Annotated in this window: 185 protein-coding genes, 1 tRNA gene and 9 pseudogenes; 111 read left to right on the top strand and 84 right to left on the bottom strand. The window is 63.0% G+C overall.

Features of this window, described 5'->3' with window-relative positions:
* Positions 1-375 precede the first annotated feature (375 nt).
* Both ABIB00_RS24440 and ABIB00_RS24435 read right to left on the bottom strand, forming a co-directional pair.
* Positions 376-1,482: an acyltransferase family protein gene (locus ABIB00_RS24440; RefSeq protein WP_354106123.1), complete on the bottom strand. Its 1,107-nt coding sequence runs from the start codon at positions 1,480-1,482 to the stop codon at positions 376-378.
* A gap of 322 nt (positions 1,483-1,804) precedes the next feature.
* Positions 1,805-3,295 carry a hypothetical protein gene (locus ABIB00_RS24435; protein ID WP_354106122.1) on the bottom strand — a complete coding sequence of 497 codons (1,491 nt, stop codon included), beginning with the start codon at positions 3,293-3,295 and terminating at the stop codon, positions 1,805-1,807.
* Positions 3,296-3,675: 380 nt separating this feature from the next.
* Here ABIB00_RS24435 and ABIB00_RS24430 point away from each other — a divergent pair, with 380 nt between their 5' ends.
* Positions 3,676-3,840, top strand: a complete 165-nt coding sequence (locus ABIB00_RS24430) for a Flp family type IVb pilin (RefSeq protein WP_247343049.1) — start codon at positions 3,676-3,678, stop codon at positions 3,838-3,840.
* Between the two features lie 232 nt (positions 3,841-4,072).
* On the opposite strand, the gene ABIB00_RS24425 is transcribed toward ABIB00_RS24430, so the two are convergent.
* Both ABIB00_RS24425 and ABIB00_RS24420 read right to left on the bottom strand, forming a co-directional pair.
* Positions 4,073-5,056, bottom strand: a complete 984-nt coding sequence (locus tag ABIB00_RS24425) for a phosphatase PAP2 family protein (protein ID WP_247447495.1) — start codon at positions 5,054-5,056, stop codon at positions 4,073-4,075.
* Positions 5,011-5,328 (bottom strand): hypothetical protein, encoded by a 318-nt coding sequence (locus ABIB00_RS24420; protein ID WP_354106121.1) that lies wholly within the window; start codon positions 5,326-5,328, stop codon positions 5,011-5,013. Before ABIB00_RS24420 ends, ABIB00_RS24425 begins: the two co-directional genes overlap by 46 nt.
* On the opposite strand from ABIB00_RS24420, the gene ABIB00_RS24415 reads away from it, so the two are divergent.
* On the top strand, positions 5,327-6,007 hold the full coding sequence (locus tag ABIB00_RS24415) for a TetR family transcriptional regulator (RefSeq protein WP_354106120.1): 681 nt from the start codon (positions 5,327-5,329) through the stop codon (positions 6,005-6,007). The genes ABIB00_RS24420 and ABIB00_RS24415 overlap by 2 nt on opposite strands.
* 151 nt (positions 6,008-6,158) lie before the next feature.
* Here the strand turns inward: ABIB00_RS24415 and pyk are convergent, their stop codons facing one another.
* Together pyk and ABIB00_RS24405 are read right to left on the bottom strand one after the other, a co-directional pair.
* Positions 6,159-7,595 carry a pyruvate kinase gene (gene pyk, locus ABIB00_RS24410; protein WP_354106119.1) on the bottom strand — a complete coding sequence of 479 codons (1,437 nt, stop codon included), beginning with the start codon at positions 7,593-7,595 and terminating at the stop codon, positions 6,159-6,161.
* Complete coding sequence (locus tag ABIB00_RS24405; RefSeq protein ID WP_354106118.1) at positions 7,592-8,185, bottom strand: DUF1036 domain-containing protein; 594 nt, start codon at positions 8,183-8,185, stop codon at positions 7,592-7,594. The genes pyk and ABIB00_RS24405 overlap by 4 nt, the downstream gene beginning before the upstream one ends.
* A gap of 179 nt (positions 8,186-8,364) precedes the next feature.
* On the opposite strand from ABIB00_RS24405, the gene ABIB00_RS24400 reads away from it, so the two are divergent.
* The 4 genes from ABIB00_RS24400 (at position 8,365) to ABIB00_RS24385 (ending at position 11,507) form a co-directional block, all read left to right on the top strand.
* Positions 8,365-8,670: a DUF1244 domain-containing protein gene (locus tag ABIB00_RS24400; protein ID WP_354106117.1), complete on the top strand. Its 306-nt coding sequence runs from the start codon at positions 8,365-8,367 to the stop codon at positions 8,668-8,670.
* 211 nt (positions 8,671-8,881) lie between these two features.
* A complete protein-coding gene (locus tag ABIB00_RS24395; RefSeq protein ID WP_247343070.1) occupies positions 8,882-9,154 on the top strand; it encodes a DUF2312 domain-containing protein in 273 nt (90 codons plus the stop codon).
* Between the two features lie 116 nt (positions 9,155-9,270).
* Positions 9,271-11,034, top strand: a complete 1,764-nt coding sequence (locus ABIB00_RS24390) for an adenylate/guanylate cyclase domain-containing protein (protein ID WP_247343074.1) — start codon at positions 9,271-9,273, stop codon at positions 11,032-11,034.
* Positions 11,035-11,081: 47 nt separating this feature from the next.
* A complete protein-coding gene (locus ABIB00_RS24385; RefSeq protein WP_354106116.1) occupies positions 11,082-11,507 on the top strand; it encodes a DUF1801 domain-containing protein in 426 nt (141 codons plus the stop codon).
* Between the two features lie 473 nt (positions 11,508-11,980).
* Here the strand turns inward: ABIB00_RS24385 and mepK are convergent, their stop codons facing one another.
* The 3 genes from mepK to ABIB00_RS24370 form a co-directional block, all read right to left on the bottom strand.
* Entirely contained in the window at positions 11,981-13,603 is a 1,623-nt protein-coding gene (gene mepK, locus ABIB00_RS24380) for a peptidoglycan L,D-endopeptidase MepK (protein ID WP_247343079.1), read from the bottom strand.
* A 288-nt stretch (positions 13,604-13,891) separates the two neighbouring features.
* On the bottom strand, positions 13,892-16,090 hold the full coding sequence (locus ABIB00_RS24375; RefSeq protein ID WP_354106115.1) for a L,D-transpeptidase family protein: 2,199 nt from the start codon (positions 16,088-16,090) through the stop codon (positions 13,892-13,894).
* A gap of 347 nt (positions 16,091-16,437) precedes the next feature.
* Positions 16,438-17,934: a sigma-54-dependent transcriptional regulator gene (locus ABIB00_RS24370; protein ID WP_354106114.1), complete on the bottom strand. Its 1,497-nt coding sequence runs from the start codon at positions 17,932-17,934 to the stop codon at positions 16,438-16,440.
* 127 nt (positions 17,935-18,061) lie between these two features.
* On the opposite strand from ABIB00_RS24370, the gene ABIB00_RS24365 reads away from it, so the two are divergent.
* The 10 genes from ABIB00_RS24365 to ABIB00_RS24320 all read left to right on the top strand — a co-directional run bounded on the left by ABIB00_RS24365 (position 18,062) and on the right by ABIB00_RS24320 (position 28,466).
* The gene (locus ABIB00_RS24365) at positions 18,062-19,999 is read left to right on the top strand and encodes a M3 family oligoendopeptidase (protein WP_354106113.1); all 1,938 of its coding nucleotides are present in this window, start codon (positions 18,062-18,064) and stop codon (positions 19,997-19,999) included.
* Positions 20,000-20,237: 238 nt separating this feature from the next.
* Positions 20,238-20,390 (top strand): aa3-type cytochrome c oxidase subunit IV, encoded by a 153-nt coding sequence (locus tag ABIB00_RS24360; RefSeq protein WP_247343096.1) that lies wholly within the window; start codon positions 20,238-20,240, stop codon positions 20,388-20,390.
* Between the two features lie 137 nt (positions 20,391-20,527).
* Positions 20,528-21,655, top strand: coding sequence for a Re/Si-specific NAD(P)(+) transhydrogenase subunit alpha (locus ABIB00_RS24355; protein WP_354106112.1), 1,128 nt, complete (start codon positions 20,528-20,530; stop codon positions 21,653-21,655).
* Between the two features lie 11 nt (positions 21,656-21,666).
* Positions 21,667-21,984 carry a proton-translocating transhydrogenase family protein gene (locus ABIB00_RS24350; protein WP_247447502.1) on the top strand — a complete coding sequence of 106 codons (318 nt, stop codon included), beginning with the start codon at positions 21,667-21,669 and terminating at the stop codon, positions 21,982-21,984.
* A gap of 39 nt (positions 21,985-22,023) precedes the next feature.
* Positions 22,024-23,421 carry an NAD(P)(+) transhydrogenase (Re/Si-specific) subunit beta gene (locus tag ABIB00_RS24345; protein ID WP_354106111.1) on the top strand — a complete coding sequence of 466 codons (1,398 nt, stop codon included), beginning with the start codon at positions 22,024-22,026 and terminating at the stop codon, positions 23,419-23,421.
* 173 nt (positions 23,422-23,594) lie between these two features.
* Positions 23,595-24,392, top strand: a complete 798-nt coding sequence (locus ABIB00_RS24340) for an alpha/beta hydrolase (protein WP_354106110.1) — start codon at positions 23,595-23,597, stop codon at positions 24,390-24,392.
* Positions 24,346-25,827 (top strand): sodium:proton antiporter, encoded by a 1,482-nt coding sequence (locus ABIB00_RS24335; RefSeq protein WP_354106109.1) that lies wholly within the window; start codon positions 24,346-24,348, stop codon positions 25,825-25,827. Before ABIB00_RS24340 ends, ABIB00_RS24335 begins: the two co-directional genes overlap by 47 nt.
* Positions 25,828-25,966: 139 nt before the next feature.
* The gene (locus ABIB00_RS24330) at positions 25,967-27,064 is read left to right on the top strand and encodes a calcium:cation antiporter (RefSeq protein WP_354106108.1); all 1,098 of its coding nucleotides are present in this window, start codon (positions 25,967-25,969) and stop codon (positions 27,062-27,064) included.
* Between the two features lie 35 nt (positions 27,065-27,099).
* Entirely contained in the window at positions 27,100-27,384 is a 285-nt protein-coding gene (locus ABIB00_RS24325) for a cupin domain-containing protein (RefSeq protein WP_247447506.1), read from the top strand.
* A gap of 92 nt (positions 27,385-27,476) precedes the next feature.
* The gene (locus tag ABIB00_RS24320) at positions 27,477-28,466 is read left to right on the top strand and encodes a hypothetical protein (RefSeq protein ID WP_354106107.1); all 990 of its coding nucleotides are present in this window, start codon (positions 27,477-27,479) and stop codon (positions 28,464-28,466) included.
* Between the two features lie 27 nt (positions 28,467-28,493).
* On the opposite strand, the gene ABIB00_RS24315 is transcribed toward ABIB00_RS24320, so the two are convergent.
* The gene (locus ABIB00_RS24315; RefSeq protein WP_354106106.1) at positions 28,494-29,144 is read right to left on the bottom strand and encodes a tetratricopeptide repeat protein; all 651 of its coding nucleotides are present in this window, start codon (positions 29,142-29,144) and stop codon (positions 28,494-28,496) included.
* 126 nt (positions 29,145-29,270) lie between these two features.
* Entirely contained in the window at positions 29,271-29,585 is a 315-nt protein-coding gene (gene rpsU, locus ABIB00_RS24310; protein WP_007614218.1) for a 30S ribosomal protein S21, read from the bottom strand.
* A 259-nt stretch (positions 29,586-29,844) separates the two neighbouring features.
* Between rpsU and aqpZ the strand changes: the two genes are divergently transcribed.
* Positions 29,845-30,567: an aquaporin Z gene (gene aqpZ, locus ABIB00_RS24305; protein WP_354106105.1), complete on the top strand. Its 723-nt coding sequence runs from the start codon at positions 29,845-29,847 to the stop codon at positions 30,565-30,567.
* Between the two features lie 36 nt (positions 30,568-30,603).
* Here aqpZ and ABIB00_RS24300 read toward each other — a convergent pair whose 3' ends face one another.
* Positions 30,604-31,710 (bottom strand): 5-(carboxyamino)imidazole ribonucleotide synthase, encoded by a 1,107-nt coding sequence (locus ABIB00_RS24300; protein WP_354106104.1) that lies wholly within the window; start codon positions 31,708-31,710, stop codon positions 30,604-30,606.
* The gene (gene purE / locus ABIB00_RS24295; protein ID WP_247343133.1) at positions 31,707-32,195 is read right to left on the bottom strand and encodes a 5-(carboxyamino)imidazole ribonucleotide mutase; all 489 of its coding nucleotides are present in this window, start codon (positions 32,193-32,195) and stop codon (positions 31,707-31,709) included. The genes ABIB00_RS24300 and purE overlap by 4 nt, the downstream gene beginning before the upstream one ends.
* 141 nt (positions 32,196-32,336) lie before the next feature.
* On the opposite strand from purE, the gene ABIB00_RS24290 reads away from it, so the two are divergent.
* Positions 32,337-33,074, top strand: a complete 738-nt coding sequence (locus ABIB00_RS24290) for a GGDEF domain-containing protein (protein WP_247447511.1) — start codon at positions 32,337-32,339, stop codon at positions 33,072-33,074.
* Positions 33,075-33,076: 2 nt separating this feature from the next.
* On the opposite strand, the gene ABIB00_RS24285 is transcribed toward ABIB00_RS24290, so the two are convergent.
* The 3 genes from ABIB00_RS24285 to ABIB00_RS24275 form a co-directional block, all read right to left on the bottom strand.
* Positions 33,077-33,328: a hypothetical protein gene (locus ABIB00_RS24285; protein ID WP_247343141.1), complete on the bottom strand. Its 252-nt coding sequence runs from the start codon at positions 33,326-33,328 to the stop codon at positions 33,077-33,079.
* A 23-nt stretch (positions 33,329-33,351) separates the two neighbouring features.
* On the bottom strand, positions 33,352-33,570 hold the full coding sequence (locus ABIB00_RS24280) for a hypothetical protein (RefSeq protein WP_247343144.1): 219 nt from the start codon (positions 33,568-33,570) through the stop codon (positions 33,352-33,354).
* A gap of 116 nt (positions 33,571-33,686) precedes the next feature.
* Positions 33,687-33,893: a YdcH family protein gene (locus tag ABIB00_RS24275; RefSeq protein ID WP_247343148.1), complete on the bottom strand. Its 207-nt coding sequence runs from the start codon at positions 33,891-33,893 to the stop codon at positions 33,687-33,689.
* A gap of 334 nt (positions 33,894-34,227) precedes the next feature.
* Here ABIB00_RS24275 and ABIB00_RS24270 point away from each other — a divergent pair, with 334 nt between their 5' ends.
* Entirely contained in the window at positions 34,228-34,407 is a 180-nt protein-coding gene (locus ABIB00_RS24270; protein WP_247343151.1) for a YdcH family protein, read from the top strand.
* A 92-nt stretch (positions 34,408-34,499) separates the two neighbouring features.
* On the opposite strand, the gene ABIB00_RS24265 is transcribed toward ABIB00_RS24270, so the two are convergent.
* On the bottom strand, positions 34,500-35,615 hold the full coding sequence (locus ABIB00_RS24265; RefSeq protein ID WP_247343154.1) for an NAD(P)/FAD-dependent oxidoreductase: 1,116 nt from the start codon (positions 35,613-35,615) through the stop codon (positions 34,500-34,502).
* Positions 35,616-35,817: 202 nt separating this feature from the next.
* Here ABIB00_RS24265 and ABIB00_RS24260 point away from each other — a divergent pair, with 202 nt between their 5' ends.
* Positions 35,818-38,505 carry a sensor domain-containing protein gene (locus ABIB00_RS24260; RefSeq protein ID WP_354106103.1) on the top strand — a complete coding sequence of 896 codons (2,688 nt, stop codon included), beginning with the start codon at positions 35,818-35,820 and terminating at the stop codon, positions 38,503-38,505.
* A 35-nt stretch (positions 38,506-38,540) separates the two neighbouring features.
* Entirely contained in the window at positions 38,541-40,001 is a 1,461-nt protein-coding gene (locus tag ABIB00_RS24255) for a glycerol-3-phosphate dehydrogenase (RefSeq protein ID WP_354106129.1), read from the top strand.
* Here ABIB00_RS24255 and ABIB00_RS24250 read toward each other — a convergent pair.
* A complete protein-coding gene (locus tag ABIB00_RS24250; protein WP_354106102.1) occupies positions 39,998-40,300 on the bottom strand; it encodes a type II toxin-antitoxin system RelE/ParE family toxin in 303 nt (100 codons plus the stop codon). The genes ABIB00_RS24255 and ABIB00_RS24250 overlap by 4 nt on opposite strands.
* Positions 40,297-40,527 (bottom strand): hypothetical protein, encoded by a 231-nt coding sequence (locus ABIB00_RS24245; RefSeq protein ID WP_247343162.1) that lies wholly within the window; start codon positions 40,525-40,527, stop codon positions 40,297-40,299. Before ABIB00_RS24245 ends, ABIB00_RS24250 begins: the two co-directional genes overlap by 4 nt.
* 123 nt (positions 40,528-40,650) lie before the next feature.
* On the opposite strand from ABIB00_RS24245, the gene ABIB00_RS24240 reads away from it, so the two are divergent.
* The 3 genes from ABIB00_RS24240 to ABIB00_RS24230 are packed head-to-tail and all read left to right on the top strand — an operon-like array spanning position 40,651 to position 43,551.
* On the top strand, positions 40,651-41,823 hold the full coding sequence (locus ABIB00_RS24240; protein ID WP_354106101.1) for an ABC transporter ATP-binding protein: 1,173 nt from the start codon (positions 40,651-40,653) through the stop codon (positions 41,821-41,823).
* Positions 41,820-42,734, top strand: coding sequence for an ABC transporter permease (locus tag ABIB00_RS24235; protein ID WP_354106100.1), 915 nt, complete (start codon positions 41,820-41,822; stop codon positions 42,732-42,734). The genes ABIB00_RS24240 and ABIB00_RS24235 overlap by 4 nt, the downstream gene beginning before the upstream one ends.
* A gap of 4 nt (positions 42,735-42,738) precedes the next feature.
* Entirely contained in the window at positions 42,739-43,551 is an 813-nt protein-coding gene (locus ABIB00_RS24230) for an ABC transporter permease (RefSeq protein WP_354106128.1), read from the top strand.
* A 303-nt stretch (positions 43,552-43,854) separates the two neighbouring features.
* Here the strand turns inward: ABIB00_RS24230 and ABIB00_RS24225 are convergent, their stop codons facing one another.
* The 4 genes from ABIB00_RS24225 to ABIB00_RS24210 all read right to left on the bottom strand — a co-directional run bounded on the left by ABIB00_RS24225 (position 43,855) and on the right by ABIB00_RS24210 (position 49,192).
* Entirely contained in the window at positions 43,855-44,706 is an 852-nt protein-coding gene (locus ABIB00_RS24225) for a carbohydrate ABC transporter permease (protein ID WP_247343175.1), read from the bottom strand.
* Positions 44,703-45,575 (bottom strand): carbohydrate ABC transporter permease, encoded by an 873-nt coding sequence (locus ABIB00_RS24220; RefSeq protein ID WP_247343177.1) that lies wholly within the window; start codon positions 45,573-45,575, stop codon positions 44,703-44,705. Before ABIB00_RS24220 ends, ABIB00_RS24225 begins: the two co-directional genes overlap by 4 nt.
* A 95-nt stretch (positions 45,576-45,670) precedes the next feature.
* Complete coding sequence (locus ABIB00_RS24215) at positions 45,671-47,056, bottom strand: ABC transporter substrate-binding protein (RefSeq protein WP_247447518.1); 1,386 nt, start codon at positions 47,054-47,056, stop codon at positions 45,671-45,673.
* A gap of 207 nt (positions 47,057-47,263) precedes the next feature.
* Entirely contained in the window at positions 47,264-49,192 is a 1,929-nt protein-coding gene (locus ABIB00_RS24210) for an AsmA family protein (RefSeq protein ID WP_354106099.1), read from the bottom strand.
* Positions 49,193-49,464: 272 nt separating this feature from the next.
* Between ABIB00_RS24210 and ABIB00_RS24205 the strand changes: the two genes are divergently transcribed.
* The 3 genes from ABIB00_RS24205 to ABIB00_RS24195 are packed head-to-tail and all read left to right on the top strand — an operon-like array spanning position 49,465 to position 51,500.
* Positions 49,465-50,172 carry a CoA transferase subunit A gene (locus tag ABIB00_RS24205; RefSeq protein ID WP_247343184.1) on the top strand — a complete coding sequence of 236 codons (708 nt, stop codon included), beginning with the start codon at positions 49,465-49,467 and terminating at the stop codon, positions 50,170-50,172.
* Positions 50,173-50,190: 18 nt separating this feature from the next.
* A complete protein-coding gene (locus ABIB00_RS24200) occupies positions 50,191-50,841 on the top strand; it encodes a CoA transferase subunit B (RefSeq protein ID WP_247343187.1) in 651 nt (216 codons plus the stop codon).
* Positions 50,842-50,864: 23 nt separating this feature from the next.
* Positions 50,865-51,500 (top strand): GNAT family N-acetyltransferase, encoded by a 636-nt coding sequence (locus tag ABIB00_RS24195; protein ID WP_247447522.1) that lies wholly within the window; start codon positions 50,865-50,867, stop codon positions 51,498-51,500.
* A 13-nt stretch (positions 51,501-51,513) separates the two neighbouring features.
* On the opposite strand, the gene ABIB00_RS24190 is transcribed toward ABIB00_RS24195, so the two are convergent.
* The gene (locus tag ABIB00_RS24190) at positions 51,514-52,530 is read right to left on the bottom strand and encodes an AraC family transcriptional regulator (protein ID WP_247447523.1); all 1,017 of its coding nucleotides are present in this window, start codon (positions 52,528-52,530) and stop codon (positions 51,514-51,516) included.
* A 200-nt stretch (positions 52,531-52,730) separates the two neighbouring features.
* Between ABIB00_RS24190 and ABIB00_RS24185 the strand changes: the two genes are divergently transcribed.
* Positions 52,731-53,351 (top strand): response regulator transcription factor, encoded by a 621-nt coding sequence (locus ABIB00_RS24185; protein ID WP_354106098.1) that lies wholly within the window; start codon positions 52,731-52,733, stop codon positions 53,349-53,351.
* 179 nt (positions 53,352-53,530) lie between these two features.
* Positions 53,531-55,213 carry a mucoidy inhibitor MuiA family protein gene (locus ABIB00_RS24180; RefSeq protein WP_354106097.1) on the top strand — a complete coding sequence of 561 codons (1,683 nt, stop codon included), beginning with the start codon at positions 53,531-53,533 and terminating at the stop codon, positions 55,211-55,213.
* Positions 55,214-55,465: 252 nt separating this feature from the next.
* Here ABIB00_RS24180 and ABIB00_RS24175 read toward each other — a convergent pair whose 3' ends face one another.
* The 4 genes from ABIB00_RS24175 to ABIB00_RS24160 all read right to left on the bottom strand — a co-directional run bounded on the left by ABIB00_RS24175 (position 55,466) and on the right by ABIB00_RS24160 (position 59,927).
* A complete protein-coding gene (locus ABIB00_RS24175) occupies positions 55,466-56,365 on the bottom strand; it encodes a carbohydrate ABC transporter permease (protein WP_456648463.1) in 900 nt (299 codons plus the stop codon).
* Positions 56,358-57,314, bottom strand: coding sequence for a carbohydrate ABC transporter permease (locus tag ABIB00_RS24170; RefSeq protein ID WP_247343201.1), 957 nt, complete (start codon positions 57,312-57,314; stop codon positions 56,358-56,360). The genes ABIB00_RS24175 and ABIB00_RS24170 overlap by 8 nt, the downstream gene beginning before the upstream one ends.
* A 139-nt stretch (positions 57,315-57,453) precedes the next feature.
* Complete coding sequence (locus tag ABIB00_RS24165; protein WP_247447526.1) at positions 57,454-58,797, bottom strand: ABC transporter substrate-binding protein; 1,344 nt, start codon at positions 58,795-58,797, stop codon at positions 57,454-57,456.
* Positions 58,798-58,883: 86 nt separating this feature from the next.
* Positions 58,884-59,927 (bottom strand): C-terminal binding protein, encoded by a 1,044-nt coding sequence (locus tag ABIB00_RS24160; RefSeq protein ID WP_354106096.1) that lies wholly within the window; start codon positions 59,925-59,927, stop codon positions 58,884-58,886.
* Between the two features lie 251 nt (positions 59,928-60,178).
* On the opposite strand from ABIB00_RS24160, the gene ABIB00_RS24155 reads away from it, so the two are divergent.
* Positions 60,179-61,864, top strand: coding sequence for a methyl-accepting chemotaxis protein (locus ABIB00_RS24155; RefSeq protein WP_247343211.1), 1,686 nt, complete (start codon positions 60,179-60,181; stop codon positions 61,862-61,864).
* Positions 61,865-62,006: 142 nt separating this feature from the next.
* On the opposite strand, the gene ABIB00_RS24150 is transcribed toward ABIB00_RS24155, so the two are convergent.
* The gene (locus tag ABIB00_RS24150; protein WP_354106095.1) at positions 62,007-62,984 is read right to left on the bottom strand and encodes a Bug family tripartite tricarboxylate transporter substrate binding protein; all 978 of its coding nucleotides are present in this window, start codon (positions 62,982-62,984) and stop codon (positions 62,007-62,009) included.
* Positions 62,985-63,082: 98 nt separating this feature from the next.
* Complete coding sequence (locus tag ABIB00_RS24145) at positions 63,083-64,018, bottom strand: DMT family transporter (protein WP_354106094.1); 936 nt, start codon at positions 64,016-64,018, stop codon at positions 63,083-63,085.
* Positions 64,019-64,123: 105 nt separating this feature from the next.
* Between ABIB00_RS24145 and ABIB00_RS24140 the strand changes: the two genes are divergently transcribed.
* Positions 64,124-64,513 (top strand): DUF1330 domain-containing protein, encoded by a 390-nt coding sequence (locus ABIB00_RS24140; RefSeq protein ID WP_354106093.1) that lies wholly within the window; start codon positions 64,124-64,126, stop codon positions 64,511-64,513.
* A 13-nt stretch (positions 64,514-64,526) separates the two neighbouring features.
* On the opposite strand, the gene ABIB00_RS24135 is transcribed toward ABIB00_RS24140, so the two are convergent.
* The gene (locus ABIB00_RS24135) at positions 64,527-65,459 is read right to left on the bottom strand and encodes a DMT family transporter (protein ID WP_354106092.1); all 933 of its coding nucleotides are present in this window, start codon (positions 65,457-65,459) and stop codon (positions 64,527-64,529) included.
* 426 nt (positions 65,460-65,885) lie between these two features.
* Between ABIB00_RS24135 and ABIB00_RS24130 the strand changes: the two genes are divergently transcribed.
* Positions 65,886-67,178, top strand: a complete 1,293-nt coding sequence (locus ABIB00_RS24130) for an adenylosuccinate synthase (RefSeq protein ID WP_247343225.1) — start codon at positions 65,886-65,888, stop codon at positions 67,176-67,178.
* Positions 67,179-67,214: 36 nt separating this feature from the next.
* On the top strand, positions 67,215-68,840 hold the full coding sequence (locus ABIB00_RS24125; protein ID WP_354106091.1) for a hypothetical protein: 1,626 nt from the start codon (positions 67,215-67,217) through the stop codon (positions 68,838-68,840).
* 81 nt (positions 68,841-68,921) lie between these two features.
* Here ABIB00_RS24125 and ABIB00_RS24120 read toward each other — a convergent pair whose 3' ends face one another.
* From ABIB00_RS24120 to ABIB00_RS24110, 3 genes are all read right to left on the bottom strand, one after another.
* A complete protein-coding gene (locus ABIB00_RS24120; RefSeq protein ID WP_354106090.1) occupies positions 68,922-69,197 on the bottom strand; it encodes a hypothetical protein in 276 nt (91 codons plus the stop codon).
* Positions 69,198-69,457: 260 nt separating this feature from the next.
* The gene (locus tag ABIB00_RS24115; protein WP_247447535.1) at positions 69,458-69,688 is read right to left on the bottom strand and encodes a hypothetical protein; all 231 of its coding nucleotides are present in this window, start codon (positions 69,686-69,688) and stop codon (positions 69,458-69,460) included.
* A 36-nt stretch (positions 69,689-69,724) separates the two neighbouring features.
* Positions 69,725-69,970 carry a hypothetical protein gene (locus ABIB00_RS24110; protein WP_354106089.1) on the bottom strand — a complete coding sequence of 82 codons (246 nt, stop codon included), beginning with the start codon at positions 69,968-69,970 and terminating at the stop codon, positions 69,725-69,727.
* Positions 69,971-70,113: 143 nt separating this feature from the next.
* On the opposite strand from ABIB00_RS24110, the gene ABIB00_RS24105 reads away from it, so the two are divergent.
* Together ABIB00_RS24105 and ABIB00_RS24100 are read left to right on the top strand one after the other, a co-directional pair.
* Positions 70,114-70,539 carry a DUF5413 family protein gene (locus ABIB00_RS24105; RefSeq protein WP_247447536.1) on the top strand — a complete coding sequence of 142 codons (426 nt, stop codon included), beginning with the start codon at positions 70,114-70,116 and terminating at the stop codon, positions 70,537-70,539.
* A gap of 63 nt (positions 70,540-70,602) precedes the next feature.
* Positions 70,603-71,160 carry a DUF4112 domain-containing protein gene (locus ABIB00_RS24100; RefSeq protein ID WP_354106088.1) on the top strand — a complete coding sequence of 186 codons (558 nt, stop codon included), beginning with the start codon at positions 70,603-70,605 and terminating at the stop codon, positions 71,158-71,160.
* 111 nt (positions 71,161-71,271) lie between these two features.
* Here the strand turns inward: ABIB00_RS24100 and ABIB00_RS24095 are convergent, their stop codons facing one another.
* The 4 genes from ABIB00_RS24095 to msrA all read right to left on the bottom strand — a co-directional run bounded on the left by ABIB00_RS24095 (position 71,272) and on the right by msrA (position 73,207).
* On the bottom strand, positions 71,272-71,565 hold the full coding sequence (locus ABIB00_RS24095; protein WP_247343240.1) for a hypothetical protein: 294 nt from the start codon (positions 71,563-71,565) through the stop codon (positions 71,272-71,274).
* 213 nt (positions 71,566-71,778) lie between these two features.
* A complete protein-coding gene (locus tag ABIB00_RS24090; protein WP_211394774.1) occupies positions 71,779-71,943 on the bottom strand; it encodes a DUF3309 family protein in 165 nt (54 codons plus the stop codon).
* Between the two features lie 108 nt (positions 71,944-72,051).
* Positions 72,052-72,471, bottom strand: a complete 420-nt coding sequence (gene msrB, locus ABIB00_RS24085) for a peptide-methionine (R)-S-oxide reductase MsrB (protein ID WP_247343242.1) — start codon at positions 72,469-72,471, stop codon at positions 72,052-72,054.
* A 31-nt stretch (positions 72,472-72,502) separates the two neighbouring features.
* Positions 72,503-73,207: a peptide-methionine (S)-S-oxide reductase MsrA gene (gene msrA, locus ABIB00_RS24080; RefSeq protein WP_247343245.1), complete on the bottom strand. Its 705-nt coding sequence runs from the start codon at positions 73,205-73,207 to the stop codon at positions 72,503-72,505.
* 244 nt (positions 73,208-73,451) lie between these two features.
* Here msrA and ABIB00_RS24075 point away from each other — a divergent pair, with 244 nt between their 5' ends.
* A complete protein-coding gene (locus ABIB00_RS24075; protein WP_354106087.1) occupies positions 73,452-75,137 on the top strand; it encodes a caspase family protein in 1,686 nt (561 codons plus the stop codon).
* A gap of 132 nt (positions 75,138-75,269) precedes the next feature.
* On the opposite strand, the gene ABIB00_RS24070 is transcribed toward ABIB00_RS24075, so the two are convergent.
* Positions 75,270-76,385, bottom strand: coding sequence for an ATP-dependent DNA helicase (locus ABIB00_RS24070; RefSeq protein WP_354106086.1), 1,116 nt, complete (start codon positions 76,383-76,385; stop codon positions 75,270-75,272).
* A 419-nt stretch (positions 76,386-76,804) separates the two neighbouring features.
* On the opposite strand from ABIB00_RS24070, the gene ABIB00_RS24065 reads away from it, so the two are divergent.
* The 11 genes from ABIB00_RS24065 to ABIB00_RS24015 all read left to right on the top strand — a co-directional run bounded on the left by ABIB00_RS24065 (position 76,805) and on the right by ABIB00_RS24015 (position 87,128).
* On the top strand, positions 76,805-78,010 hold the full coding sequence (locus tag ABIB00_RS24065; RefSeq protein ID WP_354106085.1) for an LLM class flavin-dependent oxidoreductase: 1,206 nt from the start codon (positions 76,805-76,807) through the stop codon (positions 78,008-78,010).
* Positions 78,011-78,072: 62 nt separating this feature from the next.
* Complete coding sequence (locus tag ABIB00_RS24060) at positions 78,073-78,864, top strand: helix-turn-helix transcriptional regulator (protein WP_247447541.1); 792 nt, start codon at positions 78,073-78,075, stop codon at positions 78,862-78,864.
* A 127-nt stretch (positions 78,865-78,991) separates the two neighbouring features.
* Positions 78,992-79,852 (top strand): L,D-transpeptidase, encoded by an 861-nt coding sequence (locus tag ABIB00_RS24055; protein ID WP_247447542.1) that lies wholly within the window; start codon positions 78,992-78,994, stop codon positions 79,850-79,852.
* Positions 79,853-79,947: 95 nt separating this feature from the next.
* Positions 79,948-81,117, top strand: a complete 1,170-nt coding sequence (locus ABIB00_RS24050; RefSeq protein ID WP_354106084.1) for a cytochrome P450 — start codon at positions 79,948-79,950, stop codon at positions 81,115-81,117.
* Positions 81,118-81,487: 370 nt separating this feature from the next.
* Entirely contained in the window at positions 81,488-82,450 is a 963-nt protein-coding gene (locus ABIB00_RS24045) for a sulfonate ABC transporter substrate-binding protein (protein ID WP_247343266.1), read from the top strand.
* Positions 82,451-82,488: 38 nt separating this feature from the next.
* Complete coding sequence (locus tag ABIB00_RS24040; RefSeq protein ID WP_354106083.1) at positions 82,489-83,442, top strand: sulfonate ABC transporter substrate-binding protein; 954 nt, start codon at positions 82,489-82,491, stop codon at positions 83,440-83,442.
* An 8-nt stretch (positions 83,443-83,450) separates the two neighbouring features.
* Positions 83,451-84,617: an FMNH2-dependent alkanesulfonate monooxygenase gene (gene ssuD / locus ABIB00_RS24035; protein WP_354106082.1), complete on the top strand. Its 1,167-nt coding sequence runs from the start codon at positions 83,451-83,453 to the stop codon at positions 84,615-84,617.
* Positions 84,614-85,420, top strand: coding sequence for an aliphatic sulfonate ABC transporter permease SsuC (gene ssuC / locus ABIB00_RS24030; RefSeq protein ID WP_354106081.1), 807 nt, complete (start codon positions 84,614-84,616; stop codon positions 85,418-85,420). Before ssuD ends, ssuC begins: the two co-directional genes overlap by 4 nt.
* Positions 85,421-85,427: 7 nt before the next feature.
* Positions 85,428-86,264: an ATP-binding cassette domain-containing protein gene (locus ABIB00_RS24025; protein ID WP_354106080.1), complete on the top strand. Its 837-nt coding sequence runs from the start codon at positions 85,428-85,430 to the stop codon at positions 86,262-86,264.
* A 31-nt stretch (positions 86,265-86,295) separates the two neighbouring features.
* Positions 86,296-86,877: a flavin reductase family protein gene (locus ABIB00_RS24020; protein WP_354106079.1), complete on the top strand. Its 582-nt coding sequence runs from the start codon at positions 86,296-86,298 to the stop codon at positions 86,875-86,877.
* 92 nt (positions 86,878-86,969) lie between these two features.
* On the top strand, positions 86,970-87,128 hold the full coding sequence (locus ABIB00_RS24015; protein WP_354106130.1) for a hypothetical protein: 159 nt from the start codon (positions 86,970-86,972) through the stop codon (positions 87,126-87,128).
* Positions 87,129-87,238: 110 nt separating this feature from the next.
* On the opposite strand, the gene ABIB00_RS24010 is transcribed toward ABIB00_RS24015, so the two are convergent.
* The 9 genes from ABIB00_RS24010 to ABIB00_RS23970 all read right to left on the bottom strand — a co-directional run bounded on the left by ABIB00_RS24010 (position 87,239) and on the right by ABIB00_RS23970 (position 96,808).
* Positions 87,239-88,387 (bottom strand): M20 family metallopeptidase, encoded by a 1,149-nt coding sequence (locus ABIB00_RS24010; protein WP_354106078.1) that lies wholly within the window; start codon positions 88,385-88,387, stop codon positions 87,239-87,241.
* A 268-nt stretch (positions 88,388-88,655) separates the two neighbouring features.
* Complete coding sequence (gene flbD / locus ABIB00_RS24005) at positions 88,656-90,041, bottom strand: sigma-54-dependent transcriptional regulator FlbD (RefSeq protein ID WP_247343288.1); 1,386 nt, start codon at positions 90,039-90,041, stop codon at positions 88,656-88,658.
* Positions 90,042-90,085: 44 nt separating this feature from the next.
* Complete coding sequence (gene fliN, locus ABIB00_RS24000; protein WP_247499922.1) at positions 90,086-90,436, bottom strand: flagellar motor switch protein FliN; 351 nt, start codon at positions 90,434-90,436, stop codon at positions 90,086-90,088.
* Between the two features lie 3 nt (positions 90,437-90,439).
* On the bottom strand, positions 90,440-91,060 hold the full coding sequence (locus tag ABIB00_RS23995; RefSeq protein ID WP_247343294.1) for a FliH/SctL family protein: 621 nt from the start codon (positions 91,058-91,060) through the stop codon (positions 90,440-90,442).
* A complete protein-coding gene (gene fliG, locus ABIB00_RS23990) occupies positions 91,060-92,151 on the bottom strand; it encodes a flagellar motor switch protein FliG (RefSeq protein ID WP_106942059.1) in 1,092 nt (363 codons plus the stop codon). Before fliG ends, ABIB00_RS23995 begins: the two co-directional genes overlap by 1 nt.
* A gap of 32 nt (positions 92,152-92,183) precedes the next feature.
* Entirely contained in the window at positions 92,184-93,794 is a 1,611-nt protein-coding gene (fliF, locus tag ABIB00_RS23985; protein ID WP_247343301.1) for a flagellar basal-body MS-ring/collar protein FliF, read from the bottom strand.
* Between the two features lie 182 nt (positions 93,795-93,976).
* Positions 93,977-94,252: a CtrA inhibitor SciP gene (gene sciP / locus ABIB00_RS23980; protein WP_002714638.1), complete on the bottom strand. Its 276-nt coding sequence runs from the start codon at positions 94,250-94,252 to the stop codon at positions 93,977-93,979.
* Positions 94,253-94,488: 236 nt separating this feature from the next.
* Positions 94,489-95,199 carry a flagellar hook assembly protein FlgD gene (locus ABIB00_RS23975; RefSeq protein ID WP_247343304.1) on the bottom strand — a complete coding sequence of 237 codons (711 nt, stop codon included), beginning with the start codon at positions 95,197-95,199 and terminating at the stop codon, positions 94,489-94,491.
* 13 nt (positions 95,200-95,212) lie between these two features.
* On the bottom strand, positions 95,213-96,808 hold the full coding sequence (locus tag ABIB00_RS23970; protein WP_354106077.1) for a flagellar hook-length control protein FliK: 1,596 nt from the start codon (positions 96,806-96,808) through the stop codon (positions 95,213-95,215).
* 343 nt (positions 96,809-97,151) lie between these two features.
* Between ABIB00_RS23970 and mnmA the strand changes: the two genes are divergently transcribed.
* The 5 genes from mnmA (at position 97,152) to ABIB00_RS23945 (ending at position 100,508) form a co-directional block, all read left to right on the top strand.
* Positions 97,152-98,333, top strand: coding sequence for a tRNA 2-thiouridine(34) synthase MnmA (gene mnmA / locus ABIB00_RS23965; RefSeq protein WP_354045032.1), 1,182 nt, complete (start codon positions 97,152-97,154; stop codon positions 98,331-98,333).
* Between the two features lie 238 nt (positions 98,334-98,571).
* The gene (locus ABIB00_RS23960) at positions 98,572-99,210 is read left to right on the top strand and encodes a class I SAM-dependent methyltransferase (RefSeq protein WP_354106076.1); all 639 of its coding nucleotides are present in this window, start codon (positions 98,572-98,574) and stop codon (positions 99,208-99,210) included.
* A 45-nt stretch (positions 99,211-99,255) separates the two neighbouring features.
* The gene (locus ABIB00_RS23955; protein ID WP_354106075.1) at positions 99,256-99,612 is read left to right on the top strand and encodes a hypothetical protein; all 357 of its coding nucleotides are present in this window, start codon (positions 99,256-99,258) and stop codon (positions 99,610-99,612) included.
* 239 nt (positions 99,613-99,851) lie between these two features.
* Positions 99,852-99,928, top strand: a tRNA-Met gene (locus ABIB00_RS23950).
* Between the two features lie 241 nt (positions 99,929-100,169).
* Positions 100,170-100,508, top strand: a complete 339-nt coding sequence (locus ABIB00_RS23945) for a hypothetical protein (RefSeq protein ID WP_354106074.1) — start codon at positions 100,170-100,172, stop codon at positions 100,506-100,508.
* 9 nt (positions 100,509-100,517) lie between these two features.
* Here the strand turns inward: ABIB00_RS23945 and ABIB00_RS23940 are convergent.
* Positions 100,518-101,516: pseudogene (locus tag ABIB00_RS23940) on the bottom strand (recombinase family protein); the annotation flags it as partial.
* A 368-nt stretch (positions 101,517-101,884) separates the two neighbouring features.
* Between ABIB00_RS23940 and ABIB00_RS23935 the strand changes: the two are divergent.
* From ABIB00_RS23935 to ABIB00_RS23910, 6 genes and pseudogenes are all read left to right on the top strand, one after another.
* Positions 101,885-102,187, top strand: coding sequence for a hypothetical protein (locus ABIB00_RS23935; RefSeq protein ID WP_354106073.1), 303 nt, complete (start codon positions 101,885-101,887; stop codon positions 102,185-102,187).
* 503 nt (positions 102,188-102,690) lie between these two features.
* Complete coding sequence (locus ABIB00_RS23930; protein ID WP_354106072.1) at positions 102,691-103,137, top strand: DUF2840 domain-containing protein; 447 nt, start codon at positions 102,691-102,693, stop codon at positions 103,135-103,137.
* Complete coding sequence (locus ABIB00_RS23925) at positions 103,134-103,646, top strand: S26 family signal peptidase (RefSeq protein WP_354106071.1); 513 nt, start codon at positions 103,134-103,136, stop codon at positions 103,644-103,646. Before ABIB00_RS23930 ends, ABIB00_RS23925 begins: the two co-directional genes overlap by 4 nt.
* Complete coding sequence (locus ABIB00_RS23920) at positions 103,646-104,542, top strand: lytic transglycosylase domain-containing protein (protein ID WP_354106070.1); 897 nt, start codon at positions 103,646-103,648, stop codon at positions 104,540-104,542. Before ABIB00_RS23925 ends, ABIB00_RS23920 begins: the two co-directional genes overlap by 1 nt.
* Positions 104,543-104,786: 244 nt before the next feature.
* Positions 104,787-106,022 (top strand): annotated as a pseudogene (locus tag ABIB00_RS23915) (relaxase/mobilization nuclease domain-containing protein); the annotation flags it as partial.
* Between the two features lies 1 nt (position 106,023).
* Positions 106,024-106,179 (top strand): annotated as a pseudogene (locus ABIB00_RS23910) (4-hydroxylaminobenzoate lyase); the annotation flags it as partial.
* 79 nt (positions 106,180-106,258) lie between these two features.
* On the opposite strand, the gene ABIB00_RS23905 reads toward ABIB00_RS23910, so the two are convergent.
* The 3 genes from ABIB00_RS23905 to ABIB00_RS23895 all read right to left on the bottom strand — a co-directional run bounded on the left by ABIB00_RS23905 (position 106,259) and on the right by ABIB00_RS23895 (position 107,555).
* Positions 106,259-106,507, bottom strand: a complete 249-nt coding sequence (locus ABIB00_RS23905) for an MAPEG family protein (RefSeq protein WP_354106069.1) — start codon at positions 106,505-106,507, stop codon at positions 106,259-106,261.
* Between the two features lie 254 nt (positions 106,508-106,761).
* Positions 106,762-107,247, bottom strand: coding sequence for an SRPBCC family protein (locus tag ABIB00_RS23900; protein ID WP_354106068.1), 486 nt, complete (start codon positions 107,245-107,247; stop codon positions 106,762-106,764).
* Positions 107,244-107,555 (bottom strand): ArsR/SmtB family transcription factor, encoded by a 312-nt coding sequence (locus tag ABIB00_RS23895; protein ID WP_354106067.1) that lies wholly within the window; start codon positions 107,553-107,555, stop codon positions 107,244-107,246. The genes ABIB00_RS23900 and ABIB00_RS23895 overlap by 4 nt, the downstream gene beginning before the upstream one ends.
* A gap of 382 nt (positions 107,556-107,937) precedes the next feature.
* On the opposite strand from ABIB00_RS23895, the pseudogene ABIB00_RS23890 reads away from it, so the two are divergent.
* From ABIB00_RS23890 to ABIB00_RS23855, 8 genes and pseudogenes are all read left to right on the top strand, one after another.
* Positions 107,938-108,865: pseudogene (locus ABIB00_RS23890) on the top strand (NADP-dependent oxidoreductase).
* Positions 108,866-110,032: 1,167 nt separating this feature from the next.
* A complete protein-coding gene (locus tag ABIB00_RS23885; protein ID WP_354106066.1) occupies positions 110,033-110,986 on the top strand; it encodes a LysR family transcriptional regulator in 954 nt (317 codons plus the stop codon).
* A gap of 150 nt (positions 110,987-111,136) precedes the next feature.
* Positions 111,137-112,561 (top strand): 3-isopropylmalate dehydratase large subunit, encoded by a 1,425-nt coding sequence (gene leuC / locus ABIB00_RS23880; RefSeq protein WP_354106065.1) that lies wholly within the window; start codon positions 111,137-111,139, stop codon positions 112,559-112,561.
* Positions 112,562-113,188 (top strand): 3-isopropylmalate dehydratase small subunit, encoded by a 627-nt coding sequence (gene leuD, locus ABIB00_RS23875; RefSeq protein ID WP_354106064.1) that lies wholly within the window; start codon positions 112,562-112,564, stop codon positions 113,186-113,188. It begins immediately after the preceding gene.
* A gap of 5 nt (positions 113,189-113,193) precedes the next feature.
* Positions 113,194-114,333 (top strand): 3-isopropylmalate dehydrogenase, encoded by a 1,140-nt coding sequence (gene leuB, locus ABIB00_RS23870; RefSeq protein ID WP_354106063.1) that lies wholly within the window; start codon positions 113,194-113,196, stop codon positions 114,331-114,333.
* Positions 114,333-115,382, top strand: coding sequence for an ABC transporter substrate-binding protein (locus tag ABIB00_RS23865; RefSeq protein WP_354106062.1), 1,050 nt, complete (start codon positions 114,333-114,335; stop codon positions 115,380-115,382). Before leuB ends, ABIB00_RS23865 begins: the two co-directional genes overlap by 1 nt.
* Positions 115,379-116,212, top strand: a complete 834-nt coding sequence (locus ABIB00_RS23860; RefSeq protein ID WP_354106061.1) for an ABC transporter ATP-binding protein — start codon at positions 115,379-115,381, stop codon at positions 116,210-116,212. The genes ABIB00_RS23865 and ABIB00_RS23860 overlap by 4 nt, the downstream gene beginning before the upstream one ends.
* Positions 116,209-117,084: an ABC transporter permease gene (locus ABIB00_RS23855; protein ID WP_354106060.1), complete on the top strand. Its 876-nt coding sequence runs from the start codon at positions 116,209-116,211 to the stop codon at positions 117,082-117,084. Before ABIB00_RS23860 ends, ABIB00_RS23855 begins: the two co-directional genes overlap by 4 nt.
* A 790-nt stretch (positions 117,085-117,874) precedes the next feature.
* Here the strand turns inward: ABIB00_RS23855 and ABIB00_RS39135 are convergent.
* The 3 genes and pseudogenes from ABIB00_RS39135 to ABIB00_RS23840 all read right to left on the bottom strand — a co-directional run.
* Positions 117,875-117,973, bottom strand: a pseudogene (locus ABIB00_RS39135) (biotin carboxylase N-terminal domain-containing protein); the annotation flags it as partial.
* A gap of 292 nt (positions 117,974-118,265) precedes the next feature.
* Entirely contained in the window at positions 118,266-119,333 is a 1,068-nt protein-coding gene (locus ABIB00_RS23845) for a CapA family protein (RefSeq protein WP_354106058.1), read from the bottom strand.
* Between the two features lie 51 nt (positions 119,334-119,384).
* Positions 119,385-120,773, bottom strand: a complete 1,389-nt coding sequence (locus tag ABIB00_RS23840) for an MFS transporter (protein WP_354106057.1) — start codon at positions 120,771-120,773, stop codon at positions 119,385-119,387.
* Between the two features lie 170 nt (positions 120,774-120,943).
* Here ABIB00_RS23840 and ABIB00_RS23835 point away from each other — a divergent pair.
* Both ABIB00_RS23835 and ABIB00_RS23830 read left to right on the top strand, forming a co-directional pair.
* Positions 120,944-121,132: pseudogene (locus ABIB00_RS23835) on the top strand (LysR family transcriptional regulator); the annotation flags it as partial.
* Positions 121,133-121,225: 93 nt separating this feature from the next.
* Positions 121,226-121,834, top strand: a complete 609-nt coding sequence (locus ABIB00_RS23830) for a LysR substrate-binding domain-containing protein (RefSeq protein WP_354106127.1) — start codon at positions 121,226-121,228, stop codon at positions 121,832-121,834.
* Between the two features lie 102 nt (positions 121,835-121,936).
* Here ABIB00_RS23830 and ABIB00_RS23825 read toward each other — a convergent pair whose 3' ends face one another.
* The 4 genes from ABIB00_RS23825 to ABIB00_RS23810 all read right to left on the bottom strand — a co-directional run bounded on the left by ABIB00_RS23825 (position 121,937) and on the right by ABIB00_RS23810 (position 127,705).
* Entirely contained in the window at positions 121,937-122,740 is an 804-nt protein-coding gene (locus ABIB00_RS23825) for an enoyl-CoA hydratase/isomerase family protein (RefSeq protein WP_354106056.1), read from the bottom strand.
* An 11-nt stretch (positions 122,741-122,751) separates the two neighbouring features.
* Positions 122,752-123,786 carry a LacI family DNA-binding transcriptional regulator gene (locus ABIB00_RS23820; protein WP_354106055.1) on the bottom strand — a complete coding sequence of 345 codons (1,035 nt, stop codon included), beginning with the start codon at positions 123,784-123,786 and terminating at the stop codon, positions 122,752-122,754.
* A gap of 101 nt (positions 123,787-123,887) precedes the next feature.
* Positions 123,888-125,648, bottom strand: coding sequence for a hydantoinase B/oxoprolinase family protein (locus ABIB00_RS23815; RefSeq protein WP_354106054.1), 1,761 nt, complete (start codon positions 125,646-125,648; stop codon positions 123,888-123,890).
* Positions 125,648-127,705: a hydantoinase/oxoprolinase family protein gene (locus ABIB00_RS23810; protein WP_354106053.1), complete on the bottom strand. Its 2,058-nt coding sequence runs from the start codon at positions 127,703-127,705 to the stop codon at positions 125,648-125,650. Before ABIB00_RS23810 ends, ABIB00_RS23815 begins: the two co-directional genes overlap by 1 nt.
* A 395-nt stretch (positions 127,706-128,100) precedes the next feature.
* On the opposite strand from ABIB00_RS23810, the gene ABIB00_RS23805 reads away from it, so the two are divergent.
* The 10 genes and pseudogenes from ABIB00_RS23805 to ABIB00_RS23760 all read left to right on the top strand — a co-directional run bounded on the left by ABIB00_RS23805 (position 128,101) and on the right by ABIB00_RS23760 (position 137,704).
* A complete protein-coding gene (locus tag ABIB00_RS23805; protein ID WP_354106052.1) occupies positions 128,101-129,237 on the top strand; it encodes a CaiB/BaiF CoA transferase family protein in 1,137 nt (378 codons plus the stop codon).
* The gene (locus ABIB00_RS23800; protein WP_354106051.1) at positions 129,234-130,040 is read left to right on the top strand and encodes an enoyl-CoA hydratase/isomerase family protein; all 807 of its coding nucleotides are present in this window, start codon (positions 129,234-129,236) and stop codon (positions 130,038-130,040) included. Before ABIB00_RS23805 ends, ABIB00_RS23800 begins: the two co-directional genes overlap by 4 nt.
* An 8-nt stretch (positions 130,041-130,048) precedes the next feature.
* Complete coding sequence (locus ABIB00_RS23795) at positions 130,049-131,017, top strand: hydroxymethylglutaryl-CoA lyase (protein ID WP_354106050.1); 969 nt, start codon at positions 130,049-130,051, stop codon at positions 131,015-131,017.
* A gap of 46 nt (positions 131,018-131,063) precedes the next feature.
* On the top strand, positions 131,064-132,239 hold the full coding sequence (locus tag ABIB00_RS23790; protein ID WP_354106049.1) for an ABC transporter substrate-binding protein: 1,176 nt from the start codon (positions 131,064-131,066) through the stop codon (positions 132,237-132,239).
* A 3-nt stretch (positions 132,240-132,242) separates the two neighbouring features.
* Positions 132,243-133,112 (top strand): branched-chain amino acid ABC transporter permease, encoded by an 870-nt coding sequence (locus ABIB00_RS23785; RefSeq protein WP_354106048.1) that lies wholly within the window; start codon positions 132,243-132,245, stop codon positions 133,110-133,112.
* On the top strand, positions 133,105-134,073 hold the full coding sequence (locus tag ABIB00_RS23780) for a branched-chain amino acid ABC transporter permease (RefSeq protein ID WP_354106047.1): 969 nt from the start codon (positions 133,105-133,107) through the stop codon (positions 134,071-134,073). Before ABIB00_RS23785 ends, ABIB00_RS23780 begins: the two co-directional genes overlap by 8 nt.
* Positions 134,070-134,837 (top strand): ABC transporter ATP-binding protein, encoded by a 768-nt coding sequence (locus ABIB00_RS23775; RefSeq protein ID WP_354106046.1) that lies wholly within the window; start codon positions 134,070-134,072, stop codon positions 134,835-134,837. Before ABIB00_RS23780 ends, ABIB00_RS23775 begins: the two co-directional genes overlap by 4 nt.
* The gene (locus ABIB00_RS23770) at positions 134,831-135,541 is read left to right on the top strand and encodes an ABC transporter ATP-binding protein (RefSeq protein WP_354106045.1); all 711 of its coding nucleotides are present in this window, start codon (positions 134,831-134,833) and stop codon (positions 135,539-135,541) included. Before ABIB00_RS23775 ends, ABIB00_RS23770 begins: the two co-directional genes overlap by 7 nt.
* Before the next feature lie 41 nt (positions 135,542-135,582).
* The gene (locus ABIB00_RS23765) at positions 135,583-136,479 is read left to right on the top strand and encodes an MBL fold metallo-hydrolase (protein ID WP_354106044.1); all 897 of its coding nucleotides are present in this window, start codon (positions 135,583-135,585) and stop codon (positions 136,477-136,479) included.
* 45 nt (positions 136,480-136,524) lie between these two features.
* Positions 136,525-137,704, top strand: a pseudogene (locus ABIB00_RS23760) (acyl-CoA dehydrogenase family protein).
* A 59-nt stretch (positions 137,705-137,763) separates the two neighbouring features.
* On the opposite strand, the gene ABIB00_RS23755 reads toward ABIB00_RS23760, so the two are convergent.
* Entirely contained in the window at positions 137,764-138,114 is a 351-nt protein-coding gene (locus tag ABIB00_RS23755) for an ANTAR domain-containing protein (protein ID WP_354106043.1), read from the bottom strand.
* A 430-nt stretch (positions 138,115-138,544) separates the two neighbouring features.
* On the opposite strand from ABIB00_RS23755, the gene ABIB00_RS23750 reads away from it, so the two are divergent.
* The 8 genes from ABIB00_RS23750 (at position 138,545) to ABIB00_RS23715 (ending at position 147,226) form a co-directional block, all read left to right on the top strand.
* Entirely contained in the window at positions 138,545-139,435 is an 891-nt protein-coding gene (locus ABIB00_RS23750) for a LysR family transcriptional regulator (protein WP_354106042.1), read from the top strand.
* 305 nt (positions 139,436-139,740) lie between these two features.
* Positions 139,741-140,613, top strand: a complete 873-nt coding sequence (locus ABIB00_RS23745) for a branched-chain amino acid ABC transporter permease (RefSeq protein ID WP_354106041.1) — start codon at positions 139,741-139,743, stop codon at positions 140,611-140,613.
* Positions 140,614-140,616: 3 nt separating this feature from the next.
* Positions 140,617-141,759: a branched-chain amino acid ABC transporter permease gene (locus tag ABIB00_RS23740; RefSeq protein ID WP_354106040.1), complete on the top strand. Its 1,143-nt coding sequence runs from the start codon at positions 140,617-140,619 to the stop codon at positions 141,757-141,759.
* Positions 141,756-142,514: an ABC transporter ATP-binding protein gene (locus tag ABIB00_RS23735; protein WP_354106039.1), complete on the top strand. Its 759-nt coding sequence runs from the start codon at positions 141,756-141,758 to the stop codon at positions 142,512-142,514. Before ABIB00_RS23740 ends, ABIB00_RS23735 begins: the two co-directional genes overlap by 4 nt.
* 2 nt (positions 142,515-142,516) lie before the next feature.
* Positions 142,517-143,266, top strand: a complete 750-nt coding sequence (locus ABIB00_RS23730; RefSeq protein ID WP_247407117.1) for an ABC transporter ATP-binding protein — start codon at positions 142,517-142,519, stop codon at positions 143,264-143,266.
* The gene (locus ABIB00_RS23725; RefSeq protein ID WP_354106038.1) at positions 143,253-144,944 is read left to right on the top strand and encodes an AMP-binding protein; all 1,692 of its coding nucleotides are present in this window, start codon (positions 143,253-143,255) and stop codon (positions 144,942-144,944) included. Before ABIB00_RS23730 ends, ABIB00_RS23725 begins: the two co-directional genes overlap by 14 nt.
* A 22-nt stretch (positions 144,945-144,966) precedes the next feature.
* A complete protein-coding gene (locus ABIB00_RS23720) occupies positions 144,967-146,172 on the top strand; it encodes an ABC transporter substrate-binding protein (RefSeq protein ID WP_247478678.1) in 1,206 nt (401 codons plus the stop codon).
* Between the two features lie 784 nt (positions 146,173-146,956).
* Complete coding sequence (locus ABIB00_RS23715) at positions 146,957-147,226, top strand: hypothetical protein (protein WP_354106037.1); 270 nt, start codon at positions 146,957-146,959, stop codon at positions 147,224-147,226.
* A 308-nt stretch (positions 147,227-147,534) separates the two neighbouring features.
* Here the strand turns inward: ABIB00_RS23715 and ABIB00_RS23710 are convergent, their stop codons facing one another.
* From ABIB00_RS23710 to ku, 6 genes are all read right to left on the bottom strand, one after another.
* A complete protein-coding gene (locus tag ABIB00_RS23710) occupies positions 147,535-147,723 on the bottom strand; it encodes a hypothetical protein (protein WP_354106036.1) in 189 nt (62 codons plus the stop codon).
* A 493-nt stretch (positions 147,724-148,216) separates the two neighbouring features.
* Complete coding sequence (locus tag ABIB00_RS23705) at positions 148,217-148,315, bottom strand: hypothetical protein (RefSeq protein ID WP_354106126.1); 99 nt, start codon at positions 148,313-148,315, stop codon at positions 148,217-148,219.
* Positions 148,316-148,492: 177 nt separating this feature from the next.
* Positions 148,493-149,641 (bottom strand): PAS domain-containing sensor histidine kinase, encoded by a 1,149-nt coding sequence (locus ABIB00_RS23700; RefSeq protein ID WP_354106035.1) that lies wholly within the window; start codon positions 149,639-149,641, stop codon positions 148,493-148,495.
* The gene (locus ABIB00_RS23695; RefSeq protein ID WP_354106034.1) at positions 149,642-150,430 is read right to left on the bottom strand and encodes an alpha/beta fold hydrolase; all 789 of its coding nucleotides are present in this window, start codon (positions 150,428-150,430) and stop codon (positions 149,642-149,644) included.
* Positions 150,431-150,512: 82 nt separating this feature from the next.
* Entirely contained in the window at positions 150,513-150,926 is a 414-nt protein-coding gene (locus ABIB00_RS23690) for a response regulator (protein WP_354106033.1), read from the bottom strand.
* Between the two features lie 158 nt (positions 150,927-151,084).
* On the bottom strand, positions 151,085-152,011 hold the full coding sequence (gene ku, locus ABIB00_RS23685) for a non-homologous end joining protein Ku (RefSeq protein ID WP_354106032.1): 927 nt from the start codon (positions 152,009-152,011) through the stop codon (positions 151,085-151,087).
* Positions 152,012-152,394: 383 nt separating this feature from the next.
* Here ku and ABIB00_RS23675 point away from each other — a divergent pair, with 383 nt between their 5' ends.
* The 3 genes from ABIB00_RS23675 (at position 152,395) to ABIB00_RS23665 (ending at position 153,133) form a co-directional block, all read left to right on the top strand.
* Entirely contained in the window at positions 152,395-152,643 is a 249-nt protein-coding gene (locus ABIB00_RS23675) for a hypothetical protein (RefSeq protein WP_354106031.1), read from the top strand.
* A 32-nt stretch (positions 152,644-152,675) separates the two neighbouring features.
* Positions 152,676-152,834 carry a hypothetical protein gene (locus tag ABIB00_RS23670; protein WP_247350901.1) on the top strand — a complete coding sequence of 53 codons (159 nt, stop codon included), beginning with the start codon at positions 152,676-152,678 and terminating at the stop codon, positions 152,832-152,834.
* Positions 152,835-152,923: 89 nt separating this feature from the next.
* Complete coding sequence (locus ABIB00_RS23665; RefSeq protein WP_354106124.1) at positions 152,924-153,133, top strand: hypothetical protein; 210 nt, start codon at positions 152,924-152,926, stop codon at positions 153,131-153,133.
* A 33-nt stretch (positions 153,134-153,166) separates the two neighbouring features.
* On the opposite strand, the gene ABIB00_RS23660 is transcribed toward ABIB00_RS23665, so the two are convergent.
* The 8 genes from ABIB00_RS23660 to ABIB00_RS23625 form a co-directional block, all read right to left on the bottom strand.
* Positions 153,167-153,709, bottom strand: coding sequence for a 4-hydroxylaminobenzoate lyase (locus ABIB00_RS23660; RefSeq protein WP_354106030.1), 543 nt, complete (start codon positions 153,707-153,709; stop codon positions 153,167-153,169).
* Between the two features lie 25 nt (positions 153,710-153,734).
* A complete protein-coding gene (locus ABIB00_RS23655) occupies positions 153,735-154,481 on the bottom strand; it encodes a nitroreductase (RefSeq protein ID WP_354106029.1) in 747 nt (248 codons plus the stop codon).
* Between the two features lie 29 nt (positions 154,482-154,510).
* Positions 154,511-155,152: an HD domain-containing protein gene (locus ABIB00_RS23650; RefSeq protein ID WP_247350909.1), complete on the bottom strand. Its 642-nt coding sequence runs from the start codon at positions 155,150-155,152 to the stop codon at positions 154,511-154,513.
* Positions 155,153-155,329: 177 nt separating this feature from the next.
* Positions 155,330-156,304, bottom strand: a complete 975-nt coding sequence (locus ABIB00_RS23645; RefSeq protein WP_247350910.1) for a GlxA family transcriptional regulator — start codon at positions 156,302-156,304, stop codon at positions 155,330-155,332.
* Positions 156,305-156,398: 94 nt separating this feature from the next.
* Positions 156,399-156,809, bottom strand: coding sequence for a cupin domain-containing protein (locus tag ABIB00_RS23640; RefSeq protein ID WP_247351016.1), 411 nt, complete (start codon positions 156,807-156,809; stop codon positions 156,399-156,401).
* A 104-nt stretch (positions 156,810-156,913) separates the two neighbouring features.
* Complete coding sequence (locus ABIB00_RS23635; protein ID WP_354106028.1) at positions 156,914-157,558, bottom strand: HD domain-containing protein; 645 nt, start codon at positions 157,556-157,558, stop codon at positions 156,914-156,916.
* Positions 157,559-157,635: 77 nt separating this feature from the next.
* On the bottom strand, positions 157,636-158,625 hold the full coding sequence (locus ABIB00_RS23630) for an NADP-dependent oxidoreductase (protein WP_247350914.1): 990 nt from the start codon (positions 158,623-158,625) through the stop codon (positions 157,636-157,638).
* Between the two features lie 262 nt (positions 158,626-158,887).
* Entirely contained in the window at positions 158,888-159,922 is a 1,035-nt protein-coding gene (locus ABIB00_RS23625; protein WP_354106027.1) for a site-specific integrase, read from the bottom strand.
* A gap of 29 nt (positions 159,923-159,951) precedes the next feature.
* Between ABIB00_RS23625 and ABIB00_RS39130 the strand changes: the two genes are divergently transcribed.
* A complete protein-coding gene (locus tag ABIB00_RS39130; RefSeq protein WP_502916522.1) occupies positions 159,952-160,203 on the top strand; it encodes a transposase in 252 nt (83 codons plus the stop codon).
* Here ABIB00_RS39130 and ABIB00_RS23620 read toward each other — a convergent pair.
* Positions 160,093-160,392, bottom strand: coding sequence for a helix-turn-helix domain-containing protein (locus tag ABIB00_RS23620; protein ID WP_502917875.1), 300 nt, complete (start codon positions 160,390-160,392; stop codon positions 160,093-160,095). The genes ABIB00_RS39130 and ABIB00_RS23620 overlap by 111 nt on opposite strands.
* Before the next feature lie 383 nt (positions 160,393-160,775).
* Here ABIB00_RS23620 and ABIB00_RS23615 point away from each other — a divergent pair, with 383 nt between their 5' ends.
* The 4 genes from ABIB00_RS23615 to ABIB00_RS23600 all read left to right on the top strand — a co-directional run bounded on the left by ABIB00_RS23615 (position 160,776) and on the right by ABIB00_RS23600 (position 163,999).
* The gene (locus ABIB00_RS23615; protein ID WP_247350916.1) at positions 160,776-160,967 is read left to right on the top strand and encodes a hypothetical protein; all 192 of its coding nucleotides are present in this window, start codon (positions 160,776-160,778) and stop codon (positions 160,965-160,967) included.
* A 72-nt stretch (positions 160,968-161,039) separates the two neighbouring features.
* A complete protein-coding gene (locus ABIB00_RS23610; RefSeq protein ID WP_247350917.1) occupies positions 161,040-162,128 on the top strand; it encodes an AI-2E family transporter in 1,089 nt (362 codons plus the stop codon).
* Positions 162,129-162,322: 194 nt separating this feature from the next.
* Complete coding sequence (locus tag ABIB00_RS23605) at positions 162,323-163,516, top strand: acetate kinase (RefSeq protein WP_247350918.1); 1,194 nt, start codon at positions 162,323-162,325, stop codon at positions 163,514-163,516.
* Positions 163,517-163,549: 33 nt separating this feature from the next.
* Positions 163,550-163,999 carry a potassium channel family protein gene (locus ABIB00_RS23600; RefSeq protein WP_247350919.1) on the top strand — a complete coding sequence of 150 codons (450 nt, stop codon included), beginning with the start codon at positions 163,550-163,552 and terminating at the stop codon, positions 163,997-163,999.
* Between the two features lie 113 nt (positions 164,000-164,112).
* Here ABIB00_RS23600 and ABIB00_RS23595 read toward each other — a convergent pair whose 3' ends face one another.
* Positions 164,113-164,796 carry a helix-turn-helix domain-containing protein gene (locus ABIB00_RS23595; protein WP_354106026.1) on the bottom strand — a complete coding sequence of 228 codons (684 nt, stop codon included), beginning with the start codon at positions 164,794-164,796 and terminating at the stop codon, positions 164,113-164,115.
* 310 nt (positions 164,797-165,106) lie between these two features.
* Here ABIB00_RS23595 and ABIB00_RS23590 point away from each other — a divergent pair, with 310 nt between their 5' ends.
* Both ABIB00_RS23590 and ABIB00_RS23585 read left to right on the top strand, forming a co-directional pair.
* Positions 165,107-165,730 (top strand): response regulator transcription factor, encoded by a 624-nt coding sequence (locus tag ABIB00_RS23590; protein ID WP_247350922.1) that lies wholly within the window; start codon positions 165,107-165,109, stop codon positions 165,728-165,730.
* Positions 165,731-165,917: 187 nt separating this feature from the next.
* On the top strand, positions 165,918-166,286 hold the full coding sequence (locus tag ABIB00_RS23585) for a response regulator transcription factor (RefSeq protein WP_247350923.1): 369 nt from the start codon (positions 165,918-165,920) through the stop codon (positions 166,284-166,286).
* A gap of 14 nt (positions 166,287-166,300) precedes the next feature.
* Here the strand turns inward: ABIB00_RS23585 and ABIB00_RS23580 are convergent, their stop codons facing one another.
* The 3 genes from ABIB00_RS23580 to ABIB00_RS23570 are packed head-to-tail and all read right to left on the bottom strand — an operon-like array spanning position 166,301 to position 169,496.
* The gene (locus tag ABIB00_RS23580) at positions 166,301-166,885 is read right to left on the bottom strand and encodes an invasion associated locus B family protein (RefSeq protein WP_354106025.1); all 585 of its coding nucleotides are present in this window, start codon (positions 166,883-166,885) and stop codon (positions 166,301-166,303) included.
* A gap of 22 nt (positions 166,886-166,907) precedes the next feature.
* Complete coding sequence (locus ABIB00_RS23575; RefSeq protein ID WP_247350926.1) at positions 166,908-167,795, bottom strand: alpha/beta hydrolase family protein; 888 nt, start codon at positions 167,793-167,795, stop codon at positions 166,908-166,910.
* A 12-nt stretch (positions 167,796-167,807) separates the two neighbouring features.
* Positions 167,808-169,496 (bottom strand): aspartate-alanine antiporter-like transporter, encoded by a 1,689-nt coding sequence (locus tag ABIB00_RS23570; protein ID WP_354106024.1) that lies wholly within the window; start codon positions 169,494-169,496, stop codon positions 167,808-167,810.
* A gap of 134 nt (positions 169,497-169,630) precedes the next feature.
* Between ABIB00_RS23570 and ABIB00_RS23565 the strand changes: the two genes are divergently transcribed.
* From ABIB00_RS23565 to ABIB00_RS23545, 5 genes are all read left to right on the top strand, one after another.
* Positions 169,631-170,311: a YoaK family protein gene (locus tag ABIB00_RS23565; protein WP_247350930.1), complete on the top strand. Its 681-nt coding sequence runs from the start codon at positions 169,631-169,633 to the stop codon at positions 170,309-170,311.
* A complete protein-coding gene (locus ABIB00_RS23560) occupies positions 170,308-172,008 on the top strand; it encodes a SulP family inorganic anion transporter (RefSeq protein ID WP_354106023.1) in 1,701 nt (566 codons plus the stop codon). Before ABIB00_RS23565 ends, ABIB00_RS23560 begins: the two co-directional genes overlap by 4 nt.
* A gap of 133 nt (positions 172,009-172,141) precedes the next feature.
* Entirely contained in the window at positions 172,142-174,895 is a 2,754-nt protein-coding gene (locus ABIB00_RS23555; protein ID WP_354045523.1) for a decarboxylase, read from the top strand.
* Between the two features lie 11 nt (positions 174,896-174,906).
* Entirely contained in the window at positions 174,907-176,607 is a 1,701-nt protein-coding gene (locus tag ABIB00_RS23550) for an aspartate:alanine exchanger family transporter (RefSeq protein ID WP_247350935.1), read from the top strand.
* Between the two features lie 31 nt (positions 176,608-176,638).
* Positions 176,639-177,073, top strand: a complete 435-nt coding sequence (locus ABIB00_RS23545) for a hypothetical protein (RefSeq protein ID WP_247350937.1) — start codon at positions 176,639-176,641, stop codon at positions 177,071-177,073.
* 38 nt (positions 177,074-177,111) lie between these two features.
* Here ABIB00_RS23545 and ppk2 read toward each other — a convergent pair whose 3' ends face one another.
* Complete coding sequence (gene ppk2, locus ABIB00_RS23540; RefSeq protein ID WP_247350938.1) at positions 177,112-177,912, bottom strand: polyphosphate kinase 2; 801 nt, start codon at positions 177,910-177,912, stop codon at positions 177,112-177,114.
* Between the two features lie 40 nt (positions 177,913-177,952).
* Entirely contained in the window at positions 177,953-178,408 is a 456-nt protein-coding gene (locus ABIB00_RS23535; RefSeq protein ID WP_247350941.1) for a hypothetical protein, read from the bottom strand.
* A 169-nt stretch (positions 178,409-178,577) separates the two neighbouring features.
* Here ABIB00_RS23535 and ABIB00_RS23530 point away from each other — a divergent pair.
* The 8 genes and pseudogenes from ABIB00_RS23530 (at position 178,578) to ABIB00_RS39125 (ending at position 184,913) form a co-directional block, all read left to right on the top strand.
* Positions 178,578-178,994: pseudogene (locus ABIB00_RS23530) on the top strand (hypothetical protein).
* Positions 178,987-179,129: pseudogene (locus ABIB00_RS23525) on the top strand (HlyD family secretion protein); the annotation flags it as partial. The pseudogenes ABIB00_RS23530 and ABIB00_RS23525, both read left to right, overlap by 8 nt.
* A gap of 449 nt (positions 179,130-179,578) precedes the next feature.
* Entirely contained in the window at positions 179,579-181,258 is a 1,680-nt protein-coding gene (locus ABIB00_RS23520; RefSeq protein ID WP_354106022.1) for a DUF3300 domain-containing protein, read from the top strand.
* Positions 181,255-182,169: a DUF2950 domain-containing protein gene (locus ABIB00_RS23515; RefSeq protein WP_247350944.1), complete on the top strand. Its 915-nt coding sequence runs from the start codon at positions 181,255-181,257 to the stop codon at positions 182,167-182,169. Before ABIB00_RS23520 ends, ABIB00_RS23515 begins: the two co-directional genes overlap by 4 nt.
* Positions 182,170-182,188: 19 nt before the next feature.
* Positions 182,189-182,620, top strand: a complete 432-nt coding sequence (locus ABIB00_RS23510) for a hypothetical protein (protein WP_346730992.1) — start codon at positions 182,189-182,191, stop codon at positions 182,618-182,620.
* A gap of 44 nt (positions 182,621-182,664) precedes the next feature.
* Entirely contained in the window at positions 182,665-184,275 is a 1,611-nt protein-coding gene (locus ABIB00_RS23505; protein ID WP_247350955.1) for a sensor histidine kinase, read from the top strand.
* 34 nt (positions 184,276-184,309) lie between these two features.
* Positions 184,310-184,768, top strand: coding sequence for a KilA-N domain-containing protein (locus tag ABIB00_RS23500; protein ID WP_354106021.1), 459 nt, complete (start codon positions 184,310-184,312; stop codon positions 184,766-184,768).
* Entirely contained in the window at positions 184,701-184,913 is a 213-nt protein-coding gene (locus ABIB00_RS39125; RefSeq protein WP_502917876.1) for a BstA C-terminal domain-containing protein, read from the top strand. Before ABIB00_RS23500 ends, ABIB00_RS39125 begins: the two co-directional genes overlap by 68 nt.
* Before the next feature lie 948 nt (positions 184,914-185,861).
* On the opposite strand, the gene ABIB00_RS23495 is transcribed toward ABIB00_RS39125, so the two are convergent.
* The 3 genes from ABIB00_RS23495 to ABIB00_RS23485 all read right to left on the bottom strand — a co-directional run bounded on the left by ABIB00_RS23495 (position 185,862) and on the right by ABIB00_RS23485 (position 189,402).
* Positions 185,862-186,353: a hypothetical protein gene (locus ABIB00_RS23495; protein ID WP_247350959.1), complete on the bottom strand. Its 492-nt coding sequence runs from the start codon at positions 186,351-186,353 to the stop codon at positions 185,862-185,864.
* Positions 186,354-186,890: 537 nt separating this feature from the next.
* Positions 186,891-187,427 carry a hypothetical protein gene (locus tag ABIB00_RS23490; protein WP_247350960.1) on the bottom strand — a complete coding sequence of 179 codons (537 nt, stop codon included), beginning with the start codon at positions 187,425-187,427 and terminating at the stop codon, positions 186,891-186,893.
* Between the two features lie 469 nt (positions 187,428-187,896).
* Positions 187,897-189,402, bottom strand: a complete 1,506-nt coding sequence (locus ABIB00_RS23485; protein ID WP_247350961.1) for an adenylate/guanylate cyclase domain-containing protein — start codon at positions 189,400-189,402, stop codon at positions 187,897-187,899.
* 2,426 nt (positions 189,403-191,828) lie between these two features.
* On the opposite strand from ABIB00_RS23485, the gene ABIB00_RS23480 reads away from it, so the two are divergent.
* Together ABIB00_RS23480 and ABIB00_RS23475 are read left to right on the top strand one after the other, a co-directional pair.
* Entirely contained in the window at positions 191,829-192,452 is a 624-nt protein-coding gene (locus tag ABIB00_RS23480) for a response regulator transcription factor (RefSeq protein WP_354106020.1), read from the top strand.
* A gap of 262 nt (positions 192,453-192,714) precedes the next feature.
* The coding region (locus ABIB00_RS23475) for a LuxR C-terminal-related transcriptional regulator (protein ID WP_354106019.1) at positions 192,715-193,685 on the top strand (971 nt) is incomplete at its 3' end.

The following is a 193,685-nucleotide window of genomic DNA, read 5'->3' as shown; positions in this document are numbered from 1 at the left end:
CCGAGACCCGCATAATCCACCGAACCGCCGTATACGGACCCGTACGTACGGTGGTGTGGGAGGGGCGACGCCGCGAGGCGTCCCCCTATCCCGATCTGCGACGGCACGATTGCGGGCGCTCGCAATGGCTATGTTGTCCAGCTGCGCTTGAAACTCAGCTCTCGTGTGCCGGCCGCAGCGCGTCCGGACACGAGAGGGACGCGTATCGTCACCACACTCCGTCATTGCGAGCGAGGGCGCCAAACATTGTCAGACTGCCTTGTCCTCGATCAGCAGCGGGCAATGCATGTATGCCCGGCCATGAGCGAAACAGTTCGAGTTTTAGACTAGGCAGCGCTGTCAACCTGATGCGCTACCGCCAGGCGTGGCGGCCAATTAGACCGGCCGGGGTAACCTGCGCCAAAACCCAACAATTGAAATCCGCGAAAGAACCGCCGCCTCAAATCGTTCGAGCTGGTCTCTGAGCCGAAGTGCATGTTTCTCGACGAGGTGCCAGGAAGCGACTGCGACGCCAAAGGCAATCGGCAGGCTGATCAGGACGTTCAGATACCAGCACTGAACCGATGGGCCAACCGCTGCAACGCACTGCTGGATGACAAATCCGTAGAGATACATTCCGTAAGAGTAGTCGCCGGACGACACGATCCAGCTTCGCCGCGGATTCATGAGCCCCAGATAACACGCGACATAGGCAGCGGGCACGACAAAAATCGCGTCGCCGCGTCCGCCGGCCATTCCGGCGGCGCAAAGCACAAGCGCAAACAGGCACGCCGCCCGGTTGAACGGTACCTTGTCGCGCCAGAGGTAGAAGCCAACACCTAAAAGGAAAGAGAACACAAGAAGGTGCGGGCGAAGGTGAATGAACAGTTCGTCCGAATGGTAGATATCGTAGCAGACGAGCCCGATCTGGGCGAACACCAGGAACCCGAGGTATAGCACCCTGTTGAAGCAAATCGTGGTCGCGGCAAGAAGCGCTAGCATGGCGTAGCACCACAGCTCATACGGCACCGTCCAAAGCTGAGCATTCACCAGATCGGGGGCTGGATTGTGAAGAAATACGCCCGGGAGTTCAAAGTGCATGTCGCCGACGACGTTGAGAAAATAGACATGGAATCTCGAGTCCGCAAAGTATTGGGCCAAGGGTATCGCGGTGAAGATCGGGCCGATGATGACGGCCGAGAGCGTCGTCTCGACCACGAGTGCGGGCGCAATGCGAAGCACGCGCAGGCCGATAAACGAAAGCAGGCTCTTGCACCTCAACAAGCTGGCCGTCACCAAAAACCCGCTCAAGGTGAAGAAGAGCGCAAGGATCATTGCGTTTACCGTGCGAAAATGGCCCACTATCTCCATCGCCCGACCGAGCCCAAGGGTGACGTTCGCGCTGTGCAGGCAGATAACGGCCGCCGCCAGCGCAATCCGCATGTAGTCGAAACCTGCGGGCCGATTGCGCGAAAGAGCCAGCTGATCAGCGAGGTTGAACATGATTGCGTTTCCCAGAGACACCTACGTCTCCCGAAACTATCGAATAGCGAACTAAGGCCGTGTAAACGGCGGACGTTGCAATTTCGGCGCGCCCAACGCGGGGCATCGCGCATTTCGCGCGGTACATTCCAGCCATCATCGGAAGCGCCGGTTAAGGTTATTTGTTTGATCAAACAATTCGTCGAATTTTGCCAGACGGTCAACTCCACGAGGCGACGGGCGCATGAATCGAAGCGCAGCGGTGTCAATTGGCTCGCAAGGCTGCTTCACGCTTGGAAGCTGACATCTCATTGTAATACGTACATGGCCTACCGTCCCGTCCTCACCTCGACGGCGTCGCCATTGCATCTTTCGCATCATCCCGCACGTGAATCACCGCGATATTGTCCGCATAGAGCCGCTTCCAGCCCTTGATGTGATCGAGCACTTGCGCTGCGGGCGAGTCCGCGGTCAGCAGGGTGGCGTCGATCCGGTGGTCCTCGAGCAGCCGCGTCAGATTGTCGAGCTTCTTGAGCTCCACGGCCTTGAGGAAATCCATGACGAAGGTTTCGCCGTAGAGCTCGGCGCGGCCGTCGATGAAGACCGGGATGTCGCGGGAGATCAGATAGCCGCCGAACTGGTTGGCGTTGAAGATGCGCTGGGCTTTTCGTTGCTCGAGCAGGTCAACGGCGGCAACCGGTGTCTGGTCCATCGTGAAGGTGAAGCGGTGATGCGACATGTAGAGCGACGTCGAGGTCCAGCCGGCGGCCACGATCATCAGCGCGGCCGTTGCGGTGACATAGCGGGAGGCCCAGCTCTCGCTGCCTTGCGTGCCAGGCCGCGGCAGCGCGGATCGTTCGCCGAGCGGCTTGGCCAGCACCAGCGGCACCAGGAAGGCAAAGGCCTCGATGCTCCTGGCATGGGTGAGCGCCATCCAGGTCAGGAGCAGGATCAGAACAATGCGCGGCGGCGAGAGCGTCAGGCCGCGATACAGCCCGATCGCGATCAGGCCGAACAGCGCGCCTTCGAATGCGTTGAAGGATGCGAAGCTCGCGGGCGACCATTCCGAGATGAGCGTCAGCAGCTCGCCGAGATTGAGGATGTTGGTCGCGCCGAGCAATGTACGCCAGCCGTAGGGGGTGACGCAGCTTGCAGCGAGTGCCGCAACGCCGAACAGGAACCAGCGCGACAGCAGCCTGACCTGCTTGCCGGAGTCCATGCCCCAGAGCGCCACGAAGGACATCGGGCCGATCAGCGCCAGGCCCAGCACGAAGCCGCCATGCAGGTTCGACCACAGCGACATCAGCGGCAGCCAGTACCATGACGGCACGTCCTTGCGGTCGGCCGCGGTCATCAATATGCCGACCCACGCGATCATTACGGGCAGCGCCAGCATGTGCGGCCGCGCCAGGATGTGATGTAGCGACACCACGACCGCGAACATCGCGAACAGGACCGCGCGCGGAATTTCCAGATGGGCCTCGAGCAGATCGACCAGGATTGCCGCCGACAATGCGACCGCAAGCGCGGTGAGGATCACCGGGCCGGCCCAGCCCCATTGCGCATAGGAGAGGGCGAACAGCACCTGCGACAGCCATGAGGTCGAAACCCAGGGCGTCCCCGGCCGGGTGAAGGAATAGAAATCCGTGTAGGGAAGCGCGTGGTGATCGAGGATCCATTGCCCGATCTTGATCTGCCAGAACGAGTCGGAATCCTGAAGCAGCGTGTCGCCGAAATATACGAAGAACAGATAGGTGCCCGCGCCGACGCACAGCGGCACCAGGGCCCGCGCACGACTCTGCGTCGCGATGCTGTTGGCAAAGGAAAGCGACATGCCGCCTCGTCGTCCTGTTGTTCTTGTCGAGTTGCGGGAGGAGATGAGGATGAACCGTCGCGCTTAAGGTTGTTGTTGAGCCTGATCCGGAAAACCGCTTCACAGCTTTCCGGATCATGCCCGGGCAGGCATTGGACCACGGCGGTCATAACTTCGGGTAAACCGGCGGTGCCAAGCCGGTTTCATGTCTCGATAATTTAACGGATTTTTTTGGATTTCGGTTTACCATCGGCGAATCCACGCAAACCGCTCGGTGTTTCCGCAGTCGAATTAACTGCGGCGCAATTTTTTGCCACTACGTTCGGTTCCATGGTCGGGCGGCGCTGGGAAGCCGAAAAGACCGGATCAGTTGTAGCCTCGTGTACCTTTTTGGAGCAGTCATGAAGAACCTCGTTGCGCGTTTCCTGAACGATGAATCCGGCGCCACCGCCATTGAATACGGTCTGATCGCCGCCGGCATCGCGCTGGCGATCATCACGGTCGTCAACAACCTCGGCAGCACGCTGAACACCAAATTCACCTCGATCTCGACCAGCCTCAAGTAAGGCCGGACGAACCGGGAATCTTAGAGAGCCCCGTCCTCGACGGGGCTCTTTTCATTTGGACGATGATTTTCGTCTCTTGCAGTCCGTGCAGTTGTAGGCTGGCAAGGCATCTGCCGCAGCTCGAAGAACGCAAGACGGAAGCGTGTCCGCCGTCGAGAATATCGGATACTGAGGGTTGCTGGTGGCACGGCGCTACGCGCCTTTGCGAAATCCTGCCGCAACTTGCCGCCTGTCATTCCGCGAGGCTGGTCTGCCAGACCGGCGACGGAGCAGGCGCGACAGACGTTCGCGACGCCCGGCCGTGCCATTGCAGATAGAACTTCGCCGCCCAGATCGACGCTGCGGCGACCGCGATGCCGCCGGCGACGTCGATGATGTAATGCGCGCCGATCACCGGCGTCGCTGCAATCATCAGGAGATTGAGCGCGGCCGCGATGCCGCCGAGGCCGCGCACCGGCCACAGCGCCCACATGTAGAGCACGGCCGATGCGGCGTGGAAGCTCGGAAACGAGACGATGCCGGAGAGGAAGAACAGCCGGAGTTCGTGCAGGCTGTCGTCGCGAAGTGCGAGGATGTCGCGCAACTGTCCGGCATAGACCACCGTGCTGATCTCGGGGAAATGCGCAGCGGACAGTTGCAGTCCCCAATAGGTGCCGATCGCGGGCACGACGGCGGAGATCGCGATGGTGATCGCGAGCGCGAGGCTCATCGCCAGCATGAACAACTGCAGCCGCACATAGCGCGCCGTCAGCGCCAGCACGATGGGGACGCCGAGCAGCGGCAATTTGATCAGCCCGTATCCGCGAGCGAGCACGTCCGCGAGCCAGGGATGGTCGTTGACGTATCGCGCGATCGGTTCGGGATCGAGGCCGAGCGCACGGTCGATCGCAAGCAGCGCCTGGTCCTGCAGCGGCCAGTTCAGTTTGCCCGCGACGTAGCTGAGCGGTCCGACGATGGCGCAGGTGAGAATGATCTGTCCGATCGTGCCGAGCGAAAACAGCAGCTTCGGGTCGGCAAGCTCGCCTTTGACGATGCGGTGGCCATAGGCCAGCGCGAGCAGGACCGCAGCGACCGCCAGCGTCACGCCGTAGGCGACAGGCTCGAGGCTCAGGCCGGTCAAGGGGAGGCCGAATGCCAGCAGGCTGCCCATGGCTACGATGGGAAGCCAGTTCAGGTGGAAGAGCTGCCAGGCGGTCCGGGCGTCCGTGTCGACCATGCTGCACCGAGGTGGGATCGCAGTACCGCAGCACAGTCGCGGAGCAGGTTTAAGATGGCGGTAACGTTCGTGGTTACCCCTTCGCCAAACCGGTTGGCGACGTTTTTAGCTGTTTTGAGGTTTTCGCTTTTTTCGCGCGATGCTTCATGCATTTGCACCTTGTCATGCAGTTTGAATAGTTGTTCAGTCCTTGCGGGGCGATTTGCGGCATCAGTGACGAAGCGTTCGGCCGCAGGGCGTGCGGCTGGCGTGTGGGACAGGAAGCGCGCCATGGTTTATCGGCGGACGCATCAAGTAGTGAAGCGCCTTGCGGCAAGGCGCAGTGCGATACTGGCGGCGGCGCGGGAGGCGGCGGCGGAAGGCGGGATGGCGGCGGTGCAGATTGCGCCGGTCGCGGTTCGCGCCAGCGTCGCTGCGGGTACGGTCTACCGCTACTTCCCCTCCAAGGCCGAGCTGATCTCCGAATTGATCGCCGAGGTCTCGCGCGACGAGCTCGCGGCGATCCGCCGGGCGGCCGATGCCGCGCCGGGGCCGTCCTCGGCGCTGGCCGCGGCGGTGACCACCGTGGCGGTCCATACCCTGTCGCAGCGCAGGCTGGCCTGGGGCATCCTGGCCGAACCGGTGGATGTCGATGTCAGCGCCTCGCGCCTCGCCAGCCGGCGGGAGATTGCGGGCGAGATGGCCTCGCGGATCGACGCCGCCGTGCGTGCGGGCCACCTGCCGGCGCAGGATACAGGCCTCGCCGCTACTGCGCTGCTCGGCGCGCTGCACGAGGCTCTGGTCGGACCGCTCGCGCCGGATAATCTCGAAGATCCCGCCAGGATGCGCGATGCCGTGCAGACCGTGACGTTGCTGGCGCTGCGCGCGGTCGGCGTCATGGACGCCCGCGCCAGGGGTCTCGTGGTGCAGCAGACGCTGCTACCGGCGGCGAAAGCGCTGGTTGGGGCTTAAAACGTCCGCCTGATCGCCGTGGGGACCTGATCGCGCTCAAGCCTTTGTCCCGGCACGTTTTTTCGCGGATCCCCAGCACATCAGCAGGACCGGCCGGCTTACTGTGCATGGGGTTGTTTTCGACTTTTTCGTTGGCCGTGTGCTGGCGGACCTAGATATCCGCTTCGCCCGCGGGGCCGACCGAGGCGATGCGCACCATGTTGGTGGTGCCGGGGATGCCGAGCGGCACGCCGGCGACGATGAGCACGCGCTGGCCGGCGCGGACGAAGCCGTCCCGAAACGCGATCTGGCCGGCGCGGTTCACCATGTCGTCCTGGTCGCGCGCGTCTTCCGCCACCACGCAATGCACACCCCAGACGACGGCGAGCCGGCGTCCAGCGGAAATGTTCGGCGTGATCGCCACGATCGGCGGCTTCGGCCGCTCTCGTGCCACGCGCGAAGCAGTCGAGCCTGAGCTGGTCCAGCAGATCAGCGCCGGCAGGTCGAGCGTCTCGGCGATCTGCCGCGCGGCGTCCGCGATGGCATCGCCGGCGGTGGATTCCGGAGCGGGGCGCTGTGCGGTGATGACGGAGCGATAGATCGGGTCGCGCTCGACCTCCTCGCCGATGCGGTTCATGGTCGAGACGGCCTCGACCGGGAATTTGCCGGCCGCCGACTCCGCCGACAGCATGATGGCGTCCGCGCCTTCGTAGACGGCAGTGGCGACGTCGGAGACTTCAGCGCGGGTCGGCACCGGCGACTGGATCATTGATTCCAGCATCTGGGTCGCGATCACCACCGGCTTGCCGGCGCGCCGCGCCATGCGCGTCATCTGCTTCTGCAGGCCCGGCACGCGCTCCAGCGGCAGCTCGACACCGAGGTCGCCGCGCGCCACCATCAGCGCGTCGGAGGCGTCGATGATGTCGGCGAGGCGATCGATCGCCTGCGGCTTCTCGATCTTGGCCATCACCGCGGCGCGGCCGCGGATCATTTTCTTGGCCTCGATCACGTCGTCGGCGCGCTGCACGAAGGACAGCGCGATCCAGTCGACGCCGGTGACCAACGCCGCCTCGAGGTCGGCGCGGTCCTTCGGCGTCATCGCCGAGACCGGCAGGTCGGTGTCGGGCAGGCTGACGCCCTTGCGGTCGGACATCCGGCCGCCGACCACGACGCGGGTCACCGCGTGCTCCTTCGAGGTCTCCTCGGCGATCAGCCGCACCTTGCCGTCGTCGAGCAGCAGCGCATGGCCCGGCCGCAGCGCAGCCAGGATCTCCGGATGCGGAAGCTGGACGCGGGTGGCGTCGCCCGGCGTCTTGTCGGAATCCAGCGTGAAGGTCTGGCCGTTCTGGAGCTGGACCGCGCCTTCGGCGAAGGCGCCGAGCCGAAGCTTCGGCCCCTGGAGGTCGACCAGGATGCCGATCGGCCGGCCATAGCTGCTCTCGACGTTGCGGATCGTCGCCACCAGCTCCCGCATCTTGTCATGCGGGGTGTGGCTCATGTTGATGCGGAAAAGGTCGGCGCCGGCCTCGAACAGGCGGCGGATCATCGCGAGGTCCGAAGACGCGGGTCCCAGGGTCGCGAGTATCTTGATACGGCGAAGACGCCTCATGGCTTATTTCCAGACGGGGGCGAGAGAGCTGGCGGGAGGCCAGGCGCGGCGGGGGGCGTACCACCGGGCGGCCCATTGGGCAAACCCGGAACCCCCGGGCCGACCGGCCCGGGCAGGCCGGGCACACGCTGCTGTTTTGACGGCTGCTCGTTGGTGTCGGTGAGCTGCACCGTCCAGGCGCGCTGCTCGCCGGTATCGACCTCGAAATAGCCGGTCCGGTCATAGCCGCGCGCGAGGCAATCGTCGGTGCCGCGGATGGTGAATTCCTTGTCGCGCGAGCACATGAAGGCTTGGCCCGACCATTCGCCGCCGCGGTCATAGTCGATGGCGTAGATGTAATAGAAACGGGCGACCAGCGTTCCCCGCAGCAGGGTCTCGCAGGAGCGGGACGAGATGTTCCACCAGCCTTCGGTGGTCCAGCCCTCGGCATCCTTGTAGCCCAGCGCGATGCCGACCCGGCTCGACGTGTTGTTGCAGAGCCGGAAATCGGCGAAGGCCGGGCTGGCGCAGAGGCACAGCAGGGCAACCACCAGCACCGGGACCAACCGGGCGAGCAGGTGAAGGGGGGAGCGGGGAGATTCGGCGATCATTGTCGCGGAAGCTATATCAGATCATTGACGATTTGGCGTAGGGCCCCGGGAACGGCCCGAAGCCAGCTTGGCGCCCGTTTGCTCCGCGATATGGCAAAATCTGTGACAGGGCCCACCTGATCTCGTAAGGGTGACCCCATCCGGGTCAGAGCCAATTCGCAAGCCGAGGGGATCCAGCCATGGCGGCAATCGACGACAAAACCAGAACGGAACTCGAGGCCGCCGCTTTCCGGCGCCTGGTCGATCATTTGAAGACGCGGACGGACGTCCAGAACATCGACTTGATGAATCTCGCGGGCTTCTGCCGCAACTGCCTGTCCAACTGGCTCAAGGACGCCGCCGACGCCCAAGGCGTCGCCTTGAGCAAGGACGAGAGCCGGGAAGCCGTCTACGGCATGCCCTACGAGACCTGGAAGTCGAAATACCAGGGCGGGGCCACGCCCGAGCAACTCGAGGCCATGAAGAAGGTTCATCCCGGGCACTGAACGGCCGCGTCCTCGGCCGGGCCGACACGCCGCGCCTGAGTCGCATCACACAACAGCTTTCTTCGATACGCCGCAGGAAGGTGTGGGCGCGCTGTGGACGAGCGCGATGCTGCCTTGAACGCGAGAGGTACGGACCCTAAGGGTCTAACCAGCACGCGCGGTGAGGATGCCGGCGTCACCTCGTTTTGCCAGTTCCATTTGGAGTACCAAGATGGCCACCACCGCCGCCGTCCGCGACGACGAACCCGCGACGAAATTTGCCAAGGACCAGCTCAAATCCATCATCGAGCGCATCGAGCGGCTGGAGGAAGAGAAGAAGGCGATCTCCGACGACATCCGCGACGTCTATGCCGAGAGCAAGGGCAATGGCTACGACGTCAAGGCACTGCGCGCCATCGTGCGGATGCGCAAGCAGGACCCGAACGAGCGCGCCGAGGCCGAGACGATCCTTGAGACCTACATGCAGGCGCTGGGGATGATCTGAGCCGATGAGGCCGCGGCGCCACCAGTCGGGGTACCTCGTCCCACCCCAATTCGCAGCGCACCCAGCTTGGGCAAAATCCGCTCGTCTGCTAGAGTGCTCGGCGAAGGGACCGAGCAATGGATGTGCCTGGACCTGAGCGCAGACTCGCAGCGGTCCTCGCGGCTGACATGGTCGGCTTTAGTCGGCTCATGGAGGTGGACGAGGCTGGTACGCTCGCACGCCTCAAGACCCACCGGATCGAGCTCATCGATCCGGCCATTGCCAAAAATCACGGCCGCATCATCAAAACGACGGGCGACGGCATGCTCGTCGAATTCCATAGCGTCGTCGACGCCGTGCTGTGCGCTGCTGAGATTCAGAGCCGGATGGGGCGACGCAATGCCGACGTCCCGCCGCCGCGATGGATGCAATTCCGCATCGGTATCAATCTGGGCGACGTGATCGTCGACCAGAACGACATTTTCGGCGACGGCGTCAACGTCGCGGCACGGTTGGAGGCACTGGCCGAGCCCGGAGGTATCTGCATCTCGAGCGCGGTGCGCGACCAGCTCGGCCTGCGCCTTGATGGTGTTGCATTCGAGGATATCGGCGAGCAGAACGTCAAGAACATCGTCCGTCCAATCCGCGTCTACCGGATTCGACTGGAGAGTCCGGCAAGCGCATCAGACGGCACGAAGGGCACTGCAAAGGCGACGGACAAGTCGAAGAAGCCGTCCATTGCCGTGCTGCCCTTCGCCAACATGAGTGGCGACCCGGAGCAGGAGTTCTTTGCGGATGGTCTGACCGAAGACATCATTACCGAGCTTTCACGCTTCCACGACCTGTTGGTGATCTCCCGCAACTCGACCTTCGTGTACAAGGGCAAGGCGGTCAAGGTGCAGGACGTCGGCCGCGAATTCGGCGTCGATTATGTCATCGAGGGCAGTGTGCGAAAGGCCGGAGGTCGCGTCCGCGTCACCGTGCAGCTGATCGATGCGGAAACCGACCGGCACATTTGGGCCGAACGCTACGACGGCGAGCTCATGGACATCTTCGCCATCCAGGACGAGATGACCCGGGCGATCGCCGCCACGTTGCCCGGCCGCGTCGAGGCGGCGACGCACGATCGGGCGAATCGCAAGCCCACGGACAACATGGCGGCTTATGAATGCGTGCTGGCCGCCAAGGTCTTACACCATCGCTCCAATCGCGAAGACAATGCGCGGGCGCAACTTCTGCTCGACCGGGCGCTCGAACTCGATGCAAACTATGCTCACGCACACGCGTGGAAGGCGTGCGTCCTGGGCCAGACTTGGGTCTATAGCTGGTGCGCGGATCGCGACGCCACCTTCCAACAGGTGGCTTCAGAGCTGGAGACCGCGCTGGGCCTCGACGACAATGACAGCGACGTCCACCGCATCCTCGCGGCGCTCAATCTGAACCGCGACGACCATGACAGGGCCACCTACCATCAGGAGCGGGCGCTCGCGCTCAACCCGAACTACGATCTTGTGGTGGTGCAACAGGGCGAACTGCTGACCTGGCTGGGCCGGCCTGAAGAGGGCATCGACTGGATCAAGAAAGCGATGCGGCTCAACCCGTATCACCCGGAACGCTTCTGGAGCCATCTCGGGCGCGCCTATTATTGTGCCGAGAAATACGCCGAAGCCGCCGAGGCCTTCTCACGGATCACACGCCCCGATCACACCCATCACGCGTTCCTTGCGGGGATCTTCGCGCAAATGGGCAACGCGATTGCTGCTGGCGCGCACGCGGTCGAAGTTCTCAAGCGTGAACCGGCATTTTCGGTGGCCAATCATCTCTCTACCCAGCATTATAAGCGAGACGTTGATCGTCAGCGCTATCAGGCGGGCCTTCTCCGGGCAGGCCTGCCGGCTTGATCTGGGGCACAGCGGAGACCGATTGGTGATCCATCGAGGGTGAAACTGTGACTGCTCCGACGCTGCCGCGCGAGGTGAGCCGTGCCTTCGACGCCTTCCCGGCGCCGATCAGCAAGCGGCTGCTCCAGGTGCGTGCGCTGATCTTCGCGACCGCCGCGGCGCAAGAGGAGGTCGGTCGGCTCAGCGAAACCCTCAAATGGGGGGAGCCTGCTTATCTGACCGACGAGACCGGCAGCGGCAGCACGATCCGGCTCGGGCGCATCAAGGAGTCCGAGCACGCCGCCATCTTGTTCAACTGCAAGACGACGCTGATCGATACGTTCCGCGAGCGCTTTGCCGATCAGTTCGAGTATCGGCAAACCAGGGCTTTGCTGTTGCCGGTGTCGGGCGCGCTGCCGAAGCGGCCGCTATCCGTCTGCCTGTCGCTGGCGTTGACGTATCATCTGGATCGCCGGGCCAGGAAAGCCAGATAGAAACCGCGGACTTGTAGTCCGGATGGACCCAACGGGTCGGCGCGAAGCGGCGCCCGATGACAAGCTCCGCGAAATCCGGGATCTCGCAGCGAGCGTTGCATTCCCGGATTGCGCTGGGGGCAACGCGGTTGCTGCTGGCACGCAGCCTCAATCCGCAGGATTGTCGGTCTCCGTCTCAATTGCCGCGCCTGCGTTGGGAGTCTCGTCGGGCCTGCGCCCGCTTGTTGGCCTGCGAGACTCTTCCGATTGTTTCCGGTGGGAGTTTCTTGATCCGGTGACGGCTTGGGATGGACCGCATGCCGTCATGCGAAGTTGGAGTTGTCTGCGGTCGCACAAGGCAAGCGCGAAGGCCACAATGCGCGGTTGGAATGCGCAGCGATACCGGGTGATTACCCGTTGGAAGTGGAGGAGTCCTCCTTAGTGCAGATGCGCACCAAGATTTGGAAAATCCGAACTGTGTGAGGGGAAAGATCTCAGCGCAGCGCGGCGGTGCGGACCACGAATGATGTCGTCTCGAGTTTCGCGGTCGCACTGCCCGTAAAGCTGTCGCAGGACAGGCCTTGCATCGGATCGTCGGCAAAACCCATGGCGATCACGGCCTGCGGCTTGACGAAGTAGGCGCGCATTGCGGCCATGTCGAGCTCGCCCATCAGCGTGACCGACATCGCACGGCTGGCGCTCGGCGACAGCATCACGATCTTGAGCCAGATGCTTTCGCCCTTGGCGGCGGAGAGCCGGGTCGCGGTCGCGACCATGCCATCGATGCGCTTGCCGACAACCGTGTTGATCTCGGTCGCGGGCGCTAGGTTGCGCGCCGCGGAGGCGGGACGGGCGGAGCGCGGGATCGGAGCGGAGGCGGCGACGACGTTGGCGCGGTCGACCGGCGCCGCGGACGCCGGCGCATAGGCCAGCGCCTGATAGGCGGCGTTGGAGACGCTCGCGGTCGGCTGCGGATCGGTGGCAGCGGCAAGTGCCTGGCGGGCTTTCAGCGCAGCCACTTGGGCCGGCGTTGCCTGTTGCGGCGTGGCCGGGGCGTCCCAGAAGCCGCGGGCGTTGATGATGTCGGCCGGGGTCTCGAGCTTTGCGTCGGCAGATTTGCCGGTGGCCGGCTTTTCAACCACGGGCGCGGGCTTCGGCTTGGGCGGCGCCAGGAGCTGCGCATCGGCCGAAGCGAGCTGGAACGTCGCTGCGATCGACGGCTTGGCGCGCGGCGTCGGCACCGGATCGGCCGGCTTGACTGCGGAGGCGACCACGGTCGGCGCGGCGGGCTTCGCGGCCGGGGCGGGCGCGCCCTCGTCATCCTCGTCGCTGCTCGTGGCGGCCGGGGCCGGCTTGCCCTTGAACAATGCGACAAAGAAATTCGGCTTGCTGCCGGCGTCGTCGCCGCTTCCGCGGCGCTCGATGTCGGCCTTGGCAAGCTCATAACCCTTCAGCGGCGTGCCATCGGTCGGGACATGGACGGTGCGGCCGTCCGGGAAGACGCGGGCGAGCTGGTCATGCGTCATGCGCGGCCAGTGCCGGATGCTGCCGGTGTCCAGATGCACGAAGGGCGAACCGGAGGTCGGATAGAAGCCGACGCCGCCGCGCTGAAGGCGCAGGCCGGCAAAGCGGATTTGCTCCAGCGGCACGCCCGGAATGTGGAAGTCCATCGCATGTCCCAGCATGTGCTGGCTGAAGCGCGCCACCCCGGAGGAGCGGCGGCGGAGCATGGCGTTGGTGGCGGGCGAGCGGTAGGAGGAGATGATCTGGATCGGCTGCTTGGCATCGACGTCGCGATACACTTCCCAGAGGATGTCGAAGAGGTGACGGTCCATGACCGTCTCGTCCTGGGTGCGCCAGTCGCGCAGGAAGTGGTTGAGCTGCTTCAGCGCCGCTTCGTCGTAACGCCCGTCGCGCTTGAAGGTGACGGTAAGGTCTTCGCCGGAATGGGTGTGGTGGAAGGAGAGCGTCTTGGTCTCGTTCAGCGCGGCCGCATTGTGAACTGAACCTGCGGCAGCAAGCAGCAATACGGCAGCGAGGCCGATCCGAGAGCCGGCCTTCACTCCCGCATGGGACAACGACAGCGCAGCGAATTGGCGTGCGATACCAGTCAGCACGTTAGAGCCCACCCAGTCGACCAGCGTTCAAAATGGACTCTCCCGCTAACCCCGTTAGCACGCGAAAGAGGGTGAACGCTTTCTTAAAGCGAGAAGGTTAACTTGAGGTTGACCTTCCTGCCCCCAAACCAAGTCAGACTACAATCCTAACCGGGTGAGTGTGGCAAAAAAACGCCCGCTGCCTGAGGTCGGGTGGAGAATGGTTAACGTTAAGCGACCCCATCCAGAGAATGAGGTCGCTGATTTTGTTGCTGAATTTCAGGAGTTAGGTCCCAGTCGGGGCCGGTCTCAGCGGGTGAATACCCGCTGCTGCTGCGGTCGGCGACCGACCGGAGCCGGCGGCGGAGTCGGAGCTCCGAACAGCCGCTCGAAGAAATTCAGGCCGGACGAGCCGCCATTGTTGGCTGCCAACACGCCGTTCGGCAGCGTCGTTGCCGGGCGTGAATAGCTCGGCTGGGAATGCGCGACGACGTTCTCGAGATCCTTGCCGCGGCCGTTCTTCAGGATGTTGATCATGGTCGCGTCGCGGCCATAGACGTCCTTGCGGAATTGCAGCTTGCCGCCATCGTCCACGAATGCGGTCTGGTAGGTGATGTTGACCGGGATCGGGGTCGGGAATTTCAAGTCGACTTCGCCCTTGCCGTACATGCTGCGCACCCGCTCCGGCGTGTACTTCTCGTTCGGCAGCGCGATGTTGAGCAGGATGGAGGCGTACTGATCCGGGTTCTGCACGCGCATGCAGCCATGGCTGAAGGCACGCTCGTCCCTGGCGAACAGGTTCTTGTCCGGCGTGTCGTGCTGATAGACCAGGAACTTGTTCGGGAAGTTGAAGCGGATGCGGCCGAGCGCGTTGGCTTCACCCGGCGGCTGCGAGATGTGCACCGAGCCGTCGCGGTTCTGTTCGAGCTTGAGGCCCATGCGCTGGAGCACGGTCGGGTCCTGCTGAAGCGCCGGCAAATATTCGTTGTAGACGATCGACGGCGGCACGTTCCAGGTCGGATTGACCGTGATGTACTTCATCGTCTCGGTGAGCAGCGGGGTCGCATGCGTGCCCGGCTTGCCGGTGACGACGCGGGTGGTCCAGACCTGCTGCCCGCGCTGCATCACCTTCAGCGTGTAGTCGGGGATGTTAAGGATGACATAGGCGTCGCCCAGCGCGGGAACGCCGAGGTCGCGCGGCAGCCAGCGCCAGCGCTCCATATTCACCAGCACCACGTCGATCTGCTTGTCGCGCTTCGGCGTGTTGATCGCCTTGACCGTCTTGTCATCGAGGATGCCGGTCGCCTTGATCTCGGCGCCGTTCTGGAATTTGCGCACGGCTTCGGCGACCGCAGCGTCATAGCGCGTGTCGCTGGCGTTCTCGGCGAGGCCGAGCTTGGCGCGCAGCTGCGGCACGCGCGGATCTTCAACGACGATTTCAGCCCGCTTCTTGCCGGCCGGGGTGTACTTCAGCGCCGGACCGTCGGCGATCTCGATCACCGGGCCGTTGCCCTGGCCGCGGAGCTCCGCGAGCTTCGCCTTCAGCTCCTTGTAGAGCTTCTGCGGCGGGTTATAGCTGTCGAGGGCCGCGGAGGCATCGGTCGCGGTCGTGACCTTGGCGAGCACGTCGCTCGGATCGGTCGGGTGTTCCGGATAGAGGATGTCGCCGCTGACCTGCGACCAGTGCATGCGGCCGCTCTGGGCCTGGCGCGCATAGTCGAACATGCTGGCGGTGAGCTTGAGCTCGGCATCGGCGAGTGCATCGGGCGTCGTGGCGGCGGCAAAATCCGGCAGCTGGTAATCGGCGGGATTGAGACCGTCGGACGCCGCATCCTTCAGCCGTGCGATCACGCCCTTGGCTGCAGGGGTCAGGCTGCCGCCCTGGGTCCAGACCGGCGCGAAGTCGCGTGCACCGTAAAACTTCTCGATCGCCGCGCGCTCGTTCTTGCGGTCGAAATGGCGCGAGGTCTTGGCGCCGATGATGTCCTTGAGCTTGTCGGCGACAGGCTGATCGGCGGCGGGAACGTTGCTCGCGGCCTTCACCGGCTCTGAGGCCGGGGTTGCTGCGACCGCAGGTGCCGAGGGAGCGGTCGGCGTTGCGGTTGCGGTGTCGGCCTTGACGGGTTCAGTCTTCGCGGATTCAGACTTCGCGGGTTCAGACTTGGCCGTCTCGCTCTTCGGCGCCTCTGCCGGGGGCGTGGTGGCGACATCGGAAGGCTTGCTCTCAACCTTATCCTTATCGGGGGCCGGTGCAGCTTCGGCCTTCACGGCCTCCTTGGCCGGTTCCTGAATAGCGGCGGTGGTGTCGAGCTTGATGTCGGATGCGGTCGGGGGCGGGACGTTTGCGGGTTCGGGGCGCGGGATCGCAGCTTCGATCGCAAGCTCGGCAGCGCTGCTGCGCGCCTGATCCTGCGCCAAGGCTGAGCTGGCCGATACCGTGAGGAAGGTCGCAGCGACCGTCATCAAGACACGGTCAAAGCCTGCACGGTGGTTCAAACAGTCACGCATTGTGTCGCACCCCTCGGGTGAACTGTCCCTCGTGGAACAGCTTTGTTATCGCCTAATGAGCTTCGGCTAAACCGCGCCGGCCTCTCGAAAGTTGCACGCCTGCACGCAACGATTCTTACGCAGACGATATACAGGCCCCGATTTCGCAGCCAGCGCTACCCGGGACAACTCACGACAAACTGACTTCAAGGAAGCCTTTTGGCAACGGATTGTGCGCTTCTGCCAGGCGCTTTTCCCTGTGTCTGTCACTTCCAAGTCACGGTTCACCGCGCAGTCGAATTCCGTCGTCATGCGAACGGCTTACAGTCGTCTCGCGCCGCCCGCACGAACCTCCGTTCGCGTCAGGCTCAGTGCGTCTCCTCACCGCTTTTGCCGCCATGGCCGGGAACCCCGGCTTCGTCGAGTTTGCGGTAGAGGGTGGACCGGCCGATTTTGAGGCGGCGGGCGACCTCGGACATCTGCCCGCGGTAATGGGAGATCGCGAAGCGGATGATCTCGTTCTCGATGTCCTCCAGCGGTCGGACCTCGCCGGTCGCGGTCAGCATGGAGAGGGCACCCGCCAGGGGCAGCGGCGCGATCGGTATTTCATTACCCGACACGACGGAGGGGACCGCCATCGGCTCCAGCATCAGCGGCGCGGTCGGAATGTCGGTTCCCGGATGTGACTGCGAGCCGAGCAGGGGGAAGTCGTCAAGGCCAAGCTGGTCGCCCTCGCTCATCACCACGGCGCGGTAAACCGCGTTTTCGAGCTGGCGGATGTTGCCGGGCCAATCGAGCTGGGCGAGGTGCGCAACGGCCTCGCCGCTGATGCCGGTGATGGAGCGGTTTTCCTCGGCGGCAAAGCGCGCCAGGAAATGCCTGAGCAGATGCGGGATGTCCTCGCGCCGGGAGCGCAGCGAGGGGATCGTCAGCGGCAGGACGTGAAGGCGATAGAACAAATCTTCCCGGAAGTGTCCCTGCTTGACCCGCTCCAGCAGCCTGCGGTTGGTCGCCGAGATGATGCGGACGTCGACCTTCACGGGCTTGCGGCCGCCGACCGCCTCGACAGCGCCTTCCTGGAGCGCGCGGAGCAGCTTGACCTGCGCGGTCAGCGGCAGCTCGCTGACCTCGTCCAGAAACAGCGTGCCGCCATGGGCTTCGACGAACTTGCCGGTGTGACGCTCGGTGGCGCCGGTGAAGGCACCCTTCTCGTGACCGAACAGGATGGACTCAACGAGGTTGTCGGGGATCGCGCCGCAATTGACTGCGACGAACGGTTTTGCCTTGCGCTCGCCGCTGCCATGGATGGCGCGCGCGAACATCTCCTTGCCGACGCCGGACTCGCCTTCGATCAGCACGGGGATCGAGGAGTTGGTTGCTTTCTGCGCTGCGTGCATCACGCCCGCCATCGCCTCGGCGCGGGTGATGATGTCGGAGAAGGTCAGCCGGCCCTCGCGGCTGTGACGGATGCGCTGCAATTCGCCCTTGAGCGCGGACGAATTGAGCGCGTTGCGAAGAGAGACCTGGAGCCGCTCCAGGCCGACCGGCTTGACCACGAAATCGGCCGCGCCCGCGCGCATTGCCGAGATCACGTTGTCGATGCCGCCATGGGCGGTCTGCACGATAACGGGGATGCTGAGGCCCGCTTCGCGGATTTTCGCCAGCACGCCCATGCCGTCGAGGCCGGGCATCACGAGATCGAGGATGACGCCGTCGATAACGGGCGCATCGGGGGCGGTGAGGACGGCGATCGCGGCGTCGCCGGAATCCACGACGATCGTCTCATAGCCGCATTTCTGCACCATGTTTTCGACCAGCCGGCGGGCTACAGCGTCGTCGTCGGCGATCAAAATACTGGCAGCCATGGTGTTCCCCGCACGCTACTACTATCTGTCTCGAATCGGGGCACTCTGGCCGAAGCCGATTAACGCACTCTTAAATCTTGATGCCCCCGCCCGCTGTCGCGATTGTTGAACACAGGTTTCCCACACAATGAATTCGCGCTCCAAGTTTGCAGTTAAGAAATCCGCCGCTAGCAAGCCCGCTCTCCGCAAGCCGAACACCAGGAAATCCGCAGCCAAGGTCAAGTCCTCCAAACCGTCGCTTGCCAAGCCCTCGCTCGCCAAGTCTTCACCCGCCAAGCCTGCGAGCAAGACCGGCAAGCTTCCGGAGTGGAACCTCGCCGATCTCTATACCGGGATCGATGCGCCGGAAGTGGCGCGCGATCTCGCAAAGATGGATGCCGATTGCGTCGCGTTCGAGACGGACTACAAGGGCAAGCTCGCAACAGGAACAGCAAAGGAAGATGGCGGAAAATGGCTCACTGAAGCCGTGCGACGCTATGAGGCGATCGACGACCTCGCCGGCCGTCTCGGCTCCTACGCCGGTCTCGTTCATGCAGGCGACAGCGTGGACCCTGCGATTTCAAAGTTTTACGGCGACGTTTCCGAGCGGCTGACGGCTGCATCGACGCATTTGCTGTTCTTCGCGCTCGAGCTCAATCGTGTCGATGACGATATATTGAACCGCGCGATGCAGGCCGCCGAGCTCGCGCACTACCGTCCCTGGATCGAGGATCTGCGCAAGGAGAAGCCGTACCAGCTCGACGACAAGCTCGAGCAGCTCTTTCTGGAGAAGTCGCAGACCGGCTATTCCGCCTTCAACCGGCTGTTCGACCAGACCATCTCGGGCCTGCGTTTCAAGGTCGGGACCAAGGAGCTCGCAATCGAGCCGACGCTCAATCTGCTGCAGGACCGCGACGGCGCCAAGCGCAAGACCGCGGCCGAGGCGCTCGCAAAGACCTTCAAGGCCAATGAGCGCATCTTTGCGCTGATCACCAACACGCTGGCCAAGGACAAGGACATCTCCGATAGCTGGCGCGGCTTCAAGGACGTCGCGGATTCCCGCCATTTGAACAACCGCGTCGAACGCGAAGTGGTGGATGCGCTGGTCGCCTCGGTGCGCGCGGCCTATCCAAAATTGTCGCATCGCTATTACGCGCTGAAGGCACGCTGGTTCGGCAAGAAGCGCCTGGCTTCCTGGGACCGCAATGCGCCGCTGCCTTTCGCGGCGACCGACGTCATCGGCTGGCCCGACGCGCGGAACATGGTGCTGACGGCCTATCGTGGCTTCTCGCCTGAAATGGCTGATATCGCCGAGCGCTTCTTCACCGATCGCTGGATCGACGCGCCGGTACGCCCGGGCAAGGCACCGGGCGCGTTCTCGCATCCGACCACGCCATCGGCGCACCCTTACGTACTGATGAACTACCAGGGCAAGCCGCGCGACGTGATGACGCTCGCCCATGAGCTCGGCCACGGCGTGCATCAGGTGCTGGCGGCCAGGAACGGCGCGCTGATGGCGCCGACGCCGCTGACGCTGGCGGAGACCGCAAGCGTGTTCGGCGAGATGCTGACCTTCCGGCGGCTGCTGGCGCAGACCAAGAACCCAAAGCAGCGCCAGGCGCTGCTCGCCGGCAAGGTCGAGGACATGATCAACACCGTGGTGCGGCAGATCGCGTTCTATTCGTTCGAGCGCGCGGTCCACACCGAGCGCAAGAACGGCGAGCTCACCGCGACGCGGCTCGGCGAGATCTGGCTGTCGGTGCAAGGCGAGAGCCTGGGGCCGGCAATCGAGATCAAGGCGGGCTACGAGAACTACTGGATGTACATCCCGCACTTCATCCATTCGCCGTTCTACGTCTACGCCTACGCGTTCGGCGATTGCCTCGTGAACTCGCTCTACGCCGTCTACGAGAACGCCGCCGAGGGCTTTGCCGAGCGCTATCTCGACATGCTCGCCGCCGGCGGCACCAAGCATTATTCCGAGCTGCTACGGCCGTTCGGGCTCGATGCCAAGGACCCGAAGTTCTGGGACGGCGGCCTCTCGGTCATCGCCGGCATGATCGACGAGCTGGAAGCAATGGGCTGAGGCGGGCGGACGAGTCACCTCGATACAGGGCGCCCGGTCGTGCGTGGACCGGTGACGGAGGGCGAGCGTTGTGGCGACGATGATCGATCAGGGCTGTGCGGCTCTCGCGCCGAGCTTTCGCGCCAATCGGAATTCCAAATGACCTGATTTGCCGGAAAACCGCGCCTGCCTCCCGTTGCCCTGCCCGAAAGTTTGCGGTATCCCAACGATGAATTCGACTTTCGACTGGGGACAATTGATGGCTGATCATAGCGAAGTGGCGTACAGCACCGCCGACGGCAACGACTACGTTGCCCACGAGCAGACCTACGAGGGCTTCATCAAGCTGGTGAAGTACGGCACGATCTCGGTCGCGCTCATCGTGATCCTGATGGCGATCTTCCTGACCTGACTATCGCCGGCTGCATCCGCCAGCGCCGGCGGCTGCTCATAAAATTTGCACACAATCCGGTTCCAAAACCGGTATCCAACGTTGCGGGAGTAACGCTAAGTTCGCGTGCGCGCTTTTCCCGCGTCGCCGGAGGGCCTATGAAGATCGCCGTTGCCAAGGAAATCGATCCGTCGGAGCCGCGCGTTGCCGCTTCGCCGGATACGGTGAAGAAGTTCAAGGGGTTGGGCGCCGAGATCGCCGTTGAGCCGGGCGCCGGCCTCAAGTCGGGCCTGCCGGATTCCGAATTCACCGCCGTGGGGGCCACCGTCAGCGCCGACGCGCTGAAGGACGCCGACATCATCATCAAGGTGAAGCGCCCTGAAGCCTCCGAGTTGGCGCAGTACAAGCGCGGCGCGCTCGTCATCGCCATCATGGACCCCTACGGCAATGAGGCGGCGCTGAAGACGATCGCCGATGCCGGCGTCTCTGCCTTCGCGATGGAATTGATGCCGCGCATCACGCGCGCGCAGGTAATGGACGTGTTGTCCTCGCAGGCTAATCTTGCCGGCTACCGTGCCGTGATCGAGGGCGCCGAAGCCTTCGGTCGCGCCTTCCCGATGATGATGACCGCGGCCGGCACCGTGCCTGCCGCCAAGGTGTTCGTGATGGGCGTCGGCGTCGCCGGTCTCCAGGCGATCGCGACCGCGCGCCGGCTCGGCGCCATCGTCACCGCGACCGACGTGCGGCCGGCGACCAAGGAGCAGGTGGAATCGCTCGGCGCGAAATTCCTCGCCGTCGAGGACGAGGAATTCAAGAACGCGCAGACCGCCGGCGGCTACGCCAAGGAAATGTCGAAAGAGTATCAGGCCAAGCAGGCCGCGCTGACCGCCGAGCACATCAAGAAGCAGGACATCGTGATCACGACGGCACTGATTCCGGGCCGGCCGGCGCCGAAGCTGGTCACGGCCGACATGGTCAAGTCGATGAAGCCGGGTTCGGTGCTGGTCGATCTCGCCGTCGAGCGCGGCGGCAATGTCGAGGGTGCAAGGCCGGGCGAAGTCGCCGACGTCGATGGCATCAAGATCGTCGGCTACACCAATGTCGCCGGCCGCGTCGCGGCGTCGGCCTCCAGCCTCTACGCGCGCAATTTGTTCAATTTCATCGAAACGATGTTCGACAAGACCAACAAGGCGCTGGCCGTGAATTGGGACGACGAACTCGTGAAGGCGACCGCGCTGACCAGGGACGGCGCCGTGATTCATCCGAATTTCCAGCCGAAAGCGTAAGGAGAGCCGCCATGGAGCATGTTGCACAGGTCGTTGACCCCTTCGTCTTCCGGCTGTCGATTTTCGTTCTCGCCGTCTTCGTCGGCTATTTCGTGGTGTGGTCGGTGACCCCGGCGCTGCATACGCCGCTGATGAGCGTGACCAACGCGATCTCCTCGGTGATCGTGGTCGGCGCGCTGCTGGCGGTCGGCGTCGGCATGATCTCGAGCGGCTCCGGCTGGGCGCGCGGCTTCGGTTTCGTCGCGCTCATCTTTGCCTGCGTGAACATCTTTGGCGGCTTCCTTGTCACCCAGCGCATGCTGGGGATGTACAAGAAGAAGTCGAAGTAAGCGGCCACCTCGGGCTGAAGGGATCAATGGGGACCTGAGATGAACGCCAATCTCTCTGCATTCTTGTATCTCGTGGCGGGGGTGCTGTTCATCCTGTCGCTGCGCGGGCTGTCGAGCCCGGCGTCGTCGCGCCAGGGCAATCTGTTCGGCATGATCGGCATGGGGATCGCGGTCGCAACCACGCTCGCCAGCCATCCGCCGGCGGACGGCGTCGCCTGGATCCTCGTGATATCAGGTATCGCCATTGGCGGCGCGATCGGCGCGGTGATCGCCCGCCGCGTGCCGATGACCTCGATGCCGGAACTGGTCGCCGCCTTCCACTCTCTGGTCGGCATGGCCGCGGTGCTCGTCGCTGCCGGCGCATTCTACGCGCCCGAAGCCTTCGACATCGGCACCCCCGGCAACATCCATCCACAGAGCCTGGTCGAGATGTCGCTCGGCGTCGCCATCGGCGCGCTGACCTTCACCGGTTCGGTGATCGCGTTCCTGAAGCTGTCCGCACGGATGAGCGGTGCGCCGATCATCCTGCCGTTCCGCCACATCATCAACATCGCGCTCGCGATCGCGCTCGTCGTCTTCGTCGTCGGGCTGGTGATGTCGGGCAGCGCGCTCGACTTCTGGCTGATCGTCATTATCGCGCTGGCGCTCGGTGTACTCATGATCATCCCGATCGGCGGCGCCGACATGCCGGTCGTGATCTCGATGCTGAACTCCTACTCCGGCTGGGCGGCTGCCGGCATCGGCTTCACTCTCGGCAATTCCGCACTGATCATCACCGGCGCGCTGGTCGGATCGTCGGGCGCGATCCTGTCCTACATCATGTGCCACGCGATGAACCGGTCCTTCATCTCGGTCATCCTCGGCGGATTCGGCGGCGAGACCGCTGCGGCCGGCGGTGGCGGCGGCGAGCAGAAGCCGGTCAAGCTCGGCTCGGCCGACGACGCGGCCTTCATCATGAAGAACGCTCAGAAGGTCATCATCGTGCCCGGCTACGGCATGGCAGTGGCGCAGGCCCAGCATGCGCTGCGCGAAATGGGTGACATCCTGAAGAAGGAAGGCGTCGAGGTGAAATACGCCATTCACCCGGTCGCCGGCCGCATGCCCGGCCACATGAACGTGCTGCTTGCCGAAGCCAACGTGCCCTATGACGAGGTGTTCGAGCTCGAGGACATCAACTCCGAGTTCGCGCAGGCCGACATCGCCTTCGTGATCGGCGCCAACGACGTTACCAATCCGGCAGCCGAAGACGACAAGACCTCGCCAATCTACGGCATGCCGGTGCTCCAGGTCTGGAAGGCCGGCACCGTGATGTTCATCAAGCGCTCGCTCGCTTCGGGCTATGCCGGCATCGACAATCCGCTGTTCTACCGCGACAACACCATGATGCTGCTCGGCGACGCCAAGAAGGTCACCGAAAGCATCGTCAAGTCGATGTAGCGCGGAAGGAAATGGGCCGTGGCCAAAGCGACGCGCGGGCAGCGCGTCGCTTGGCACGCCGCTCACAAGGCGACGTTACGGTTGCCGCGACGTTCCGGCGAGCCTCCAACGCGATGTCATGAAATTGCTGCGGAGTTGTCGCAAGTCCTGAACGGGGACGGGGCCGCGTCATCATGACCATCGTCAAGTGGATCGCCATCCTGTTCGCGGCCGTTTATCTCGGCGGTGTCCTCGTGCTGTATGTCAGGCAGCGCGAGATGCTGTTTCCGATCCCGCCCGTCGGTCGCACCGCGCCGGATGCCGCAGGCTTGCCCGAGGCCGAAGAGCACGTCCTGACCACCTCCGACGGCGAGAAGGTCATCGTCTGGCACGTGCCGGCGAGGCCCGGCCGCCCCGTGATCCTGTATTTCCCGGGCAATGGCGATTATCTCGCCGGTCGCGTCAGCCGCTTCAAGGCCATGACGGCGGACGGCACCGGTCTCGTCGCGCTGTCCTATCGCGGCTATGCCGGCTCGAGCGGTGCGCCGAGCGAGGAGGGCCTGCTGCAGGATGCAGCGGCCGCCTACGCCTTCACCACTGCACGCTATGCGGCGGAACGAATCGTCGGCTGGGGCTTTTCGCTCGGGACCGGCGTGGCGGTCGCGATCGCCTCGCAGCATCGGGTTGGAAAACTCATCCTGGAAGCTCCCTATACGTCGACGGTCGACATTGCTGCTTCATCATTCTGGTTCGTTCCGGTGCGCCTGCTGATGCGAGATCCATTTCATTCCGATGAGCGCATCCCGCGCGTCACTGTGCCGCTATTGGTGATGCATGGCACCAATGACCTTGCCATTTCGATCGTGTTCGGAGAGCGTCTGTTCGCGCTCGCGCATGAACCGAAGCAGTTCGTTCGCTTTGCGGGCGGCGGACACGATAATCTCGATGCTTTCGGTGCGATCGAAACGGCGAGGCGCTTCATTGCTTCCTAGACGGCTTGTTGTTCGGTGCGGGAGCGGGTTCATCGCCGCGATCCTGGTCGTGTTGTTGCCGCAGCACGCATGGGCGGCGACCGGGCTCGACGGCGCGGCGATGCGCTGGCCCTATGCGCTGCCCTTTTGCGGCCTCCTGCTGTCGATCGCGCTCGGCCCGCTGCTGTTTGCACGGTTTTGGCACCATCATTACGGCAAGATCGCCGCGGCCTGGTCGCTGCTGGCACTCGCCTCGCTCGTCATCTTGGCCGGGAGCATGGCGGCGCTGGCGGCACTCGTCCACGCCATGCTCGCCGAATATCTCGGTTTCATCGTGCTGCTGTTCTCGCTCTATGTCGTGGCCGGGGGCGTTCTCGTCACGGGCGACATCAAGGCGACGCCGGCGGCGAATGCCGGCATCCTCGCGCTCGGCACGCTGATGGCGAGCGTCGTCGGCACCACGGGGGCAGCCATGATCCTGATCCGGCCTTTGATCCGCGCCAACCGGCCGCGGCGCCACAACGTCCATGTCGTCATCTTTTTCATCATCCTGGTTGCCAATGTCGGCGGCGCGCTGAGCCCGCTCGGCGATCCCCCGCTGTTCGTCGGCTTCCTGCATGGCGTCGACTTCTTCTGGACCACGCGGACCATTTGGCTACAGACGGCGATCGTTGCCGGACTGCTGCTCGCGATCTTCGTTGCCATCGACGTCTGGCGCTTCCGCAGCGAACCCTTGCCCGGCGACGCCGGCGCCGCGAAGCCGGTCCGCATCCGCGGCCTCGTCAACCTGGTGCTGATCGCAGCCATCGTCGCGAGCCTGCTGGCCTCGGCAACGTGGAAGCCTGGCATTGCCTTCGACATTCTCGGAACCAGGCTGGAGCTGGAAGACATCGCCCGCAACGCGGCGCTGCTGGCGATAGCGGCCCTGTCGGTGTGGTTGACGCCGGACGAGCACAGGCAAGCCAACGGCTTCACTTGGGAGCCGATTCGCGAAGTCGCAAAACTGTTCGCCGGCATTTTTGTCGCGATCATCCCGGTCATCGCCATGCTCAATGCCGGCCATCACGGTGCCTTCGCCTGGCTGTTGTCGGCCGTGACGGCGCCGGACGGCACGCCGCGCGAGGTTGCCTATTTCTGGTTCACCGGCCTGATGTCGGCGTTCCTCGATAATGCGCCGACCTATCTGTTGTTCTTTGAACTCGCCGGCGGCGAGCCGCAGGTGCTGATGCATGAGCTGTCGGGCACGCTTGCGTCCATCTCCATGGGCGCGGTCTACATGGGCGCGCTCACCTATATCGGCAATGCGCCGAACTTCATGGTGAGCAGCATCGCCAGCGAGAACGGCATCGAGATGCCGAGCTTCTTCGGTTATTTCGTGCGTGCCAGCGCGGTGCTGATCCCGCTGTTCCTGCTGCTGACGCTGCTGCCGCTCGCGCCGATCCTGCACTTGCTTTGAATCTGCCGACCGATTTGCCACTGCTCGCCCAAGGTGCGATGAATATCGTCGCACCCTGGGCTTTTCGTTTGAGCATGATCCTTTCGGAAAGCCGCGATACATTTTTCCGGATCGTGCGCGAAGCAGTTGGAGCCGATAGATGAGCGCGCATAGTCCGATGCCCCGGTCGGCCTGGATCTTTCCGGCCCTGGCTGTGCTGTTGTTTGCAGCCGTCAGCGCGACGGGCTATGTGTTCACGCTGTCGTTTGGCGGGCTCTTCTTCGCCATCGTGCTCCTCGTCATCCTGTTCGGCACCGTCTTTGCCGCGGTTCATCATGCCGAAGTGATCGCCGAACGGGTCGGCGAACCCTATGGCACGCTGGTGCTGACTCTCTCGGTGACCATCATCGAGGTGGCGCTGATCACCACGATCATGCTGGGCGACAAGCCTGCCCCCGAACTGGCGCGCGACACCGTGTTCGCCGTGGTCATGATCGTCTGCAACGGCCTTGTCGGGCTCTGCATCTTCATCGGCGGCCTGCGCTATCGCGAGCAGGGCTTTCAGCTCTCCGGCGCCAACGTCTATCTCAGCGTGCTGTTCGCGCTCGCGACCATCACCCTGATCATGCCGAACTACACGACCACCACGCCGGGCCCGGTCTATTCGGCGATTCAACTCGGCTTCGTCGACGTGGTTACGCTCGCGCTGTATGGGGTGTTTCTCTACACCCAGACCGTGCTGCACAAGGATTACTTCGTTCACGAACGGGGGGATGGCAGGAGCGGCGAGGCGCATCTGTCGGGCCGGACCTTGGTGCTCAGCGTCGTGCTGCTGCTGATTGCGCTGCTGGCGGTCGTGCTGCTGTCCAAGAAATTCTCGCTGGTGGTCGACGCCGTTGCGGCCAGGATCGGTGCGCCGCCTGCCTTTGCCGGACTTCTGGTCGCGCTTTTGATCCTGCTGCCGGAAGGCGTCGCGGCCGTCTCGGCGGCGCGCAAGAACGACCTTCAGAAGAGCATCAACCTCGCGCTGGGCTCGTCGCTGGCCACCATCGGGCTGACCTTCCCGGCCGTCGGTGTCGCTACCTATGCGCTCGACAAGGAACTCAAGCTCGGTCTCAGCGCCCAGGGCAGCGTCCTTTTGCTCCTGACCTTCTTCCTGAGTATGCTGACCTTCGGTACGGGCAGGACCAATGTTCTGTTCGGGCTGGTCCATATGGTGGTATTTGCCGTCTACGTGTTCATGGTTTTCGTGCCCTGAACCAGTTTTCGGGATCATGCCCCAGGAGAGTTCCGATGCTTGCCGCCAAGTCCGAGGTTCAGGTCGACAATGAGCAGGTTCGGGTGACGGAGTGGCGGCTCGCTCCAAACAGCGCCACCGGGCATCACACCCACGGCATGGACTACGTCATTGTTCCCGTCGTCGCGGGGGAAATGACCATCGTGGCGCCCAATGGCGAGCGGTCCAAGGCGCAGCTTGCGGCTGGAAAATCCTACTTTCGCAAGGCGGGCGTCCAACACGACGTGCTTAACGAAACCGCAACCGAGATCGTGTTCCTTGAGATCGAGCTGAAGCCGTAAGTCCGGCGTACTTCTTTGCCATTGATCCGTCGCAGTTGATCCCTCACTATGCCTCAAAGTTCCCGCATCAGATCGCGCGGGGAGTGGCCGGAATGCTGAAATACGTCGCTAAAATCTCGATGGACATCTTCCCCTCGGTGCTCGCAACGATCATCGGGGCATACATCGTTAATCACTACATCAACGCCAAGCCGGCGGCGGATGCCCCTGCGGCCGTGATGGCGCCTGCCGAGGCCGGCAAGAACGGCAAGCCCGCCGATGTGGCCAACCTCCCGGCGCACGGCGTCAAAGCCAAGGGCATCTCCGAGAAGAGCGTGACGGACAAGCCGGCGGCCGAGAAGACTGCCGAGCAGCCGGGCGCTGAGCCCAAGACGACTGAGAAGGCGACTGCGGACGTAGCGCCGGCCGAGCCCGCCCCGCGCGGTAAGACGTCCGCGCGCGAGAAGGCGGTCGCCAAGTCCAACCCGGCTGTCACGGCACCCGCTCCCTCCGCCCCGGTGGTGGAGGCCAATTCGGCGCCGGCTGCTGCCGCTCCGGCTGCAACCGCCGATGCCAACGATCTTGTGCGCGCTGCGATCGAGCGCCTGCGCAAGTCGCCTGAGGGCAAAGCGATTGAGGCCAAGTCCTTCGAGACGAAGTCCTTCGAGACCAAGCCTTCCGAAACTAAATCTTCCGAGACCAAGTCTTCCGAAACCAAGTCGGTCGAGAGGACCCAGGAGCCTGTCGTGCGGGAAGCCGCCCGCACCCCGGAAGCCCCGCGTATTATCCCCATGGACCCGTCGATGGTACGGCCGTTGCCGCCCCCGATCACGGTCTCGACGACGCCCGCACCCGAGGCCTATGGCAATGGTGGCTCGTCGCAGGCGAGCCCGCCCTACACGGCCTCGGTCGGCAACGAGAACCCAAATCGGTTGACGCCGCCGGCTGATATTCCGGTCCCGATGATCGCGCCCCCGCTCGACCTGCGCGCCGATGCCGGCGCGTCCATGCCGCGGCCGAAGACCAATGTCGCCGACGACATGCTGTCGGGCGTCAAGTCCATGTTCCATTCCGTTCTACCGAAGAGCGACACCCCGGATTAAGACGGGGCCTGCGCTGCGCCAGAATCGTCAGCCGCCGACGCGGGCGAGGCCGCTGCGGGCGGCGTCGTCGCGTGGACGAAGCGAGACCGCCTTGGTGTAGGACGCCGCCGCCTTGGTCCTGTCGCCCAGCCTTTCATAGGCTTGTCCGCGTGTGCTCCAGACCTGGGCATTGTGCGGATCGGCCTCGGAGGCCTCATCCAGATCGGCCGCAGCTTCCTTGACCTTGCCGAGGGCGAGATAGCTGATGGCGCGGCCGAGCAGCGGCTCGACCTTCTGCGGGTTGAGTCCGCTCGCGGAGCTGAAATCGGCGATCGCGAAGTCGTGCTGGTTTTTGCTTTGGTAGATCAGGGCGCGGCCATAGAGCGCCTGCGCATTGTAGGGATCGAGCCCGACCGCGAGATTGAATTCATCGAGCGCGGCCGCCGTCTCGCCGGACTTTGCCAAGGCCTGGGCCTTTGCCGTATGGGCCTGGGCTTCGCTGACGTTGTTGGCGCTGACCACGTTCTCAGCCGTCGTGGCAGTCTTGGGCGCCTCCTGCGGCTTCTCCTTCTCCGGCATCAGCGATCCCAGATCGAAGGAGCAGCCGCAGAGTGCAATCCCCGTCAAGGCCAGCGCGAGCGGCTGCTGCCAGATCAGGCGGAACCGCGCCAAGCGGCGCTTGGGGAAAGGGGAGGCCATCTACGGTTCGCTCGCGCCGGTGCCGCATCGGTAGTGCCCCGTCCCAGAAAGGCACCGCTCACAAAACAATAACGCGGACCAGGGGCCCGCGTCATCGAAAACTGTAGTCTTTTCAGGTCTGGTAAATCAGCGCGGTCCGCGCGGACCAGCACTTGCACCAGCGCCAGCACCCGGGCCGCCACGACCGCCACGATCACCGCCGGGGCCAGCGCCGAACACCGGCTTCGGCTTCATCGGCAGCAGGCCTTCGCGCTGCAGCTTCTTGCGGGCCAGCTTGCGCGCGCGGCGCACGGCTTCGGCCTTTTCGCGGGCCTTCTTCTCGGAGGGCTTCTCGTAGTGACCGCGGAGCTTCATCTCGCGGAAAATACCCTCGCGCTGCATCTTCTTCTTCAGCGCCTTGAGGGCTTGATCGACATTGTTATCGCGGACGAGAACCTGCACGCGGCATCCTCTTCAGTGGATCGGATTTGAATTCTGGTAAGTCAAAGGGGATGGCGAAGACGCGCAAGCCCTTAACCTTGAGGGCGCGGATGTATCAGACAAAACTGGGGATGTCCACCGACCAACCGCGTTTTCGGGCCAAGTTCAGCCATCAAATGAGGCAAAATACCACTGTGCGGCCCTGATTTGGGAGATTTGACGCCAAGGGCGGGGCCGTTCCGGAGCTTGTTCCGGAATCCTTGAAAGCAGGGGACGACACATGGATATGAAAAAATACGCGGCCGAGGCTATCGGCACCTTTTGGCTCACATTCGCAGGTTGCGGGAGCGCGGTGATCGCAGCCGGCTTTCCGCAGGTTGGTATCGGTCTGGTCGGTGTTTCCCTCGCATTCGGGCTGAGCGTGGTCACCATGGCCTATGCGATCGGCCACGTCTCCGGCTGCCATCTCAACCCGGCTGTCACGGTCGGTCTTGCTGCCGGCGGGCGTTTTCCGGCCGGACAGATCCTGCCCTATGTGATCGCGCAGGTGGCCGGCGCGATCGTGGCCGCGTGGCTCCTCTATGTCATCGCAAGTGGAGCTCCCGGCTTCGACGTCAGCAAAGGATTCGCGTCCAACGGTTACGACGCCCATTCGCCCGGCCAGTACAGCATGATCGTGTGCTTCGTCACCGAGGTGGTGATGACCATGATGTTCCTGTTCATCATCATGGGCGCCACCCATGGCCGTGCGCCCGTGGGCTTTGCGCCGCTGGCGATCGGGCTCGCGCTGGTGATGATCCATCTCGTCAGCATCCCCGTCACCAACACCTCGGTGAACCCGGCGCGCAGCACGGGTCCCGCATTGTTCGTCGGCGGCTGGGCGACAGCGCAGCTCTGGTTGTTCTGGGTTGCGCCACTGATCGGCGGCGCGCTGGGCGGGGTGATCTATCGCTGGCTCAGCGACGAGCCCACCGGCGTCGTCGCGGGCGCGAAGACGGCGTAATTGCAAAGCGGGATCGCGGCATGCGCCGCGGTCCCGTTACTTGCCGGTCGTGGGTCGCACTTCGGTGACGTGGCCCATCTTGCGGCCGGCGCGCGGCGCGCCCTTGCCGTAGATGTGCACGGTCGCGCCTGGCACGCTCAGCCACTTGTCGTAGTCTTTGATCTCGTCGCCGATCAGATTGGTCATGGTGACGACCTCGCCGTGGCGCACGGGCTTGCCGAGGGGCCAGCCGGCAATGGCGCGGATATGCTGCTCGAACTGCGAAATTGACGCACCGTCGAGCGTCCAGTGTCCGGAATTGTGCACGCGCGGAGCGATCTCGTTGACCAGCACCTTTGTTCCGGTGCCGTTGGCGAGCACGAACATCTCGACGGCGAGCACGCCGACATAATCGAGCGCGCTCGCGATCTTGCCGGCGATGCTGCGCGCTTCCTCGGCGAGCACGTCCGGGATCCGGGCGGGCGCACGGGAAATCTTCAGGATGTGATCGCGGTGCTCGTTTTCAGTGACGTCAAAACACTCGACCTGACCTGTGGCCGAACGGGCGGTGATCACGGAAATCTCGCGCTCGTACGGCACGAAGGCTTCCAGGATCGCTGATTTGGTGGCGAGACTGGTCCACACTTTCGCGATGTCGTCGCCCTCGCGGATGATGGCTTGGCCCTTGCCGTCATAGCCGAAGCGGCGGGTCTTCAGCACCGCCGGAAGGCCGATCCTGACGATCGCCTCGCGCAACGACGAGACCGAGGTGACGTCGGCATAGGCTGCGGTGCCGATGCCGAGCCGCGTCACGAAATCCTTCTCGGCGAGCCGGTCCTGGGTGGTCTCGAGGATCTTGCGGTTGGGCAGCACGGGGCGCCGCGCATCCAGCACCATCGCGGCCGCGGACGGCACGTTCTCGAATTCATAGGTGATGACATCGACGTCGTTGGCGAACAGCTCGAGCGCTTCGACGTCGGCATATTCGGCGCAGGTCGCGTTCAGGACGACGTCGAAGGCCGGCGAGTCCGGATCGGGCGAGAACACCTGGCAGCGCAGGCCGAGCCGGGCCGCCGCCATGGCCAGCATCCGCCCCAATTGTCCGCCGCCGAGGATGCCGATGGTGTCGCCGGGCTTCAGCTTCACCTGCTTTGCGTCAGTCACGCCTTGTCCTCCGGACGCTCGGCAACCGCCTCGGTCTGCGCCTTGCGCCAGGCGGCCAAGCGATCGGCCAAGGCCGGGTCGGACAAGGCCAGCACGGCAGCCGCCAGCAGCGCCGCATTGATGGCGCCGGCCTTGCCGATGGCGAGGGTCCCGACCGGGATGCCCGCAGGCATCTGGACGATCGAATAGAGCGAATCAATGCCCCTGAGCGTCCTGGATTCGACGGGAACGCCGAACACGGGCAGTTCCGTCAGCGCCGCCGCCATGCCGGGCAGGTGCGCAGCGCCACCCGCGCCGGCGATGATGACCTTGTAACCGGCCACCTTGGCGCCCTTGGCGAACGCAAACAGCCGGTCGGGGGTGCGGTGGGCCGAAACGATGCGGGTATCGGCGGCAACGCCGAGCGCTGCAAGCGTGTCGGCGGCATGCCGCATCGTGTCCCAGTCCGACTGGCTTCCCATGATAACGGCGATCGGCGCGGTCATGACGTCAATTGTGCTCGAAAAACAGAAAGATAGGCCAGATTAACGGTTCCGGCCGGCGGCTCGCAAGGCGGTGGCAAGGAGAAGCGAATGCACTATCCTGTCTTGGTGAATCCCCGCAAGCCTTCATTGAGCAGGATGCCCATGAAGAAACCAAAAACGGCGAGCGCTGCGAAGGCTAAAAAGGGCCTGAAGACCAGCGCCAGCCGCGCCAAAGCTGCCCCCAAAAGCCCGGCCAAGCGCCCGGCCAGGCGTTCGATCAAACCGTCGGGGCGCGAAGCGTCGGCCGATGACGGAGCTAAGACGGCCATCAAGACGGCCATCCGCAACCTCCGGAGCAAGCTCAAGGGGGCGCTGCGGCGGGTCGCGGAACTCGAAGCCGCCGCCGACACCGACTTCCTGCTCGAGATTCCGAACCGGCGCGGCTTCGAGCGCGAGCTCGCGCGCGCCGTCGCCTACATGAAGCGTTACCGCGCCAGCGGCGCGCTGATCGTGCTCGACGTCGATCGGTTGAAGCCGATCAACGATTCCTTCGGCCATGCCGCCGGCGACGAGGTGCTGAAGGCGATTGCCACAACGCTGGCGCGGCAGATCCGCGCCTCGGACGTGGTCGGCCGGCTCGGCGGCGACGAGTTCGCGCTGCTGCTCTGGAATCTCAGCGAGACCGACGCCAAGGCGAAGGCCGCGGCCTTCGAGGAGGCCATCGACGAATTGTCCTTTGTGTTCCACGGTCAGCACGTGAGCGCGGGCGCCTCTGCCGGCGTCGCCCTGCTTGGCATGCAGTCCGACGCCGCGCGCGCGCTGGAGGAGGCCGATGCCGCCATGTATGTGCGCAAGGCGCACCGGCGGCATGAACCGGGCATCAGGCTCGTCAGCAGCTGATTTCAGAGCGTGCCGAGGTCTTCCGGTACATTGCCGAAGCGGCGGAGCAGTTTGGCGTCACCGAATTCGCCGGTCATGGGATTGCCGCTGCGGCTGAACGCGACCGCGCCGATGTGGCCGGCGCTGTGCGACATAATTTCGGCGCGCCGTAACGCGGCCGCCGAGGTCTGGCATTCTTCGGCCGCACCTGCGACCGGCGATCCGTCGTCGTCGGTCAGGAAGGGTAATGCTACGTAATAGGTGACATCGGACATGGTCGGCTCCGATAGCTGACAGCTCAGGCGGCGCTGCTCTTGCTCCGCATCGTGCTGCGTGAGGACTCCGGAATGCAGCCGGCGGAAATCGCCGCCCGCAATTCTTCGAGCTCGGCCTCCAGATATTCATTGGCCATGATCAGCGCCTTGATGGTGCTGCGCAGATTGCCGTCGCACATGGCGATCGCCTGATCGCAGGCTTGTTCATAATGGCTGTTGTCGAGAAGGGCGGTTGCCGTCATCTGCGTTTTCCTTGGCATTTTCCTGGGGCGCTCGGTGCCAAAATGTTCTTATTTTGTTCCTTTGGAGTCAAGCGGATTCACGTGCGGCGGGCCGCCGCAAAGCCATTCCCTGTGGATCAGGCGATGATATCCGGCGTGATCTGATCTTCGATGAACGCGATACGGTCGCGCAACAACAGCTTGCGTTTCTTCAGCCGCTGTAACCGCAACAGGTCGGGGGCGGGCGATTGATGCAGTGCATCGATCGCCGCATCGAGATCTCGGTGTTCCTGGTGCAACCGGGCGAGCTCGGATTCGAGTTCGCGCTCGTCTTCATTGGTCATGTTTGCGGTGGCCGAAAAACCGATAGGCGTGAGAGAGATTAAGGCTGTGGATGCCCTGTGGAAATTATCGTCCTTGCGCGGCGTGATCGCAAGCGATCTGCGACCGTCGCTCGCCGATCTCCCGCGACATATTTCTGCGGCTTGCGACGGCGCTGCGCAAGCACGTTGATATCATGGATTTTTCCCGCGTGGTTCCCTTGCTCACGCTTCGTTACATATGAATTTTCAAAAATGACGGTGCGACGACGGATACCCATCGACAGAACGAATCGGTGATGTAGACTTCCTTGTCCGGATCGAATCCTAAAGGTTCAAACTACCGAGGAGGTTTCGAATGACAATTCAGGCACATCTCGTTGAATTGGAGCGGAAGCACAAAGTTCTCGAAAACGAACTGCACGAAGCTCTCGTGCACCTTTCAACAGACGACCTGCAAATTGTTGAGTTGAAGCGCCGGAAGTTGATGGTCAAGGACCAGATCGAGCGTCTCAGGCACGGCGACACGCTCCACTAGTAACCCCGTAATAGCGTAAAATTGATCGTACCCTTTCACGCAGGGGTGAGAGCCTGTGCGCTCATCCTTGCGGCAAGGTGCGCGCCGCGCAATCATTGCGCGAGACCGAGCCCTGCGAGTTCGGCGACGTGATCCGCGATCGCGAGCGATGACGTCAATCCGGGCGACTCGATGCCGAACAGATTGACCAGGCCTTCGACGCCGTGATCGCGCGGGCCCTGCATCAAGAAATCCTGCGTGGCCACCGCCGGCGGCACGATCTTCGGGCGGATGCCCGAATAGCTCGGCATGAGCGCGTCGTCAGGCAGCGTCGGCCAGTATTTGCGGATCGCCGGGTAGAAGCGCTCGGCGCGTGACGGGTCGACCTCGTAGTCGATCGTCTCGATCCATTCGACGTCAGGGCCGAAGCGTGCCTGCCCTGCCATGTCCAGCGTCAGGTGCACCCCTAGCCCGCCGGGCTCGGGCACCGGATAGATCAGGCGCGAGAACGGCGCCATCGCATTGCAGCTGAAGTAGTTTCCCTTGGCGAGATAGGCCCGCGGAATCCGGTCCAGCGGCATGCCGTCGATGTTGCGCGCTACCGTGGTCGCCGAGAGCCCCGCGGCGTTGACGAGGAGGCTGCATTGCAGCGTCATCGGCGCTTCGCCGCCCGCTTCGATCTCGATGACGCCGGCGGTCGCCTTGGCGCGGATCAGCGGGGTGTGAAACGCGAAGGCCGCACCCGCGTCCTCGGCTTCACCGCGTAGCGAGAGCATGTAGGCGTGGCTGTCGATGATGCCGGTCGACGGGGACAGCAGCGCGGCATCGCAGGCAAGCGCCGGCTCCAGCGCGCATGCCGCCTCGCCCGTGAGCAGCTGCATGTCGAGCACGCCATTGGCTTCGGCATGCGCCTTGATCGATTGCAGCTTCTCGGTCTCTTTCGGATTGGTCGCGACGATCAGCTTGCCGCAATTTCTGTGCGGGATGCCGCGCTCGGAGCAGTAGCGGTAGAGCGCGTGCTTGCCGTCGACGCACATGCGCGCCATCCAGCTCCCGGCGCGGTAGTAGATGCCGGCATGGATCACCTCGCTGTTGCGCGAGGAGGTGATGGTGCCGATGGCCTCGGCTTCCTCGAGCACGATCACCTCGCGCCCGGCTTGCGCCAGCTTTCGAGCCACCGCGAGCCCGACCACGCCGGCTCCGATGACGACGCAGTCGACCCTATCCATGGCTGTGCAGGACGTCCGCTCGAAGCGAAGGAGGCCTCAGGCCTGGGGAGGACGGCGCGGGGGCGTTTTCCGTTAAGGAGGCATTTATCATGTCAGGGCAATTGCCGTATTTGGCGTCACATTTTTCCGTTGCACGTACAGGCGTTTACCCGATCCAAACCGGCGAGACCAGACAATCCGACGTTGAAATCGCGGGTGGCTGATGGCTGAGAAGAACTGGCACGTGGGCAGCACGCTTCCGATTGCGGTGCAGGCCGTCGTGTGCCTGGCCGCAGCGGTCGCGCCTGCGCGCGCCTTTGCCCTCTCCGACAGCTTCGCCCCGCCGAGCTATCTCGGCGAGCTCAATCCCAACGTGATCTGGGAAGCCTTGATCGCGGGTGTCGTCATCTGCTCGTTCCTCGCCGCGATCGCGCTGTGGATCCATTCCTCGCTGCGCCGGACCAGGCGTCTGCAGCTGCGGCGCAATGCCTTCATCTCCTCCGCCATGAACAATCTCAACCAGGGCGTGGTGATGACGGATGCGCAGCGGCGCGTCATCTTCTGCAACGATCGCTATCTCGAGATTTACGGCCTCGGCCGTTCAGAGCTCTGGTCGGGCATGACGGGACCCGACATCCTCGCGTTGCGGCGCAAGCGTGGCGTCCTCGGCGTCGCCTCCGACGACGAGTTCTACGAAAAGGCGGCAAGCACCAACGGCTTGATCACCGAACTGCCGGACGGGCGGGCCATCCTGGTAAAATATTTCGTGCTGCCCAACGGCGGCTCGGTGGCGACGCATCTGGACGTTAGCGAGCAGCGCAGGCTGTCGCGGCAGCTCGCCTCCACCAAGCAGTTCCTGGAAACGGTGCTGGACAACGTGCCGGCCTGCGTGGCCGCGAAGAGCATCGAGGATGGCCGCTACATCTTCGCCAACAGCGCCTATGAGCGCTTCTGGGGATTTTCGCGGGACCAGGTTGTCGGCAAGAGCGCGCGCGAGCTGTTCGGGCCGAATTCGGCGGCCAGCATCGAGGCGACCGATCGGGCGGCGCTCATCGCGCCCGCCGGCCAGTACCGCAACGAATTCGAGGTCGAGCGCGGCGCGACCCAGCGCATGGTGGCCTCGATCCGGATCGTGGTCCGCAACGAGAGCAACAAGCCTGAATTCCTGCTGGTGGTGTTCGAGGACATCACCGACCGCCGCTCGCTGTCGCAGGAGCTGGAGAGCACGAAGAAGTTCTTGGAGCTCGTGGTCGACAACATCCCGGTGGCGCTGATCGTCGAGCAGGTCAAGGACGGCCGCTATCTGCTCGCCAACCGCAGCGCGGAGACGATACTGAACCGCAGACGCGAGGACGCCACGGGCCTGACCGCGTCCGACATCTTCAATCCCAAGGAAGCCAAGCTGATCATCGCGCGCGACGAAGCCGCGATCAAGAAGCGCGGGATGATCACCGAAGAGCATCCGATCTCGACCAAGGACGGCCTGCGACTGTTCCTCACCCGTCGCGCCACCGTGCTGAGCGACGCCGGCGAGCCGCAATATCTGATCAAGACCCACGAGGACGTCACCGATCGCCGGCAGACCGAGTCGCGCATGGCGCACATGGCCTATCATGACGGCCTCACCGATTTGCCGAACCGTGCCGCTTTCTTGCAGGCGCTGACCCAGATGATCGAGGCCTGCGAAGGCACCGGCGAGGAGTTTGCCGTTCTGTGCGTCGACCTCGACGGTCTCAAGGAGGTCAACGACGTCTTCGGTCATGCGCACGGCGACAAGCTTCTGGTCGAGGTGGCCCAGCGGCTCCAGGACTCCGCGCGCGGCGGCGTGGTGGCACGTCTGTCCGGCGACGAGTTCGGCCTGATCATCGATGGCAAACAACCTGAGGCAGGTCTCGCGCTGGCGCAGCAGATCGGTGATGCCGTCGCCAAGGAATTCCAGATCGACGGCCGCCCGGTCCGCGCCGGTGTCACCACGGGCATGTCGATCTTCCCGCACAACGGCGCCGACGGCGCCTCGCTGCTCGCCAATGCCGGCGCGGCGCTGTTCCGCGCCAAGCAGAAGTCGCGCGGCACGATCAGCCTCTTCCAGCCGGAGATGGACCAGCAGATCCGCGATCGCCGCGTGCTGCATCAGGACCTCTCGATGGCGATCAAGAACGGCGAGCTTTCGCTGGCGTTCCAGCCGCAGGGCGCCACGGGCCACAGCGTCGCCGAGAGCGAGATCATCGGCTTCGAGGCACTGGCGCGCTGGCAGCATCCGGTGCGCGGCCAGGTCTCCCCGGCCGAATTCATCCCGATCGCGGAGGAAAGCGGCCTCATCGTCGAGATGGGCGAGTGGATCCTGCGCGAGGCCTGCCGCGAGGCAGCGTCCTGGCCGAAGCCGCTCCAGGTCGCGGTCAATCTGTCTCCGGCGCAGTTCATGCACGGCGACGTGGTCGGGCTGGTCCATTCGATCCTGATCGAGACGGGTCTCGCACCCGGCCGGCTCGAGCTCGAGATCACCGAGGGCGTGCTGATCGAGGACTTTGATCGCGGACTTGCGCTGCTGCGGCGGCTCAAAGCGCTTGGCGTACGCATTTCGATGGACGATTTCGGCAGCGGTTATTCCTCGCTGAGCTATCTCCAGGCGTTCCCGTTCGACAAGATCAAGATCGATCGCGCCTTCATCATCAATCTCGGCCGCAACCCGCAATCGGCGGCGATCGTGCGCGCGGTGATCGATCTCGGCCATGGCCTGGAAATGTCGATCGTCGCCGAGGGCGTCGAGACGCTCGAACAGCTCGCCTTTCTCGCCGAGGAAGGATGTGACGGCGTGCAGGGCTATCTGCTCGGCAAACCCCTGCCGATCGGGAAATATGCCGGCCTCGTCGGCCGCGCTGAAGTCATGGAGCTTGCGCTCAAGACCGGCTAGAGATGGCGAGCGTTTCGCTCCTTCTCGACGGCTTCATGGCGGATTACGACCTTGCGATCATCGGTGGCGGGCTGAACGGTGTCAGCCTCGCGCGCGATGCCGCCGGCCGCGGCCTGCAGGTCATCCTGTTGGAGCAGGGCGATCTGGGCCGCGCGGCATCGTCGGCAACGCCGCGGCTGATCCAGGGCGATCTGTCGGTCCTGGAACGGCGCGGCTTCCGGCGGGTGCGCCGGGCGCTCGCCGAGCGCCGGACCTGGCTCCGGATCGCGCCGCATCTGGTCCGGCCGATGCGCTTCGTAATCCCGGCGCATTCCGATGAGCGTCCACCATGGCTGCTGCGCGCCGGCCTGTTCCTCTACGACAGCCTCACGAGCCGGAGCGGCCTGCCGGCGGCGACCACGCTCGACATCACGCATCATCCGGTCGGCAACGCGCTGAAACGACCGTTCGGCACGGCCTTCGAATATTCGGACTGCGTCGTCGACGATTCCCGCCTGGTGGTGCTCACGGCCCTGGATGCGGCCGAGCGTGGCGCTGCGATCCGGACCGGGGCACGCTGCGTGCGCGCCGATCGAACCGACACATGGCGGCTCGCGGTGGTCGATCGCGGCCATCGCCGCACGATCACGGCCCGGGCGCTGGCCAACGCCACCGGCGGCTGGACCTCGATTGTCGCGGAGACCGTGCTGCGGCAGCCGCAACCCGCCATGGCGGCGATGCAGATGAGCCAGATCGTCGTCCCACGGCTGTTTGATTCCGATAAAGTCTACGTTTTCCAGAACAGCGATGGCCGGCTGATCTTCGCGAGCCCCTTCGAGCGCGACTTCACGCTGATTGGCACGATCACGCACGATTTCACCGGCGATCCCGCGATCGTCGCGATGCCGTGGGCCGACGTCGGCTATCTCTGCGAAGCGGCCAGTCGCTATTTCCGCGAGCAGGTCGCCCCGACCGACGTGGTGCGCGTGGTCTCCGGCGTCAACCTGACGCTGGCGTCCGCGCGCCGGCGTGACGGCACGACGCTGTTCCACGCGCGGCGGCGCAAGGCGCCGCTGATCACGATGTTCGGCGGCGACGTCACCACCTCGCGCCTGCGCGCGGAGCGGGCAGTGACGAAGCTGACGCCGTTCTATCCGATGTCGCCGCCCTGGACCGCAGGCGAGGCGCTGCCGGGCGGAGATTTCGCCTGGGATCGTTTCGATACCGAGGTCGATCTCGCGCGTGACCGCTGGCGTTTTCTCTCGGAGCCGCAGACCCAGCGCCTGGTGGCGGCTTATGGTTCGCGCCTATCAGCGGTGCTCGGCGGAGCGAAAAGCCGTGACGATCTCGGCCCGGCTTTCGGCCCTGAGCTGACCGGGGCCGAGGTGCGCTATCTCATGACCCACGAATGGGCGCGCTTTCCCGAGGACATCCTGTGGCGCCGCTCCAAGCTCGGCCTGACGATGCCCGTGGCGGACCGCGATGCGCTGGCGGCGTTCATGGCGAACCTGAACTAATCAGAGCCGCGCGTGCCGGGCATCCTGCCGGGATCGCGAGCACCATGGCGGATGGCGTGGATGATGATCTCCTGGCTCCGAATCTCGTAGAAAACGAGAAACGGGTAGGGCGTTGTGGTTAGCCTCCGGATATCCGGATCGTCAGTTCGCAGGCCGATCTCAGGATGCGCCAGCAGCAGGCCGACCACGTCCTGAACGCGCTTTTGGACACGTGCTGCTCCCCGCGGTGACGTCGCTGAGATGTAGGTTAGAATCGAATCGAGATCGGCCAGCGCCGGAAGCGTATAGCGGATCTTCACAGGCCGTGTTTGGCCCAGGTCGCGCGGACTTGAGCCTCGGTTGCGAATTCGCCTCGCTTTGCAGCCTCCTTGGACGCGGCAATCGCCGACCGCTCGTCATCCGAGAGGATGACGGGGGCGGCCCCTTCCGCGCCGGCGAGCTGCATCACAATTCGGGCGATGTTATCCTGCGCGTCCGCCGGCAGACTGCGCGCGATTTTCAGGGCTTGATCCAGCAGCTTTGTCATCTCTGTAACCTTACGCCATTTGGGGGCTAGCATGAAGACCAATTCGGGCCGATCCGCCCCGACCCGGTTGAGGTAGGGGTGATCGGCCGCTAGCGTGCGGCGGAATCGGGGTTGGCGGGGACCATGACTGACAAGTTGCCCAGAACGAATGCCACGGCCAAGGCGGCCCGCGGGGACGCGCACCCGGCGGCCGGCGAGCCGCTGCTGCGCATCGAGGGCGTTGCCAAGACATTCGGGACGTTCCGCGCCGTGGACGGCGTGTCGCTCGACATCAAGGCCGGCGAGTTTTTCGCGCTGCTCGGGCCCAGCGGCTGCGGCAAGACCACGCTGCTGCGCATGCTCGCCGGCTTCGAGGCCCCGGACGAAGGGCGCATCCTGCTCGGCGGCAAGGACATCGCACAGGCGCTGCCGCATGAGCGGCCGATCAACATGATGTTCCAGAACTACGCGCTGTTTCCGCATCTCACGGTGCGCGACAACATCGCCTTCGGCCTGAAGCGCGCCGGCATGGCGCGCGCCGAGATCGCCACGCGTGTGGCGGAGATGGTCGCGCTGGTGAAGCTCGAAGGGCTGGAGAAGCGCAAGCCCGATCAGCTCTCGGGCGGCCAGCGCCAGCGCGTGGCGTTGGCGCGTGCACTGGCGCGACGCCCGCAGCTCCTCCTGCTCGACGAGCCGCTCGCGGCGCTCGACAAGAAGCTGCGCGAAAACACGCAAGGCGAGCTGATGGAGCTTCAGCGTCGGCTCGGCATGACCTTCATCATCGTCACCCACGATCAGGAGGAGGCGATGACGATGGCGAGCCGGATCGGCGTGATGAGGGACGGCAAGCTCGCGCAGGTCGCGAGTCCCCGCGAGCTCTACGAGGCTCCGCACTCGCGCTGGATCGCGGAGTTCGTCGGCGACGTCAATCTGTTCGACGGTGAGTTCAAGCTGCGCGACGGTCATCGACTGGTGATCGCCACGCAAGGTGCGGGCACGCTGGTGGTCGCCGAGCCGCGGGAACGGGTGGGCGAGAGCCATTTGTCGGTGGCCATTCGCCCCGAGAAGGTGAAGCTGTCCCGCCGCGGCCCGGTGGGCGAGATCGGCCATGCGGTGGCGATCAACAGTCTGGACGGCGTGATCGCCGACATCTGCTATCTCGGCGGCACCACCACTTACAAGGTGAAGCTCGACGCCGGTGGGATGATGCAGGCTGCAGTCGCCAACAGCGCGCGCCTGGACATCGATGCCTACAGCCTGAACCAGCATGTCGTCGCCTGGTTCACGCCCGACGACTGTGTGGTGCTGCCGTCATGAGCGCGCGCCGCATTTTTGCGCGACCGGCTCGCCTTGCCGCCATCATGCCCTATGTCTGGATGGTGCTGTTCTTCCTGGTGCCGTTCGGCTTCGTGCTGAAGATCAGCCTGTCGCAGACGGCGATCGCGCAGCCGCCTTACGAGCCGGTGTTCGACCTGACGCAAGGATGGGAGGCGCTGAAGGCTGCCTTTGCCGCGCTGTCTGTCGACAATTTCAGGCTGCTCGCCTCCGACGACATCTACATGTTCGCCTATGTGCGTAGCCTCACCGTCGCCGTCACCGCGACCGCGCTGTTGCTCCTGATCGGCTATCCCATCGCCTACGGCATGGCGCGGTTGCCGACGCGCTGGCAGGCGGTGGCAATGGTGCTGGTGATCGTGCCGTTCTGGACCTCGTTCCTGATCCGGATCTATGCCTGGATCAACATCCTCCAGCATGACGGCCTGCTCAACCAGATTCTGCTGGCGCTGCATCTGGTCAGCCAGCCGGTGGTATGGCTCTCCACCGACAGCGCGATGTATATCGGCATCGTCTATTCCTACTTGCCCTTCATGATCCTGCCGCTCTACGCCACGCTCGCCAAGATGGAGCCGGTGCTGGAGGAGGCCGCCTCCGATCTCGGCGCGCCGCCCTGGCAGGTGTTCTGGCTCGTCACCTTCCCACTGTCGCTCCCTGGCATCGGTGCCGGCGTGCTGCTGTGCTTCATCCCCATCGTCGGCGAGTTCGTCATCCCTGATCTCTTGGCCGGCTCCAATTCGCTGATGATCGGCCAGACGTTGTGGCTCGAATTCTTTACCAACAAGGACTGGCCGGTCGCCTCCGCCGCAGCCATCGTGCTGCTGGTGGTGCTGCTGGCGCCGCTGCTGCTGTACGAACGGCTCCAGAAGCGGCAGCTGGAACAGGCGCGGTGAGATGATGCGCAAGATCTCCCGCCTGTCCCGTTTCAACATCGCCTCGCTCGCACTGGGTCTGGGGTTCCTCTATCTGCCGATTCTCATCCTCGTCATCTATTCCTTCAACGCCTCGCGGCTGGTGACGGTGTGGGGCGGCTGGTCGCTGCGTTGGTATCAGGAACTCTTCAACGACCGCGCCATGATCGAGGCGGCCTGGATGAGCCTGCGGGTCGCGGTCTCCTCGGCGACCATTGCGACCCTGCTCGGCACGCTCGCGGCTGTGGCGCTGTCACGCGGCGAGCGTTTTCGCGGCCGCACGCTGTTTTCCGGCATGCTCTATGCGCCGCTGGTGATGCCGGAGGTGATCGCCGGGTTGTCGCTGCTGCTGCTGTTCGTGGCGCTGAACGCCGAGCGTGGCTTCTGGACCGTGACGATCGCGCACACCACGCTGACGATGTGCTTCGTTGCCGTCGTCGTGCAGTCCCGCCTCGGCTCACTTGATCGCTCGCTGGAAGAGGCCGCCATGGATCTCGGCTGCGATCCCGTCCGCGCTTTTCTGGCGGTGACGTTGCCGCTGATCGCCCCCGCGATCGTCGCCGGCTGGATGCTGGCCTTTACGCTATCGCTGGACGATCTCGTGATCGCGAGCTTCACCACAGGGCCCGGTTCGGCGACCCTGCCGATCCGGATCTATTCCGAGGTGCGGCTTGGCGTGAAGCCCGAGATCAATGCCATCTGCACGCTGGTGATAGGCCTGATCGCGGTGGTCATCGTCATCGCCTCGCTCGCCTCGAAACTGTCGAGCTCGCAGGGCGAGAGCGCGGCGCCATTGTAGTCTCATAGGACGATGAATCGCGCGGAAGAATGGCGTCAACTTGAGGAGGCTCTCACAAATCTGGTTGGGTCGATATCATCTCAACTCTCTCGCAGAGACCGTGAGCTACTGACTGAGTTTATCGAGAATCGAGAATTTGGCGTCGCGCTGGAATGGCTGCACTCGTCAATCATAGGAAATGATCTTCGGCCCTCTTCGGGCCAGCAACTTGAAATTCAACGATTGACGGCAGCGATGAATATCGACCTGTCGTAGCCGCTGCCCACGACAGGTATTCGGGTCGATGATCGCGCGAGATCGAGATTACGACTTCACCGCGCCCGCCGTGAGCCCGCCCACCATGTAGCGGCGGAAGGCGTAGTAGATCGCGGCCGGTGGCAGCGCGTAGATGAAGCCGGTCGTCATCAACAGCTCCCACGGCGAGTCGTCGGCAGCGAGGAAGTTGCCGAGCGCGACGGGGAGGGTGATCTCGCGGTCGTTCGAGAGCAGCAGGAACGCGTAGAGGTATTCGTTCCAGGCGAGCAGCACCGCATAGGTGCCGATCGCGACCAGCGAGGGCATCATCAACGGCAAATAGACCAGGCGGAAGATCTGGAGGGTGGTCGCGCCGTCCATCACGGCGGCCTCGTCCAACTCGACCGGCAGCTTGTCGGAGGCCTGCTTGAGCACCCAAATTGCGTAGGGGCTGGCGATCGTCACCATGGCCAGGATCAGCGACCAATGATTGTTGAGCAGGCCGTAATTGCCCATGGTGCGGTACATCGGCACGGCGAGGAAGGCCGCCGGGATGAAGTAGGTGAACAGCGCGAGGTTCATCACGATGCGTCCGCCGGGCACGCGCAGGCGCGAGATCGAGAACGCTGCCGCGGTCGCGATGACCAGTGTCAGCACGCCGACGGCCGCCGCGATCACCAGCGAATTCCAGAACTGCACGTAGAAGTCGCGCAGGAAATAATGCTGCTGCTTGAACACGATTTCGAAGTTGTGCAGCGTCGGATGATCCGGCCACAGTTTGCCCGAGAACGCGTCCTCCTTCGGCGAGATCGCGAACAGGAACATGTGATAGATCGGTATCATCGTCCACAGGAAGACGGGAATGCCGATCAGGAGCAGCCGCGATTCGGTCGCGACATCGCGTAGAGAGGGAAGCTTCATCGCGACAACCGTTTCATCATGAAATACATCAGCGGGAGGACGAACGGTACCGCGCAGACGATTGAGGCCATCGCGAGCGAGAGCTGGTCGAGCCGGAGATAGCGGATGCCGAGCGTCGACAACACGTGCGTGAGGTCGGCCGGGCCGCCGCCGGTGAGCAGATAGACGCTGTTGAAGTCGCCGAGCGTCCAGATCATCGAGAGCAGTGTGCAGGTGATGTAGAGCGTCTGCAGCGACGGCCAGGTAATGTAACGGAATTTCTGCCACCAGCTCGCGCCGTCGACCTCTGCGGCCTCGAACAGATCTTGCGCGATCGCAAGGCGTCCGGTCATCAGAATCAGCGTCCAGAACGGCAGCGACTTCCAGATGTGGACGCCGATCGCCATGGTCAGCGCCACGGTCGGGTCGTTCAGCCAATTCGGGCCGTCATCGCCGGTCAAGGAGAAGATGAAGTGGTTGACCATGCCCCATTCGGGGTTGAACATGAAGCGCACCGACAGAATGGTCGGGATCGACGGCACTGCCCAGGGCAGGATGAAGATCACCGAGAGCCATTTGATCCAGGTGCGCTGCTGGGCGAAGAAGCCGGACAGGAACAGCGCGATCAGCATCTTGATGTTGATGCCGATGAGCAGGAAGATCAGCGTGTTGACGGCTGCGCGCGCGAAGATCGGGTCGTTGTAGAGCGCGACATAATTGGACGGGGCCCGCGCCAGCCATAGCCCGTAACCGACGGGGTAGACGACGAAGGCGAGGAAAACGAGCAAATAGGGTGCGAGCAGCACGATGCCCCAGATTTGCGGCGGGGTCAGCCGCGACGACAAGGGCGGTGCGGGGATCGACTGATCGCCAGAGAGCGTAATCGCCATTCTTTTCGGACTCTTCAAAGAGTTGCCGGCCGCGAAACGCGGCCGGTGTTGTTCTTATACCTTCCCACGCAGAGCGGGGAGAGGGGTGGGATGAATTAACCCGCGACCTGCTTGATGCGGACGATCAGCTCGTCGACGGCCTTGTCGACCGGCACCTTCTCGCTGACCACCCGGTTCATAGCCTTGGCCCAGACGTTCTCGTTGTTCAGAATCGTGAACTTCCAGTTCTTGGTGAAGTCGAACGGCGCGGTGCCGCCCGTGAACTGGGCATAGACCGCCCTGCGGTGCTTGTCGGCCTGCCAGAACGGGCTGGCCTGGCTTTCCTTCGTCACCGGGAACCAGCGGCCGAGCGCGCCCTCGATATAGGGGCGAACGTTCTCTTCCTGGAGCAGGAAGCTGATGAACTGCTTGGCCTCGGCCTTGTTCTTGGCCGCGGTGAAGACCAGCCCGGTCTTGACGTCGGAGCGGTAGCGAATGGTTGAACCATCCGGTGCCTTGGGGAAGGACGCCGTCACGATGTCCTGCTCGTAAGCCTTCTTGCCGGCGTCGCGCTGGTCCTGCGTGAGAGCCTGGTTCTGGGAATCTTCGTACCATTTCGCCGCGATCGAGATCGTGAAGTTGTGGGTCATCACGATGGTCTTGTTGTGGAAGGCGACGTTGTTGTCCGGATCCTTCCAGGTCGTGGAGGACGGCGGCGTGCAACCTTTGATGTAGGTGTCGGTGTAGTCCTTCAGCGCCTTGATCAGGTTCTCGCGAACCTTGGGATCGTCGACCGTGAGCTTGCCGTCGTCGTCGACCAGCTTGACGTGGTAGGCGTCCATGAAGGTGTAGAACGACTGAAAGGCGTCGGTGGATTCCACGCCCATCGGCTGGCCGACGCCATAGATGCGCTGGCCGGTGGCTTTACGGATCCCCGGTTGCACCTTGTCGCACCAGAACGTCCAGTAACCTGCCCAGTCGGTCGGGATGTCGGCGAGCTTGAAGCCGGCCTTCTCCAGCATGTCGTTCCAGATCTCGACATGCATGCTCTGCTGCTTCAGTGGGAAGCCGTAATAGGCTTTCTTCTTGGTGACGTCGTTATAGAGGATCGACGCATCCAGCGTGTTCTGCACGAACCGGCCCTTGATCGGCTCCATCACGTCCGTGAGGTCCTCGAGCTTGCCCTCATAGGCCCACTTGCCCTGCGCCTGCACGTCATAGGAATCGGAATAGGCGACATCGGGCACGGTACCGGCATCGAGCGCGGCGACCGTCTTCGGAATCATGTCCTGGATCGCGTACTGCGACAATTCGACCTTGATGCCGGTCTTGGCTTCGAACTTCTTGATCGTTTCGAGCAGCGCGTCGTCTTCGGAACGGTAGAAGCCCTTGCCCCACCAGACCGTAATCGTCTTCTGCTGCGCAAATGCGGGTGCAGCGGCTGCAAGCAGCCCGGCCGCAGCGACCGCCAATGATACTGCGCCAATAACCTTGGATTTCACGTTTATCTCCCTCAAACGGCCGGTGTTTTTAACCGGTCGTATAAAACACTAGCCCATGGCCGTCAGCCGATCTAGCGGCATCTTGTCAGACATAGGTCGTGGGTGTCGGGCGAGAGAAGATGCTTAATGTGCGCATCAATCCAATCGCCGCATCAATTCGCCCTGATCAATTCGCGCCGATCGGCTGGTGTCGCTTGATCGCTGTTCCTAGTTGGACTTCGCGCCTTGCTTGGCATTCTCCGCCGTCGGCGATTCGGCCGGTGCGGAACGTTTTCCGCTGCCGGTGATGCGCTCGATCGCGGAGCGCACCGCGTCGCCCGGCTTGCGGTCCTTGAGCAAGTCGAGCAGCGGCGCTGAAGCCGGCGAGCGACGGATCAGGCTTTCCGGATCGGGGAAGACCAGGGGATCGTCCCACGGGCCCTGCACCACGAAGGGCAATTCGAAGCCCGACGCGCTATTGAGGCTGGCCACGCCCTTCATGTCATATTCACGCGTCGGCACCGAGGCGGTGCCGGTCATCGTGATCTTCGCCGCAGGTCCTTCGACGCGGATGTCCTCGGCGGTGGCGACGCCGTCGGAGAACTTCACCGCGATGGTGAGATTGTCGTAAGGGGTGGTGCCGTTGCGGAAATTGCCGCCGCCGGACAGCGGCCGGCGCTCCAGCCGCTTCAGGAGCTGCTCGGCATTGAAGCCCGAGATCGCGCCGTCATGTCCGGTCACGGTGGCGCTGCCGTCGAGCGACTGCACGAGGCCGAACGGGCTCGAGCCGGAAGCGAGGAGCGAGACGTTGATGTTGCCGCGGCCGGACAGCTTGGTGATGCCGAACAGCTCGGAGGCGCAGGCCTGGAGGTCGACGTCGGTGAACTGGAATTGCGCCTTGATGTCGGCGACGGTGTCGGAGCGCGCGATGCCGAACGAGCCCTTGGCGATACCGCCATAGACCTGGGCCTCGCCGACCGAGAGCGCCAGCGTGCCATTGCGCAGATTCGCGCCGATCGCGGTGCGGCCGAGTTTCGACGCGCCGACCGTCAGCTTGGCTGCCGACAGGCGCATGTCGAGGTCGGTGGTCGATAGGGCGTTGAGATCGAACAGCTGCCTGTTCCAGTCGCGCGCGCCGCTCGCGAGCAGGCGGAAGGTCGAGATATAAGGTGTGAAGTCGAGCGCGTCGGCGGCGAGCGTCGCCTGCAGCGTCTGCCGGCCGTTATTGGCGTAGGTCATTACGCCCTCGGCGCTGTTGCCGTCGAGCTCGATATTGACGTTGGTGAGCGCGATCGAGGCGCCGACGACATTGGCGCGCGCCTTCAGCGCGAAGCGGCCGAAGCCGCCGCTGGCAGGCTGCGGCTGGCCGGTCCAGCGCAGCGCGTTGCGCAAGGACGGGCTGTCGATGGTGAGCGTGCCCTCCATCATCGGGCTGGTGCGGTTGGCGACGCTGCCGTCGAACGCGAGCTTGAGCGGGGCGCTCGCGATCCGCGCCTTCAACCCCGAACGGTCGCCGGAAAGGGCGGCGACGAAATCGGCGAAGCTGATCGAGCCGTCGACGCGCTCGCCGCGCCAGTCGAATTGTCCGGTCGCGGCGAAGGAGCGCGAGATCGAGGGCCACGCCAGCGACAGGTCGATGTCCTCGAACTTCTCGGTGCCGTGCGTGGCAGCGTTCTCGTAATTGAGCACGCCGTCCTGGATCCGGATTTCGGAGAACGACACCTGATTCTCGGCGCCGGGCTTCATGGTGCGCGCGATGGTCTGGATGAAGGGCGTCCAGTTGCTTTCGCCGTCCGGCTTCAGGCTGACATGGATGCGCGGCCGCAGCAGCGTCAGGTCGGCGATCTCGAACCGTTGCAGCAGCAGCGGCAGCAGCCGCAGGTTCGCGGTGAGCACGTCGACATGGAGCGCGGGATCGCTGGTGCCGCCGCCCTTCAGGCCGACGTCATGGAAGGAGATGTAGCTCGCCGGCAGCACCGAAATGTCGATTGCGCCGTTGACGCTGAGCTCGAGCCCGGTGACAACGCGGATCTGCGCTTCCACTGCCTTGCGCAGCGCGTCGCGGTTGATGAGCCAGGAAGTCGCGATCAGGGCGATCAGCGCGCCGCCGAGCAGCGCCGCGATCGGCGTCCCGAGGCGCTTTATTCCTTGGGCCATGGTCAATGGCATGTCCTGATCGGGTTGGTCGTTGGAGCCAGAAGGGCGGGCCGGTAAACCTGCGTGCCCACACCCAACCCCCGCAACTTGATGGGTTTTCTTGTCGCTTTCAAGGCCGCGGACGGTTCTGCCCACGGCGTGGGCAGCTTCTACCACCAGGCTACCGGGCGGAGAACCCCGTATCATTGACGGCTTCGGACGATTTCGCCTAATAATCGCCGCCAATAAGGCGCGACGCCTGCAAGCCGAAGGTTCACTCGAAGGTTATTTGCATGAACAAGGTCTATCCCGACGCCAGGTCGGCTCTTGAGGGCGTTCTGAAAGACGGCATGATGATCATGTCGGGCGGCTTCGGCCTCTGCGGCATTGCCGAGACGCTGTCGGACGCGATCCGCGAGTCCGGCGTCAAGGACCTGACGGTCGTCTCCAACAATGCCGGCGTCGATGGCATCGGGCTTAGCCGCCTGCTCGAAACCCGGCAGATCAAGAAGATGATCTCGTCCTATGTCGGCGAGAACAAGCTGTTCGCCCAGCAATTCCTCGCCGGTGAGCTGGAACTCGAATTCAACCCGCAGGGCACGCTGGCCGAGCGCATCCGCGCGGGCGGCGCCGGCATTCCGGCCTTCTACACCAAGACCGGCGTCGGCACGCTGATCGCCGAAGGCAAGGAAGTGAAGGAATTCGACGGACAGAAATACCTGATGGAGCGCGGCTTGTTCGCCGACCTCGCCATCGTCCACGCCTGGAAGGGCGACACCGCCGGCAACCTCATCTACCGCAAAACCGCGCGCAACTTTAACCCGATGATGGCAACCGCCGCCAAAGTCACGGTGGCCGAGGTCGAGCATCTGGTTCCGGCCGGCGAACTCAATCCCGACCACATCCACACGCCCGGTCTTTTCGTAAAGCGCATCGTCGAGGTCGGAACGGCCAAGAAGCGCATCGAATTCCGCAACACCCGCCCGCGCACCGCCGCTTAAGCGTATCAGGAGATACACATGGCCTGGACCCGTGAACAGATGGCTGCGCGCGCCGCGAAGGAATTGCGTGACGGCTATTACGTCAATCTCGGCATCGGCATCCCGACGCTGGTCTCGAACTACATCCCTGATGGCGTCGATGTCAGCCTGCAGAGCGAGAACGGCATGCTCGGCATGGGACCGTTCCCGTACGAGGGCGAAGAGGACGCCGATCTCATCAACGCCGGCAAGCAGACCGTGAGCGAGCTGCCCTCGACCTCGTATTTCTCGAGCGCTGACTCTTTCGGCATGATCCGCGGCGGCCACATGGACCTGTCGATCCTCGGCGCAATGCAGGTGGCCCAGAACGGCGATCTCGCCAACTGGATGATCCCCGGCAAGATGGTCAAGGGCATGGGCGGCGCGATGGATCTCGTCGCCGGCGTCAAGCGCGTCGTCGTGGTGATGGAGCATTCGGCCAAGGACGGCTCGAAGCTTCTGAAGCAGTGCAATCTGCCGCTGACCGGCGAGCGCGTGGTCGACATGGTGGTGACTGACCTGGCCGTCTTCACCATCGACAAGCATGGCAACGGCGGCATGGCGTTGATCGAGCTCGCCGACGGCGTCTCGCTCGACGAGGTCAAGGCCAAGACCGAAGCCGAATTCCGCGTCGCGCTGAAGAACACGTAAGATCTTGGCAAAAGGGGGCGCGCATGACGATAAGGTCTGCGCGTCCTGAAGACGCCGATTTTATCGCACAAACCATCCTGTCATCGCAGCGCGGCTACCGGCCGCGCGGCTGGTTCGACGTTGCGCTCGGCTGGCCTGAAACACAGTGCCGCGATTTCATCGCCCGCGTCGCGGTCGCGCGCGCGGTGTCGATGTGGCACGTGTCGCAATTTCTGGTCGCCGAGATCGACGGGCAGCCGGGCGCCGCGCTCTGCGCCGTGCCTGCGGCGGGCACGGGACCCGCGGCGTGGCGTGCGATCGAGGAGGTCGGTGCTGCGACCGGGCTCCCCGCTTCGGACCTGGACGCCATCCGCCAACGCGGCGCCTACACGCGCGCCTGCTGGGTTCAGGGCGGCGAGGGCGATTGGATGATCGAGTATGTCGCGACCGAGCCCGCCTATCGCGGCCGCGGCCTGGTGCAGGCGTTGATTACGCATGCGCTGGAGAAGGGCCGTGCGGCTGGATTTGCCCGGGCGACAATTTCGTTCCTGATCGGCAACGAGGCCGCCGAGCGCGCCTACGCCAAGGCCGGATTTGTCTTTGCGGAAGAGAAGCGCGATCCCGCCTTCGAGGCGATCATCGGCGCGCCGGGCTTTCGCATGTTCGTGCGGACGATGTGATCGGCCTTGAAATTCAGGCTGCGGCCGCCGCCGGTGGCCGGACGCCTTTGCGCCATGCGGTGATGGTGCAGCCGAAGCGGCCGCGGAACCAGCGGGCCATGGCGCTCTGTGCGGAGAAGCCGAGCTGCACGGCGATGTCGGCCAGCGGCCGGTCAGGGTCGTCGATCAGCTGGACCACGAGATCGGCGCGCTGCGTGTCGTGAATGGCCGAGAAGCTGGTGCCGGCTTCGGCGAGGTGGCGGTGGATGGTGCGGCGGGTGCAGGCGAGGTGCTCGGCCACGCGCTCGACCGTGCAGTCGCCGCTGGCGAGCAGGAGGCGCACGACCTCGTCGACCTTCTCCTCCCAGCTTGCCGGCCGTGTCTCGATCGCCTCGATCCGCTTGCGCAGATAGCTCGCGATCAGCGGATGCGCGCTCGGGATCCGGCGCTCCATGTCGTGTGCCGACAACAGGATCGAATCGTTCTCCGCATTGAAAGTCACACGGCAGCCGTAGAACTCGCGGTAGCGCTTGCGGTCGTGCGGCGGTGGATAATGCAGGTGAACTTCCTGCGGCCGCCAATCGCTGCCGAACAGCGACTGAATGATGCGGTGGACGCTCCCGAGCGCCATGTCGATCGACTGCCGCGGCGCGGTCGGTTGGCGGCCACGCAGATGCAGCGTAACGGTCACGGTCTGCTTGTTGCGGGTGACGTCCAGCTTCATGCCGTCGTGATGGATGGGGATGAAGCGCGAGAAGGCTTCGATGGCTTCGCCGACGGTCGCCTGTTCGCGCACGATCAGGCCAACCGCGCCGAAATTGGTCAGCCCGCCGCGCTCGGCGAGCCGCAAGCCGAAATCTTCGGCCCCGGAAGCTTCTGCCGACAATTCGAGCAGGCGGCGGAGACCGGTGACGGCAATGGGCGTGTCGGGCTTTTCGAGGCAGGCCAGCGGCAGCCTGACCTTGCGCATCATCTGTTTGGGGTCGAGCCCGACCGACCGGGCGACCTCCGGGTAATAGCTCAAGCCTGCGCTGCGAATGAGGTCGGTCATGCGACCCGTTCCAGTCAGCCATTCCCGCAGATGTCCCGAAATGTAAAGTTTCTGTCCCGATCCGTCAAATCCGGAAACAGGGTGGAACATACATAAGTGAAACCGAAGCACTGGCGCGGATGCCGTGCTCACGACGCGGGGCGCTATGAGGCCCTCGGCCGTCTCGGATCATTTGAGCAAGACATTATTGGATCGGGATCATGCCGGGAAACATGCTTTCCAAGGGTGAGGTATTCGTCATCGACACCGACGCGGTCTCCCGCGAACAACTTTCCACCGCGCTCCAACACAGCGCCTATGACGTGATCTGCTTCGCCGACGGTGCGTCTCTGCTGTCGGAAGCCAAGGCGCGGATGCCGGCTTGCGTGGTGCTGGATATGCCGCCCGATCGCTCCGGCCTCGACGTGCTCAAGCGCCTGCGTGAGGAAAACTGCATGGCGCCGGTGCTGGTGACTGCGGCTAACGGCAGCATCGCCATGGCGGTTGACGCGATCAAGAGCGGCGCGGCCGATTTCATCGAAAAACCGTTCCGCACCCACGATATCGTCGACCGGATCGATGCCGCCATCGACGAATTCGCACAGCCCGGCTCTCACCGACAGCGCTGGCTGCCCGGCTGCGAACCCCTGGCCGGGCGTGAAGGCGACGTGCTCGAACATCTCGCCGCCGGCCTCACCAACAAGGAGATCGCCCGACGCATGCATTTGAGCGCACGGACGGTCGAGGGCTATCGCGCCGGCATCCTGAAAAAGGCCGGAGCCAAGAACGTCACCGATCTGCTCCGCCGCATCTTCGGCCAGGGTTCGCCCACCCAAGCCTAAAGTCTCAAGTCAAAAGCTTCGCCGCGGGACGCCACGATCCGCGGCCTTGGTGCCGCCGCGGCCGCGCCCCACGGAAACCCCAATCGAACCAGTTCCTTCGCTGCCGCGTCTCATCACATGGCGCGGCATCTTTTCGCGCGTCCGGCTGCGGCGCGGCGATATCGGCAGGGAGGAAATTTATGCGCATCATCGCAAAATATCTGGCGACGACGAGTCTGGTCCTGGTGACCAGTGCGGCCGCGTTGCCGTCATGGGCCGCAGACGTCGACGCCACATCGGCGATCGACACCGTCACCGTCTATCCCGATGGCGCCACCGTCACCCGTATCATCGCGCTGGACGTTGCCTCCGGCGACAGCACGCTGGTCGCCAAGGATTTTCCGCTCTCGCTCGATCCGTCCTCCCTCCGCGTCGAAGGCGAGGCGGGCGCAAAACTCACCATCGGCACGATCGATGCGCGGCCGCCGCGTGCGGCGCCGCCGGTCAACCTGTCCGAACTCGACAAGCGCATCGAAACGCTCAAGGACGAGCGCTCCGATTTGCAAGGAGCAATCGATGCGGCGGTTGCGCGGCGCAAATTCGCGCAGCGGTTTGCCGAAGCGTCCCCCGCCGGGCTCGGTGAAAAGGGCGAAGCGCGCCCGATCACCGAATGGCGGGCGGCGTTTGGCGCGGTCGGTGAGGAGATCGCGACCGCCGACACCGCGATCCGAGATGCCACGCGGAAACAGCGCGAGATCGATCGCCAGATCGCGCAACTCGAAGCCGAGCGCTCGGCCAAACCGCCGAGCAAGCTCGAGGTGCGCATTGACGTCGCCTCGGCGGCCGCGACCAAGGCAACGCTGCGTGTGACCTATGCCGTGCGCAACGCGCGCTGGCTGCCGCTCTACGACGCCCGGCTCGATACCGGCGCCAAGGACCGCAAGCCGCAACTCGAACTGGTCCGCCGCGCCGAGGTCACGCAATCGACCGGCGAGGATTGGTCGAACGTGACGCTTGGCGTCTCCACGGTTCGCCTCGGTCGTGGCGGCAGCGCGCCGGAGCTGAACTCGCTGGTCGCGCAGTATTTGCAAGTGCCGAAGCCGCGCGCGTTGGGTTCAGTCTCCGATATGGCAATGCCTGCGGCGGCACCGATGCAGCGAAAGGTGGAAGCCCCCGCCTACGCTGGCAGATCCAGGGAAGATCTTGCGGAACGCGCCGAAGAACAGCAGGCCGTTGCCGAAATCGGCGATTTCCAGGCCACCTTCAGGATTCCCGGCCGCGTCAGCCTCGGCGCCGCCGAGGGCGCCAAGAGCCTGCGCGTCGCTTCGATGAACGTGCCCGCCGATCTCATGGTGCGCGCGGCACCGGTGATGGACCCGACCGCCTTCCTCGAAGCGAGCTTCAAGCAGACGGATGACGCGACACTGCTGCCGGGCAAGGTCGCGATCTATCGCGACGGCGTCTTCGTCGGCCGCGGCAAGCTCTCGGCCTCCGCCAAAGACGACATCGTGCGGCTCGGCTTCGGCGCCGACGACAAGATCAAGGTCGAGCGCGCCGTGCTCAAGCGCAACGAAGGTTCGGCCGGTCTCCTGGTGACAACGTCGAAGACCGACGAGCGCGCATTCAAAACCACCGTCCGCAACGGCCACGACTTCCCGATCAGGGTTGCGATCGAGGATCAGCTGCCGGTCAGCGAGAACGAGGACATCGTGGTGGAGATGCTGCCGGCGACCACGCCGCCGACCGCAAGCAATATCCGCGACCGGCGCGGCGTGCTGGAATGGTCGTTCGACGCCAAACCCGCCGAGGTCAAGGACATCAACTTCGTCTGGCGCATCCGCTGGCCAAAGGACAAGAGCATGGTGATCGTGCCGGCTGGCTAGAGTCCGGCCACTGGCGGCGCCGCGCGCATCGACAGGTCACGTCCAGCCGGTTCGGTTTCGAGAGAGCCGAGCCCTGCTTCGCCTTCAGGAAATCCGCGACGTCGAGCAGCATGAACTCGTCGTCGTCGGCCTTGTTGGGATCGCGGCTGGACGAGAACGGCAGATTGTTATGCGTCTCCTGTTAGCGGATGCCGTCTTATGCAGATCGCGTGTTGCAGTTTTGTGAAACCGGACCCAACGCCGCCGCCGCGGTTACTCCTTCACCGCGCCGGTCAGTGACGACACGTAATAATCCACGAACAGCGAGTAGAAGATCGCGACCGGCAGCGAGCCGAGCAGCGATCCCGCCATCAACGCCCCCCACTGGTAGACGTCGCCGGTGACGAGTTCGGTCAGGATCGCGACCGGCACGGTCTTGTTGGCGCCGCTCTGGATGAAGGCGAGCGCGTAGATGAACTCGTTCCAGGACAGCGTGAAGGAGAAGATGCCGGCCGAGATCAGGCCGGGTACCGCCAGTGGCAGCGTGATCCGGCGCAGGATCTGCAGCCGCGTGGCGCCGTCCACCAGCGCGCATTCCTCGAGCTCGTAGGGGATCGACTTGAAATAGCCGATCAGCAGCCAGGTGCAGAACGGCACCAGAAAGGTCGGATAGACCAGGATCAGGGCAAGCGGGCTGTCGAACAGGCCGAACTGCACGACCACGGTTGCGAGAGGAATGAACAGGATCGACGGCGGCACGAGATAGGCGAGATAGATGCCGAGACCGACATAGGCGCTGCCGCGGAAGCGCAGGCGTTCGATTGCATAGGCGGCAAGCGTGCTCGCGATCAGCGACAGCGTGGTCGAGCCGATCGCGACCAGCATTGTCGTCCACAGCCAGCGTGGATAGGCGGTGTCGAACAAGAGATGCTTGATATGGGCAAGCGTCGGCGAGGAGATCCAGAACGGATTGTGCTCCTTGTAGTTCATCAGTTCGGCGTTCGGCTTGAACGACGTGATCGCCATCCAGTAGAACGGAAACAGCAGGATCAGCACGAAGCAGCCGAGCGGCAGGTAGATCATCATCAGCCGCCGCAGCCCGGAATCCCAGGCCATGGTGTCGGGCGCGGCCTTCGCGTCGGCGGTGGCCGGTTGAGCGACAAGATCAGTCATTGTTCTCTCCCTGCTGCCATTTGCGGCGCGCGAGGCCGAAATATGAGAACAGCGTCGCGAACACCAGGAACGGGATCATCGAGACCGCGATCGCCGCACCTTCACCGAGCTCGCCGCCGGCAATGCCGCGCTGGAAGGCCAGCGTTGCCAGCAAATGGGTCGAGTTGCCGGGGCCGCCACGGGTGATGGCGTAGACGAGCTGGAAGTCGGTGAAGGTGAAGATGATGGAGAAAGTCATGACGATGGCGAGGATCGGCATCATCATCGGGAAGGTGATATAGCGGAAGCGCTGCCAGGCGGTGGCGCCATCGAGCATCGCCGCCTCGTAGAGCGAGGGCGAGATGGTCTGCAGCCCCGCCAGCAGCGAGATCGCGACGAAGGGAATGCCGCGCCAGATGTTGGCGGCGATCAGCGAGAAGCGCGCCGGCCAGGGCGAGCCGAGGAAGTCGATATTGGTCGTGCGCCAATGCAGCACGTCGACCAGGAGGTAGGAGATGATCGAGAACTGCGGATCGTAGATCCACCAGAACGCCAGCGCCGACAGCACCGTCGGCACGATCCAGGGCATCAGGATGATCGCACGCAACAGGCTCTTGAGCGGAAAATGGTTGTTGAGCAGCAGCGCGAGCCAGAAGCCGAGCGCGAACTTCCCGAACGTCGCGATCGCCGTGTACACCACGCTGTAGAACACCGCGTTCCACCACAGGGAATCGGTGAGCAGATACTGGAAGTTCTCCAGGCCGACGTAGACGCCTTTTCTGCCGATCGTTGTGTCGGTGAAGGCGAGCCAGATGCCGAGGCCCAGCGGATAGGTCAGGAACACCGCGAGCAGCCCGATCGCGGGTGCGAGGCACATCACGATCAGGAACGGCTTGTAGTCGAACAGGCGTACCAGCCAGGATGGCTGCCGCTGTGCGAGTACGGGGGAGGAGAGGGTGGTCACGGACATCGGTCAGGCGTCCTGTTCTAGGCTGTCACCACATCCGTCATTGCGAGCGAAGCGAAGCAATCCAGTCTGTCTGCGCAGTTACAGTCTGGATTGCTCAGTCGCTTCGCTCTCGCAATGACGGTCGCTTTATCGTCGGGCGTTATTTCTGGCGCCGGAAGTACCGCTTGCTGCGCTGCTCGGCTTCCGCGGCCGCGGCTTCCGGCGTGGCCGCGCCGGTCGCAACGGACGCGAACATCTGAATCAGCACATAGTCGGCGCTGACGGCACCGGTCGCCGTCGAGATCGGGCCCGCGTAGCCGTCATAATAGGTGCTGTTCATTGTGTCCTTGAACAGCTTCACCTTGGGATCCTGCGCCCACACGCCGGCCTCGCCATAGGCGGCGAGCGGCTGGGACCAGTAGCCGGAGTTGGCGTTGAGCCAAGGCTCGTACTGGTCCTTTTCCAGCATGTATTGCAGGAAGGCCTTTGCGGCGTTGGGGTACTGGCTGTGCTTGAACACCATGGCGTTCAGGGTCAGGCCCGCCATCGGAGAGACCTTGGCCAAGCCCTTCGGCAGCAACTGATGCTCGCTGTCGTCGGCGATCGCCTTGGTCGCGGGATCGTTCTTCAGCGAGAAATACAGCGAGACGCCGTTGGCGGTCAGCGCGATCTCCTGCGCGGCGTAGGCGCGGTTGTTGCTGACGTCATTCCATGACGTCGTGCCGGCGATGAAGGTCGGGTAGAGCTGCTTGACCCAGTTCAGTGCGGCGATCGTCTCCTTGCTGTTGATGACGACGTTGCCCTCTTCGTCGAGCAGGGCCGCGTTGTGCGACCACAGCGCCCAGCTCGCGAAGCCGTTGCCGTCGCCCTTGGCATTGCCGAGCGCGAAGCCTGCCGGCTTGCCGGCCTTCTGGAGCTTCCGGCACAGGTCGAGGATCCCGGCATGGTCTTCCGGCACCTTGTCGAAGCCCACCGATTGCAGGATCGATTTGCGGTAGATCAGAGGCCCCGCGGTGGCGCCAAACGGCAGCCCGATCCAGGTGGGGCTCTTGTTCTTCTTGCCGTAGCGCTGCGCCAGCGGCAGCCAGCCGCCGTAGCGCTTGCCGAGATAGTCGGCGACGTCGGTCAGCTCGACCAGCTTGTCGACATAGATGTGCGGTGCGTCGGAGAAGCCGATGATGATGTCGGGACCGGCGCCGGAATTCGAGGTCACCGCCGTCTGCTGGTTGATGTCTTCCCAACCGACGAAATCGACCTTGACCTCGACACCGGTCTCCTTGGTGAATTTTGCCGCATTGGCGCGGAACACGTCTTCGTCGGCCTGGACGAAGCGTACCGGTCGCAGCATGCGCAGGGTTGCGCCTTTCTCGATCGGCAGTTTCGGTGCGGGGACGTCGGCGGCCTTGATCGCGGATTGGGCGTTTGCCGGAGCACCGGTTGCCGCGATCGCGGCAGCGGACAGGCCCAGCGCCAAGGCATCACGACGTGTGATGTCGTTCCTCATCGATTTCTCCCTATATGTTTCCCTTCCCGGCGTTGATCGCCGGTGAAGGGTCTTTTCGGTTTCCGGCGCGCCTGGCAGCCGGCCGCCTAGCTGTTCGGACCGCGGTCCATGCTGACAGGCTGCCAGCGGCGGAGCGCGGTGTCTTGCAGCACCGACGGATTGACGCAGCTTACCGGCCACATGCCCTGAAGCACCAGTGACAATTCGTAGCCCACCCGGCGCTTGCGCGCCTCGTCGAACCGTGCCGAGGCCGAGGCGACATGGGCGGTCAGGGTCACGTTCTCCATGCCGAGCAGCGGATTGTTGTGCGAGGGCGGTTCCTTCTCCAGCACGTCGAGGCCGGCATGGGCGATCCAGCCCTCCTGGAGCGCCTTGATCAGGCTCTCCTCGTCCACGGTGGCGCCGCGGCCGGTGTTGATGAAGACCGAGCCCTTCTTCATCTGCCGGAAGTGCTTCTCGGTGAGCATGTGATGCACCTCCGGCCGGGCGGGGGCGTGCATCGAGACGAAATCGGATTGCGACAACACCTCGTTCAGCGTTGCCGGGATCACGCCGTGGTCGGACATCAGCGTTTCCTGGATGAACGGATCGTAGGCAATCATGCGCAGGCCGAACGGCGCCGCGCGCTTCGCAACCGCACGTGCGACGCGGCCGAACGAGACGAAGCCGAGCGTCTGGCCCATCAGCCGCGGAATCTTCGACAGCGCCGGCCGGCCCTCGGCCCAGCGGCCGCTGCGCACCATCCGGTCCTGCTCGACCAGCCGGCGGAAGCCGGCGAGCAGCAGCATCATGGCATGGTCGGCGACCTCCTCAATGAAGGTGTCGGGGATGTTGGTGACGGGAATGCCGCGCGCCGTCGCGGCCTTGATGTCGACGCTGTCGACGCCGACGGAGCCGAGCGTGATGACCTTGCAGGTCTCCAGAGCGTCGATGATCGTCTTGGTGATCGGGATGCCCTTGGCGTAGATGGCGTCGGCGGTCCTCGCGGCGGCGATGAACCCGGCCTCGTCGGCAGGAGCCTCGACGATCTCGGCGTCGATCGGATCGAGCGCCTCGCGCTCGTAGGAATAATCGCTGCTCGCGACGGTGAAGCTCGCGCCCTTCGGCGTCACCACCCTGTATTTCGGCATGTCCTGCTCCCGATTTGGTTTCTTGTTGGGGCCCGGCCTTCGCGCGGGCCTTCGCGCCTTTTACGCGAAATCGGGCAGGTCGCGTACAATTCGCAGTTGTCGTTGAGGTGATTTATACGACCGGTTCGACCCCTTCTCCGGGCTTCTACGGGGCGTCCCGTAACAGGTTGCTAAGGGGTCCCCACTAAAACTCGATTTAATTTCGACCGACTCACTCGCGCGTCCTTATCCCTTTGTTGCCGGAGCCTCCCGTGAAATTGAGCAATCTGAAGATCGCCCCCAAGCTCGGCATTCTTGTCGGCGTCACCTTGTTTGGCCTGTGTATTTCCGGGGTTCTTGCCGGCTATCTGATGAAGCGCGAGATGGTGAATGCGCGCATCGACCAGGCCAAGGCCATCGTCGAGATGGGTCGCAACTATGCGATTACGCTGAAGAAGCGCATCGACGCCGGCGAGCTGACGAAGGACGCCGCGATGACGGAGCTTCGGCGCTATGGCAACGCGATGACCTACGACAAGGGCGCCGGCTATCTGTTCGGCACCTCCTATGATGGCATCACGCAGCTCGCGCCCGATCCCAAGCAGATCGGTATCGATCGCATGGACGTTGAAACCAACGGCCGCAAGCTGAACCGCGAATTGATGGCAGGCGTGAAGGCCAACGGCGACACGATGCTGTATTATGAATATGTGAAGCCCGGTCAGGACACGCTGATCCGCAAGATCGGCTATGCGATGGCAGTCCCCGGTCTCGACATGTTCATCGGCACGGGCGCCTATCTCGACGATATCGACGCCAAGATGGGCCCGGTCTACTGGCTGCTTGGCTTCGCCATGCTCGGCATCATGATCGTCGCCGGCAGCGTTGCCTGGCTGATCGGCCGCAGCATCAGCCGTCCGCTCGCGCTGCTCGGTACCCGCATGAAGGATCTCGCCGACGGCAAGCTCGAGGGCGACATCCCCGGTGTCGGCCGCAGCGATGAGGTCGGCGCGATGGCTTCGACCGTCCAGATATTCAAGGACAACGCCGTTCGCATTCGCGGTCTGGAAAGGACCGAAGCGGATGCCAAGGATCGCTCCGCGGCGGAACGTCGCAGCACGATGGAGGGTATTGCCAGCGACTTCGAACGCAGCGTCAACGGCATCGTCCGCTCGGTCTCCTCGGCCGCGACGGGCATGCAAGCCACGGCGCAGTCGATGACCGCGACCGCCAGCGACGCCTCTACGCGTGCGGCGACTGTCGGCGCGGCCTCACAGAGAGCGTCGGGCAATGTCGGCACGGTTGCTGCGGCCGCGGAAGAGCTGTCGAGCTCGGTTGCGGAAATCTCCCGCCAGGTGACGCGCTCGACCGAGGTGGCGAGCCGCGCCGTCAACGACGCCGAACGCACCAATGCCACGGTGCAGGGGCTCTCCACCGGCGCCGAGAAGATCGGCGAGGTGGTCAAGCTGATCCACTCGATCGCCGCGCAGACCAATTTGCTCGCCCTCAACGCTACCATCGAGGCGGCCCGTGCCGGTGAATCCGGTCGCGGATTCGCCGTCGTCGCCTCCGAGGTCAAGGCGCTTGCCAACCAGACCGCCAAGGCGACCGAGGAAATCTCCGCCCAGGTCGCGGCGATGCAGACCTCGACCAGCGATGCGGTCGCAGCCATCGGCGGTATCACCCAGACCATCGCCGAGATGAGCGAGATCACCGCGGGCATTTCCGCGTCGATCGAGCAGCAGGGCGAGGCCACCCGCGAGATCGCCCGCAACATCCAGTCGGTCGCGGCCGGCTCGAGCGAGATCAACACCCATATTGGCGGCGTCACCTCAGCCGCGGAAGCGACCGGTACGGCCGCCACCGACGTGCTGACCAATGCCCGCGAGCTGGATAACCAGTCCGGCGCGCTGCGCAGCGCCGTCGACGGCTTCCTGGCCAAGGTGCGCGCGGCGTAAGACAGGTTCTCGTGCCCCGGACGCAGCGCAGCGCTTCTTCAGCGGTGCGCTGCAGAGCCGGGGCCCATGCCTGTCGCATTCTGGGTCCCGGCTCTGCGTCGCACCGCTTCGCGCTGCGCCGTGTCCGGGGCACGAGACCGTCCTACTGCTTCTCGATCCCCGCTTCCCGGATCAGCTTCTCCCACAACACCAGCTGTTCGTTCACGAACGTGCCGAGCTGCTCTGGCGTGCCCGAAAATGCGTCCATGCCGAGGGTGGCGAGCTGGGCCTTGATCTCCGGCTTCTCGACGATCTTCCGGATCTCGGCGTTGAGCCGCGTCACGATGTCCTTGGGCAGACCGGCGGGACCGAAATAGCCCTGCCACGACGAGATGTCGAAGTCCGGCACGCCGGCCTCCTGCATCGAGGGCAGGGTCGGCACCAGCGATGAGCGGTCCTTCGTCGTGACAGCGAGCGCACGTAGCGCGTTGCCCTGGACGTGGGGCAGGCCGGTCAGGATGTCCACGAACATCATCGAGACGCGGCCGCCCATGACGTCGTTGAGCGCCGGCGGCGAGCTCTTGTAGGGCACGTGCAGGAGGTCGAGCCCGGCATTGTGCGCAAAGGTCGCGCCTGACACGATCGCCGAGGACGAGCCCGAGGCGTAGCTCAGCTTGCCGGGATTGGCCTTGCCGTAGGCGACCAGCTCGCCGACGGTCTTGGCCGGCACCTCCGGGTGGATCACCAGCATGAAGGGCAGGTCGCCGGTGCGCGCGATCGGGGTGAAGTCCTTGACCGGATCGTAGGTCAGGCTTTTGAGCAGATAGGGATTGGCCGAATGCGTGGTGTTGGTGGTCACCAGCAGCGTGTAACCGTCGGGGGCGGCGCGCGCGACATAGGTCGCGGCGATCATGCCGTTGGCGCCCGCCTTGTTCTCGATGACGATGCCGACGCCGAGCGCCTGCGACAAATGCTGCGAGATCAGCCGCGTCGTGGTGTCGGTGCCGCTGCCGGCCGCAAACGGCAGCACAAGCGTGATGTTGCGGCTCGGATAATTGTCGGCCTGCGCAGCGGATGCGGCGGCGAGACAAAGAGCGGCGGTGCCGACGGCACGCAGGTTTCGGATCAACGCTGAAAGCATGTCTGGTCGTTCCCTCTTTTTTCGTTGGCGGGGAACCTAGCGTCTCCTCGTTGAAATCGGAAGGCGCGAGTTTGTCGCCTTGTCTCCGCACCGCGGAATTACTTCACCGCAGAGCCCTGGCGCGAGGCGATCACGACGCCGGCGAGCACCAGCAGGTAGCCGATCAAATGGAAAGGCTGGAGCTTTTCGCCGAGCAGCAGGATCGCCATCGCTGAGCCGAACACCGGCACCAGATGGAAGAACGGCGCGGCGCGGTTCGGGCCGATCAACGCCACGCCGCGGTTGAAGAAGAGATAGGCCAGCGTCGAGGGAAAGATCAGGATGTAACCCAGCGTCGCCAGCGTCACCGTGTCGAATTGCATGACATGGCCGCTCCAGGCCTCCCAGATCGCGGTCGGCAGCAGCATCGTCGCGCCGCAGCAGGTGGTGAAGGAGAGAAACGAGAGCTGGTGGATCTTCGGTCGCCGCGGAATGAAGGCGGAGTAGATCCCGAACGCGACCAGCGAGGAGGCGAACATGACGTCCCCCCGGTTGAAGCTGATGCTTGCGAGCGCCGCGAAATCGCCGTGCAGGATGATGACGAGCACGCCGAGCAGCGAGATCGCGATGCCGGCGAGCTGCGCACCCGTCAGCCGGACGCCGAACAGCACCAGCGACCATAGCGCCACGAACAGCGGTCCGGCCGACTGGATCAGCAGCGCGTTCAGCGCTTCCGTATATTGCATCGCCCAGTACGAAATCGCGTTGTTGAAGGCAAAGCCCACCAGCGACAGGAACAGCATCAGCGGCAGGCTTTTGCGCAAAATCGGCCAATCGCGCTTCAGATGCGGCCAGGCGAACGGCAATAGGATCAGGAACACGCCGAACCAGCGGATCGTGGTCACCGTCAGCGGCGGCACATGCGCGCCGACATGGCGCGCGAGCACGATGTTGCCGGCCCAGAACAGTGAGCTCAGGCTGAGCAGCAGATAAGGCTGGTTGTTGAGCCAACTGGCCGGATTGGGGAGCTTTGGCGCGGGCGAAGCGATCGTCATTGGCGTTGGATACAAGCTTGCGCCGGATTTGCGTCGTGACACAAGTCACGTCGCCGCAATGCTACAATGCAGGCATGACCAGAGGAGGCGGCATTGGCGATTAATATGTTGAACATCGACGGCCTGGGGCGGCTCGATCAGGATGCCCCGGTGGTGATGCTGAATCTGATGCGCTTCCACGAGCGTTCGCGCGACGGCGACGGATCCGGCTGGGACGCATACTTGCGCTACAGCGCCGTCACAGTGCCCATGATCAAGGCGCGCGGCGGGACGCTGCTCTGGACCGGCGACGCCAAGGCGGTCGCGCTCGGCGCGCAGCGGGGAAACGATTGGGATTTCGCAGCGCTGGTCTATTATCCCACCGTCGCGGCTTTCCTCGCCATGATGACGTCAGAAGCCTATGAGACGGAGGCCGACCCGCATCGCGTCAACGGCTGCGCGGAGCACGTCATCATTGCGACGAGCGAGGCGTACAGCAAGTTCAAGATCGGCTGACGTTGGGCGTCAGTCATGTCGCCTGCTTCCGCGATGCCACGAACACGCCGGCCAGGACCAGCGCAAAACCGATGAAGTGGAACGCCCGCGGGTTTTCGCCGAGGAACGCCATCGCCATGATCGAGCCGAACACCGGCACGACATGGAAGAACGGTGCGGCGCGGTTGGCGCCGATCAGGCGGACACCACGGTTGAAGCAGAGATAGGCGAGCGTCGACGGGAACACCGCGACATAGAACAGGGTCAGGAGGTTTGGTCCGTCGAGCTTCATCACGGGACGTGCGGACAGCTCCCAGATCTCCAGCGGAATGAGACAGGCCGCACCGCAGCCGAAAGTGAAGGCGAGGAACGACAGGCCGTGCATCGGCGGCCGCTTCAGTGTCAGCACCGAATACAGCGCGAAGATGATTAGCGCGACGATGAAGATGAGGTCGCCCTTGTTGAAATCGATGTTCGACAGCGTGGTGAAATCGCCATGCAGCAGGATGATCAGCACGCCGCACATCGACAGCAGCACGCCAAAAGCCTGCGCCGCGGTGAGCCTGATACCGAGGATGGCCAGCGACCACAGCGCCACGACCAGCGGTGCGGCCGATTGCAGCAGGAGAGTATTGAGCGCCTGCGTATGCTCCAGCGCCCAATATTGCAGAGTGTTGAAGGCGCCGATGCCCGTGATCGAGAGCGTGACCATCAGGCCGAGCTTGCCGCGGATCGCGGGCCAGTCCTGCGCCAGATGTTTCCAGGCGAACGGCAGCACCAGCAGGAAGGCGAAGAACCAGCGCAGGAAGGACAGCGTGACCGGCGGGATATGACCGGCGGCGAGCCGCCCGACGACGGCATTGCCGGCCCAGCACAGCGCGGTGATGCTGAGCAGCAGGTAAGGCTGGTTGGCGATCCAGCCGTGACCGGATGTCTCCGCGCTTGTGGTCTGGCCGGTGGCGGACATTGTGATTGTTATGGCCCCGCGTCATGCGCCGAAGCCTTCCGGCCCGGCGTTGTCCGGGCCGGCGCGTGGCCCGGCTCCTCTCAAAGACACGGAAATCGAGGCTGCATCAACGGGGGGCGGATGCATCGCGACTATGCAGCGGCAGATGCGGCGTCTTACGCTTTGGTCGAAGCTGTCGCACGGCCTCGGAATATTTCTGGATTTTCAGGGGATATCAAAGGCTTGGGATGGGCCTCGGGCCTCGAAAAAGCCCCGTTCTTGCTTGCCTAGAGAGGCTGCTTCCTTTATCCGGTTGGGCTGCCTCGCGTGCGAACGGCCTCTGGCCGGGAATCAGGCTGGGCGCAGGCATGGTCCCGGAAAAGTGGGTACCGGTTTTCCGTTTGGATCATGCCGCTTACAGAGAAATCTTCGAAGGATTACCCGCGAATGGCCAATGTTGTCGTCGTCGGCGCCCAATGGGGCGACGAGGGAAAGGGCAAGATCGTCGACTGGTTGTCGGAGCAGGCGGACATCGTGGTCCGCTTCCAGGGCGGCCATAACGCCGGCCATACGCTGGTGATCAACGGCGAGACCTACAAGCTGGCGCTGCTGCCGTCCGGCGTGCTGCGGCCGTCGAAACTCGCCGTCATCGGCAATGGCGTGGTGTTCGATCCGCAGGCTTTCCTCGACGAAGTTGCAAAACTGAAGGGACAGGGCGTCGCCATCAGCCCGGACAACCTGCGCATCGCGGAGAACGTCACACTGATCCTGCCGTTGCATCGCGAGCTCGACGCCCTGCGCGAATCCTCCAACGCCGCGACCGCGATCGGCACCACCCGTCGCGGCATCGGGCCGGCTTACGAAGACAAGGTCGGCCGCCGTGCCATCCGCTTGATGGACCTCGCCGATCTCGACACGCTCCCGCACAAGATCGACCGGTTGCTTGCTCACCACAATGCATTACGCCGCGGCCTCAATCTGCCGGAGTTCGACGGCAAGGCCATCCAGGACGAATTGACCGCGTTCGCGCCGCAGCTGCTGCCCTATGCCGAGACGGTGTGGCGGCTGCTCGACATCAAGCGGCGCGAGGGCAAACGCATCCTGTTCGAGGGTGCGCAGGGCGCGCTGCTCGACGTCGACCACGGCACCTACCCCTATGTGACGTCGTCCAACACGGTGGCGGCGCAAGCGGCGACCGGCACCGGCATGGGCCCGGGCGCGGTCGGCTATGTGCTCGGCATCTGCAAAGCCTACACGACGCGCGTCGGCCAGGGTCCGTTCCCGACCGAACTCAACAACGAGATCGGCGAGGAGATCGGTCGCCGCGGCAAGGAATTCGGCGTCAACACCGGCCGCAAGCGCCGCTGCGGCTGGTTCGATGCCGTCTTGGTCCGGCAGACTGTCCGCACCTGCGGCATCACCGGTCTGGCGCTGACGAAACTCGACATTCTCGACGGCTTCGATTCGATCGACGTCTGCACCGGCTACATGCTGGACGGCAAGGAAATCGACCATCTGCCGGCGGGCGAGGGCGCCCAGGCCCGGGTCGAGCCGATCTACGAGACCATCGAAGGCTGGAAGGAGCCGACCGCAAACGGCCGTTCCTGGGCCGACCTGCCGGCCCAGGCCATCAAATATGTCCGCCGGATCGAGGAATTGGTGGGGTGCCCCGTCGCGCTGCTTTCCACCAGCCCCGAACGCGAGGATACTATTCTGGTGCAAAATCCGTTTGAGGCTTAACGATATCTTACCGGGACGTGCGCTAGTTGAGTTGAAATGGCTGATTACTATCCGCTGATCGCCCGCGCTATTGCAGCCCTGGACCCCAACGCTCCCGGCGAGAGCCGTCGCGCGCTCTACGAGCGGGCGCGCACGGCGCTGATCGCGCAGCTCCGCAGCGTGCAGCCGCCGCTCTCCGAATCCGAGATCACCCGCGAACGGCTGTCCCTGGAAGAGGCCGTCCGCAAGGTCGAATCGGAAGCTGCCCAGCGTGCCCGCGAGGCCTCGCGCCCCGGTGGCGGTGCCCGCAGCAGCGGCAGCGGCGATGCCTTCCGCCGCGCCAGCACCCGCGCCACTGAGGGCAACTCGCCCGCGCCCCAAGCCGCTGCCCCGCCGCGCACCCGTCCGGCTCCGCCGCCGCCGCGCGCCGACCGGCCGTCCTTCAATGTCGATGACCAGGGCGACGCTCCGCGTGCGCCGCGGGCCCCGCGTTTCGACGCGCCGCGCCAATCGGGTCCGTCGGCACCGCCGCCGATGCCGGAACCGCCTCCGCCGGCCGGACGTGATCGCGCCAGTGGGCGCCGTCAGCCGGACGTCGGGCCGCCGTTGCCGCCTGCACCGGGCGTACGCGGCTTCCGTGACATCACGGCCGATGCCAATGATCTCGGCGGCGCCGCCGCGCAGGCCAACCGTGCCGCGCGCCGCACCTACGCCAACGTGCCCTCGCCCTCGCCGGAATTCGACCGGCTCGAGCCGAGCCTGGAGAATCGCGCCGCCGGGGAGGCGCCTTATTCCTACGACGAATCGATCGAGGAAGCCGAGCGCTACGCGCCGCAGTCGCAGTCGCAGTCGCCATCGCAGCGTCCGCACATCCCGGTTCTCGACCGCAATACCAACAAGAAGCGCGCCCGCACCGGCTCCGTCTTTCCGTTCAAGAGCGCAATCGCCGTCGGCATCGTGCTGATCCTGGTCGGTGCCGGCATCCTCTGGGGCAAACAGCTGGTCCAGACCGCGAGCGGCCTGTTCAAGTCTTCGCCGACGCAGGTGGTGGAGGCGCCGAGGGATTCGTCGCAGCCGCAGAGCAAGCCGAAGATTCCGGATCGCGTCGGCCAGCCTTCAGCCAGCGACCAGCCGGTCGCGCCGGTGGCGCAGAAGGTGGTGCTCTATGACGAGGATCCGTCCGACCCCAAGGGCAAGCAATATGTCGGCTCGGTGGTGTGGCGGCTCGAGCCGATCAAGGCGTCCGGCAACCAGAAGGCCGACGTCGCCGTGCGCGCCGACATCGAGATCCCCGATCGCAAGTTCAAGATGACGATGTCGTTCCGCCGCAACACCGACTCGTCGCTGCCGGCGAGTCACACCGCGGAATTGACCTTCATCCTGCCGCCGGATTTCCCGGGCGGCAGCGTCTCCAACGTGCCCGGCATTTTGATGAAGTCGAACGAGCAAGCCCGCGGCACGCCGCTCGCAGGTCTCGCGGTCAAGGTCACCGACGGCTTCTTCCTGGTCGGCCTCTCCAACGTCGATGCCGACCGCAGCCGCAACGTCCAGCTCCTGAAGGAGCGCTCCTGGTTCGACGTGCCCCTGGTCTATGCCAACCAGCGCCGCGCCATCATCGCCATCGAGAAGGGCGCTCCCGGCGAGCGCGCCTTCAACGACGCCTTCGCGCAGTGGGGCGACTGAGGTCGCGCCTGACTGTCGTCCACCTTTCCCTCCGGAGAGGTGAACCAGGCATTCAACGATCCAACCGAAATTGAACCGGCGCTATTGCGCAGCAGCTTCTCGTTTGCGCGATCCCGTCGCGGCTGCGTGCTCGCGGTCCATCACGGCACGACAGCCGGGGCTGACCTGCGCCTTTTTGTGAACCATGCAGGCCCTGATCCTGGGGATGTCGGGGATTTCACTCGAGCACAGCCGCATGGCATCGCCGGAGCACATCTGTTGCGCTTCGGACGAGAAGGCGCGGCCGGGCGATGTCTGGAATGCGACGGCGGTGGTGGCGATGGCGAAGAGAGTTGCGATTGTCTGATAGCGTGTCATGCAGAATGCGTCCCCGAGTTCCGTGGGCTTGAGCCACTTGGTTTTTGGGGCGCCGCACGCGGCTTGATCTGCCGCATGTCACAGCCTTCACGCCGGGACCTCAATCCCGCATGTGGTCGCTCGATCTCTCGTGATGTGCGAATCGAAAAGTGCTGCGCCGCCCGAGCCAAGTATGCGCCATTGTCACGCGGCCGCAATGGGACGCAAAAAGGAATTCGCAATTGTTGCGTGCACGTCACGCACAAAAACGGCGCGCGCGATCAGATCAACCGATCGGAGGATACGCTCGCTTGTTCCGCGTCGCCCGCGCCAAGCCCTGCGGCGTGTTCCTCGACAGCGGTGACGCCTCTTGCTGTGAGTTCGAACAGATCGCCGTCTTTCATCACGTAACCGTCGGCGATCAGCTGTCCCACCTTGCCTTGCCGATCGTCGGCGAAGGCAACGGACTGACTGATGTCCCTGAGGATCGAGAGCTGTTCGTCGCGCAACATGGCTTCACTCTCCGTTCGAGCGGAATGGTCCGGTCCTTACATGCCGTGGCTCTGAAACACCTTCTTGCAAGAGCGCGACAGCTTGGCTCTGTTGGCCTGCAAGCAGCCTTGTACCGCCGTGTCGTTGCCGAGCTCTTTTCGGCACAGCCGCGAAGCATCGCGCGAGCAGGCCTGCTGTTCCTGCGGCGTGCCGCCATGACCTTGCGCGCGCGCAGGCAGGCCCGACAGGCCGGTCAGGACCGTCAACGCGATCGTCGTCAGAAAGAACAATTCGCGGGACATCGGCGGCTCCAAATCTGACAGGTGAGTTTCAAGTCCTGTCTGAACTCGTCGCTATGCCGCTTGTTCCCAAAGGCAGAGCCCGCACCCCGCTATTCAAGGTTCCCGCGGCACTGCTATAACAGGGCGAAGGATGGGGGTGGTTGATGAAACGCTATCTGGTGTTTGCGCTGGTCGGCCCGTTCGTGGGCGGGTTCCTGCTGCTGCTGACGACGACTTATCAGTCCGGCTATTGGGCCCAGACCAACCTCGGCGAGGTCGGCAAGCTGTTCGCAGTATTCTTCAAATCGCTGCAATACAGCTATCTGTTCGGCTTCCTGCCCTCGCTGATGCTCGGCGCGGTCGACGATATTCTGGTCCACGTCCGCCGGATCGGCCCGGTGCTGCGGATGCTGCTGGTCGGCGTGTTCGCTTTCATCCTGGCCTCCCTGACCTACAGTTCGCGTGGGCCGGATTCGGGCGCGGTGCAGTTCATCCTGTACGGCCTCGTCGGGTTCGTGCCGGCGGTGATTTCATCCTGGCTCGTGCATAAATATGTCGAGGAGCCGCTGCCGGCGGCGGCGCGGAGCTGAGCGCACGACCCCTTGATCAGGGCCGCAGCAACCTCCGCCGCGCTGGCGCGTTGCCTTGAGATCATGACCATGTCCGATGACGATATTCTTGCTCCACGCCGATCCCGTTCGGGAAGCCGCTCGGGTGCGGCCTCTTCGGGCAGCGAGGGGCGTGGGCCGATCATCGACCAGGACGGTCGCGAGATCCGGCCCGAAACGCTGGAGCAAGGCTTTCGCGAATTTCGCTTCGAATTCGGCAAAGATAATCCATTTGCTGGCAGCCCGTTCGGCAATCTGACGCGCGGGCAGCGGATCGCGCGGATCGAGGCGATCGCAAAGCTGCTCGACGTCGCTTTCGTCCTGCCCGGCACCAATATCCGCTACGGCATCGACGGGCTGATCGGACTGATCCCCATCGTCGGCGACATCATCACGACCGCGATCTCGCTGTGGCTGGTGCGTGAGGCCCGCGCGCTCGGCGCGCCCTGGTACCTCACCGCGCGCATGCTCGGAAATGTCGCCGTCGACGGCGTCGTCGGCATCGTCCCGTTCGCGGGCGACGCCTTCGACGTCATGTTCCGCGCCAATATGCGCAACGTGCGCCTCTTGCGCCGCTGGCTCGACAAGCAGCCGCGCACCTGACACTCACCCAAAACGCAAAAAGCGCGACGGCCTTTCGGCCATCGCGCTTTCAGCGCACATCGGAGGCTTGCGATATAGCAGGCTTGCGATAAAGGAGGCGTGCGAAAAAGCTTACGCCGCGTCGGCGTCGGCGTTCTCGACAGGCTCAGGCTTGCGGTGACGGGGCAGCGGGAAGGCTTCGCTTTCGTAAAGCGAGCGGATCCCGTTCTGGTCGAAGCGCGCTTCCTCGACCTGGAGATAGGCGCCGTTCAGCGAATCCGTCGGCAGCTGCTCCATTGCGAACTGCACGGCTTCGGCCGCGGTACCAAACCGCCGATAGGTGAAGCCCGCGCGCTTCTTCTTGCGGATCGCGGCGGGAAAGAGTTCGGCGGAGGTGTTGAAGTTGAACGGACGCAGTGGACGCATGGTCAAAGACCTCGTGATCGCTCTGGGGCTTTAAGCGCGTGGGATTTGGACGGGCGGAGGCCACGATCAGGTGGGCCCGCCGCACATGTCATTTTCGTTCTCTAATATAGGCCGTTTTGACAAAATTGCGACCCCTGCGATGAGAGATGATGAATCCACGCATGGCAGGTCCGCGACTTGGAAAGTCGAAATAATATCAATGGCTTGATTGGTTTATAGCTTGCCGAGGAGCAGCAGCACGAGCAGCACCACGAGTACGAGGCCGCCGATCCCCATGCCGGAATGGCCCATCCCATAGCCGTAGCCACCGAAGCGGCCCGACAGGCCGCCGAGCAGATAAATGATCACCAGGATGATCAGGATGGTCCCAAGCGTCATGGCATCCTCCCTGGCGGCCGCCGAAACACGATGGTCGGCCGCACCGCGAAAGAAGAAAAGCACATCGCGTCCCCCGGTTCCATGACGGAACCGGGGGACACGCAACGATTATTTCGGCTCGAGCTTCAGCGCCGCCGAGTTGATGCAGTAGCGCAGGCCGGTGGGTCCGGGGCCGTCAGGGAAGACATGGCCGAGATGGCCGCTGCACTTGGAGCACAGCACCTCGGTGCGGATCATGCCGTGGGTGACGTCCCGCTCCTCGTCGACATGGCTCTCGACGGCGGGCTGGGTGAAGCTCGGCCAGCCGCAGCCGGAATCGAACTTCGCATCGGATTCGAACAGCTCGTTGCCGCAGCCGGCGCAGGTATAGGTGCCGGCGCGGTGGTCGTGCTCATATTCGCCGGAGAAGGGACGCTCGGTCGCCTTTTCGCGCAGCACCGCGTACTGCATCGGCGACAACTCGCTGCGCCATTGCTCTTCGCTCTTGATGACCTTGTCGTCTGTGGTTTTCGTCTTGGTGTCGGGCATGGGTCTCCCGTCTTTTTTGGTGATCTCGCGATCAGTTGGTAGCCTTGCTGGCACTCACCAGCGTCGGCTTCTCGATGTAGTTATCCGCGAACAGCTTTTTCAGGTTCTCGACCTTCGGGAGATCGTTGTAGGCGATATAGGGCTGGTTCGGGTGCAGCGTCAGATAGTCCTGATGATAGGCCTCCGCCGGATAGAACGCCTCCAGCGCGCCGACCTTGGTCGCGATCGGCTTGCTGAAGACCTTGGCACCGTTGAGCTGGGCGATATAGGCTTCGGCCACCTTCTTCTGCTCGTCGGAGGTGGTGAAGATCGCCGAGCGATATTGCGTGCCGCTGTCGGGTCCCTGCCGGTTGAGCTGGGTCGGGTCGTGCGCCACCGAGAAGTAAATCTGCAGGATCTTGCCGTAGGAGATCTTCTTCGGATCGTATTTGATCTCGACCGATTCCGCATGGCCGGTTCGGCCGCTCGAGACAGTCTGGTAGTCGGCCGTCGCCTTGGTGCCGCCAGCATAGCCGGAAACCGCGTTGAGGACGCCTGCGGTGTGTTGGAACACGCCCTGCACGCCCCAGAAGCAGCCTCCGGCGATCACGGCGGTTTGGGTCCCGCTTGCGGGTGCCGCATCCACTGCGGGAGTTGGGATCACGACCGCATCCTCGGCGGCCCGGGTCGGCGCGGCAAAGGCCAGCGTCAGGGCGGTGGTTGCGGCGAGCAGGGACAGGATGGCAGGTCGGCGCATGGCGATCCTCTTTCGGAAGGTCTGACAGTCTAGGGCGGTTGGAGCCGGGCGAACAGCCTGCCCGGCATTTCCAGACATTCGAGATACGGGCCGGCCGGGCGATTGTTACGGCCGGACGGACACGAGTCTGTGAAAAACGTGGCTTGGGACAGTCCGGCTTGGCGAGGACCGGAACTCCGCGCTAGATGAACCCGCGCGATCGGTGATCGACCTAAAGATTGATGGCTGGAGCTGACCTGACAACATGCTGCGCGTCATATCCCTGACCCTCGTCGCCGTGCTCGCCGGCTTGGCCGCCTGGAGCTCGATCGCGGCGGCCGGTCCGCAATCCGGCGACGACCTCGCCATTTGCCGCGACCGCCAGGCGGATGCGCAGGCCTGCGACAATCTGCTCAACGCCGACCGTGTCACCGGCAAGGACAAGGGCATCGCGCTCTCCGTGCGCGGCAAGACGCTGATCAACAAGCGCGACTACGTCCACGCGATCGAGACCTTGTCCATGGCCGTCGATCTCGATCCCGACAACGTCGTCACGCTCAATTTGCGCGGCCTCGCCCATGAGCGGACGGGCCAGGACGACCTTGCGATGGCGGACTACAACCTCGCGCTCCAGAAGCGTCCGACCTACGGTGTCCCCTACAACAACCGCGGAATCATACAGCTGCGCCGGGGTGCGCTGCAAAGCGCGCTCGACGATTTCAACCTGTCGATCAAATACGCGCCCAAGTTCCTGCTCGGCTACACCAACCGCGCCCGCGTCCGCACGCTGATGAAGGATTTTGACGGTGCGATCGCCGATTTCGCGGAGGCCGAGAAGATCGAGCCGGCCGCGCAGCAGATCACCGGCAACCGCTGCATCACCTACGGCATGATGGGCAAGTTCGACCAGGCCTTCGCCGACTGCAACGGCTTGATCGAGAAGCAGCCGAAGAACACTTACGCGATCAACAATCGCGCCGACGTCAACATGTTGAAGGGCGATTTCGACGCCGCGCTGAAGGACTACAACACGGCCATCCAGATCAACCCGAACAACGTCCGGGCACATTCAGGCCGCGGCCAGATCTACGAACGCAAGAAGGATCTCGCCCAGGCCCGCGCCGACTATCGCGCGGCAGCCTATTCGCTGACGAAGTTCGACGAGCTCGATGTCGCGCGCGCCCGCGCGATCGCGCGGGAACGGCTCGCCGCGCTGACACCGCAGGCGCCGGCCGGATCAACGGGGCGCCGTGTGGCGCTTGTGATCGGCAACGGCGCCTACAAGAACGTCCACGCCTTGCCCAACCCGCCCCGCGACTCGAAAATGATCGCAAGCGTGCTGCGCGATGTCGGCTTCCAGACCGTGATATCCGTCAGCGACCTGACCCGCGACAAATTCTTCGAAGCGTTGCAGACGTTTGCCGCCGAGGCGGAAAAGGCGGATTGGGCGGTGGTCTATTACGCCGGCCACGGGTTCGAGATCGGCGGCGTCAACTATCTCGTTCCTGTCGACGCCAAGCTCGCTGCGGACAGGGACGCCGAGACCCAGGCGGTTGCGCTGGAGCAGGTGATTGCCGCCGTCGGCGCCGCGCGAAAGGTGCGTCTGGTGATGCTGGATGCCTGCCGTGACAATCCGTTCGCGCCGACCATGCAGCGCACGCTGTCGCTGAAGTTGGTCGACAAGGGCTTTTCCAACATCGAGCCCGGCGCCGGCTTCATGGTGGTCTACGCCGCCAAGCACGGCGAGACCGCGATGGACGGCGATGGCGGCGCCGACAGCCCGTTCGCCACCGCGCTCGCCCGCGAGATCAAGGTGCCGCGCGTCGAGATTCGAAAACTGTTCGACATCGTCCGCGACGACGTCTGGATTGTGACCAAGCACGAGCAGCAGCCGTTTTCGTACGGCTCGCCGCCGGGGCGCGAGGATTTTTATTTCGTCGCGGGGAAGTGAGAGAGCAAATGAAGCCGCGATGCCGGTATCGTAGGGTGGCAAAGCAAAGCGTGCCCACCGTTCTTACCGCGTGCTTGGACGAATGGTGGGCACGGCGCTTCGCGCCTTGGCCCACCCTATAGCCGCGGAGCTTTAAACCACAATGCTCAGCCGCTTCGCCGCCCGCGTGATCCCGGTATACAGCCACCTCGCTCGGCTCTCCTGAAACGCAAAGCTCTCGTCGAATAGCACGACGTCGTCCCATTGCGAGCCCTGCGACTTGTGCACGGTCAGCACATAGCCGTAGTCGAACTCGTCATAGGGCTTGCGTTGCTCCCAGGCGATCGCCTCGACGCCGCCCTCGAAGCAGTCGGCGCGCACCGAGACCTTCGTCACCTTGTGGCCAAGATCCTCGTCCGGCGACAGCCGCATGCTGAGAATGCGCGATTTCGAGCGCGTGGTGTTGCGCGATTTCACGCGCCACAGGCCGCCGTTGAACAGGCCCTTTTTGCGGTTGTTGCGCAGGCACACCAGCTTGTCCCCGGCGACCGGAAAGGTGTCCTCGATGTTCTGGCGCTGACGCACCCGCATATTGTACGCGCGCCGCGTGTTGTTGCGGCCGACCAGGACCTGGTCGGCGCTCATGACGCGGTCGGGATCGAGCTCTTTGCGCGATACCACCTCGCTCTCGCCGTAACGGCCGATATCGAGCTCGCGGCCCTCGCGGACGTCCATCGACATCCGGACGATCGGATCGTCCTGGGCCTGGCGGTGCACCTCGGTCAGCATCGCATCGGGCTCGGAATTGGTGAAGAAGCCGGCGCCCTGGATCGGCGGCAGCTGAGCGGGATCGCCCAGCACCAGCAGCGGGCAGTCGAATGACATCAGGTCGCGGCCCAATTCGGCATCGACCATCGAGCATTCGTCGATCACGATCAGCTTGGCCTTCGAGGCCGGGGCGTCGTCCCACAGCTCGAAGCTCGGCTGCTCCTCGCCGGATTCGCGGGTGCGATAGATCAGCGAATGGATGGTGGAGGCCTCGTCGCAACCCTTGTTGCGCATGACCAGCGCCGCCTTGCCGGTGAAGGCAGCGAATTTCACCTCGCCGTCGACGCCGTCGGCAATGTGCCGCGCCAGCGTGGTCTTGCCGGTGCCGGCAAAGCCGAACAGGCGGAACACCGGCGGCGTGCCGTTGCGGCCGGGTTTTGCCTTCAGCCAATCGCCAACGGCTTTGAGTGCGGCATCCTGATGCGGGGTGAATGTGGCCATGTCTGTCTTGAGGAGGGGCGAAACGGAGCGATTCGCAATCCCCAAAACTAACCATTCGCACCGCCGGTTCAAGCGCAGGACGATCGCATTTAACTGCCGTTTCCGTGCCGCCCATCCTTCGAGACGCCCGCCTTTGGCGGGCCCTCAGGATGAGGACGGAGTGCGCGGCAGCGCTTTCGACAGGCAAAGATGCCGCTCAGCCTCGTCCTGAGGAGACCGCAAAGCGATGGTCTCGAAGGACGAGGCGCTCGCTCAGGCCAAGCGGCCCAAACATGCGCTTACGGCGTACACTGCTACGTGTGGTCGAGGAATCGTTCTCCCGCACGACGGAATTGCTGCTCCGTAGACAGCGCCGCCTCGCGCATTAAGATGCGCGCAAGAACAATAAGCGGGCAAGAAAACTTGGGAGAGACGTCGTCATGAAGTTCGGCATCTTCTATGAGCTGCAACTGCCAAGGCCTTGGGTGGCCGGCGATGAGCTCAGCCTCTACCAGAACGCGCTCTCGCAGATGGAACTCGCCGACCGGCTCGGCTACGACCATGCGTGGGTTGTCGAGCATCACTTCCTCGAAGAATACTCGCATTCGCCCTCGCCGGAATCCTTCCTCGCGGCGGCCAGCCAGCGCACCAGGAACATCAGGCTTGGCCACGGCATCCTTCAGCTCACCACCAACCATCCCGCCCGCGTTGCCGAGCGCGTCGCCGTGCTCGACCTGCTCTCCAACGGCCGCTGCGAGTTCGGCATGGGCGAGAGCGCGTCCATTACCGAACTCACGCCGTTCGGACGCGACATGGAAACGAAGAAAGAAGTTTTCGAGGAAGCGGTCAGTGCGATCTTCCCGATGTTCAAGGACGCGGGCTCCGAGCATCACGGCAAGTACTTCGACATCCCATTGCGCAATGTCGTGCCGAAACCGGTGCAGAAGCCGCATCCGCCGCTGTGGATGGCCTGCTCGCAGCTGCCGACCATCGAACGTGCCGGCCGTCACGGCTTTGGCGCGCTCGGCTTCCAGTTCGTCAGCGCGGACGCCGCGCACGCCTGGGTGCACGCCTATTACAACGCCATGACCAAGCGTCTCGCAAAGCTCGCCGACTACGAGATCAACCCGAACATGGCGTTGGTGTCGTTCTTCATGTGCGCGAAGACGGATGAGGAGGCCCGCGCCCGCGCCGACGGCGCCACCTTCTTCCAGTTCGCGCTGCGCTTCTACGGCGCCTCGCAGAACCGCCAGCGTCCCGCGCCCTACACCGTCAACATGTGGGACGAGTACAACAAGTGGAAGCGCGACAATCCCGAGGCGCAGGAGGCCGCGCTGCGCGGCGGCCTGATCGGCTCGCCCGAGACCATCCGCAGGAAGCTGAAGCGCTTCCAGAGCTCGCATATCGACCAGGTGATCCTGCTTAATCAAGCGGGCAAGAACAGTCACGAGCATATCTGCGAATCGCTCGAGCTGTTCGGCCGCGAGGTGATGCCGGAGTTCCAGAACGATCCCGCGCAGGAAACCTGGAAGCAGGGCGTGATGAGCGGCGAGATCAAGCTGGAAGAGATCGACACGGAGGCCTTCACCGACCGCTACGGCAAGCTCGCCGTCACCGTCGCGCCAGCGAAGGCGGCGGCGGGGTAGGGCGTCTTCCGGCCCGCGATCTTTGCTGATAGGCTTCGGCAAAACGCGGCAGGGAGAGAACGATGCGGTCCCGCGGGACAGGCTCAGGCTCAAGCTTGGCGGCCGGCGACATCGCGCCCGCGGTGCTCGCGATCGGCCGCCCCGACTTTCCAAATGTCCTGATCGACACGCTGCGTCGGCAGGCCGATGTCGGGCATTGCATGGTGTTCGCGTTGAGCCGTGCCGGCGCCGCACACTGCCTGCTCGATGCCGGCAACATCCCGATCGGCGGCGATCTGGGCGCGGCCTATGCCGGGCAGTTCCACGAATCCGACCCCAACCGCGATGCGCTGTTCGAAGGGAAGGGGCGCGCGCCGATCGTACTGCCGGCCTTCGCGCCCCGCATGTACGGCGCGCGCTACCGAAAAATGTTCTTTGTGGATTCCGGCATCGTGGACAAATGCGCGACCGCGATCTGGGTCGACGACACCTGCTTCTACGTCAATTTCTATCGGATCGCCGCCCAGGGCCGCTTCAGCGCCGAGCAGCATGAGCGGCTCCGAACCATTGCACCAGCAATTGGCGCGAGCGTGGCGCGCCATTTCCAGCAAGGCGCGGCGACCACCGATCAGACTCTCGCCACGCTGTTTGCGACGCGCACGCCGCTCGCCAGCCTCACCTCGCGCGAGCAGGACGTTTGTCGTCGCATCCTCTCCGGCTTCAGCTCCGAGGCGATCTCGCAAGCACTCGGCATCAGCCTGCATTCGACGCTGACCTACCGCAAACGCGCCTATGAGCGGCTTGGCATCTCCTCGCAGAGCGAGCTGTTTGCCATCGTGCTGCGCCTGCTGGCTGGCCCCCGCAGCCTGAATTGAGGGTGCTTCAGGTCCGCGAAGAGTTCGGCGTTAACCATCTCCACGGTTCCAGTCTGAGCGAGATCGCTTCGAAGTTTCTTAAATTTTGCCGCGTACCTCTCTTGGGCATGGTGACCTGGGGAGAGAGATGAGTAAGCGGGCCAAACGTGGAAAGGCAGAGACGTTCGCGCTGCCTATGGCCGGGAGAGTTGCGATTGGCGCCGTGGCCATCGCGGCATTGGGGTACAGTTTGCTGTCTCGCCCGGCGAGCGTGCAACCGATCCGAAAACCGTCTGCAAACCAAGCCATGGCGTCGTCAACTCCGGTTTACGTGTCAACTCCAGTTCATGCATCAGCGCCGGCTCCGGCTCCGATTCCGGCCCGGACGCCTCAAGTCGAACCACCAAAAGCTGCTGACGGTCCCGGAGCATTTGTTCGGCAGGTCATTGACTACACCAGCCACCAGGCGCCGGGCACCGTGATCATCGATACCGGAAACACGTTCCTTTATTTCGTTCTGAACGACAGGCAAGCGATGCGCTACGGCATCGGTGTTGGCCGCGAAGGTTTCACGTGGTCCGGTGAACAGACTGTGGCCCGTAAAACAGAATGGCCGGATTGGCGTCCGCCTGCGGAGATGGTTGTGCGTCAGCCTTATCTGCCGCGGTTTATGGCGGGCGGCCCCGGCAACCCGCTCGGCGCTCGGGCGATGTATCTGGGCGAGACCGAGTATAGAATTCACGGCACCAACAAGCCCGATACGATCGGGAAGCGGGTTTCGTCTGGCTGCATCCGCCTGACCAATGAAGACGTCGTGGACCTTTTTGAGCGGGTGAAAATCGGAGCGAAAGTGATCGTGCTTCCGACAACCGCTGCCCGTCGACCATCCGAGGGAGCACCGCCCGACGCCGCTTCCCGATCGCCGGACCCGGCATTGCTGTCGAACCGACCCTCGGCAACTAACGCGCAGATGCAGTCATCTGGACCGAAGATTGCCGAGGCCCAGTAACTCCAACTCCGTCCGTCCCTATCGCTAGGGACAGACCCGGGTCGCGGAGTTCGCTAGTCTGTCCTGAAGCACAGGAGAATTCAGGGGAGGCCGTCTTGAGCACCGCGCCGCGCATCGACATCGACCCTGTCGCGTTCTGGGCCGACCCCTACCCGATGCTCGCGACAATGCGTAAAGAGGCGCCGATCGCCTTCGTACCGCAACTCGGCTCGACGCTGCTGACGCGCCGCGACGACATCTCGATCTCCGAGAAGCAGATCGACGTGTTCTCCTCGCACCAGCCGGCCGGCCTGATGAATCGGCTGATGGGCCACAACATGATGCGCAAGGACGGCGAGGCGCACCAGGTCGAGCGCCGCGCGATGTTTCCGACGGTGTCGCCGAAGACGGTGAAGGCGCACTGGACCGCGCAATTCCAGGCGCATGCTGACCGCATCATCGATGCAATCGTTCCGGGCAGCCGGATCGACTTCATGCGCGACTTCGCGCTGCCGTTCTCCGGCGAATGCCTGAAGTCCATTACCGGCCTCACCAATATCGGCTTTGGGGACATGGATGCATGGTCGGAGGGCATGATCGAGGGCATCGCCAACTACACCGGCGACGCGACCGTCGAGGCGCGCTGCCATGCGGCGACATCAGGCATCGATGCGGCGATCGACGACATCCTGCCGGTGATGCGCAAGCATCCTGACCGGAGCATCCTTGGCGTGCTGCTCGCTTCGGGCATGTCGATGGAGAGCGTGCGCGCCAACGTCAAACTCGCGATATCAGGCGGCCAGAACGAACCGCGCAAGGCGATCGCCGGCACGGTGTGGGCGCTGCTGTCCCATCCCGAGCAGCTCGATCTCGTGCGCAAGGGCGAGGTGACCTGGCTCCAGGCCTTCGAGGAATATGCCCGCTGGATCTCGCCGATCGGCATGTCGCCGCGGCGCATCGCAAAGCCGTGGAGCATCCGCGACGTCTCGTTCGAACTTGATGAGCGTGTGTTCCTGATGTTCGGCTCGGCCAACCGTGACGAGAAGCATTTTGAGCGCGCCGACCAGTTCGACGTGCGGCGTGATACCGCCAAGAGCATCGCGTTCGGCGCCGGTCCGCATTTTTGCGCCGGCGCCTGGGCCTCGCGCGCCATGATCGCCGATGTCGCGCTGCCGACTTTGTTTGCACGTGCCCAAAAGCTCGAGCTTGCCGACGACGAGCCGGTGCGGATCGGCGGCTGGGCGTTCCGCGGGCTGCAGAATTTGCCGGTGAGGTGGCTGCATTAGCCCGCCAGAGGCGGGTCCATCCCGAACGCCGCCACGATCTCATCTTGCCCCCGTTTTGCCCGACGAGTCAAACGAATTTCGGATATACGTAAGTCATTGTTTTCGCACACCCCGGCTACTGTGCATGGGGTTGTTTTCGCGGTTTTTGGTCCGGTCACGAGTCGTGAGACCCAACGCGCTCGGCATTCACATCCGCGTGCAGAAAAATTCCATCTTCATTCGCTCCACCGCTTGAAAGATTAATCGTGCGCGCGGCACCGGGCGCAGTGCTCGCATCGCTATTTTCTCGCGCGTCTCGACACCTCCGATAAGTCGCACCATCATTTGGGCAAGATGAATGATGACGGCCACGTGCGGCCGGGAGTGCGGAATGCAGCGTCGGGACTTTCTCAAATTATCCGTCGGAACTGCGGCAGTCGCTGCATTCGCCTCGCGCGCCAAAGCGCAAGGAACGTCACAAAGCGCGGTGAAGGAAATTCGGGTCGGCTACCAGAAGACCGGCGTGCTCGTCATCACGCGCCAGCAGGCGTCCTTGGAAAAACATTTCAATCCGCAAGGCATCGAGGTGAAATGGGTCGAGTTTTCCTCGGGGCCTCCGATGATGGAGGCGATGAATGTCGGCAGCGTCGATTTCGGCTCGGTCGGCGATTCCCCGCCGGTGTTCGCCCAGGCCGCGGGCGCGGCAATCGTCTATGCCGCCGGCCAGCCCATCACCAACGGCCAGGGCATTTTGGTGCCGAAGGGCTCGCCGATCCGCACCATCGCTGACTTGAAGGGCAAGCGCATCGGCTTCACCAAGGGCTCCAGTGCCCACAACATCGTGGTGCAGACGCTGGAAAGGGCCGGTCTCACCTACGCCGACATCACGCCGGTCTATTTGACGCCGCCGGATGCCGGGCCTGCCTTTGCCAATGGCAGCATCGAGGCCTGGGCGATCTGGGATCCGTATTTTGCGATCGGCGAGACCAAGCAGGGCGGCCGCATCCTGATCAATGCACGCGAAGTCACCAAGACCAATTCCTTCTACATCGCCAACCGCGATTTCGCGAAGAACCACGGTGCGATCCTGCAACAGATCGTCGACGTGACGACGGCGGCCGGCAAATGGGCCGAACAGAACCGCGACGAGGTCGCGAGATCGCTCGCCGCGATCACCGGCGTCCCGCTGGATATCCAGACCGTCGCAGCCAATCGCGCGAACTTCGTGGTCGGCCCCGTCACCGACGACATCGTCGTCACCCAGCAGGGCGTTGCCGACCGCTTCTACAAGCTCGGCCTGATCCCCAAGCCGATCGTCGTTCGCGACATCGTCTGGCGCAACCCGGCAGCCTGATCGTGCCGACCGATCTTCCCATCCAGAAGGGTTTGAACATGAGACGTATCATTCAGCGTCTGATCGCGGCCATCGTGCTGTCGATCGGCATCGTCGCCGCCGCGGTCGGCACCTCCTACGGTCAGGACAAGGTGGTCCGCATCGGCTATCAGAAATACGGCAAGCTGGTGCTGCTCAAGAGCAAGGGCACGCTGGAGCCGAAGCTCGCGGCCGACGGCTACAAGGTGGTGTGGACCGAATTCCCCTCCGGCCCGCCGCTGCTCGAGGCGCTCAATGTCGGCGCGATCGATTTCGGCAACACCGGCGAAGCCCCGCCGATCTTCGCGCAAGCCGCCGGCGCCCCGATCCAGTATGTCGCCTACGAGCCGCCGGCCCCGAAGGGCGAGGCGATCCTGGTGCCGAAAGACAGCCCGCTGAAGTCTGTCACCGATCTCAAGGGCAAGAAGGTCGCGCTCAACAAGGGCTCCAACGTCCACTATCTCCTGGTCAAGGCACTGGAGAAGGCCGGCGTCAAATATTCCGAGATCGAGCCGGTATTTCTGGCGCCAGCCGATGCGCGCGCCGCCTTCGAGCGCGGCGCGGTCGATGCCTGGGTGATCTGGGATCCGTTCCAGGCCGCCGCGGAGGCGGCGACTGGCGCACGTACGCTCGCTGACGGCACCGGCATCGTGGCGAACTACCAGTTCTATTTCTCCTCGAAGAAATTCCTCGAAGCCAATCCGAAGGTCATCGACGCCGTGCTGGCCGAGCTGAGCGCGGTAGACGATTGGGCCAAGGGCGACATCCACGCGGTTGCCGAGCAGCTGGCGCCCGCGATCGGCCTGCCGGTCCCCGTGGTCGAGGTGGCGCTGAAGCGGCAGGCCTACGGCATCAAGCCGATCACCGACGCCGTCGTCGCCGATCAGCAGCAGGTTGCCGACGCGTTCTTCGCGCTCAACCTGATTCCCAAATCCATCAAGATTTCCGACGTGGCGCGGAAGCCAGGATCATGAGCAAGCACATGAGCAAGCAAGCAAACGCCAACATCCTCTGGTTCCTGCCGACCCACGGTGACGGCCGTTATCTCGGCACCGGCGTTGGCGGCCGCGAGGTCAATTTCAACTATCTACGCCAGATCGCGCAGGCCGCCGACCAGCTCGGCTATTTCGGCGTGCTGCTGCCGACGGGACGGAGTTGCGAGGATTCCTGGATCGTCGCCTCCTCGGTCGCGCCGTTCACCGAGCGGCTGCGCTATCTCGTGGCCGTCAGGCCCGGCCTGCAATCGCCGAGCGTGGCCGCGCGCATGACCGCGACGCTCGATCGCATCACCAACGGCCGGCTTCTCGTCAACGTCGTCACCGGTGGCGATCCCGTTGAGAACAAGGGCGACGGCATCTTCCTCGGCCATGACGAGCGCTACGAGGTCACCCGCGAGTTTCTCAACGTCTATAGCGACGTGCTCGCCGGCAAGACCGTCAATGTCGAGGGCAAGCACATCCATGTCGAAGGCGGCAAGCTGCTGTTTCCTCCGGTGCAGTCGCCGCGGCCGCCGCTCTATTTCGGCGGCTCGTCGGATGCCGGTATCGACGTCGCCGTCGACGCCGTCGACAAATATCTCACCTGGGGTGAGCCGCCGGCGCTGGTCGCGGAGAAGATCGCCAAGGTGAGGGAGGTCGCCGCAGCACGTGGCCGAAAATTGTCCTTCGGCATCCGGCTCCACGTGATTGTCCGCGAGACCAATGACGCGGCCTGGCGTGCGGCCAATGAACTGATCAAGCATGTCAGCGACGAGACCATCGCGACCGCGCAGAAGAACTTTGCGCGGATGGATTCCGTCGGCCAGCAGCGCATGGCACAGCTGCATGGCGGCAAGCGCGACAAGCTCGAGATCGCTCCGAACCTGTGGGCCGGTGTCGGCCTCGTGCGCGGCGGCGCCGGCACGGCACTGGTCGGCGACGCCCAGACCGTCGCGGCCCGTATCAAGGAGTATCAGGACATCGGCATCGATACCTTCATCATGTCGGGCTACCCGCATCTGGAGGAAGCCTATCGCTTCGCCGAGCTGGTGTTCCCGCTGCTTTCGCTGGAGCAGCCCAGCAACGTGACCAAGCTTCACTTCAACGGCGGCCCCTTTGGTGAAACGGTCGGAAGCGACTTCCGTCCGCAGCACAAGGTGTCGCAGTCATGAGCCTGATCGACAGCGTTTCGCTTCCGCGCAGCTTGCGTCTGCCGCGCCTCGACGGCCTGATCCAGTGGATCGTGCCGCTCGCCATCATTGCGATCTGGCAGGTTGCCAGCGTCACCGGTTTTGTGCCGACGCGGGTGCTGCCGGCGCCGAGCGACGTCATGCTCGCAGGCTGGAAGCTGCTGCTCTCCGGCGAGCTCGTGCGCAACATCTGGGTCTCGTTCTGGCGCGCCTCGATCGGCTTTTTGATCGGCGGCAGCATCGGCTTCGCGTTCGGTCTCGCCAACGGCCTGTCGCAGCTCTCCTCAAAGCTCACCGACACCACGCTCCAGATGGTGCGCAACGTGCCGCATCTGGCACTGATCCCGTTGGTCATTTTGTGGTTCGGTATCGACGAGAGCGCGAAGTTGTTCCTGGTGGCGCTCGGCGTGTTCTTCCCGATCTACCTCAACACGCTGCACGGCATCCGCACCGTCGATCCCCAGTTGATCGAGATGGGCCGCATCTACGGCATGAGCGATGGCGAGCTGTTCCGGCGCGTGATCTTCCCGGGCGCGCTGCCCTCGATCTTCGTCGGCATCCGCTTCGCGCTCGGCATCATGTGGCTGACCCTGATCGTCGCCGAGACCATCGCGGCGTCTTCGGGCCTCGGCTACATGGCGATGCAGGCGCGCGAGTTCATGCTGATCGACGTCGTCGTGCTCTCGATCCTGATCTACGCGCTGCTCGGCAAGCTCGCCGACAGCGCCTCCCGCGTGCTCGAGCGCCTGACGCTCTCCTGGCACCCCGCTTATTGGAAATGTTGAGAGTGACATGCAGACAGCCCTTCGTACCTCCCTTCCGGAAACCGAACTCGCCAGCCGCGCCAATTTCGCGCCGCACCCCCGTGTCGTGCGCGAGGAGCGGCCGGCGCACACCAGCGGCTTGCCGCTCAGCATCCGGGCTTTGCGCAAATCCTACGGCGACAATGAGGTGCTGCGCGGCATCGATTTGCACATCCCGGCCGGCCAGTTCGTTGCGATCGTGGGCAAGAGCGGCTGCGGCAAGAGCACGTTGCTTCGCCTGATCGCCGGCCTGGAAAAGTTTGACGCCGGCAGCATCTCGCTCGGCGACGCGGTGAAACCCGAGGATATCCGCGTGATGTTCCAGGAGCCCCGGCTGTTGCCCTGGGCCCGCGTTCTCTCCAATGTCGAGGTCGGTCTCGGTCGCGATCGTTCATCCAGTGACGCGCACACGCGCGCCGAGAAGGCGCTGACCGAGGTCGGGCTGACCGACAAGCGCGACCAGTGGCCCTCGGTGCTGTCGGGCGGCCAGAAGCAGCGCGTAGCCCTTGCCCGCGCGCTGGTCTCGCGTCCGCGGGTGCTCGCCTTCGACGAGCCGCTTGGCGCGCTGGACGCGCTGACCCGCATCTCGATGCAGCGGTTGCTGGAGCGCGTCTGGCGCGACCAGGGCTTTACCGCGATCCTGGTGACCCACGACGTCGCCGAGGCGGTCGCGCTGGCCGACCGGGTGCTGGTGATCGAGGAGGGGCGGATCGCCCATGACGTCGTGGTTAACACGGCCCGGCCCCGCGAACGCGGCTCGGCCGAGCTCGCGGGTCTCGAAGGCTCGATCCTGAGCCACCTTTTGTCGGCGGACGATCGTACCTAAATAGCGAGGGACCCCGTTTGGGGGCGATGCCATGAATGTAGTGCCCCGCGATCTCATGACCGAAATTGCCGTCACGTCCGCCGATTTCCGCGGCGCCATGCGCCACCTCACCGGCGGCGTCAGCGTCATCACCGCCGGGCGAGGCAAGGACATTACCGGCATGACGGTCACTTCCGTCGCCTCGCTGTCGGTCGAGCCACCGACGCTGATCGTCAGCATCAATCGCGATGCCTCGTCCTTCCCGCTGATCCGGCGCCACGGCGCTTTCGGCGTGAACATCCTCGCGGCCGATCAGCTCGATGTCGCCGAGCGCTTTGCCGGCAAGGGAGGGCTCAAGGGTGCCGATCGTTTCGCGGGCGCCCGATGGGTAACGGCGGTTTCGGGCGTTCCGCTGCTGGTCGGCGCATTGTCCGCTGTCGATTGCGAGGTCGAGGAGATCGTCGAGCGCCATTCGCATGGCATCGTCATCGGCCGTGTCCGGGATGTCAGGAATTCCACCCGCAACGCTGCGCTGGCCTATTGGCACGGCCAGTACGTGGCGGTCGATCAGGACGAAGACGCGGCCAGGCTTGCGGACGTCAGCGTTCCCACCCACCTCCGGCGCGGCATTTGATCGCCGCCGGCCGAGGGGCGCACAGGCTGGCCTTTTCGCTTTCATCGCTCTAGAAGCACCTCGGCCTCCCGCCGGGACGGCAATGGAGCGCAATGATGAAACGCATCGCGACCTGGGCCTTCTACGCCATCGGCGCGCTCGCGATCGCCTATCTCGCGCTCTACGCCTATGCCATGTTCAGCGGCCAACCGATCGTGCCGGGCGACCCCATCCACATCTTCCGCAAGCCGGACGCGCCGAGTTATTCGTGACGGCTCTCTCCTCGTCATGGCCGGGCTTGGTCCATCCACGCGTAGCCGCGATTCCCGGAAAGACGTGGATGCGCGGGACAAGCCCGGGCATGTCGGCGGAGTGTGTGCGACTAGCCTCGCAAAATCGCCAGCGCCAGCGCCTGTGCGCGAGGCACGATGCTGTCGAGCTCGAGATATTCCTCCGGCGTGTGCGCAAGCCCGCCGACGGGGCCGAGGCCGCAGATGGTCGGCGTTCCGACCGCGGCGGTGAAGCCGGAATCGGCGCAGCCGCCGGAGAACTCGCCCTGGAGCGTGGTGAGGCCGGCCTGCTTTGCGGCGGCCTGATAAGTTTCGAACAGCGCTTTTGAATCGGCGCTCTGCACCACCGGGACGAACTCGCCCTTGACCGTCAGCGTCGCGCTGGTGCCCGGCACGTAAGACGTCGCGATGATCGCCTCGATCGCGGCCATCACCCTCGCACGATCCGCGGGATCGACGTAGCGCATGTCGATCTGCCCCTCCGCGTAAGGCGCCGTCGTGTTGACGGACTGCCCGCCCGAGACGAGGCCGACGTTCAGCGTGATGCCCTTGTCGAGATCGGTCAGCGCGTGGATCTGCACGATCTTGTGCGCGAGCTCGCCGATCGCGCTGACGCCGGCGGCGAAATTGGCGCCGGAATGCGCGGCTTTGCCAGTGATGGCGACATGCATGAAGATGCCGCCCTTGCGCCCCGTGACGATATTGCCGGTCGGGCGGCCTGGCTCGGAATTGAACACGGCGCGCGCGGCGCGTCCTTCGCGCTCGATCACCGGCCGGGAGGAGGGCGAGCCGATCTCCTCGTCCGAGGTGATCAGCACCTTGATCGGGTGCGGGCTGCCGCCGAATTTATGGAAGGCGGTCGCCACGAATATGTTCATGACGACGCCCGACTTCATGTCGGCAACGCCCGGACCATAGGCGCGCTTGTCTTGAATCGTGAACGGACGCCGCCCGGCCTCGCCCTTGCCGAACACGGTGTCGCGATGTCCCATCAACAGCACCGGCTTCTCGTTGCTGCCGGGCTTTGCGACGTCGGCATGGATCGCATCGCCGAAGGTGGCGTTGTTTTCACGCCGGAACGGGATGCCGTGCTCGGCAAAATGCCGCTCGAACCGCGCCCCGACCGCATCGACGCCTTCCTTGTCATGGGACCCGGAATCGATGTTCACGACATCGCGCAGCAGGTCGATCATCGCCTGCCGCTGTGCCGCCAGCCAGTCCGTGATTTGAGCTTCAGACATGTTTACCCTCGCGTGGTTTTCATGCGGAGTTATAGGGCGTTGCCTGCGGATGGCCTAGTCACGTAGCGCGGTCCCGTTATGCGAGAAACGCCCTCAACGCCCTCAACGCCGTCATTGCGAGCGACGCGAAGCAATCCAGTCTGTCACCGCGGAAAGATCCTGGATTGCTTTACTGCGCTCGCAATGACGAGGGCGGTAGCCTGCATTCAAACAAAAATGCCCGGGACTTGGCCCGGGCATTCGCATTCTCTCAATCAGCGTAGAGCGCCTACGCCCCGACCATCGGCATGCGCGGATATTCACCCGGCGTGCCGGCGGGCGTAATCGGGATGCCGCCGTCGGAATATTCGTTGAGCTTGTTGCGCAGCGTGCGGATCGAGATGCCGAGGATGTTGGCGGCATGGGTCCGGTTGCCGAGACAGTGCTTCAGCGTCTCCAGGATCAGGTCGCGTTCGACATCGGCGACGGTGCGGCCGACCAGGGCCCGCGTTACCTGCTCGGCGGCCATGGTGGCATGCGCCACGGCCGGCGCGGTCTTGGCGAGGTCGAGGCGGTCGCCGTCCGGCGTGAGGATGGCGTCGGCGCCGATCTCGTCGCCCTGCGCCATCAGCACCGAACGGTGCATGGTGTTTTCGAGTTCGCGGACGTTGCCCTGCCAGCGGTTGGCGGAAAGCACGCGTCGCGCTTCCGCCGAGATCGGGCGCATCGGCACGCCGTTGGCTTCGGCGTATTTCTTGACGAAGTGCTGGGCGAGCTCGAGAATATCGGCGGGACGCTCGCGCAGTGGCGGGATCTTCAGATTCACGACGTTGAGCCGGAACAAGAGGTCCTCGCGGAACGTGCCTTCGCGTACGGCCTCAACCAGATTGCGGTTCGAGGTCGCGATGATGCGAATGTCTACCGGGACAGGCTTGGTGCCGCCGACGCGGTCGATCACGCGCTCCTGGATGGCGCGGAGCAGTTTCGATTGCAGGCGGACGTCCATCTCCGAGATTTCGTCGAGCAGCAGCGTGCCGCCGGTTGCCTCCTCGAACTTGCCGATGCGGCGGGCGATCGCGCCGGTGAAGGCGCCCTTTTCGTGGCCGAACAGTTCGGACTCCAGCAGATGCTCGGGAATCGCGGCGCAGTTGATCGAGATGAACGGGCGCTTGGCGCGGGCCGAGCGGGTATGGACGTAGCGGGCCAGCACTTCCTTGCCGGTGCCGGATTCGCCGGTGACCATCACGGAAGCGTCCGAGCCCGCGATCTGCTGGGCGAGCTTGATCACCTTGGCCATCGCCTCGTCGCGGTAGACCAGCTCGCGGGAATCGTTGGCGACCGCGGCCAGCACGGCTGCGATCAGCTCCGGGTCCGGCGGCAGCGGGATGTATTCCTTGGCGCCGGCGTGGATCGCGGCAACCGCGGCGCGGGCGTCGTTGGTGATGCCGCAGGCGACGATCGGAGCGTGGATGTGCTCGGCTTCGAGCCGCATCACGAGGTCGCGGATGTCGAGGGCGACGTCGACCAGCAGCAGGTCGGCGCCTTTGCCGCCACGCAGCACGCGCATCGCCTGCTCGTGATCCTCGGCGTGGGTCACGGTGGCACCGTTCGCCATCGCGATCTTGGTGGCGGTGGTGAGCTGGCCCTTCAATGTGCCAACGATGAGAAGCCGCATATCAGTCTCCTGTCCGTCTGGTCGCGCTGCCGCGCGTCATCGCTTTAAGCGCGTTCAGTCTTGATGATTTCGGTCATGGTCACGCCGAGCTTGTCCTCCACCAGGACCACTTCGCCGCGGGCGACCAGCTTGTTGTTGACGTAGATGTCGATGGCTTCGCCGACGCGCCGGTCGAGCTCGAGTACCGTCCCGGGCCCGAGCTTCAACAGCTCGCTGACGTCCATTTTGGAGCGGCCGAGCACGGCCGAGACCTGCACCGGTACGTCGAACACGGCCTCGAGGTCGGCGGCGGCGCGCGTCGCATATTCGTCCTCGCTGTAGCCGACGTCGGTGCCGGCAGGCGGCATCGGGCCGTTGAGATCGGGCAGCGGGACCTGTCCGTCAGTGTCGCTCATGGCTTAGCTCCCCCTGCGGGACGCAACATAGCGTCCCACCATTTCGTCGATCTTGGCTGTAATGGCGCCGCGCTCCAGCACGACGCCGCCATCGGCCCATTCGATCCGGCAATCACCGGTAGCAATCTCGGGCTCGGCCAGAATCACCAGCCGGCCTTCGAAGCCGCTCTGCTTGGCCAGCCGCTCCATGTTCTCGCGGGCCGCGTCGTAGAGCGCGTCGTTGATGCGGATGACGAGATGCGGCGTCGCGACCAGATGCGAGAAGCAGTCCTTGATCAGCGCGACGATCTCGCCGAGCGGCTCGGCGGCGACCAGATCGGCGCACAGCTTACGCGCCACCGCCACCGCCACGTCGACCGCCTCGGTCTCCATCTTGGTTTCGATGTTGCCGATGCCCGAGGCAATGCCCCGAATTCCGATGTTGATCTCTTCCATCGCGAGCGCGACGCGGCGGTCGCTCTCGGCCTTGGCCTCGCGCTGGCCGGCGGCAAAGCCGTCTTGATAGGCGCGCGCCTCGGCTTCCGCGACCTTCTGGGCGATCTCGGCCGCAGTTGCGGCCTTCTCGCGCGTCCGGTCGGGCGCGGCGAAGTCGTTGTCGAACAGGAATTTTGCCGGAGCGCCCATCAATACACCAGCTCGTCGTCGGCGCGGTTCTTGGTCAGCATGATCTCGCCCTTGGCGGCGAGGTCCTTGGCGAGGTTGACCAGCAGCGCCTGGGCCTCGTCGACGTCGCGCAGGCGGACCGGACCCATCGCCGCCATGTCGTCCTGGAGCATTTTGGCCGCACGCGAGGACATGTTGCCGAAGAAGAAATTGCGGACGTCCTCGTTGGCGCTCTTGAGCGCGACGCCGAGCTTGTCCTTGTCGACGTTGCGCATCAAGGTCTGGGCCGAGCCGGAATCCAGCTTCACGAGGTCGTCGAAGGTGAACATCAGCGCCTTGATGCGTTCGGCCGATTCGCGATTGTCCTCTTCCAGCGAGGTGATGAAGCGGGTTTCGGTCTGGCGGTCGAAATTGTTGAAGATTTCCGCCATCACCTCGTGGGCGTCACGGCGGCGGGTCTGTGACAGGTTGGACATGAATTCGGTGCGCAGCGTCTTCTCCACGCTCTCGATCACCTCCTTCTGGACCGCCTCCATCTTCAGCATGCGGTTGACGACGTCGAGCGCCAGATCCTCGGGGAAGATGCCGAGCACGCGCGCGGCGTGTTCCGGCTTCAGCTTCGACAGCACGACCGCGATGGTCTGCGGATATTCGTTCTTGAGATAGTTGGCGAGCACCTCTTCCTGCACGTTGGAGAGCTTCTCCCACATGTTACGGCCGGCCGGGCCGCGGATTTCGTCCATGATTCCGTTGACGCGCTCGGGTGCCAGATATTGCTGGAGCAGCCGCTCGGTGGCGTCGAAATTGCCCATCAGCGCGCCCGAGGCCGACATCCGCGAGACGAATTCGAGCAGCATGTCCTCAACAGTGTCGACTTCGACGGTTCCGAGCGTCGACATCTCCAGCGAGAGCTGGCGCACTTCGTCGTCGTCGAGCAGCGACCAGATCTTGCCGCCATATTGCTCGCCCAACGCCAGCATCAGGATCGCGGCACGCTTCGGCCCCGCCACGGCTTCGACCTTCGCACCTCCACGGCTGCCGGCACGCTGACCAAGCGTGGAGATCACGCTGGTGATGTCGTTGGAGTTGGCATTTTGCAGGGCAGCGGCCATGTCAGATCACTTCTTGATTCACTTGACGCGGATTATTTGGCTGGTTCGGTCAGCCACTGGCGGATGATGGCGACGGTTTCGTTGGGGTTGCGCTCGGCGAGCTCGCCGACGCGATGGACGGACTGCGCATGGACCTGGCCCTGGATGGTAGCGACGTCGATCGCGCTTGCAGCGGCGCCGGGCAGGAGCGGCTGGCTGCTGGGCGCTGCATCGTCGCTCGCGGCGGGGCCGGTCAGAACGCCGGAGATGGCGGCCGCGACTTCGTCGGATGCCAGGATGCGCTTGACCAGCGGGCGGATCACCAGGAACAGCACGATCAGGCCGAGCAGCATCATCACGCCGAGCTCGACGAAGTACATGACGTCGTCCTTGGTGAACTGGAGCATGCCGAGCAGGCCGGAGGGTTCGGCGATCGGGGTGGTGGAGGGGGCGTCGGCGAAGCGCAAATTGACGACCTCGACTTGGTCGCCGCGCTTCTGGTCGAAGCCGATCGCCGAACGCACCAGCGTGGCGATGCGATCGAGCTGATCCTTGGTGCGGTCCTGGTAGGCCAGATCGCCCTTGTCGTTCTTGGAGTAGATGCCGTCGACCAGCACCGCGACCGAGATCCGGTTGACCCGGCCGGCCTCGGTCACTTCGGTCTTGGTGGTGCGGGAGATCTCGTAATTGTTGGTCTCTTCGCTCTTCTTGCTCTGGTCCTTGGCCGCGACGCCGCTGTTCTGCTGGTTGCCCGGCAACTCGTTGTTGACGGTGACCTGGCCGTTGTTGTCGGCGGTCATGCTCTGCTCTTCGCGGGTCTGGCTCGAGCGCAGCACGCGGCCTTCGGGATCGAACTTGTCCGAGGTCTGGGTGATCTTGTTGAAGTCGAAATCGGCGGAGAGCTGGACCCGGGCGCGCCCCGTCCCCACCACGGAGGAGACGATGTCCTCGACCTGCTTGCGCATCCGCTTCTCGAAGGCGGTGCGGCGCTCGTCGCCGATCTGCTGGTCCGGATCGGTCTGGGCGCCGTCGGCGAGCAGCTGCCCGGTCTCGTCGACGATCGAGACCCGCTGCGGCTTCAGGCCGTTCACGGCCGAGGCGACCAGGTGGCGGATGGCGCGGATCTGCTGGGCTTCGAGCGCGCCGCGGACCCGGACCACGATCGAGGCCGACGGCTCCGGTGCTTCGCGCGAGAACAGCGGACGCTCGGGCAGCACCAGATGGACGCGGGCGGCCTGGATGCGGTCGATGGCGCGGATGGTGCGGGCGAGCTCACCTTCCAGCGCGCGGAGATGGTTGATGTTCTGGACGAAAGAGGTGGTGCCGAGCGCGTCCGACTTGTCGAACACCTCGTAGCCGACCCCGCCGCCCTTGGGCAGGCCGCCCTCGGCGAGCTTCATCCGCAGGCGGGTGACCTTGTCCTTGGGCACCATGATGATGGTGCCCTCGTTGCGCAGCTCGAACTGGATGCCCTGGCGCTCCAGGTCCTTGATAATGCCCGAGGAGTCCTCGACGCTGAGGTCGGTGAACAGGGTCGTCATCTGCGGCGTGGTGACGCGCATGATGACGAACGCGAAAAAGCCGACAAGCGCGGCGGTAACCGCGATCATCGCCCCGAACCGGGCGGCTCCGATACCCTTCAGAAAGTCCGCAAGACCTTGCAAGCAACCGCCCCGATAGATTCGGCTGCTTTCACAGGAAAGGCCGACTGGGCAATTATTGCCTAGGTGATGGTTTCGATATGGTTAACGAAGGTTAAGAGCTGCGACAAAAGTAGCGCCATGAAAAAAATCGGCCTCGCGAGGCGAGCCCGATTTTCGTCAAAAGCCGCAGATTTCCGGATTGCCTACTGGCGGTATTGCTGGATGCGGGTGGTGCGAAGCCCCGCCAGACCGTGCTGGTCGATGGAAAACTGCCAGGAAAGGAATTCGTCGACCGTCAGGGTATAACGGCTGCAAGCCTCCTCAAGGGAGAGAAGCCCGCCACGCACAGCGGCGACGACTTCGGCCTTGCGGCGGATAACCCAGCGTTTGGTGCCGGGTGCGGGCAGATCTGCAATCGTCAGCGGACTGCCGTCCGGCCCGATGACGTATTTTACCCTCGGGCGATGGGGTTCTGTCATGGCGTACTCACAAACTCTCAACCACTGAACTCACGCCACAACCATAGGCATCGCGGCTTAAAAATCCGCTAAGCCTAAGGCTTCAATACAATTCTCGTTGAAAATGGCTGGAACGCAGCCGTCTCGACCGGCGGGAAGGGTGCATCCAGGCAGGCCGAGGGGGTATTTTAAATACTTTACTAACGAACGAGGCCTGCGCGGGGTGTCGCAAGGCCTCTCAACCGTGCACCCAGGCCTTAATTGCTGGCCGTGGCGATGATGCTCTTCACCTGGCTCAGGGTGTAGCTGGCGCCGTCGATGGTGAGCAGCGGCGGCGACTGGGTCAGGTCGACGGACGACACCGTGCCCTGCACCTGCGCGGCGATACCGACATTGTTGTTGGCGACATCCTTGCCCGTGGCCGAGATCGTGTACTTGCCGTCGGGCCATTGCGTGCCGTCGTTGCCCATGCCGCTCCAGGTGAACGGAACGTCGGCGCCGGCGCCGGCGGTATATTTGCCGGTGAACACGGTCTGGCCGCTGGCATTGGCGACGGTGATGTCGACCGTCGCGTCGCTGGGCACGTTGAGATGCCAGGTCGCCGACGAATTCGTCATGGACGCCGTAGTGCCGTCAACCAGGGCGGTCTTGCCGACGAAGCCGAGCGCCTGGGTCGCCTGCGTGGTCTGTTGCAGGGTGACCAGCTGGGAGAGCGAGTCGTTGGTCTTGAGCTGCTGCTCGACGCCGGCGAACTGCACCAGCTGCTGGGTGAACTGGTTGGTGTCGAGCGGATCGAGCGGGTTCTGGTTCTGCAGCTGCGTCGTCAGCAGCGTCAGGAAGGTCTGGAAGTTGCCCGCCAGCGTCGCGCCGGTGGTCGAGCCCAGGCTCGAGCTCGAGGTGGAGGATTTCGTCAGATCGGTCGTGCCGGAGACGACCGAAGGAGCGGTGGCGCCAGTCGTGGTGGTCATGTCTCGATACTCCTCACACTCTGATGTCGACGCCGCTGCTCGATCCGAGCATGCGGCCGTAGCTGCGCCCGACCGGGGCTGTGGGAACTGCTTCCTCGTCGCTGATGATCAGCCGGCGGGCATTACCGCCATTGTCGTTGTTCTGGCCGGAGTTCTGGCCCGACGAATTCTGGTCGCGCAGGCTGAAGGACAGCCCGTTGCTGCCGGTCTTGAGGCCGGCATCGTCGAGCGCGCGCTGCAATTGCGGCGCGTCCTGCCGCAGCATCTGCAGCGTCTCCGGTTTCTCGACGGTGAGATGCGAGGTGATCTGGCCGTTACGGTCGACATTGATGCGGACATCGATGCGGCCGAGGTCGAGCGGATCGAGGCTGATGTCGAACCGGGTCTTGCCCGCGCGTGCGGCCGCCGCGATCTCGATCGGCACGCCACTAATCGGAATAGCGTTGGCATTCGCCGCGGTCGCGGTGAGCGTCGCGGTCGATGCGGTCGCGGCCGAAGTGGTATTGGTCAGCGGCGCCTGCACGGCAGAGGCCGCCTGCGCGCTGGTGTCGGTCGTGGGGACCGCGGCCTGCGTGCCCGCATGGGCATGCGGTGTTGCCGTCGCCGGTGTCGCATCGGCCGTGCGGTCGGAAGTCCCAGCCTTGGCGTCGGCCGCGTTCGCATCGATTGGCGGCTTGTCGGCTTGCGGATGCACCGCGTTGGCGGACGCTGCCGTCGCCGGAGTCTGCGCGGCGTTCGCCTTGCCGGTGTCCTGGCCGATATTGGAGACGTCGCTCCCAACTTGCGCGGTCGCGACGGCCTTGAACGAAGTTTTTGGCGTGCCCTGGTCGACGGCGGCGATCAGGCCGCCATTGGTCTTCGCATCGGTCGCGGTCGCATCGGTCGTCCCGGTCGCGGCATCGGCCAGCGTCGCCGAGGTAGCGGCATCGACCTTGGCGCCCGCGGTCTTGGCGCTCTTGTCGCCCGGCGTCGCGGTATCGGTCTTGGCGCCGGCGATCTGCGCCGCGGTGGAGGCGCTGGCGGCGATGCCGGCGGCGGCGATCGTCAGTGGCGAGGAGGCCTGGTTCGCGGCCGCGTTCGGATCGAGCGGCACGACCGGCGCGGCCACCACGATGCTGGGATCGGGCACGGCGGCCGGCGTCGCGTCGACTTGCGCGGTTGTGGCGGCATTGACGGTGGCGGCAAGGCCATCGGTGCCGTCGGTCTTCTTATCCTTGGTGTCGTCGGACTTGTCCGCCGATTTGGCGTCGGAGGTCTCGGACTTGTCCTTGGTCTTGCTATCCGCCTTGGTCGGATCGGCCGTTGTGTCGTTCTTGGTATCGTTCTTGGCCGGCGTGGAATTGTCGGTGTCGTCACTGGCCTTGCTCTGCGAGGACGGGTCGGTCGCCGAATGATCGCGCGGGCTCTTGTCCGAGGACGACGAGGAATCGGTCCGGCGCGGTGCGGTGTCCGGGGACGACGCGCTGTCGCTGATAGCTTGAGTGTTGCTGTCGACCAGCGAACCGAAGGAGTCGTTGGACGTGTCTTTCGACGCCTGCGACCGGGCAGGCTTTTGCTGCGCGCTCTGGACTTGCGCGCTTGCCGCTACATCTGACGTACGACCGACCACAGGCGACCCCTCGGAAACATCTTCGGCATAAGAGGTAGCAAGGAGCGGGCCAGCCCCGCGCCTCGGTATTTTATCAAGATAAATCAATGATTTGAGGAATCGTCTCCGCTGCCGCAAGGCCTTTCAAAGCCCCGTCATTTCTGCCTCCCCGGCAAGAATTGCCCTAACTGGCCGCCCCCATGATTGCTTCACCGGAAGGCCGCCTATATTAAAGAGACAGCTCTCAGCCGCTTTCGACCGGGCAAGCCGCCCTTCGGGAACCAAAGTTCCCGGGGATCGCGGATGTCCCGCCGGAAGCATCCAGCGGATCGCCAAACGCCGCCGTCACAACGCTTTAAGGCCCATGCTTAATAGTCTGGATCTCGAAGGCCGTCCTGAGGATACCAGGGTCGTCGTTGCCATGTCGGGCGGCGTCGATTCATCGACGACGGCTGCGCTTTTGAAGGCGGAAGGCTACGACGTCGTCGGCATCACGCTGCAGCTCTACGACCATGGTGCGGCGACCCATCGCAAGGGCGCCTGCTGCGCCGGCCAGGACATCCACGACGCCCGCGACGTCGCGGCCAAGCTCGGCATTCCCCATTACGTGCTCGACTACGAGGACCGCTTTCGCGAGTCCGTCATCGACAATTTCGCCGACAGCTACGCGCTCGGCGAGACGCCGGTGCCGTGCATCGAGTGCAACCGCTCGGTCAAGTTCCGCGACCTGCTCAAGACCGCGCGCGAGTTAGGGGCGACCGCGCTCGCCACCGGCCATTACGTCGCCTCGCGCCGCCGCGCCGACGGCTCGCGCGCTCTGGTGTGTGCCGCCGATGCCGATCGCGACCAGAGCTACTTCCTGTTCGCGACCACGCAGGAGCAGCTCGATTACTTGCGCTTTCCGCTCGGCGACATGACCAAGCCCGAGACGCGCGAACTGGCGCGGCGCTTCGGTCTCGCGGTCGCCGACAAGCACGACAGCCAGGACATCTGCTTCGTGCCCACAGGGCGCTACACCGACATCATCACCCGTCTGCGGCCGAACGCGATGGACCCCGGCGAGATCGTCGATCTCGACGGCCGCGTGCTCGGCCGGCATAACGGCATTGCCAATTTCACCATCGGCCAGCGCCGCGGCCTCGGCATCGCCGCCGCCGCGCCGCTGTTCGTGGTGCGGCTGGAGGCCGCCAACCGCCGCGTCGTCGTCGGCCCGCGCGAGGCGCTGAAGATGCACCGCATCGTGCTGCGCGACGTCAACTGGATCGGCGACGGCGACATCGACCGCGCGATCGGCGCCGGCCTCGAAATGTTCGTGCGCGTGCGCTCGACCCGCAGCCCCCAGCCGGCATGGCTGCGTGGCGCGAACGGCCATTACGAGGTCGAGCTCGTCGCAGGCGAAGAGGGTGTCTCGCCGGGCCAGGCCTGCGTGTTTTACGACGCGCCCTCGGGCCAGGCGCGTGTGCTCGGCGGCGGCTTTATTCAAAGCGCCGCCGCGAAGGCTGCGACCGGCACGGCACGTCCGCTCGCCGAAGCCGTGCGCGGCTAATCCATGAAATCGGACCGCACTCTCGCGACACCGGAAGTGCGCCCCCTCTCCCGCCTGCGGGAGAGGGTTTGGGAGTGGGCTCTCTCCACCCGCGATATATCGCGAGCGGATAAAGCCCTCACCCGGCGCTACGCGCCGACCTCTCCCGCAAGCGCGAGAGGTGCCAGACCGCGCGCGGGGCTGACTTCGATCTCACCAATAATCAATTCTCGATAGAGTTTGGCGTAAGGGCAGGGGCATGGCAGCAGACATCTCGCGGGCCGGGGTCGAGAAGGCCTATGGCCGCTGGGCGCCGGTCTACGATCTCGTGTTCGGCAAGGTCTTTGACGCCGGCCGGCAGTCGACCATCATCGAGGCCGACCGGATCGGCGGCCGCATCCTCGACGTCGGCGTCGGCACCGGCCTCTCGCTGTCGGACTATGCGCGCACCACGAAAATCTGCGGCGTGGACATTTCCGAGCCGATGCTGCGCAAGGCGCAATCGCGCGTGCGTGCGCTGCGCTTGAGCAATGTCGAGGTGCTCTCGGTGATGGATGCGAAGAATCTCGCCTTCCCCGAAAACTTCTTCGACGCGGTGGTCGCGCAATATGTCATTACCGCCGTGCCCGATCCCGAAGGCACGCTCGACGAGTTCGTGCGCGTCTTGAAGCCCGGCGGCGAGCTGATCCTCGTCAACCACATCGGGGCGGAAACGGGTTTTCGCAAACTCTCCGAACTCGCGTTTGCCCCGCTCGCCCGCCGTCTCGGCTGGCGTCCGGAATTTCCGTGGCAGCGACTGGTCGACTGGGCCGCAAAACACGGCCGCGTTACGCTGGCCGAGCGCCGCCCGATGCCGCCGATGGGACACTTTTCGCTGATCCGCTACCTCAAATCGTAATGTTCGGGGTGGGAACAGGGCGTACACCCCGCGCGTTCTCCGCCCATGCGCACGACATCAAACATCGTTCTGGCCAGCATCCTGATCGCCGCCTCCGGCAGCGCGATCGCGCAGGCCCCGCCCGCCCCGGCGACGCCGCCGCAAGCGACCGCGCCGCCATCCCCGCAGCACGCCACCAGTTGCACGCCGCAGGATCGCCCCAACCGCCAGGCCGACGGCACCACCACGGGCCAGTCCCGGGAACCGCTCGGCGACAAGCTCGCCAAATCGGACGGCGTGCTCTGCCCGCCCTCCGGCGTCGATCCCGAGATGCACGCGCCGGCGCCCAGCACGAACGGCGCCATGCCCGTCATTCCGCCCCCCGGCAGCCCCGGCGGTGACCCGACGGTAAGGCCGAAATAGGCCAATTCTGTCTCCCGATCTCGTCATGGCCGGGCTTGTCCGGACCAGTCCGGCCATCACGGGTGTGGCTGGAAATCTGGTCCCGAAATAGGTCCAATTCGCTCCCCGAAGCGGACTTGTCCCGCCGTAGCTTCAGCAAAGGCGGAAGCTTACGCAAACGCGGATTGACAGCCCGCCGCCCCCTTCCTTATATGCCGCGCGTTCGCGAGATCGGCCGTATCAGGCCCTCGCGACCCTGTGGCGGGGTAGCTCAGCTGGTTAGAGCACGGGAATCATAATCCTGGGGTCGGGGGTTCGAGTCCCTCTCCCGCTACCATGTATCCCCCACTATTACGGTGGGCCTGAGGAAAGATGTCCCCGCCTATTAGGGCGGCGAGTTTGCCTTTCACCTCAACCTCCCAGCCTTTCCGAGGTCCATTTGGGTGAACAGTTACGCTGTGCACAAGGGCTCGAAAATCCTCGATCAGTGAACCCCGATCGTCCTCTGCCTTTGAATGCTTAGCCATTGTCTCGGCAAGTGTGTTCACTGTTCTGATGTAGCGGTCTAGGGTAGCTGGGTGGAGTGCGATGGGGACTGGGGCCTCTTCGAGTGCGGCCATTTCGGCCTCGACGCGCAATCGCTCTTCCTTCAGCTCCGCGATCCGCTGTTTGGCATCCTCCTCGGAGATGACGTACTTGATCACAAGATCAATGTTCCGTTGCCGCTCGCCTTCGATCCGGTCACGTTTCGCCACAAGTCGCGCGCGCACCGCGACCGCGTTCCCGGCAAGCCGCTCCCGCTCATTGTTGTAGCTGCGCACATAGGTCTCGATCAGACGAGGATCCTTCAATTCCTCGACCATGCCGCTGAGTACAAGCCCTTCGATATCGCGCAGGTAGATGATCCTACGATTTGAGCAGATCCCGCTTTCGCGAATCGCCGAACACCGAATCCTGGTCTTTCCAGTCTTGTCGCGGTCATGAACCGACATTCCCGATCCGCAACAGCCGCAGCGAAGTAGACCCGAGAGAAGATGCGGCGCCCGTCGCTTCACGTGGCTGGCCAAGTGGCTCCTTTCGGTTTTCAAGGCGTGAGCCTGCTCCCAAATAACCTGATCGACGATGCGCAGCTGAGGTGCCTCGATGCTCTGCCACTCGTCACGAGGGTTCGGGCGAGATAGTCGTTTGCCGGTATCGGGATCCTTGACCATTCGGACTTTGTTCCACACGATACGACCGGCATAGAGTTCGTTGAAGATGAGCCCAGCACCACGTTGGGCATTGCCGTTGATCGTCGACGCGTTCCATCGTCGGCCTCGCGGTGGACGAACGTTTTCTCTGTTGAGATCGTGCGCGATGTCTCGGGGCGTCCGTCCCGCGGCATATGCCGTGAAAATGCGCCGGACGATCGCAGCTTCGTCGTCGACGATTTCGAGTTCGCCGGGTTTGCCGGGAACGGCTCGATATCCGTAGGCGCGCCCCCCGGCGTGTCGACCGTCGCGTATCACGCCGGCCATGCCGCGACGGACCTTCTTCGCTCCGTCTTCGCGCTGCATCTGTCCAACGAGGCCGCGAATACCAATCAAGATCGAGTCCGCGGTGCCGTCATGAACAGCCTGGATTTCGATCCCCTGGAAAGACAACCTTTTGTGGATGCCGGCCAGGTCTTCCATGTCACGAGAAAGCCGATCCAACGCTTCCACAATGACGACGGTAAATCGCTGTTGGCGCGCCGCATCCATAAGCTGCATCAAGCCATCGCGGCCGAATACAGATGCCCCAGAACGAGCCTTGTCTTCGAAAGTCGCAACGACGTTGAGTTGATGACGGGCCGCATAGGCCCTACACAAAGCGATCTGATCTTCAGTCGACTTTTCGTTTTGAAGCTCGGTCGAGAACCGAGCGTAAATTGCTGCGGGCTTCATCTTGAACACCACCGCCGATGCGTTTCTCGCTGGCGGCATCAATATGAATCTTCATCAGCCGCTCATTCTCGAAGAGATGATCGCGCCGTGCATCGGCGATTGCAAGGGCTTCAACAAATTTCAGCAAAGCACGATCTAATTCAGGTGGGCTTACACACCGTGGCGTATGATGAAAACTTTCCCTTATCTTCGCGCGCTTCATAACAGCAAGATGCTGTATGAAGTCCAAGAAGGGTACGTCGCTTATACATCGATCGCAGAATTGGATATGATTGAAAGCAGAACGGATAGACTTGAGACCGGAAAAATCTGGAGTAGGGTCTCGCAGAGATTGGGATCGGGAATCCAAGACCTCCAACCAGACAGTTATGAGCGGCGGGATAACGATCGGCTTCGTTGATGTCGTTGTCTTTTTTATCAATCCGATCGCGTTCGTTGCGCGTCGGTTGGCTCATTTCTGGTGTGAACACGCCTGGTCGTGCAAACAGGTCGAGATTGACATCTACAGGCTCTATCGCCGAACTCTTTTCAGGATGATCGATCTGATCATCGAACGGGTCGACCTGACCCTCTCAAGGCTGAAACAGGGGTTCGATTCCTCTTTCCTAGGGAAGCGCCACTCGACGCCTCTCCCGTCCGCCATTGCGCGGGATGCATCAAGTGCCCCCTAGAGCCTCTTATTGGAGGCAATCACTTGAAATTATCAAAGATTACGGCCACTGGCCGCATTGGCTTCGCTAGGCTCCGCCCACATTACCGGGCATGGAGCGATCAACTGACTTCGAAGGCGTCCAACAAAACGTCCAACAATTCGTCCAATGGTGAGGTGGGTCATGCCTGACTTCCTCACTCGACGGAACGGCGTGTGGCACTTCGTGCGCCGAGTTCCAGCGGAATTTGCGACATTGGATCCGCCGTGGCATCGTCCGGCATTCCACGAAAGTCTCGGTCGCCACCGATCGCACTGGGAGAAGGGCCGTCCGCGTAGCAGAGCGGCTCAATAGCGAGCTGGAGGCCCATTGGCAGCAGGCTTGTAGGGCTAGCGCCGATGAAGTTACGCGTGGCTACGATGATGCAAGGCGGCGCGCCCGTTCTCTAGGGTTTGAGTACGCTGAGAACGGTCAATTGCTTCAGTTCTCAGCCGAGAAACGGCTTGAACGCCTGGAGGCTCTTGTTGCCGCCGGGCTGGAGCACGAAGCGAATCGAAAACCGCATTCGGTTCGGTCGCATCGTCAAGGAACGGAAGCTTGATCGTCACCGGCGTGTTCTGTCATTTGCACCCGGCGGCATCTTTGCCCTTATCCGTTGGACCTCCAACGACTTTGGCACGATCATTTCGCGGATCGATATTTTGCGCGCGGTCGCACCGGGACAGCGCTGCTCGACCGTGCCGTATGTGAAGCCCGGCGGGGAGATTTTGCTGCGGCTCTCCGGTTGGCCGAAAGTCGAACGGGTGCTGCAGATGGTCGACGCCATCGAAGCGCTCGGCATCGATCCCGCCGACGTTGCTCCTGATCATTGGCATCACATTCACAATCGCCTGTCCGTCAACGAAAACCCGCGCCCCTACACGAGAGCGCGCCACCAGGCATGGCTTTACCGGCAGAGGGTCATGCGATGACACCGCGGCTCAAGACGTTGACCACGATGCTCTGCGGTGCCGTCGCACTTATCGCGCCAATCGTTCTGGAGATTACGCCGGCCTACATCTGGAATGCATCCGAGAGCGTACCGATCGGGCTCTACCGTGTGCAGCCGGCGGACAAGCTGTTCGTTACGGAACTCCTCGCCGTACAGCCACCGGAGCCGCTCGCGACCTTCCTCGACCTGAACGGCTATCTGCCAGCGGGATTGCCGATGCTCAAACACGTGCTGGCGCTTCCCGGGCAGACCGTTTGCCGAAGCGGGCTCACGATTTCGGTTGACGCCATCGAAATGGGCGAAGCCCGAGATCGCGATGGCCGTGGCCGTCCCCTCCCGAAATGGCAGGGCTGCCACATCGTCGGTGACGGCGAACTCTTTGTCATGAACTGGCAATCCGCCAGCTCGCAGGATGGCCGCTATTTCGGGCTCTTGCCGGCATCGGCTGTCATTGGCCGCGCGCTGCCGGTGTGGACCTGGGAGGATTGATGGTGCCCGTATTGAGTTTCCGACCAGCTATTCCTCTGTTCGGCCGAGTGCTGCACCATTCCTCCGTCCCGACCAACGATTGCGCGGCCGTTGCGCGCAGCGGCGGTCCAGGGCGGCCGAACGGCCGGCGCGAAGCGGCTTTACCCTGGACGGGCGCGAGCACGACGGCACGCTTGCGTTTGTTCGAGGGGAGCCTGCGCGCTGTCGTGCCGTTGTTCATCGCGCTGGCCGTGAGTAGCGCCGCTGCTGTCGCCGAGACGCGACCCGCGGAGCCTCCAGCACGTCATCAAGCTGGCGGTCCGTTTGCGGAATTTGTCGAGCAGGCCTCGCGCCGCTTCGGTGTGCCGGTGCGCTGGATACGCGCAGTCCTGGACGTCGAAACCGCCCAAGACATGCGTGCCAAGTCACCGAAAGGTGCCATGGGCCTGATGCAAATCATGCCGGCGACTTGGGCGGAACTTCGCGAGCGGTACGACCTCGGCAATAATCCCTACGATCCCCGCGATAACATTCTTGCGGGGACTGCGTACCTTCGGGACCTGCACGACCGGTACGGCTCTCCGGGCTTCCTTGCAGCCTACAACGCGGGACCTGGTCGCTGCGAGGAACATCTCACCGGTCGTCCGTTGCCGGCCGAGACCAAAGCCTATTTGCAGAAACTTGTGCCTCTCATCGGTAGCGACATCGCAGCTTCTAGTGCCGTCGCGGGTCTGGGGCCACCAGCAGCGGCGCTCTTTGTTGCTCGATTTGAAAGTACGAACACCGCTGACCCGCAGCAGTCCGGGCGCTCGTCAAATCGGGCTCCGGCGGCGACCTTCGTTCACGACATCTCGGCCATCGTGCCACCGGCAACAGGGTTGTTCGTCGCGAGATCTAATGCAGGGGCCTCGCGATGAGCGAATGCGCAAGCTGGCATGCAGTGGCGTACGTTGGAGATGAATGGGCGGAAAGGCGAGCGCAATGGGCAGGTACGACATCAGGACGGCGAGATAAAAGGGGCTCGCCGGTCGAACAACAAGCCATTGGCATGGCTTGGGTTCCGGCGTGCCAGTCGGTCGGGGCGCGTGCCGCTCCTTGCATTTTGAACAATGCAATCAAGGACATTTCCGGCACTGTAGGCGATTTCGCGCGCTTGGAGCGCTGGCGACGACAGCAGGTGACAGCGAGCTGCGGATCCGACCCGGGCGCATCCGCAACACCCGCGCGCCGAGGCAAAAGAGCTTCATCAATCAGGTGCTGCGGGCGGCGACGAAAGCAGGACACACGTCGCGTCCGGCCGCGGCTGGGAGGCGTTCCATGGCCTACGGGCGCTCGACTTTTGGCCGCGGCCGGCTCGCCTTTAGTCGCAGCCGGTTGTTCAGCCCGACACGGCGTGTCGTGGTGAAAGCGCGTGTTGTCCGCCACAAAGGCCGAGCTTTCCGTTCAGCGCCACTAACCGCCCACCTCTCATATCTGAAGCGCGACGGCGTGACCCGGAGTGGTGAGCGGGCCGAGATGTTCGATGCCGGCAGTGACCGCGCCGATGGCGGCTTTCGCAGAACGCTGCAAGGAAGACCGGCATCATTTCCGGTTCATCATCTCGCCGGAGGATGCCGGCGACATGACCGACCTGACGGCCTTCACCCGCGATCTCGCCAGGCAGATGGAGACCGATCTCGGCACGCGGCTTGACTGGGTGGCTGTCGATCATTGGAATACCGATAACCCTCACGTCCATCTGCTCGTTCGGGGAGTAGATGAACAAGATGCGGATCTCGTGATCTCCCGCGACTATATCAGCCAGGGCCTGCGCTCGCGCGCCGAGGAACTGGTCGCCATCGAACTGGGCCCAAAACCCGAGCACGAGATCCGCAATTCACTGGAGAGGGAGGTTTCGGCTGAACGATGGACGCGGCTCGACCGGGAGATCCGGCTGGCGGCCGATGAGACCGGCTATATCGATGTTCGCCCAGAGAACCCCGGCAAGTCCGATCCCGAGATCCGGCGCCTGATGGTCGGCCGCCTTCAACATCTGGAGAAGATGGGCCTTGCCGCATCCGCCGCACCGGGGGAATGGCCGAGCGTAGCTTGCGCGACCTCGGCATGCGCGGCGACATCATCAAGACCATGCACCGCGCCTTCACCGAGCGTGGGGAAGCTCGGGGCGTTGCCGACTATGCCATCGAGAGTGGACAACCGACGTCCGAGATTATCGGACGGCTCGTCGACCGAGGATTGCACGACGAACTGACGGGCGAGGCTTACGCCCTGATCGACGGAACAGACGGACGCGCGCACCATGTCCGTTTCCGCGGGATCGAAGCTTTCGAACATGCGCCGCCGATCGGCGGAATCGTCGAAGTCCGACGCTTCGGTCAAGCCGGCGATGCGCACCCGCGCCCAGCTGAAGGGATTGCAAGGCTGGCAGGGGCCGGGCTGGACGGCGCCGGATCCCGGCAGCCGGCATTATCCGGAAGTGAGGGGCGGCGCGGTGATCGCGCTCTTCTATCTGCCGGCTGGGCGCATCTCCTACGACTTCAAGGTGCCGGCCTGACCGTTCGGCGCCGGCGGCGTCGGCCACATCCGGTTGGAGAAGGCAGGCGTGCTGCCAGCGTCAGTTCACGGCGATTGCCTCAATGCATGGCTGCCCGGCCTGTCAAGACAACAAGGATCACCGTGACTAACGCGCCGGAGACGTAGAGAATTGTTCTGACACTGCCACCTTTAGCTGCGTTGCCGCCGCGCAAATAGATGGCGGTATGAACAAGGCGGATCGCAACATGGGTCCACACCAGCAGCGCGAGCGTGCTTGGCCTGACACCTACCATCATCGCCAGCACGGCCGGGACCACGAAGGGTGCCAGCGCCTCCACAGAATTCATGTGTACACGACGATGCGATAAAGGAGGTTCGCATCGTCAGCCGGAAGTATCGGTCCAGAGAGGGCCCCCGCACGTCCCTTGGAATACCCCGATTGGACCGCCAAAAGGATGGACACGAGACAGAGCGCGAGCACTCCGATGACACTCAGGCTGTAGGCTTCCATGCTGACCTCGGTTAGCTGGATCGCGATGTCGGCGGGACAGAACCAATTAAGGTGATTGAGTTTCTGTCCGAGCGCTTCGGAGCGCGTCTGTCAGGAAGGGCGGGTGAAAAGATCGGCATAGCGCTGAAGATAAAGCGGCCAGCCGTGATCACCGGCGACACCGTCCCGCACGCCTTCCCAGCCGTCGCCATGGCGTTCCAGATTGCGATGCTCAAGGTCGATTCGGGTCCGGTTCGGCGTTTCAGCAGTGAACCGCACCTCCCACTCGCTGGTCTTTTCTGGGTCAGTCTCGATCTGCCATTTGGGGCTGATGTCCCAGCTGAGCAGCACCCGGTCCGGCGGTTCGTAGGCCAGCACGCGCGCCCAGCGGCACTCGCTGCCATCGATGCCTCGGTCATAAATGTACCCACCCACCCGAGCCTGGAACACCGTCTCGGCGATCTGGACGCGGAGCAGGTTGTGCTCGGGCGGTTTGAAACTCCCGAACCCCTCGGTGAAGATTTTAAATGCGCGCGCGATCGGTGCCTCGACCACGATGGATTGTTTCACGGCCGCAAGTCCTACACGCGTGTTCATTGTGTCTCCTGTTGCTCGACGACCAACTTGTAGGCGGCCAGCGTCTTGCTCCAAAACCGGTCGAGCCAAGCACGCATCTGGCCAAGCCCGTGAGGGTCGATGTGATAGACGTTGCTTGCGCCCTTCTGCTCCGCGCGGACTAGTCGTGAGTCTCGTAGCACCTTCAGATGCTGCGAGACGGCCGACTGGGAGACCGGTACCTGTCGGGTAATCTCAACTACCGAACGTGGACGCTCCGCGATCAGCTCGAAAATCGTTCGGCGCGTCGAGTCGCCAAGCGCGGCCAGCTGCGCGTGATCAATAGTCATGACTTATGATTAGTACAAACTTATGATATGGTCAAGCGGTGTGAACGTCTCGTGTTCTCGGTGCCATTGAGGCTCTTGGATTGACCCGGCCAGTCTCCCTGCCGGTCCGACTTCTTGGGCCACGCGATGTTGGCATCCACGCGAAAAAATCCTGATATCGACCGGTGAGGTGATGGGCGTAGCAGTACCGGCAAGGCACGTTCAGCTGGCGGAAGCGGCGAAGGGTTCTTGTCCGGAAAGGACAGACCGATGTCCTGATCCCTGCGGTTGAGTTCGTTGCCTAAAGCAACAACTCCGCCGATGCCAGGCGCAGGCGTGTCGAGCTGAGCGCAAGGAGTGTGAGATGACCCCCAGCGGCATCGTTCCTCAAGGTCAATCAACAATGATGGCCTGGCGCGTGCACGAGTTTGGGCCGCCAGAGGTCATGAAGTTTGAGTCCCTCTCACGACCTGAACCCGGGCCCGGCGAGGTCCTGGTCAAAGTTGAAGCGGCCGGAGTGGGGCCACGGGATGCCTGGATCAGAGCCGGGAAGAGCGCTTTGCCGCAGCCGCTCCCGCTCATTCTGGGCTCGGATCTTTTCGGTGAAATCGTCGCCGTTGAGCCCGGAGTCTCGCAAGAACGTGCGGGAGATCAGGTCTACGGTGTTACGAATCCGAGGTTTATTGGGGCCTACGCCGAGTACGCCTTGGCTTCGGCGGAGATGATCTCGAGCAAGCCGACCTCGCTCACCCACGTTGAAGCCGCGTCCGTTCCCATCATTGCCGTAACCGCATGGCAGGCGCTGTTTGAACCACGCGCGACTTGAACCAAGCCAAACGATGGTCTCACGGGGCGGCTGGTAACGTGGGATCCTACGCGCCCCAATTGGCCCGTCATGCGGGTGTGCAAACTATCGCAACAGTATCGACGGCCGACTTTCCTTCGTTCGCGATCTCGGCGCAAACACCGTGATCGACTATCGGATTCAGCGCTTTGAGAATGAAGTGCGGGATGCGGACGCCGTCATTGATCTAGTCGGCGGCGAAACGCAAAGCCGCTCGTTCCAGGTCCTTTCGAGGCGGCAAGCTGATCTCGGCAGTGTCCGCCCGGATCAGGACCTTGCAAAACACCACGGTGTCGAAGCCACCTTCTTTTTAGGAACGTCACGAGCCAGTATCTGACGGAAATCGCTCGCCTCGTCGAGGTGGAGAACTGAGAATAAACGTCGGGGTAGTCTTACCTCTCGCGGATGCGCGCGAGGCCACTTCATGCTGGACGGCGTGCGGCCCCGGCCAAAGGGAAAGATCGTGCTCGCCGTCGAAGCGAGCTGATCGATCGCGCCTCATCTTGCGTTCGACTCTGAATGTGCCAGCGAAGTCCAACGGTTGCTCTTGAAAGGACAAAAATGATATCGCGAACTCCCGCCCACGCCCTCGTCATTCCCGATCCGCTGCTCGCGAGATAAGCAACAGACGTCCTGCGCGAATATTCCACCAATCTGCTCTTTATTCACTCGATCCGCGTCTACGGAGCGGGGCGTCAGAGGAAACTGCGAGCTTCTCTACGTGGCCGCCGCATTCCACGATTTCGGCCTTGTCAAGAAGTTCTCGACACGCTTCGAAGTCGATGGCGCAAATACAGCTCGGCAGTTTCTGACCGCCCACGATATTGCTGAAGACCAGGTGCAGACCATCTGGAAGCGATCGCGCCGCACACCACTCCCGGCATCCCGAAGTACATGGGTCCCGAGGTCGCGCTCCTCAATTCGGGTGTTCTGCTCGATGTAATCGGGGTAGGGCTCGATCAATTTCCGGTGGAGGTTCGCGAGGAGATCGTTGCCAAATATCCCGCACAAATTTAAGGAACGCTTCGTTCAGGCCGAAGCGCATATCATCCGCGAAAACATCTTCCCGTACTCGAAAGTGCTTCAGCGCGTTGCGCAATCGGCCCCGAAAGCCTTGGGATCAGATCGGACGCTGTTCCGGAAGCTCGGGTTTGTCAGTTCGCTGGTTGGCCCGTGTTTGAAGAGTCCCTCTCTAAGACTTGGCTCGCTTGCCGTTATCGATTTTGATCATCTCCAATGTCGACGCCCGTCTACTCTCCCAAACGATCAAGCAAGTTAAAGTGCCCTTTGAAATGATAATAACCTCTCCGCAAACCAGGTCGTACAAGCCTGATCGTGCCACTGTAGGAGCCCTGGAGAGCCTGGAGGGAAGCAGGATCTCAACGTTTGCCGTCAAGTACCGTGGTTACCAGGTTGAACGCTTCGTACCTCATCTTTCGCTCTTCCGGCCTCCGCGCCGCTTACCGCGCGAATACCGGTATCGATGCTACTGCGACCCCATAGCGACACGCGCCATGCTTTTCGTAGAGCCTCGCTCGGTCCTAGACCCCAATCAATCTCTGCTGCAGACTACAAGCGGAGCCATCTGTAGCCGGCTGCGATCTGAAAGGGCTAGAGTGGCCCGTCGTGAGGGGCTCGGTCGAGGATCTGACGGATGACGGCTAAAATCGATCTCCTGACGCTGCAATTGTTCGTGGCGATCGTCGAGGAGCAGAGTATCGCGAAAGCGGCGGAGAAGAAGAACATTGCCGCATCTGCAGTCAGCCGCCGTATCTCGGATATTGAGGTCCTGTTCAAGGTCGAGCTGCTGCATCGCCATTCGAAAGGGATCGAGCCGACACCTGCCGGTTTCGCCCTGCTCGAGCACGCCCGCATCATCCTGGGAAACCTCAGCAAGCTCGAGGCCGAGCTGACGGGATTTAGGGAGGGCAAGCGCGGGCTGATCCGGGTCTGTGCCAACAAGTCCGCGATCCTCGAAGCCCTGGCGGACGAGCTCAGCCTGTTCCTGGAACAGCATCCGCTGGTCCACATCGACATCGAGGAGGATCTCAGCCCTGCGATCGTGCGCGCGGTGATGGAGAACCGTGCCGACATCGGCATCTTCGGCGGCAACATCGACGGACAGGATCTGGAGCTGCTGTCCTATCGCAGCGACAGTCTGGTCGCGCTGGTCACGCGCGATCACCCGCTGGCGGACCGCAGCAGCGTTCGCTTCCGTGAGCTGGTCGATTTCGACTTCGTCAGCCTGGAGAAGGGCAGCTCGATCGAGACGCTGTGTGTCAGGGCCGCTGCGGCGCTTGGGCAGCACCTCAAGGTGCGCATCCGCGTCAGCAGTTTCGATGCACTGTTCCGCGTCATCGATGCCAGGATGGGGGTCGGCATCGTGCCGCTCGAGATCGTTCGCGGCCGCTACGGCGTCGACAGCCTCGTCACCGTCCCGCTCGATGAGTCCTGGGCGCGACGCGAGCTGGTCATGGGCGTGCGCGATTACAAGTCGCTGCCGCCAGTGACGAAGCTGCTAGTGGACCATTTGCGGTCCCACGACGATGCGCGTCTCGCCGCGAGCGGCGTGTCCGACCGGCTGACGGTCGTGCCGGGCAGCGGCTGACGTTGCTCCTGTCAGCGGCCGCCGTCGCCGCCCGCGATGGCTGGCTGCCCAACCGTCACTGCACATTTTTGGGACGGACTTCTATCCTGCTCCCCAACATCGCTGTCGGTCGGCATGATCGGCAGCAACACGGTACATCAGATGCCGAACATGGGAGGACGGATCGTGGACACGCACGGTCGCACGCTGCTGGCCAAAATCTGGGACCAGCATGTCGTCGCTCGCGTCAGCGATGATACCGATCTGCTGCATGTGGATCGCCATTTGCTGCATGACCTCGGCGGCTCCCGCGGCCTGCTCGACCTCAAAAGCCGCAATATTGCGGTCCACAATCCCGAACTGACCTTCGCCACGCCCGATCATGCGATTTCGACCGCGTCCGGGCGGGCCGGCACGATCAAGACCGGGTGGGATCTGCTGGCGGCGCTGCGGACCGAGACGTCGGCCAGCAACATCCGGCTGTTCGACCTCGACCAGCCGGGGCAGGGCATCGTCCATGTCATCGGCCCCGAGCTCGGCCTCAGCCTCCCCGGCTGCCTGATCGTCTGCGGCGATAGCCACACCTGCACCCATGGCGGGCTCGGCGCGCTCGCCTTCGGCATCGGCTCCAGCGAGCTCACGCACGTGCTGGCGACCCAGACCATCATCCAGCGCCGGCCCAAGACCATGCGCGTGACGTTCGACGGCGCCCTGCCGTTCGGTGTCACGGCGAAGGATCTCATCCTCGCCTTGATTGGCCATGTCGGCGCCGCCGGCGGCACCGGTTATGCCGTCGAATACGCCGGCCGTGCGATCAGGGACCTGCCGATAGAAGGCCGCCTCACCATCTGCAATCTGTCGGTCGAGCTCGGCGCCAAGATGGGGCTGATCGCGCCGGACGAAACGACATTTGCCTATATCCGCGGCCGCCCCTATGCGCCGCAAGGCGAGATGTGGGACCAGGCGGTCGCGGCGTGGCGGACGCTTCGAAGCGACAGCGATGCAATGTTCGATCGCGAGGTGTCGATCGACGTCGGCACCATCATCCCCCAGATCACCTGGGGCACGAGCCCGGAGCACGTGCTTGGTATCGACGGCCGCATCCCGGATCCCGCTGACATCGCCGATCCCGCGCGCCGCGGCGCGATCGAGATCGCGCTCGACTATATGGGCCTGACGCCGGGAGCGCCGATCGCCGGCACGAAGGTGGATTGGGTCTTCATCGGCTCCTGCACCAACAGCCGCCTCAGCGATCTCAGAGCCGCGGCCGAAATCGCGCGCGGCCGCAAGGTTGCGCCGGGCGTGCGCGCCTGGGTCGTGCCGGGTTCGGAGACCGTCAAGCGCGATGCAATGGCCGAGGGGCTCGACAAGATCTTCATCGACGCGGGCTTTGAATGGCGCGAGCCCGGATGCTCGATGTGCCTTGCCGCCAACGGCGAAACCGTGCCGCCCGGCCAGCGCTCGGTGTCGACGTCGAACCGGAATTTCATCGGCCGGCAGGGGCCGCGTGCCCGCACCCATCTGGCAAGCCCGGCCATGGCCGTGGCGGCGGCGATCTCCGGCGCCATCGCCGACGTCCGAACCATGGAGCGCTAGATGGCGCAAGCCTTCACCAAACTATCCGCGACCGCCGCGCCGATCATGCGCACCAATGTCGATACGGATGTCATCATCAGCATCAACCGCATGATCGGAAATTCCGTCCGCGGCAGTCTCGGCAAATGGGCGTTCGGTTCGCTCCGTTATTTACCTGACGGTTCGGACAATCCAGCGTTTATCCTGAATCGCGAGCCTTATCGCGCGGCGGAAATCCTGGTCACGGGTCCGAACTTCGGCTGCGGCTCGTCGCGGGAGGCGGCGGTGTGGGCGCTACAGGAGATGGGCGTTCGTGCCATCATTGGATCCGGCTTCGGCGACATCTTCTTCGCCAACTGCTTCCAGAACGGCATCCTGCCGGTGGTGCTCGATAAGGCCACGATCGATGGCCTCGCCGCCGAGATCGAAGCGAGCCAGGGCGCGGGGCGCCTCAGTATCGACCTGGAGGAGCAGACGGTCACCTCGCCGTCGCGCGTCCGGCATGCCTTCGAGATCGATCCGCGCCGGCGTGCGGGGTTGCTCGAAGGCTTAGATGAGATTTCGCTGACGTTGCGGCGCGACCAAGAGATCCGCGTATTCCAGGCATCCGACCGCGATGCGCGGCCGTGGATTCATTTTGTGGGATAATCGGCATGAACACGCTCTCGAACACGATCAAGGTGGCTGTGGTCGGTGGTGAAGGCATCGGTCCGGAGGTGACCGACCAGTCCCATCGCATTCTCAAATGGTTTTCGGACCGGCGCGGCGCTCCGGTCGTTTTGCGCGAAGCGCAATACGGTCTCATCCCCTATCTCGCGACCGGCAAGGTGTTGCCGGATGACACCGTTGAGGCGATGGAGGAAGCCGACGCTATCCTCTGGGGGGCGACGGGTGGCCCGGAAACCACGGAAGTACCTCCCGCGGCGCGCAAGGAGGGAAGCCTACTGTCGCTGCGCAGCAAATACGACCTCTATGCCAATCTCCGGCCTATCGTCGCCAATCCGGCGCTGGCGGATTCCGCGCCGCTCAAGGCTTCGGTATTGAAGGATGTCGACTTCATCATTATCCGCGAACTCACCAGCGGCATCTATTTCGGTGAGCCGCGCGGCATCGAAACGCTGCCCGACGGCCAGCGCCGTGGCTTCAACACCCAGCAATACACCACCAGCCAGATCCGCCGGGTGGCGCGGACCGCGTTCGAACTGGCGCGGACGCGCAAGGGCCGGGTCTGCTCGGTCGACAAGGCCAATGTGCTGGAGACCAGCGTGCTGTGGCGCGAGGAGGTCATCGCGCTGCATCAAGCAGAATTCGCCGATGTGAAGCTGTCGCATCTCTATGTCGACAACGCCGCGATGCAGATCGTCCGCGCGCCGTCGCAGTTCGATGTCATGGTGACCTGCAATATCTTCGGCGACATTCTTTCCGATTGCGCCGCGATGGCATCCGGTTCGCTCGGCATGCTGCCGTCGGTCTCGCTCGGGCCGCCGGACCGGCTGGGACGCCGCAAGGCGCTCTATGAACCGGTCCATGGCAGCGCGCCCGATATTGCGGGCAAGGGAATCGCCAATCCGCTCGGCTCGATCCTCAGCGTCGCAATGATGTTGCGCATCACCCTCAATCGGCCTGATGATGCCACGCTGTTGGAGAAGGCGGTGGATACGGCGCTGGCTGCCGGCGCAAGAACGGCCGATATCGCCGAACCCGGCTCAAAAAGATTGTCGACCCAGGAGATGGGCGATGCGGTGCTGAACGCGCTCGACAAGGTGGTCGGCAAGGAGAGGGAGCACGCGTGATGAGAACTCGGGTCACCAGACGGGCCGCGCTGACCATTGTCGCCGGCGCCGGTGCCTCCATGGCGGTTGGAAGGGCGTGGGCCGATACCCCGTCGGGCCGTGTGATCTATCCGGTGGCCATTCCAGTCTATCAGTCGCAATTCGTCGCCGACCGGGCCGGATTCTTCAAGGACGCCGGCCTTGACTGCAAGCTGATCCAGGGCGGCAGCGGCGTGAAGACGCGCGAGATCATCGCTTCGTCCCAGGGCGATATCGGCATCGGCGACATCACCCACCCGATGCAGCTCAGCAATCATGGCCGCAGCGCACGTGTCCTGATGCCGGTCGATACCCGCAGCAACGCCGCGATCTTCATCATCCGCAAGGATCTGTTCAACCAGGGCATCACCAGCCTCGAGGCGCTGGCGAAGTGGAAGCGGCCGGACGGACGCAAGCCGATCGTCTCGGTATCATCGCTGGGCGGCACCAACCACGTCTGGGCGTCCTACTACATGGAAACTATGGGGCTCGATGACAAGGTGACCTGGATCGGCACCGGCAATGTCGACACCATGATGGGCACGTTGAAGACGAAACAGGTCGATGTTCTCATCAACTCGCCATCGATCCTGAACGATTCGGTCGAGCAGGGCTGGGGCGCGCTGTTGTTCGATGGAACGGACGAGGCGGTCTGGGCCAAGTATATCGGCGGCAAGGTCCCGGTGACGTCTCATTTCACCCTGCAGTCGACCATCGACAAGGACCCGCCGAAGATGCAGGCCTTCGTTACGGCGCTGTGGCGCGCAACCCAGTGGATCAAGGGGCATTCTCCCGAAGAGATCTACGATGCGATTGAGCCCTATGTCGGGAGCACGTCGCGCGACGCGAACATTTTCGACCTCGCCATCATGAAGAAGGTCACCGATTACGAATGCGTCATCGACGAAGCCAGCTTCGCGCGCGGCCAGAAGGTCTGGTTTCGTGAAATGACCGGCATCAAGCCGCTCGCGATGGCCGATGTCGTCACGACCAGCTTCATCGAAGCAGCCCGCAAGGCCTATCCGGCTTGACGATCCAGGCCTTACACACGCCGCACGTCGATGCGCCGCCCGACGCGCGGCGCATCGATGTGCGCGGTTTGTGCAAGACCTTCCAGCTGGCGGGTGCGGCGATCGAGGCGGTGCGCGACGTTTCCTTCAATGTCCGGCGCGGCGAATTCGTTGCTCTCCTGGGTCCATCCGGTTCGGGCAAGAGCACCGTCCTCAACATGATCGCGACCCTGATCAAGCCGACCAGCGGTCAGATCCTGATTGACGGCGTGCCTGTCTTTCCCGGACGGGCGACGCCCGACGTCGGCTATGTGTTCCAGCGCGATACCCTGTTTCCCTGGCGCACCGTCGCCAACAACATCGGCTACGGCTTGGAGCTGGCCGGTATCCCGACGGCGGAGCGAAAGGATCGTGTCCGTGCTTGCCTCGCGCAAGCCGGACTGGAGGGTTTCGGCGATGCCTACCCCTCCGCATTGTCGGGCGGCATGCGCCAGCGCGCCGCCTTGATGCGAACGCTGGTCGTCGAACCGCAGGTCCTGCTGATGGACGAGCCGTTCGGCGCGCTCGACACCCACACCAAGATCGACATGCACGACGTGCTGCTTCGCATCTGGGAACGCGAGCAGCAGACAGTGCTGTTCGTGACCCATGATCTCGGCGAGGCCCTGACGCTGGCGGATCGCATCATTCTGTTTTCGGCGCGGCCCGGCCGGATCAAGGAAACCTTCGAGGTGGATTTCGCCCGCCCGCGCAACGCCGTGAAGATCCGGGAGACGCCGCGTTATGCCGAGTTGTTCCAGCTGATCTGGCATTCGCTCGGCGAGGAGTTCATCAAGGGCCGCAAGCCATGAGACGAGGTCGCCACCCCGGCAGAATCCTGGCCTGGCAGATGTTGATCTGCGTCGGCTTGCTGTCGATCTGGCAGTGGGGATACGATCTGCACAGCCGCCTTCCCTGGCTGGTGCCGGATCTGCTCGACCCCTATTTCGTGTCCAAGCCGTCCCAGATCTTCGAACATTTCCTGATCCTGAGCTGCCTCAAATCCAAGGTCGGAATGTTCAACGGCTGGTTCAATGGCGAATTCGCCCGCTGCATGGCGCGATCCGAGAACAATCTCTGGATCGCCACCGCGGTCACCCTGAAGAACACCTTCTTCGGCTTCGTGACCGGCGTCAGCAGCGGCTTTGCCGCAGGACTCGTGCTGGGGCGTTCGGACCGGCTGAGCGCCATTTTCCAGCCGTTCATCACCGCGGTGAATTCGATCCCCCGCATCGCACTTGCGCCGATCATCGTGCTTGCCTTCGGCATCGGCGATACTTCGAAGATTGTGACGTCATGGATCGTGGTCGTCTTTCTCGTGTTCTTCAACACCTTCGAAGGCGCCCGCTCGATCGACGAGGGCTTTGTCAATGCGGCGCGGCTGCTCGGCGCCAGCGAGTGGCAGATCACCCGCACGGTGGTGATCCCGTCGACCATGGCCTGGGTCTTTGCCTCGCTGACACCTGCGATTTCCTTCGCCTTGATAGGGGTCATTGTCGGTGAATTCATCGGTGCAGAACGGGGCATCGGGCGCCTGATCATCGAGTCCGAGGCGCGCGCGGAGGCCTCGGGAATGATGGTCGCGGTTATCGTGCTGATGCTGGTCGGTGTTGCGCTGTCCGCGTTGATCTGGCGACTGCAGGCCTATCTGCTGCGCTGGCAACAGCACAATCTGGCGGAATAACTCTGCTGTGCTAAACGTTCTGGACTTGCGCGAGGAGCAATCCTTTAGTCTCCGCATCCTTGCTCGATCCTGGCGACCTGCGTGATCAGCAGGCGCGCGCTATCGCCGGATCAATTGTCTTCAGGTGTCTGGATAGCGGCGGTGCACCTCAAGAAGGAAGGTCCGTGAACTCTGCCATCGCGCTAAATTCATCGGATGTGCAGTGCGGTACCACCCGGTGAACCTTGCTCCGCTCTCGTTGCAAATCTTTACTTTTCGGTGTTTCGCCCCGATTTGCGTTGTGTTGGACGATTGGAAAGCTGGATTCAGTGATCGCTTGATCTTGCCGCTACTGGATCCGTTAGTGCTCCCAATCGGCATGATCCAAGGCATTCGAAAGCTGATCTAAAAGTTGCGACAACTGTTGTTTGTCGGTGGTTGAGAAATCTTTGAATAGCCGAGCCTCGCCCTTTACGCGAGGCTTCAGCCATTCTAGTGGCGAAATCTCTACCTTCGCGGGTAAGCTTGGCGATAGCGGCTCTGCCACGGGAGCGAGTTTGCTCAATCGAGATCAGCCCTCGATCCGCCAGGACGGCGAGACTGCGACTTGCTGCGGCCTTGTCGACATCGGCAGCGTCGGAGAGTTCACTGAAGCAGCGGTTGATGACCTCCATCTGCGACGGATGGATCGCGGCCTTGGCCGAAAAACCGTCACGGCGTGCGGCGTCTGCCTCGCGGCGCAGGGCGTCTTGGCCTCCTATCCGTTTGGACTCGACCTTCGAGCCCATCTTTTCGACCGCCACCAGCGCTGCCCGACAAAAATCAGTCCGGCGGCCTCGCAGGCGCGCACGAAGCCGGCGTTTTCGGAAAGAAATCCATCGCCGGGATGGATCGCGTCGGCGCCGCTTTGCGTCCGGTCGTTCCATGCCGCCAGCTTGGCCGGCACAGCGTGTCCGCATGTCACAACCAGCCTTCTGTTTTGAGTTCGACTGGCGAAGCAGGCCGGCTATTCCACAACGGCGCCTTGCAGACACGACGCAGCGCAAGGCTAGGTGCACAATAGCAGAAGCAAAGTGCTGATTTGGCGGCTGAAAAGTCGATCTCAAATGTGCAAGGCGCGAATTATGCACTATTCCCCGCGGTTATTGCCTATCACGTCGCCCGAATTAGCAGGGTGTCCGGGCGACGCTCAGGCATCGGCGCTAGGCCGCGGCTACGTCGAGTTTTCCAGCGGGGTTTAGCGTCAGACGGTTGCCTCCTGACAATGCAATCGCGCTTCCGATTTTCTGGCTCAGTTCTTTGAAGCGGCCGAGGATCTCCCGCCCAGCGCTTGTATCCGCCCCGTGCACGCAGATATCGTTGTGCTCGTTGCGCCGGACCGGCATCAATTCGATGCCGACGATTGCTGTCCCAGAGATCGAGCAACGCAATGCCAATCCATCGAGATGACGGCCGCGCATGACGTCCCAGTCGAACGCGAAGTTGCCGAGGCTGTAGAAGACCGGCTTGTTCCTATAGATCTCGGCGGCTTGCACCACATGCGGATGATGACCGAACACCATGTCTGCTCCGGCCTCGATGGCGGCCCGGGCGATCTCGCGCTGATAGGCGACCGGCTCATCCTTGGAGGAAACACCCCAGTGGCATGACAGGATTACAAGATCGACCTTGGTTCGTAAGGAGCGGACGTCTTCCTGCATGGCTTGGAGCTCGACAGGGTCCGCGAAGGTATGCGTAATGGGTTCGGCACCCGGCATTTCCAGGGCACGCGGACCGGGCTCATAGGCCGCATGGGCCTTAATCGTAGCACATCCCGGGCTGTTGGCTGAGGCGGCATGATTGCTTGGCCAGAACACTGATGTGTAGCTTAGGAAACCGAAACGAACGCCGTTCTTCTCGATCACCACCGGTTGCCTTGCTTCAGCGAGCGTTTCGCCGACGCCACAATGCAGGATCCCGACCGAATCCAGCGCCTTGACACTGGCGACGGCGGCGCTCGCCGGATGAGCAACGTTACTGGCGCAACTCACGCCGACATAGCCGGCCTTCTTGAGGGCGGGCCCGACCTTGGCGCCCGAGTGGCGCCAACCTGCTTTGTGCGGAATATCGGGCCGCGTTGGATCGACCGAGGGCTCGGCGAGCGGGCCTTCCAGTTGCCCGAACACGACATCCGCCGAAGACAGCATGTCGCGCACGTTGACGAATGCGCTGAAGGGATCTTCGCGGTTCTGGATATTGGTATCGCCCAGGATAAGAAGCGTTTGGTTCAAGTGCTGTTCCTTTTCAGTGATGGAGGCGCTGATGTGGGATTGAGACGGAATTCAAACTGCGCTTTCGGCGGAACTTGGCGTCGCCACCATGGCTTCGCCTTCGCCCCCCGGTGCAATCGATTCAAGGGAGCGCTGGTTGGTTTCGATGCCAAAAAGAAGGACGCCGAGCGCCAGCAGTAGATAAAGCGCTGCGATCGCGTAGAGCACTGACGGCAGGCCATAAGTGTCATAGAGCGATACCACCATGTATGGCGAGGCGATCACCGCGATTCGTCCCGTCATCTGTGCAATGCCGGAGCCGCGGAAGCGGTACTCTGTTGCGAACAATTCCGGCGTATAGCCGCCGAGGCCGAATCCGATCATCAGGCTCATGCCGCCCTGCAGGAGGAAGCCGAAGACCAGGACCCAGGTTGGATCGGTCTGCTGCGAATAAGCGAGCGCAAACACGCCGCACCACAAGGCCGCAAACATCGTGCCTCGGCGGCGCCCAATCCAGTCGGACGTCAGCATGCCAACCAGCGGTCCGAGCGAGCTTCCCAGTGCCATGACTGTGGCGAAGCCCAGCGACTTGGTGACGCTCATGCCTTGCTTGACGAAGAAAGTCGGCACCCAATAGGAAAAGCTGTAGGAGCCGACGAGGCAAGTGATGCAAACTGCCATGGCGAGCAAAGTGCGGGTAATGACGCCGCGCGAGAATAGGATGGAGATCGGAACCCAGGCTGGCGCAGGCGGCGCCATGGCGGTCATCGGCGGCAGCGGCCCTGCCTTTGAAGCCTCCGCCTCGATCTCCTGCATGATCTTCTCGGCTTCCTCGTAGCGGCCGCGTGCTTCGAGCCAGCGGGGCGACTCCGGCAGCTTGCGGCGCAGGAACCAGACCCATAGTGCGCCGCAACCGCCGATCAGATACATCGGCCGCCATCCGAATGCGGGGATGATGAACAGGCCGGTGAAGTTGACGGCGAATGTCGATGCCATCGACACTACGCTGATCAGACCCAGCGCCCAGCCGCGCCGTTGCGGCGGAACGAATTCGCTGACCATGCCATAGCCGCAGACGTATTCCGCGCCGATCCCGACGCCCATGAAGAACCGCAGCGTGGTCAGCCATGTCATCGACGGCGCAAGCATCGAAAGCAGGCACATGCTGCCGAAAATCAGGAGATTGAATTGATAAGCGAAGCGCCGACCATATCGGTCGCCGACCAAGCCGGTCATCAGGGCGCCGACAGCAAGGCCCGCAAAGGTGATCGAATTATAGTGGGCATTCATCTCCATATTGGACCAACCCTCCTTGACGAGGGCACCCAGCACGCCAGCGGCCATCTGGTTGTCGAAGCCGTCGAAGAACATTCCGAGGCCGATAAGGCTGAGGATTCGCCACTGAAATGCACCCATCGGGAGCCGGTCGAGCCGGCCGGCGGCATTAACGGAGGTGGTCATCAAAGGCGTTTCTCCCGCAAGCTCCGGCATTGACGACCGGTTTATCCGGATAAAATAAGCGGAACGTCCTCGGGCGAGTATGCTAATTTACTCATCACAACGATGACTTATCTTCAGAGCGGCTCAGAGATTATGGCGCGGACGCGATTAGTCCTCGATCGGGGGCGCTGATGACCCGGAAACTGCCTCCGCTAAACGCGCTTCGCGTCTTCGAGACCGCCGCCCGCTCCGAGAACTTCACGCAGGCTGCCAAGCGGCTCAACGTCTCCTAGGGGGCGGTGAGCCGGCATATTGCCCAACTCGAGGCCTTCCTTGGCCTCCGCCTGTTCGTCCGCGGCCAGCGGGACGCCAGGTTGACGGCGCCGGGCGAGGAATATGCGCGGTCCATCGCCGAAGCTTTCGATCGCATCGAACTCGCGACACACGTCAGCCGACGGGAACGGCAAGGCAGCGTGGTGCGGATAAGGCTTTTTCCTACCGTGGCGATGAAATGGCTCGTCAAACGGCTCGCTCATTTCCATGCCCTGCATCCAAGCATCAATGTGCAGGTCACAATCGCCAACGACCTCGTCGATGTGATGGCCGAAGAGGTAGATTTCACCATCCAGATCCCCGCTATTGCGAAGCCTGGCGTCCGGTATGAGACCCTGTTTCCGATCGAGTTGCTGCCGGTTTGCAGCCCCGCCGAGTTCGGTAAGCATCCGCCAATTCACGACCCGCGAGACCTGCTCGATCACACTCTGCTGCATTCGATGAAAAGACCGCACGATTGGCGGATCTGGTTCGAGGCCGCAAATGTCATACCGGGGAGCTTCCGCGAAGAACTGTCGTTCGGCAATTCCTCGCTGGCCTATCAAGCCGCGATCGATGGGCTCGGGGTTGCGATGGCGCATCTGGAACTGATCCAGGACGATCTCGATGGCGGGCGACTATTGGCGCTTCACCCGTTAGTGGTGCGGAGCGCCGACAGCTATCGACTCGTTGGCCGCGAATCCGAGATCGGCAGGCCGGAGATCGCTGCGTTCCGCAACTGGGTGTTGTCCGAGGCCGAAATAACCTAGTTGCATCTGGAGCGCTCGCTCATCCAGTTCAGCGGCGGCAGGCGCTCAGATATCGACGCGCTTGCCGGAAGCTCCCTGCCAAGAGGGGCGGACGTAATTCAGCTACCTTCCCTTGAAGAGCGGTGCCCGCTTCTCATTGAATGACAAGATGCCTTCCCGACGATCCTCGGTGCCGACAAGCTGATTGTAGGCGTCGATCTCGAAAAACATCGCAGAACGGAGATCCATGCGTGCACCGAGCGTCATGGAGCGCTTTGCTTGCCGAATCGAGAGCGGGGCGTTCCGGGCGATCCTGCGCGCGGTCGCAAGCGTCTCCTCCATCAGCCGCTCCGGCGCACAGAGCCGGTTGACCACGCCCCATTCGAACGCCTGCTCGGCGCCGAAGGGTTCGCCGGTCAGAATGATCTCGGCGGCGCGGGAATAACCGATGCGCCGCGGCAGGGTCTGCGTGCCACCGCCGCCAGGCATGATCCCGATCGTGACCTCCGTGAGAGCAAACCGTGCCGACAGCGCCGCGTAAGCGAAGTCGCACAACAGCATGAACTCGAACCCGCCCGCGTAGGCGGCGCCATTGACGGCTGCGATGACCGGCAGCGGACAATCGAGGATGCCCAGCATCATGCGCTCGAAAAGAGCGTGCTGCCTGTTCCAGGTGTCATCCGACATGCCGCGCCGTTCCTTGAGGTCGACGCCAGCGCAGAATGCGCGGTCACCGCTGCCGGTCAGCACCACGCAGCGCCATGCCGACGGATCGGCGTTGATCCGCGTGAACAGGTCCACCATCTCGTGACCCATCTTCGTGCTGATGGCATTGCGGACGTCAGGGCGATTGAAGCGGATGACGAGAACATCGGCAGTCGGTGTCTCCAGCGCTAGGGTCTCATAGCAATCGAGATCGAACGACATGTAGAATTCCTTCAGGATTTGAGAGCGCTCCTGGATCGCGGGAGAGCGATCGACGGCCGCTCGATGAATTCGCTGCGGATCAGCACATGCTGCGGCTCGTCGCTGGCGACCTCACGGATCCGGTTGAGCAGGAGGTTTGCGGCGGCAGCCCCGACCTCGCCCTGATCCCAATGCTGGACCGCAATCGCGGGCATATGCAGCTCGGCAAGCTCAGAATCGCCGGCGCCAACGAGCGAGATGTCGTCCGGGATGCTCAAGCCCCGGACCCGAATCGCCCTGATGACGCCGGCGAGCATGTCGATGCCACCCGCGATGATCGCAGTCGGGGGCTCTTTGCTCGCGAGCAGCGCGGAGGTCTGCTGGAAGCTCTCGGGCGAGAGGAAGCTGTGGGCGCGGATAAGCGAGCGGTCGAGCTCGATGCCCTTTGCCTCGAAGGCCTCGGTGAAGCCACGGATGCGGGTCCGTGCCGGATAGACGACCGGCGTACCGGTGAGGAGTGCGATCCGGCGATGGCCGAGTTCGATGAGCCGGCTGGTCGCCTTGCGTGTTGCGCCGGCATGATCCGCCATCACCGCATCGGCCCAAGCGGGCTCGTCGCGATCGACCATCACAATCGGCGCGCCGAGGCCGCGGAGGAACTTGTCGAACGCGGGGGTCATCGGGCTGTATGGACCGATCATGATGCCGTCCGAGCGTTGGCTCGACAGGCGCATCAGGAGCTCCCGCTCGCGATCCTCGCGGCCCTCCGAATTGGAGAGCAGCAACGAGAAACCTGCTCGGTCCAGCACATTATGCGCAGCATGCACAAAGGAGGCGAGCATCGGGATGTTGATGTCGCGGATCACACATCCAATGACATGCGTCGATCCGCGCCGCATGCTCTGTGCAATCGCGTCCGGACGATAGCCGAGCGTCTCGATTGCCTTGAGAACGCGGCTTCGGACCTCCCGCCCGACCGTCGTCTTGCCGTTGATGACCCGCGATGCTGTGCCCACCGACACTTCGGCCGCCCGCGCGACATCGCGAATAGTGGTATTTCCTTTCAATAGCGCCGCCTTACTCCGAAAAGCGTGTATTTTATCACATCAATGCAACCGAGCGGTCGATAATCTGGCCGGTTCGTCCACGCCATGCACAGCTCGTCGTGCTAGCGCGACATCGAGTGTCGGCGCTGCGCTGTGGCGGTCTTGTTGACCGCGGCTGAGCCCGGGTCGATTACGACACCGTAAAGCTCAGCTGCAGCCTCGCGACTGACGTAGCCGTCGCGGACATCGTCGACCACCAGTTCGGGGTCGCGCTCGGTTGGCTTGCCATAGCCACCGCCGGCGGCGGGACGGATGTGGACGCGGTCGCCGCGCCGGACCACCTCGAATTCTCCCTTGCTGGGAACGGACTTGATGTTGCCGTCAGACCGCACCACCTGGGAGAAGAACTTGCCACCGGCAAGCCCGCCGAACAGGCCGTCGGGAGCGACCAAACCACGCTCCGCGATAACAGTAAGCGCAGCCTCGTCATACAGCACGCGATAGACGCGTTCCGAGGTCAGGCCGCCGCGGTTGCGGCCAGCGCCGCCGCTGTCGGGCACGAGATGCCAGCTTTCGACGCGCAAAGGCACCAGATGTTCGATCAGTTCGATCGACTGGATACCGGCATTGCCGACCAGCACGCGAATGGCGTTGACGCCGTCGAGCGCGGGCCGGGCGCCATAACCGCCGGCGTGCGGATCGATGTGCTGGACATATCTCCGGTGGAGCGACTTTACACGCCGTTCATCCGGATCTTCGCCGCTGAAGATGCCGGAGCAGGCGGCGTCATTGCTCTGCGCGACCACGCGGTTCGGAATGGCTGGCGCCAGGGTCTTGAGCAGCATGTCGATGATGCGCGGCGAGGTTTCGGTCACCCCGCTCACCACGGAGGCGGGGTAGGTACAGTTCAGCAAGGTGCCCTCAGGGCAGATGATTTCGACCGGCCGATAGCAACCCTGATTGATCGGAATCGTGTGGTCGGTGATTGCCTTCAGCGTGAACCAGGTGCTGTTGCAGGTCACCGACAACGGACAATTGACGCCGCCGCGAACCTGCTTGGCGGTGCCGGTGTAGTCGAACACCATGCGATCGCCGGCGACGGTGATCTTGACCTTTACGGGGATCAGATCCTTCGGCCAGCCGCTGGCCTGGACCGGCTCGATGAAGTCGCTGCCTTCGTAGACGCCGTCGGGAATGCGCTCGATCTGGGCCCGCATCAACCGCTCGGAGTAATCGAGCGAAGCTGCCATGGCGCTGTCGATTGCCGCACGGCCGAACTTCTTCGCCATGGCGATGATGCGTTCGCCGCCGACAAAGGTGCCAGCATATTGTGCGTTAATGTCCAGCGTCCGGTTGTCGGTGTCGCGCGTGTTGTGCACGATCAGGCGGAAAAGGTCTTCGACCGGCTGGTCGTCGCGATAAAGGATGACCGGCGGAATGCGGATGCCTTCCGCATGTATGTCCCAGGTCACGGCGGTGAAGCTGCCAGGCGCGGTGCCGCCGATATCCACCCAATGGCCGCGCGTCATCGTATAGGCAATGATCTCGCCCTCGAAGAATACCGGCCGGGTCAGTTGAACGTCAGGCTGGTGGTTGCCCCCACCCAGATAGACGTCGTTGGAAATGATGACGTCGCCGGGACGCAGATTCTTCACGCCGATGGCCTCGACCGACGCTTTGGTGGAGATCACGGCCGAGCCCATCATGGTCGGGATGTCGTTGCCCTGCGCCACGAGCTGCATCTTGGCATCGAAGATGGCGGCGGATGCGTCGCCACCGGAATGAATGATCGGGCTGCCGGCGGTCTGCATCATCGCGACCTTCATCTCGCGGGCGATCGCGTAGAGGCCACTGCGGATGATCTCGTATGCCACCTTGTCCATTATCGGGCTCCCACGCTCACCAGAATGGTCGATTGGTCGCCGACCGTCAGCCGCTCGCCGGCACGCAGCGAGATCCGCGTCGATATCTCCTCGACAACCAGCGGGCCATCGAGTTCGTCGCCCTTGCGCAGATCCTCGCGCCGGTAGCGCGGCATCTCGACCCAGTGGCCGTGGTCGTAGATACGGGCGCGGCCGACTTGTTTGAGAGCCTCGCCGTTGCGCATCCTAGTCTGGCCGACCGTAAAATCGCCGATCTTGCCGACGATGCGCAGGCGCAGATTGACGATTCGAACTGGGCGGTTGGCGACGTCGAAGTTCCAGCGGCGGCGATGCTCCGCGATGAAATTATTGGCCAGTTCGTCAATGGTCTTGCGCGCGATCGCACCTTCCGGGAAGGCCACCTGAAGCGTTTCGCCCTGGCCGAGATATTGGCAGTCGGATCGGCGTTCGATCCTGATGTCCTGCTCGCGGATGTTGGCGATGCGCAGCCGCTGCCGCCCTTCCTTCTCGAGGCCCGCGAAGATCGCCTCTATGTTGGCCGGGTCGGAGTCGTCAACCGTTGCGACCACAGAAGCCTGAAGATCCTGCACGGCGTCGGCTACAAGCATGCCGAAAGCGCTGAACAGACCAGGCATTGGCGGCAGCACGACGGTCGGTATCTCCAACTCGCGCGCGAGATCGACGGCGTGCACGGGGCCCGCGCCGCCATACGGAATGAAGATGAATTCACGCGGATCGTAGCCGCGCTCCACGGTGGCGAGCCGCATCGCTTGTGCCATCAGCGCATTTGCGACCTGGCGTACCGTCGTCGCGGCTTCCTCGATAGTCACCCCGAGCGGGGTGGCAAGGTGGGTCTCGATCGCCTCGCGCGCCCCCTTGACGTCGAGCGCGAAGTCGCCGCCAAGAAAGCTTTCGGGATCGACATAGCCGAGGATGAGGTTGCAGTCGGTCACGGTCGGCCGGGTGCCGCCACGACCGTAGCAGACCGGGCCGGGATCCGCACCGGCGCTCTCCGGGCCGATCCGCACGCCGCCGCCTTCGTCGATCCAAGCGATCGATCCGCCACCGGCGCCGATCGAGATAATATCGATGTTGGGCGCGCGCACCGTATAAGTATTGATCGTGGTGGAGTTGCGCAGTTCCGGCTGGCCGTCACGGATCAGCGAGACGTCGTAGCTGGTGCCGCCCATGTCGCCGGTGATCGCGTTGGGAATGCCGAGCCGCTCGCACAGGCGTGCGGCCGCGGTGACGCCGCCGGCAGGGCCGGACTCCAGCAGTGTGACGGGGAGGGCGCTAACAACGTCCGGCGCGGCGAGGCCGCCGTTTGACTGCATGAAGTAGATGTCCGACTTCAGGCCGATCGCGCGCGCGTTGTCGGTGAAGCGGCGGCCATATTGGCCGCAGCGCGGACCGAGCACGGCGTTCATGACCGTGGTGCAGGTCCGCTCATACTCCATAATCTCCGGATTGACCTCGATCGAACCGGAGACGAACGTATCGTTGACGCGGTCGCGGATGAGCTTCAGGGCTCCGCGCTCGTTCTCGCCGTTGGCCGGCGAATTGATCAGGCAGACCGCGATCGCCTCCACCCCGTCGGCCTTGAGCTCGGCGATCCGGTCCGCGACTTCGGCGGCATCGATCCCTTGCTCGATCGTGCCGTCATGTGCGACGCGCTCCGTAATCTCCAGGCGATGCCGACGAAGCACGAGTTGGCGCGGCGCTTCGAAAAAGAGATCGTAGAGGTCGGCGCGGTCATGCCGCCAGCCGCGACGCAGTTCGAGAATGTCGCGGAAGCCCTTCGTCGTGATCAGGCCGGTGAGGGCGCCCTTACCTTCGATCACCATATTGGTGGCGATCGTCGTGCCGTGCCCGATAAAGTCGATTGCGTCCGGCTCGGAGTTGCTGCGCGACAGGATGGCGCGAAGGCCGTTCAGTGCGCCCTGCGTCGGATCCTTCGGTGTGGTGGGCACTTTCGCCGACCAGACCTCACCGGACCCCGAGTCCACCAGCACGACGTCGGTGAACGTCCCGCCTACATCGATTCCGACGCGCCGCATGCGCCCTCCCACATTCAATTTCAGCAGCGCGCCCCGAAAGCGCACTCGTTACGCTTGTTGATGAAACGTTTCACCTGTAATTCGGGCGCGGCTTAGCTGTCAATGCCGGGACGGCGGGACAGTCCTGCGTTTCGGGCAGGGCAATCGCGGCGCAACTGCATCATCGGATGACAGGATCAAACCGTCATTTTGCCGAGCAAAATGACGTATCTGATAGCGAATTCCTTTGGTGAAACGGGCCAAAGCCGTCGAATTTTGGGCGCGCCAAGCGACAGGAGAGGACGAGGCGAGAGGTTCGGCGATTTCCGAAGAAAAAACCAAAGATCATTTGATGAAACGTTATCTTGACGGGCCGAAAGCTGCTGATAGTGTTCCGCCCCGAATTGAGGCAAGGCATGAACCATTCAAGGCCATTGGACGGCGTCGTTATCGTTGAGCTCGGGCACAGCGTGGCTGGTCCCTATGCGGGATTGATTCTTGCCGATCTCGGCGCCCGGGTGATCAAGGTCGAAAATCCCAAGCACGGCGACTACGCGAGGGATTGGGGCCCGCCGTTCTGGGGTGATACGTCGTCCTCGTTTGCTTCGCTCAATCGCGGCAAGGAAAGCATCACGGTCGATTTTGCCGATCCGGCGGAAGCTGCGGCGCTGCGCCGGTTGATTATCGAGCAGGCCGACGGCGTTATCCAGAATCTCAGGCCCGGAATCCTGGACGTATACGGCCTCTCCGCCGAGAGTTTCCGCGAAGAAAAGCGTTCGCTGATCTGGTGCGACATTGGGGCATTCGGGGCGGGCGGTCCGATGGCGAAGAAGCCCGGCTACGATCCTCTGGTGCAGGCCTCAAGCGGCATCATGAGCGTGACCGGTGAGGGCGACCGGCCGCCGGTGCGTGTCGGCATTTCGCTGGTCGACATGGGTTCGGGCATGTGGGCCGCGATGGGTTTCCTGGCCAGCTTCATTTCACGGATGAAAGAAGGCAAGGGCGCGCGGGTCTCGACCTCGCTGTTCGAGACGGGTCTCGCCTGGATGACGATCCCGCTGGCGGGGTTCGAGGCGGCGGGCGATGTGCGCAAGCCCTATGGCTCGGGCGTGGCTGAGATCGTGCCGTACCAGTGCTTCCAGACCAAGACCGGCTGGCTGATGATCGCAGCCGGCAACGACAATTTGTTCCGTAAGTTCTGCGAGGTGCTGGATCTGCGCGAGCTCGTGAGTGATCCGGCTTTCGCAACCAATTCGGCGCGCGTGGTGAACCGGGAGCGCCTGATTCCGATGGTCGAGAAGGCGGTCGCGCAGTTCGACGCTGAGGATCTCGGGCGTAGGCTCGACGCGCTCGGGGTTCCCAATGCACCACTGCTCGGGGTCGAGGACGTCGCGAAACATCCGCAACTGAAGGCGCTCGACATCACCGCGCAGTGCGATGACGGTCTGTCGCTGGTCTCAATCCCGATTGCTCTCGACGGCAAGAGGCCTCGAACCACGCGCCGCGCGCCCAAGCTCGGCGAGCATAATGCCAACGTGAAGGGGCGCGCATGATCGACGTTCTCTCGGCCGCCTATCCGACCCTGGAGCTGGAGCGGATCGACGCCGCCATCCTCGTCGTCCGCATGAATCGCCCGGCTGCGGCAAACGCCATGAACACGCAGATGGGCCTCGACCTGATGGCGGTGTTCGAGGAGCTGCAGATTCGCCAGCACGGCTTGCGCTGCGTGGTGCTCACCGGCGCGGGCGAGCGCGCGTTCTGCGCTGGGGGAGATCTGGTCGAGCGGCGGACCATGAGCGACGAGCAATGGCAGTCCCAGCATGCGATCTTTGAACGGATGGTGCGTGCCGTGGTCAATTGCCCAATTCCGATCGTCGCCGCGGTCAATGGCGCCGCGATCGGCGGCGGTTGCGAGATCGCGGCCGCTTGCGACTTTATCTACGCATCGAACAATGCGCGGTTTGCTCTCACCGAGGTGACGCTCGGCATCATGCCGGGAGCGGGCGGCACGCAGAACCTGACGCGCGCGGTCGGCACACGACGTGCGAGCGAGATCATCCTCACGGGCGCGCCGTTCTCGGCCGAGGAGGCGCAGCGCTATGGCCTCGTCAACGAGGTCGTCGAACTCGCCGACCTGATGGAAGCGACGCTCGCGGCGGTCCGCCGCATCGCCGGCAACGCGCCGATGTCGATCCGGCAGGCCAAGCAGTCGATCCGCCGCGGCGTCGACATGTCGATCTCCGACGGCCTCGCCTTCGAGATCGAGGCCTATAACCGCATGGTGCCGACCAGCGATCGTCGCGAGGGCGTCAATGCCTTCAACGAGAAGCGCAAGCCCGACTTCAAGGGCAAATAGGAGGCGGCATGGCGGAGCACGTCCAGATTCGCGAAGTCGGCCCGCGCGACGGGCTGCAGCTCGTCAAGACGATGCTGACGGCCGAGCAGAAGCTCGAATGGTGCCGCCGGGCGGGCGAGGCCGGTATCGAGGAGGTCGAGGTGACCTCCTTCGTGCCGCCGTCCGTGATGCCGCAATTTGCCGACGCCGGCGAGGTGGCGCGCGGCGCGGTGGGGCTGGGCGGCTTCACCGCCGCGGCGTTGGTGCCGAATCTGAAGGGCGCGCAGCGCGCGATCGAAGCGGGTCTGCGCAAGGTCAATTATGTGCTGTCGGCGAGCGAGGCGCACAACCAGGCCAATGTACGGCGCTCGACGCAGGAATCGCTCGAAAACTTCAAGGATATTATCGATTTTCGCAATGACCTGGCCAAGAACTCGTCCGTCCGCGTGCAGATCGCCGGCGGCATCGCCACGTCATTCGGCTGCACCATCTCGGGCAAGGTCGACGAATCCCGGGTGCTGGAGATCGCAGACAAATATCTAGAGATGGGGGCGGATGAGCTGATCATCGCCGACACCGTCGGCTATGCCAATCCGGCCCAGATCCGGCGACTGATGTCGGCGGTGCTCAAGGTCGCCGGCTCGGTGCCGGTTGCGTGCCATTTTCACGATACGTTCGGGCTCGGACTTGCGAACGCCACGGCTGCGCTTGAGGCCGGCGTGCGCGCCTTCGACAGTGCGATCGGCGGCCTCGGCGGCTGCCCTTTCGCGCCGGGGGCAAGCGGCAATATCAACACCGAGGATACGGTCTACCTGGTCGAGAGCTTGGGCTTTTCGACGGGCATCGATATCGCCGCGCTGCTCGAACTGCGGCGCGTGATCGAGGCCTGGCTGCCGGGCGAGCGGTTTACCGGCGGCGTGGCCCGTGCCGGCCTGCCCAAAACGTTCCAGCCGGTGCCGGCGCACGACCAGCGCCGGCCACGACGAGCCGCGACATAAAAGGTTTTTGCGCGATTTACTGATCAAAAAAAACAGGGAGGATGACATGTTGAAGTGGAAGATCGGAGTGACTGCGTTGGCGCTCGTTGCGCTGTCGACCCTGCAGGCCGGCGCCGAGCCGGGCGTATCGAAGGATACGATCAAGATTGGCATGTTCGCGCCGATGACCGGTACGTCGGCGATCTTCGGGCGCTATACGATCGGTGCCCGCGCCTATTACAACATGATCAACGCGCAGGGCGGTGTGAACGGGCGCAAGATCGAGGTGGTTCTTGAGGATGACGCCTGCAATCCCGCAACTGCCGTTGCGGCCACCAAGCGTCTGGTGTCGCAGGAGGGCGTGTTCGCTATTCATGCCGGCGTGTGCACGGCCGCGGTCATGGCCGTGAAGAAGGAACTGCAGCGCGAGAACGTGCCGTTCATGAATCTCGGCGCGGCCGGCGCGTCGCTGGTCGACCCAATCGCGCCAAACCTGTTCTCGCCGCTGCCGAACACCTCGGTCGTCGCACAGACGCTCGTGAATTTCGCAATGTCGCGCCCCGACACCAAGCGTCTCGCGATCATCAGCCACCCCGACGATTGGGGCAAGTCGCAGTTCGACCCGGCTGTTCAACTCCTCAAGGAGAAGTACAAGATCGAGTTCGTCGAGAACGTGACGATGGAGCGCGGCGCAACCGACATCACGCCGCAAATTCTGAAGCTGCGCGCGGCCAAGCCGGATGTCGTGGTGTCGTTTCTCTATCCGACTGAGACTGCGATCTTCGTTCGGTCCGCCCATAAATACGGGCTCGATGCGCCGCTGCTCGGGTGCTTCGGTGCGCCTTATGAGGACACCGTACGCCGTGTCGACGATCCCGAGGCCACCAAGAATCTCTACATCTTCCATGCGCTTGGGGGTGCGGCCGATGGACCAGAAATGGCCAAATGGGTCGACATGATCAAGAAATACGGGACGCCCGACGGTACCATCGGCGACTACGACCTCGGTGGCATCGGCGGCGCCCAGGCCGTGGTGGAAGCGCTCAAGAAGGCAGGCCCCGAGCCGACACGCGAGAAATTCATCGAGGCGCTGAACTCAATCAAGAATTTCGATACGGGCGTTCTGTCGGCGCCGATCACCTTCTCGGCCGACGACCACGCCGGCGTCAAGTCCGGCTCGATGATGACTACGATCGACGGCAAGTTCGCTTCCGTCACGTCCTGGCCGAGCGCGAAGAAGTAGCCGATGCTTGGCCAGCTCGTTCTGAGCGGTATCTCCCAGGGCGCCATTTATGCGCTGGTTGCCCTGGGAATGACCGTTCTCTACCGCACCACCGCCGTGCTGAACTTCGGTTACGGTGATACCTTCATGCTGGGGGCGTTCGTCTTCTATGTGTTCCTGAAAATCGCCCAGGTCCCGTTCGCTATCGCCGCGCTGATGACCATCCTGGTCATGATCGGGGTTGGGCTCGCGATCGACCGGGTGTTGATCCGTCCCATCGCGGCGCGGCCGCATCTTTTGATCGCCATGATGACGATCGCGATTTCCTATCTGTTCCGCGGTGCGACCCGCATGATCTGGGGGCGTGACGTCCAGCCGATGCCGGCGCTGTTCGATTTTCCGCCGATCTTCATCGGTGACATGGTGCTGACCAGCCAGAATATCGTCATTATGATTGCGGCCGCGTTGCTCGTGATCGCGTTTTTCGCATTCTTCAACTACAGCTCGCTCGGCAAGCTGATGCAGGCCGCCTCGCATTCGCCGCGCGGTGCCGCGCTGATCGGGGTGAACGTGCCGCTGTTCAGCGCCTGCATGTGGGCGCTGTCGGTGGCGATTGCTGCGATCGCAGGTATTTTGGTTGCGCCGGTCACCTTGCTATACCCAGACATGGGAGCCGCGACCCTGCTCAAGGCCTTTGCGGCGATGACGCTGGGTGGCTTCGGTAATCTCGGCGGCGCTGTGCTCGGCGGCGTGTTGCTCGGGATCAGCGAGCAGCTGTGCGGCGGCTATATCTCGACTTCGTTCATGGACATCTTTCCCTATCTGGTAATCCTCGCGATCCTGCTGGTGTATCCGGCCGGCATTCTGGGACGGGCGGAGATCACGCGTGTCTGACCTCATGAAAGGCCGCCTTGGCCTCGTCGTGGCCGTGGCAGTGCTGGCGGCGCTGTTCGCGGCACCCAGGCTGGTCAACGGTTATGTCGTCTATATCCTGGCGCTGATGTGCATCAACGCGTTGATGGCGAGCGGATTCAACTTCGTGATCGGCTTCCTCGGCCAGCTCGTGTTCGCCAATACCGCGTTCTTCGGCATCGGCGCCTATGCCTGCGGCATTGTCATGGTTCACACCGGAGCGCCGTTCGTCGTCGCGTTTATTGTCGCCTGCCTTGTGGGTGCTGTCGCCGGCCTGATCGTCGGTCTGCCGGCGCTCCGTTTGACGGGATTCCAGCTCGCGATCGTTACGCTCGCCTTCAATGAGCTGATGCGCTGGATCTATCTGCATAGTGGCTCGATCGGTGGCGGCGCGAGCGGTCTGGAATTGCCGGATGCGTATTTCTTTGGCGTCGAGCTGTTCTCGGATCGTGCGAAGTACATCTTCATTCTAGCGGTGACCGCGGTGGCGATATGGATGGTGCGCAATATTGCCCGGTCCACAGCCGGGCGGGCCATCCTCTCGGTCGGTGCCAGTGAGCTGGCCGCGGCGTCACTGACCATTCCGCCGGTGCGCTACAAGATCACGGCGTTCGGCTTGAGCGGATTTTTCACCGCGATGTCAGGCGCGCTGTTCGCTCTCCTCCTCGGCCGGATAGCGCCGGAAAGCTTCAGCCTGAACCAGTTGCTGTTGGGATTTGCGATGGTGATGGTGGGTGGCATGGGCACGGTGGCGGGCCCGGTGCTGGGCGCAATCTTGCTCACGGTCGCGCCGGAGTTCCTGCGCAACATCGCGGGGGCAGAGGAGATCATGTACAGCTTCCTCCTGATCGGTCTCTTGCTGTTCATGCCGAGTGGTCTGTTTGGTGGATTGTGCGCGCTTGTGCCGGGCCTGCGCGAACGTCATCTGGGAGCCGCGCGATGACCCCGCGGCTCAAGCTCGAGAATGTTGGCGTGCAGTTCGCAGGCCTGCGTGCCGTGTCCGACGTCAGCTTCGAGGTCGCGCCGGGAGAAATTTGCGCCGTGATCGGCCCCAACGGGGCCGGCAAGTCGACGCTCTTCAACGCGATCGGCGGCTATGTGCGGTCAACCGGCCACGTTTGGCTCGACGATGCCCAGCTGAGCGGGAAGCCGATCCACGAGATCGCCGCATTCGGCGTGCGGCGTACATTTCAGAATGGTGGACTGTTTCCAGATCTCACCGTGATCGAGAACGTCGCGGTTGGCCTGCATCAGAGCCACAATATCTCGCTTCTGTCGGGAGCGTTTTCGTTGCCTTCGGCGCGGCGGATGGAGGCCGATGCGGTTCGGAAGGCGCGTGAGTTGCTCGATCTCATGGGTATCCTGAGCATCGAGCGGGTACTGGTGCGCGATCTGTCGTCGGGCCAGCGCCGCATCATCGAGATCGCGCGCGCCCTCGCTGTGCCCGCGAAGCTGCTGATGCTCGACGAGCCTGCTGTCGGTCTGACGACGCTCGAGATCGAGCACCTCGACCAGATCCTCAAGCGGCTGGCGCGCGAAGGCATTTCGGTTCTGTTGGTCGAACATGTGCTCGATCTCGTGATGTCGGTGTCCGACAAGGTCGTGGTTCTGAGCTCGGGCGAGCGACTGGCGGTGGGGACACCGGCAGAGGTGCGGCAGGACCAAGCGGTACTTGAGGCCTATTTGGGATACAGCGAACTGTGTTGACTGTAGAGAACGTTTCGGCTGGTTATGGCAGCAACGAGGTCCTGCGCGGAGTCTCGCTGCGCGTTGATGACGGCGAGACTGTCGCCCTTCTCGGCGCCAATGGCAGCGGGAAGACGACCCTGATCAATGCGATCTCGGGCTTCCTCCCGGCGCGCGGACAGATCAAGCTGGACGAGGCGAACCTTGCCGGTCGCGCGCCGCATGCGACCTTCGCGCGCGGGGTCGTCCAGGTTTCGCAATCGCGCGATCTGTTCGGTCGATTGACGGTGCACGAGAACCTCCAGCTCGGCGGCATGCGCAAGCGCGAGGGCATCGACGCCGATGCGGTTAGAAAGCGCTATGCTTGGATCCTCGAGTTGTTTCCGCGTCTGGCTGAACGTCGAAATCAGCACGTTGCCACGCTCTCCGGCGGCGAGCAGCAGATGGTCGCAATCGGCCGTGCGCTGATGAGCTTTCCGCGCATCCTGTTGCTCGACGAGCCCTCGGGCGGACTTGCGCCGCAATTCGTCCAGGAGATTGGTCGAATCCTGCAGGCGTTGAAGCAGGAACGGTCGACGGTCCTGCTAGTGGAGCAGAACATCGGCTTGGCGGCGCTGACCTGCAACCGCTTCTATATTCTTCGCGCCGGTCGGATTGTGCACGAGGATGAGGGCAGCAAGCTCAAGGCCAACGCCGCCAATCTCGGTCGCCGCTATTACCTCTGACACAGCTTGCGGCGCGCATTCGATATCAAAGAGGACGACCAATGAAGACGCAAAAACTCGGGGCCATCGAGATCAGCAAGATCGTTGAGCTTCCGGGGCTCGCGATGCCGGCCACCTCGCTGATGCCGAATGTCACGCCGGAGCTGCTGGCGGAGGGGCGCAGCTGGCTCGGCCCGCAATTCATCGATCGCGATGCTGAGGTCGTGTTCCTCAGCTTCCACAGCTATCTGGTGAAGACGCCGCGCCACAACATCCTGGTCGATACTTGCTGTGGAAACCACAAGTCTCGGGAGTCGATGCCGGCCTGGCACATGTTGAACACGCCGTTTCTCGGCGATCTGGCCGCTCTGTCGATGCGCCCAGAGGATATCGACGTGGTGCTGTGCACGCATCTTCATGCCGACCATGTCGGCTGGAACACGAAGCTGCTCGATGGTCGTTGGGTGCCGACGTTTCCGAACGCCCGCTACATCATGGGCCAGCACGAATACGATCATTGGCATCGGCTGCATGCGGCGAATCCGCCGGTACCGATCACTCGCGGCTCGTTTGCCGACAGCGTGCTGCCGGTCGTGGAGAGTGGGCAGGCCGTAATGGTGCCGTCCGATTTCCGCATCGAGGCCGAGCTCGGCGAGGGGGTGTGGCTTGAGTCTTCGCCCGGGCACTCGCCGGGTCATGTTAGCGTTCACGTCATGGGCGGCGGCCATCATTGCCTGCTCACGGGTGATGCGATCCATCACCCGCTGCAGATGACCCATCCGGATCTGTCGATAGCCGCGGATTTCGATCGGGCACAGGCAGTCGACACCCGTCGCGACATCTTGCGGCGCTACGCGGAGACCCCGACGTTGGTGCTAACGGCTCATTTCCCCGACCCGACGGCCTGCCACATTGTCAAACATCGGGACGCATTCCGTATGGAGTTCGCAAATCTCTGACTAGGATGGTAAGGCATGAGTTCAGTCGATCACGAGAACAGGGCGATGTCCGGCGCAGAGATCACGGTCGCTCTGGGCGAGGACTATCCTGAACTGCGCCACGCGGTCAGACACATTTGTGGCAAGTTTCCGGGTGAGTATTGGCGGACTCTTGACAGCCGTAGCGGCTATCCCACGGAATTCGTCGCCGCCCTGACCGAGGCAAAATTTCTCGGCGCGCTAATTCCCCGAGTCTTATGGAGGTTCCGGTCTGCCGCTGCGGGCGGCGGCGGTGATCCTGGAGGAAATTAACGCTAGCGGATGCACAGCGAGCGCAGCACATGCGCAGATGTACATCATGGGAACGCTGCTGCGGCACGGCAGCGTCGAGCAGAAAGAGCGCTATCTGCCAGATATCGCATCTGGAAAGCTGCGGCTACAGGCCTTCGGTGTCACCGAACCGACCAGCGGCTCGGATACGACGCAACTCTGCACGCGAGCGGAGCGGAACGGCGATCATTACATCGTCAACGGTCAGAAGGTTTGGACCTCTCGAGCGCTCCATTCCGATCTTATGTTGTTACTGGCGCGCACCACGCCGCGTGATCAGGTCAAGAGCCGTACTGACGGAATATCGGTGTTCCTCGTCGACTTGCGCCAGGCAAAGGGCAATGGGCTCGACATCCGGCCTATCAAAGCGTTCATCAACCACAATACAACGGAAGTCTTCATCGAGAATCTGAAGGTACCTGCCGCCAACCTGATCGGCGAGGAAGGGAGGGGCTTTGGCTACATACTCGACGGCATGAATGCGGAACGCATCTTGGTGGCCTCGGAATGCATCGGCGACGGGCGCTGGCTGCTTAAGAAGGCCGTCGCCTACGCCAACGAGCGCGTGGTGTTCGGTCGCCAGATCGGACAAAACCAGGGCGTGCAATTTCCGCTGGCGCGCGCCTTCGCGGAGCTGGAAGCCGCCGACATGATGGCACGGCGCGCCGCATCGCTGTTCCAGGCGGGGCAGCCATGTGGAGCGGACGCCAATATGGCCAAGCTGTTGGCCTCGGAGGCAACCTGGAAGGCTGCTGAAGCAGCCCTTCAAACCCATGGAGGTTTTGGCTTCGCCCGGGAGTACGACATCGAGCGCAAATGGCGCGAGTCGCGTCTCTACCAGATCGCTCCTATTTCGACGAACATGGTGCTTGCGTTCATCGCCCAGAAAGTTCTCGGTCTGCCTCGGTCATACTGAATTTTAAGCAGATCGTGCGGAGGGGCGAGGCATGCGCCGGTGCGGACATGCGAAGAAGTTTAGTAATGCTTGCGCAGAAATTTTCCTGTGGTGCGCTCCGGAGTGGCCGCGCGCGAGTCCTTGGCCAGCTTCGATTCAGAATCGAAAGGCTCTTTGAGGGCGAGCTGGCCAGTAGCTCTGGGCAAAACGCCCTTTACCGTGATCTCTGCCGATACCTCTTTGATCGTTTTGCGCCGTTCCATGGCGGTTCTGCGGATCAGCCCAAAGGCAGCCGGCTCGGCGAGGGCGTGAGAGTGCATGACTTGAAGAACTGCGGCCAGCACGACCTGTCTTAGGCGCAGGCGGTGTTCCAGTTTGGAGACTTGCTGCTTCAATTCCGAGGTGCGCTCGTTTCGGCGGCCCCAGAGCATAGCGACCGCCGGACAAACTGCGCTGCTTCGCGATGAAAAGCGTCATCCCAAAAACAGCATCCAATCTGTTGTCGACCGGACGAAGGGGGCCGACTGCCTAAGTAGGGCGGCAAGGTTTTGGTTGTCAGCAGGAGCGGCAGTGGCGAGCTACCACAACAACGAGCGGTTACGTCGACAGACCTTGACTAACACTCTCTGCGCCACTTAGGTGCCTCGAGCGGGAGGTGAACATCCTTTTGCAAGCGAAAATGGCTCTGAGCGTTGTTTGCTCACGCGCATCTCTCCCGAGCCAACCCCGCGCACGCGTACAGGTCGAGCCGAATTGACTGGCCGTCGGAATGTGCGGCCCGGCGGCATGAGAAGACATCTCCTGCGTAAACGCGGCGAAAACGCTTCAATTTGTGGAAATGAACCCTCAGCCTGTTGATCCATGAGAGCACGCAAGATCGATTTAAATCTTCTGGTGATGCTCGAGACGCTCGTCGCCGAACGGAGCGCATCGAAGGCCGCCCAGAGGATGGGGCTTACACAGTCTGCGGTCAGTCACTCGCTGCGACGGCTCCGCGATATCTTCAACGAACCGCTTTTTGTTCGTTTACCCAGTGGAATGGAGCCGACCCGGAGAGCGCTGGAGATCGCCAGCGCGACACGTCTTGCACTCGAGCAAATCGAGCAAACTATTCACGATTCGGCGGTCTTCGAACCCGCCACCGCGCAGCGCTCTTTCACGCTTCGGCTTTCCGAATATGTGTCGAGCGCGTTGTTGCGACGGCTGTGCCCGGTACTCAGGATTGTAGCCCCAGGTGTTCGCATTGATGCAATGCACTTCACGGGTGATCCGCGCGAAGACGAAATCATCGGTGACGAGATTCACGTGCGCCTTGCCGACTCCGGGAGTGTGGTCGGCCGTCGGGAGAGGCTGCGCGTCGTCGATGAGAAATTCGGGGTATTGATGCGAAACACGCACGCGGCGCGCCCTGACTGGCGATGCGATGTCCGGCCGCGAAGCTGCCGATTGGGGTACGCGACGCGGTCGTTCCCGCTCGCCGAGCTCGACGAGAAGACGCTCGATTTCGCCGAGCGCGCCGCCAAGGTGCCGGTCGAGCTGCAGCAGCTCAACAAGCGCAGTGTTCACCGCGCGATGGAGATCATGGGCGCCCGCGCTGCCATTCGAGCCGGCACCGAGATCCAGGCGCTGGCCTTCACCACTGAGGCGAGCAGGGCCTACATGGGCAGTTTTCGCCGCGACGGCAGCAGCGTGAAAGATCTCCTCGACCAGCGCGATACGACCTTCGGCGATTATCGAACGAAGAAGGAGTAGAGCGAGGGCTGTCACCAGGCGGCAGTTCGTAGGATGGGTAGAGCGGAGCGAAACCCGTTATCGCTCCTCCACAAGAGGACAAAGGATTCGCTGCTCTGTACCAATCCCTACAAGCTCCACGTGTGGTCGTAGAAGGCCGAGGCGGCACTTCCGCTGTCTTGTGGCAAGGCGCTGCACGACACGATTGAGCGCGCCATCTTATCTCATTCGATGGTCGCAGCGTCGAATTAATTAGCTGCTTGACTAACAACATCGACCGTCCTCATATCGAAAAAAATCAGGCGCGACGCGCCATTGGGACGGAAATGCTCGATTTCACGCAGCAATTGATTAGCGGCGTAGCGTTGGGGTGCGTCTATGGGCTGATCGCCCTTGGGTTCGTCCTGATCTACAAGGCGACCGAAGTGGTGAATTTTGCGCAGGGCGAAATCATGATGCTCGGTGCCTTCATGTCGGTCACCTTCATCACGACGCTTGGGCTGAATTACTGGTTGTCGTTCCTGCTGTGCGTGATCGCGATGGCGATCCTCGGCGCGATCATGGAACGGCTCGTGCTTCGTCCCATCCTCGGTTATCCGCAATTCTCGATCGTGATGGCGACGATCGGTCTTGGGCTCGTGATCCGGGCGCTGGTCGGCATCATCTGGGGCACGGACGATCTGCGGATCGAGACCCCCTTCACCGACGGCGTCTTGACGATCGGCAAGCTCGTCATCGCCTGGGACGCGCTTTCCATCATCGTTGCGACGGTGCTGCTCTGCACCGCGCTCTACGCCTTCTTCCGCTACACCCGGGTCGGCATCGCGATGCAGGCGACGTCGCAGAACATGCTCGCGGCGTATTACATGGGCATCCCGGTCAAGCGGATGTTCTCGCTGATCTGGAGCCTCTCCGCCATGGTCGCGTGCGCCGCCGGGATCTTGCTGGCACCGATCACGCTGGTCCACGCCAATCTCGGCCTTCTCGGCATCAAGGCATTTCCGGCGGCCGTGCTCGGCGGCTTCGGCTCGATTCCCGGGGCGGTCGCCGGCGGCATCACCATCGGCATCGTCGAATCGCTGTCCGGCTTCTACCTGCCTGAGGGATTCAAGGACGTCGCGGCCTATGTCGTCCTGCTAGCGGTGCTGCTGTGGAAGCCGCAGGGCCTGTTCGGCCTCAACGCCGTCAAGAAGGTGTAAGGCATGGCGCACCATGTCCGCACCGGTTACGGCGACAGCGATCCGCTGTTCCCGTCGAAGGCCGCAGTGTTCTGGTACGCTGTTCTGCTCGCAGGGCTGATTGCCGCGCCCTACGTGATCGAGTCTTATTATCTCAGCCAACTCGTGTTCATCATGATCTACGCCATAGTCGGCGTGGCGCTGAATATCCTGTCCGGGCAGGCTGGGCAGGTCTCGATCGGTCACGCCGCCTTTCTCGCCATCGGCGCCTATTTCACCGCGGTGGCGCAGAAGCACGGGGTTCCGCTGGTGCTCTATCTCCCGCTCGCCGGTGTCTTCACAGGGATCGCGGGCTACCTCGTCGGGCTGCCGGCGCTTCGCCTGCACGGGATCTATCTCGCCATTGCCACACTCGCCTTTGCCTTCATCGTCGAGGAGATCATCGCGCGATGGGAGAGCGTCACCCATGGCAACGAAGGATTGATGCTGCCGCCGCCGATCGTGTTCGGGCTGAAGCTTGGCACGGAAGGCTTCTATTACCTCTGTCTGCTCGTCACCGTGCTGGTGATCCTCGCCGCCATCAACATCATTCGGTCCTCGACCGGACGCTCCTTCATGGCGATCCGAGATTCCGAGACCGCCGCGCGCAGCATGGGTATCGACACCGCGCGCTACAAGACCACGGCGTTCGCGCTGTCGGCCGGCATCACGGGAATCGCGGGTGCGCTCTATGCGCACAAGATGTCGTTCATCTCGCCGGAGATGTTCAGCCTGGCTGTCTCGATCGATTTCGTCATGATCATCATCATCGGCGGGCTGGTAAGCCTCCGGGGCGCGGTGTTCGGCGCGATCTTCATGATCATGGCCGATCCGTTGCTGATCATCCTCAAGGACAAGGTGCCGGTGTGGACCGACGCCATGATGCACGGTCTGTTCCTGTCCGAGACTGTGACCCAGGCCGTTCAGGCCGGCGTCCTTCGCGTCGTAAACGCTCCCGGCCTGAAGTCGCTGATCTTCGGCATCATCATCATTGTCTTCATCATCTACGAGCCGATGGGCCTCGACGGTCGCTGGCAGCGCGTGAAGGCCTATTTCAAGCAGTTTCCGCTGACGCGCCAACGCAGCGCGCGCCCACCCCGCATGTTCCTGAAGTCCGAGCGCCGATGACCTTCTTCGACGTCAAGAACCTGACTGTGAAGTTCGGCGGTCTCACGGCCGTGGACAACGTCTCGTTCGAGATCAACGAGGGCGAGGTCTTCACTATCATCGGGCCGAACGGAGCGGGCAAGACCACGCTGTTCAACCTCATCAGCCGGCTCTACACGCCGAGCGCGGGCCAGATCATCTTCCGCGACGAGGACGTCACGCGACTTTCGGCGCAGCAGATCGCCGGGCGCGGCATCGCCCGCACGTTCCAGAACATCGAGCTGTTCGAGAGCGCCTCCACCTTGCAAAACCTTCTGGTCGGCCGACACCGGCACTCGACCACGCGGGCCTGGCAGGACATTCTCCGCACGAAGAAGGTTCGCGCGGAGGAAGTCGCGCACCGTCGCGCGGCCGAGGAGGTCATGGACGTGTTGCGGCTGCAAAGATACCGCGACATCACGATCGGCGCGCTTCCCTATGGCGTCCGCAAGGTGATCGAGGTTGCCCGCGCGCTGTGTGTCGGTCCGACGCTGCTGCTGCTCGACGAGCCCTCGTCCGGCCTCAACGTCGAGGAAACCAATGCCATGGCGGAGTGGATCCTGGAGATCAACCGTCGTCTCCGCGTCACCGTGCTGATGGTCGAACATGACATGTCGCTGGTCAGCCGCGTCTCCAACCGCGTGCTCGCGCTGAACTACGGGAAGATGATGGCGCTCGGCACGGCGGCGGAGGTCCAGGGCCACCCGGATGTCATTGCAGCCTATCTCGGGACATGACGATGGACGCGCAGCCAATCCTTCGTCTCGCGAATGTCGAGAGCACCTACGGGCCGATTACCGCGATCCGCGGCATCAGCCTCGACCTGATGCAGGGGCAGATCGTCACCGTGCTCGGTGCCAACGGCGCCGGCAAGACCAGCATTCTCAAGACCATCTCCGGCGTGCTCGATCCCATAAAGGGAACGGTCGAGTTCGAGGGGCGCAAGATCCGCTCGATGGAGCCGGACAAGGTCGTCCGGCTCGGCATCAGCCACGTGCCGGAGGGACGCGAGGTGTTTCCATTCCTCTCCGTCCGCGACAATCTGCGGATGGGCGCCTACATCCGCAAGGACAGCAAGACCATCGCCAGTGATCTGGAGAAGGTGTTCGACTATTTCCCGGTGCTGCGCGAACGGCAAAACCAGATCGCGGGCCAGCTCTCCGGCGGTCAGCAGCAGATGCTGGCAATCAGCCGGGCCCTGATGAGTCGCCCGAAAGTGCTGCTGCTGGACGAGCCGTCGCTCGGGCTCTCGCCGTTGCTGGTGAAGGAGATCTTCACGATCATCCGCCGGCTCAATGCGGAGGAGGGAGTCTCGATCCTGCTAGTCGAGCAGAACGCCAAAATGGCACTGGAGACGGCGCATTACGGCTACGTGCTCGAGGTCGGCCGCGTGGTGATGCACGACACTTGCGCCAATCTGCTCCAGTCCGACCAGGTCCGCGAATTCTATCTGGGTATGCACAGTGAAGGTGGTCATGGCGGGCGCTGAAAACGAGGCACTCTCGGCACGTCTTGCCGCGGCCCTCGCGGCGCACGGCGCGGCGACCGTCATGCGCTCGAAGCGTTACGGGCTCTGGCAGCCGCTCAGCGGCACGGAGACCGCGACGCGTATCGCCGCGATCGCGCGCGGCCTGCGCGCCGTTGGTATGCGGGACAGCGACGTCGCGGCCATCTGCGGCGACACCTGCGCGGATTGGGTGCTCGCCGATCTCGGCATCATGGCCGCTGGCGGCATTTCGGCGGGTCTCGACGCCGACGCCAATGGTGAAGAGTTGGCGCGGGTCGTCAATCTGTTTGAGGTCACCATTCTGTTCGTCGCCGGCGACGCGCATCTGCACCGAGCGCTCGGCATCCGGGATCGTTGCCCGGGATTGCGGCTGATCGTCGTCATGCACGAGCAATGGGACGACGGCGCGCGCGTCGGCCACGTGATGACTCTGGCGGAGCTGCAGGCCCGCGGCGCGAGCGCCGAGCTGCTTGCTGGGCCTGCCGCGGCCTCGATCGCGGCTATCGTGATGACCTCGGGCGTTACGGCGTCGGCACGCGGTGCCTTGCTCACGCAGGCGGCGCTCGGCCGGCAGGCTGCGCGTGCCGCCAGTGAGCTGCGGTTGAGCGCAAGCGACGAGCGCCTGTCGTTGACGCCGCTGCATCATGTGATGGAACGCGTGGTCGGCGTTTACGCCTCGCTGCTCGCGGGCTGTATCATCAATTTCCCCGAGAGCCGCGAGACCGTGCTCGCCGATCTCAGGGAATTGCAGCCGACCGTCGTGCAGGCGGCCCCACGCCTGTGGGCGAAGCTGAAATCCGGTGTCGAACTCGCTGCGGCGGAGGCGACGAAGTTTCAGCGCCGCATGGTCGCGCTGGCCGTGAAGCCCGGAAGCGACGGGCCGAGCCCCATTCTCGATGCCTTGGTCCTGACGCCGTTCCGCACTCGCCTCGGTCTGTCGCGGGCACGACTGTGCCTCACGACCGGGGCGCCGGCGCGCGCCGATGTTGGGGCTTGGTTCGCGGCGATCCGGCGGCCGCTTACCGATGCCTATGGCCAGGCCGAGTCCGGCGGGGCCGTGACGTTGGCTCCGCATCGTGGCACGCCCAGAACGCTCGATGGCGTGACGCTGGAGACGCTGGTATCAGGCGAAATCCGGCTAAGGTCCGATACGCTGTTTGTTGGTTACGCGGGCGAGACTGAGAACGCGGTTCGCGACGGCTGGTGGCATAGCGGCGATGTCGTCCATGCCGGCCAGCCGCATCCCGCGGGACGTGTCGCGGATCAGCTCGACAGCGGTGCCGCATCGCTCAGAAGCGAAGCCGATCTCGTGACATCGCCCTACGTCGCCGATGCCTTCCTGCATCGCGATGACAAGGGAAGGGTGATCGCTGCGGTGTTGATGGACGCTGATTCCGTCATCAAGTTCGCGCAAGACAGCAGCATTCCATTCACGCACTTCCTCAGCCTTTGCCGTTCCGACGACATCCGCGCACTGATCGGCCGCGTGATCGCGCAGACCAATGCGCGGGCGCCCGTAAAAATCGACGATTTCACCTTGATCGAGCGTTCGCTCGGTCCTGGCGACCCCGAGATGAGCGCCATGCTCGTGCTGCGTAGACGATTGCTGCGTCCTAGAGAACATTCCGTAACAGCAAGCGCCATTTCACAGAGTGCATAACCGAAAGCCCTGGAGGTATACCATGACTTCACGTTTCCTTTTGTCAGCCGCGATCGTCGCGCTCACGGGTTTGCCGGCGCAGCCCGCGCTCGCACAGTTCAAGACGCAGGGCGTTACCGACACGGAGATCGTGATCGGCACGCATATGGACCTCTCCGGGCCGATCAAGTCATGGGGCGTTCCTGCTTCCTCGGGCATGAAGCTCGCAGTCGAGCAGATCAACGCCGCCGGCGGCATCAACGGCCGCAAGATCAAGCTCATTCTAGAGGACGACAGCTACGATCCGAAGAAGGCCGTGCTGCAGACGCAGAAGCTCATCGAGCTCGACAAGGCGTTCTCGATCGTGTCCGCGATGGGCTCGGCCACGACGCTGGCGCCAATGCCGCTGGTGCAGGGCGCCGGCCTGACGCATCTGTTCCCGATCACGGCCGCCGAATTCACCTTCAAGATGGATCCGGCCAAGCCCGAGGACAGGCTGAAGTTCAACATGTTTAGCCCCTACTACGACACGATGCGCCTAGGCATCAAATACGTGATGGAGAAGAACGGCATCAAGAAGCCCTGCATCGTCTATCAGGACGACGAGATGGGGAAGAATTTTACCGATGCCTATTCCGATCAGCTGAAGGATTTGAAGGTGCCCGAGGCCACCCGGGTGTCGTTCAAGCGCGGTGCAACCGACTTCAACTCGCAGGTTGCGCGCATGAAGGCGGACGGCTGCGATCTCGTTGCGCTCGGCTCCGTGGTCCGCGAGTCCGTCGGCATTGTCACCGCCGCCAAGAAGCTCGGCTGGACGCCGCTTTACGTGGTGTCGTCACCGAGCTACGTGCCTGACCTGCACGATCTCGGCAAGGACGCCACCGAAGGCATTTTCGGCGTCGGCCAGACCGAGATTTTCTATCCAGATACGGCGACGGGCAAGGTGAAGGAATTCATCGAAGCCTATCGCAAGATGTTCGGCATCGATCCCAATCTGCAATCAACCTCGGGCTATGACGGCGCCATGGCGTTCGCGTTCTATGCCGGCCTCGCCGGCAAGAACCTGACGACGGATTCTCTCATCGCTGCGATGGAATCCGGCAAGGTCTTCGAAGACATCTTCGGTGGCGCGCCGGTGTCCTTCTCCAAGGACAATCATCTCGGCGTGTCCGCCGCGACCATTGGCCAGATCAAGAACGGCCGCTGGGTGACGATCGCAAAGAACCAGTCGTACAAGAGCGAGAAGTAGACGGTTGAGAATGACGGCGATGCCTAAGCTGCAGGCATCGCCGTCGAGCTTAGTGCTCGTAGGATGGGTAGAGCACTTGCGAGCCATCATACTTCCGGCGAGGGGAAGCCGATGGAGGCCGAAACCGCCAAAGCCCAGACCGTCCCGCCGAGTAGGTGCGCTGCCAGGCCTATCACTCCTAGTCGCCGGGCCACTTCATACCCTGTCATCTTCGCAGTAAGCGGCCGAACTGAAACGCTGCGTATTGCCGCCTGGGATCGAGTGATCATGCCGCCCAGAGCCGACGAGGTTGAAGGTAGGCCCCGGCGTCGCGGCCGGGGCCTCCGGATCGTACCGCACGATCGAGGGCCGCGGGCCTAACTCGGGCCGACCGGTGCAGGACTGGCGGATCGTCATTCAGCGGGGCTGGTTGCTCAGGCTTGGGCTGCACGGGCCCACATCAGCGCCAGCGGCCCCGGCGAAATGCCGGCCGCAAGCACGATCCAGCAGCCACCTGCCGTGTTGGGGCCGGCCGGCAACCTAGTGGCCGAGCAGGCCGTGGGGTGCTGCGCGCCAAGCCAAAATCGCTGGAACAACACCATGAAGCGGAAGACCTGAGCTGGTCGAGGCCGTCTCGCAACTATTGTGCCCGCCGATCAAGCCGAGCTTCATTTCAGCCTTCGTCCACAGCCGCGCGGAACAGGTGGACAAGCCGGAGCCTCTGCATTTCGGAATCCCTGACCCGTGCTAACCGCCAGGAACGAGCCGGCGATCCGAAGGATTCGTCCCGGCAGGAGCAAGCTCGATGCTGATGACGAAGGAAAGACGGCCTGCGATTAGAACGGTGCGCGGATGGGCGCTCAGCGTGTTGCAGAAGGCGGGCGCCATCCACGAATGCGAGGAGCATGGCTGGGCAAAGGACCGGGCCGACCCTCACGCCCGCGAGCGTGCGCTCGATACCGCAAGGAACGATCCCCCTCCCGGGGTCCCGCCCGATGATGCCGTCGCAGAAGTCCGTAACGTCCTCGAGTCGATGGGCGACACCTGTCCGGAGTGTCCGCCGACTCCCGACTAGCGTTGCCGGCCATTCCTCAAGCTCGATCCGATCGTGGCCCCGCCGGTGCCCGGTGGGCTCGCGGGAGCGGCTACGCCGTCGGAGGCGCCCGCCGCCGGGTCGCGTCGACGGGCATCGGCGGCAGCAACAAAATTCCAATAATACGGACCTCAAGGATTCGTTTTTACAGGAAGAAAACTTTTCAAGGATTCGATTTTCCAAGGATTCGATTTCCAAGGATTCCGAATTCCCAAGGACTCGATTTCAAAGGACGCACCCAGCGAGATAAAGCGCGAGATGGCTGCATGTCGGATACGCGGTCAGCCTGTCTAGGTCTCTTTCTGCTGTCGGTGCGCCCTGAGAAGCTGGGGTCGGCTCAGAAATTCGGCGCTGCGGGCCAACGTCAGGTAGCTGTTGGCAAGAGTGAGAAACTGATGGCGAGAAAATCGGTCCGCGGCTTGCGCCGCGGCCTCCTCATATTCCACCGACAGGCGCAGGTAGTACGACGCAGTCTTCATGCAGCGGAAACGCCACGAATGGGAGCGGGTTCCTAAAACTAGGTTGGGTCTCGCTGGGCTTCTTCCGCCCGAGGGTGATGCGCCACACCTGCTCGGAAGATCTAATCATATCGGTCGAAGATGCCGCGCCTCTGAGCCGCGCTATCTGCGAGTTTGTCCCATTCGGCTGCGAGACGGAGCCAACCCTTTCTGTCACCGTCCTTATCCGCCTGTGCAGCCAGCCGTCGGCATTGCTCAGCCCTGCTCTTAAACCGATCCGCTTCCGACACACCTTTTCCCCTCTCGAGTGCTAATCGCGCGAGAGGTGCACCGTTCCGGAAACGAGTCTGCGCTCCTCAAAGTGAATTCCGGTTCTTTTAATCCGATTTGTCCACGATGGGGCTGAGCTCTCTAATGGCGCAAAACCGTGAGCCATCCTTGCGCAGGCGCCAGCCCTCCTCGCCGCCGCCCTTGCCCTTCGCCAGCGCGTCCTCAATTTCACGAGATGGGCTTCCTAGTCCTGATCGGCAAACACCTGGGAAAGCGAATGCCCGAGCATCTCGGCTGGCTTCGATCCGAGGATCTTGGAAGGTCCGGTATTCCAGCCCGTCAGCCGCCCCTGTAGATTCGTGGTGATAATGGCAGTATCGGTCGCCCCATCGACGATCTGCCTCGACTGCCACGCGTCAATCTGCGGCTCCGATTTTTCACTCTTTGTGTCATGAGCCTCCAGGGCGGGCGGTCGAGCGGAAACTCTGCCAATCGCAATTGCCGGCTTGCGGTGAGACCACTAGGGGCGTAGCGCCCCTTCGCCTTCCAGCGGCATCTGGAACGTGAACCTGGTCTCCGCTTGGGACGAAGCGACCCCGATCGAGCCACCGTGGGCCTTTGCTATTTCGGCCGCGATGTAGAGCCCCAACCCAAGTCCTTGCGAAGGCCCATGCGCCTCTCCCCGGTAGAACGGCTGAAACAGGCGCTTGCGAGCCCCTTCCGGAATGGCTGCACCTGCGTTGGCCACGGAAAGCTCGAACATCTCTGCTGAGGCGCTCGCCTCAACCAGCACCGGCTGGTCCGGTGCGCCGTGGCTGATCGCGTTGCCGAGCAGGTTTGAGAACAACTGAGCGATGCGGGCCGGATCGCAGAAGACCGGCCTCTCGACCTCGAATTTGGTGTCGATGCGGCGCTCCGGATGGGCCGCGACCAACTCGGCCACAACCTGATCCAGCACGGGTTCGACGGCGGTGATGGCCTTAGAGAGCGAGATGCCTCCTCCGAGGCGGCCGCGCGCCAGATCCATGACGCTTTCGATCATCTTGGCCATGCGGCCCACGCTGCTCTGCATCATGGCCTCGAGCCGAAGCGCGTCCTCCGGCGTCTTGGCCTTGAGCATCAGCCGTGCGCCGGCCGCGATCGATGCGAGTGGATTGCGCAGGTCATGGCCGAGGACGGCGATGAACTGCTCGCGCAGTTCGGCGTTTTCGCGCTCCTGTCGCAGGCGCTCCTCCAGAGCGGTCTTGAGCTCGTCGCTTTCCTTGCGGGCGTCGATCAGCCCTCGCTCGTAGCGGCGCCGGTCTGTCGCCCGCATGATCGTCAGGCGCGTGAACAGGAGTGCATCAGCATCGGTCCGACGCTCACGCGCGTTGGCGATCGCCGGCAGCCGCGTTCCGGTTTTGGTCAGGAGATCGAGCGCGAACTCGTCGAAGAAGCCCTGCATGCGCAGCAGCGGCGCGACATGGGTCTCCAGGAATATGCGCCCCGCCATGTTGAGCAGGTCGCTAAGCCGCATCCCGGGAAGGTCATCGGGCTGGTACCCCATCCAGCCCGCAAGGGTCCGATTGGCCCGATCGATACGGCCGTCCGGACGAACCGAGAGGTACCCGCAAGGCGCGTTCTCGTAGAGGTCTTCGAAATCGCTGTCGGCAGGATGATTGTTGTTCACTCAGACGAAATCTCGAATTGCGGCGACGACTTCTTCGGGCGCGCTCAGGTTGGGACAATGGCCGGTCGCCTTCAGCACGACCATTTTGCTGTTCGGAATGTTGCGCTGGACGTACGCACCCACCTGTTGTCCGGCGATGATGTCTTCGCTGCACTGGAGGATCAGCGTGCGAGCTTTGACCCTGGCCAAGTCGGCGCGGTTGTCGGAGAGGAAGGTGACCCGCGCGAATTCCTTGGCGATTTCGGGGTCGGTCCGGCAGAAGCTGTTCGTCAGCTCCTCACCGAGTTCGGGACGATCTGGATTGCCCATGATGGCAGGAGCCATTTGCGCGGACCATCCCATGTGGTTCTCTTCCAAAAACGAAAGAAGCTCCTCGATCTGCTGGGCGCTGAAGCCACCGACGTAGTCGCCATCGTCGATGTAGCGGGCCGAAGGCCCCGCAAGGATGAGGCTTTCGAACAACGTGGGATCCTTGATCGCGGCCAAGACCCCGATCATCGCGCTGACGGAGTGTCCTACGAATACGGCGTCCTTTAGGCGCAGCGCACGGCCGATCTCGACCACGTCGTCGGCATAGCCGGACAGCGTCGAATACTTCCCACGGTCGTACGCGCTGAGATCCGAACGGCCGGCTCCGACGTGGTCAAACAGCACCGTAGCGAAATCCGCCTCGAATGCCGGCGCCACGAAACGCCACATGTTCTGATCGCACCCGAACCCATGGGCGAACATCATGGCACGCTCGCCGCCGCCCCGGACCTGCACGTTGTTGCGGAATTCAACGGACACCTCGACCACCTTTGCGCGTGAAGCACGGCTTGTTGTTTGCAAAACAGCTTACGTCCAAACAGGCGCCGGCGCATTCGTTTTTCTAGGACGGGAACGAACCCGAACGAGTGAGGAGGTCCGATATCGCCTCCACCAATTGCGCGGGCGCAAAGGGCTTGGCCAAGAGGATGCTTTGCGGCACGCCATTGGTGACCCAGCGATGCGCGCTGTCGCCGGAGACGTAGAGGATCACGCAGCCTGGATCGTTCTGCCGGGCGAGACGGGCGAGCTCCCATCCGTCCATCCTGGCGCGGCCCAGATTGATGTCAGTCACGAGGGCCCGCGGCAAAGGGGGCATGCTGAGCAGATTGGTTGCCTCCTCGCCAGAAGCGGCGCTTACGACGCCGTAACCCGCCTCGACCAAGGTCTCTTCCAGCATCTCACGAAGGAGATCTTCGTCCTCGACCAGAAGGATTGTTGCTCTTTTTGCGGGGTCTTGGGAGTTGCTCAGGTGCATCTCGCATCTCTCTTGAAAAGGGCACCCGCAGGCCACGAGCAAACTGCCACCGCTCTAACGTAGCAAAGGGCGAAGTGTTCACTTTTACAGCCGGCGCGCTGAGCAACGAGTCCTTGCGGGAGAAATGCCGGTGTAGGCTCGAGAGCGACAGCGTGTGGCTAGGCCGACTTCCGCCGCGCCCCCGTTGCCGGCTTCTTCGCCGTCTCCTTCGCCGGCTTCTTGCCGGAGATCGGCATCAGCATCTCCTTCTGCCCGGCAGCCGCCTTCTTGGCTTTTTTGGCCGGAGTTTTCGAAACCTTGCTCTCTGCAGCTGCGCCGCCGACGCTCTTGCGCAACGCGTCCATCAGGTCGACAACATTCTCGCCTTTCGGCCGATCCTTCGGCACGATCGGCTTGCCGGCCCGCTTCTGGTTGATGAGCTCGATCAGCGCGCTTTCATAATGGTCCTCGAACTTCTCCGGCTCGAAGCTGCCCGCTTTCTGGTTCACGATGTGCCTGGCGAGATCGAGCATGTCCTTGGTCACTTTGACGTCCTGGATCTCGTCGAAATACTCCTGCTCGCTGCGCACTTCGTAAGGATAGCGCAGCAGCGTGCCGACGAGGCCCTTGTCCATCGGCTCGAGCGCGATGATGTGCTCGCGGTTCGTCAGCACCACACGCCCGATCGCGACCTTGTCCATCTCGCGGATGGTCTCGCGGATCACCGCGAACGCGTCGTGTCCGACCTTGCCGTCGGGGCGGATGTAGTAGGGGCGGATCAGGTACCGCGGGTCAATATCGGTCTTGTCGACGAACTCGTCGATCTCGATGGTCCGCGTGGACTCCAGCGCGATCTCTTCGAGCTCTTCCTTGGAAACCTCGATGAACTGGTCCTTCTCGAACTGGTAGCCCTTGACGATATCCTCGTTCGGGACCTCCTCGCCGGTGTCGGCGTCGACCTTGAGGTACTTGATGCGGTGGCCGGTCTGCCGGTTGAGCTGGTTGAACGAGATCTTCTCGCTCTCCGAGGTCGCCGGGTAGAGCGCCACCGGGCAGGTGACGAGGGACAGACGAAGGAAGCCTTTCCAGTTCGCGCGGGGGGCCATGGGTACGCAACGCTCCAGGATACGGGGACACGGACTCAAGACGAACGGGGCGGCGCGGTTCCGACACCGCCACGGGCCGTCCACGGAATTCAAGCCTGCCCCCCGCAGCGGGCGCCAGCGAAACAGAGCGCCGACGCTTGACTCAAGCGAACAAAATGAGAACATAATTCCATGACCCCCAAGCCAACCACCGGCCGCCTTCGACCTGGAGGCCGCCGCCGACCAGGCCATCGCGGCCTGCGGCGGAGACGCCCGGGAGGCGGTCAGGGCGCTGCTCGTCGCCGTCGACTTTCTCGAGGCCGAGGCCGACGAGCTCCGGACGAAGGTGTCGAGAGGCTACGCCCGGGGACTCCCAGGGGCGCGCGAACGCAAGGATGAGGCAGATGTCTGAAGTGACCTACTATGTAGCTCTGCCGTTCGTTTTCTCCGACGACGGCATGGCCGCCGGCGAGGCGGCGGAATGCCTGAGCGCCAACGCCGCGGTGATGCGGGCGGAGGCGCTCTCCCGCAAGCCGGGGCATGCCGGCGCGATCGCGTTCTCGCGGACCGGAGATCCCTCGAGCGGCGACTTCAGTGGCGCCAAGCTGATCCGGAAGTTCGGGGACGTTCCGGACGATCTCAGCACCCTATGAAACTCCACTGGGTCCGGAACGAGATCGCCCGGATGCGCGGGCAGATTCGCGCCCAGGAGCGCGAAATCCGGATGCTTCAGCGGGCCGGCCTCGCGACCGCCTCGGCCGAGCTGCTGCTCTCGAGGATGCGCGCGAAAATCGACGATCTCTGCCTGGAGCGGGACGCACTCCGGAGAGCGTCGACCGCCTGACCACCGCAGCACGGGCGCGTCCGGTGCCTTGACTCCTCGGCCTCTCACGTACTCAATTCCTGCAATCGGTGATGTTGCGGGGTTGCGTCATGGAGCAGGAATTCTATCGGGGTCTCGCCGACCGGGTCCGGACCATCGCCGAGAAGGCCGACCCTTTCACCAGGCGACGCCTGCTGGATCTGGCCAAACGGTACGACACCAAAGGAGGCTCGCGCCCCGCGCACTCGGTCGAGCGCCCGCTTCCGCTGCCGCGCACCACACCGCCGGGGACGATCTTCTCCGGACCTGGCGAGGCCTGACGGCGCAACAGCCTTCGTTTGCGCTGTTTGCACCTAGCCGGCGGGAGCCTCGAAATCGTACGAGATGCGTCCGGCCGGGAGATAGAACAGCGCGATCACCGCACCGCCCCTGACCTCCGGAAAGTGCCTGCTGCCCGGTTCGGGCGCCGTCCAGCCGGGTCCCTGCCAGCCCTGCAACCCCTTCAACTCCGCGCCCGCGTCCAAGGGCACCACGAGGTTGATCTCGCCATAGGGATGACCGTGATACTGCCCGCGCAGCACGTCGTGGTCGTCCTCGTCCTTGAACCGGCGTAGAGCAGCGCTGTTCATGTAGACCGCCGTGAGGCTGAACTGGAAGGTTTCGGCAGGCGGCTCGACGATGCGGCTGCGCCGGTAGTTCGGGCCGTCCACCTCCTGGTTCGCCGCCCAGCCCTCCTCGACCCCGATCTTGATCAGACGAGACAGATCCCGATAGAGGGCGCTGCTTTCGCCGTACGCCTCGTTGAGCCAGCGCTCCATATCGGCTCCGGGCGTCATGTCCTTCACTTCGCGGAGAAAAGAAATGCTGCGCTGGATCAGTTCTTCTCGACCCGCCATGGCGATCTCCTCTGTTGATTGTCTCTTACGCGTCCAATCCCAAGAACGTCGCGAACTCATCTACATGCGCCCGCGGCATCAATCGCTGCCTCTCGACTGCGGGCCTCCCAACCGAGATGCCGCACACCACTGTCTGCTCCTCCCGAATCGAGAGCAGGGGGCGCAAGATCCGGTGATATTTCGAGAACGTCTCCTGCGGACACGACTGAAGTCCGCGTCCCGCTGCGGCGAGCATCACGTTCTGGACGAACATGCCGAGATCGAGCCAGCTTCCGGCTTCCAGCCGGCGATCGATCGTCACGATCAGTCCCACGGGCGCTCCGAAGAACGTGTAATTCTTCGCGGTCTGCCTGCTTCTTGCCTCGGCATCGGCCTGGCGGATTCCCAGCGACCCGTAGAACAGCCGCCCGAATTCCTGTCGTCGCTTCAGGTACGAATCAGGTAACTCGCTGGCGTAATATTTGTATTCCGAGACGTGCTCGTCCCGGCATGTTTCATGCGCGTTCAGCAGCGCCGCCAAGATATTGGCCTTGGCGGCGCCACTCAGCACGTAGACATGCCAGGGTTGAATGTTCGCACCGCTTGGCGCGAAGCGCGCGACGTGGAGGATCTGCTCGATCGTCCGTCGCGGGACCGGAGCATCGCAAAAGTCACGGCACGCGATCCGGCGGGTCATGATCTCGTCGATCGGGCTCTGCGCAGCGCCGCACTCCTCGCTCGGTCCGATCACGGCTTCTTCAGGTCCGCACATCCTGGCTCGGATGACGCTCATCTGGATTTACTCCGGTCCAGCAACGAAGGTCAGTTCGGCCAGGCCGAACCGAGGATGATCGAACAGAAGTTCTGGCGGACATAGCTCATGTCCTTCAGCGCAAGGACATCAGCCTTCACGTTCCCGAACGTGGTCAGCGGCTTCTTGATGATGCCTTTGGCGAAGTGATCTATGATGTTCTCCTTGAAGTTCGTCTCGCGCGGATGATGGACGCAGACATGGTCACGCTGTTCATGCGTGAAGTCGTGATAGGCGATCCCGAGCACGTCCATCTCGACACCCGCGGTCACCAGCGAGATGGTGGGTCGCATATGTTCGGGAATACCTGGCGTGGTGTGGAGCGCGATCGCGGTCCAGACGTCCTCGATCTCACGCTCGGGCAGGCCGTAGCTTTTCATGAAATCGCGCGCGGCATTGGCACCGTCGACCTCGAAGCGCAGGTTGGGACTGGAATACTTCTCTGTGAGGCCCATGTCGTGGAACATCGCGCCGAGGTAAAGTAGCTCCGGCTCGTACTTAAGGCCGTGGCGCTCAGCGGTGAGCGCACCCCAAAAGAAGACGCGGCGACTGTGGTTGTAGAGTAGGTCGTCTTCGGTATCGCGCACGAGCTGCGTGGCGGCGCGGGCGATGGCACTGTCGGGCAGGCGGATGCCGGCGATGATCTCGGACATGGAGCGCTCTCCTTTTTTGCCTAGCGGGCTGGTTGCTTGTGCCTATTTGCCAACCGGGCACCGCTCCGCACAAGGAAGGGCATCCCGCGGATCAGGACAGCCGCACGTCTTTTCCTGACATGACGCTTTGTAGGGAAAGCAGGATCGCGAGCGTTGCCTTGGCGGGGAGCGCGCGGTCTATTCCGGTGTCGCCCGCCGGAAGCTCGCGCGATATTGGATGGGGCTGACGCCAAGGCGGGCGGTGAACACGATCCTCATCCGATCCGCCGAGCCGAACCCGCAGTCGAATGCAACCGCCTTCAGCGGCCGGTCGCTTCCCTCCAGCATCATGCGCGCCGCATCGATGCGGGCGCGCTCGATGAATTCGTGCGGCGTGATCCCGGTCGCCTGCACGAAATGCCGGGCCAGATTTCGGGCGCTCATCCCGACGACGGCGGCAAGGGACTCCAGCGAGTGGCGATCCCCGACGTTCGCCATCACATGGTCCTGGATACGGGCGATCGGCGATTCCGGATCGGCTGGCGCGGTGAGATAGGGGCTGAACTGAGACTGTCCGCCTTGGCGCTGGGCGACTACGACCAGCCGCTTGGCCACTTTGAGCGCCGTTTCCGCACCGTGGCGCTGCCCGACCAGCGCCAAACCGAGATCTATTCCCGCCGTTACACCCGCGGCGGTGATCAGCCGCCCATCGCGGACATAGATCAAATCCGGTTCGACTTTTGCCTTTGGGAACCTGGCCGCCAGCGCCTGCGCATCCTGCCAATGGGTCGTGACACGCCGATCGTCGAGCAGACCGGCATAGCCAAGGACAAAAGCCCCGGTGCAGATCGAACCATAGAGGCTCGACCGCCACGGCAGCTCCTTGACCCACTGAAGCAAGTGCGGGTCGGGCTCCGTTTCAGGTGGGGTGGGTGTGCCGGCCACCAGAACGATGTCGAACCCACCCGTCGCCTCCTCAAGCGTTAGATCGGCAATAAGCCGTATGCCGTTCGAGGCGCGCAGCGGATTGTGGTGAGCAGCAACGAGGACGGATTCATAGCGGTCGGCACTGTCGAGAAAAATGTTCGCTTCGCTGAACACGTCCATCGGCCCTGCCACGTCCAAGGCCTGGACCCCCTCGTAGACGACGATCGCGACGGCTTGTACCGGCACCTTTAATGCCTCTCCAGTCGGGCGCCTTATTATGAATGTGATTCACACAGTGCAAAGGGCGGGCGGTGTCTGGACAGGCGAGCCTGTCGCGCCATTATTTCGGTGCTGCGTCCTTGTCGGGGATCGTCAATGCCCCGTCTTTGGAATCGACCACGAAGACCGCGAGCAAGCTGGCGGGCTCCGTGTCGCTCGCGTTCTCGCTGATCCTGTGATGAGAGCCTTGGGTTTCATAAAAGCCCTCGCCTATGTGATAGACCTGCGCAGGGGCATTGCCGACCTGGCTGCGGATGGCCCCGGACAGCACATAGGCGTAGATAAAGGCCGACTCCGCGTGGCGGTGAGGCAGCGATTTGCTGCCGGGAGGATAACTCACCAGGAGGGCAGCCATTCTCTTTCCTTCGACGTTCGGCAGCGCGTGCTCGAAGACAAGCTTGACTTGCTCCCGATCCTGAGCGATGGCGGGCGAAGCTCCCGCAATGGCCGCTGCTACGATCGCCAAGAACATCGTGCGTGGCAATTCTATTCCCGGTCTGGGCGTGATCGCTGAACGGCGTAACAGCGCGGCTATTCGATTGGTGAATGCACTGATCGACATCATGACCTCCTCTTCTAGTGAGACCAGGGCGAACCCGCGATCAAGTCGCCGGCGTTGGGGCTCTCGAACCCCGGCATGAAGCGTTCGCAGACCGCGGCGTTGACGGTGCCGTACGTGGTCGCCGGCTTGTGCGCAAAACCGGCGAAATACTCCTGAACGAAGCCTTCCTTGAAATTCGTGCGGGGATATTTGGCGACGATCTCCTCGCGAAGCTCCGCGGGAAACTGGTCGAAGCCTACCCCGACGACATCGAGCAGAACACCTGAATTGAGGAGCGCGACCTCCGGACCCATGTACTTCGGGATGCCGGGAGTGGTGTGCAGCGCGATCGCTTCCCAGACCGTCTGCACCTGGTCTTCGGCGATGTTGTGCGCGCTCAGAAACTGCCGGGCGGCATTTGCACCATCGACCTCAAAGCGTTCGTCTGCGCTCGCGAATTTCTTGATCAGGCCGAGATCGTGGAACGCGGCGGCCACGTAGAGAAGCTCAGAGTCGAAGCGCAGCTTTTTCTGACGACCCTGCTCCGCCGCAAACAGGTACACGCGGATCGAGTGATTGAAGAGCAGATCGGTGGAATGCTCGCGCAGGACGTCTGTCGCCTCTTTCGCCAGCAAGGAATCGGGAATGACGAGGGCCGGGGCGGGAGTTCGGGGTGTCATTTTTTGTCCTTTCAACAAAAATCGATGGGCTTGGCTGGCGCTCCGGACGCGTGAGCGCAAGAGAGGCGCGAGATCGGTCAGTCCGCTCCAACCGCGAGCACGATCTTGCCTTTTGGCCGGGGCCGCGCGTCCTCCAGCATGAAGTGAGCCTCGCGCGCATCCGCGAGGGGCAAGACCACGCCGACGTTCGTTCGCAGTTCTCCACCATCGAGGAGGCGAGCGATTTCCGTCAGACACCGGCTCGTGACGTCGACCAAAAAGAAGGTGGCTTCCACACCGTGCTGTTTTGCGAGATCCTGATCCGGGCGGGACACTGCCGAGATCAGCTTGCCGCCTCGACGAAGGACCTGGAACGAGCGGCTTTGCGTCTCGCCGCCGACGAGATCGATGACGGCGTCCGCATCCCGCACTTCCTCCTCGAAGCGCTGGCTCCGATAGTCGATCACCGTGTTTGCGCCAAGGTTGCGCACTAAGGAAGCGTCGGCCGTCGATACCGTTGCGATGGTCTGCACACCCGCGTGACGAGCCAATTGGACCGCGTAGGATCCCACGTTGCCAGCCGCCCCGTGAATGACCACGGTTTGGCCCGCTCTGAGTTGCGCGTGGTCGAACAGCGCCTGCCATGCGGTGACGGCAATGACGGGGGCGGAGGCGGCTTCGGCGTGAGTTAGCGAGTTCGGCTTGCCTGAGACCATCTCCGCGGAAGCCAACGCGTACTCGGCGTAGCTCCCGACAAACCGCGGGTTCGTAACACCGTAGACCTGCTCTCCCGCACGTCCTTGCGAGACACCGGGCCCAACGGCGACGATTTCACCGGAAAGGTCCGAGCCCAGAGTGAGCGGGAGCGGCTGCGGCAAGGCGCTCTTTCCGGCTCTGATCCAGCCGTCCCATGGCCCTACTCCGGCAGCTGCAACTTTGACCAGGACCTCGCCGGGCCCGGGCTCCGGACGGGAGAGGGTCTCGAACTGCATGACCTGCGGCGGCCCGAACTCATGTACGCGCCACGCCATCATCGTCGATCCGGTCCGCGCTTCCGTAACTTGAGTAACCATGCTGCTCGAGGCCATCTCACTCTCCTTGCGCTCAGCTCGTCGCGAGTACCGCCGACACTCTCGGAGCCTTGCTGCGGTTTTCCCGGTTGTCTCCTCGGCCCAGACGGGATTGCCCGTATGTCGCCATGGAGCCCTGCTTTGGACAACGGACAAGATCCTACGGATCAGGACAGCCGAACGTCCTTTTCTGACAAACGGCGGCCGGAGAGTTCGCCGCAAGAGGTTTCGACACGCTGGGCTCCGAGATCGCTGGAGAGGCGGTCCGATGGAGGACCGATCAGGGCACGCCAGGCGAGCAAGAACGGGTGGCAAGATAACTCGGACCTCCGCAGGAGCGCCGCGCCTCCAGAAACTTCACCCCGCAACAGTTTGGAATTGCACGACACTCCCGAAAAGGCCGTGAATTGCCTGTCTTTCGGATACCGGCCTCCCCGGTACCCAAGGCTTCGATCTGGAAGCGAGGGTAGCGTTCGATCTCGTTGTACATCGTCTTGACCCAAGGGTCGCCGTATTCGATCCCGGCGTTGGCATCCTTGGGGCGGTGGCCGGTGATGAATGCTTCGACCTCGCGGTCCATCTTGACGTGCCGCGCCACGCTCTTGAACAGGTGGCGCCAGGCGTGATTGGGTTTGACGCCTTTCGGGATTCCGAGACCATGCACCCACTCGCCGATCCGCTCGGCGACCTTCTTGAACTGCGGATTGCCGGCCTTGCCGCCGCGGCTGCGCTCCGGGTCGTAGAACAGCGGCTTGTTGAGCTTCCTGCGCTCCTCGACGTATTCGAGGAAGCCCGGCTGTTCCAGGATGTGGGAGTGGATGGGAACGACGCGCCACTGCTCGGTCTTTTCGAGCGACGGCTTGATCACCATGCACCGGATTCCATGGCCATGTTCCGTGATGTCGTAGGGATGGAGGCTGGTTAGCTCGTTCGCGCGGGCGCCGCTGTAGGCGCAGAGCCAGGGAGCCAGCGCTTGGCGGCCTTCATCTCCGCCGAGGTCAGATGGCTCGGCGTCGCGAGCGTGGCCGTCAGGATGATCCGAGCTTCGTTCTCGTTGAAGCCCTTCCTGGGAGGCGTTCTGGGCTCGACCTTGTTCTCCTTCGTCGCGCTCGGATCGTCCTTTCGGACTTTTATTCCTGCGAAAGGATTCACGTTCAGTTTCGTCTGTTCCACGAAATAGCCCGCCGTCGCCTTGATGGCGGCGATCCACACGTCCCTGATCGAACTTCTGCGGGTATGTCTTCCTGAGACTGTTGATCCACCGGTAAGCATCCGTGGTCTTCATCTTCGTCAGGTCGCGGTGTTGATGATTCACTTTATCATCTCGAATCGGCGGAGACGATCATGCGCGGCAGGTTTACGGATCAGGGCGGCCTGTTTTCGTACATCGCGCCGGATAAACGTGTGCCAGCGAACCATCCGCTGCGGAAGGTCCGGGAACTTGTCCGGGATGTTTTGAGTGATTTGAACCGCAGCCTTGGAAAGCTATACGCCAGCGAGGGACGTCCTTCGATCCCGCGCGCGCCCCAGTGCGGCTTCTCGCCCTTGAGCCGGACAATCAGGCTCTCGAGCTGCTCCGGCAGCTGGTTGGCGTAGCGCACCGGCCCGCCGCGAGCGATCGCTCAGGGCCTCAAGACCGTGCTCCTTGTAGCGATCGAACATCTTGTAGCCGGTCTTGCGCGAGACGCCGAAATCCCGGCACACGTCCGTCATGGCCTCCCCGTCCAACAGGCGGGCGACAAAGCGCAGGCGTTCTTCCATGACCGAACTCGCTTTCCACGGCATCCACACCTCCTGCTCGCAAAAAAGCGAAAAGTGTAACCCATGTGTCCGGTACGAAATGTCACCTATGTCTCGGGCCGCTCACCAATAACATACTGAATTTCTATCTTAATTCAGCCCAGATTGTCTTTGCCCTAGCAGGAAAAGCGGCGGGCGAGGGTGCTGAGACCTTGCTGGCACCTCGTTAGAAGGTCCGTAAATCCGAATTCAAACAACAGGATGGCTGTGCTCGTTATTCGCCGCGGGACACCGATGGTGCGCGGCACGGACTGGGATGAACGCAAAACGGGACAGCGATCGTGTTACGAATTGCGAACGATCGTTGTGCTCGAGATGCGCGCGTTCAAGCTCTTAGGCCTTTTCTCAGGACCCGGGGAGGGACGCTCATGGAAGAGATGCCGCTGAAGACCCTCGAAGAACTCGAGGCAGAATGCCTCCGGGCAAAGGTTGGTAAACGCTGCCTAGATGCGCAGTCGGCCCAAATCACTATTCGTCGGTTTTTTGGCTTAGGCATCCGCCGTCGGCGCTGCGAGCGCTTCATCATTCCATCCCGGGAGGATCGGCCCTGGCAAGCTTGATCTGAATCAAACTACCGCTCGATTAGGGCCGCATGACTCCTCGAGAGCGTCTCCTCCAGATCGGAGCGGTCCTTGAAGACACTTCGCCAGCTCCTCCCCGCCGAAGACATCATTCAGCTCGTGATCCGGCTCGGATTGTTGGCGCTGCTGATGTTCTGGTCGTTCCTGATCATCCGGCCGTTCGTGCCGATCCTGACCTGGAGCGGCGTACTTGCGGTGGCGTTCTACCCGGCCTTCAGCTGGCTCGCCAAGCGCCTCGGCGGCCGTCCTCGCTTGGCCGCAGCCCTCCTGACCCTGGTCACGCTGGGCATCATCATTGGTCCTGCGGCTTGGCTGGGCTTGAGCGCAGTCGAAGCGATCAGGGATCTCGCGGGCCAGATCGGCACCGGCGAGATCGTGCTTCAGTCCGCTCCCGAGCAGATCAAGAGCTGGCCGGTGATCGGCCCGCAGCTCTACGACCTCTGGAACCTGGCGTACACGAACATTCGCGCCATGCTGCGCGAGGTGGCGCCGTATCTCAAGCCGATTGCTGGGATGATGCTCTCATTCGCGGGCGATGCCGGCCTCGGCACGCTGCAGTTTCTTGTGTCGGTGTTCGTCACCGGCTTTCTTCTCCCATGGGGGCCGCAGCTCGTCGCCGCGGTTCGCGGCTTCCTGTTCCGCATCGTGCCGGAGCAGAGCGAGCACTTTCTGGAGCTCGCCGGCGCCACCATCCGAGCTGTGGCGCAGGGCGTAATCGGCGTCGCGATCGTGCAGTCGTTGCTGGCCGGCATCGGCTTCAAATTCGCAGGCATCCCGAGTGCCGGGTTGCTTGCCGTCATCGTCCTGTTGCTGTCGATCGTGCAGATCGGGGGGTTCCTCGTCCTCTTTCCGGTGGTCATCTGGATCTGGATGGACAAGGACGTCACCATGGCGCTGCTACTCACCGCGTTCTTCGTCGCCGTCGGCCTGCTCGACAACATCCTGAAGCCACTCGTCATGGGGCGCGGCCTGACCACGCCGACCCTCGTGATCCTGATCGGCGTGATCGGCGGAACGCTCGCGCATGGGATTATCGGTCTCTTCATCGGTCCAATCATCCTGTCGGTCGCCTGGGAGCTGGCGGCGGCCTGGGTCCGGAGCGATCGCGTCGCGGCTCAAGAGAAGACCGGCAAGCACTGAATGCCTGCGCGGCACTGACCTACCTTTGACATAAGTCAATCGCTGGGTTTCCGGCACGCCTTGAGTACGTGAAGGTGAGGCATGACTTCGGGCACGTGGATGTCGATGGCTAATCAGACGTCGCAGGATGACTGCGCACTCGGGCAGGTGTCCGCGGTTCGCGGCCGGGTCCCGATGGCTGGTGACTGACAGCCATGGACACGATCCTTGCTATTGATGCTAACGCAGCGGGCGTGAGCTTCCAGCTCTTCTCCGTGCAAGGCGACGGGCGGCTGGAAGGGCAAATCAACGGAAGGCTCGAGGGGGTAGGCGGCTGCCCGCGCCTGAAGGCGCGCCGGATGAACGGAGATTCGTTGGCGCATCGCGCTTACCGCAACGAGGATGTAGGTGACGTCGCCGCGGCATTCGCGGCTATCGACGCATGGCTGCGCGATGAGTTGAGGGTCGGCCCGTTGGCCGTGGGCCATCGCATCGTTCAGGGCGGGCCCGAGCACGCTCGACCGATCTTGATCGATGACGCCGTGATGGTCCGGCTAGAACAGCTGGTAGCCTCGGCGCCGCTGCATCAGCTGCATAATCTCGCGCCGATCCGTGCGATCCGGGCCGATCATCCAGCGCTACCGCAGGTCGCCTGCTTCGACACTGCATTTCACCTCAGCCGCGCGGCTGCGAGTGACGGCAGCGTCAGCCCGTATCAGCATCACGCAGGCACCGTAAGACCTTCCGGATTGCACGGTCTATCCTACGAGTCAGTTGCGCGAACCCTGTCGCTCGTGGCGCCCGGCATCGCAAAACGCCGCGTGATCGTTGCGCGCCTCGGCGACAGCAGCTCGATGTGCGCGCTCCGGGACGGGCGCAGTGTCGAGTGCATCCCCGCACGCTATGCCTTTGGTCCGCTGCCGGCCGATGATTTCGCCAGCGAGATCGACCCCGATATCGCCCAGTTGCTCAGGTCGGAGAATGGCATGCCGACCGAGGCGCTACAGGACGCTTCCCGGCGCAGCTACGGGCTCAGCGGCCCCGCTGGTGCAGGGGAGGTCGCATTTGAGCTGGAGGGGGCCCGCTCTCCTCAAGTCAGACATGCCGTCGAGCGTCTGGGCTACCGGGCCGGCCTCGATGCCGGTCTCCTTGCGGCCGCGCTGGAGGGTCTCGACGCATTCGTCTTCACCGGCGAGATCGGTGAACGCTCGGCCGCCATCCGCGCGTCCATCGCCGAGAGGCTGAGCTGGCTCGGTGCGACACTGGATGCCCCTGCCAACGCGCAGCACGCACGGCTGATCTCGCGCCATGATGGTCGCATTCCGATCTATGTGCTCCCGTCGGATGACGAATTGACGATCGCGCGGCATACGTTGGCGATTTTGTTGAATGGGCCGTCGCCACACTGAGCAGGCGCCCGCCGAAAAACTGGTTGGTTCCTTATGCTGCTTCAGCTTCTCGTCGGCGCACTGGTCGGAATGACCAATATCGGAATTCATGCGCTGGTGACCGTCGTCGCCGTCTCGATTGCTCGCAGGGCCGGCCTTCGGACAACCGTGAGACCAAGATTGCACTTGATGGGCGTAATGATTGCGACGGCCGCGGTGTTGACGGTCGCCCACACGCTGGAAATCCTGGTGTGGGCCTGGACGTATGGCATCGTCCAGGCCGCGGCGCCCGGCAGCGATCTGCTCTATTTTGCTTTCGTCAACTACACCACACTCGGCTACGGCGACATCACGCCGGTGCGTGAATGGCGGCTCATCGGCCCGCTGACCGCCATGAACGGCGTGCTGTTGTTCGGCTGGTCGGCCGCCATCCTGTTCGAAGTCTTGCGCAAGACACTCGAGCATCTCGGCGTGACAGAAGCGCCGGGCTTCAAGCGGTCCTGACCGCAACCGCGACGATCTGCCACGCCGCTCAAAATGGAGCGCGATGGCTGCGCCTGTCTGAGGAAGAGGGCGCCAGCGTGGTGACCAAACTGTCAGCGTTCCTGCTCTTTGCCCTAGGACTGCAGATCGAGGTCTGCGAGCTGATGGCGGTCCAAGAGCACGATCTGGCGCTGGGTATTGCCGACGAAGCCGAGAACGCCGAGTTCATGCAGCCGCGACAGGGCGCGGGATACTGTTTCCAGTGTCAGGCCTAGATAGTCGGCGATATCGCGCCGCGACATCGGCAACGCCATGATGCCGGATGCCGTCAAGCGCTTGTCCATTTCGAGCAGGAACGCCGCCACCCGTTCCAGCGAGGTCTTGCGTCCCAGCAGGAGCATGTGATCCTCCGCGTGCTGGAGGTTGATCGTGGTCATGCTGAGCAGGTTTTTGGCGACCATTGCATCGCTTTCGGCAACCATTTCGAGGCTTTGCCGCTTGACCAGCCGCACCGTGGTATCGACTATCGCTTCCGTCGTGAAGCGGTGCTCGATGCCGTTTCCCAGACCGAAGATGTCGCCGGCGAGGTGAAAGGCCCCGATCTGCCTGCGGCCGTCCGTCAGCAGCTTATAGCTTCGCACTGCACCAGATTTGACCTGGTAGACATATTCGGCGGGTTCTCTCTCGCCGTAGATTTCGGTGCCTTTTCTGTAAAAAAAGTCAGTTAAACTGATGAGCGCGTTGGAATGGCTGGTCATTCCGATGTCACGGAGTGAATTGGGACGCAGCGCGGAATCCGTCATGGTGCGAACGAACATAGGCCAACTCCTTAGCTCATCGCCGGATTGGTCCGTCGGACGACGCAATTTCCTAGTAGGGAATGCGCCGCGCTATTCCGCTCCCGCCCAAGTTGATTTACGATCATGGCGGTATTTCAATCCATTGCCATAAGGTTCATTGTACCAAGGGACATCAGGAGCTTTTCCTGCGCAAAATGAGAAGTCACGACAATTGCCGGAATACATCTGCAGACGCAGCGGATGTTTTCATTTTCGAACTATTTGAAGACAAGATTCGCGAGTGACGAACGTTCATTTGATCTCGGTGGCTTCTCACGAGAGGTGACGCTTGCCAGGTCTCGTTCACGTAGTTGACGATGACGAGTCGTTTCGAACGGCGGTCGCGCGCCGGCTGAAGCTCGCCGGCTATGACGTGGCGACGTATGCCTCGGCGGAGGACTTGCTGCACGCCGGGCCGGACGACGAGCAGGCGGGATGCATTTTGCTCGACGTATGCATACCCGGGCTGAGCGGCCCGGATCTCCAAGGCCGCCTGATCGAGCAAGGCTCGGCGCTGCCGATCATATTCCTGACCGGGCACGCCGACACACCGACCACGGTGCGGGCGATCAAGGCTGGTGCGGAGGATTTTCTGACCAAGCCGATTTGCTCGGAGCAGTTGATCGACGCGATCGAGCGCGCGCTGGCGCGTCAGCACGCCGGCCGCGCGCAACGCGGCAGGCTCAATTCGCTTCGTACGCTCCTTGCTACGCTGACGCACCGCGAGCGGCAGGTGTTTGATCTCATGGTGCGAGGACGGATCAACAAGCAGATTGCCCATGAGCTTGGAACGACCGAGCGCACCGTGAAAGCGCATCGTCACCAGGTCATGGAAAAGATGCAGGTTCGTTCGTTTGCGGAACTCGTTTCGATCGCGGAGCGGCTGGGAATGCTCGATGCGGATGGCGATTGACTAATTTGTCGCTACGGTTCCCGCAATGTGACTGCCCCAAGGGACAATAGAAAAAGTCATCGATGCGGTGCTGTTATTGGCGCGCAGCGGATGTGGCGTTCTGCCTTCAAAGCCGGGAGGCAGAACGCGCGTTAAAAAATGCGGGTGCAAGCTGCCATTTGTGGCGCCCGACGCGAAAGATTGTCACTTGCCGACACGCCGGTCCATTCTCGTCGTCGACGACGACCCGTCCATTCGGACGAGCATATACAGATTGCTGCGTGAGCATGGCTTCATTGCGAGTCAGTTCGCATCCGCGAGCGCCTTGCTCGACTATGGCGGCTTGGATAGGGCGGTCTGCATCGTGCTCGACATCAATCTCGACGGACAGTCCGGCATCGATTTGCGCCGGAAACTCACCGAGAGAGGTGTCACCGCGCCTGTGATCTTTATCACCGGCAATGACAGTGCGGCGAGCCGCGCTGCTGCAATGACTTCGGGCTGTGTCGCCTACTTGACCAAGCCGTTTTCGGCGCAGTCTCTCATCGAGTCAGTGACGCGTGCGTGTGCCGCGTAGCAGTGCAAAGAATTTCATTCGTCGACATATTGCTCGAGCGTCTTGACCGGTGCGCCCTTGTGGACCGACGCGAACTGCGCCAGCGGCACCATGGTCGTCAGCGCCAGCAGGCTGGAATCGACGACCTCGAGCGCCAGCGTCTTGCCCGATTCCATATCCTTGACGATGTCGTGATCCACGACGTCGGCCGCAATGCACGCGTTGGTGACGCACCAGCTATAGGGGACGCGGAAAGGTGCGCCCTGATCGACGGTCAGCTTGGCCGGCTGTTGCAGGTACATGCCGACGGGCACGAACACTTGCAGCCGTTTCGTCGCGGTGCCTTCACGTTCGATCAGGTCCACGCGCACGGCGATCTGACCGGTCGGGAATTTGCCGGTGATTGAGGTCCGGCAGAGCGTCGGTGCACCGCCGGCCTTGAAGCAGAGCTTTTGCCAATCGCCGTAGGTGATGTCCTTGGCCTCGCGCTGTCCACGCGTTGCGACTTCTGCCGGCCTGCCGGCTTGCGCCGCCTTCGATGCTGCGCGGGCGGGGAATGTTGCGGTCGCTGCGATCAAGACGACCAGAACTCCTGCGAAACAATGATGGCGACCAGACATGTTGTGCCTCCAAAGCTGAGCCCTATTTCCGCGCATCGAGAAATTTCGCTACTAGCGGCGACCAGAGCGGGATCGCGTCCGGCGAGCCGATGAAGAAGTGACCCTCGTTGCCGAACGGGGGCATCAGGTGATACTCGGCCTGGCCACCAGCAGCGGTAAACGCTGCATGCATGCGTTTCGACAGATCGGGGCCGAAGAAAGTGTCGTTCTCGATATAGATCCACAGCATCGGGACGCGCGAGGTCCGGCCGAAATCCGCGGTCGCCTCGACCAGCTTGTCGGGGGCGCAATTGTTGTTGGGCTTGCCGCCGACGCGACCGCCGCGGCCCGCGGCAAACGTGATGATGGCTTTCACCTGAGGCGGGTTTGCGCTCGATAGCGCGATCGAGGCCCAGCCCCCCGCGGATTGACCGACCACGATGACATCCTTCGGGATGATGCGCTTCTCGGCTGCCATGTAGTCGATGATCCAGAGATCGACCTGCGCGACCGCCAGGCCCGCATCGTGGAAGTTGGCGTTCGTGCATTTGCCGACCTTTGAGAAAAACGGGCCGTAGAGCGCGCGCTCGGGAATGTCGATCGCGGCTGCGCCATAGCCGCTGCCGACTGGCGCGACCACGAGATAGCCGCGCTTTGCGAACCATTTGGCGGCGTCGCGGAATTCAACCAGCGGAAAGAAGCTGCGATCGGTCGGGTTGAGCGAGACGCCATGGTTCATGATGACAAGCGGGAAGGGGCCGTCGCCGACCGGGCGCACCAGATAGGCGAACATCGGCAGCGGCAGGGGCAGCGCCCAGATCTCCTCCTGGATGCTTACGGCGTCGGTCGTGTCTGCTGAACGTGCCGGCCCGGCGACACCGATGGTGACGAGAATTGCGGCCAGCCATCGAAACAGATCAGCGGATCGCATCGGCATCTCCCGTCAACCAACATACGTGGCGGCCACGATGATCGGGCCGAGCACCGTCAGCACGACGTTACCGACGGCGTAAGGTACGGCGACCCCGAGCACCGGCGTCTGGCTCTCGGCGGCGTCGCAGGCACCGGTCACCGCGGCGTCGACCGTCATGGCACCAGCCAGCGCGCCGCAGGTGATGACCGGGTTCATGCGCAGCACGTAATGGGCAAACAGCGTCGCGACGATCAGCGGCACCAGCGTGATGACGAGACCCATGCCGACCAGCAGCATTCCATGTGCCTGGATCGCGGCCCAGGCTGCGGCGCCGTTGCCGAGCCCGATTGCCGCGATAAATCCGCCGAGACCGAGATCGCTCAGCGTCTGCTGCGCGGCGGGCGGTAGCGCGCCAATGGTCGGCCGGCGCGAGCGGAGCCAGCCGCAGGCCAGGCCCGCGATCAACGCGCCACCGCCGCCGCCGAGCGTCAGCGCGACGCCGCCGACCTTGAAGCTGACAAGGCCGGCGAGCAGGCCGGCCGCGATGCCGGCGGCCAAGAACGCGATATCGGTGCGGTCTCCGGCGCGAAGGATCTGGCCGACATTGGCAGCGGCCCGCTCGATGTGGCGGGTGCTGCCGACCAGGGTCATGACATCGCCGATATAGACCCGCGTATCAGGGCTCAGCGGCACTTCGCGGCCCATCCGCGTCAACGCGCGCAGGAACACGCCACGCGCATCGCCGCCGACGCGTTCGGCCACGTCCTTGATGGAGCGGCCGTGGAGCTGGCGATTGTCGACCAGCAGCTCGATCACGTTGCCGGGAATCGCTTTGAGGATCTCATCGGCGTCGATCTCGGTGCCGATGACTGCCCTGGCGGCAACCATGGCTGCAGTGCGCCCGGCGACGATGACGTTGTCGCCCGCCTCAAGCAAGGTATCCAGATGGGGTTCGACATCGATCCCCTGGCGAACGATGCGCTCGACGACAGCGCGGCTGCCGATGTCCTCCTCGATCGACCTGACGGAGCGGCCCGCTGCGGTTGAGACCAGATAGGCGCGCCCCTGAAATTTCCGGTAGGCGAGGTTCTCGGTCTGTGGCGCGGCATCACCCGAGAGCTCCGCCTCCAGCCTCTTCGCTTCGGCCTTCAGGTCGATCCTCATCAATTTCGGAGCCACGAATGGGACGAACAGCAGGGTCAGGATGTAGCCGAGCACGTAAGTCACGGCGTATCCGGCTGCAATGTTGGCTTCCTGCTGCTTCAAGGCGTCACTCGGCAGGCCCAGTTGCGCCAGCGCGCCCGACGCGGTGCCGATCACGGAGGATTGCGTCAGCGCACCGGCGGCGATGCCGGACGCGGTGCCGGGATCCAGCCTGAAGATGAAGGCAAACGCCAGCACGATGACGAGTCCGGTGCCGCCGAGCACGAGCGCCATGGCGACCTGCGCCAGCGTGCGCATGCTGAGCGAGGCAAAGAACTCCGGTCCGGATCGGTAGCCGATCGTGAACACGAACAGGCTGAATAGGATCACCCGCAGCAGGGACGGAAATGCGAAGGTGCCGAGCTGTCCGATCAGGACGGCGACGATCAGGATGCAGGCAGTGGTTCCGATCGCGAAGCCGCGAATCTTGATCCGACCGAGCAGCGTGCCGATCGCTATGGCCAGCAGCAAGAAGATTTCCGGTGCGCTGGTGATGATCCACCTGACGGTATCCATGGTCGACTTCCCCGCCGCTTTGCGCCGATTTGATTTGCGCCCGGCAGCGATGGCTTGATCCAAATCAAGCCTTGCCGCCGATAAGGCGCCGCCAATGACGGCATGCAGAACTCGCGGCAGCCCTCGTCGTCCTCATGAGCACTCTGGAGGTTGTCACGGAGGCGGTGCGTCCCGATGAAACGGTCGTGATCGCTTTGCTGCTCGCCTTCGCCGGCGGCTATATCGACGCTTATACCTGGATCATCCACGGCGTGATGGCGAATGCCCAGACCGCCAACCTGATCTTTCTCTGGGTCTATGCGACTGCCGGAAATTGGGTCAAGGCACTTCACTTCGTGCCTCCGATCCTCGCCTTTGCGGCCGGCATTGTCGTCGCTGCATGGCTCCGCCGCGCTGCCGGCGATCGGGCCAGTGCGATCAGCACGTTGATCGAGATCCTGCTGCTGATCACGATCGGCATTTTGCACAACCGCTTGCCGGATCTCGCCGGCACGCTCGGCATTTCGCTCGTTGCCGCCATGCAGGCGGCGGTTTTCACCAGGGTCGAGGGTGTTGTCTGCAGCACGGTGATGATCACCGGCAATATGCGCCAAGCTATCGAAAATATCTTTGCAGTCGCATCCGGAGGCGCGCAGGGCGGAACGCTGCGCCTTTCGGGCATCTTTTTCGCTTTATGTGCGGTGTTCGGCTTCGGTGCGGCGGTCGGGGCCTTCGCCACCAAAGGCATTCCCGATCTCGCGCTCGGCATTCCCGTGGTGGCGCTCCTGATCGTCTTGCTGCGTTGCGAGGTGCCGCATCAGGAGGCGGCGCGATGAGTACGCCGTCCGAGTCCAAATGGAAGCGTTTCTTTCCGCCGGCCGGCTGGCTTGCGGCCTATCGGCGTGAATGGCTCCCCTCCGACGCCGTCGCGGGCGTCACGCTCGCCGCCTACGCTATCCCGGTTTCGCTCGCCTATGCGGCGCTGGCCGGTCTGCCACCGCAAATTGGTGTCTATGGCTACATGCTCGGCGGTATCGGCTATGCCTTGCTGGGATCGTCGCGACAGCTTGCGATCGGCCCGACCTCGGCCATCTCCCTGATGATCGCTTCGACCGTCGGGGCGCTCGCCAGCGGTGATGCGGCGCGTTATGCGCAGATCGCAAGTCTCGCGGCCTTCGCCGTAGCGGTGCTGTGCTTCATCGCCTGGCTGTTCAAGCTCAGCGTGCTCGTGCGCCTCGTCAGCGACAGCATCCTGGTCGGGTTCAAGGCAGGAGCGGGACTCACAATCATCATGAGCCAGTTGCCGAGCCTGCTTGGTGTCGCCGGCGGCGGCCACAATTTCTTCGATCGGGCCATCGAGCTGACAGGGCAACTCGGCCAGATCGACCCGTTGGTGCTGGCGATCGGCACGGTCGCATTGCTGTTGCTGCTGGTCGGCGAACGCCTTCTGCCGGGCAAGCCGGTCGGCATTACCGTCGTCGCGCTGGCCATCATGTTGGCAACGCTCCTTGGCTTACCGACCATGGGTGTGCCCGTGACCGGGAAGATACCGCAGGGTTTGCCGGCCCTGGGATGGCCGACATTCGGGCTTTTGCAACTCGACGACCTTTTTCCGCTCGCCGCCGGATGTGTGCTGCTGGCCTACATAGAAGGTGTCTCGGCGGCCCGCGGCTTCGCCGCCAAGCACGGTTATCCCCTCGACGTGCGGCAGGAGTTACTGGGGCTCGGCACCGCGAACCTTGCCGCCTCATTCGGCCATGGCTATCCCGTCGCGGGCGGCTTGTCGCAATCGGCGGTCAACGACAGCGCCGGCGCGCGGACGCAATTGGCCCTGGTGATCTGTTCGATGACGCTCGGGCTGTGCCTCTTGTACTTCACGGCGCTGCTGACCAACCTTCCCAAGGCGGTGCTGGCAGCCATCGTGTTTGCCGCCGTGTACAGGCTGGTGGATGTCCGGAAGCTGTTGCGGATGTGGCAGGTCAGCCGGATCGATTTCTACGCCGCCGCAATCGCGTTGGTATCGGTGTTGCTGCTCGGCATCCTGCAGGGGGTCCTGCTTGCGTCGATCGCATCAATCGTCCTGCTGCTGGCCCGAGCCTCCCGGCCGAACGTGGCGTTCCTCGGCCGTTTGCCTGGCGGGCGATATTCGGACCGTGCGAGGCACGTCGACGTCGAGCCGCTGGTCGGTGTCATCGCGTTTCGCCCGGAAGCCTCATTGCTCTATATCAACGCCGAGACGATCCTAGATACCGTCCTGATGGCGCTACGCACAGCACCGGATATGCGGCTGGTGGTCTGTGACCTGTCCGCGTCGCCATACATGGATCTCGCCGGCGCGCGGATGCTGCACGACCTCCATGACGAGCTCACCTCCCGGCAGATTGCCTTCTGCATCGTCGGCGCGCACGCACAATTGCGCGACCTCTTGCTTGCCGAAGGGCTGGCGGAGAAGACGGACAGCGGCCATTGGTTGCGGTCGCTCGACAGCGTCTTGGGCGACGATCAGGCCAATACAACGCAACGAACGTCCTGACGATCGCATCGCGAGGCAAAACAGCGCGGCTTCGTCGATCAGAATGAGCCCGACCGTTGACTTGGATCAATAGAGCGACCGGTGCCGCACCCACGATCCGCATCAGGTTCGCCTCAGGGGATCGGAGAGAAACATGTCCAAGGACGCCAAGCCCGCGCAGAAGCGCATCGATCAGTTCCTTTCCGGCCCCGGCGGGCGAGCGGATGATTGGCGTGATCTGGTGGAAGCGGCAAAGGTGTGGGCCCGAGGCGGAGATCGCGCGAAGTACGATGCCGCGCTGGCCGATGTCTCAGTCACGGAAGAGTTTCACGGTTATCCGGGACTGCAACTGATGGCTGCCCTGCGGGAAACGGCCGCGACTGGCGATGCGGCCACGTCGTTCGCTCTCGCCACGCGGCTGACGCAGGCGCTGATGACGAGGTCTTTCCGCCAGCATGCCGGTGACTGGAGTCTGAATGACGAGGGCAACGGCGAGGCGTCCGACCTGGTGCCGCAGATGTTCGGACAGCACACCGCGCGTCGTCCCTATTTTGAAACCCTGATCGTCACGGGTCTCTCGTCGAGCAACTGGCCGGGGCTCGCCAGCGAATGGCGCAAGCTGCGACGTCCGGTCGATCAGTTCATCTATGAGCCGGTTATTGTCGGCAGCCTCGAGGACGCCTTCTGCGCGGCGATGCTGAACCCCAACCTCGCAGCCGTCGTCATCAACGAAGGCTTTGCGCTGCGCTCAAGGCACGATGCGCCGGTGCTCCGCACGCTGACTGCTTCGGCCGGATTGCATGACGAGTCCGACGCCTCGGCACTCCGGCTTGCCCATATCATCAATCGGGTCCGTCCCGAACTCGACCTCTATCTCATGTCCAACCGCAATGTCGAGGAGATGGCCGGAAATCCGCAAGCAAACGTCGCCCGTCGCATCTTCTATTCCATCGAGGATCTGCTCGAGCTTCATCTCTCCATCCTCGAAGGGGTGCAGGACCGCTACGACACGCCGTTCTTCGACAATCTCAAGAAATACGCGCAGCGTCCGATCGGGACCTTCCATGCGCTGCCGATCGCCCGCGGCAAATCGGTCTTCAAGTCCGACTGGATCCGCGACATGGGCGAATTCTACGGCCTGAACCTGTTCCTGGCCGAGAGCAGCGCGACCACCGGCGGCCTCGACAGTCTGCTGGAGCCGACCGGCACCATCAAGAAGGCGCAGGACAAGGCGGCGCGCGCGCTTGGTGCGGACCGCGTGTTCTTCGTGACCAACGGCACCTCGACCTCGAACAAGATGGCCGTGCAGGCGCTGCTCGGGCCGGGTGACATCGCGATCGTCGATCGCAACTGCCACAAGTCGCACCATTACGGAATGGTGCTGGCTGGCGCCCAGCCGATCTATGTCGAAGCATTTCCGATGACGGAATATTCGATGTACGGCGCCGTGCCGCTGAAGACAGTCAAGCAGGCGCTCTTGGGCGCCAAGGCTGACGGCCGACTCGACCGCGTAAAGATGCTGGACCTGACGAACTGCACCTTCGACGGCCACATCTACAACACCCGCCGGGTGATGGAGGAATGCCTCGCGATCAAGCCCGACCTGATCTTCCTCTGGGACGAGGCCTGGTTCGGCTTTGCGCGCTTCTCGCCTTATCTGCGAAAGCGCACCGCAATGGGCGCCGCCAACGACATCGAAGCCTGGATACAAGATCCGAAATCGGTCGCGGCCTACGAGAAGCAGCAGACCGAACTCGGCAAAAACCCCTCGGACGAGATGCTGCTTAAGACCCGCCTGATTCCCGATCCGCGGCAGATCCGCTTGCGTGTCTATCAGACCAATTCGACCCACAAGTCGATGTCGGCAATCCGGCAGGGCTCGATGCTCTCGGTCAAGGACGTCGAGTTCCACACGGTCGAGCAGCAGTTCAAGGAAGCTGTCTTCACCCACGCATCCACCAGCCCGAACCAGCAGCTCATCGCGAGCCTCGATGTTTCACGGCGCCAGATGGAGCTCGAGGGATATGGTCTCGTGGCCAATGCGATAGAGATCGCGCTCGCCATCCGCCAAGCCGTCAACAACAATCCGCTGATCTCGAAATATTTCCGTATCCTCGGCGCGGACGCCATGGTGCCAGCGCAGTACCGGCAGAGCGGCTTCACCGACTATCTCGCGGCCGGCACCAATTGGGCCAGCGTTCTAAAGAGCCTGGACGACGACGAGTTCTGTCTCGATCCGACCCGCATGACCCTGGTGTGCGGCACCGCCGGTTACGACGGCACGCAGTTCAAGGGCATTCTCGCCAACGACTACAACATCCAGATCAACAAGACCTCGCGCAACTCGGTGTTGTTCCAGTCCAACATCAACAATACCCGCAGCGATGTTGCACATCTGGTGAGGGTTCTGGCCGAGATTGCGGGCGAGGTCGACCGCGGACTCGTACAGGGCGGCGCCAACGCGAAGAAGACCTTCGAGGCGAGGGTCAAGAGCCTGATGACTGATGTGCCCGACCTGCCGAATTTCTCGCGTTTCCACGACAGTTTCCGCGGCGATGCCGGCACCAAGACCAACGAGGGCGATATCCGCACCGGATTCTACTCTGCGTATGACGCGGCGGGTTGCGAATATATCCGGCTTGGCGACGCGGAGATCGACCGCCGCCTGAAGGCCGGTCCGGATCTCGTCTCCGCCAGTTTCGTGATCCCGTATCCGCCGGGCTTCCCGATCATGGTCCCGGGCCAGGTCATTACCCAGGAAACCATCGACTTCATGCGTAAGCTCGATGTGAAGGAAATCCACGGCTACGACGCCAAGGAGGGCCTGAAGCTGGTGCGCACCGAAGCTCTGGCGAAAATCGGCAGGCCCAAGCCCAGCGCCACACCGAAGCTGAAGGCGGCATCTTAAGGGGAACGAACATGCAAGCTTTCTTTGAATTTCTGCAGCACAATCCGTTTCTGCTGCTGTTCTTCGTCGTCGGGCTCGCGGTCTGGATTGGACGGGCGAGCATCAAGGGGTACGGCCTCGGCATGGTGGCCGGCGCCATCGTCGTCGGCGCCGCCCTGTCGGTGTGGGCATCCACCTACGGTGTGAAGCTCGAGCTGAACACATTCGCCAAGAGCCTGTTCTACTATCTCTTCATGTACGGCGTCGGGCTGCGCGTGGGACCTTCCTTCATCAACAGCCTCAAGGGCGACGGCCTCAAGTTCTGTGTCCTGGCACTGATATCGAGCGTGCTCGGCCTGGCACTTGTCGTCATCTTCGCGAAGCTCTTCGAGCTTCCAGTCGGGGCGGCCGGCGGCATGCTGGCGGGATCGCAGACGATGTCCGCCGCAATCGGTTCGGCCGAGCAGGCGGTGACCTCGGGTGTCGTCAAGCTTCCCCAAGGCATGAAGCCCGAGGATGCCTCGGGCATGATCGCGCTGTCCTACGGCATCACCTATATCTGGGGTACCGTCGGCATCATCCTGATCTGCAAATATCTGCCCCGCTGGTGGGGTGTCGACGCCAAGGCGGCGGCCAAGCAATTCGAGCAGGAATTTGGCGTCAAGGATCTCGAGGGCGGCGGGCTGACCGGGTATCGCCAATTCGGTCTTCGAGCCTATCGGCTGGAAAATCCAGCGCAGATAGGCATGAGCATTGGCAAATTCCGTACAGTCAACCCGGAGTACCGCATCGTCAACGTGGGGCGCCGCGGCGAACCGCAGGGCGCCGATCCCGACTTCGTTCTGCAAAAGGGTGACGTCATCGCACTCGGGGGCTCGACCGAGCATCTCACCGACAAGATGGGCTTGATCGGGCCCGAGGTCGCGGATGCCAAGGCACTCGGCATTCCCATGGACCAGGCGGACATCCTTGTGACCAACAAGGACATCGTCGGACGGACCTTCGAATCCTTCCGCGAGACGGCGATCGCCGGCCAGTTGCAGGTCACCAAGGTCGAGCGCGGGGGGGTTCAGATCCCGGCCGGTCTCAAGACCAAGATCGAGCGGATGGACATCATCTCGGTGGTCGGCCTCAAGTCTGCCGTCAACGAGCTTGGAGAGATGTGGGGACGCATCGCGCGGACCAACACCTCGACCGATCTCTTGACGCTCGCCGCCGGCATGATCATCGGCTTCCTAATCGGCATGATCGAATTTCCGGCTTTCGGCGCCAAGATCGGCCTCGGCAATGCCGGCGGTCTGTTGCTGTCGGGCGTGATCGTCTCGTCCCTGGTCTCACGGCTACGCTTCTTCGGCAACACGCCGAATGCGGCGCGCAACGTTTTGGAGGACCTCGGCCTCGTCGTCTTCGTTGCGATCGTCGGTGTCAATGCAGGCGCCGGTTTGCTGGCTCAGCTCACGGGCGGGGTTGCCTTGAAGATATTCGTCGCCGGCTTCATTGCCTGCACGATCCCACCCTTCATCGTCTGGGCGATCGGATTCCACGTCTTCAAGATCAACCCGGCCGTGCTGATGGGCGGCGTTGCGGGCGCGCGGTCCCATTCCGGCCCGTGCCGCGAGGCGGCGGTCGAAATCCAGAGCTCAGTGCCCTGGATTGGATTCCCGGTCGGCTACGCCGTGTCGGGCATCCTGCTCACCGTGTTCGGTTACTTCGCAATGATCCTTGCCCAATAGCTTGGCGCCATAACCCGAGGGGAAGAAAGTAATGAGAAAGTCTGTTGTTCTTGCCGTACAGTTGGCCTTGACCATTGGCGCTGCCGGTTTCGTTACGCCGTCACACGCTGATACCGGCCAGGTTGCGGTCGTCTTCACCAAAGGCGGGTTCATTGTTGGCGTTGGCGGCGGGGAGGGCGTCCTCTTGCTCCACGGCAAGAAATATCCGTTCACCGTATCCGGCATGAGCGTGGGCCTTACGATCGGTGCCTCCACTACCAAGTTCGTCGGCCGTGCTCTCAATCTGAGGGGGCCGGCCTCGATCGAGGGCTCCTATGCAGCCGGCGGAGCAGGTGGGGCGGTTGCAGCGGGTGCAGGTGCCGTGCAGTTGCAGAACGGCAATGGCGTCATTCTTCAGCTTAGCGGCCCGAAGATTGGCGCCGAAGTGTCGGCGGCCGTCGGCGGTGTCACGATCCGTTTGAAGTAGGACAGGCAATCGGGCCGCGTTGCCGCGCGGCCCGATTTTCAGTATCGCTCTTGGACGAACTTCATCCCACGCAAACCGGCCTGGTCGTTGTAGCGTCCCTTGTCGGAGCGCCGCGGGAGCTTGACCTTATCCTTCTTGATCCGCTTGTGCGGGATCGCCTTCAACAGATGTGCGATGCAGTTCAGCCGCGCCCGGCGCTTGTCGTCGGAGCGGATGATGTACCATGGCGCGTGTTTCGTGCTCGTCTTCTTGAGCATGAGGTCTCGCGCCCTCGAATAATCGTACCAGCGCCCGTAGGATTCCAGATCCATCGGGCTCAGTTTCCATTGCCGCACCGGATCATCGATACGGGCGTGAAAGCGGCGCTCCTGCTCGTCCATGCCGACCTCGAGCCAGATCTTGATCAGGATGATGCCGCCGTCGACGATGTATTTCTCCAGCTCGGGGCAGAGCGTGAGAAACCGATCGTGGTCGGTGGGTGTGCAGAAGCCCATCACATATTCGACGCCGGCGCGATTGTACCAGCTCCGGTCGAAGATCACGATCTCGCCGCCGGCGGGAAACTGCTGCATGTAGCGCTGGAAGAAAATCTGCGTCTTTTCGCGATCCGAGGGCGCCGGCAACGCCACCACTCGAAACACGCGCGGGCTGACCTTTTCGGTGATCGCCTTGATCGTTCCGCCCTTGCCCGCGGCGTCCCGGCCTTCAAAGAGGACGATGACCCGAAGCTTTTTTTCCCGCACGAAGTCCTGGAGTTGGCAAAGCTCGATCTGAAGCTTTTCCAGCTGCTTTTCATAGTCCTTGCGCTTCATCCGCTCCGCGGGCTCGTCCTTGGCCATGTCTGTCCTTGTCGTTGCTTCGGATTCGAAGCCGTCGAGCTCAATCATCTCCCCAGGAGATCGTGACGCCGACATCGCCCGGCATGCCGCCCGGAAAATCAATGATCTGGTAAGCTATGCGATAGCCGCGCGGCTTCAGGTAGTCGGTCCAAAGCTGGAATATCTCTTTGGGGATTCCCGTCAGCGTGTTCTCCCAGCCTTTTTCCATCTGGTTGATGGCGCGACCCTTGTCCGTGCACAGCGTGTTGGAGAAGCGATAGACTAGGACCTCGGTCAGACCGTTTCGCACCGCACGTTGGATGATGGTCGAAGCCAGCTTGATCTTTTCCTCCTCGGTCTTGCCGGAGGGCTTGCTCAGCCGGTCAATGAGCGCGCGCTTCTCGGCCTCGGCAGCCGCTGCGATGCGGACAAATTCCTCGGCCTTCTCGGCCTCCTTGACAGCGGCTTCTTTCCGGATCTGGGCGGCGTTTGGAATGAGATCATCGAGGCCGGACATGGCTGTGGCTCCTGACAGACTGTGCACGATCAGCATTCGCGTAAGGCTAGGTCGGGCAACGGGCGTTCCCTTGATTCAAATCAAGCAAACGCAGGATGCGGTTGCCCACATTCGGCTCAGAGCGATTTCCTGATTGGGAGAGAGTTAGTTGAGCGACCAGATTCATCCGATGGCGCCGTCTCATCTGCCCTTTTATCTCGCACCGAGAAGCGGGATCGATACTCTGATGTTGGTGATGGCGCTGGTCCTGATCGGCATCATGTTTTGAGCCGGCACGCTCTACTGGCGCCTGCACAGCCTGCCGGAACGGATGGCGTACAAGTCGCAGAAGCTACAGTTCGAGATCGTGGCCGTGCTCGGCCTGATCTCGCTGTTCGCGCAAATGCACGTCTTTTGGATTGCGGGCTTGCTTCTGGCCCTGATCGACGTCCCGGATTTTGGAACGCCGCTGCGCAGCATCGCCGATTCCGTGGAGAAGATCGCCGATGCGACGCCTGGAGAGGACGAGCCAAAGGGAATCGGCTCAGCTCCCGCTCCTACGAACAAGCCGGATAAGACCAGGGAAAGTGAGCATAGCCATGCTTGAGCTCATGATCTGCTCCCTTTTGACGATCCTGCCCGACTACCTCTACCGCCGCTACGTTCAGGGTAAGCGCTTCGGCAAGGAAATCACTTCTTCTCGATCTGCTACGAACTGCCATGGGGCAATACCGGCTACCTATGGCCAAGTGGTGACGCGGTGCTGACAGTTCGGCCATTGAGCTGTCCCCTGCCGTTACGCTTATGCTGATTGTGTGCGTATGGCGGTAGTTGGGACGTCTGAGGCTGCCGGATGAAGGCATGAGCTGAGACACCTTCGTTGCTGGCATCGACGAGCTCTGGTCTGCAGGACGAGAGCCTCTTCGCCTTGCTGCTGCTGTTTCTCGTCATCCTGGATCGGCGACCTCCCGGTGCAGTTCGCATCTGGCTTGAGCTCGTCATCAAGGTGCACGGCAAATGTCCTCGGAGTGCCGGCGGCAGGCCGGGGTTTGGTGGAGGCCGAATTGCTCGAAGGACGCGCCAATCTTGCGCTGCAGCGGTGCGTCGGGGCCCGTTTCGTTGATCTCGATCAACAAGCGCCCGTGCCTCGGCTCGATCCTGCCCGACAGAAAGTGCAATGGAGGCTCTGTGATGTTTAGCTCCGGCAAAACCCTGATGGCGCTCGCGCTGGTGGTGGCGGTCCCCGCAGCTGCGACGGCGCAGACGACGACGCCGGCGGCCCCGAGCGCGCAGGCGCAGCCTGCAAATCCGCCGGCACCGACCGCCGAGCTTCTGAAGCCCGAGCAGATCGAAGCGCTGGTCGCGCCGATCGCGCTCTATCCCGACGAACTCCTTGCCAACGTGCTGGCTGCCTCGACCTATCCGCTGGAGGTGGTCCAGGCCGACCGCTGGCTGAAGGAGCACAAGACCTTGAAGGGCGATGCGCTGAAGGGGGAGGTCGACAAGCAGGCCTGGGACGACAGCGTCAAGGCGCTCGCAAGCACCGCGGACGTGCTCACGATGATGAGCGACAAGCTCGAATGGACCAAGAACCTCGGCGATGCCTTTCTCGCCCAGCAGCCCGATGTGATGGACGCGATCCAGCGCCTGCGCACAAAGGCCTATGACAACAAGAAATTGGTAACCACCAAGCAGCAGAAGATCAGCGTCCAGACTCAGGATAACAAGCAGGTCGTCGTCATTCAGCAGGCCGATCCCGAGGCGGTTTACGTGCCGTATTACGATCCGGCGACTGTTTACGGCAGTTGGCCCTATGCCGAGTATCCGCCCTACTATTTTGGGTATCCGTCCTATATCGGCGCCGGCGTGGTGGCTGCAGGTCTCGCGTTCGGCACGGCCTGGGCGATTGGACGCTGGGGCAATTACTGGGGTGGCGGCTGCAATTGGGGCAATCGCAACGTCTACGTCAACCACCGAACCGCCAACATCAACACCGGCTGGCAGCACAATGCGGCGCATCGGGGGGGCGTGCGCTACAACAACACCAATGTTCAGCAGCGTTTTGGCAACAACAACCTGAAGGCCGGGGCTTCGGACCGGCAGGATTTCCGCGGTCGCGACGGAAATCAGGTGCTGCGTCCCAATCAGGGTGCGGGAGACCGAGCCGGCGATCGCGCAGGGGATCGTGGAGATCGTCCCGGAGCGGGCGACCGTGCGGGCACGCGGGACCGGCCCAGTGGCGGCGACCGCGCCGGCGCCGGCGCCGGCGATCGCGCCAAGAGCGGTGATCGCGCCAAGAGTGGTGGCGATCGCGCCAAGGGCGGTGGTGATCGTGCCAAGGCCGGCGGCGACCGCGCAAAGACCGCCAACCGCGCCGGCGGCGGTGCCGGCAACCGGCCCAGCGGCGGCAACCGCGGCGGCGCCATGAACGTCTCCTCCGGCCGGTCGGCAGCCGCGGCATCGGCGCGCGGACGGTCCAGCATGGCGAGCATGCCACGTGGCGGCGGCGGCGCACCGAGCTTCGCCGGGCGCGGGGGCGGCGGAGGTGGCGGATTCCACGGTGGCGGCGGCGGAGGTGGCCGCGGCGGTGGGGGTGGTGGCCGCCGGTCCGACATCGCGCTGAAGCACGACATCGTTCTGCTCGGGAATCTCGCCAGCGGGCTCGGCTACTACCGCTTCTCCTACATCGGCAGCCATAAGGCCTATGTCGGCGTCATGGCGCAGGAGGTCGAGCGTGTGATGCCGGATGCGGTGACCCGCGGCAGCGACGGCTACCTTCGGGTCTATTACGAAAAGCTCGGGCTGAAATTCCGCACCTACCGCGATTGGCTCGAGGGCGGCGCGAGGATTCCTGCGGAGGTGTCGCCATGATCGGCCTGAAGTCGCTTTGTCGCGCCGCATTGCCGGGCATCATCACGGTCGCATTGATGAGCACGGCGGCTCTCGCGCAGCAATCCTATCCGACACCGGAGGAGGCCGCATCGGCACTGGCCGCGGCGGCCAAGAGCGGCCCGCGAGATATTCTGAAAGTGCTCGGCAGATCGGCGGACGATATCGTCTCGTCCGGCGATGAGGTCGCCGACGCCGACATCCGCGCGCGCTTCATCTCGATGTACGACGCCAGGCACGCGATCAAGGCGGAGGGCAACAAGAAGGCCACGCTGCTGCTTGGGACCGACGACTTCCCGTTCCCGATCCCTCTCGTCAACACCAAGACGGGCTGGGAATTCGACGCTGACGAGGGGCGCATCGAGGTGCTTCGCCGCCGCATTGGCCGCAACGAGCTCGACGCGATCCAGACCGCACTCGCCTATGTCGATGCACAGAACGAATATGCCGACAAGGATCGCGGCGAGGGCGCTGGCGTCTACGCGCAGCGCTTCCTGTCCGCGCCCGGCAAGAAAGACGGCCTGTTCTGGCGCGACGACAGCGATCCCAGTCCTCTGGGTGCCCTGGTCGCGGAGGCATCTGCCGAAGGGTACAAGCCGGGCGAGGGGCCGGCGCCCTATCACGGCTACTACTTCCGCATTCTGAAGGGGCAGGGGTCTGATGCCCCCGGCGGCGCGCTCAACTACGTCGTAAAGAGCAAGATGATCGGCGGCTTTGCGCTGATCGCCTGGCCCGCCGAGTACGGCAATTCGGGCGTAATGACCTTCCTGGTGAACCATGCCGGGACCGTCTACGAGAAGGATCTCGGCAGCCGGACCGATTTCGTCGCCCCGCGCACCACGTTGTTCGATCCCGATCAAACCTGGAAGAAGGCGGATGCCGCAAAGCCCTGAATCGAGGGCGCGCCCGCGGGTGTCTCGCCTGACCACGATGCTCCTCTTGGTACTCGGGCTTGCCGCGCCGTGCACGCAGGCCTTTGCACAGGCCGCCGGCCATGTCCGCGCCAGGATCGTCAAGGCCGGCCTCTTGGTCGGCGGTGGCGCCGGCAGCGGCGTGCTGACCTATCGCGGCAAGACCTATCCCTTCAAGATCACCGGCATGAGCTTTGGCATCACCGCAGGCGCCACGATCGGCCGGCTCGATGGCTGGGCGTCTGGCATCCGCGACGTCGGCGATTTCGCTGGCACCTACAGTTCCGTCGGAGGTGGCGCCGCCCTGGTCGGGGGACTGAACGGCGTTCACCTGCGCAACGACAAGGGCGTCCTGATCGTGCTGCAAGGTCCAAAAGCTGGTCTGGAGTTCGCCGCCAATCTGAGCGAGATTACCATATCGCTGAAGGAGTGACGATATAGTCAATCCAGTTGCTCGGTGCGAGGCGGTGCGATCCAATGCTGAAAGCTGAAGCGCTCCGGTATGCATCCGCAACAGAGCGCGATCTTCCCGCCGTAGTCGCATTGATTCCCGCGACGCCGCGACAGCGGGCCATAGCTGTTGGCGTCGTTATCGCTATTGTCACGGTCGCGGCGCTGGTGGCGCCGTTTGCGCACATCCAGATCGGCAGAATAGACAGCTTCGTTCCGGTTCTTCAAACGGTCCTGAGCGCAGCCGATCTTCTCACGGCAATCCTGCTATTCGCCCAATATTCGGTGCAGCCGCATCGCGCGTTGCCGGCCGTTGCGAGCGGCTATCTCTTCAGTGCCTCGTTTGCATTCTTGCAGACGTTGAGCTTCCCGGGCGGCTATGCCCCAAATGGAATCATAGGTGACGGCTACAATACCCCGGCTTGGTTTTTCGTTCTGTGGCACACCACATTCGCCCTCAGCATCCTCGGGTACGTACTGCTGAAGGAGACGAACGAGACCTCCTCCAGGTCGACGCCCCCAGGAATAGCACTCACACTTGCGGGCGTGATCGGGACAGTGGCTGTGCTGTCGTGGCTTGTGACCGCCGGTGTAGAGCATCTGCCCAGCTTCTACACGACAAGCGTCACGACACAGACTCGGCTTGGCAATCAAATCAACGTCGCGCTGTTCTTTCTCGGCGCATTTGTGCTCTTGCTGCTGTTTATCCGCAGGGGGACAGTGCTTGATCTGTGGCTGATGGTGACCTTGTTGGCGTGGCTGCCCAACTTTCTGGTCGCCGCCGTCGCGAGCTCGGCGCGGTTTTCCGTGGGTTGGTATGCGGCTCGCGGCTTCGCGCTGGTCGCAAGCTGCTTGCTGCTCTCGGTCTTGCTGACCGAAATGACCGTGCTTTACGCGCGGCTGGCGAGCGCTCTGACATTGCAGCGGCGAGAGCGAGCCAACCGCCTGGTGAGCATCGACGCCGCCACCGCGGCAATTGCGCATGAAATCAGGTCGCCGTTGGGTTCGATCACGTTGAATGCTAGTACGGTTCTCAAGCTGCTTCTTGTCAAGCCTCCGCCATTGGAGGAGGTCGGCGTCATTCTCAAGGACATCGAAGACGCAAGCCTCAGGGTTGACGCGACAATCGCGAGCGTTCGCGGGCTGTTCAAGGATTCCGCCGATCAACTGGCCACGATCAGCGTCGAGGATGTTACGGGGCACGTCTTGAGGTTGCTGCAGCACGATCTGCAGTTCAACGAAGTGTCGGTCGTGACCGATTTTCGAGTTGAAAGCCCGCTGGTCCGAGCGGATCCTGCGCAATTGCAGCAGGTGATTTTGAACTTGGTGAAAAACGCAATCGAGGCGATGAGCTTCATGCCCCCTGATGGCCGCCTATTGAACGTCGGGACCCGCCTCGAAGGAGGATCATCCGTTGTCCTGTTCGTCCAAGACTCCGGGGCCGGAGTGCATCCAGAGGACCAGGGCCGCATATTTGAGGCGTTCTTCACGACCAAGCCAGCGGGCATGGGACTAGGCCTCGCGATCTGCCGCACGATCGTCGAAAGGTACGAGGGCAGCTTGGTTCTCGCTGAATCGAGCTCTCGGGGTTCGATTTTCGAGATTTCCCTCCCTGTGAGAGCGCCGAGCGCACCGTAGCAGGCATCGTGGGTTGGCACGAACCGCTTGTGGAATGGGGCGCGCAGAAGCTCGCAGCCTCTCCTCAGCTTCACCCGCGCCCCGTGATGGCTACGTTAACGCAACGGCGGTGTGTCAGGCCGCGGGACGAGAGTTCAAACACTATAACGAGAACAAGACGACCAAGGACTTCGTCGCTGCGCTTTCGGCCGAAGTCAGAATTCCGGCTTCGGGTCTGATCCAAATTATGAAAGGTGGCGATATCCGGATCCAGGGCAGCTGGGTTCACCCACAAGTCGCGATCCACCTTGCGCAATGGCTATCGGTAAAGTTCGCGGTACAGGTGTCGCATTGGGTGTATGGGCTACACGCTGCCGGAGCACTGGTGCCGGACATTTCGCATGGAAAGATGTTCTGTAAGTGGTTGTGTGATGTGCACGGCATAGATACCGACGCGCTTCCAACTTATCGGCACGTCTACGAGGACCGGTCGAAGGGTTTGGCCGAATCCTGAGCAGCTGCTTGCTGATTTCCGTCGGCATTTTCGAGAGGAGTGGCTGCCGCACCGAGCGATCGACTATTTCCGCGGACGGGATAGCGAGGCTCTGCAATATCTGCCGAAGCTAATCGTGACGAACAAGCCTAAGAAGCTGAACTGAGATCTTTTGGCCTTACAAGGAGTGGGCGCTGGACTCCGTCAGATCGGCGCCCACGGGACAGCATCAGCACGGACGTCAACAAGCTCTCGAACATGGAGGCGCATCTGCCCCGGATCTGGCGGGGCCGAGCAGGCAGGCGCTAAGCGGGCTGTCCCTATTATCGGTTGCGAGCGACTACCGCGCCGCCATCCTCAATGCTTAGGACGCCAGTCGATTTGCCAACACAGTGCCCATACGGGGATTTCTCGGGGGCCCGGAAGTTCGCCATATGTCTTTGATTTTGCTTGGTGAGCGCGCTGGGCTCGAACCCAGGACCCCGTGATTAAAAGACATGTGCTCAGGTCGTTCGTGCGTCCTTAGATCCGCTCCCTCGGGCATTGCGAACGAAGGTTGGGGGCAGGCCACAGGGCAAGTTCGCGGGCGAAACTACGGTTGCGATGGTGCTGAGGCGACCGTTGCGAACACCGTAGCTATTATTGCGGGGGCGTAAGAAAAAGCGAGTTAGATCAATAAGGTTGACAAGACACCCCTGGATCCAAAAGCACCAAACCTTTAGCGCTTTACCAAGAGCTCAGGTGGCTGCTCCATACGTCGTTTGCCTCGACTGATAAGCTTTGGTCGCAAAGCTTATCAGTCGGCAAAATTCCATAACATTCGTTCGCGAATCTCCGTTCTTGCTCGCGTAGCAGCTCGGATGTTCTTCAAACGAAGCTGAATGCTTGCTCGCGAGATGCCAAATGCGTCAGCGACCGAATCCGTCAAGGCCCGGGACCCGCTTGCGCCGCAGGCGGATTTCCTTGGCAAGGAAGACCGCCCATGCGTGCGCAAAGGGCGACCAACACCTCGCAAGGACCTTTGTTCTGTCAGGCGGTTTTCAGCCTTGACCCGGGCCACGTCCCAGGCGCCGCGGCAGAATGTACTCGACGTCAATGCTGATGCCGTCCCCGCTCAGGGGGGTCGCTGTGTAGACCGCAGAGACGGCCAATTCGAAGAAGCTCCCGATCGTGAGATAGCCGATCGTGAGCGCCGACTCTCCGCTTGGGGGCCGCCGAGCAGCAACTCCGCGATGTGGCAGCAATCGTCCATCGTCGCCGCCAGCGGTGGAAGGGTGATGAGCTCGCCGGTGTGTTGAGAGATTTTGGCTGGATCGGCGAATTTGGGCTCGCGCCCAATAACCGCGCCCGCGTTGATCAAGGGTACGAAGAATTTCGCGACCTGCGCCGGCTGACCGGTAATATTTTGAATGTTGACCTCGGTCGCGTACACGCCCGGCCGGGCGCCTGCGGTACAGCAGCAGTTCGTCTCGGTTTGTCTGCCGCACACGACCTTCACGCTGTGCACGAGGAACTCGGCTTGCGGCGGTACGGTGGCGGCGGCGAGCAATTCGCTGAACGGATGCGGGAGACGGTCACTTGCAGAGCCCGTCGGATTTTTGGCCATTTCGATCTCCACGATGGTTTGCGGAAGGCGACCTACACGCCGAACTTACGCCAGACTCGACGCAATCTTGTGAGAGATGGCTCACACACTTGGAAGAAACCGCGACAGGCCAAAGTTCCTCGCAAGCAGTGCAACGGATCGTCAGGCGACGATCACTCGATTATCCTTTGAAGTGCGACAAGAGAGGCTAAGACGAGCGCCAGGGCTCCGGCGAAAGTGATGCCAAGGAAAACATTGTGCATGGCGCCGCATCTCCTATTCATCGCTCCCCCAGCCACCTTGTTGGCGACGGAGACGAGATCATCAAATGATCCCCTCAGCCGTGTCGTCATTGGTTGCGCGCTTCAGTTCGACGACGGATCCCTCCGACAGATCGTCGGGATCGGTGCGCTCGCAGGCTGGAAAAGACAGCCTCGTGCTGGTGCAGTATCTCGCTCGAGGAACGCTTGCGCCCCTTCGGGTGCCTCATCTGTCGTGTTCGGCATTTCTGTAGGTGCGATCGCGGTCAGCGCCCAACGACGAAGTTGGGTAGTAGCATCATCGCAGTTTCTCGAGCCGGAACTTCGAAGCGTTGGTAGTCAGGGGCTCGAGGCTTGCCATCAGTTTTTCCTGCGCTCGCCCCAACCCTTCCTTCAAGCTGTCCAACAGAGTCAATTCAGCGACTGCAGGCGGAGTCGTGGCTTTGTCGTTCCTCGAGGGTTCGATATTCGTCTTTGACGCTGCATGCTGAACAGCAACCTTTTTCGAACGTTCTCGGTTTGCGAGATTCGGCCTTATCGGTACGTCACCAACCGGCGCCGGAGTTGCTGTTCTGGGAGGAGGGACGACAGCTGCAACAGCTGCTTGTGGCCATCGTTCAGCAAACTCCACGCTCGGGGGCGAGACAATCGTCGGCAAACTCGTGTCGATAATGACCCGCTCGGGTAACCGTTCGGCCGAGGCGATTCTTATGGCTGGCCTGTCGGTGGAGCCACCGGTAGGTTCCGCCTTTTGCTGCGGCAAACACCACCCCAATCCGATCAGCAATAGGACAAGGGCGCTGCCGACAAACCCGAAATATTTCGTCAACGGCATGGGTCGCCTCCCATTTGAGGCGACCTTGAAACCGGAATTCTTAGTAGATCGCTAAAGATAGATTAAAAATGGAAACGTGGTTATCAGCGATGTTGCGATGCACAAGCGACGCCATTCGACCGAAGAGGGAGACGAGCCTTATGCGCGTGGAGAGGATTCGCTCTCTCAGGCACGCAAAGGTCGGCGTCACCTCCGCTCACTTGCAAGCTAATGGCTTCGATGGCGTACAAATGCGAATGTTGCGCTGCTTACGTGTGCGGCTCCTGGAGCGAGCCTAATCACCCGAAGGCCGACTTCCTCCATAACATTGGATACCCGAACGATCCCGCGGCTTGGGAACGCAAACACGCTGATGCCTGGTGGCGTCGTCCGCCCAGGATAAACAGGCACCCACCGCCGCAGCGCGAAATCGGCGCACAAACCGGCAGCCGAGATCCGGTCTGCCGCTGCGCAGGACGCGCGCGGTCGTTCATTTCTGCGCCGGAGGAATTTTGATCCGATGTATTTCCATTTTCTGCCCGATGCCCTTCAAGTTCTGGTAGTCGCGCGACGCCGGGCATCCTTTGACGATGTCACTGACTCCGGGAGCCTCCATCACCATTTCTGTCAGGCATATTTCGTTGACACCGGCTAGACCTTGCACACGGGCGGCGATATTCACGTCCTGTCCGAAGTAGTCGATCCGGTCGTTGAGCCTTACGGCTATGGCCCTGCCTCTGTGCACGCCGATTTTAAGGCCGAGCGGCTGCGAAGCGGTTTTGTTGAATCGCGACAGCTCTTCGATCATCTCGACGGATGCAAGAACGGCATCCTGTGGACGCTCGAAGCCAGCCATGACTGCATCACCGATCGTCTTCACGATCGTGCCAGATCGCTTCCTAATTATCTTATTCAAGATGTCGAAGTGCTGACGGACGAGAAAGTAGGCATTCACATCGCCGATGCTTTCGTACAGCGAAGTCGAATCCTTTAGATCAGTGAACAGGTAGGTGATGTCGGAAACGGCTAGACTATCGCGCTCATCCACCAGTTGGGTCTTATAGAGTTCGCCGAAGCAGGGGGTGAGCAACAATCGCTTACCGGAAAGAAACGGCTCATACTCGACCAGATGGGGCTGGAACTGGGAAGGGTACTGGAGAAACCAGAAGCGGCCTCGATCCTTGGTGCGGTTCTCAATCTGGATAATATGTTTGCCTGGGCTAAGATCGGCCGTCTGTCGAAATGCAAAGCGTCCGTCGCCAAGAATCATATTCCTCGGCCCAGTGGGCCGATCCGCAACTACGAACCGGCCCGATTCGAGCTGGACCAGCGTTTCCTGGCGCTCCGCCGGTTCACCGTTCGCGAAGAAAACCAGAAGAAGCTTATGGCTAAGATCGAGCACCTCGAAACGGCCGGCTGTTACGTCGAATTCCAAGTTCAACCGCTGACCCGCCTCGATATCGGCAAATCCCCGCGAGAGTGCCGCAACGAGTCGCTCGTGTGTCATTCCGTGCGGGGGCTTGAAGTCCTTGGAGAAGTTGTAACGCAGATAGTAGTCCTGGACGGACAGCATGTCCGGATGACGATATATGACGTCGCGAACCGAACTCGAGACGGTAAAGGTGACCTGAATGTAGTCGTCAAGGGCCGCCTCATTGAGGGCGTTGCAGAATTCGCATTGGAAACGTGGATGAACCTGGTCTAGCTCACGAAAAGTGCCTGCGACCTGCGGACAGTAGGCGCAGATGAGCAGCCACTCCATCTCGAATAGGCCAACCTTCGCGGCGTGCACAAACAGCTCGATTCCTTCGGCGTCACTTAGGCCGTTGGCAGTCGCGTATTGGATAGGATTGACGCGAAAGAGATCATAGTCGCCGGAGGCGTGAATAAAACCTGCGAGATCCGGAAGGATCCGCGGCGCCCAGCTCGCTGCCGACCCGAGCTCTATGAGGCGCTGACTCAGGAGGTCTTCGTTGACTGGGGAGGGCCCTTGCATATCAGTATGATACCTCGCTCCATGCCGGCAATACTGGTTGGTCGGCCATTCGATTAGCCACGCGACAATCGACGCGGACGCTCTTTTGCCCAATTGTTTTAGTCGAACCGAGCCGGATAAGAAAAGTCAGCTCTATTGGCCTGTATCAGTCGGCAATGCGACACTTTGATCGAATAGGCAATGTCTGGTCTCCGTCCAACATGTCCATGAGAGCGGTGCAGCGCGGTTCTGGAGTTGAAGTCTAGAGCGGGCCGTCGGCGCTACGCTATGAAATAAGCTCAAGGCCCGGGCAGATGCCCCTCCCGCCCATTTCCGTCAACATTGATCGCCATATGAGCTAGATAGTCATTAGCTTGGCTCGGAGGGTCATGCGTCAACGGGTCAAACAAAGCCGTTTGAAGGACGCGGATGAAAAGCGTGACGCTCTTGGTCTTGGCATCGTGTCTGCTGGCGTTTGGTTGCAGGGCAGCGCCCAGAGGCCGGACCTTAGTCGCTCCGCCGCTTTCGCTTGCTCCGCCCTCTACTGAATAGGAGCCGGCGCCTCCGGCCACCCCTAAGAACGCTTGGCCGACAACGGCGGCGGGCTAAAGTGTCGCCGCCACGAGCGCTCGCCAAAAATTTGAGGCCTTCGGCAAAGACCAATGGCGGGCCGTTATCGCGGACGGACGCTCTCCCGCCGGGAGCGTCCGACAAGGCTTGGTCTACACCAGTGATCGGTGCGCCTTCGTCGGTCCTCAGCCCAGCCGTGGACTACGATGGCTTTAGCGTCGGCACGGTCCGACGATATTGACATGTCGGGTTATGCGGCGCGAACCATGAAGCCCCGCGTAGCAAGAGGTTCCAAGCCCAATTCGAGGGCGGATAGCATCGTGGCGCAGCACCTGGTCGAACAAGAAGATGAGGCATTAAAACGCAAGCTTTACGATCTGCCGCGGCTGCAAGTAGGCTGTCGGCAATGACGGCAGGCGCTGTTGATCCATAGCAAGCGCATTTTGATCATCGCGCAGGCCTATTGTCGGATGAAGACCTTGGCATGTGGAGGTCGCGGAGCAACGTAAAACCGTGCCTCACAGGCGAGGCACTCAAAGTGCTCCGCAATGTCAACCCGCAATCCAGATGACATTCTTCTGGACCAGCAATCCGGGCATTCTCTCTTGTTCAATGCGTCAAGAGCAACTGCGTCAGTCATTTCGAGCTCGTGGAAACTGGCTGCATCAGACCCCGAAAGAGCGACTGATGTGCTTCGCCATGACGATGGCAACATCCGTATAGCGGCCGTTTGACCAGAACTGATCGCAAATCAGCAAAAAGAATAGCGCAATAAGCGAAATCAGAATTCCCTTGCACATAGCGGACTTGTCCCTTGAAGAGACTGCCAACCGAGCAGGTATGAACTGAGAGAGACGATATGCTTCTGAAGTCGCCGCTGCGACGATCTGCAATGGCTATAGGCTGGCAAGAAGCCGTTACTAATCCGTTAACTGACCGATCCGATCGATCTTTGCCGAAGGTTGGCCTCTCGTCCGAAGCTGCTGATCTCGGAGGTCCGCTATTCGATGGCTATCCCTCGAACCTTTGCGTGCTCTTCCTGGGCGTCAACAACTATACATTCGTGAGTCGGCCGACCGTGAACTCTGAACTAAGAGCAAAGTGTGAATGTCTCGGGCGACTTGGTCAAACGAGGATAGAGTCCGCCCGGGGTGCTCAAGGTGTAACGGTCACCCTCTTGAAGACGGTGCCGCCATTGTTGGACCGGCCGCTGAAGCGGACGGTCTGCGGACCTCGCGAGGTGGCACTGAATTTCCAGATGGCAGAGCGCGTATCAGCCTCCGTTACCGTGCCAAGTGTGAGGCTGGCCGCATTTGGGAAATCCATCGCCACCCCATCCTCGCGAGTGGTCGAGACCCCGAGCAGGCTTAGACCGCTAGACGCTGCCGCCGCTGATACCTGAACCCCATATGCCTCGTAACTCGGGTTGGAAATGGTTGTCTTGATTGTGAAGGTCGAGCCGATCGCGGGGGATGTTGTGCTCGGAGTCGCCGTCATCAAAATCGCAGGCGTTGGATCGCCGCGAATGATTTTAGCAGCAATTGCCACCGGCAAGCCAAATGAGGGAGCTCTCCAGTTGATTGCTTTGAGCCGAAGAACGCCAGGAGGCGGATTGTCGATGATAAGATATTCGATGTTGTCGATGTTAGACTGCGAGGCCCCTGACGATCAAGTCCGACTTTCCAATCTGGGTACGCTAGGCGACGGCGGTCGCGGCCATTCTGGCCGCCGCCTACCTCATCCCGGGGCCGCCTGCTGCACTTCGTGCTCCAACGGTTGGATCGCCCGACGTCACGCGCGGACACAGAACCTTTCCAGCGCTCGCGACGTTTGCACAACTGGAGGAAGTGAGGACGTGTAATGAGGGCCAGAACGACATGCGGATACTGATCGTCGACGACCATCCCGTTGTCGTAACGGGCTGCCGGGCCTTGTTCGCTTCGGACCCTTCCGTCGAGATCCTGGAAGCTTTCGATGCAAAGGACGGCCACCGTGCGTACTTGAAGAAGCATCCCGACGTCACCGTGGTTGACGTGACGCTTCCCGACCTTACTGGCTTCGAATTGTCCCGGCGAATCCGCAGGGATGATCCCGCCGCCAAAATAGTCATGTTCAGCGTGAGTGAAGATCCAGCGTTCGTGGTGCGCGCTGTGGAGATGGGCATTCAGGGATATGTCTCAAAGAGCGATGATCCCCGTCTCCTGGCCAAGGCCATCCGGAAGGTTGCCGCCGGGGAGCGCTTCGTCTCACCGCGTCTGGCTGAAGCGACGACCTTCGTGGGTGCGGCGATCAAGGCCAGTCCTTTGACGCAGATGAACCGACGCGAACTCGAGATCCTGAGGCTTTTGGGTCGCGGCGACCGCATCTCAGAAGTCGCGTCCGAACTCGGCATCTCCTACAAAACTGTTGCCAACACGACTTCCATGCTGAAGTCCAAACTCGGCGCTAAAAATCACTCCGACCTCGTCCGGATTGCAGTGAAGATCGATTTGTACCGGTGAAGAGTCGTCGACTGGGATCCAGTTTTTCGGCCGTTTTCGCGCAATAGCGACATCGGAGAGAGTTCTGCTCATCAAATGCCATCGAGCGGTACGACCTCTGGACGGCCAGGGTGAGCCATATGGAGCTATCCGCACGGACTGTTTGAACTCATCGTCAGAAGCATCCGCACGAACTCCATTATCACATTAGGAACGCAATCGGCCGAGCGGAGTTAAATCGCCGCTTCTCATTTTGTGTTGCAAGGCCGAGCGAAGGAAGCCCATGCGTCGCGTTCGACTTGTGATAGCAGATCGACATCCCATTGTTCTGCAGGGTTTTGTATCGCTACTCGAAGCGCAGCCCGATTTCGAAGTGGTTGCGTGCTGTCTTGATGGAGCTAGTTGCCTTGCGGCTATTCGCAGCTTGACCCCCGATGTGGTGTTACTGGAGGACGGGTTCACAGATGTAACCGCCTCCGACATCCTCGCCGTCGTGGACGACGAAGGCCTTTCCTCCCGGCTGGTGTTCTTTACTGCTACTGTCGCCTGCGGCGATCTTGCCAGGGCACTGGCGACCGGTGCTTGCGGCGCGATTTCGATGAACGCCAAACCAGAAGCGCTGGTGCAGTCCCTGAGGCTGGAAAAACCCGGGTCCGACCTGGCTAGGGTCGGTAACGAAGCTAATGGGATCGCCTCGTTCGGCAATAACGTTCTGGCGGTTCTGACCGTCAACGAGCAGACGATCATGGATCTCGTCGCCGAAGGTTTGTCGGACAGTGAAATTGCTCGGATGCTCGGTGTCTCTCCGGAGATCGTCAGGATTCACATCGACCACGCGCGACAGAAGCTCGGAATCAAAAGCCGGACGGAGCTCGCCGCGCTGGCACTGTCGCGCCGTTATGGCGCGATGAGTATCCTGGCAGTTGCGATCTTGGCAGCATTGGACGATTCGCTCGGTCACGCCGCAACCGAAAGTTGCACGGTCATGGCCGAAAACGCGTGCGCGGAGGTGGTCACCATCAAAATCAGTCGCAAGGAAGCAGTATCAGGCGGGACCCCGGCCAGAGGCGCGACCAAGGACCGCGCCGGCGCCGCAACTGGGACGTCATCGCCGACCGGCAAAATCGTCGATCCCTTGGCCGAGATTGCCGCGAGCCTATTTGCGCAGGCAACACTCAACGCGCCGAGGCCGGGTTCGAGCAGCTACAGCATCTTCATGGCTGCAGCTTTCGCCGCCTTGATCTACGAGCTCGA

The sequence above is a fragment of the Bradyrhizobium sp. LB14.3 genome (genome assembly GCF_040547985.1).
Lineage (GTDB): Bacteria > Pseudomonadota > Alphaproteobacteria > Rhizobiales > Xanthobacteraceae > Bradyrhizobium.
Note: the sequence above shows the minus strand (reverse complement) of the source record. Positions and strands in the feature narration are given on the sequence as shown.

Excerpts from the sequence above, each read along its gene's own strand:
- ABIB00_RS24440 (WP_354106123.1), bottom strand. The coding sequence starts at position 1,482 with ATGTTCAACCTCGCTGATCAGCTGGCTCTTTCGCGCAATCGGCCCGCA.
- ABIB00_RS24435 (WP_354106122.1), bottom strand. The coding sequence starts at position 3,295 with ATGTCGCTTTCCTTTGCCAACAGCATCGCGACGCAGAGTCGTGCGCGG.
- ABIB00_RS24430 (WP_247343049.1), top strand. The coding sequence starts at position 3,676 with ATGAAGAACCTCGTTGCGCGTTTCCTGAACGATGAATCCGGCGCCACC.
- ABIB00_RS24425 (WP_247447495.1), bottom strand. The coding sequence starts at position 5,056 with ATGGTCGACACGGACGCCCGGACCGCCTGGCAGCTCTTCCACCTGAAC.
- ABIB00_RS24415 (WP_354106120.1), top strand. The coding sequence starts at position 5,327 with ATGGTTTATCGGCGGACGCATCAAGTAGTGAAGCGCCTTGCGGCAAGG.
- ABIB00_RS24420 (WP_354106121.1), bottom strand. The coding sequence starts at position 5,328 with ATGGCGCGCTTCCTGTCCCACACGCCAGCCGCACGCCCTGCGGCCGAA.
- pyk (WP_354106119.1), bottom strand. The coding sequence starts at position 7,595 with ATGAGGCGTCTTCGCCGTATCAAGATACTCGCGACCCTGGGACCCGCG.
- ABIB00_RS24405 (WP_354106118.1), bottom strand. The coding sequence starts at position 8,185 with ATGATCGCCGAATCTCCCCGCTCCCCCCTTCACCTGCTCGCCCGGTTG.
- ABIB00_RS24400 (WP_354106117.1), top strand. The coding sequence starts at position 8,365 with ATGGCGGCAATCGACGACAAAACCAGAACGGAACTCGAGGCCGCCGCT.
- ABIB00_RS24395 (WP_247343070.1), top strand. The coding sequence starts at position 8,882 with ATGGCCACCACCGCCGCCGTCCGCGACGACGAACCCGCGACGAAATTT.
- ABIB00_RS24390 (WP_247343074.1), top strand. The coding sequence starts at position 9,271 with ATGGATGTGCCTGGACCTGAGCGCAGACTCGCAGCGGTCCTCGCGGCT.
- ABIB00_RS24375 (WP_354106115.1), bottom strand. The coding sequence starts at position 16,090 with ATGCGTGACTGTTTGAACCACCGTGCAGGCTTTGACCGTGTCTTGATG.
- ABIB00_RS24370 (WP_354106114.1), bottom strand. The coding sequence starts at position 17,934 with ATGGCTGCCAGTATTTTGATCGCCGACGACGACGCTGTAGCCCGCCGG.
- ABIB00_RS24365 (WP_354106113.1), top strand. The coding sequence starts at position 18,062 with ATGAATTCGCGCTCCAAGTTTGCAGTTAAGAAATCCGCCGCTAGCAAG.
- ABIB00_RS24360 (WP_247343096.1), top strand. The coding sequence starts at position 20,238 with ATGGCTGATCATAGCGAAGTGGCGTACAGCACCGCCGACGGCAACGAC.
- ABIB00_RS24355 (WP_354106112.1), top strand. The coding sequence starts at position 20,528 with ATGAAGATCGCCGTTGCCAAGGAAATCGATCCGTCGGAGCCGCGCGTT.
- ABIB00_RS24350 (WP_247447502.1), top strand. The coding sequence starts at position 21,667 with ATGGAGCATGTTGCACAGGTCGTTGACCCCTTCGTCTTCCGGCTGTCG.
- ABIB00_RS24345 (WP_354106111.1), top strand. The coding sequence starts at position 22,024 with ATGAACGCCAATCTCTCTGCATTCTTGTATCTCGTGGCGGGGGTGCTG.
- ABIB00_RS24340 (WP_354106110.1), top strand. The coding sequence starts at position 23,595 with ATGACCATCGTCAAGTGGATCGCCATCCTGTTCGCGGCCGTTTATCTC.
- ABIB00_RS24335 (WP_354106109.1), top strand. The coding sequence starts at position 24,346 with ATGCTTTCGGTGCGATCGAAACGGCGAGGCGCTTCATTGCTTCCTAGA.
- ABIB00_RS24330 (WP_354106108.1), top strand. The coding sequence starts at position 25,967 with ATGAGCGCGCATAGTCCGATGCCCCGGTCGGCCTGGATCTTTCCGGCC.
- ABIB00_RS24325 (WP_247447506.1), top strand. The coding sequence starts at position 27,100 with ATGCTTGCCGCCAAGTCCGAGGTTCAGGTCGACAATGAGCAGGTTCGG.
- ABIB00_RS24320 (WP_354106107.1), top strand. The coding sequence starts at position 27,477 with ATGCTGAAATACGTCGCTAAAATCTCGATGGACATCTTCCCCTCGGTG.
- ABIB00_RS24315 (WP_354106106.1), bottom strand. The coding sequence starts at position 29,144 with ATGGCCTCCCCTTTCCCCAAGCGCCGCTTGGCGCGGTTCCGCCTGATC.
- aqpZ (WP_354106105.1), top strand. The coding sequence starts at position 29,845 with ATGGATATGAAAAAATACGCGGCCGAGGCTATCGGCACCTTTTGGCTC.
- purE (WP_247343133.1), bottom strand. The coding sequence starts at position 32,195 with ATGACCGCGCCGATCGCCGTTATCATGGGAAGCCAGTCGGACTGGGAC.
- ABIB00_RS24290 (WP_247447511.1), top strand. The coding sequence starts at position 32,337 with ATGAAGAAACCAAAAACGGCGAGCGCTGCGAAGGCTAAAAAGGGCCTG.
- ABIB00_RS24285 (WP_247343141.1), bottom strand. The coding sequence starts at position 33,328 with ATGTCCGATGTCACCTATTACGTAGCATTACCCTTCCTGACCGACGAC.
- ABIB00_RS24280 (WP_247343144.1), bottom strand. The coding sequence starts at position 33,570 with ATGACGGCAACCGCCCTTCTCGACAACAGCCATTATGAACAAGCCTGC.
- ABIB00_RS24275 (WP_247343148.1), bottom strand. The coding sequence starts at position 33,893 with ATGACCAATGAAGACGAGCGCGAACTCGAATCCGAGCTCGCCCGGTTG.
- ABIB00_RS24270 (WP_247343151.1), top strand. The coding sequence starts at position 34,228 with ATGACAATTCAGGCACATCTCGTTGAATTGGAGCGGAAGCACAAAGTT.
- ABIB00_RS24265 (WP_247343154.1), bottom strand. The coding sequence starts at position 35,615 with ATGGATAGGGTCGACTGCGTCGTCATCGGAGCCGGCGTGGTCGGGCTC.
- ABIB00_RS24260 (WP_354106103.1), top strand. The coding sequence starts at position 35,818 with ATGGCTGAGAAGAACTGGCACGTGGGCAGCACGCTTCCGATTGCGGTG.
- ABIB00_RS24255 (WP_354106129.1), top strand. The coding sequence starts at position 38,541 with ATGGCGGATTACGACCTTGCGATCATCGGTGGCGGGCTGAACGGTGTC.
- ABIB00_RS24245 (WP_247343162.1), bottom strand. The coding sequence starts at position 40,527 with ATGACAAAGCTGCTGGATCAAGCCCTGAAAATCGCGCGCAGTCTGCCG.
- ABIB00_RS24240 (WP_354106101.1), top strand. The coding sequence starts at position 40,651 with ATGACTGACAAGTTGCCCAGAACGAATGCCACGGCCAAGGCGGCCCGC.
- ABIB00_RS24235 (WP_354106100.1), top strand. The coding sequence starts at position 41,820 with ATGAGCGCGCGCCGCATTTTTGCGCGACCGGCTCGCCTTGCCGCCATC.
- ABIB00_RS24230 (WP_354106128.1), top strand. The coding sequence starts at position 42,739 with ATGCGCAAGATCTCCCGCCTGTCCCGTTTCAACATCGCCTCGCTCGCA.
- ABIB00_RS24225 (WP_247343175.1), bottom strand. The coding sequence starts at position 44,706 with ATGAAGCTTCCCTCTCTACGCGATGTCGCGACCGAATCGCGGCTGCTC.
- ABIB00_RS24220 (WP_247343177.1), bottom strand. The coding sequence starts at position 45,575 with ATGGCGATTACGCTCTCTGGCGATCAGTCGATCCCCGCACCGCCCTTG.
- ABIB00_RS24210 (WP_354106099.1), bottom strand. The coding sequence starts at position 49,192 with ATGGCCCAAGGAATAAAGCGCCTCGGGACGCCGATCGCGGCGCTGCTC.
- ABIB00_RS24205 (WP_247343184.1), top strand. The coding sequence starts at position 49,465 with ATGAACAAGGTCTATCCCGACGCCAGGTCGGCTCTTGAGGGCGTTCTG.
- ABIB00_RS24200 (WP_247343187.1), top strand. The coding sequence starts at position 50,191 with ATGGCCTGGACCCGTGAACAGATGGCTGCGCGCGCCGCGAAGGAATTG.
- ABIB00_RS24195 (WP_247447522.1), top strand. The coding sequence starts at position 50,865 with ATGACGATAAGGTCTGCGCGTCCTGAAGACGCCGATTTTATCGCACAA.
- ABIB00_RS24190 (WP_247447523.1), bottom strand. The coding sequence starts at position 52,530 with ATGACCGACCTCATTCGCAGCGCAGGCTTGAGCTATTACCCGGAGGTC.
- ABIB00_RS24185 (WP_354106098.1), top strand. The coding sequence starts at position 52,731 with ATGCCGGGAAACATGCTTTCCAAGGGTGAGGTATTCGTCATCGACACC.
- ABIB00_RS24180 (WP_354106097.1), top strand. The coding sequence starts at position 53,531 with ATGCGCATCATCGCAAAATATCTGGCGACGACGAGTCTGGTCCTGGTG.
- ABIB00_RS24175 (WP_456648463.1), bottom strand. The coding sequence starts at position 56,365 with ATGACTGATCTTGTCGCTCAACCGGCCACCGCCGACGCGAAGGCCGCG.
- ABIB00_RS24170 (WP_247343201.1), bottom strand. The coding sequence starts at position 57,314 with ATGTCCGTGACCACCCTCTCCTCCCCCGTACTCGCACAGCGGCAGCCA.
- ABIB00_RS24165 (WP_247447526.1), bottom strand. The coding sequence starts at position 58,797 with ATGAGGAACGACATCACACGTCGTGATGCCTTGGCGCTGGGCCTGTCC.
- ABIB00_RS24160 (WP_354106096.1), bottom strand. The coding sequence starts at position 59,927 with ATGCCGAAATACAGGGTGGTGACGCCGAAGGGCGCGAGCTTCACCGTC.
- ABIB00_RS24150 (WP_354106095.1), bottom strand. The coding sequence starts at position 62,984 with ATGCTTTCAGCGTTGATCCGAAACCTGCGTGCCGTCGGCACCGCCGCT.
- ABIB00_RS24145 (WP_354106094.1), bottom strand. The coding sequence starts at position 64,018 with ATGACGATCGCTTCGCCCGCGCCAAAGCTCCCCAATCCGGCCAGTTGG.
- ABIB00_RS24140 (WP_354106093.1), top strand. The coding sequence starts at position 64,124 with ATGTTGAACATCGACGGCCTGGGGCGGCTCGATCAGGATGCCCCGGTG.
- ABIB00_RS24135 (WP_354106092.1), bottom strand. The coding sequence starts at position 65,459 with ATGTCCGCCACCGGCCAGACCACAAGCGCGGAGACATCCGGTCACGGC.
- ABIB00_RS24130 (WP_247343225.1), top strand. The coding sequence starts at position 65,886 with ATGGCCAATGTTGTCGTCGTCGGCGCCCAATGGGGCGACGAGGGAAAG.
- ABIB00_RS24125 (WP_354106091.1), top strand. The coding sequence starts at position 67,215 with ATGGCTGATTACTATCCGCTGATCGCCCGCGCTATTGCAGCCCTGGAC.
- ABIB00_RS24120 (WP_354106090.1), bottom strand. The coding sequence starts at position 69,197 with ATGACACGCTATCAGACAATCGCAACTCTCTTCGCCATCGCCACCACC.
- ABIB00_RS24115 (WP_247447535.1), bottom strand. The coding sequence starts at position 69,688 with ATGTTGCGCGACGAACAGCTCTCGATCCTCAGGGACATCAGTCAGTCC.
- ABIB00_RS24110 (WP_354106089.1), bottom strand. The coding sequence starts at position 69,970 with ATGTCCCGCGAATTGTTCTTTCTGACGACGATCGCGTTGACGGTCCTG.
- ABIB00_RS24105 (WP_247447536.1), top strand. The coding sequence starts at position 70,114 with ATGAAACGCTATCTGGTGTTTGCGCTGGTCGGCCCGTTCGTGGGCGGG.
- ABIB00_RS24100 (WP_354106088.1), top strand. The coding sequence starts at position 70,603 with ATGACCATGTCCGATGACGATATTCTTGCTCCACGCCGATCCCGTTCG.
- ABIB00_RS24095 (WP_247343240.1), bottom strand. The coding sequence starts at position 71,565 with ATGCGTCCACTGCGTCCGTTCAACTTCAACACCTCCGCCGAACTCTTT.
- ABIB00_RS24090 (WP_211394774.1), bottom strand. The coding sequence starts at position 71,943 with ATGACGCTTGGGACCATCCTGATCATCCTGGTGATCATTTATCTGCTC.
- msrB (WP_247343242.1), bottom strand. The coding sequence starts at position 72,471 with ATGCCCGACACCAAGACGAAAACCACAGACGACAAGGTCATCAAGAGC.
- msrA (WP_247343245.1), bottom strand. The coding sequence starts at position 73,207 with ATGCGCCGACCTGCCATCCTGTCCCTGCTCGCCGCAACCACCGCCCTG.
- ABIB00_RS24075 (WP_354106087.1), top strand. The coding sequence starts at position 73,452 with ATGCTGCGCGTCATATCCCTGACCCTCGTCGCCGTGCTCGCCGGCTTG.
- ABIB00_RS24070 (WP_354106086.1), bottom strand. The coding sequence starts at position 76,385 with ATGGCCACATTCACCCCGCATCAGGATGCCGCACTCAAAGCCGTTGGC.
- ABIB00_RS24065 (WP_354106085.1), top strand. The coding sequence starts at position 76,805 with ATGAAGTTCGGCATCTTCTATGAGCTGCAACTGCCAAGGCCTTGGGTG.
- ABIB00_RS24060 (WP_247447541.1), top strand. The coding sequence starts at position 78,073 with ATGCGGTCCCGCGGGACAGGCTCAGGCTCAAGCTTGGCGGCCGGCGAC.
- ABIB00_RS24055 (WP_247447542.1), top strand. The coding sequence starts at position 78,992 with ATGAGTAAGCGGGCCAAACGTGGAAAGGCAGAGACGTTCGCGCTGCCT.
- ABIB00_RS24045 (WP_247343266.1), top strand. The coding sequence starts at position 81,488 with ATGCAGCGTCGGGACTTTCTCAAATTATCCGTCGGAACTGCGGCAGTC.
- ABIB00_RS24040 (WP_354106083.1), top strand. The coding sequence starts at position 82,489 with ATGAGACGTATCATTCAGCGTCTGATCGCGGCCATCGTGCTGTCGATC.
- ssuD (WP_354106082.1), top strand. The coding sequence starts at position 83,451 with ATGAGCAAGCAAGCAAACGCCAACATCCTCTGGTTCCTGCCGACCCAC.
- ssuC (WP_354106081.1), top strand. The coding sequence starts at position 84,614 with ATGAGCCTGATCGACAGCGTTTCGCTTCCGCGCAGCTTGCGTCTGCCG.
- ABIB00_RS24025 (WP_354106080.1), top strand. The coding sequence starts at position 85,428 with ATGCAGACAGCCCTTCGTACCTCCCTTCCGGAAACCGAACTCGCCAGC.
- ABIB00_RS24020 (WP_354106079.1), top strand. The coding sequence starts at position 86,296 with ATGAATGTAGTGCCCCGCGATCTCATGACCGAAATTGCCGTCACGTCC.
- ABIB00_RS24015 (WP_354106130.1), top strand. The coding sequence starts at position 86,970 with ATGATGAAACGCATCGCGACCTGGGCCTTCTACGCCATCGGCGCGCTC.
- ABIB00_RS24010 (WP_354106078.1), bottom strand. The coding sequence starts at position 88,387 with ATGTCTGAAGCTCAAATCACGGACTGGCTGGCGGCACAGCGGCAGGCG.
- flbD (WP_247343288.1), bottom strand. The coding sequence starts at position 90,041 with ATGCGGCTTCTCATCGTTGGCACATTGAAGGGCCAGCTCACCACCGCC.
- fliN (WP_247499922.1), bottom strand. The coding sequence starts at position 90,436 with ATGAGCGACACTGACGGACAGGTCCCGCTGCCCGATCTCAACGGCCCG.
- ABIB00_RS23995 (WP_247343294.1), bottom strand. The coding sequence starts at position 91,060 with ATGGGCGCTCCGGCAAAATTCCTGTTCGACAACGACTTCGCCGCGCCC.
- fliG (WP_106942059.1), bottom strand. The coding sequence starts at position 92,151 with ATGGCCGCTGCCCTGCAAAATGCCAACTCCAACGACATCACCAGCGTG.
- sciP (WP_002714638.1), bottom strand. The coding sequence starts at position 94,252 with ATGACAGAACCCCATCGCCCGAGGGTAAAATACGTCATCGGGCCGGAC.
- ABIB00_RS23975 (WP_247343304.1), bottom strand. The coding sequence starts at position 95,199 with ATGACCACCACGACTGGCGCCACCGCTCCTTCGGTCGTCTCCGGCACG.
- mnmA (WP_354045032.1), top strand. The coding sequence starts at position 97,152 with ATGCTTAATAGTCTGGATCTCGAAGGCCGTCCTGAGGATACCAGGGTC.
- ABIB00_RS23960 (WP_354106076.1), top strand. The coding sequence starts at position 98,572 with ATGGCAGCAGACATCTCGCGGGCCGGGGTCGAGAAGGCCTATGGCCGC.
- ABIB00_RS23955 (WP_354106075.1), top strand. The coding sequence starts at position 99,256 with ATGCGCACGACATCAAACATCGTTCTGGCCAGCATCCTGATCGCCGCC.
- ABIB00_RS23935 (WP_354106073.1), top strand. The coding sequence starts at position 101,885 with ATGAGCGGCGGGATAACGATCGGCTTCGTTGATGTCGTTGTCTTTTTT.
- ABIB00_RS23925 (WP_354106071.1), top strand. The coding sequence starts at position 103,134 with ATGACACCGCGGCTCAAGACGTTGACCACGATGCTCTGCGGTGCCGTC.
- ABIB00_RS23920 (WP_354106070.1), top strand. The coding sequence starts at position 103,646 with ATGGTGCCCGTATTGAGTTTCCGACCAGCTATTCCTCTGTTCGGCCGA.
- ABIB00_RS23905 (WP_354106069.1), bottom strand. The coding sequence starts at position 106,507 with ATGAATTCTGTGGAGGCGCTGGCACCCTTCGTGGTCCCGGCCGTGCTG.
- ABIB00_RS23900 (WP_354106068.1), bottom strand. The coding sequence starts at position 107,247 with ATGAACACGCGTGTAGGACTTGCGGCCGTGAAACAATCCATCGTGGTC.
- ABIB00_RS23895 (WP_354106067.1), bottom strand. The coding sequence starts at position 107,555 with ATGACTATTGATCACGCGCAGCTGGCCGCGCTTGGCGACTCGACGCGC.
- ABIB00_RS23885 (WP_354106066.1), top strand. The coding sequence starts at position 110,033 with ATGACGGCTAAAATCGATCTCCTGACGCTGCAATTGTTCGTGGCGATC.
- leuC (WP_354106065.1), top strand. The coding sequence starts at position 111,137 with ATGGGAGGACGGATCGTGGACACGCACGGTCGCACGCTGCTGGCCAAA.
- leuD (WP_354106064.1), top strand. The coding sequence starts at position 112,562 with ATGGCGCAAGCCTTCACCAAACTATCCGCGACCGCCGCGCCGATCATG.
- leuB (WP_354106063.1), top strand. The coding sequence starts at position 113,194 with ATGAACACGCTCTCGAACACGATCAAGGTGGCTGTGGTCGGTGGTGAA.
- ABIB00_RS23865 (WP_354106062.1), top strand. The coding sequence starts at position 114,333 with ATGAGAACTCGGGTCACCAGACGGGCCGCGCTGACCATTGTCGCCGGC.
- ABIB00_RS23855 (WP_354106060.1), top strand. The coding sequence starts at position 116,209 with ATGAGACGAGGTCGCCACCCCGGCAGAATCCTGGCCTGGCAGATGTTG.
- ABIB00_RS23840 (WP_354106057.1), bottom strand. The coding sequence starts at position 120,773 with ATGACCACCTCCGTTAATGCCGCCGGCCGGCTCGACCGGCTCCCGATG.
- ABIB00_RS23825 (WP_354106056.1), bottom strand. The coding sequence starts at position 122,740 with ATGTCGTTCGATCTCGATTGCTATGAGACCCTAGCGCTGGAGACACCG.
- ABIB00_RS23815 (WP_354106054.1), bottom strand. The coding sequence starts at position 125,648 with ATGGACAAGGTGGCATACGAGATCATCCGCAGTGGCCTCTACGCGATC.
- ABIB00_RS23810 (WP_354106053.1), bottom strand. The coding sequence starts at position 127,705 with ATGCGGCGCGTCGGAATCGATGTAGGCGGGACGTTCACCGACGTCGTG.
- ABIB00_RS23805 (WP_354106052.1), top strand. The coding sequence starts at position 128,101 with ATGAACCATTCAAGGCCATTGGACGGCGTCGTTATCGTTGAGCTCGGG.
- ABIB00_RS23800 (WP_354106051.1), top strand. The coding sequence starts at position 129,234 with ATGATCGACGTTCTCTCGGCCGCCTATCCGACCCTGGAGCTGGAGCGG.
- ABIB00_RS23795 (WP_354106050.1), top strand. The coding sequence starts at position 130,049 with ATGGCGGAGCACGTCCAGATTCGCGAAGTCGGCCCGCGCGACGGGCTG.
- ABIB00_RS23790 (WP_354106049.1), top strand. The coding sequence starts at position 131,064 with ATGTTGAAGTGGAAGATCGGAGTGACTGCGTTGGCGCTCGTTGCGCTG.
- ABIB00_RS23785 (WP_354106048.1), top strand. The coding sequence starts at position 132,243 with ATGCTTGGCCAGCTCGTTCTGAGCGGTATCTCCCAGGGCGCCATTTAT.
- ABIB00_RS23775 (WP_354106046.1), top strand. The coding sequence starts at position 134,070 with ATGACCCCGCGGCTCAAGCTCGAGAATGTTGGCGTGCAGTTCGCAGGC.
- ABIB00_RS23765 (WP_354106044.1), top strand. The coding sequence starts at position 135,583 with ATGAAGACGCAAAAACTCGGGGCCATCGAGATCAGCAAGATCGTTGAG.
- ABIB00_RS23755 (WP_354106043.1), bottom strand. The coding sequence starts at position 138,114 with ATGCTCTGGGGCCGCCGAAACGAGCGCACCTCGGAATTGAAGCAGCAA.
- ABIB00_RS23750 (WP_354106042.1), top strand. The coding sequence starts at position 138,545 with ATGAGAGCACGCAAGATCGATTTAAATCTTCTGGTGATGCTCGAGACG.
- ABIB00_RS23745 (WP_354106041.1), top strand. The coding sequence starts at position 139,741 with ATGCTCGATTTCACGCAGCAATTGATTAGCGGCGTAGCGTTGGGGTGC.
- ABIB00_RS23740 (WP_354106040.1), top strand. The coding sequence starts at position 140,617 with ATGGCGCACCATGTCCGCACCGGTTACGGCGACAGCGATCCGCTGTTC.
- ABIB00_RS23735 (WP_354106039.1), top strand. The coding sequence starts at position 141,756 with ATGACCTTCTTCGACGTCAAGAACCTGACTGTGAAGTTCGGCGGTCTC.
- ABIB00_RS23730 (WP_247407117.1), top strand. The coding sequence starts at position 142,517 with ATGGACGCGCAGCCAATCCTTCGTCTCGCGAATGTCGAGAGCACCTAC.
- ABIB00_RS23725 (WP_354106038.1), top strand. The coding sequence starts at position 143,253 with ATGGCGGGCGCTGAAAACGAGGCACTCTCGGCACGTCTTGCCGCGGCC.
- ABIB00_RS23720 (WP_247478678.1), top strand. The coding sequence starts at position 144,967 with ATGACTTCACGTTTCCTTTTGTCAGCCGCGATCGTCGCGCTCACGGGT.
- ABIB00_RS23715 (WP_354106037.1), top strand. The coding sequence starts at position 146,957 with ATGCTGATGACGAAGGAAAGACGGCCTGCGATTAGAACGGTGCGCGGA.
- ABIB00_RS23710 (WP_354106036.1), bottom strand. The coding sequence starts at position 147,723 with ATGAAGACTGCGTCGTACTACCTGCGCCTGTCGGTGGAATATGAGGAG.
- ABIB00_RS23690 (WP_354106033.1), bottom strand. The coding sequence starts at position 150,926 with ATGCACCTGAGCAACTCCCAAGACCCCGCAAAAAGAGCAACAATCCTT.
- ku (WP_354106032.1), bottom strand. The coding sequence starts at position 152,011 with ATGGCCCCCCGCGCGAACTGGAAAGGCTTCCTTCGTCTGTCCCTCGTC.
- ABIB00_RS23675 (WP_354106031.1), top strand. The coding sequence starts at position 152,395 with ATGTCTGAAGTGACCTACTATGTAGCTCTGCCGTTCGTTTTCTCCGAC.
- ABIB00_RS23670 (WP_247350901.1), top strand. The coding sequence starts at position 152,676 with ATGCGCGGGCAGATTCGCGCCCAGGAGCGCGAAATCCGGATGCTTCAG.
- ABIB00_RS23665 (WP_354106124.1), top strand. The coding sequence starts at position 152,924 with ATGGAGCAGGAATTCTATCGGGGTCTCGCCGACCGGGTCCGGACCATC.
- ABIB00_RS23660 (WP_354106030.1), bottom strand. The coding sequence starts at position 153,709 with ATGGCGGGTCGAGAAGAACTGATCCAGCGCAGCATTTCTTTTCTCCGC.
- ABIB00_RS23655 (WP_354106029.1), bottom strand. The coding sequence starts at position 154,481 with ATGAGCGTCATCCGAGCCAGGATGTGCGGACCTGAAGAAGCCGTGATC.
- ABIB00_RS23650 (WP_247350909.1), bottom strand. The coding sequence starts at position 155,152 with ATGTCCGAGATCATCGCCGGCATCCGCCTGCCCGACAGTGCCATCGCC.
- ABIB00_RS23640 (WP_247351016.1), bottom strand. The coding sequence starts at position 156,809 with ATGTTCTTGGCGATCGTAGCAGCGGCCATTGCGGGAGCTTCGCCCGCC.
- ABIB00_RS23635 (WP_354106028.1), bottom strand. The coding sequence starts at position 157,558 with ATGACACCCCGAACTCCCGCCCCGGCCCTCGTCATTCCCGATTCCTTG.
- ABIB00_RS23630 (WP_247350914.1), bottom strand. The coding sequence starts at position 158,625 with ATGGCCTCGAGCAGCATGGTTACTCAAGTTACGGAAGCGCGGACCGGA.
- ABIB00_RS39130 (WP_502916522.1), top strand. The coding sequence starts at position 159,952 with ATGCGCGGCAGGTTTACGGATCAGGGCGGCCTGTTTTCGTACATCGCG.
- ABIB00_RS23620 (WP_502917875.1), bottom strand. The coding sequence starts at position 160,392 with ATGCCGTGGAAAGCGAGTTCGGTCATGGAAGAACGCCTGCGCTTTGTC.
- ABIB00_RS23615 (WP_247350916.1), top strand. The coding sequence starts at position 160,776 with ATGGAAGAGATGCCGCTGAAGACCCTCGAAGAACTCGAGGCAGAATGC.
- ABIB00_RS23605 (WP_247350918.1), top strand. The coding sequence starts at position 162,323 with ATGGACACGATCCTTGCTATTGATGCTAACGCAGCGGGCGTGAGCTTC.
- ABIB00_RS23600 (WP_247350919.1), top strand. The coding sequence starts at position 163,550 with ATGCTGCTTCAGCTTCTCGTCGGCGCACTGGTCGGAATGACCAATATC.
- ABIB00_RS23595 (WP_354106026.1), bottom strand. The coding sequence starts at position 164,796 with ATGTTCGTTCGCACCATGACGGATTCCGCGCTGCGTCCCAATTCACTC.
- ABIB00_RS23580 (WP_354106025.1), bottom strand. The coding sequence starts at position 166,885 with ATGTCTGGTCGCCATCATTGTTTCGCAGGAGTTCTGGTCGTCTTGATC.
- ABIB00_RS23575 (WP_247350926.1), bottom strand. The coding sequence starts at position 167,795 with ATGCGATCCGCTGATCTGTTTCGATGGCTGGCCGCAATTCTCGTCACC.
- ABIB00_RS23570 (WP_354106024.1), bottom strand. The coding sequence starts at position 169,496 with ATGGATACCGTCAGGTGGATCATCACCAGCGCACCGGAAATCTTCTTG.
- ABIB00_RS23565 (WP_247350930.1), top strand. The coding sequence starts at position 169,631 with ATGAGCACTCTGGAGGTTGTCACGGAGGCGGTGCGTCCCGATGAAACG.
- ABIB00_RS23560 (WP_354106023.1), top strand. The coding sequence starts at position 170,308 with ATGAGTACGCCGTCCGAGTCCAAATGGAAGCGTTTCTTTCCGCCGGCC.
- ABIB00_RS23555 (WP_354045523.1), top strand. The coding sequence starts at position 172,142 with ATGTCCAAGGACGCCAAGCCCGCGCAGAAGCGCATCGATCAGTTCCTT.
- ABIB00_RS23550 (WP_247350935.1), top strand. The coding sequence starts at position 174,907 with ATGCAAGCTTTCTTTGAATTTCTGCAGCACAATCCGTTTCTGCTGCTG.
- ABIB00_RS23545 (WP_247350937.1), top strand. The coding sequence starts at position 176,639 with ATGAGAAAGTCTGTTGTTCTTGCCGTACAGTTGGCCTTGACCATTGGC.
- ppk2 (WP_247350938.1), bottom strand. The coding sequence starts at position 177,912 with ATGGCCAAGGACGAGCCCGCGGAGCGGATGAAGCGCAAGGACTATGAA.
- ABIB00_RS23535 (WP_247350941.1), bottom strand. The coding sequence starts at position 178,408 with ATGTCCGGCCTCGATGATCTCATTCCAAACGCCGCCCAGATCCGGAAA.
- ABIB00_RS23520 (WP_354106022.1), top strand. The coding sequence starts at position 179,579 with ATGTTTAGCTCCGGCAAAACCCTGATGGCGCTCGCGCTGGTGGTGGCG.
- ABIB00_RS23515 (WP_247350944.1), top strand. The coding sequence starts at position 181,255 with ATGATCGGCCTGAAGTCGCTTTGTCGCGCCGCATTGCCGGGCATCATC.
- ABIB00_RS23505 (WP_247350955.1), top strand. The coding sequence starts at position 182,665 with ATGCTGAAAGCTGAAGCGCTCCGGTATGCATCCGCAACAGAGCGCGAT.
- ABIB00_RS23500 (WP_354106021.1), top strand. The coding sequence starts at position 184,310 with ATGGGGCGCGCAGAAGCTCGCAGCCTCTCCTCAGCTTCACCCGCGCCC.
- ABIB00_RS23495 (WP_247350959.1), bottom strand. The coding sequence starts at position 186,353 with ATGGCCAAAAATCCGACGGGCTCTGCAAGTGACCGTCTCCCGCATCCG.
- ABIB00_RS23490 (WP_247350960.1), bottom strand. The coding sequence starts at position 187,427 with ATGCCGTTGACGAAATATTTCGGGTTTGTCGGCAGCGCCCTTGTCCTA.
- ABIB00_RS23485 (WP_247350961.1), bottom strand. The coding sequence starts at position 189,402 with ATGCAAGGGCCCTCCCCAGTCAACGAAGACCTCCTGAGTCAGCGCCTC.
- ABIB00_RS23480 (WP_354106020.1), top strand. The coding sequence starts at position 191,829 with ATGCGGATACTGATCGTCGACGACCATCCCGTTGTCGTAACGGGCTGC.